We start from the raw sequence: 227,867 nt of genomic DNA, 5'->3' as shown, positions 1-227,867 counted from the left end.
GCCTGATATTCAGCCATGCGCCACCGCAGCGCCGGAACATACATGTCTTTAGTCAAGATCATCGGGAGCCTCCTCAAGCTGCGAACGCACGTGACCCTGACCAACCAAATCGTTTAGGATGGTGTAGTTGCCGCGCTCCTTCCTGATGCGCCCTGCAATGATGCTCGGATCGATGCCGATCGTCTCGGCATCGATCCGCACTGCCTCTTCCGACAGCGCGAAACGCGAGAGACACTGATCCCACAATGCTTCCGGTATCACAGCGTCGAGCGCAAATTTATCGGCCTCCGCCTCGATCGCATCGCCGTAGTTGCCGCCTTCCTCATCGAAGAAGTCAAAGCGCAGACCGTCGAAGAGATGCAGAAAGACGTGACCCAGTTCGTGCATCAACACAAACCAGAAATTATCCAGCCGGTCATAGCGCAGCGTAAGGCCTACGACCGGGGTCTCACCATCGGCGAGCATGGCCGCGCCGTCGAGATACGACCCCGGAAGGTGACGCTCGACAATGAGAACGATGCCTTTCTCGGCCAACAGATCGCGAGCACGCTTAGGCCCGTCTTTGCGATTGGTAAGACGTGCCAGCTCCGGCAGCCATCGGTCATCCAGTTCGAAGATGCCAACCTCACCGGCTCCGATTTTGCCATGCGCCCGCTCCAGAATGCGCGCCTGCCACGCGAGCAGGGCGTATTCGTTCGGCACGTTCCCGCTGCGCATCTTCTTGCGATGAAACGCCGTCGCAAATTGTGGTCCGGCCGCGTGTAGGAAATATTCCTTCACGCGCTCGATTGGGTTTGCGCCACGCGGCAGATCAAACCACTTGCGTTGGATCATCTCCTTGTAGGGAAGCTGGCCCCAGACGACATCGTCGGCATCGCCCCACGCGAACACCGATCCGCCGGCCTGCTTCGGTCCCTCAAAACTTCCTGACGCCTTCACACCGAGCGCCTTCGAAATCTCGATCAGCCGCCCAAGGCTTGCGCCCATATAGTCGGTCGCCTCGTAGCGCTGCACCTGTTGCGGCTTCATGCCAAGTTTTTCGGCGAGGTCAGTCTGGCTCATGCCGGAGGCAATTCGCGCTTGCACCAGCACGCGTGGCAATTCTTCTAGCGCATAGGTTTTCGAGAACGAGACCTGGCCGGATTTCAGCAGATCGTACTCACCAAGCTCGGCCTCGATATCGGCGATCTGGCTCTTGAGCCCATCGATCTCCGCCTGCTTGAGCCATGCCTTATCCGATGCGCGCGCCTTCGTAGCAGCAAGCGCATCTTGCAACTTGGTTAGTTGCGCGCTCGATACGCCATACTGTTTGTCACTGTAAATCATGGCTGTACCTTCCCGGAGAGAAGCGGATCGGCCGAAAGCGGAATGGAGATGATCCCTTTCTGTTTTCCTGTGAAACGATCCAGTTGGAAAAAATCGACGAATGCCTGCCCGACATCCACACACATCATCGAGGATGGAACTCGCCCTTGAATGCCGCTTTCTGCGCTGCCCGACCGTTCGCAAATTCCAGGAACACGGGATCAAGCTTGGCCGCATCGACCCCGGTAGGGTCCCAGCATGCATCGAAATCGCCGGGCCTCGGCTTGCCGGTCACATAGCTGCCGTCGAGATAGATCGCCGGACATCCAGCCAATCGCAGCTTGCCGGAGGCGAGAACGAGGCCGTCGAAAAGCTCACGCCGCCAGGCGTTCGTTGCGAAAGCAGCCGCTACATCTTTCAAACTCGCCGCGTGTGCTCCAGGGGGCAGAACGGCCCACGGAGAGCCAGACAATGGGACAAGGGCAGGAATCATGCTTACAACAATAATGTTGTAAGCGCTAAAAAGCAAGCCTGGGAGGGCTGGCCATCTGGTCGCCGCCGGATTCGGTTTGGGAAGCCTGAATGGAACGGCCGAAACTGATAGCAGGCATGCCTTCCATCTCGGCCGTTTGAGCCAGAGCGTATTGATCATCCAACAGCAACCTCATAGCACCAAGATTTGGCGTGCCACCGGCCGCTTACCTTGCGTTTAGCTCCGCCATGTAAGGCTTCAAAATCCCCGGGGGCGCACGCCAATGTTGGACAATTACGAACTTGACCGGTTTGGCGTGATCCACCAGATCGACGCCACACCGATCACATACGACAAGCAGTACATTTCCTACTACGAGGATCTGAGCGACCGGACCATCAAGCTCGGCTATCAGCGGCTTGGCTGGGTGTTGGGGATCACAGGCGAAATACCCCGGTCCGTGCTGGAGATCGGCTATGGCACCGGCACATTCGTCGAAGCCGCCAAGATTACCGGGGTTGCCGACTGCGCCGGCTTCGACATCACCAGGTTTCCGCTGCCCGAGGGGGTCCGCTTTGTCGATTGGGATGAGGCGCTTGCCGGCTCGTGGGATCTCGTCGCCATGTTCGACGTGCTCGAGCACATTCCTGACCTTGGTTTTCTTGCCCGCCTTCAGGCCCGCCATTTGGCCATCGCCGTTCCCTATTGCCGCTGGCGTGAGCTTGGCGCCGATGGCGACGCGTGGTTCCGGACGTGGCGGATGCGCTTGCCCAACGAGCACCTGCACCATTTCGACCGGCAATCCCTGGTGGCGCTGCTCGCGCATCACGGCTTCGAATGCGTGACGCTGAATGGCTTCGAGGACGGGATCAGGCTGCGGCCGGGCGAGGCGGGTCCCAACATTCTGTCCGGCTTTTTCAGAAAGCTATAGGCCGGGTTCCTCCCACCGCTGCGATGAGCGGACAAAGCCCAGGCCGCCTTTGCTGCCATGCTGCTGGCGCACCCGGCTGGGCGCGCCAGCACGCTATCGGATTTATTGCGCCGGCGCCGGCGCGGGTGCCGCTGGCGCTGCCGCGGGTGCCGCCGCCGTCGTGAACCCGCACTGCTTCTGTTCCATCTCGATCTGCTTGGTGATGCGGATGGCGTTCTGGGCGTAGGCTTCCGTCACCGAGCCGCTGTTGACGGTCTTGTCCTTCAGCGGGCTGACGGCCGCGCAGAGGTGGAAGACGTGCTCGGTGTCGGACTTCGCGGCGCCGCTTTCCGGTGCGATCCAGTAGACCACATCCTGGCCATTGGGGTGTGCCGCGTCCTTCGTCGCCTCAGCCACGGTGGTGGAGTCGGTGGCGATCGCCTGCGCCTGGGCGGCAACTTCGGGCGAACAGGCTGTGGTCGGCTGCCCCGCCTTGATCTGTTCCGCGCACGTGTTCATGTCCTGGGTGTACTGCTCGACCGATGGGGGTTGATAGCTGACCCCGATCAGCGTCGCCAGCACGGCCAGCACAGCGCCGACGCCGCCGGCAATTTTCTTGCTCTTCGGGTCCATGTTCTTGTCGTTGAGGATCAGCAGAACCAGCGGCAGGAAGGCAATCAGCGTGATGATCGCGCCGAGCTGGTTCTGGACGAAGAACCGGAATGTCTCGGATTCGCGGGCCGGATCCTTCCTGTTGGCCGCCTTCCAAAGCAAGCTGCCGGCGATAGCGAAAATCGCGATCCCGACCAGAATGCCGATCAGCAGCGGCAGGTTTCCCTGGTCGAACTTGTGCCGGTAGAGCAAAACAATGCCGGCGATCTCGCCGCCAATGGCAATAAGCCACGAGAGCGCGGCGAAAAGCCGGAGGCGCGTGGCGCCGGACTTCTGGCCCTGCGATGCTTGCCAGTCCTTGGTAACGTCTACGGTCGGCTTGTTGTCGCTCATGACCAGATCCCCCGGTGTCGACACTTTTGCAGGGCGGCGTCACATCGAAAGGCGCCCGGCGCAGCGTCATTGATCGAACGTCGCCTGCCTCAGCGCGAAAGCGCCGCAGCAGACCATACCCCCATCCTTATTGCGCATGATTGGATTCGTCCATAGCCACGGGGCATACGCCGATGCGGCTGAGGTGAGCTCGTTCGGAAGCGGGGAGTCACCCCTTGGCCTTCACCAACCGCTCCAGCGCATCCACAATCAGGTCACAAAACTTCGCATGGTCGAGCTTCATCGCCACGGAGTGACGAAAGTCGGTCCTGCTCGCTCGCCGTGCCACCGAAATGGTGCATGCCGCCCATCTCTGCGAAATTGCAGACCGTCATGCCCTTGGTCCACCGTCCCGCAAGCTCGACGCGGATATCGGCCTTCAATGTGGTGAAGACGCTCGGGTCGATCATGGCCGCCACGCAGCATGCGTCATGGATGGCGGGATACTCGATCTGCAGCAGGCCGCCATGCGTGGTCGCTATGAACTCCCAGATATCGAGAATGAACTGGGCCATCGGGCCGCCGACGGCGCGCACCCGGTCCTGCAGGTCCGGTGTGGCCAGCGCCTGGTGCGTCAGGTCGAGCCCCACCATGGTCACGTCCCAATTGGCGCGGAACACCACGTCGGCGGCCTCCGGGTCGGCATAGACGTTGAACTCCGCCGCCGGCGTGATGTTGCCGCGCGTAAAGCTTCCGCCCATCGCGACGACCCGCTTCACGTGGCTGACGATGCGCGGATCCTTGCGCACGGCGAGCGCGATGTTGGTGTAGGGGCCGACCGGCACCAGCGTGATCGTCTTCGGCTCATGCGCCATGACGGTGTCGATGATGAAGTCGACGGCATGCCGCTTGTCGAGCTCGAACGACGCCGGCGGCAGCACGGGGCCGTCGAGCCCGGTAGCGCCATGGATCTCGACGGCCAGCACCTGGTCGATGAGGAGCGGACCTGGAGAGCCCTTCGCCACCGGCACCTTGATGCCATAGGCGGTGCATACGGAAAGCGCGTTGCGCGTGGTGTTCTCGACATTGTGGTTGCCCGAAACCGTGGTGATGCCGAGGAGATCGATCTTCGGATTGCCTGCCGCAAGCAGGATGGCGATCGCGTCATCATGCCCGGGGTCGCAGTCCAAAATGATCTTTTCCATGGTGGCACCTCTTTTGTCGGCCGAGCCCGTCGGACAAGAGACTGGCATTCCTGCCCCGTCAAGGTTCTGGCCCTCGGCAGACATAGTGCCACGCCGCTCCGCCGACGCGCTGTCCTGATCGCAACCGGCTCTTGACGTACCATCCCTGCCGCATGTCCAATGACGCTATCAGGGGAGGGTCCCGGTGGAGATCGCCACGGTCGATCAGGTGTTTCACTTCGGCGGCTACACGCTCGACCTCGGCAAGGGCACGCTGCGCCATGCCGACGGACCGGCGTTCCTGCGGCCGAAGGCCTATGCGGTGCTGACGCTGCTTGCCCGGCACATGGGCCGAGTCGTGCCGAAGTCGGAGATCATGGATGAGGTGTGGCCGGGTGTTTTCGTCACCGAGGACTCACTGACGCAGTCGATCCGCGAAATCCGCAAGGTGCTGGGCGACGACCTCGTGCGCACGGTGTCGAAACGCGGCTACATGCTGGCGGCGGAGGTCGAGGCGGCGCCCGAAATCGGCTCGCAGCCGATCGTTGCGGTGCTGCGCTTTCGCAACGAAAGCGGCAACCCGGCCGACGATCCGATCGTCGACGGCTTTGCCGAGGATATCATCAACGGCCTGGCGCGCTTCGGCACGGTCACGGTGCTGGCCCGCAATTCCAGCTTCTCCTTCGCCTCCTTTGCGCGCTCGGAGTGGCCGCAGATCCGCTCGCGCATCGGCGCCGACTATCTCGTCGAAGGTTCGGTGCGCCGGCAGGGAGACCAGATACTGGCCGCGGTCAACCTTGTGGACGCGACCAATGCCAGCCAGCTCTGGGGCGATCGATACCAAGCCGCCGACAGCGGCTTTTCTGCCATCCAGCAGGATATCGTCGAGGAGATAGTTGGGCGCCTGGCAAGGCGGGTCAGCAATGCCGGCCTGCAGCAGGCATCGCGCAAACCGGTCACCAGCCTTGCCGCCTACGAACTGGTGCTGCGCGGCGTGGCATTGGTGCGCGACCCCGCCCAGACCGACATCGAGGGCGCGCGGGCGTTTTTCGAGGCGGCCGTCGCCAAGGATCCGGCCTACGGGCTGGCCCATATCTATGTCGGCCTGACTTGTGCGCTGAAGGGCGAATTCGAAGAGTCCAGCCACGCCGACCTGATCCAGGCGCGTGACCACGTCGCCAGGGGCCTGGCGTTGTCGCCCGATCAGGCGACCGGACATCGCATCCAGTCGCTGGTGCGCCTCTACATGCGCGAGCACGACGCGGCCGAGCATCATCTGCGAACCGCGCTCGAGCTCAATCCCTGCGATGCCGACTGCATCGAGCAGATGGGCCTTGTGCTGACCATGCGCGGGCGCCCGTTCGAGGCGCTGGGCTGGCTGGCGCGCGCCATCCGCATCGATCCGATGATCCCGCACTGGTATCATTTCGACCGCTCGATGGCGCTGTACATGATGGGCGACTACCGGCCGGCGGCGGAGGCGCTGGAACTTGCGACACGGCCGACGCCCTGGATCCGGACGCGGCTAGCCGCCTGCTACGCCCAGCTCGGCGAGATGGACGAAGCGCGCCGGCAGGCCACCCTCATCAACGAGGGCCACCCCGATTTTTCGCCGATCGACTATGCGACCAAGGCCATGCCGTTCGAGAGCCCGGACGACGCCGCGCATCTGGCGGAAGGCATCCGGCTGGCGCTTGGCGCCTAGGCTGCGCCCCAGAAGGGGCAATCGACAGCGGGCCAATCCGGGGCGGGTCAATCGACGACAACGACGATATAGCGCCCCTGATAGGCCCGGTAGCAGGTGCCGCCACAACGCCAGACGGCAAACCCGTTGACCTTGGTGCGGACACAGCCGGTGGGCAGCGTAGCGACCCAGGCCGTGGTGTGCCTGAGCACGCGCCATGTCGTGTTTCGCCGTGCAACGCCGGCGGCGCTACGCGGGGTCCAGGGCTGGCCGACCCGGGCCTCGGCCGTGCCGACCAGCGACAGGACCGGCACCGTGCTGCCGATGATTTCGACGGCAGCGAGGCCGATGGCGAGCAGGGCTGCGGCCGAGCGGATTTTCTTCATGGATTTCATAGGCATGTTCTCTCTCCTTAAGCTTTGATCCAGGTTCAGCGGGATGGCGCGGCAAGACGGGCAGCGCCCGTCAGGGCCGCGAGGTGGGCAACCACGAACAGAAAATGTGCCGCGGTCGTCACGTAGCCGACGATGAGCACGTCGGCGGCGATGAAGAACTGCCAGAACAAGAGGTTTGCGGTTCCGAGCAGGACATGGACGGCTGCCAAGAAGGCATGCCAGTTGCGCGAATAGGCGACCCGCCACATCGTCAGCCCGATTATGAGGGCCAGGCCGTGCGCCTCGATGAAGCCGATGCCGGCGCCCGGCGCGTCGGCGAGCAAGGTGGCCTCGGCGCCGCTGCCGAAGAACGAGCCGGCGATGTCGGTGGCCAGGCCGCCTGCCGATGCGAGGATCAGGAAGCCGGCATTGAAGCGGATGAGAAGATTTCCCAATGTAGGCGACATTTTTCAATTCCTTTCAGTTGAGTTTCAGGCGACTGCGAAGGCGGTCGCCCGCCTTGCTTTGCCGGGATGCCGGACGCCTCAGGCGGCCAGCTGTTGCGGTTCGGCGATGGCCTCGACCGGTTCGGCCGCGGCGACGGTTTCTGCCGGCGCCTTGATGCGAAACCAGGTGACGTAGAGCGTCGGCAGGAAGACCAGCGTCAGCGCTGTCGCCACCACCAGCCCGCCCATCACCGCATAGGCCATCGGCCCCCAGAACACGGTCGGCGCGATCGGGATCATGCCGAGGATGGCGGCCGCCGCCGTCAGCAGGATCGGCCGCAGCCGGTGCTCGGTGGCGCTGATCACCGCCGCCCACGGCTCCTCGCCGCCGGCGATATGCTGGTCGATCTGCGAGATCAGGATGACTGAGTTGCGGATCACCATGCCGATCAGCGACATCACGCCGAGGATGGCGACGAAGCCCATCGGCGCGCCCGAGATCAGCAGGGCGCCAGCCACGCCGATCAACGCCAGCGGCGCCGTCAGCAGCACCAGGACGAGGCGCTGGATGCTCATCAGCTGCACCATCAGCACCGTCATCATGATGAACAGCATCAGCGGAAACACCACGAAGATCGAGGCCTGCGCCTTGGCGCTGTCCTCCATGACGCCGCCAAGGGCGACATCATAGCCGGTCGGCAGGCTGGCCTCGAACCGGGCGATCGGGCCCTCGAGCTGCTTCACAACCGCAGTCGCATCCGCCCCTGGCACCACGTCGGCCTGGACGGTGACCGTCGGCAGGCGGCCGCGGCGCCAGATCAGCGGCGGCTCGGTCTGGTAAGACAGCCTCGCCACCTGCTCGAGCGGCACCCGGTGTCCGCCGGCCGTGCTGATCGTCAGCGTGCGCAGCGTGTCGATGCTGGCCCGCTCCTCCGGAATGACCCGCGCCACGACATCGACCAGCCAGGTCCGGTCGCGCATCTGCGTGATCCTGGAACCGGACAGCACCGAGTTGATGGTGTCGGACAATTGCTGCGAGGAGATGCCAAGCGCACGTGCCCGGTCCTGGTCGACCTCGACCTTGATGACCTTGGCCGGCTCGTTCCAGTCGTAGTTGATGTTGCGCACGCTGGCGTTGGCGCCGATCACCTGCGCGAAGCGCTGCGCGATGTCGCGGGTCTGCTCGGCGTCGGGTCCGCTGACGCGGAACTTCAGCGGCCAGCCGACCGGCGGTCCGAGCTCGAGCGGGGTGACGCGGCTCATGACGTCGTCGAAGCCGGTCGACAGCGCCTTTTCCAGCCGGTCGATGACCGCTTGCCTGACGGCATGGCCCTTGGTGACGACGACTGCCTGGGCAAAGAAGTCGTTGGCCAGCTGTGCGTCGAGCGGCAGGTAGAAGCGCACCGCGCCCTGGCCGACATAGAAGCTCCAATGGTCGATGTCGGGATCGGCCTTCAGCAGCGTCTCGACGCGCTCGACGGTCGCTTGCGTCGCCTGCAGCGAGGCGGTGCGTGGCAGCGTCAGGTCGACCATCACTTCCGGCCGGTCCGACTTCGGGAAGAATTCCTGCGGCACCAGGCCCATGGCGACGACCGACAGCGCAAACAGTCCAGCCGTTCCGCCCAGCACCAGCCACTTCATCCGCATCGACATGTCGAGCATGGCGCGGAAGCCGCGCGAGAAGCGCGAAGAGCCATGGCCGCCATGGCTCTTGAGGCGCTCGGGCAGGATCGCCACGCCGGTGAGCGGCGTGAACAGCACCGCGACCACCCACGAAACGACCAGCGCGATACCGACCACGGCAAACAGGGAGAAGCAATATTCGCCGGCGCCGCTCTGGGCAAAGCCGACCGGCACGAAGCCGGCGATGGTGACCAGCGTCCCCGTCAGCATCGGAAAGGCCGTCGATGTGTAGGCGTAGGTGGCGGCCGTGATCTTGTCGTGCCCTTCCTCCATCTTGGAGATCATCATCTCGACGGCGATCATGGCGTCGTCGACCAGCAGGCCGAGCGCGATGATCAGCGCGCCGAGCGAGATACGCTGCAGGGAGATGCCGAAATACTGCATCGCCACGAAGGTGATGGCGAGCACCAGCGGGATGGCGACGGCCACCACGATGCCGGGCCGCCAGCCGAGCGCGAGGAAGGAAACCGCGAGCACGATGGCGATCGCTTCGCCGAGGCTCTTGGTGAATTCACCGACGGACTCCTCGACCACATGCGACTGGTCGGCGACCAGGCGCAGGTCGACGCCGGCCGGCAATTCACGTTCCATCTCGGCGACCTTGTCCTTGACGTGCTCGCCAAGCGCCAGCGCGTCGCCGCCCGATGTCATCGCTATGGCGATGCCGATCGCCGGCTCGCCGTTGAAGCGGAACAGAGGCTGCGCCGGGTCGGAGTAGCTGCGCTTGACCTCGGCGACATCGCCCAGGCGGAAGTAGTGGCCGTTGGCATAGAAATTGATCGCCTTCAGGCTGTCTTCGGAGGTGAACTCGCCGGTGACGCGGATGGCGATGCGCTCGGGACCGGCATCGACCGTGCCGCTCGGCGTCAGCGCGTTCTGCGCCTGCAGCGCCTGCGACAGCGAGCCGACATCGAGGCCAAGGGCGGCGACCTTCTGCGTCGAGAATTCCAGATAGATCTTCTCGTCCTGCTGGCCGACCAGATCGACCTTGGCGACGTCAGGCACGCGCAGGAAATCGGCGCGCAGCCCGCTCGCCAGATCCTTCAGCTGGCGATGGCTCAAGCCGTCCGAATTCAGCGCGTAGATCAGCGAATAGGTGTCGCCGAACTCGTCATTGTAGAAGGGGCCCTGGACGCCCGAAGGCATGGTCGACTTGATGTCGTCCATCTTCTTGCGGACCTGGTACCAGAGCGGCAGCACGTCGGCGGCGCCGACCGTGTCCTTCAAATTGACGAACACCACGGATTCGCCCGGCTTGGTGTAGCTCTTGACGTAGTCGAGGTTGGGAAGCTCTTCGAGCTTCTTCTCTATGCGGTCGGTGACCTGCTCGACGGTGTCGTTGGTGTCGGCGCCGGGCCACATCGTCTTGATCACCATGGTCTTGATGGTGAAGGGCGGGTCTTCTTCCCGCCCCAGCGAGGAGTATGCCCAAAGACCGGCAATCGCCGCAACCACCATCAGGTACACGACGAAGCTGCGGTGCCGGATGGCCCAGTCGGAGAGGTTGAAAGAAGTCATGGCGCTGCTCCCTCAGCCGCAGCGCCTCCGCGCCGCCGGCTGTTCAAAAACGATTGGTTGACGAGATGCCGGCCTAGGCGGCCGACCGCATTCTCAGGTTTCTCACCCGGCTGGCGGCCTGTTGCCGCGGCTTGATTGCCAAAGCGGCGACGTAGCGTTCGAAGGCCTGCGGGTCCTGCGTGCCGGCGGCCAGTGCGACGTGGCCGTCGGGTCTGACGAGATAGGCGCCGTCGCGCTGCAGACCCGCGGCCTTGGCCCTGTCCGACCAGGCGAAGACGTGGATGGGAATGCCGGTTGGGGCCAGCATCGCCTTGAACGCGGCATTCGCCTCGCCATAGACATGCACCTGCCAGTCCAGCGAATGCAGCGCTTCGAAATTATCGCTGCTGCCGGACGCGACGTAGGGCAGGCGGTCGCCGCCCTGGATCGCGCCGGCCTTGCCGCTGCTGATCGCGCTGGCACGATATTGGATCCGGGTTTGCGAGATCATGCCGAAAAAGGCGCGCGATCCGGCAGTCGTCCCGAGCGCTACGCGCAGGATCTTCGGCATCAGGTAGCGGCGGAACAGGCCGACCAGCCGCGAGCGGCTGGTGGCGACGCGGAAGACCCTGTCGGTGCTGTCGATCAGCAGCCTGGCAAAGGCGATGCGCTCCGGCTCGTAGCTGTCCAGCAGGTGCTTGTCGGCGCGGCCTTGCAGCACCGCCGCCAGCTTCCAGGCGAGGTTGACCGCATCGCCCATGCCCGTGTTCATGCCCTGGCCGCCGGCCGGACTGTGGATGTGGCCGGCATCGCCGGCGAGGAACACGCGGCCGATGCGGAAGCGTTCAGCGACCCGGTGATGCACGCGGTAGGTCGAGAACCAGTTGACCTTGTCCACCGCAATGCCGGTGTCGCGCTCGACATCGGCGCGGATCGCCTCGAAGGTGATCGCCTCGTCCGCCTCGTGCGCCTTCGGCACCACGCCGATCAACCGTAGCGAACCGGATTGCCGGACCGGCATGACGATGGCGAAGCCATAGGCGCTGACCGTGGTATCCATGCCGTTGCGGGTCACCGCGCCGCTGCCATCGACGTCGGCGACGTAGAAGGACTGCTCGTAGGTGCCGCCGGGAAAGCCGATGGCCAGGCCATGGCGTACGGCGCTGCGGGCGCCATCGCAGCCGACGAGATAGGCGGCGCTGACGGTCTCGGTCGCGCCTTGCTTGTTCAAGGTGGCGACAACCGCGCCGGCCGTGTCCTCGAAGGCGACCAGTTCGGTGTTGCGCTCGACGCTGACGCCGGCACGCTCGAGATGCGTGATCAGAATGCGTTCGTGAACATCCTGCGGCAGCGCGAAAGCGAATGAATACGGGCTGATACCGCGACCGAAATCGCTGAGTGGCAGCCTGGCGGCGACGCCGGCCGGCGTGCGCACGGTGAGCTGCTCGACCCTGACGCCGGCGGCGAGCACGTCGTCGACGATGCCGATCTGGTGGTGAAATTCCAGCGTGCGGGCCTGGACGGCCAGCGCGCGCGAGGTTTCGCCCGGGCCTGCATCCTTGTCGAAAATGCGCACCTGGACGCCGAGGCGGGTGAGCCACAGCGCAAGCGTCAGTCCGGTTGGCCCGGCGCCGGCAATCAGCACTTCAGTCTGCGAGGCGTTCATTTGTTTGCTCCTTCGGTGAGGCGAACCTTTTCGTGTTCGCGCAGCCGGTTGACACCGGCGGTGACGACAATTTCGCCTTCGGCAAGGCCGTCGCTGACAATGACGCGGTCGGTCTCGTAGCGGGCAATGACGACAGGCTTGAGTTCCAGGGTCGAGGACGCGGCCACCACCCAGACGGCAGGCTTGCCGTCCTTGTCGAAAAGCGCGCTTCCCGGCAGGACCACGACAGGGGCGGTCATCGTGTTGACGCGGCCGGCGACGCTGCTGCCGAAGCGCATTTCGTCCGGCGCGCTGCGCAGCGCGACCTTGACCTGGAACGTGCGCGTCGCGGCGTCGGCCATCGGCGAGACCTCGCGAATGATGCCGATTGTCGCGATCGCTGGATTGCTCAGCAGGGAGACCTTGATTTCAAGGGGCTGCCTTGCATCCCCGCCATTGGAGAAGGCTGCTTCGGCGATGGCGAAGACGGCGTCGCGGGCAGCAGGGTCGGCGACCCGCACCACCATCTGCCCGGCATTGACGACCTGGCCGGCTTCAGCGCCGGTCGCCGTCACCACGCCGTCGAAATCGGCATGCAGCTCGGTATAGGCGAGCTGGTCCTTGGCCATTTCGAAGCCGATCCTTGCCGAGTCCAGCTTTGCTTCGGCCGAACGCAGGCTCTTCAGCGTCGCATCGTAGTTGGCCCGTGTCGCAAAGCCCTTGGCGAGAAGGGCTCCGATGCGGGCCTCGGCCGCACTTGCTTCGACGAGCACTGCCTGCGCGGCGGCGACGTCGGCCTCGGCGCTGCGCAGCCGGTTGCGATAGTCCTGGTCTTCGATGCGGGCGATCACCTCACCCTTGCGGACCGACTGGCCGACTTCTGCCATGCGCTGCACCAGCTTGCCGGACAGCCGGAACCCGAGGTCGCTTTCGCGCTGCGGCCGGACTTCGCCGATGGCGATGCGCTCATCGGCCTGCGGCGCAGGTTTCACTGCCATGGCCCTGACAAGCTTGGCTTCGGGCACGTCCGGTTCGACCGCCGCGGCCTCGCCCTTTGCGCCATACCAGACGACCGCTGCGGCGCAGGCAAGTGCAGCCACGGATGCGGCGACGAGACGATGCTTTCCTCGCCTGTGGTGGAAGAGTGTCATGTTGTCTCCATAACCAATGTTGCGGCCTGCGCCGGGGAAGGGCGTAGCAGCCGAAGATCCCGTTGGCTGGAGAAGAACCGGGCGCTTGATATGCGATTGCAAGGAGCGTTGTCCGTTCTCAGAGACCAGCACCCTTCCTCACCAGCACGATCTTATTGGACTCTCAGGCGCGTGAAATCCCGATCGGATTCTGAAAATTTTCCGATGCTTTTGGCGCCCGACCGCCAACGCGCCGGCCTGTCGACGCGCCTGGAAGTGGGCATCGAGGGAAATTGAAGCTGGAACATTGGCCGCTGGTGTTGACAGCATGCGACGGCACTTGATACGTTATGTTATTACATAATCATGTCGAAGCGAACCGAAGCCTGCAAGCTCGATCAAAAAATCATTGCGACGCAGTCGGGTGAAATCTAGGGTGGAAAAATGATGGTCCCCGAGTCGAAAGGCGAGGGGTGAAAAGGGAACACGGTGAGACCCGCTTCGGGTCGAGGCCGTGGCTGCCCCCGCAACTGTAAGCGGCGAGCAAAATCCGAAAAGCCACTGGCCGGCAAGGCTGGGAAGGCAGGATGGCGCAAAGACCCGCGAGCCAGGAGACCTGCCATCAGCATGAGTTGACCGGACGGGGTGTGCCGGGAGGAGACGTGGATTTCGGTCTTGTCGGCCGATTTGCCAGGGCATCCTTCCGTCGCCAGTTTTGGAAAGTGACGGAAAAGTTGGACGCCTCAAAGGCACTCCATCGCATCATTGTGTGCACGCTTTGCCGCGATCTCGTGACCGGGGTCAGGTCAGGCGAAGAGCTGTGCGCCGATTTGGCGGCCCGGCTCTCGGCGCCTGACGAGAGCGCTCCGGACTATGCGGTCGAAGCCATCGACTGCATGGCGGGCTGCGCGCGGCCGCTGACCGTCGCCTTCCAGGCGGATGGCAAAGCCTCCTATCTCTTCGGCTCCATCGACGCCGGGGTCGATGCCGCCGATCTCATCGAATTTGCGAAGCTCTACCGCTCGCTTGCTGACGGCTGGTGCAACTCCGGACAGCGTCCGGCTGGACTGGCGGGCAAGACACTGGCGCGCATCCCGGGCAATCCGTCGGGGAGCAAGCGATGACCGCGCGCCTTCTCGAAGCACGCGAACTGACTGTGACGGCGAATGGCCAGCACCTGGTCCATGCGGTCAGCCTTTCGGTGGCGGCGGGCGATCGCCTTGCCATCATCGGCCCCAATGGCGCCGGCAAGACGACGCTGCTGCGCATGCTGTCCGGCGCGCTGCAGCCAAGCACAGGCGAGGTGCGGTTTCTCGGCCGCCGCCTGGACAGGATTTCGACCGCCGAGCGCGCGCTGCACATCGCCGTCGTCGGCCAGACCGATCAGCCTGACCCGCGGCTTGCCGTGATCGACTATGTCGAGCTCGGCCGGGTCCCGCATGCCGGCCTGCGCCGCAGGCACGAGGACCGCGACATTGTCGTCGACGCGCTTCGCAGAACCGGCCTGCTGCCGCTGCTTGGCCGCACCGTCGGCTCGCTGTCCGGCGGCGAGCGCCAGCGCGCCCAGCTGGCGCGCGCCATCGCCCAGCAGCCGAGAATCCTGTTCCTCGACGAGCCGACCAACCATCTCGATCCGCGCGCCCGCAGCGAGCTTCTTGAACTGGTGGCCGGGTTCGGCATGACGGTGATTGCGGTGCTGCATGATCTGTCGCTGGTGGCGCCATTTGCCACCCGGGTCGCGGTGATGAGCCGGGCCCGCCTGCACGCGCTTGCCGCACCGAACGAGGCGCTGACCCAGCAGCTGATCCGCGAGATTTTCGGCGTCGACGTATTGCGGCTGCGCCATCCGACTGAAGACCGCGAACTCACGATCTTCGACATTCCAAACCGCACCTCGTCGCCATCCTGATCAATAACTCGTTCAACAAAGGAGCACCGCCCGTGAAACGCCTCGCCCTGTCTCTTGCCTTCTCATTGCTGGCTTCGACCGCCTTCGCCTTCCCGGTCACCGTCGACAGTTGCGGCACGCCGCTGACCTTCGATGCGGCGCCAAAGCGCGCCGTCATCCACGATTTGAACATGGCCGAGATGGCCTTTGCGCTGAAGCTGCAGCCGTCGATCGTCGGTCTGACCGGCATCACCGGCTGGTACAAGGTCGGTCCCGAATTCAAGGCCGAGCAGGGCTCCATCCCGGAACTGGCGCCAAAGTACCCGACGCTCGAAAACCTCGTCGCGGTAGAGCCCGATTTCTTCTTCGCCGGCTGGTACTACGGCATGAAGCCCGGCGGCGAGGTGACACCCGACACGCTGGCCCCGCACGGCATCAAGACGCTGGTACTGACGGAAAGCTGCGTCCATCTCGACAAGGACCGCCCCGCCGCCTCGATGGACCTGCTCTATGGCGACGTCGAAAAACTGGGCAAGATCTTCGGCAAGGAAGGCCAAGCCGAAAAGCTCGTCTCGGGCTGGAAAACGCAACTGGCCGACATCACGGCCAAGGTCGGCGAACACAAGGGAACGCGGGTGTTTCTCTACGATTCCGGCGAAGACAAGCCGTTCACCGCCGGCAAATTCGCCATCCCGAGTGCCATGATAACGGCTGCCGGCGGCGACAATATCATGGCCGACATGGACACCAGCTGGGGCAACACGGATTGGGAAACGGTGGCTTCCCGCAATCCGCAATTCCTGATCCTGCTCGATTACCAGGATGGCGGTGGCTACAAGAAGCTGCTCGATTTCCTTAAAGTCCATCCGGCGATGAAGGAGACCGATGCGGTCAAGAACGAGCGCTTCGTCGCGTTGCGCTATGCCGAGCTGACGCCAGGACCTGCCAATATCGAGGCGATCGGCAAGATCGCCAGGGCGATGCACCCGGAAGCCTTCTGAGCTTTGCAGCACAAGGCATTCGGATTTTTCATGATGGCGGGAGCGGTGGCGATGGCCGCTCTCGCCTTGCTGTCGATTGCCTATGGGTCGACGGTGATCGCGTTGAGCGATGTTGTTGCCGCACTCGGACACACCGTTGGACTCGACGGACATGCCGTGTCCGGACCGGTCGGCAAGATCGTCGTCGATCTCAGGCTGCCGCGCACCATCCTGGCCATCTGCGTCGGCGCCGGGTTGGGCGTCGTCGGCGCGCTGCTGCAGACGGTGACGCGCAACGACCTCGCCGACCCGTTCCTGTTCGGCCTGTCGTCCGGCGCCGCCGCCGGTGCCGTCTCCGTCATCACCGTCTTTGGCGACAGCTTCGGCATCTGGACGTTGCCGGTCGCGGCCTTCACCGGCGGCATTCTGGCCGCTTGCATCGTCCTTTTGCTGGTCGCGCGGGTGAGGGGACAAGGCCCCGAACGGCTGATCCTCGCCGGGCTTGCCGTCTCGTTCATGTTCACCGCACTCACCAACTATCTGGTCTTTGCCGGCGACCAGCGCGCCGCCCACTCGGTGCTGTTCTGGACGATGGGCGGGCTGGGACTGGCGCGATGGGACAATATCGGGCTGGCGACGCTGGGCGCGGGGATCATTCTCGTCTACGGGCTGTGGAACCACCGCAGGCTCGACGCCTTCCTGGCTGGCGAAAACGCCGCCGAAAGCCTTGGCGTGCCGGTGGCGCGGATGCGCAGGACGACCTTTCTCGTCGCCGCGCTGTCGACGGCGATCCTTGTCTCGGTCGCCGGCGTCATCGGCTTCGTCGGCCTGATGATCCCGCATCTGTGCCGGCCACTGGCCGGTCCGTTGCATCTGCGCCTGATCGCAAGCTGCGCCCTGTTCGGGGCCGTGCTGTTGCTGGCAAGCGATCTTCTGGCGCGCACGCTGCTGCCGCCGCAGGAACTGCCGATCGGCATCATCACCAGTTCGGTCGGCGCTTTCTTCGTCGTCACCATGCTCATTCGCAACCGTCTCTGACGGTGGCCGTGCCCGAACGAGATCGTCAGGTCGGTTGAGGTAACCGGCTAACCCGTTGCCGTGGTTAAAAAAAATCCCCCCAAAAATAGTCAGCCCGGGGCTCGTTCGTTGAATTGACCTCCGCAAGAGGCGGACATAGGTTCCGCTCCAACCTGGCTGAGAGGGCGATCGGGGTTGCCCTGTCACGGTGAATGGCCGCTCGCGACGGCCGGTCATCTTGGTACGCCGGGTCTGCACGACAATGCGGCAGTGCAGCACCTTTGCGTCTTTTACGACACGCAAGGGGGGCTGGAAATTTGGGTTGCGCCTGATCCCGGGAATTCGGAGGTCATGCGCGGGGGATGGCTTTGTGGCGTCGAATTCTGTCGGATCTGTTGCGCGTACCGCGCCGTTTCAAACGCGTGTCTGCAAGGGAACGGTCGATCTGGCCGCCAGGCTGGCTGTCGGGCTGTTCGCCTGCCTGGCGTTGTGGGTCGCATCGGCCGGCGAGGGCCATGCCCAGTCGTCAAGCCCCTCCATCAGTGTTGCCTCGAGCCCGACGCAGTTCCGCTTTGTCGGGCAAGTGATGAAGCTGACCTACACGGTCTACACCGGCAACAAGGTGTTTTCGACCGTGTCGATCGACCCGAGAGGCTTCGGCCCCGTCGTGCCGACATGTCCGTCGCCGCCGCAGGAGACCGGCGCCACCTTCACCTGCACGGGCACCTACACGGTGACACCGCTCAATATGGCCAGCGGTACGTTTTCCGGCGCACCTATCGTCAGGTGGCAGAATGGCAACAAGACCGGCGCCAACGTCTTCGTCCCGATCGCTCCACCGGAAAGCAACCCGCCAAACCTGACCTTGCCGGCCAACATCGTCGTCAATACCGATCCGGGTCTGGCCACAGCGATCGTCGACTATGCGGTGAGCGCCAATGATCCCGAGGACACCGTCGCCGACCTGCTGCTGACCGACGGCCCGGCCTCGCACAGCGCCTTTGCGCTGGGCACGACCATGGTCAGCTATTCGGCGACCGATCCGTCCGGCAATGCCACGACCGGTTCCTTCACCGTCACCGTCGAGGACCACGAGGCGCCGGTGGTGACGCTGCCCGCGCCGATCACCGACAACGCACCGGCCGGTGCCGCCGGCAAGGCCGTCGCCTTCGCGGCAACGGCGACCGACAATGTCGATGCCAACCCGACCGTCTCTTGCGCACCGGCTTCGGGCAGCACCTTTTCGATCGGCGAGACGACGGTCAGTTGCACAGCGACGGACCAGGCCGGCAACACCAGCGACGCAACGACCTTCAAAGTCACCGTCAACGACGTCACCGCGCCTGACCTGACCCTGCCAGCGGACATTTCAGTCAACACAGATCCCGGCATGGCGACGGCCACCGTAACCTACAGCGCGACCGCTACCGATGCCGGCGATCCGGCGCCGGTCGTCGGCTGCCTGCCGGCTTCCGGCAGTGCGTTTGCGGTCGGCGAAAACACCGTCTCCTGCACCGCCACCGACGCCAGCAACAACGTCGCCGGACCGCTGACATTCAAGGTGACGGTCGCCGACCACGAAGCGCCGGTGCTGACGCCGCCAGCCAACATCACCGTCAACACCGATGCCGGCGTATCGAGCGCGGTGGTGACCTTTGCCAACGGCACCGCTGTCGACAATGTGGACGGCAACCTTGCGCCTGTGGTCGCGACCGGCAGCCTTGCCTCAGGCAGCACCTTCCCGCTGGGCACGACCACAATTGTCCTCAACGCCACCGATGCCGCCGGCAACACCGGCACGGCAAGCTTCACCGTGACGGTCCAGGACAAGGAAGCGCCGGCCTTCACCGCGCCCGCCGACATCAGCGTCGCCGCCGCGACCGGGCAGTCGAGCGCTCCGGTCACCTACGCGACGCCGACGGCAACCGACAATGTGACGGTCAATCCACCGGTGTCCTGCTTGCCCGCCTCAGGTTCCAACTTCGCCTTCGGCGAGACGACCGTCTCCTGCTCGTCCACCGACGCCGCCACCAACACGACGACCAAGACCTTCAAGGTGACGGTCACCGACGGCGAAGCGCCGGCGCTGAGCCTGCCGTCGAACGTCGTCGCCGGCACCGCGCCCGGCGCGACCACCGCCACCGTCACCTATCCGGCGCCGACGGCGACCGACGTCATCGATCCCAACCCGACGGTGAGCTGCTCGCCGGCCTCCGGCTCGAGCTTCAATCTGGGGCCGACGACGGTCGACTGCACCGCCAGGGACGCTTCGGGCAACACTGCCAGCGGCTCGTTCACCGTCACCATCGAGGACAAGGAGGCTCCGGCGCTCACCTTGCCCGGCGACATCACGGCCACTGCGGCGACCGGCAGCAACGCGGCGACCGTGAGCTTCACGGCAACGGCGAGCGACAATGTCGACGGGGCTGTCGCGGTCACCTGCAACCCCGCCTCGGGCAGCAGCTTCACCTTTGGCGAGACGACCGTGGCCTGCGGTGCAACCGACGTCGCCGGCAACATTGCCAATGGCAGCTTCAAGGTGACCGTCACCGACGGCGAAGCGCCGACGCTGAGCCTGCCGGCGAACATCAGCGTCGACACCGATGCCGGCAAGGCGACGGCCAAGGTGAGCTATGCGGTTTCGGCGAGCGACGCCGTGGACGGCACGGTGACGCCGCAGCTGGTCGCCGGCCTCGCTTCCGGCAGCAATTTTCCCGTCGGCACGACGACCGTGACCTACAAGGCGACGGACGCGCAGGGCAACTCCAGCGGCGGGTCGTTCACCGTCACAGTCTCCGACCGCGAGGCGCCGGTGGTGAATGTGCCCGCCAACATCACCGTCAGTGCCGAGGCCGGCAAGAATACCGCGACGGTGGTCTACAGCGTGTCGGCGACCGACGCCGTCGATGGCGCGTTGGCGCCGACGCAGACGGCAGGACTCGCTTCCGGCGCCAGCTTTCCGGTTGGCACGACGAGTCAGACATTCCGGGCCATCGACAGCCATGGCAATATCGGACGAGCTTCATTCACCGTCACAGTCGTCGATGGCGAGGCACCTGAAGTGACGGTGCCGGCCAACATCATTGTGGATACCGATCCCGGCAAGGCGACGGCCCATGTCACTTACACCGTGTCGGCCTCTGATGTGGTCGATGGTCCGGTGACGGCGCAACTGGTCGCGGGCCTGGCTTCCGGCAGCGACTTCCCGGTGGGTGTCACGACCATCGCCTACAAGGCCACCGACAGACAGGGCAACGTCAGCGATCCGAAGTCGTTCACCGTCACCGTCAGGGACAATGAGGCGCCGGTGTTGACGGTGCCGGCCAACATCAGCATTTCCACCGATGCCGGCAAGGCAACGGCACATGTCATTTATGCCGTATCGGCGACCGATCTGGTCGACGGCGCGGTGACACCGAAACTGGTCGCCGGCCTGGCGTCGGGCAGCGATTTTCCGCTGGGCACGACGACGGTGACCTACAAGGCCACCGACAACCAGGGCAATGCCAGCGCCGAGCAGTCGTTCACCGTCACCGTCGTCGATGGCGAGCCGCCAGTTCTGACCGTGCCCGGCAACATCGGCATCACCGTTGCCTATGGCGAGACCGCGGGCACGGCGAGCTGGAGCGCACCGACGGCAACCGACAACGCACCTGGTGTCACCATCACCCAGACCACGGGGCTCGCCTCGGGCAGCAGCTTCCCGCTGGGCACGACGACCAACACATTCGAGGCCCGGGATGTGGCCGGCAACACCGTAACCGCCTCGTTCACTGTCACCGTCAGCGCCAATCCGCCAGGGAACGTTACCTTCATCGTCAATTCGCCGGTCGGCGGCAGCTTCGGCTTCTCGTCGCCCGAGCCGGCGCTCAACGTCGCGGTGAATAGCAGCGGCGGCCGTGGTTCATCCGGCGCCATCGCGCTGGCGCCCGGCACCTACAGCTTCGCCTTCTCGGTGCCGGGCGGCGCCGGCATTTCCTCGGCGCAGTGCTCCGATGCCGGGTCGTCGATCAATGCCGGCACCCGCAGCGGTACGCTGAAGGTGGTGTCCGGCGGTGCGGTCAGCTGCACCATCTCGACCAGCGATTCCGCCGAAAAGGCCGTGGCGCTGATCGGCTCGTTCCTCGAGGGCCGGGCGGAGATCATCGTCAACAACCAGCCCGACATCGACCGGCGGATCGAACGACTGACCGGCGCCTATTCCGGCAATGGTGGCGTCAGCGCCTTCGGCATGCCGATTGGCAGCCAGCTGCCGGTAGGTGTGCAAATCTCGTCCGACCAGACGACCTTCGCCTACTCGATGCAGCGGGCGCGGGCAGGGGCCGCAGAACCACAAACGGCTGCAGCAGCCGGCAGCGACTCGCAGCCGAGCGCCGGCCAGATCCCGGTCAGCGCCTATTTGCCCTCTGGGCAGAACCCGGCCAGCGGCGCCGATGCGGTGTTCCAGCATTCTTTCGGCCCGACGGCGGGCACTGACGCCGCGCCCGCCGCCGACCCGATGAGCAAGCGCTTCGACGTCTGGGCGGAAGGCACGATCGGCCGCTTCAATTCGGCCGGCGGCGACGGCAGCTTCGGCATCGCCAATACCGGCGCAGACTACCTGCTGACGCCGAACCTGCTGCTCGGTCTCGGCCTGCAGGTCGACTGGACCGACCAGGACGGCAAGGACGGCGCGAAAATCTCGGGTATCGGCTATCTCCTCGGTCCCTATGCGACGGCGCGGCTCACCGACAATCTCTATCTCGATGCCCGCGCCGGCTGGGGGCAGTCATTCAACCAGATTTCGCCGCTGGGCACCTTCGAGGACAAGTTCGACGGCAACCGCTGGCTGGCGACCATAGGCCTGATCGGCACGTTCGACATCGACCGCTGGAAGATCAAGCCCGAGGCGCGGGTGACGATGTTCGAGGAGAAGGCCGACGCCTATGTCGATGGGCTTGGCGTCGACGTGCCTTCGGTCGATGTGCGCACCGGCCAGTTCGCCTTCGGCCCGACGATCAGCACGACGGTTGCGCTGGAAAACGGCCTGCAGATGACGCCGTTCGTCGAGTTGCAGGGCATCTGGACGTTCATGCAGCACAATTCCGCGACCGCGGCGACGGAAACGCCCGGACTGGCCGAGACCGGCCTGCGCGGGCGTGCCGAGACCGGGCTAGAGCTTTCGGCGGGCAACGGCATGTCCATCAATGCGTCGGCCTTCTATGACGGCCTTGGCAGTAGCGGCTACAACTCCTGGGGTGGCAAACTCGGGCTCAGCCAAAGGTTCTGAGCCGGCGCTAACGCGAAAGTGATTGGCCTGCGGGGTCGACGAATCTACATTTCGTGAGGTCGAAATGTTGTGGATGGCGTTGCCGCGCGCCGGACCAGGAATGTGCATCCAAGCGTCCGCAGCCAACGCAAGGCAGAGGCTCGGGACACGGATTCCCGTCATCTCGTTTGCACTGATCGGGCGTGACCATGGCCGCCTTGAAGGCCTGCCATACAGATTTGTGAGTCTCTGGTGCAACGCAGCATCTTGAATAGTGAGCACGCTCATTATATATCCGGCTCATGGTTTCCGATGGCATCGACAGATTGGGCTTCTTGATCCACGACGTGCAGCGTTTGATGCGCAAGCGCTTCGAGGCGCGTGCCAGCGGCTTCGGCCTTTCGTCGGCGCAATGGCGGCTTTTGGTCCGCGTCGCCAAGGAGGCGGGTGTCGCGCAAGCGCGGCTCGCCGAACTTCTCGAAATCGAGCCGATCAGCGTCTCGCGCCTGGTCGATCGTATGGAGGAGGGAGGCTGGATCGAACGCCGTCCCGACGCCACCGACCGTCGCGTGCGCATGATCTTCCCGACCGCCAAGGCGAACGAGGCCTATGCTCACGTCAAAAGCCTGGCCGGAGAGGTTTATGAGGAATCGCTCGTCGGCGTCTCGCCGGAAGATCGCCGTGTCCTGATCAGGGCGTTGGATGTGATCGTGCAGAATCTTGCGGACGGCGAGACGTCGTCCTTGGAAAAAGTAAAGAATACAGAAGGCGCAGCTGCATGAACGCGGTAGCCAAAGTGGACGAGAACGTGACCAAGTTGGAGATGGAAGCGCCCGCGCAGCCAATGGCAGCGCCGGTGGCGCTCGCTCCGCAGCCGGCGCCAGTGGCGCCCAAGAAGAAGCGCCGCGCCGGCCGTTTCCTTTTGATGTTTGCGCTGCCCGCGGCACTGATCGCCGGCGGCAGCTATGTCTGGGTCACCGGCGGCCGCTATCAGGAGACCGAGAACGCCAATCTGGAGCAGGCCAAGGTGTCGATCGCTTCGGATACGGCTGGCCGAATCGTTCAGGTCGATATTGCCGACAACCAGACCGTCAAACGGGGCGATGTGCTGTTTGCCATCAATCCCGAGCCTTACCGGATCGCTCTGGCCCAGGCCGAAGCGGCGGTGGCTGGCGCGCGCCTCAATGTCGAGCAGCTGCGCGCCGCCTACAGCCAGGCGACGGCGCAGGAAAAGTCCGACACCAGTGAGGTCGCCTATGCGCAGTCGCAATATGACCGCGCCGCCGACCTTGCCCAGAAGGGCATCAACACCAAGTCGTCGCTGGATGAGGCCAGGAACGATCTCGACAAGGCCAAACAGCAGGAGGCAGTTGCCCAGCAGGGCATCATCAGCGCCAAGGCCGCACTTGGCGGTAACCCCGACATCGAGACCGACAGGCATCCGACCGTGATGGCTGCACTCGCCGCGCGCGACAAGGCCGCCTACGATCTGGCGCAGACCACGGTCAAGGCGCCCGCCGACGGTGTCATTAGCCAGGCCTCCTCATTCAAGGTCGGCCAGTTCGTCGGATCGGGTACGCCGCTGTTTTCGCTGGTCGAGACCGGCGACACCTGGATCGACGCCAACTTCAAGGAAACCCAGCTCACCAACATGAAGCCCGGCCAGAAGGCCGAAATCGTGGTCGACACTTATCCGGGCAAGACGTTCGAAGCGACGGTCAAGGCGATCGGCGCCGGCACCGGAGCCGAGTTCTCGCTGCTGCCTGCCCAGAATGCCACCGGCAACTGGGTCAAGGTCACCCAGCGCATTCCAGTGCGTCTGGAACTGACCGATGCCGACGCCAGGATGGCTTTGCGCACCGGCATGAGCGCCTCGGTCACGGTCGACACCGGCGTTTCCCGCGGCCTGCCGAGAATCTTTGGCCACGCCACTGCAGGCGAGGTTCGATAGTCAAGCAGGACGTGCGCCGCGCACAGGCGAGATGAGTGCAGATGACAGGATTGGTCCGATGAGAGCTGTGCGAAGGGTTGGGTATTTGGACCGGGTCGCTTTGCGGCCTGATCCAAGCCTGAGCCATTCGAAGCAGGGCCCTTCGGTCCTCAGGTTTCCGGGCGGCGGGCGCCCAATGTGTCGAGACGCTCGGTCGATGTAACCCCCACATCGATAGTCGCGTCCCACCGCGATGAGGATCCCTTGACAGGAACGGCCTCGCCGCCCGGAAACCTCGTCTACACGTTTTTGTTACCTGCTGGAAGTTCGGCATCATGACCACCCAAGAACCCTTTCGCGAAGTGCCGCACCGCGGCCTGATCACCGTTGCGATCATGCTGGCGACGGTCATGCAGGTGCTCGACACCACGATCGCCAATGTCGCGCTGCCGTCGATGGTCGGCGACCTCGGCGCGTCGGCCGATACCATCAACTGGGTGCTGACCTCCTACATCGTTGCCGCCGCCATCATGACGCCGGTGACCGGCTGGCTTGCCGACCGCTTCGGCCGCAAGGAACTGTTCCTGACGGCGGTGGTTGGCTTCGTCATCTTCTCCATGCTGTGCGGCATCGCATGGAGCCTGGAGACCATGGTGTTCTTCCGCCTGATGCAGGGTGTGTTCGGCGCCGCGATCGTGCCTTTGTCACAGACCTTCCTGCTCGACATCAACCCGAAGGAACGCCACGGCCAGGCGATGGCCATCTGGGGCGCCGGCATCATGGTCGGGCCGATCATCGGCCCGACGTTGGGCGGCTGGCTGACCGAGAGCTTCAACTGGCGCTGGGTGTTCTTCATCAACCTGCCGATCGGCATCCTCGCCTTTCTCGGCATGGCCGCCTATCTGCCGAACATCGCCAGGCGCTTGCGCGGTTTCGATTTCTTCGGCTTCGCAATGCTTTCGCTCGGCGTTGGCGCGCTGCAGTTGATGCTCGACCGCGGCGGCGACGCCGACTGGTTCTCCTCCGTTGAGATCTGGATCGAGCTTGGCCTCGCGATCACCGGCTTCTGGGTGTTCATCATCCATCTGGTGAGCTCCGAGAACCCGTTCATCGATCCCAAGATCTTCCTGGACCGTAACTTCGCCACCGGGCTGGTGTTCATTTTCATCATCGGCGTCATCCTGCTGGCCAGCCTGGCGCTGCTGCCGCCGATGCTGTCGACGATCTTCGGCTATCCGACCATCACCACCGGCATCGTCATGGCGCCGCGCGGCGCCGGCACCATGATCTCGATGCTCCTGGTCGGTCGCATCATGCACAGGGTCGATGCCAGGTTGCTCGTCGTCATCGGGCTCGGGCTGACGGCACAGTCGCTGTATACGATGTCCGGCTTCTCGCCGCAGATGGACAATTGGCTCATCCTCACCTCGGGCATCATCCAGGGCCTGGGGCTTGGATTGGTCTTCGTGCCGCTGTCGACCATCGCTTTTGCCACGCTCGACGCGCGCTTTCGCACCGATGCTACGGCGCTGTTCTCCCTGGTGCGCAACATCGGCTCGTCGATCGGCATTTCGATCGTGTCGGTCATGCTGGTGCGCAACACGCAGATCAACCATGCCGAATTGTCCGCCTTCATCAATCCGTTCAACCCCAGTCTGTGGGCGGCGTCGCCGGCGGCGGCGGGTGGCGATCCAACCGCGCTGTCGCAGATCGACGGCCTGGTCAACCAGCAGGCGTTGATGATCTCCTACATCAACGACTTCAAGCTGATGATGGTGGTGACGCTGTTCGCCTTCCCGCTGGTCTTCCTGCTTCGCAAGCCGAAGAAGGCCCCGGCGGCCGCGGGGGCGCCAGCCGCGCATATGGACTGACGTTTGCGGATTGGCGCGACGTACCGGCCGCGCCTGCATCCGGGCAAGGTCGTGGTCCCGGGAATGCAGGTATCCACGTACCGCTACCCCTGATTTCGATCAGGTTCACCTACCATTAGTATATAAGGATCACGATAGGCTCGCTTTTGGGTTGAAGGCGGGCGGTGTTGCTTTGCGCCGGCACCAAACCGGAGGAACTCTGTTTGGTCACGAAATCATCCAGGAAAGCTTCCGAAGCATCCGAGGCGGCAAATCTGACCGCGCTGGCAAAGCTGGCAATCGCCTCGTACGAAACCCTCGAGCGCGATCTTCGAGCTACGATTGCAACACTCGAAGCGCAAGCGCTGCGATTTGAAACGGCGATCGACAATATTTCGCAAGGCATCTGTTTTTTTGACGCCGATGAGCGTCTGATCCTGTGCAATCGTCGCTACGCGGAGATTTACCGCATTGCGCCCGAGCAATTGCAGCCTGGCCTGACGCTGAGCGAAATTGTCGAACGCCGCGTCGTCGCCGGCACGGCGGCGCTGGCTGCTGACGCCTATCTCGCACTGGCTCGGTCGATCAATGCGAGTAAGGCTTCGAGGGTCTGGACCGCCAAACTTGCCGATGGTCGGACAATTCAGATCTGCAATCAGCCGATGGCTGACGGCAGCTGGGTGGCCACGCATGAGGACATTACCGAACTCACCGTCAATCGCCAGATCGTCGACGAGCGCATCTCGCTTCAAGCCCTGATCGACTGGGTGCCCGATTATCTCTGGGTCAAGGACACCGAGAGCCGCTTCATCGTGGTCAACAGGGCTCTCGCAGTCGACAGTGGCCGGGACAAGACCAGCGACATGATCGGTTTGACCGATTTTGATCTCCATGCCCCGGAACTTGCGCAGAAATTTCGCCTGATCGAGCAGAGGGTTCTGCGCAGCGGACAACCCCTGATCGACGAAGAGGAGTTTTTTGTCGATGCGTCAGGCGCCGGCAAGTGGCTTTCATCGACGAAAGTGCCGTTGCGCAATGTTCAAAATGACATCTTCGGCCTGGTCGGCATCGCCCACGACATCACGGCCCGCAAGCAAGCGGATGTCCTTCGCAACGGCCAGGCGCACATTCTGGAAATGATCGCGACGAGTGCCCCGCTCGAAGATGTGCTCGACCACCTAATGCGCCTCGTCGAGTCGCAGTTGACGGGGATAATCGGCTCCGTCTTGCTGCTCGACAAGGACGGCACCCACTTGCGCCACGGCGCCGCGCCGGGCTTGGCGAAGGACTATACTGCTCTCATCGACGGGATCGCTGTCGGTCCCAAGGTGGGATCCTGCGGAACCGCCGTCTATCGGCGGGAGCCAGTCATCGTCGCAGACATCATGCGCGATCCGCTTTGGGAAGATTACCGCGAGCTGGTGGCGCCCTACGGCTATCGTTCGTGCTGGTCGACCCCGATCCTGGCGCACCAGGGCGCTGTGATAGGCGTCTTTGCGATGTATTCGATGACGGTGCGCGAACCCATCGAGGCCGAAACCCGGCTGATTGAGTTCACAACGCGCATTGCAGGGATCGCCATCGAGCGCAAATTGGCCGAAGACCAGATTCACTTCATGGCCAATCATGATGTTCTGACCGGGCTTCCCAATCGCGCCCTGCTCGAGGACCGGCTCTCCCAAGCGGTGCTGTATGCGCAGCGATACGATCGCTGGGTGACGGTGGTGTTCATCGACCTGGACAATTTCAAACTCGTCAATGACACACTCGGCCACAATGCCGGAGACGTGCTCCTGAAGACCGTCGCCAGCCGTATGGTCGAATGCGTAAAGGCAACCGATACCGTCGTGCGGCTTGGCGGCGACGAATTTGTCATCGTTCTGTTCGACCAGCCGACAAACGCTGATCTCATCGCGGAGACCCTGCAAAAGATCCGGACGGCGATTGCAGAGCCGGTTCATATCGGAAAGCATCGCCTGAGAACGACAGCCAGTATCGGCATCGCAAACTATCCCAAGGACGGGACGAGCCCGGATACCTTGCTGGCCAATGCCGATGCGGCCATGTACCGCGCGAAAGAATTCGGCCGCGACAATTTCCAGTTCTACGCTCCCGAGTTCAACACAAGAGCGCATGAAAAATTCGTGCTTCAGGAGGAATTGCGAAACGCCCTGGCTCATTCGGAGTTCACACTGCTCTATCAGCCGCAAGTCGATCTCCGCTCAGGGCACGTCTTTGCGGTCGAGGCGTTGCTGCGCTGGCAGCATCCGACGCGGGGCATGGTAGCGCCGACCGCTTTCATTCCGACCGCCGAGGAAACAAGTCTGATCGTGCCGATCGGCGACTGGGTCCTGCACGAAGCCTGTCGGCAGAACAAGGCCTGGCAGCATGCCGGCCTGCCGCCCATGACCGTCTGCGTAAACGTCTCGGCGCGGCAATTCAGGGAAAGGAACCTGGTCGACCGTGTCGTGAATGCACTGACGGAAAGCGGTCTGGAGGCCAGATATCTCGAGCTGGAGGTGACTGAAAGCCTCATCATGCAGGACATCGAGCTGGCGGTCGCAACGATGAACGCGTTGCAGAGCCTGGGCGTTCAGATATCGATCGACGATTTCGGAACAGGCTATTCCAGCCTCAGTGCACTCAAGACCTTTCCGGTGGCGCGGCTGAAGATCGACAAGTCCTTCATCAACGATCTCGCCGCCAACGAGGACGACCAGGCTGTCACCAGCGCCGTGATTTCATTGGGTCAAAATCTGCATCTGAGGGTCATTGCCGAGGGCGTCGAGACGGACGATCAGGTGGCCTTCCTGCGCAAGCACAATTGCGATGAAATGCAGGGCTATCACTTCAGCAAACCGATCTCCGCCCATGACATCGAGAAATTGCTCGGCGGCGGCCACAAGGATTGACGGGCTGGTCGGCCAGCTGTCGCGAACTTCCGCGCGGCGGCCCGCCCGCCTACTTGCCGAGCCCGCCTACTTGCCGAGCACAAGGCTCCAGTATCGCAATGTGCTGTCGCGGCCGTCCTGCACATAGGCAAGGCCAAAGCGGGTGAAGCGCGGGTCGAGCATGTTGCGGCGGTGGCCGGCCGAATGCATCCAGATGTCGAACAGTTTTTGCTGGTCGAAGCGGCCCTCGGCGATGTTTTCGGCGGCAGCACCCGCTATGCCATTGCCTCTGACGCGCGAGGCAAAGCCCTTGCCCCAGCCGGTGGTGTGGGTCATGCGGCCGGCTCCCGCCATGTAGCTGGCCTGTTGCAAGGCAGCCTGTTCAAGCTGCTTGTCTGGGACCAGTGGTCCGAGCCCTGCCGAGGTGCGGATGCCGGCAAGCGTGCCGGCGGCGGAGGAAGAGACGCCTGCGCCTTGTCCGGTCGGGAGAGAAACGGTGCTGCAGGCGGCGAGCCCGACCAGCACGGCAAGGCCGGCAGCCCTGAGTAGGGTGCGCCTGCTTGGTGCCGGGCGCATTTCGTCAGAGCGAGGTTGCGGGAATGGGCGATTTGCGGTGTCGATGAGCGTCATGCTGCCTGACTTAACGGCGATCGTGGCTTTTGCCGGGCAGGGCAGAGAAAAATCTCGTTCGCACAGGACCTAAGCGGCAGTGCAGAGGTTCGCCTGAATCTGTTTCAACGCGGCAGGTCGCTGAACCGCTTGGTCCCGTCCTTCAGCCGGGTTCGCCTTCGGCGCCCAGAGACAATCCTCAGCGCTGTGCTTCGGTCGCCATTTTCAGCGCCAGCGCGGCGAGCACCGTGCCCATCATCCAGCGCTGGATCACCAGCCACAGCGGCCGTCCCGCGAGGAAGGTGGCGATCGAGCCGGCCGTCACCGCGATGATCGCATTGACGGTGAGGCTGATCGATATCTGCGTGGCACCAAGCACCAGCAGTTGCGACAAGACATGGCCCTTGCCGGGGCTGATGAACTGCGGCAGCAGCGACAGGTAGAGCACCGCCACCTTCGGGTTGAGCAGATTGGTCATCAGGCCCATGGCAAACAGCTTGCGCGGCCTGTCCTTCGGCAGTTCGCGGACCTGGAACGGCGAGCGTCCGCCGGGCCTCACCGCTTGCCAGGAGAGGTAGAGCAGATAAAACGCGCCGGCAAAGCGCAGCGCGTCATAGGCAAAGGGCACGGCGAGCAGCAGCGCGGTGATGCCGAACGCCGCCGACAGCACATAGAAGAGGAAGCCGAGCGCCACGCCGCCGAGCGAGATCAGGCCGGCCTTCGGCCCTTGCGACAGCGAGCGCGAGATCAGGTAGATCATGTTCGGGCCGGGCGTCAGCACCATGCCGAGGCAGACCAGCGCGAAGGCGAGATGGTTGGCGGCTTCGGGCATGAACGCAATCTCCGGATGGCGGCAGTTCGCGCTCCCCCGATGGTCTCAGTCCACTGCGCCGGTCATGCGAACGCCGAACATGTGCCTTCGCCGGCCCTTGCGCGCAAGAGCATGGCGGAGCCAGCCGTTGCGCCAGACCGTGGCCGCAGCATTCCGCGGCCGCAATGATCAGCTGACGACGCGCAGGTTCGACAACTCGTTGGCGATTTCCTTGAAATTGTTCGACAGCGTGGCACCGGTCGCGTTCCAGAACAGCTTGGCCGGCTTGCTCGGGTCTGTCGGGTCCTTGCGGAAGCGCGAATCCGAGGAACATGCCTTCAGAGCGTCGATCGCCTTCTTGTCACCGGCATCGGTGGTAGACAGGTCGAGCGCGACGGTCATCACCATGATGTTGGCTGCCTTGGCGTTGTTGCAGAGCGTCGTCATCTGCTCGTTGAGCGCAGCGGTGTAGTTGCTGCTCGAATAGTTGAACTGGCCGATGGCGCTGGACGTGCCGCCGAACAGCCGGGTCACGGCTGTGCCGTAGTAGGCGAGGCCGGTGTAGCCATAGGCGGCATAGGTCGACTTGTTGCCGGCCGGGTCGCTGCTTACCGTCGAATAGGTGTTCTCGCCGTCGGTAAGCACGATCACGACCTTGTCGTTGCCGCGCTCCGTTTCCGGCCGCCCGCCAGTAAACGGTTCGCCGCTCGACACGGTGCGCCAGCCCCAGGCCATGCCTTCGGGCACGTTGGTGTTGCCATTGGGGGCCATCAGGTCGATCGCGGCCTTGATCGCCGTCAGCCCTTCCGGCGCGGTGACGTCGGTCAGCGGTGTGATCGGCGTCGTGGTGCAGCTGTAATTGGGGCCGGCGCCCGTGCCCAGCACCGGCGCATCGATCGGGCGCGGCTGGAAGTAATTTGGCCATGTTGGATTGCCGGGTCTTGCCGTCCGCGCTCGACGGATCGTCGTTCCACCAGCTGTTGGCGGCGCCGTAGGTCTTGGGCTTCGCCTCGTCGGGGTCCTGGGTGATCTTCCAGTGATTGCCCGGCTCGTCGGGCGCGAACATCGGCACGAACATCGTTGCCGGGTCGCCGAAGCCGGTGCCGGTGTTGTTGGGGCCACCGGAGGCCGGCGCGTCATTGACGTTGTAGGGGTAGGGCCGGACCTCGACGCAGCCCTGCCAGCTGGCGAACGGGCCGTAAGTGTCGTTGTAGTCGTACTCGTTGTGGCTGCGCTTGCAGGTGTTGTTGGAGCGGTATTCGTCGCAGACGACGCGCTTGCTGCCGACGATGCGCTCGTGGTTGGTGACGACTTTCATGTCGCGGTAGAGCGAGAACCGGGTCAGCATCTGGCCTTCCTCGGTCCCCCAATCGCTGCCCTTCTTGTACCAGATGCCATTGATCATCTGGGCATATTTGTTGGCGGCGTTCAGCGTCGACCAGTCGAAATTCTCGTTGTGCACCGGCGACAGCCCGTAGGCGTCGATCCAGGATGCGTTGTCGTTGTCGGCGCCGACATTGACCGAGGCCGCGAAGGGCACCAGGCTGAACTGGACGGGCTTGTCGATCTGCTTGATCATTGAGGCTTGCAAGGCCAGCGTGTCGACGAGCTGCTTGGCCGCGTCCTTGAGCAGATCGATGCGCTTCTGCCCGGAGCCGGTGCCCGGCGTGCTCATGGACCCGGAATTGTCCAGCACCATGGCGACTTCCAGCGTGTTTTTCAGCCGGACTTCCGAGCACACGGAATAGTCGATCGTAGAAGAGGATTTGCCGACCAGCATCGCCGCCGCCGGCAGGAAATAGGGATGATACACCAAGGCAGCGCAGAGCTTAAGAATACCGCCGCCGGTGGTGCTGGTCGGCAGCGTGACGGCGAGCGTCGTATAGGCGGGATCGACATTGTTGAGATTGGCTTTGAAGAAGTCGAGCGCATAGGCTTTCAGCTGGTCGTCTGTGGCACCCTCGACCAGCCGGCGCGCGGTGGCAAAATTGGCGGCGTCGAGCGCGTTCACAACCGTCTGCTTCTGGCTGGCCACTTCCGAGTAGTCGACGGCCATCGCCACACCGCCCATCAGCGGAACCATGGCCAGCACTGTCATGAGAGTATAGTTGCCACGCCGGTCGCGGCAGAATTGACGCCAGAATTCACGCATGTCTTGGAGCGGCCCCCGCCGACGGATTTCAATGAGGCCAGAGTTTCACAAAACGCTGAAGGACGGGTTTGGGAAACCAGTCGATTGCGCGGCCCGCGCTTCACCAAGCACTAACCAAAATGGCCGAAGCCGCAGCCCATTTTGCAAAACAAAACGCCCCGCCTGAGCGGCGGGGCGCTTTGCAATTGCGGTTTGCCGGTTAGCTGACGATGCGCAGGTTCGACAACTCGTTGCCGATTTCCTTGAAGTCGCCAGACAAGGTGGCTCCGGTCGAGTTCCAGAAAAGCTTCGCTGGCTTGCTCGGGTCGGTCGGATCCTTGCGGAAGCGCGAGTTTGAAGAACAGGTTTTCAAGGCAGCCATCTGAGCTGCCTGGGCAGTGTTGTTCGCGTCGAGATCCAGCGCGATGGTCATGACGATCAGGTTGCCGGCCTTGGCGTTGGCGCAAAGTGTGGCGAAATGCTCGTTCATCGCCTTGGTGTAGTTCGCATTCGAATAGTCGGTCTTGTTGAAGCCGGCGCTGGTGCCAAGAAATGGGCGGCCGTAGGTGTTGGGGCTGTTGAACGGCTTGGTCTGACCGGGATAGGCAAGATATCCCAGGGACGAATAGATGGCCTTGGCGCCGGCGAGGTCGTTGCCACCAGAGGCCCAATTCGTGCCCGAGTAAGATTGCGCGGTCACCGAGGTCGGCGTGTAGTAAGTGTTGGCGCCGTCCGTCAGCACGATTACGACCTTGTCGTTGCCTTTTTCGGTCTCGGGCCTGCCGCCTGTGAACGGCGCTGTGCTGGAAAGCGTCCTCCAGCCCCAGGCCATGCCTTCCGGCACATTGGTGGCGCCGCTGGCGACCATGACGTCGATGGCCGCCTTGACCGAAGTCGCGCCCGCTGCGACTGACACGTCGGTAAGCGGGGTGATCGCAGTCGTGCTGCAGCTTACATTCGGCCCGGCATTCATGCCGTAGGCCGGCGTGATCTTGTTGCCGGCGTTGAAATACTTCGGCATGAACTTCTGGCGTGTAGCGTTATTGGTGCTGGTCGTCACGTCGAGATGCCAGTTGTTGTTCGCCGGGCGCGCCGGGTTGTTGGTGTCGACATTGTCGGTCTCGTCGGGCGCGAACATCGGCACGAACATTGTTGCCGGCGTCGCGGTTGAAGCCGCCGTATCCTGGATGTTGTAGGGATAGGGGCGGGATTCGACGCAGCCACCCCAACTCGCGATAGGTGCATAGGTTATGTTGGACTGACAGATGCCGTTCGAGGCCGTGCATGCCGAAATGCGTCTCATCCATTTATAGAGCGAAAAGCGCGTTAGCGGCTGGTTTACCTGCGTCGCGTCCCAGCCCGTGCCTCTGGCGTAATAGGTGCTGCCGACCTTCTGGGCATATTGGGCCGAGTTGTTGGCCGAGGTGAGCGTCGACCAATCGAGGTTCTCCTGGTCGAGGGGCGAGACGCCTGTCGTGTCCATCCACGTCGCGGTGGCGTTTGTCGGACCGACATTGACGGAGGCGGCGAACGGAACGAGGCTGAACTGGACAGGTTTGTTGACCTGCTTCATCATCTGGGCTTGGGCGGCAAGCTGGTCGACGAGCTGCTTGGCGGCATCCTTCAGCAAGTCGAATCTCACCTTGCTCGAGCCGTGGCCAAGCTCGGTCATCGAGCCGGAATTGTCGAGCACAAGCGCGACTTCCAGCGTGTTCTTGAGGCGGATCTCGGAGCACGCCGAGAGTTCGGTATCTTCGGCCGTCCTTCCGATCAGCATGGCGGCCGCCGGCAGGAAATAGGGGTGATACTGCAAATCGGCGCACAGCTTCAGTGTGCCGCCGCCGGCGTTGTTGTTGGGAAGCGTGACGGTCAGCAGCGTATTCGCCGGCTTGACATGCCCAAGATTGGTCTCGAAGAAGGTCTTGGCATAAGTCTTGACGGCCGCGTCGCTCGCGCCCGAGACGATCTGTTGCGCGGTGGCGATGCCGGCGGCATCCAGCGCGTTCAACGTATCCTGCTTTTGGCGCAGCAGTTCCGAATAGTCGACAGCGAGCGCTACGGCGCCCATCAGCGGCACCATGGCGATAACGGTCATCAACGCATAATTGCCGCGCCTGTCGCTTCCGAATTTCCGGATCATTGCCTTTGGACCCCTGCCCACACCCAGTTCTGGGCAGGACGATGCCACGAATCGTTAAATTTCACGTTGCTGAAATACGTCCAAGATCGGCCTGCCTTTTCAAGGCTGGTTAACCACACAGCCATCGGCCGTGAAATTGGCCCCTGGAGTGAAGCCACACGAAGCCCAGGCGAAAGCTGGTGACAGGGTCAAGCGCTTCGGTTAATCCGGACGCGGCTGCGGCGGACCGTCGGCTGCGGCGCTTGCAACGATCGTGATTTGGGAAAACGGCATGGCTAATTCGCCCGACATCATCGGCTCGCTCGCGGATTTGTCGGGAGCCTATTCCGCCATCCTCTGCGACGTATGGGGCGTGGTCCACAACGGCGAATGGCATTTCCCGGCGGCGACCGCCGCGCTGGCAACCGCGCGTGCGGCGAAGCTGCCGGTCGTGCTGATCACCAATTCGCCGCGCCGCAGCGCCGATGTGGTGGCGCAGATGAACGCGATCGGCGTTCCGGCGGACGCCTACGACCGCGTCGTCACCTCCGGCGACGTCACCCGCGACCTGATTGCCGAGGGCCCGCGAAAGATCTTCCATATCGGCGCCGACCGGGATTTCACGCTCTATGAGGGTCTCGACGTCGATCTTGTCGAGGAGTTCGAGGCAGCCGGCGTGGTCTGCACCGGTCTGTTCGATGACGAGGTGGAGAAGCCGGAAGACTACGCCGATCTGCTGCGGCGGCTGCGTGCCAGGAACCTGCCCTTCATCTGCGCCAATCCCGATATCGTGGTGGAGCGCGGCGAGCGGATGATCTGGTGCGCGGGAGCATTGGCCCGCGACTATGCCCAGCTTGGCGGGCGCACGTTGATCGCCGGAAAACCTTACGCGCCGGTCTATGAGGCCGCGCTGAAAGAGGTCGCCAGCATCATCGGCCGCGCGGTCGATCGCTCGCAGGTGCTGGCCATCGGCGACGGCATGATGACCGACGTCAAGGGTGCCGCCGACAATGGCTTCGACGTGCTCTACGTGTCGGGCGGCATCCATGCCCGCGACTATGGCGAGGCGCTGCAGCCGGATCCGGCGAGACTCGCGGCCTTTCTGGAAAAGCACGGCTACCGGCCGGTCGCGGTCATTCCGAGACTGCGGTAGGGTCGCGGCATGACGGGAGCCTTCGAACGCATTTCCGCAACCTTGCCGCTGCCTGCCTGTCTGCGTGGCGGCGTGGTGGCGATCGGCAATTTCGACGGCCTTCACCGTGGCCATCAGGCGGTGCTCGAACGCGCGCTTGCGGAAGCCGGCCGGCGTGGCGCGCCCGCTCTGGTGCTGACCTTCGAGCCGCATCCGCGCAAGGTGTTCAGGCCAGACACGCCGCTGTTCGTGCTGACGCCGCCGCCAATGAAGGCGCGGCTGTTGTCGCATCTGGGTTTTGCCGCACTCGTCGAACAGCCGTTCACGCGCGACTTCGCTTCGCTGTCGGCTGAGGCTTTCGTCACCGATGTGCTGGAAAAGAACCTCGGCATCACGCATGCCGTCACCGGCTTCGATTTCCATTTCGGCAAGGACAGGCAAGGCGGCCCCGCTTTTCTGATGGCTGCCGGCGAGCGCCACGGTTTCGGCGTCACGCTGGTCGATGCCTTTCGCGACGAAGGCGCCGAAGTGGTGTCGTCGAGCCGCATCCGCGCGCTGCTCGGCGAGGGTGAGGTGGCCGAGGCGGCCGGCCTGCTTGGCTACCGCTTCACCGTCGAAGGCGAGGTGATCGGCGGCCAGCAGCTTGGCCGCACGCTCGGCTTTCCGACCGCCAACATGAGGCTTTCGCCCGAAGCTACTCTAAAGGAAGGAATTTATGCCGTACGCTTCCGCCGCGCCGACGGCAAGCTTCATGACGGCGTCGCCAGTTTCGGCCGCCGCCCGACCATCGACGACAATGGCGCGCCGCTGCTGGAAACCTTTGTCTTCGACTTTTCCGGCGATCTGTACGGCGAAATTTGCGCGGTATCGTTCTTCGGTTTCCTGCGTTCGGAGGTGAAGTTCGACGGGCTGGACGCCCTGGTCGCGCAGATGCGGCGCGACGAGGCCGAGGCAAGGGCGCTGCTTGCCGGTGTCAGCCCGCTGTCGAAACTGGACCGCGCGATGGCTTTTTGACGGTTTTCAGGGCTCGCGGTCGAAAGTCGCCGAAGAAATACGACGAACTGTGAAGCAGTTCATCGTAGGCGGCCGGCAAAGCGCTCAACACTCGTTGATGAAAGCCGACCTCTTTATCTGGGGCGTTATCTGGGGCGTTGTGCTCCTTTGCGCCGGAATGTTCATCCTCTGCGATGGGCTGAGCGCACATTGGGGCAAGACCGGCAATGGCCGCAGCCTGGCCATCGTCATGCTGCTTTCGCCGCTCTCCTACTCAGCCTTTGCCTTCATCAACACCAGGATGAACCTTGCCGTGACGGGCGCGCTGGTCAACACCATCGTCGTGGTCGGGGCCGTGCTTGTCGGCGTCATTGTCTTCAAGGAGGAACTGTCCTCGATGCAGTATCTGGGGATCGCGCTTGCCGTGGCGTCCGTCACCTTGCTGAATCTGGCATGAGGCTGTGAACCTACTTCTTCAGCGCCAGGCCGACGGCGATGAACGTCCAGCCCTGGAAGATCAGGTCGATGGCCAGGAAAAGCCCGAGCACCCACAGGCTGTTGACCGGCCAGCCCATGGCGATGACCAAGCCCGCCAGCGCGCTGATGACGCCGGCCGCGACCAGCCAGCCCCAGCCTTTTTCCGGCCTGTGCTGGTAACCGACCCAGGCCCTGAGCACGCCTGAAGCAACCAGCGCGACTGCCAGCAGGAAGGTCAGCACCGCCGACGCCAGCAGCGGATTATAAAAGGCGAAGAACCCGGCGACGGCATAAAGAAGCCCGCTGAGCAACCAGTAGAAGAAGCGGCTCCATGTCTTCACGCCGAAGGCATGCATGATCTCGATGACGCCGGCCATCAGCATCAGCCAGCCGACGACATAGACCGAGGCAACGGTGGCGATGAACAAATTGCCGAAGGCAATGCCGCCGAAGATCAGCAGCAGCACGCCGAGCCCGACGAACCATCCCCATTTCGCCCGCGTCTGACTGATCGCATCTTTCAACGCATCGCCGTGAAAAGTCATTGTCGCCATCTCCATCGAAGGGTCGTAGGATACTGCCGATGGAGGTTAGTCCCGCCGCCTGCGCACGTCCAGCGGGCGGGCTAACACCGGGACGGTTGCAAACAGGGATCAGATGTCTCGGGTTTAAATCAAATTTTACCAAACCGTCGTCAAAGCTGTGGTCAACGAGCAGTTGTGTTGTGCTAGTGGAGTGTCCATGAGTCCGGTCAGAAAAATGTCTGTGGTTTTGGCGGCTGCCGCGCTGAGCGTGGCAGGTTCTGCCAAGGCAGGCGAGGGCGCCTTCGGCTGGCTGTCCGGCGACTGGTATCTGACGATCGGCGCCACCGGCATGGTCGCGCCGAATTTCGAGGGCGGCAAGAAATACCTGCTCAGCGCCTCGCCGATCATTTCGCTCGGCAAGGCCGGTCCGGCAGCCCGCTTCACCTCGCGCAACGACAACATCTCGCTGGCGCTGATCGACGACGGCAGCGTACGGGCCGGCCTGACCGGAAAATTCCTGTTTTCCCGCGACAGCGAGGATGAACTGCAGGGCCTTGACCCGGTACGCTGGGGCGGCGAGGCCGGCGGCTTCTTCGAATTCTATCCCTTGGACTGGTTGCGCGCCCGTGCCGAGCTGCGCCACGGCATTCGCGCCCATAACGGTTTTGTCGCCGATATCGCCGCCGACGCCTTCTACGATGTGACGCCAAATGTCAGGATTTCGGGCGGACCGCGCGTTTCCTTCGCCTCATCCGACTATTTCGACGCCTACTACGGCGTCAACGCGCAGGAAGCCGTGGCTTCGGGCCTCAGCGAATATCATCCGGGCGGCGGGCTGAAGTCGACAGGCCTTGGCGGCGCGGTGACCTGGAAAGTGACCGAACCGATGACCGCCAGCCTGTTTGGTGAGTATTCCCGTCTGATGGGCCCGGCGGCTGATTCCAGTCTGGTCAGGGAGCGCGGCGACCGCGACCAGTTCACGGTCGGCGTCTCGACCACCTATCGCTTCGATTTTTCGATGTGAGAGGCATCCTGCTCTATTCCAGCAATCGCGTATCGATCGGATGGCTCGTCGCGCCAACGATCGCGATGCCTTCACGTTCGAGCAGAGCTGGGTTGAGCAGATAGTTCCTTGTGAACGGCACGATGATGCAAGGCACTTCCATTAACGCATGACTGGCAGCGGCGATAAAGTCCGTCCCAAGTTGCCGCGTTTTTGCCAGATTGTCTCTCCAACTGGCCGGCAAGTCGGGGGTCGTGATGGTGACGCCATCCGGCACTTCGATTTCCAGAAGCTGGTAGGTAGGCGGCAAGTCCTCCGCGTCGGCGTGAACCAAAATTTCAAGAAGCGCCGTGGCGGGATGATCCGCGCAATACACCATGGAAGTGCCCTTGATATTCCAACGGCCGGCGCTGATCATGGCGCCTCGGCCAGACAAATCAGCGAAATTGGATATGCGCCATAGACGCATTGTCAGGCGAAAATGCCGTAATCAATGCGATTAAGTTCTTCTTCCACAAGAGAAGCGCCAGTTTCTGATTGCAGCAGCTTGATGGGGGCTTCGTTGAGCACTCTGCTACGCTTGCGCAACCAACGCTGCGCTTTTTCGTGATCACCAAAAACGCGATCCGCCATGGTCGAAATACGTTCCAGTCTTAAGACTCGATCAGACTCGGAAACTGTCAGTTTCTCACTGCGTTCTTTCCTGCGCGCCAAAGTGCGCCGTGAACCCACGATCTTATAAATTTCGTCATTGCTAAAACCGCGGTGGCGGAGTTCTTCGACTTTGGTGAAACTGACCAAAAATTGTCCGGTTGCGGCATCCCGAACGATAACATCTGCCTGTACGCGCTCAGCCTTTTCCTTTGACGCCGACTTTCTGACGGTCGTCGGCTGAACCTTGAAATGCAAACCGGACATCGTTTATCTCCAATGCCATCTGCCCACCTATATATGCGCAACTGGCACATGCTGCAAGGGAAGTGGCCACGAGTTCGGGCTTTTCAATGGGGCCGGCCTCGTTTAAAAGCCCGGTCATGACGCAGTTCCCTCGCGCGCTCGCGATTGCGATACGAATTACAAGCCCGGTGTTCCAGGCAGCCTGAAGGCTGCCGGAGCCGCCGGGAATCTTGCGCGGCCTCTCGCGCTTTTTCCAAATCATGATAGTTCAACGCCCGAGCTCCTTTGCCGCCGGGCAATGCACATGGCAGACCAATGACCGACACAACCGATACAATCGACTATTCCAAGACGCTTTATCTGCCGCAGACGGATTTTCCGATGCGCGCCGGCTTGCCGGAAAAGGAACCGCTGCTGGTGAAGCGCTGGCAGGACATGGACCTCTACCGCAAGCTGCGCGAGGACGCCGCCGGCCGCGAAAAATACGTGTTGCATGACGGCCCGCCCTACGCCAACGGCAACATCCATATCGGCCATGCGCTGAACAAGATCCTCAAAGACGTCATCACCCGCTCGTTCCAGATGCGCGGCTACGATTCCAACTACGTGCCGGGCTGGGACTGCCATGGCCTGCCGATCGAATGGAAGATCGAGGAGCAATACCGCGCCAAGGGCAAGAACAAGGACGAGGTGCCGGTCAACGAGTTCCGCAATGAATGCCGCGAGTTCGCCGCGCACTGGATCTCCGTGCAAGGCGCGGAGTTCCAGCGGCTCGGCGTCGTCGGCGATTTCAAAAATCCCTATACGACGATGGCCTTCCACGCCGAGGCGCGCATCGCTGGCGAGCTGTTGAAGTTCGCCATGTCGGGCCAGCTCTATCGCGGCTCCAAGCCGGTGATGTGGAGCGTGGTCGAGCGCACGGCGTTGGCCGAGGCCGAAGTCGAGTACCAGGACTATGAGTCAGACACGATCTGGGTGAAGTTTCCGGTCGCCAGCCTCATGCGGCCCGTCACCACCGCTGAAGACGAGCAGCCGACAACGTTGACCGAGACCTCGCTTGACCTGCTCGAGGCCCATGTCGTCATCTGGACGACGACGCCCTGGACCATCCCCGGCAACCGCGCCGTCAGCTATTCGCCGCGCATCGGCTATGGCCTTTACGAGGTCACGGGGGCAGAGAACGCTTTCGGCCCGCAGCCTGGCGAAAAGCTGATCTTTGCCGACGCGCTGGCCGATGACGCCGCTGCCAAGGCCAAGGTCACCTTGAATCGTCTTCACACCGTTTCGGCCGAACAGCTTGGAAGCCTTACGCTTTCGCATCCCTTCAGGGGTTTCGGCGGCGGCTATGAATTTCCCGTGCCAATGATTGCAGGCGAGCATGTCACCGACGATGCCGGCACCGGCTTCGTTCACACCGCGCCCAGCCACGGTCGCGAGGATTTCGATGCCTGGACGGATGCCGCGAACGAGCTTCGCCAGCGCGGCATCGACACCGCCATCCCGTTCCCTGTCGACGATGCCGGCTTCTTCACCAAGGACGCGCCGGGTCTCGGCCCGGATCGCGAAGGTGGCGCTGCGCGCGTCATCGACGACAACGGCAAGAAAGGCAACGCCAACCAGGCGGTCATCGACGAGCTGATCAAGCGCAGCGCGCTGTTCGCGCGCGGCCGGTTGAAGCATTCCTATCCGCATTCCTGGCGGTCGAAGAAGCCGATCATCTTCCGCAACACGCCGCAATGGTTCGTATACATGGACAAGGAGCTCGGCGACGGCACAACACTGCGCAGCCGCGCGCTGAAGGCGATCGACGACACCCGCTTCGTGCCGGCGGCGGGCCAGAACCGCATCCGCGCCATGATCGAGGAGCGCCCCGACTGGGTGCTGTCGCGCCAGCGCGCCTGGGGCGTGCCGATTGCCGTCTTCGCCGACACCGACGGCAATGTGCTGAAGGATGAGGCAGTCAACCAGCGCATCATGGACGCCTTCGAGAAGGAGGGCGCCGACGCCTGGTTCGCGGCCGACGCCAAGGAGCGGTTCCTCGGCAATCACGATGCCTCCCGGTGGAAGCAGGTGATGGACATCCTCGACGTCTGGTTCGATTCGGGCTCGACGCATGTCTTCACGCTGGAGGACCGTCCCGACCTGAAATGGCCGGCGGACGTCTATATGGAAGGCTCCGACCAGCATCGCGGCTGGTTCCATTCCTCGCTGCTCGAAAGCTGCGGCACCAGGGGCAGGGCGCCTTACGAAACCGTCGTCACCCATGGTTTCACCATGGATGAGGAAGGTCGGAAGATGTCGAAGTCGCTCGGCAACACCGTCGTGCCGCAGGACGTCATCAAGCAGTCTGGCGCCGATATTCTGCGGCTGTGGGTGGTGACGACCGATTACTGGGAAGACCAGCGGCTCGGCAAGAACGTACTGCAGACCAACATCGACGCCTACCGCAAGCTGCGCAACACCATCCGCTGGATGCTGGGCACGCTCGCCCATGACGATGGCGAGGAGGTGCCGCTGGACAAGATGCCGGAGCTGGAGCGGTTGATGCTGCATCGGCTGGCCGAACTCGACGAGGTCGTGCGCTCGGGCTACGACGCCTTCGAATTCAAGCGCGTCACCCGTACGCTGCTCGACTTCATGGTGGTCGAGCTGTCGGCCTTCTATTTCGACATCCGCAAGGACGCGCTCTACTGTGACGCGCCGTCGAGCATAAAGCGCAAGGCTTCGGTGCAAGTGGTTCGCCATCTCTTCGATTGCCTGGTGAAGTGGCTGGCGCCGATGCTGCCCTTCACCATGGAAGAGGCATGGCTCGACCGTCATCCCGATGCGGTGTCGCTGCATCTCGACCAGTTCCCGCAAATCCCGGAAAACTGGAAGAACGAGGCGCTGGCGGAAAAATGGCGCAAGGTGCGGCAGGTTCGCCGCGTCGTCACCGGCGCGCTGGAGATCGCCCGCGCCCAGAAGGTGATCGGCTCGTCGCTGGAAGCGGTGCCGGTGGTCAGCCTCGACGATGCGGCGCTCGAAGCGGCGATATCGGATGTCGACATGGCCGAGATGGCGATCACCAGCGATCTCGTCATCGCCCACGGCCCAAGCGGTTACCAGGCGCCAGTAGGCGCCTTCACGCTTGACGACGTTAGGGGTGTTGCCGTGGTGGTCGAGAAGGCCGAGGACCGCGGCCTGGTTAAATGCGCGCGGTCGTGGCGTTACACGGCCGATGTCGGGCAGGACGCGGAATTCCCCGATGTTTCGGCTCGGGATGCCGCCGTCCTGCATGAACTGAAGGCCCTTGGCCGGCTTTGATCAGCCGGCGTATCCGGTGCACAAATGCCACGGCGGGCGGTCGATAACCGCCCGCGCGTTGCCCTTAACGAGTGGTTGATATAAACACGCGAAACTCCGGCCGACAAATTGTCGCCGGATTTCCGTCGCAAGTGCATGGACGATGGGGCCCGGACCTTTGGCCGGTGGCGATCGAGAGGCTGTCTAGAGTGGGACTTTTTGGTATGACCGAGAGATATCGCGTGCGCGTTGCGCTGCTGGCGCCGCTTGTCGCATCGGGCCTTGCTCTGTCCGGCTGCATGGGCTCGCCGACCTACGGAACCGACAAGACCGCAGGCGAGCAGCTGGCCGGCGACCTCTCCAGCGCCTTTTCATTCGCGCCCAAGCGCAAGGAACAAATAGACTACAAGCCGCGCCCCGAACTGGTGAAGCCGGCGCCGGGACAGAAGGAAGTGCTGCCGCCGCCGCAGGAAAGCATTGAGACGGCGAGCGCCGATTGGCCCGAATCGCCCGAGCAGCGTCGCGCCCGCCTGCGTGCCGATGCCACCGCCCATCAGGACGATCCGTCCTACCAGTCGCAGATCGTCGATGACGTGCAGACGGATCCGGCCTCTGTGAAGAGAGCGATGGCGGAGTCAGGCTCGAGCCACCCGCCGGCCTGGAAACCTGCGGATTCGGACAAGGGTCGCGCCGACGAGATCAAGCGTCGCCTCGCCGAAAGCAAGCAGGGTGACCCGAACAAGCGCAAATATCTGAGCGAGCCGCCCGTGCAATACCGCGTCGCGGCCGATACGGCGCCGCAGGGCGATATTGGCGAAGACGAATACAAGAAGGAACGCCGCCTCAAGAAGGAGGCAGCCGCCAAGAGCAAGTCCGGCGGCATGTTCGACTGGCTGCCGTGGTGAGAGCCTAAAGCCTAGCCAAAAAGCCCAGGGCCTCTAAAGCGCGTCAGTTGACGCGCTTTAGGTCTTTGTTTTTATGCATGTCGTTGTCCCAAAACCGCTGCGCACTTTTGGGCGACATGCATTAGGTTTCGCGTCGCTCCCTGAAAAAATCCTTCAGCAGCAAGGCTGCATCGTTTTCGGCCATGCCCGGATAGATGTCGGGCGTGTGGTGACAAGTGGGCGACGCAAAGAAGCGCACGCCGTTGACCACGGCGCCCCCCTTCTCGTCGGCAACGCCGAAATAAAGCCGGCGCAGCCTGGCGAAGGAGATGGCGCCGGCGCACATGGCGCAGGGTTCCAGCGTTACATAGAGATCGTGACCGGTCAGCCGCTCGCTGGAGAGCTTGCGGCAGGCCTCGCGGATGGCCAGCATCTCGGCGTGCGCCGTCGGGTCGGCAAGCTCGCGGGTGCGGTTGCCGGCACTGGCAACGACCGTGTCGCCGCTGGCGATGACCGCGCCGACCGGCACTTCGCCGCGCAAGGCGGCTGCTTCGGCCTCCTTTAACGCCAGCGCCATGAAATCCGGCCGCTTCACGCGGGTTTCCATCCCGATTATCTCCTCGCCACTCAGGCGTGATCCTGTTATTGAGCGCATAACCTCGAAAATCGGACTCGGTTTTCGGAAATGATCATGCGCCAAATCAAAAGTGCTACAGCGTCCTTTGCGCGCCCGAAAGGATGCGCCACGCTGTAGCAGCGCAAACGGGCAAAGGCCACATGGACGACAACGACAAGAAATTCCGGCCCAAAAAAGGTCCGGCCAGAAGCGGCCCGAAAGCCGCGGGACCGCGCAGCCGCGATGGCGCCGCGCGCAAAGGCGGCAAACCATCCTTCGGCGCCAAGAAACCTTACGCTCCACGCGGTGACCGGCCGATGGCCGCCGAGGGCGAGCGGCCGAAGCGTGACTTCAAGAGCGGCGACCGGCCGTTCAGCAAGGGGCCACGCCCCGACGGCAAACCTTTTGAAAAGCGCGAAGGACCGCGCAAGCCTTATGCACCACGCGGCGATCGTCCGATGGCTGCCGAGGGTGAGGGGCCGAAGCGCGACTTCAAGAGCGGCGACCGGCCGTTCAGCAAAGGGCCGCGCCCCGAAGGCAAGCCTTTTGAAAAGCGCGAAGGCCCGCGCAAGCCTTACGCACCGCGCGGCGACCGGCCGATGGCCGCCGACGGCGAGCGGCCGAAGCGCGACTTCAAACCGCGCGAGGCCGGCGACCGTCCATTCAGCAAAGGACCGCGCCCCGAAGGCAAGCCTTATGAGAAGCGCGAAGGTCCGCGCAAGCCCTACGCTCCGCGCACCGACCGACCGGCCGCCGCCGCCGAGGGCGGCGAAAAACGTTTCGATCGTCCCAAGCGGGACTTTGGCGATCGCGCGCAGCGCGACGCCGGCGATCGTCCCAAGCGGGACTTCAGCGATCGTCCCAAGCGCGATTTCGCCGGCGATCGGCCGCAGGGGGCATCAGGCGGTTTCAAGCCACGCCCGCGTCCCGCCGAGGCAACGGAAGAGGCTGGCGAGCGGATCGCCAAGCGGCTGGCCCGCGCCGGCCTGGCCTCGCGCCGCGATGCCGAGGAACTGATTGCCGCCGGCCGCGTCAAGGTCAACGGCCGCGCTTTGACCTCGCCGGCCTTCAATGTCATGCCCGGCGACATCATCCATCTCGACGGCATGGAAATCCCGCCGATCGAGCGCACCCGGCTGTTCCTGTTCCACAAGCCGGCCGGCGTGGTCACCACCAACCGCGATCCCGAGGGACGGAAAACCGTCTTCGACGTGCTCCCGGCCGACCTGCCGCGGCTGATGACCATCGGCCGTCTCGACATCAACACCGAAGGCCTGCTGCTGCTCACCAATGACGGCGGGCTGTCGCGCGTGCTCGAACTGCCGGCCACCGGCTGGCTCAGGCGCTACCGCGTGCGCGTCCACGGCAAGGTCGAGGAAAGCGCGCTCGCGGGTTTACGCGAAGGCATTGCCGTCGACGGCGTCTTCTACGGCGCCATCGAAGCGACGCTCGACCGTGAGCAAGGCACCAACGCCTGGCTGACGCTTGGCCTGCGTGAAGGCAAGAACCGCGAGGTCAGGAACATCCTCGGCTCGCTCGGCCTCGACGTGACGCGGCTGATCCGCATTTCCTACGGGCCGTTCCAGCTCGACGATCTGCGCGAAGGCCATGTGCTGGAGATCAAGGGCCGGGTGCTGCGCGACCAGCTTGGCGAGCGTCTGGTTGAGGAATCCGGCGCCAATTTCGATGCCGAGATCACCAAGCCGTTTTCCAACAAGCCGGTGCGGCGCGAGGCGGTGCGGGAAGAAGAACCCGAGCGGCCGAAATTCACCCGCGACGGCGAACGCCGCCCGATCGGCGAGGGCGGGCTGATCAAGAACCGCAAGCGCCGCGAAGGCAGCCGCGACGAGGCGTTGGGCAAGCTGTCGACAAGTCCCGGCAGAAGCTTTGGGCCGGAAAAGAGTTTTGGTGAGCGTGGCCCCAAACCTGAGCGTGGTGGCTTCGGCGACAAACCCCGCGGCGGCTTTGGCGACAAGCCTCGTGGTGGATTTGGCGGGAAAAAGTCCGAACGCGAGCAGCGGCCGATCGAGCCGCCGGGCCAGCGCAAGGCCAATGTGTGGATGGCGCCGGGCGCGCGGCCGATCGGCAAGGGCAGGGCGGACGCCGATGCCGCCAAGGCAGCCGAGACCAAGGCGCGCAAGGCCTCGTTCAAGCCGGCCTATGGCAAGCCGGCTGGCGCAAAGCCGTTCGGCACGCGTGGAGATGGCGCCGGCAAGCGCGGCGGTGAGCGGCCGCGCGGCGGCCCCAAGGGCAAGTAATGCGGATCGTCGGCGGTGAGTTTCGCGGGCGTCCGCTGGCGACGCCCCGCAGCAGCGCCATACGCCCGACGACCGACCGCACCCGCGAGGCAGTCTTCAACGTTTTGGCGCATCGGTTTCCCCAGAGCCTCCAGGGCGCGCGCGTGCTCGACCTGTTTGCCGGCACCGGCGCGCTCGGCCTCGAAGCGCTGTCGCGTGGTGCGTCCTACGGCGTCTTCATCGAGGAATCGGCAGAAGGACGCGGCCTGATCCGCACCAATGTCGAAACCTTCGGCCTCACCGGGCGCACCAAGATTTTCCGCCGCGACGCCGCCGCACTTGGCGAAGCGGGCACCATCGCCGCATTCGGCCTGGTCTTCGTCGATCCGCCCTACGGCAAGGGCCTCGGCGAACTTGCGTTGCGCTCGGCGCGGGCCGGCGGCTGGCTCTCGCCCGGTGCGCTCTGCGTCGTCGAGGAAGCAGCGGCAGCAGCTTTCGAGGCAGGGCAAGGTTTCTCGGTGGTCGACGAGCGCAACTATGGCGAGACGGTCATCCGCTTCATCGAAGCCGCCTGAGTTGGCCTCTTTGCGGCCTCCTTTGCCGGCAACATGACGAACAATTCACTTTGCCTAAGCCAAGAAGCCTGCCTATCGTTCCCAGCATGAAAACCGGAGCCATTGATGACATCTCAAGTTGAATGGCTGCGCGGTGCGCTGTTGACGACGTCTCTGGCTTTGACGCTGACCGGCCCGGTTCTGGCCGCCAACGCAGGAGACGCCAGCAAGGTGACGGACTTCCTGCTCGACAACGGCATGGAGGTCGTGGTCATCCCCGATCACCGGGCACCGATCGTCACCCATATGGTGTGGTACAAGATCGGCAGCGCCGACGAGCCGCCGGGCAAATCCGGCATTGCCCATTTCTTCGAACATCTGATGTTCAAGGCGACGAAGAATCATGCCGCCGGCGAGTTCGACCGCGCCATCTCTGCCATCGGCGGCTCCAACAACGCCTTCACCTCTTATGACTACACCGCCTTCCACGAGACGGTGGCGCCGTCGGCACTCGCAGACATGATGGGTTTCGAGGCAGACCGGATGCGCAATCTCATCCTCACCGACGAAGTCATCAAGACCGAGCGCGACGTCATCCTAGAGGAGCGCCGCTCGCGCATCGACAGCAATCCCGAGGCCGTGCTCGACGAGGAAGTCGACGCCACGCTGTGGCAGAACCAGCCCTACCGCATTCCGGTGATCGGCTGGATGCAGGAGATGGAGCAGCTGAACCGGACCGACGCCACCGCCTTCTACGACAAGTATTACACGCCCAACAACGCCGTGCTGGTGGTGGCCGGCGACGTCGAGCCGGACGCGGTCAAGGCGCTGGCCGAAAAGACCTTTGGCAAGATCGCGCGTGGCCCGAACCTGCCGCCGCGCATCCGTCCGGTCGAGCCGGAGCAGAACACCAAACGTACGGTGACGCTCACCGATGCGCGCGTCAGTGTGCCGAGTTTTTCGACGCAGTGGGTAGTTCCGTCCTATCGCACGGCAAAGCCCGGCGAAGCCGAGGCGCTCGACCTGCTCGCCGAAATCCTCGGCGGCGGAAACCGCAGCCGGCTCTACCAGGAGCTTGTGGTCAAGCAAGGCATTGCCGCCGGCGCCGGCGCCTTCTTCCAGGGCACCATGCTCGATGCCACCAATTTCACCATCTATGGCGCGCCGCGCGGCGACGCCAAGCTGGCCGCTGTGGAAGCGGCGGTCGACACCGAAGTCACCCGCATCGCCAAGGACGGTGTCACCGAGCAGGAACTGGAGAAGGCCAAGGACCGTTATATCAGATCGATGATCTTCGCCCGCGACAAGCAGGATTCGATGGCAAACATCTATGGCTCGACGCTGGCCACCGGTGGCAACGTAAGGGATATCGAGGAATGGCCTGACCGCATCCGCAAGGTCACTGCCGACGAGGTGAAAGCTGTCGCCGCCCGCTATCTGGTGCTCGACCGTTCGACGACCGGCTATCTCTTGCCGAAAACCCAGGCGGAGAACTGATTTGATGACATATCTCGGCCCAATGCGCCGCCCGCTCTTTCCTTCTTCCACCAGGGGAGAAGTGAAGGCCTGGCGCGCCGCCACCCCGCTGATCACCTTGCTGCTCTCGGTTCTGTTCCTGCTTTTGCCGGCGCTTGCCGCTCGCGCCATGGACATCCAGCAGGTGACGTCGCCGAAAGGCATCACCGCCTGGCTGGTGGAGGATCATACCGTGCCGATCGTCGCCATCCGCTTCGTCTTCGACGGTGGCACGACGCAGGACCCGGCTGGCAAGGAAGGGCTGGTCAACCTGATGACCGGACTGTTCGACGAGGGCGCCGGCGATCTCGACAGCGAGGCCTTCCAGACAAAGCTGGACGATGTCGGCGCCGAAATGGGCTTCGATGCGCGGCGCGACGGCACCTATGGTTCGATGCGCATGCTGGCCGAGCAGAAGGATGCGGCGTTCGATCTGTTGCGGCTGGCGGTCACCAGGCCGCGCTTCGATCAGCCGCCGATCGACCGCATTCGTTCGCAGATACTGTCCGGCATCATCGCCGGCGAGAACGACCCCGGCACCATCGCCCAGACCAAATGGGCGGAAGCGATCTACGGCACGCATCCCTATGCGCGGCCCGACGAGGGCACCAGGCAAAGCCTCGCCACCATCATGCCGGAGGATCTCATCGCTTTCCACAAGAGCAACTTCGCCCGCGACGGCCTGCATGTGGCGGTGGTCGGCGCCATCGACGCCGAGACGCTGAAGCAAAAGCTCGACATGGTCTTCGGCGACCTGCCGGAAAAGCAGACGCTGAAGCCCGTCGCCGACATCGATCCGAAGCTCGGCCAGCAGCTCGAGGTCAATTACGACCTGCCGCAGACTTCACTGCAGCTGGCCTATCCCGGCGTGAAGCGGGATGCGCCGGACTTTTTCGCCGCCGTGCTGATGAACGAGATCCTCGGCGGCGGCACCTTCACCTCGCGCCTGTTCGGCGAGGTGCGCGAAAAGCGTGGCCTGGCCTATAGCGTCAGTTCGGATCTGGTCGACCAGAAGCACGCCAACGCCCTGCTCGTCACCACGGCGACACGCTCCGACCGGGCGGGCGAGACGCTGGGCGTCGTGCGCGAGGTGATCAAGCGCATGGCGCAGGAAGGGCCGACCGAAGCCGAACTCGAGGCGACCAAGAAATACATGGTCGGCGGCTATGCCATCAACAATCTGGATTCCTCGAGCGCCATTGCGTCGACCCTGGTCGAACTGCAGCTCGACAAGCTCGGCATCGACTACATGCAGCGGCGCGGTGCCCTCATCAACGGCGTGACGCTGGATCAGGTCAAGGCGGCGGCGAAGAAATTGCTCTCCACCGAGCCGGCGATCATGGTCGTCGGACCGAAGCTGGGCGAGGCCAAAAAAGGATGAGCCCGACCTTTGGTGTTGCCTTTGGCGGCGGCGGCGCCCGTGGCTTGGCGCATATCCACGCCATCGAGGCGCTGGACGAACTGGGCATCAAGCCGGTCGCCATATCGGGCTCGTCGATTGGCGCCATTATGGGTGCCGGCATGGCGTCCGGCATGGCCGGCAAGGACATCCAGGCTTATGCCCGTTCGATCCTCAGCCGCCGCGCCGAAGTGGCGACGCGGATGTGGCGGGCGCGGCCCGGCACCTTCGCCGAGGCGGTGCAGGGCGGATTGCGGGTCAGCCAGTTCAATATCGAGCGCATCCTGAAAGCCTTCCTGCCGGAAGCCATCCCCGAAGCCTTCGCCGGCCTCAAAATACCGCTGAAGGTGACGGCAACGGACTACTTCGGCCACAAGCTCGCCGTGTTCGACGACGGCGACCTGCATTCGGCACTGGCCGCCTCTGCGGCTATTCCCGCGGTGTTCCGCCCGGTGATGCGCGACGGCAGGCTGCTGATCGACGGCGGCATCTACAACCCGGTGCCGTTCGACCTGATCAAGAAGGATGCCGACATCATCATCGCCGTCGACGTGGTCGGCGCGCCGACCGAGGCCGAGCGCAAGCACCCGACCTCGGTCGACCTGATGTTCGGCGCCACGCAATTGATGATGCAGTCGATCATCGCCAACAAGCTGAATCAGTGCCAGCCGGATATCCTGATCCGCCCGGCGGTGTCGAAATACCGCGTGCTCGATTTCATGAAGATCGATGCCTTGCTGGCCGAAACGGCTGACATCAAGGACGAGCTTAAGCGTGAAATCGAGAAGGCGGTAGAGGCGCAGGCCGGCGCCGCCAAGGCCAAACGCACCAAACGTGCGGGTGGGTGAGGGCGGTCTAATTTCCTTCAATGAAACAGTGCGCGGGCTACACGCGCCTCGCCAGGGAGCGGGGCGCTCGGCGGCGTTAAACTCCTGGTAACCCTCCTAAGTCGAAGGCCAAAAAGGTCTGACACCTTTTGATGCCCCCCATCTATGTTGGGGCTGACTTGAGGTGAGGCGAAGGAGTATAAAATCGCGATGGCCACAGTACTGAACGCCAGGGGCGTTCCGCTCCCCTACAGCGGGTCTTCCGTAAAGTGGTTTTCGGCAACAAATTCCGGACCGGCACTTTATGGAAGCATGTACAACGACTCGATGTACGGCGATGCCGGCGTCACCGTTCAAATGTTCGGCGGCAAGGGCGACGACATTTACTATTTGTATTCGTCGAAAAACAAAGCGGTCGAGCTTGCCAACCAGGGCGTCGACACCATCTCGACGCCGATGAGCTATAGGCTCCCGGAGAATTTCGAGAACCTGACGGTCACCGGCGACAAGCGTTATGCCTTCGGAAACGCGGTAGACAACATCATCACCGGCGGCTCCGGCCAACAAACGCTCGACGGCCTGCAGGGCGATGACGTTCTCAAAGGCGGATCCGGGGCGGACATTTTCGTCGTGACTTCAGGCAACGGCAGCGACCTGATCCTGGACTTTGGCGCCTCCGATAGCGTGCGCGTCGGGAGCTACGGCTTCATCTCCTTCGAGGAGGTGCAACTCAACATGGTCCAGTCGGGAGCGGACGTCCGGCTCGATCTCTCCGAGGACGAGTTCGTCGTCTTTGCCAACAAGACCATTGACCAGTTCACCGCAGGTCAGTTCAAGCTGGCTTTGGACAGGTCGGCTCTCGAGTTGTCCTTCTCGGACGACTTCAACACGCTGGACCTGTGGAATGGCTCGAGCGGGACCTGGGACTCGAATTTCTGGTGGGGGGCCGCGAACGGCAGCACACTCACGGACAACAACGAGCTGCAATGGTACGTCGACACCGACTACGCCCCGACGAGTTCCGTCAACCCGTTCAGCGTAGAGGACGGCATCCTCACGATTACCGCGGCCCGAGCTCCCGAAGCGATCCGGCCCTTCATAAACGACTACCAATACACCTCAGGTGTGCTGACGACTTACGAATCCTTCGCGCAGACCTACGGCTATTTCGAGATCCGGGCCGACATGCCCGAAAAGCAAGGTGTCTGGCCGGCCTTCTGGCTTCTCCCGGCGGACGGCTCCTGGCCACCGGAACTGGACGTTGTGGAGATGGTCGGTCAGGACCCGAACAAACTCATTATGACGGGCCACTCGAACGCAACGGGAACGCATACGACGGTGTCCTCGACACCCTACGTCGCGGATACCGCGGGGTTCCACACTTATGGGGTGCTGTGGACGCAAGACGAACTCGTCTGGTATTTCGACGACGTCGGAGTTGCGCGCGCCGCAACGCCCGCCGACATGCACGACCCGATGTACATGTTGGTCAATCTGGCGGTGGGCGGCATAGCCGGAACCCCCGCCGACGGACTTGCCACGCCAGCGGAAATGCAGATCGACTACATCCATGCCTACGCGCTGGACGATTGGCTTGTCTAAAGCATGATTCCGAAAAGCGGGGATCCAGTTTTCGGAAAAGATCATGCCAAAACAAGAAGATAGAGCCACATCCCGTTTCCATCGGGATGGAACAGGCTCCAGGCAGACCAACGCAGCCGGAAGTTGGTGAACGACAGGGTTCGCGCTTTCGCGTGACGAAAAGTCGGAACGGGAGACGTTCGCAGTCGGAACCCGCACGCGCGTCTGAAGCGCGAAGTAGGGAAGCCGGTGGAGGCCAGGCCAGCGCCATCAGGGCCAAACGCACCAGGCGTGTGGATGGGTGAACAGCCGGTGGTGTTGCCGCCGCTGCGCGAAAGGCGACCCGGAGCATATCAATCAATCAGGCTACTAAGGTTCTGCCAGCGGGGTCTTCCCCAACGGAAGAAGTGCATGTAAAAGGGTATGTTAGCAATTCGTTAAGTACTGATTGGGGTGAGCGTAAGGGGGTGTTAGGCCATGAACTTCAAGGGGCTGATGAAGCGTTCGGACAAGGCATTTAAGGAGCTCGAATCCGAGTTGGCGGACGCGTTCGATGAGTGTCTCAAACTCGACGACCAGCCGCCGCCAGAGAGCGTCCCGGATGAGAATCTCGCGGCAAACAATGACAGCTCGCAGCCTGAGGGCAGTGCGGACTCTCCCGAAACCGCACGGCGGCAGACTTCGCATACCCAAACCCGATTGGCGGCACTGAGTGCGGTTGATGGGCTCTTTCACGATGCGCAGGACTTTTTGGAGGAGATCAACGCGAAACTGTCGGAGATCGCGACCTCGCACCATCTGACGCGCGAATTCCTGAACATCCTTCACAGCGACGTTCTTCGCGCCAACGAACTGGAACTGGCAAATGTCGACCTGACCACACACCAAAGAGTGCTGTCGGAACAGCTCCACGATGCGACCAGAAAGCAGCGCGAGCGTGAAAGCGCGGTCGAAGTGCTGCAGCAGCGCGAGACAAGCCTGGTTCAGGACAGGGAAGCACTTCGCAGTGCGCTGGCAGCAGTAAGGCTGGAACTCGTGGAGGCAGCCAATGCGAGCGCAAAACGCGAAGCGGACTTCGGCGGCATCGTCAAGGCGCTTGCGGCCAAAACGGTCGAGGCCAATAGACGCTCGCGCGAGAACAAGTTGCTGCGGGAGAAGCATGTCAGCCTGTCGATCGATCTCGAAAAGGCGCGCAAGCGGGAAGCTGAGACGCGCCACAGGCTCGACGAGCTCTCAACGATCCATGCCAGCGAAGCGGCGCGACTTTCGGAACTGCTGGCTGCGCTCGGCAAGAGCGAGAAGGAGGAAATGCGTCTCCAGAAATCGTTCGAGATAGCGCAAACGAAGCTGTCGGAAATGACCGAAGCGGCTCATATCATGGAAGGTGACAGGGAAGCCGAGCTTGCACGCAGCCACGCGCAGATGAGCGGCTTGCGTTCTGAAATTCAGAACCTCCAATCGCGACTGGAACTGGCCTCGAACGAGAACAGCGAAGCCGCCGCCGAGGTTGCCAGGCTCAAGGCTCAATGGAGCGACGCCGTGGCCGAAAAGCAGGTTGCGGATGAAAAATTGTCGGCTCTCATGAAGGAGAGCGAAAGCGACAAGACGAGCCTTTCGACATTGAGCGCGAATTTTTCGCAGCTCTCGCTGCAGCAGGCGTCCGAACAGATGCAGTTCGATGTTCAGAAGCAGGAATGCGAGGACCTGCGAGCCGAAGTGGCGTCGCTCAATGCCCGGATCAAGGAACTGTTGCCCTATGAGCGCCAGCACCGGGTCACCAACGCCAAGCCGCGCGAAGGCGTCGTGGTCGAAATCAACGGCGTGGTAGCGGAGGCAGCGCGCGCCACAAGGCGGCGCGCCCGTCGAAACATGCGCGCCGCGCCGTAGGAAAGGCGTTTACGCTTCGCCTTTGTGTCTGCGATCACCGCCTGGCATTGGCTCCGACATCGAGGCCTACTTCCGGGATCCCTTACCTCCGGCATCCTACCGGCTGCGTTCGCTTGAACTAACGCTTGCTGTTCACCGGCTTGCGATTATGGTTGGCGAAGTTTCTGAGGCGGCAGGGGAAACAGCATTTGCCTCGTCGATCAGCTCGATCGCACCTGCTTGGTCTGATCGCGGCCGCGGTGATACCCGTCTGGCTCTTCGCGGCCTATCTGCTGGTCCAGTATGCTGTGCATGAGCGGTCCCGCTTCGAACAGGACGCACGCCAAACGGCCCGGCAGGTTTCGCTCGTCGTCGAGGGCGAACTGGCCAATCTCCAAACGACTCTCAACGGCCTGTCGAAATCGCCTGGTCTGGCCAATGGCGATCTGGAGGCCTTTCGCGGCGAGGCGCTCAGCCTGGTCGAAGGGACGGACCGGATCATTGTCCTGCGCGATTCAGGTCGCAATCAACTGTTGAATACAGAGATCGGGCACGGTGCAGTTCTGCCGCCGGTCGAACCGATGCCGGCGGGGGATCTGGAGAAACTCAGGGCGTCTGGCACTTTCGTCAGCGATGTCTTCGCCCGCAAGGATTCCAAAGATCAGCGCATCGCCGTTGCCATACGGGTGCCGGCGCCGACGGGCGAAGACCTGGTCCTTTCGATTTCTGTCCCAACCGCGCGCATTCGCGATGTGATGATGCCTGCTGTGCCTGAGGGGTGGACGGTTGGTGTTGGCGATCGCGACGGAAGTTACGTGGCTCGTTCCAGGTCGCATGAGGAGATGACCGGCAAGCCCGGATTGCCGGAATATCTGGAAAAAATCGTTGGCCACTCCGGCAGCTTCACATCCCGCAACTTCGAGGGCACCACGCTGCTGGCAGGCTACTACCGATCCTCTTATTCCGATTGGTTCTATACGGCCAACGTACCGCTTTCTCAGGTGCAGGCGCCGCTGTGGCGCTCGCTCGCGGCGATTTGCGGGATCGGCCTCCTCGCCCTTTTCGTGTCGGCAGCTCTTGCCTACGTCGTAGGCAAACACTTCACCGGAGCCGCTAGAGATCTGGCGGCTCGCGCTGATGCGCTGGGCCATGGCCGCCCGGTTGAACCAATGTCCACCTCCGTGGAAGAGTTCGCTACCATTGCGCAGGCGTTGGTAGACGCAGAGCGTGCCATTGCCGAGCGCCGGTATGAGTTGGAGACAGTACTGGAGACGGTGCCGGCGGCGGTCTGGTTCACCTATGACCCGAAAGCCCTTCAGGTCATACGCAATCGCTTTGCGGCGGAACTCATGGGTCTGCCGAATGACGCCCGCAAATCGTTTGGTGCGCCCGATCTCGTGATCAACACCGTAGCCGTCAAGGACGGGCAGACCGTGAGCCGGGAGGACCGACCTCTAAGTCGGGCAATGCGCGGAGAGCTGACGGACAACGAAGAATTCGCCTATACCCTTCCGTCGGGCGTGGAGCGCTTCCTGCTCTCGAGCGCGCGTCCGATCCGCAGCCCAAGCGGTAGCATAATTGGTGCCGTGCAGATCAGCCTTGACATAACCGACCGCAAACGCGGCGAAGAGCATCGCAAATTGCTGGTCAACGAATTGAACCACCGCGTCAAGAACACGCTTTCGGTGGTCCAGGCCATCGCCAGCCAGACGATCCGCAACGCAACCACTTTGCCTGAGGCAGGACGGACCCTGTCCAGCCGGCTCATCTCCCTGGCGAAGGCACACGATATCCTTACGCAGAAGAACTGGAGCGGCGCCGATCTCAATGATCTGATCACAGCGTCGATCAAGCCACATGCACCGATCGAACGATTTCAAATCAGCGGAGAGAAGGTTTGGCTTCCGCCAAACGTCGCCCTTTCATGTGCTCTGGCGCTTCATGAACTTACGACAAATGCGATCAAATATGGGGCGCTGTCGAACGCAAACGGCAGGGTTTCGATATCCTGGAAGCTTGCTGGTCAAAAACGGCAACGCCGACTTGAACTCGAATGGCGAGAGACAGGCGGCCCAACCGTCGGCTCTGTCGAGCGCAAGGGGTTTGGCACCCAGCTTCTGGAGCGCGTATTCGATTCCGATTCCGGGGGCCGCGTGGTGCTGACTTTCGAAAGGTCAGGACTGGTCTGCATTTTTCGGGTGAACTTGTCTGAGCCGAATGAGGCTGAAGCACATTTCCTGAGCAGGGAAACTTAGCTCACCGTCCAGTTCCGAACTATTTGCATAGGTATGTATAGGAAGAAGCTCCAATCATTAGCCAGACTGTATCTTGCCTTTGGCCGCTACTCGGCCACGCCAAGGTCGAATGTGGCGGTTATGTCAGAGCAGGCGGACGTTTTCTGCTTGGTGCTTCGGGTGTCCGCCAATGGCGCAGGGCAACCGTTGCGGGATTGCCGCTTCGGTTGGGTCGCGAGCACCTCTCCAAACCCACTTGCCTTACTCGCATTCTCGTCCTAGTCTCCTTTGAGAAAACCTTTTCCCAAACTCCGAAGCATCCGTCGACCCACCACATCGACACGCTACGGGCCTGTAAGAGAAAAGCTTTTCCCAGATTGAAGGACCGACGCCCGAACGATGGTTTCCGACGCGCAACCAACGCCTGTCTCTGCCAAGCAGCCGGTCACCTTGCGCGAGGTTGCGGCGATGGCCGGCGTCAGTGTCGCCACGGCCTCAAAAGCGCTGAACGGGCAGGGGCGGATGACCGCCGAGACGCGCCAGCGTATTCGCGAGACGGCGCAGCGTCTCGGCTTTCGGCCCAACAGCCTGGCGCAGAGCCTGCTTCGGCGCCGCTCGTTCACCGTCGGCCTGCTGACCAACGACACCTATGGCCGCTTTTCGCTGCCGGTCATGTCCGGCATTTCGGACGCGCTGGTCGATGCCGGCGTCTCCGTGTTCCTGTGCAATGTCGAGGACGACCCGCGGCTGGCGCAGCTGCATGTCGAGGCGATGCTGGACAAGCGCATCGACGGCATCATCGCCAGTGGCAAGCGCATCGACCGCCATCTGCCGGTCGACCTCGCCAATCTCGGCGTTCCTGTGATCTACGCCTTCAGCCAACCGGATCCCGGCGCCATCGCTTTTGTCTCGGACGATGCCGGCGGCGCGCGCCTGGCGGTCGAGCACTTTTGCCGGCTCGGGCGCCGCCGCATCGCCCATGTCACGGGACCGGCGAGCTTTGCCGTGGTGCATGCGCGGGCGCAGGCCTATCGCGACGTGCTGACCGAGAACGGCTTGCCCGTCACCGAGCCCATGCTGGGCCCGTGGTCAGAAGCCTGGGGGCACGAGGCGATCGGGACGCTGTTCGACGGGAAGGGTGAAAAACCCGACGCTGTCTTTTGTGGCAACGACCAGATCGCGCGCGGCGTCATCGATGCGCTGCGTGAGCGCGGCCTTGGCGTGCCCGACGATGTCGGCGTCATCGGTTTCGACAATTGGGAGATCGTGGCCGAGGCAACGCGCCCGCCGCTGACCTCTATCGACATGAACCTGGCCGCCCTTGGGCGAGAGGCCGGCCTGGCTCTGCTTTCGCTCGTCGGCGGCCAACCCGCCGAGCCGGGCATTCGAAAACTGCCGTGCCGGCTGGTGGTGCGTCAGTCATGCGGCCGTCCGCCGGACGGCTGAGGAACTTAGGGTCGCGCGGGAGCGCTACCACAGGGAGGAGAACAAACCATGAGGAGGAGAACCATGAGACCTATGATCGCCGGGCTCGCCTTTGCCGCGAGCATTCTGGGCACGCTGGCAACAGCCGCGGCCGCCGACACCGCCAACATCTGGGTTCGCGCCGACGGCTCGAACTTCATGCCGCGCATCGTCGATGCGTTCAACAAGGCGCATGAGAACCAGATCAAGCTGGACATCATTCCCAATGCCGAGATCATCCCGAAATATGGTGCGGCCGCCGCCGGCGGCACGGCGCCGGACGCGCTGTCGCTCGACCTGATCTACACGCCGGCCTTCTCGGCCGCCGGCCAGCTCGAAGACATCACCGACTGGGCGAAATCGCTGCCCTATTTCGCCAGCCTGTCGCCGGCGCACGTCAAGACCGGTACCTACAAGGGCCGCATCTACGGCCTGCCGTTCTCCGCCGATAGCTCGGTGCTGATCTGGAACAAGAAGCTGTTCAAGCAGGCCGGCCTCGATCCAGAAAAAGGCCCGACCAACTGGGCCGAGATCGAAGCCGACGCCGAAAAGGTCAACGCGCTCGGCGGCGACATCAAGGGCTTCTACTTCTCCGGCAATTGCGGCGGCTGCAACATCTTCACCTTCACGCCGCTGATCTGGGCCTCGGGTGGCGACATCCTCACCGAGGACGGCTCGAAGGCGACGCTGGACAGCCCGCAGCTGCGCGGCGCCGTCGACCTCTACCGCTCGATGGTCAAGAAGGACCTGGTGCCGGCAGGCGCACAGACCGACACCGGCTCCAACTTCTTTGCCGCCTTTGCCGCCGGCAACATCGGCATCACGCCGTCCGGCGCCTTCGCCATCGGCGCACTCAACACCCAGTATCCCGATGTCGACTATGGCGTCACCTTCCTGCCGGGCAAGGATGGCGGCTGGTCGTCCTTTGCCGGCGGCGACAACTTCGTTGTCACCAAGGGCACCAAGAAGCTCGCCGTGGTGAAGGAGTTCCTCGATTTCGCCTATTCGCTGGAGGGCCAGACGATCCTGGCAAAATATGGCAGCCTTCCCGTGCGCGGCGACATCGCCAAGGAGGCGTTGAAGGATCTCGATCCGCGCTATCAGATCGCCGCCGAAGCCATGGCCAAGGGCCGCACGCCCTACACGGTGGTGTTCAACGACCTGATCAATTCCGCCAACGGGCCGTGGACGCAGATGGTCAACGAGGTCTTCTTCGGCGACGATGTCGATGGCTCCATCGCCAATGCGCAGGAGACCATGCAGTCGATCATCGATCAGGCGCCGCAGAAGTAGGCAAGCGCCGGCCCAACCTCCCCCTTGAGGGGAGGTCGGACCGCAGGTCCGGGTGGGGTCATCTCGGCAGTGCTCGACGGTCTGTTCTGTCGGCGCGTTTCGCAGAGGACCCCGGCCTTCGACCGGACCCTCCCCTCGAGGGGGGAGGGGAACGCAGCGCAAATGGAAGAGCAGGCATGAGCTCCATCGCAACAGCACCGCCACGTGCCAGAAAACTGGTCGGCGCCGGCCGCCGGCAGTGGATCGGCTTGCTCTATGTCGCGCCGGCCGTCGCGCTGGTTGTGGTCTTTTTCATCGTACCGCTTTGCATGACGGCGTGGATGTCGCTGCACAATTGGCCGCTGATGGGCGAGCACAGTTTTATCGGCTTCGACAATTACCGGGCGATCCTGCGCGACAACCGCTTCTGGAATGCGTTGAGCTTCACCGGCTACTACACGGTGGTGGTGACGATCGCGATCTTCGCGGTGGCTTTTCCGCTGGCTCTGTTCATCGAAAGGCCGCGGCCGCTGACCGGCTTTTACCGGACATCCTTCTTCATGCCGGCCGTCGTCGGCTTCGCCTCGGCCAGCCTGTTGTGGTCCTGGCTGCTCAATGTCGATTCCGGCCTGTTCAGCCCGGCCGCCTACGACCTCGGCCTGACCGCAAAGAAGGTCAACCTGCTGGCGACCTTCCAGCCGGCCTTCTGGTCGATCATCGCCATGGTGGTCTGGAAGGTGGCGGGCTTCACCATGATCATCCTGATGACCGGCCTGCAATCGATCCCGACCGACCTGCAGGAGGCGGCGAAGATCGATGGGGCAGGGCCGCTGGCCCGGTTTCGCGCCATCACCTTGCCGCTGATGCGCCGCACGCTGGCGCTGGCGCTGATCCTGTCCGTTGCCGGCTCGATCCTGGCGTTCGACCAGTTCTACATCATCCTGCGCGGCGGCCCGCGCAACCAGACGCTGACGGCCGTCTACTGGATTTTCAACCAGTCCTTCGTGTCGTTCAAGCTCGGCTACGGCGCCGCCCTGTCGATGATCCTGCTGGTCATCCTGGTCGTGCTCAGCCTGGTTCAGCTGTGGCTGCTGCGCAAACCGGAGGGCGTTGACTGATGGCGCAGGCACGGAGCCGCAAGAGCCGCATCCGGCTCGGAATTGCCGAGCATTCGACCGGCATGATCGCGTCCGCGCTGTTCATCGCGCCGATCGTCTGGGCCGTGCTGTCGACCTTCAAGCCGGCGCCGGAGGCGCGCAAGCCGCCGCTGCCGCCGTGGCCGACGACGGGCTTCTCGGTCGAGAACTACGCCACGCTCAACACCTTCGGCGACGGCCTCTGGCTGCCGGCGCAAAACAGCCTCTATGTCTCGGTGATGACGGTGATCCTGTCGGTCATCGTCAGCGTGCTCGCCGGATACGGCTTCTCGCGCTTCCGCTTTCCCATGAAGGATCTGCTCTTCGTCGTCATCCTGTCGACCATCATGATCCCGTTCCAGTCGATCCTGACGCCGATCTTCCTGGTGCTGACCAAGATCGGCCTGCACAATACGCTGACTGGGCTGGTCTGCGTTTATGTCACGCTGCAGCTACCGTTCTCGATCTTCATGATGCGCAACGCCTTCGACGCGGTGCCGCGCGAGATCGAGGAGGCCGCGCGCATGGATGGCGCCAACAATGTCACCATGCTGTTGAAGGTGATGTTGCCGCTGGTCTGGCCGGGCATCGTCACCATCGCGCTGTTCGCCTTCCTCGGCGCCTGGAACGAATTCCTGGCCGCCCTGGTGCTGATGACCGACCAGTCCAAATTCACGCTGCCGATCATGATGACGGCGCTGCAGTCGGGCCGCTTTGGCGCCATCGACTGGGGCGCGGTGCAGGCGGGTGTCACCGTTATGATGGTGCCGTGCCTGGTGCTCTTCCTGTTGCTGCAGCGCTTCTACATCCGCGGCCTGATGGCAGGGGCCGTGAAATGACCACTCGAACTGATCCGGAGTTTAAGTTGATGACCGCATCCCAAGCCGCCAATCAAGCCGCCAAGGTGGGGCAAGCCGCCAAGCCCGGCAAACCGGGCCTCGCCTTCCGTCCGCTGCCGGTGCCGCAGGTCGACGTGCGCGGCTTCTGGGGCGACCGCGTGGATGCCGTTGCCTCGCGCACCGCCGACATTCTCTACGAGCGCTGCGTGCAGGCGCGCATGCTGGAGCAGATCGACCCGGACCGGCCGTCGCCAGGCGTCGTCATTCCGTTCCATTCGCCGTCGCCGGACGAGGCAGCCAGCCCCGGCTTCACCGGCTCGACGGTCACGACCCAGATGTTCTGGGATTCCGATTGGGGCAAGACGATCGAGACCGCCGCCTATTCGCTCTACCGACGCCGCAACGATGCGCTTGAGGCCAAGATCGACGCCGTCATCGACATGTACGGCAAGCTGCAGCAGCCCGACGGCTATCTGTCGAGCTGGTACCAGCGCATCCAGCCTGGTCTTCGCTGGACCAATCTGCGCGACTGCCACGAACTCTATTGTGCCGGCCATCTGATTGAGGGCGCGGTCGCCTATTACCAGGCCACCGGCAAGCGCAAGCTGCTCGACATCATGTGCCGCTATGTCGACCACATCGCCGACACCTTCGGTCCCGAGTCCGGCAAGAAGAAGGGCTATTGCGGCCATGAGGAGATCGAGCTGGCGCTGGTCAAGCTTTCGCGCGTCACCGGCCAGCAGAAGTACATGGACCTGGCAAAATACTTCATCGACCAGCGCGGCCAGCAGCCGCATTATTTCGACGAGGAAGCGCGCGCCCGCGGCGCCGATCCGAAGGCCTATCATTTCAAGACCTACGAGTACAATCAGTCGCACAGACCGGTGCGCGAGCAGGACAAGGTCGTCGGCCATGCGGTGCGGGCGATGTACCTGTTTTCCGGCATGGCCGACATCGCCACCGAATATGGCGACGACACGCTCAGGGTCGCGCTTGATCGTCTCTGGGACGATTTGACCACCAAGAACCTCTACATCACCGGCGGCATCGGGCCGTCGGCGCACAATGAGGGTTTTACCGCCGATTACGACCTGCCCAACGAAACCGCCTATGCCGAGACCTGCGCCTCGGTCGGGCTGGTGTTCTGGGCGAGCCGTATGCTCGGCATGGGTCCCAACGCGCGCTATGCCGACATGATGGAACGGGCGCTCTACAACGGCTCGATCTCCGGCCTGTCGCTCGACGGATCGCTGTTCTTCTACGAGAACCCGCTGGAAAGCCGCGGCAGGCACAACCGCTGGAAATGGCACCGCTGCCCGTGCTGCCCGCCCAATATCGGCCGCATGGTCGCTTCGATCGGCAGCTATTTCTACAGCCTGTCCGAGGATGCGCTGGCGGTCCACCTCTATGGCGACTCGACGGCGCGCTTCGAGATCAAGGGACGGCCGGCTAGCCTGATCCAGACCAGCAATTATCCCTGGGATGGCGCGGTCTCGATCCGGATCGAAGCCGAAGCGCCGGTCGAGTTCACCTTGCACCTGCGCGTACCGGCCTGGTGCGGCAAGGCGGCGCTCAAGGTCAACGGCGCGTCGGTCGATCTGGATGACGTCACCAGCGACGGCTATGCCGCGATCCGGCGCGAGTGGCGCCAGGGCGACCGGGTGGAACTCGATCTTGAAATGTCGATCGCCCGCCTGTTTGCCAATCCGGAGGTGCGCCAGGACATCGGCCGCGTCGCACTGTCTCGCGGCCCGCTGATCTATTGCGTCGAGGAGACGGACAATGCCGGCCAACTGCATCGTATCACCTTGCCGCGCACGGCAAAGATCGATGCGCGTGCCGAGCCGGATCTGCTGGGCGGCGTCGTTACGCTCTCGGCCACCGGCAGCAGGGAGGCCGCCGAAAACTGGGACAACGGGCTCTACCGCACCGATCCGCCCGCCACGGGCGAGGCGAAACTCACCGCCGTTCCCTATTTTGCCTGGGACAACCGCGAACCGGGCGAGATGCTGGTCTGGCTGCGGGAAGGATGAGAAACTTCGTTACAGGTGGACGAAAGCTGTAAGCGGCAGATGATCGGAGGCAACCCGCGAAAGTGGTGTGTCATGGGCTTCCACTGACGAGACCATCCCGTGCCGATTGGCCATGATTCGGTCGAGCGCCAGGAGCGGCAGGCTCGACGGAAAGGTGGGAACTGCCGGCGGCGAAGGACCAAAAGTCTTATGCAGCGTGTTCAGCGCAGAACGGTTTCCGAGCCGCCATTCGTTCAGGTCGCCGAGCAGCAGCGTCGGCTTTTCGTCCGGGCTGTTCATGATATCGAGCACGACACGGGCCTGTTCGGAGCGTGATCGGCGCAGCAAGCCGAGATGCGCCGCGATGATGCGCAGCGTGCGTTTCTCGTCCATATCGATTTCGACAACCAGGGCTCCGCGTGGCTCCAGGCCCGGCAGCTTTATCTGGTGGACATCGCGAACGGTGCCGCGCCTGAAAAGCAGAACGTTGCCGTGCCAACCGTGCCCCTTGCCGTTTCCGGACACCGGCACGGGCACCAGACCAGTCTCCACTTCAAGACGCCCAAGATCGAGAAGCCCGGCGCGGTCGCCGAAACGGCTATCGGCCTCCTGCAGCGCCATGACGTCCGGGCCGATTTCCCGAATGACGCGTGCAATTCGTTCGGGGTCGAACTTTCTGTCGACGCCCACGCATTTGTGAACGTTGTAAGACGCGACCAGTGTGCCGGTGGCATCCATAGGCTTACGCGGCTCGGTCCTCGTCGTCCGAGATTTTCGGCGGCGAATGGACAGGAGCATGTTCTCAGGGAGGTTGCGTCCGGTTCTCTGCATCTTGTCTGCTGCTCGTCTTCCCCAGATATAGGTCCCGCTAGAGATAAGGCGATCCCAACCACAGCACCCGGTCGAACAGGCGAACGACGAATGGCCGGGACTTCAAGGTTTCGAGTGTCACGGGTACGGCGGAATCAATTGCCGATCCGATACGCGCTTCGATCTCGGCGGCAAAGCCTGCATCCAGAACCTCCATGTCGATCTCGAAATTCAGCCTCAGCGACCGGGCATCCAGGTTGGAGGAGCCGACAAAGGCCCACACTCCGTCGACCGACAGCAGCTTCGAATGGTCGAACGCCCCCTCGTGGCGCCATACGCGGCAATAGTGCTTCAGCACCTGGTCGAATTGCGCCGTCATCGCGCGGTCGACAAGGAGGAGGTTGTTCACCGCGGGCACGACGATGTCGATCTCGACACCGCGCCTGGCCGCCGTAGTCAATGCGCTGATCAGTTCCCGATCCGGCAGGAAATAGGGCGACATGATACGGATCGATTTGCGGGCGACAGAGAAGGCCCCCATCAGCAATTTGTGGTTCGTTTCGATACTGGCATCCGGCCCCGACGCCACCGCCCGCACCAGCATCGGTTGACCCGGAGGCGGCGAGGGCTTGTCCACCTGCCAGACGTCGCCCTTGAGGGCCTCGTTGCCTGCGAAGCGCCAGTCCTCGGCGGCAATCGAAAAGAGGTCGGCCACCACCGGCCCGGTGACCTGGAAATGCGTATCCCTGGCGCTGGTGGCGCCGGCGAACTCGGCTGAGAATCCCTTTCGGATGTTCATCCCTCCGGTAAATGCGACTGTGCCATCGACGACAAGGATCTTCCTGTGCGTTCGCAGATTGGCATAGGGAAGACGCAGCCCCATGACGATGTTGCCATTGAAGAGATCGACGGTGATGTTTTCTTCTCTGAGATGCCCAAGGATGCTGGGGACGGAGTAGCGAACCCCGACGGCATCGATCAGCACGCGAACGCTGACCCCGCGTCGGACCGCTCCGGCCAGCGATTCGACGAAAAGCCGCCCGACATCGTCATTGTCAAAGATGTAGGTCTCGAGAAGGATGCTGCGTTGCGCACCGTCGATCGCCCGGCGCATCGCGGCATAGGCATCGTCGCCGGTTTTCAATATCGAAATTGCATTTCCTGATGTCAGGGCGCTCCGCGCTACCCTGTCGCCCAATGTCTTCAGTCCAGCGAACCGTTGGCCAAAGCGGCCGGAAATCAATTGTTCAGCGGCAATGTCGAGGTCGTGTTTCGCGGAAGTTGCTTCGCCGGCTGAGGGGCGCATGGCGCTGATCGTTGCACGACGGATCCGGTTTATGCCGGCAAGGGCGTAGATGATCGCGCCAACGAACGGCGACAGGAGCATCACGCCCACCCAGCCAGTGGCTGCGCGGACATCCTCCTTCGTCATGATGGCGTGGACGATGCCGAGGGTCGCCATCACCACCGGAATGATCACGAGGACCTGGGGCCAGTGATTCGCTAGGGTCTGCAACATCGGCAGGACTATCCGGCGAGCGGTCGCAGAAGGCAATGCAGCTGATATGGGCCGTCCCAGCGCTCTGGGAAACGAGCGCGGCGGTCAGGCCAATTCCGCGCGGCCATGAGAAGGCCGCCCCTGGTCGTTGGATAGTCTTTGGTACAGGCAATACTGAAAGCCGGAGTTCTCAGTCCTTGGCGCGCTCGACATAGGCGCCATCAGCCGTCATCACCACCACGCGGGTGCCGGCGCTGATGTGCGGCGGCACCGCCGTGCGCACGCCGTTCGACAGCGTCGCCGGCTTGTAGGACGACGACGCGGTCTGGCCCTTTGTCACCGGTTCGGTCTCGACGACCTCGAAGGTGGCGCGTTGCGGCAGTACCAGCGAGATGGCGACGCCATTGTGCTGCGAGACCTGCACCGCCATGCCTTCCAGCAGATAGGGCGCAAAGTCGCCGACCACGCTTTCCGGCACCGCGACCTGGTCGTAGGTTTCCGGGTTCATGAAATGGAAGCCTTCGCCATCGCGATAGAGGAAGGTGTGCTCACGCTCCTCGACATAGGCGCGCTCGACCTGCTCGGTGGTGCGGTAGCGCTCCGAAACCTTCACCCCGTCGGCGATGCGGCGCATGTCGAGCTGCGTCACTGGCGTGCCCTTGCCAGGGTGGATGTTTTCGGCAAAGAGGATCACATAAAGCTTGCCGTCCTTATCGACGACGTTGCCTTTGCGTAAGGAACTGGCGATGACCTTCACCACGGTTTTCAATCCTGCTAAAGTTTGTTGGCGGCGCAAATCGGCTGCGGGAGCCGTCGCCCTAGCGCATCTTGACTGCGACCGCCAGTCTTCTGTGCAAATCCGCCGCTCATGACCGCCGCTTCACCCTGGTGGACGCCTGATGTTCACGCCGACCGCCGGCCGCGGCTGATCCTGCGCAACGCCATCGCCGCCGCCCTGCGCGACTGGTTTGCCCGCCGCGATTTCATCGAGGTCGAGACATCGGCACTGCAGGCCTCGCCCGGCAACGAGGCGCATCTGTCGGCCTTCGCCACTGAGGCGATCGGTGCGGACGGGTCGCGCTGTCAGCTCTATCTCCACACCTCGCCGGAATTCGCCTGCAAGAAGCTGCTTGCTGCCGGCGAAAAGCGAATCTTCAGCCTGGGCGCGGTCTGGCGCAACCGCGAGCGCGGCCCCTTGCATCATCCCGAATTCACCATGCTCGAATGGTACCGGGTTGCCGAGACCTATGAGAGCTTGATGCGCGATTGCGCCGAGCTTGTAGCACTTGCGGCCGAGCGTGCAGGGGCAAAACGCTTCAGCTTTCGTGGCCGCGAGGCCAATCCGTTCGCCGAGCCGGAACGCTTGAGCGTCGCCGAGGCCTTCATGCGCCATGCCGGCATCGACTTACTGGCCACGGTGGCCATGGACGGCAGCACCGACCGCGAGGCTTTGCACGCAGCGCTGGTCGGGGCTGGCCTGCGCACGGCGCCGGACGACCACTGGGCCGACCTGTTCAGCCGGGTGATGGTGGAAAAGGTCGAGCCAATGCTTGGACAGGGGCGCGCCACCATCCTCTATGGCTATCCGATCTCGGAAGCCGCGCTTGCCCGGCCAAGCGCCGACGATCCAAGGGTCGCAGAACGCTTCGAGCTCTATTGCTGCGGCGTCGAGCTTGCCAACGCCTTTGGCGAACTGACCGATGCGGCCGAGCAGCGCCGGCGCTTTGCCGCCGAGATGGACGAGAAGGAGCGCGTCTATGGCGAACGCTATCCCCTGGACGAGGATTTCCTCGCAGCACTCGCCATCATGCCGCAGGCGAGCGGCGCAGCACTTGGCTTCGACCGGCTGGTAATGCTGGCGACAGGCGCGCTCAGGATCGACGACGTGATCTGGACGCCGGTGGCTGATTCCTAGCTCAATGCGCGAAAATCTGCTCCAGCGAGCGAAAGCCCTTGAATTCGAGCGCATTGCCTGAGGGGTCGCGGATGAACAGCGTCGCCTGCTCGCCTGGCTCGCCCTTGAAGCGCACCATCGGCCGTTCCAGCCAGTCGACGTCGGCGCGGGCCGTGAGCCGCGCGGCCAGCCGCTCCCATTCGTCCATCAACAGCACCGCGCCGAAATGCGGGATCGGCACGACAATGCCGTCGACCTTGCCGTCGACGGCGGCCTGGGTCGCCTGTGGCCGCAAATGCGCCGACATCTGGTGGCCGAAAAGATCGAAATCGACCCAGGTCGCCGACGAGCGGCCGATGGCGCAGCCGAGTACCTCGCCATAGAAAGCGCGGGTTTCATCGAGATCACGGACCGGGAAAGCAAGATGGAAAGGCGTCATGGCGAATGCTCCGAACAGGCTACGATGCTTAGAGATGCATTTTGACCGATGCACCGCGGCGGATGCATCTTGATTGCCGCTTCTCCCATTGCACAAGCCGCAGTGGAACAATAGATGGTGCACCAGCGGCAACCCCGATAGCCGGCTGAAAAACAGGATCATGCGCATGACCGATACGCTCGATGCAGCCAAATTGACCGACCGCGTCGCGGCCCTGGTCGAGGCTGCCAAACGGGCCGGCGCCGACGCCGCCGACGCGGTTGCGGTGCGCGGCCGCTCGGCCGGCGTGTCGGTCCGGCTCGGCAAGGTCGAGAGCACCGAAGCCTCCGAGGGCGAGGATGTCTCGCTGCGCGTCTTCGTCGGCAACCGGGTGGCAAGCGTCTCGGCAACGGTGGCATCGGACCCCAAGGCGCTGGCCGAGCGTGCCGTTGCCATGGCCAAAGTGTCGCCAGAGGATCCCTATCAGGGCCTCGCCGATCCGGCCCTCCTGGTCGGTACCCCGCGCGACCTCGACCTGTTCGACGCCACCGAAGTGTCGACCGACCAGTTGAAGGAAGCGGCTCTTGCTGCGGAAGCTGCAGCCCTTGCCGTCAAGGGCGTGACCAATTCGGCCGGCAGCGGCGCCAGCGCCGGTCTCGGCGGGCTGGTTCTGGCCACGTCGCAGGGTTTCGTCGGCCACTATGTCGCCTCGCGCTTTTCGCGCTCGACCAGCGTCATTGCCGGCGAGGGCACCGGCATGGAGCGCGACTATGAATTCTCCTCGCACCAGCATTTTTCCGATCTCGACGCGCCCGAGGATATCGGCCGCAAGGCCGGCGAACGCGCCGTGCGCCGCATCGGTGCGCGCAAGGCGGCGACCGGGCCGGTCGACGTGGTGTTCGACCCGCGCGTCGCGCGTGGCATCGCCGGCCATCTCGCCGGCGCCATCAACGGCGCCTCGGTGGCGCGCAAGACCAGTTTTCTGCGCGACATGATGGGCAAGCAAGTGGCTGCGGCCGCGATCACGGTCACCGACGAGCCGCTGCGGCGGCGTGGCCAGGCCTCGCGCCCCTTCGACGGCGAAGGCATCGAAGGCGAAAAGCTGTTCATGGTCGAGAAGGGCGTGCTGAACCACTGGTTCCTGTCGACCTCTGCTGCGCGCGAACTCGGCCTCGTCACCAACGGGCGCGGCTCGCGCAGCGGCTCCTCCGTTTCGCCATCGTCGACCAATCTCGCCATCGAGCCGGGTGAACGGTCGCCGGAAGACCTGATAAAGTCGCTGAAGACCGGCTTCTACGTGACCGAAGTGTTCGGCCAGGGGGTCGACATGGTGACCGGCGAATACAGCCGCGGCGCGTCCGGATTCTGGATCGAGAACGGCGAGCTTGCCTACCCTGTTGCCGAGGTGACCATCGCTTCCAATCTGAAGACCATGTTCCTCAACATGGTTCCGGCGAGCGATCTCGACCGCAATTTCAGCACTGCGGCCCCCACGCTTCTCATTGAAGGCATGACCCTTGCCGGAGCGTGACCCGGCAATATCGGCCGGGGCCTCCAAAGACTTGGCCGTGCTGCGCGATGCGGCCCGCGAGGCGGGCGTCATCGCCATGCGCTACTTCGGCAACAATCCGCAAGTGTGGATGAAGGAGGGCACCTCGCCGGTCAGCGAGGCCGACCATGCCGCCGACGCCTATCTGCGCGAGACCTTGCTTGCGGCACGGCCGGACTATGGTTGGCTGTCGGAGGAGACGGCCGACGATCCGGTTCGACTTTCAGCGCGCCGCACCTTCGTCGTCGACCCCATCGACGGTACGCGCGGCTTCCTCGAAGGCCTTCGCTCGTGGTGCGTCAGCGTCGCGGTGGTCGAGGACGGCCGCACGCTTGCCGGCGTGCTCGAATGCCCGGCCAGGGAGCAGACCTATTGGGCGTTGCCCGGTGAGGGTGCTTTCCTCAATGGTCATCGCATTGCCGTGCGCCGCCCGCCGGCGATGGTCGAAATTGGCGGGCCGAAGCCATTGATCGACCTGATGCCGGCGGCGTGGCAAAGCCGGCTGCAGCGCGTGCCCCATATTCCCTCGCTCGCCTATCGTCTGGCGATGATTGCCGGCGGCATGCTCGACGCGAGCTTCGTCAAGCCCAACGCCCATGACTGGGACATCGCCGCCGCCGATCTTATCCTGCGCGAGGCGGGGGGCGCCTTGCTCGACCGGCATGGCCGCGCGCCGCTTTATGCCGGCGAAATCATCCGTCACGGCGCGCTCGCCGCCGGCAGCGGCGAACTGCTGACCGTCCTTGCCGGCGTGATTGCCGGGTTCGAAGCGTGATCGAAGGTTCCAAAGTCGACCGCTTTGGTCTAGACCTGTCACAAACTCACGATATGTGAAGGACCGACATGACCGCGGAAGACGGAAAGAAGCAGCTTTTGCACCTGGTGTTCGGCGGCGAACTCAAGAAGCTGGGCGGAACCGATTTCCGCGATCTCGAGGCGCTCGACATCGTCGGCGTCTATCCCGACTATCAGTCCGCGCACACTGCGTGGAAAGCCAAGGCGCAAGCCAGCGTGGACAATGCCCATATGCGTTATTTCGTCGTTCACCTGCACCGGCTGCTCGACCCAGACAGCAAGGTCGCCGGTTGACTTCGATGGATCATGATGTGGCGAAAGCGCCGGCCACCGAGGCGGCGCCCGCGGGCAGGGGCCGCAGCCGCACGACCAAGGCCTTTTGGCGCAGGATACGCGAACCGCTGGCGCAGTCGCGATTCGTCAAGAATGCCATCGCCAGCCTGTTCGCCCAGTTCGTGCGCCTGGTGCGCCTGACCAGTCCCTTGGTCGCCGGATCGGCGCGGTTTTCGAGCGGCGCCTATCGAGAGTTCGAGCCCGGCATTATCGCCCTCTGGCACGGCCAGCACATCCTTACACCGGCCTACTATCCCAAGCGCAAGTCGTTGGTCGCCATGGTATCGCGCAGTGCCGATGCCGAGCTCAACGCGCTGATGCTGGAGAAATTCGGCATTGAGGCGGTGCGCGGTTCCGGCGGCCGTGAAAGCACCAAACATCTAGACAAGGGCGGGGCCAAGGCGCTGATTGCCCTGAAAAAGTCGCTCGCCACCGGCAAGAACGTCGCCATGATTGCTGATATTCCCCACGGCACGCCGCGCGACGCGGGGCTTGGCATCGTGCTTCTGGCACGCCTCTCTGGCCGGCCGCTGTTGCCTGTCGCCATCACCACCAGCCGCCGCAAGGTCCTGGAGAAGAGCTGGGACAAGACCACCATCAACCTGCCGTTCGGCCGCTCGTCCATCGTTATCGGCACGCCGATCTTCGTGCCCGCTGACGCCGACGATGCCGAAATGGAACGCAAGCGCCTCGAACTTACCGTCGCGCTCAATGCCGCGACAGCCGAGGCCTATCGCCTCGTGGACGGCCGGCGATGAGCGTGCGCTGGGCGCGCGCCTTCCTGACGGCCTACCGTTTTGCGGGTGCAGTCGCCTATCCGCTGATTGGGCCCTATGTCGCCTGGCGCACCTCCCAGGGCAAGGAAGATCGCAAGCGCAGCCGCGAGCGCTATGGCGTTGCCGGGCGCGCGCGCCCGGACGGACCGGTGATCTGGATCCATGCGGCGAGCGTCGGCGAGACCATCGCGGTCGTGCCGCTGGTCGAGAGCATTCTCGACTACGGCGTCAACATCGTCCTGACGACGGGGACGGTGACCTCGGCGCAGGTGGCCGACGAGAGGCTCGGCAACCGCATCATCCACCAATATGTGCCGCTCGACCTCAAGCCGGCGGTCAGCCGTTTTCTCGACCACTGGCGGCCGGACCTGGCGATCATCGCCGAATCGGAGATCTGGCCGATGACCATCCTGGAACTCGGCGCCCGCCGCGTGCCGCAGGTGCTGGTCAACGGCAGGCTGTCCGACCGTTCGTTCAAATCCTGGAAGAAGCGCGCCAACATCGCCGAAGCATTGTTCGAGAATCTCGCCCATGTCGTCGCCCAATCCGCCGTCGACGGCGAACGCTTCCTCTCGCTCGGCGCCCGGCCGGTCACCGTGTCCGGCAACCTCAAGGTCGACACCTTGCCGCCGCCGGTTGACGAAAGGGTGCTGTCCACCTTGAGGCGCCAGATCGGCGCCCGCCCGACCTGGGCGGCGATCTCGACCCATGATGGCGAAGAGGTTGTGGCCGCCGAGGTTCACGCGATGCTGTACAAACGCCACCACGGTCTTTTGACGATCGTCGTTCCGCGTCATCCCGACCGCGCCGAAGCGCTTGCCGCGCAGATTTCCGGCTTGGGCCTCAAGGTCGCGCGGCGCAGCAAGGGCGACAAGATCACCGCCGATACGGATATTCTGCTCGGCGATACGATCGGCGAGATGGGGCTGTATCTCAGGCTGACGGAAATCGCCTTCGTTGGCCGTTCGCTGACTTCGGAGGGCGGCCAGAATCCGCTGGAGCCGGCCATGCTCGACACTGCGGTACTCGCCGGCCGCAATGTCCAGAATTTTCGCGAAGCCTATCAGCGCCTGCTCGACAGCGGCGGCGCCAAACTGGTGCGCGATCGCGACATGCTGGCCGGCGCCGTCAATTTCCTGCTGAGCAACGAAGTGGCCCGCCACGAGATGATGGCGGCGGGGGCGGCGACCGTCGACGAGATGCGCGGCGCCCTGGCGCGCACGCTGAAGTCGCTCGAGCCTTACATCCAGCCGCTGGTCGTCAAGTCGCGCCTGAAGGGCGCCGACGGACGCTAGGGTGGCCAGCGAAGCGCCGCCCTTCTGGTGGGAAGAGCCGGACTGGCGTGTGCTGGCGCTGTCGCCGCTGTCCTCGATCTATGCCGCTGTCGCTGGTCGCCGCATGCGGCGGGCAGTGCGCGAAAAGGTCGGCGCGCCAGTGCTTTGCGTCGGCAACTTCACCGTTGGCGGCACCGGCAAGACGCCGGTTGCGATCGCGCTGGCAAGGCAGGCCAGGCGCATGCAGCTCAATCCAGGGTTCCTGTCGCGCGGCCACGGCGGCTCCTTTGCGCAGCCGCATGTCGTCGATCCGCATCACGACGCCGCCAAGCATGTCGGCGACGAGCCGCTGCTTCTGGCCGAACATGCGCCGGTGGCGGTGACGCCGAACCGCGCCGCCGGGGCGCGGCTTCTGCTCGAAAGTCATGGTTGCGATTTCCTGATCATGGACGACGGCTTCCAGAGCGCCCGCATCCACATCGATTATGCGCTGGTGGTTGTCGACGCGCGCTACGGCATCGGCAATGGCCGCGTCATTCCCGGCGGGCCGCTCAGGGCCAACATCGTCGACCAACTGGTCTTCACCAGCGGGCTTCTGAAGATGGGCGAGGGCCTTGCTGCCGACGCGGTTGTCCGCCAGGCGGCGCGCGCCGGCCGGCCGATCTTCGAGGCGCGTACCGAGCCAAAAGGTGGGAAAAGGTTTGCCGGCAGGCGGTTTCTCGCCTTTGCCGGCATCGGCCATCCCGAAAAATTCTTCGACACGGTGCGTGAAGCCGGTGGCGACGTTGCGCTGAGCCGGTCGTTTCCCGACCATCATTTCTATGCCGAGGATGAACTTGTCGAACTGGCGGCGACGGCGCGCAAAGAGGGCCTTGGCCTCATCACCACCGCCAAGGATGCGGCCCGGCTGCGCCACGGCGCATCGCCGGAGTTTCTTGGCCAGCTCGACGTGCTGGAGATCGACACCGTATTCGAGCTCGACAATGTACCCGAACGCATCATCGATGAGACGCTGGATGCCTGGCGGCAGCGCAAGCTGAGGGGCTAGCCCAAGCCAGAGGCAGATCAACGCCGGCTGCGCAGGTCCGGATGCGCCTCGATCTCGCGGCGCAGCGAGGCGGCGGCGCTGACATAGGGCTCTTGCCTGGCGACGCTCCAGTATTTGAGCTCGTCCAGCGGGATGTTCTCGCCGGTCACCGCGCAGCGCACGAACGCGCCGGGGCTGGTGACCTGGAAGTCGCCGTCGAGGTAACGGATGCGGGCTTCCTTGCCGCCGGGGCCTTCGAAGCGGTTCATCATGAGGTGGCGCCAAGGTTCATGAGGATTTCATCGCCACAAATTGCCGGCAAGGTCAAGCTTGACGCAATGCAGAGGCTCTATTGTCAGGTTGGAAAACCACTGTTGTGGGATCGGCATGGACATTTCATCTGCCCGCCTGACCGCGTTGCTGAGGCAGGCGATGACGCCGCAGGCCGTGCCGTCGGCAAGGGCCGATCCGGTCAGGACGGCGCTGGTCAAGGCGCTGGTGCAACTGCCGGTACCGAACGGCGTGACCTCGCAACCGGCAGCGCCGGGGTTGCCGGTCTTGTTGCCCGCAACTGCCGCAAAGACCCAGCAGATGTCGTCACCGCAGGTCGTCCAGGCCTATCTGGCACTGGTCGAGCCGGGTGCCGATGCGGCGAGCACTGCCGTACCTGCAGCGACGGCGGCGAAGCAACCGGCAACGGGTGGCGACGAGGCGCAACGCACTCTGGCAGTGCCTCTGGCAAAGCCAGATGATGCTGGAGTGGCGAGGCCGGCAGCCTTGCCGTGGCTGGCGCTGTTCGCGCCTGAGGTTTCGCCCCCGCGCCGCGCGTCTGTGACCGCTGAGGCGACAGAGCGAGGGCAGGCGGCTTCCAGGTCAGGCGATGCGGCGCGGCCTGAAAGGCAGATGAGCGTCGGATTGATGTCGCTTGCGGCCGGTCTGTTGGCCGCTGCGATTGTCGGCTTCGTTCTGCTGTTACTTCGCTAGCCCTCAGCCTCGATGAAGGCTTCCATCTTTTCCGGTGCAAGCCCGGCCTGGATGGCGATGCGCCGCGCCAGCTCGGCGGCGGCAGCGCGCGGCCGGCCTATCGGCCGGTCGAGCCAGTAGGACACGGGGTTGAGTGCGGTGCGCTCGTCCACAGTGACGATGCGGCCCGATTTCAGTTGATGCTCGGTCAGTGGCGGACGCGCCAGCGCGATGCCAAGCCCGTGTGCGGCGGCGTCGAGCACCAGATTATAGTCCTCGAAGCGGCGATCCTGCGGGCGCGGGCGGTAGTCCATGCCCTGCGCGGCAAGCCAGGCGCGCCAGGCCGAAGCGTCGGAATCGTTGATCAGCGGAAACTTGAGCAGCCGGGCGGGGTCGCCGCGGCCGATCTCCTTGGAGAGGTCCGGTGAGGCGATCGGGAACACTTGTTCCTCGAACAGCTGTACCGAGACACGGCCGGGAATGCGCCCACGCCCGCAGCGGACCGACAGATCGATGCCCTCGTCGGCGAGGTCTGCCTGTCGGTTATCGACATCGAGCACGATACGCAGCTTGGACGGGTTGTTTTCCAGCGCCGCCATGCGCGGCATCAGCCACAGCCCGCTGACCGACGGGATTGAGGTCAGCCGCACCACGGCGGTGCCGCGCGGTTCGACCCAGCGGTCGGAATGGCTTGATATCAGTGCGAAGGCTTCCGCCGTGCGCAGATGCAGCCGGTTGCCCTCGATCGTCAGCGCGACGCCGCGCGCACCGCGATCGAACACTTTGAGCCCGAGCCAGTCCTCGAGCTTGGCAATCTGCCGGCTGACGGCGCCATGGGTGATGTTGAGCTTCTCGGCGGCGGCCGAAAAGCTGCCTGTTCGTGCCGCGGCATCGAAGGCGCGGAGCGTTTCGAGCGGTAGCATAGTGTCTGAGCTGTGATCCATAGTCACAGCTGATCCTTGATTTGGTCGTTTGTCAACCAGCCAAGAAAGGCGTTTCCTGTCGTTCAAGGGACGAAACCGCGAGGGACAGTGAGATGAGCGCAATGACCGGCACGTTGAATCCGACACAGCGGATGGACACCACGGCGGCCATCGCCGTTGCGTTGACGGTGGTCGGCTGGGCCTCCGCATTTCCGGCGATCCGCGCCGGCCTCGTCGCCTTCGGGCCGCTGGAACTCGGTGCGCTGCGCTTTGCCTTCGCCGCGGTGCCGGCGGCGATCTTCCTCGCCGTCAAGCGCCCGACACTGCCCAGGCTCGACGAACTCTGGCGCTTCGGCGTCGGCGGCGTCATTTTTGTCGCACTCTATACCGTGATGCTGAACTACGGCGAGCTGACGGTTTCGGCCGGGGCGGCTGGCTTCATCATCAATGTCAGCCCGATCTTCACCGCCATCATGGCCATGGCGCTACTCGGCGAGCGTTTCTCCGGGATGGCCTGGCTCGGCACCGCCATTTCCTTCGCCGGCATCGGTATCATTGCCGTCGGCGAGGGGCAGGGCCTGCACGTCAATAGCGGCGCGCTGCTCGTGCTCGGTTCCGCACTCTGCTCAGCCGTCAACACCATCGTCCAGAAGCCGCTGTTTGCCCGCCACCACCCGCTGACCATCGCCGCCTCCAACATGGTGCTCGGCGCGCTCTGCCTGTTGCCCTTCCTGCCGAGCGGCCTGGCGCAAGCGGCGGTTGCCGACACGGCTGGCCTCGGCGCCGTCGTCTTCCTCGGCATCGTACCCAGCCTGATCGCCTACGCTGCCTGGTCCACCGCGCTGTCGCGTCTGCCCGCCGCCCGCGCTTCGAACTTCCTCTATCTGGTCTCGCCGGTGGCGACGCTGATTGGCTTCTTCTGGCTGGGCGAAGTGCCGACGCTGCTCGGTATCCTCGGCGGCGCATTGGCGCTCGGCGGCGTCATCGTGGTCAATTTGAAGAGGTGAATCAAGGTTTGGAAGATTTGGTTGAATAAAAAACGCCGCCCCATCAGGGCTTTGGCGCTGGTTGGCGGGCAAGCGAGCTTACGAAGTCTGAAATCTGACGGCTGCCACGCAAGTTTATCACCGGCACCAGCGGCCCCCTGGCCAAACGCTCCTGCTCGATGTGCGATCGATCGTCACGATCGAAATTCCAGATGTAGCGCAGAAATGACAAATACTCCTTGTCCAGCGTCTCGCGGCATCCTGCCGGAAGATCGGGCCGAGGCCGGTTCAATGCACTGCGCAATACGACCCGGCTCAAACAAATCAGGCGAGGAGTATCGAGCCAGACGATGAGATCAGCGCGGGGAAGCCTTAAATCGAATGTCTGCCGATAATAATTTCCCTCGCACACCCACTCGTCGCCAGAGACTGCCTCGCTAACGCGTGCGCGGAAAACCTCGAGACGAGGTTTGCTCCAGCCTAGCCCCCAGAACAGTTTGTCCAAATGCACGACCGGCAATTTCAGCCGTTCGCCCAATTCCCTTGCAAGGGTTGATTTGCCGCTTCCGGCATTTCCGAGGATTACGATCCGTTGCACAAAGCGACCTCAGAAAGCGGTGAAGGGTATAGGGACTGTCTTCACCGCCGCCCGAACAGCCTTTCGATGTCGGCGAGTTTCAGCTCGATATAGGTCGGGCGGCCGTGGTTGCAGGTGCCGGAGCCCGGCGTCGCCTCCATCTGGCGCAGCAGCGCGTTCATCTCCTCCGGCTTGAGCAGGCGGCCGGAGCGCACCGAACCATGGCAGGCCATGGTCGCGGCGATTCTGTCCAGCCGGCCTTTTAGCGTGTCGACCGTGTCGTTGTCGGCGATCTCGTCGGCAAGGTCGCGCACCAGTTGCTGGACATTGGTCTCGCCGAGCATCGACGGCGTCTCGCGCACCGCGACCGCACCGGGGCCGAAGCGTTCGATGCCGAGGCCGAAGCGGGCCAGCGTCTCGGAGTGCAGAGCCAGCCGCTCGGCATCCTCTTCCGGCAGGTCGACGATCTCGGGTAAAAGCAGCATCTGCGACGGCACCGCGCGGGAGTGGAGCGCATTCTTCAGCGCCTCGTAGACCAGCCGCTCATGCGCCGCATGCTGGTCGACGATGACGAGCGAATCCCTGGTCTGCGCGACGATGTAGTTTTCATGCACCTGAGCCCGTGCGGCGCCCAGCGCCGTGCCGAGCAGCGTCTGTGCCGCCTCATCCAGCCCGGCGCGCGCGTCGGCGCTGTGCAGCGGCCCGGCGTCGAAAGCAGCCTGATCGCTTTCACCGAAGGCTCCATTTCTGCCCCCCGTATGGTCAAAGCCGCCGCCTTCGAACTGCATGTCGAGCGGCCGCTGCGAGGAACGGGCCGGGTCGAAGCCGGAACCGGAGGCCCGGTACGCCGCCTCGTAGCTGCGGTGGCCGTTGGCCGGACCGGCATGAGCATAGGATGCGGCACCCGGCCGGAATGCCGCCATCATGCCGGCCGCACCCGTGGTGGCGGCGCGGATGCCGGCATTGGCCAGCGCCTCGCGGATGGCGCCGACGATCAACCCGCGCACCAGTCCCGGATCGCGGAAACGGACATCGGCCTTGGCCGGGTGGACATTGACGTCGACGATGGCCGGATCAAGCGTCAGGAACAGCACGGTGACCGCATGACGGTCGCGCGGCAAAACGTCGGCGAAGGCGCCGCGGATGGCGCCGGCGATCAGCTTGTCTCGCACCGGCCGTCCGTTGACATAGGCATATTGCTGCAGCGCGTTGGCACGGCTGAAGGAGGGGATCGAGACGTGACCGGCGAGATGCACATCGTCGCGCACGGCGTCGATGGCAATGGAATTGTCGGGAAAGTCGGCGCCCATCACTTGCGCAACGCGGCGCAAGCGGCCTTCCGGGCTGTCGTCGGTCGCCGGCAATTCCAGCGTCGAGCGGTCCGAGCCGGCCAGCGTGAAGCGCACGGCGGGGAAGGCGATGGCAATGCGCTTGATGACGTCGCTGGTGGCCGAGCTTTCGGCGCGCTCGCCCTTCATGAATTTGAGCCGCGCCGGCGTGGCGAAGAACAGGTCGCGCACCTCGACCGTGGTGCCGCGATTGGCCGCCGCCGGTTTGACGGCGGAAACGCGGCCGCCCTCGATGCCGATCTCGGCGGCACTGTCGCCCGATGCGGTGCGCGAGCGGATCGACAGCCGCGCCACCGAGCCGATCGACGGCAGCGCCTCGCCGCGAAAGCCGAGCGAGCGGATGTCGTGAATGTTCTCGGCAAGCTTCGAGGTGCAGTGGCGCGCGATCGCCAGCGACAACTCCTGTTCGGGAATGCCCGAGCCGTCGTCGGTGACGCGGATCAGGTTCAGCCCGCCGCCGGCGGTGACGATCTCGACTCTGCTTGCGCCAGCATCAAGCGCATTCTCGACCAGTTCCTTGACCACGCTTGCGGGACGCTCGATGACTTCGCCGGCGGCGATCTGGTTGATCATCGTTTCGGAAAGCTGACGGATGGGCATGAGGGCATCTTACACGGATTCGTGCCACCGCGTGCAAGGACTGGATATGGATTCGACGGCTCATTCCCGCCAGGCGAGCACTCCGTCAATCAGCCGGTCCATGACAGCCGGGCCTTCAGCAAGCACATATCGTCGCCAGGCAGTGTCGCGTGGACAACAGACGTTCAAATAATCCTCGCGAAGCAGGTCATGATCCGGATCGTCGCGGCCTTCCGACCGCAGCCAGCGGTCCAGGCGGTCGGCCCGGAACAGAGTATATTCGTCGACGGTTCCAAACTCGATGACGGCGCCGGCGATCCTCGACGCCGGCAATTCCTGACGGATCGCCTTGCAGAGAAGGCCTTCATATCTGGGCACGGCACCGGCATTGAAGGCGTGTCTGTCTCCTTCGCCGCGACTCCACCAGCCGGCAGCAGCCTTGTGTTCCGGAGTGCCTTCTTCGTCGAAGATCAGATATGCGATCTCGCCGAAACGTCCGATGCAGGTGTGCCAGTCGATGAACCCGATGGTCTTCGTGGCGCCGAGGTGTTCGTTGACGATTCCGCGGAAGATGCGATTAGCCCATTCCGGCCCGTTTCCAGTGTAGAAGATGCCGTCCGGGCGGTGGCCTTGGCCGGCCCACGCCTCGTTCTCGATGTGCCAGCCGTGCTCATCGAGAAAGCTCTTGTAGGCCAGATGCGCGGCGAGCTCGTCACGAGCATGGAGTCCATCGGCATGCAGGAAAGGAACCAGCTTGTCGTAGGAAGGATTCTGGCGACCGTAGGTCGAACCGGCCGGCAGAAAATTTCGGTTGAGGTCGACATTGTTTTCGGTCGCCCGAGTTTTATGGGAGAACGCCCAGGGATTAATGGCATGCACGAGCACGATCTTGAGGTCTTTCAGATCAACGTCGGCAGCTCGCGACGCCAGCCAGCGATGCAGGATGGCGGAGGCACAGTAGCCTTCGGCTCCGTGGGTCCCAGTGATGACGATCGCCGCGCGATCGGCGTCGTCGGTGCCGAGCACAGCGACATCGCAGACGAGACGCTCGCCATCCTTTCCCTTGAGGTCGTCGCGCCCATAGCTGTGGATGCGCGCTTCGGCATCGCGAGCGGCGGCAAGAAACTTGTCCCGTGCTTCGGCATAGCTGTCGGAAAAACTGTCGACCATGATTGATATGTGCCTCTCGCCCGCGTCGCGTAGCGGCCAGCCCCTGCCCAAGCGACACTACAACAATCGCCAGTACAATCCGTTGGGTGGAGTGTTTCAACTGGCGACACAAAGACTATGAAATAAAGAAATCATGCCCTCATTCCATTCTTCTGAAAAGAGCGACGCCGTCAGGTCAGCAAGCGAGTGGAACCAACTCACGCCTGCGCAGCGAGCCAGTCGCGCACCTTGCGGGCGTTTTCGCTGAGCTCCCGGTTCTTCGACCAGATGATGTGAAAACCCTTGCCGGTTGTCATCGTGTGGCCGGTGACGCGCACCAGCAGTCCTGACGCCAAAAGCCGCTCGGCGAGGTGACCCCACCCGAGCGCAATGCCTTGCCCTTCCATCACCGCCTGGATCACCAGCGCATAGTCGTTGATGCGCAAGCCGCGCCCGGCATCGGTGATATCGGCTCCGGCCGAGGCGAACCACTCGTCCCAGCTCGCGGCCTCGCGAAACGGCTCTTCGAGATGGATCAGCCGGTGTGCCGGAAGGTCCTCGACGGCCTCGGGCAGCCCGAAGCGCGCCACATAGCTCGCGCCGGCAACCGGGAATATTTCCTCGTCGGCCAGCGGCAGCGAATGATAGTCCGGCCACTCCCTCGGCTCGCCGCCGCGAATGCCGAGCGGAATGTCTTCGGCGATGATGTCGAGATCGCGGTCGGCGGTCTGGATGCGCAGGTCGATGCCGGGCAATTCGTCGCGAAACTGCTGCAGGCGCGGCATCATCCAGAACGAGGCGAAAGCCGTGGAGGCCGCGAGCGTCACATGGGCGCCGACGGCGATCTGGCGTAGATCCTCCGCCGACTTGCGGATGTGCGACAGGCCGAGCGAAACGTCGGCATGAAAGCGGTCGCCGGCTTCGGTAAGGCTGACTTGTCGATGGCGGCGCTGGAAGAGCTTGGCGCCGAGCTGCTCCTCAAGTCCACGGATCGCATAAGACACGGCGGCCTGCGTCATGCCGAGCTCCCGCCCGGCGGCGGTAAAGCTCGACAGCCGGCCGGCGGCCTCGAAAACGATCAGGCTGCCGGCGGAGGGCAGAAGATGGCGCAGGCTTCGCATAAGTTGAGCTTATACAAGAGATCAGGATTTTCCAGCGTCACAGCCATATTTTGTCCCGCTAGATTGACTGGCTCTGGGAGGATGGAGTTTCCATGAACGCACCGGCCGCCGACACGACGACCGAACCAGTCAAACGCCGCGAGCGCGGCGGCGGGCGCGTGGCGCGGCGCGAACTGCGTTCGCACGGCTCGGAAGGGCTCGGCCGGCCCTACATTATCCGCAACATCCCGACCTACGACATTCTGTCGGAGGAAAATCTGCTGCGCATCGAGGCGACGGCCGACCGCATCCTGGCCGAGATCGGCATCGAGTTCCGCGACGATCCGGTGGCCTTGGCGCACTGGAAGCGGGCAGGGGCCGATATCGACGGTGTGCTGGTCAAGTTCGAGCCGGGCATGCTGCGTGAGATCCTGAAGACCGCACCGGCCAGCTTTACCCAGCATGCGCGCAACCCAGCCAATTCAGTCGAGATCGGCGGCAAGAGCGTCGTCTTCTCGCCGGCCTATGGCTCGCCCTTCGTCATGGATATCGACAAGGGCCGCCGCTACGGCACGATCGAGGATTTCCGCAACTTCGTGAAGCTGGCGCAGTCCTCGCCCTGGCTGCACCATTCCGGCGGCACCATTTGCGAGCCGGTCGACGTGCCGGTCAACAAGCGCCACCTCGACATGGTCTACAGCCACATCAAATATTCGGACCGCGGCTTCATGGGCTCGGTGACGGCGGAGAGCCGTGCCGAGGATTCGATCGACATGGCGCGCATCGTCTTCGGCCACGATTTCGTCGACCGCAACTGCGTCATTCTCGGCAATGTCAACGTCAACTCGCCGCTGGTCTGGGACGCGACGATGACCACGGCGCTGCGCGCTTATGCCCGCGCCAACCAGGCGGCGGTGATCGTGCCGTTCATTCTCGGCGGCGCGATGGGCCCGGTGACCAATGCCGGCGCCATTGCCCAGTCGCTGGCCGAAACCATGGCCGGCTGCGCGCTGACCCAGCTCGAACGACCGGGCGCGCCGGTTATCTTCGGCAATTTTCTCTCCTCGATGTCGCTGCGCTCGGGATCGCCGACCTTCGGCACACCGGAACCGGCAATCGGCTCGATGGTCATCGGCCAATTGGCGCGGCGGCTGAACCTGCCGCTGCGCTGCTCCGGCAATTTCACCACCTCGAAGCTGCCCGACGCCCATGCGATGAATGAAGGCACCATGTCGATGCTGGCGGCGGTGCATTGCGGCGCCAACTTCATCCTGCATTCGGCCGGCTTCCTCGACGGTCTGTTGTCGATGTCCTACGAAAAATTCGTCATGGACGCGGATTTCTGCGGCGCGCTGCACACCTATCTCGACGGCGTCAAGGTCGACGATAACCAGCTGGCGCTGGAGGCTTTCAGGGAGGTCGGGCCGGGCAGCCACTTCTTCGGCTCCGCTCATACCTTGGCCAATTACGAGACGGCATTCTGGGATTCGGAAATCGCCGACAACGAGCCCTACGAGAAATGGCAGGCCGCTGGGTCCGAAGACGCCGCCATCCGCGCCAACCGGCGCTGGAAGAAGGCGCTGGCCGAATACCAGGCGCCGCCGCTCGACCTGGGCGTAGACGAGGCGCTGCAGGATTTTATGGACCGCAAAAAAGCCGGGATGCAGGATGCGTGGTATTGATCAAGTCACGCCACCAAAGCTCCGGAGATTCTGCATGAGACTGACAGCGATTGTTACCGCCCTCTCGATCGCAGCGCCTGCGGCCGCCCTGGCCGGGCCGGCATCCAATGCGGTGAAGTTCTTCTATGTACCCGAGGTCAAGTTCGAGCCCGACGCGAAATACCGCGACCGTTTCACCGAGCCGGTGACCAAGCTTTTCGACCTCAACGACCAGGCGCAGAAGAACAAGCCGGACGAGGTGCCTTGTATCGACTTCGCCCCCGGTCTCGACGCGCAGGACTATGACGAGAAGACCGTCGCCAAGACACTTAAGCTGTCCGAAGCGGTCGATGGCGACAGCGCCAGCGTGACCGTGACCTTCAACCTTTTCCCCGAAGGCGATGATTCCAAACGTGAAATGGTCTGGTCACTGAAGAAGGTCGACGGCAAATGGAAGGTCGCCGACATCGCTTCCAAATCCAGCGGCTGGACGCTCAGCGCGCTGGAATGCATGGCCGGTCAGACTCCGGAGTGATGCCGTGGCCCGTTGCCGTCTCCTGGCGCTGGCGGCCGTGTGCCTGCTGACGGCGAGCAGCGCCACCGCTCAGGGCCTGTTCGGTGCGCCGCCGGCAAACGTACCTGGCGAGGCGGCGGAACCAGCAACGCCACCGGTCGGATGGCCGCCGCCGTCGGACGCGCCGGCAGCACCCATACAACCAGGATCGCCGACAGCTGTGGTCAGGCCGTTTTACGGTCAGGTCGGGCTCGAGCTCGATCCGGCCGAGCGCAGCCATTTCATCGATCCCGCCAAGTCAGTGCTCGACAAGAGCGACGCGCTGCGCAAATCGGGACAGGGCGAATGCCTCGATCCCAACATGGCGCTCGACAATGCAGACTATGACAAGGGCGAGATCGACAAGAGCCTGAAGACTTTGGAAGCGATCAATGGCGATCAGGCCAAGGTCATCGTCGCCTTCGTCGTTGCCGGCAATGCGCACCGTCTGGAATGGAAGTTCAGGAAGGTCGATGGCGACTGGAAGATCACGGACCTTTTGTCGGTGACCGGCGAATGGGCGCTCAGCCAATATCAGTGCGAATAGGGAAGCGATGAAGATCACCAACATCCGCGTCACCCATGTCAATGTCCCGCTCGACGCGCCGTTCTGGTGGACGGCCGGTCTCTATGGCGGTGCCTCGAAGTCGATCGTCGAGGTCGAGACCGACGAAGGCGTGGTCGGACTGGGTGAGGCGCCATGGTGGCATTTTGGCGAGGTGATCAAGGCCGAGATCGCGCCGGCACTGATCGGCGCCGATCCGCTCGACCTTGCCGACTGCGAGGCGCGCTGCGTGCCGCCGTGGCAGATCACCGCCAACACCGGCGAGAATGCCGCCTCCGTGGCGTTCGGCGCCGTCGAACTGGCGCTGTGGGATATCAGAGGCAAGGTCTTCGGCATGCCGCTCTACAAGCTGCTCGGCGGCGCGGTGCGCAAGGACATTCCGTTTTCCGAATATTTCTCCTTTCGCGCCGCACAGAATGGCGCGGGCGGTGAGATGACGTCGGAGGCGATCGTCGACTATTGCCTGAAGATGCGCGAGCAGCACGGCTCGACGATCTTCGAGGGCAAGCTGATCATGGGCGATCCGCAGCTCGAAATCAGGACCGTGCGCATGCTGCGCGAGGCGCTGGGTGAAAAGGCACAGATCAGGCTCGATTCCAACATGCAATGGTCGCTGACCACGGCGCGCTGGGTGCTGCGCGAGATCGAGCCGTTCAACATCCGCAACTATGAGGATCCGGTCGCCACCTTCGAGGAGATGGCCGCACTTCGCCAGCATTCGCGCATTCCGTTCTCAACGCACACTCCAGACCTGAGACGGGCGGTCGCGCTCGGCGCCCCGGATTATTTCGTCTGCAATTTCGCGGCCCTCGGCGGACTGTCAAAAACCCTGAAGTTCATCGCCGCCTGCGAGGCTATGGGCAAGGGGTTCTGGTGCTACTCGAACGATCTCGGCATCATGACATCGGCCTACCTGCATGTCGTGGCGGCGACGCAGTGGATCACCGAAGCATCGCAGTCGCTGTTTGCCTGGCAGATTGGCGACGTCATCAAGGGCGGACCGTTCCGCCAGACCGGCAACACGGTGCGCGTGCCGGAGGGCAATGGCCTCGGCGTCGATCTCGACGCCGCCGCGATGAAACGCTGGTCCCAGCATTTCGCCGAGCACGGGCCGATGGGCCATTTCAGCGACCCCAACAACCCTGGCCGCTACCGGCGCTTGCCGTTGAATTGATGCAATATCGGTCGTTCAAACGTTCTCGCTCAGCCGCGCCCGCGATAGGGTGCGACACCGGTGTCGGGCAGCCAGGCGCCTTCCGGCGGCGCGCCGGTCTGCCAGAACACGTCGATCGGAATGCCGCCGCGCGGATACCAATAGCCGCCAATGCGCAACCACAAGGGCTTGGTCGCGGCCACAATGCGGCGGCCGATCATGACGGTGCACTCTTCATGGAAGGCGCCATGGTTGCGAAACGAGGTCATGAACAGCTTGAGCGACTTCGATTCCACCAAGAGCGTATCGGGCGCATAGTCGATGACGATATGGGCGAAATCCGGCTGGCCGGTGACCGGACAGAGCGATGTGAATTCCGGGCAGACGAAGCGCACGATGGCCGGTGGCCCGTCGCCGCGCGCAAACGGCACGGTCTCCAGGATCGCTGTTTCGGGGCTCTGTGGCGTCTCGACGTGTGCGCCGAGCTGGGTGAGGTCTTTGGTGACGGTCATGGGCGGGGGTTCCTTGGATTTTGCCGCTCATTAGCATCGGACCGAAAAGTGCGCAGCGGTTTTCGGATAAATCCGATGCTTAAGTAGGAATTGGAGCATCGGACCGAAAAGTGCGCAGCGGTTTTCGGATAAATCCGATGCTTGAATAAGAGATGGAGCAGCGCTTGCTGCTCGGCACAATTTGAAACAGCAGGAAGACGATGGCCAGCAACGATCCGCTTCTCCAGCCCTATCAGCTCAAACATTTGACGCTGAAGAACCGGGTCATGTCGACCAGCCACGAGCCGGCCTATTCCGAGGACGGCATGCCGAAAGAGCGCTACCGGCTCTACCATGCCGAAAAGGCCAAGGGTGGCATGGCGCTGACCATGACCGCCGGTTCGGCGATCGTTTCGCGCGACAGCCCGGCCGCCTTCGGCAATCTGCATGTCTATGACGACCGCATCGTGCCGTGGCTCACGGAGCTCGCCGACGCCTGCCACGAGCATGACTGCAAGGTGATGATCCAGATCACCCATCTCGGCCGCCGCACCGGCTGGAACAAGGCCGACTGGCTGCCGGTGCTTTCGGCTTCGCCGGTGCGTGAGCCGGCGCACCGCGCTTTCCCCAAGACCATCGAGGACTGGGACATCGAGCGCATCGTCGCCGACTACGCGTCGGCCGCGCAGCGCTGCCAGGCCGCCGGCCTCGACGGCATCGAATTCGAGGCCTACGGCCATCTGATGGACGGCTTCTGGTCGCCGGCCACCAACCAGCGCGACGACGATTTTGGCGGTTCGCTCGACAACCGGCTGCGCTTCACCGGCATGGTGCTCGACGCGGTACGCGCGGCGGTCGGCGACAAATTCGTCGTCGGCATCCGCATGGTCGCCGACGAGGATTTCGAAAAAGGCCTGTCGAAACAGGATGGCGTCGGCATCGCCAAGCGGCTGGCGGGCTCCGGCAAGGTCGACTTCCTCAACATCATCCGCGGCTCGATCGAGACCGATGCGGCGCTGACCAGGGTCATTCCGGTGACCGGCATGCGCTCGTCGCCGCATCTCGACTTTGCCGGCGAGGTGAGGGCGGCGACGAAATTCCCGACCTTCCATGCGGCGCGCATTTCCGACGTCGCCACCGCGCGCCATGCCATTGCCACGGGAAAGCTCGACATGGTCGGCATGACACGCGCCCACATCGCCGATCCGCATATCATCAAAAAGGTGATGGAGGGCCGCGAGCACGAGATCCGCCCTTGCGTCGGCGCCACCTATTGCCTCGACCGCATCTATGAAGGCGGCGAGGCGCTGTGCATCCACAATGCGGCGACCGGCCGCGAGGCTGATATCCCGCATATCATTCTCAGGACCGAGGGACCAAAGCGGAAGGTCATCGTCGTCGGTGCCGGGGCCGGCGGGCTGGAGACGGCACGCGTCGCGGCCGAGCGCGGCCATCAGGTGACAGTGCTCGAGGCATCGAGCCAGGCCGGCGGGCAGGTGCGGCTGGCGACGCAGAACCCGCGCCGCAAGGAATTGATCGGCATCATCGACTGGCGGCTGGCCGAGCTTGAGCGGCTCGGCGTCGAGATCCGCTACGACACCTGGGCGGAGAAAGACGATGTATTGGCGCTGGCGCCCGACGTGGTGGTGGTCGCCACCGGCGGCCTGCCGCAGAACCCGCCGCTGGCGGCGGGCGACAACCTCGTCACCTCCAGCTGGGACATCATGGCCGGCAGCGCCAAGCCGGCCGAAAACGTGCTGCTCTATGACGACAATGGTGGCCATCAGGGCATGGGTGCCGCCGAACTGATCGCCAACGGTGGCGCGAGGCTGGAGCTGGTTTCGCCGGAACGCTTCTTCGCCCCGGAAATGGGCGGCATGAACCACGTGCCCTATATGCGCGCCTTCCAGGAAAAGGGCGTCACCATCACCATCAACACAAGGCTACGTTCGGTGCGGCGCGAGGGCAATCAGCTGGTCGCCGAGCTCGCTTCCGACTTTGCCGATGGCTGGCGCGGCGAGCGGCGGGTCGACCAGGTGGTGGTCGAGCACGGCACGCTGCCGCTCGACGATCTCTATCTCTCGCTGAAGCCGCTGTCGAAGAACGCCGGCGCGGTCGACTATGAGCGGCTGGTCAATGGCGGCGACATCTTCCCGGCACGCAATCCTGAGGGCGGCTTCGTGCTGTTTCGCATTGGCGACGCAGTCGCCTCGCGCAACATCCACGCCGCCATCTATGACGGCATCAGGCTCGGTATCAGGATCTAAGCGCCAGCCGTCCCGTAGGGTCACGTGACACTCCCGCTCGCGGGACGGCGGTTCCCTTGGACTGGACTTCTCCGGTCACATTTGCAATTTTCCGTCATCCCCCGATCCAGGCGGGAAGGGGCAGGCTCAACTCTACCGAAAAGTCTGTACAAGAATCCCGAAGCCGATCGCTTCTGCAGCGAAAAGTCGACGGTAAGTCAAACGAAGTTGGGGGCCGATTTTGAGCAAAGAAGAACTGTTCGTTCCGCGCCAGACCAACACCGCGCTTTATATGCAGCTGTACGAGGCCGGATACCCGGTCGCCGATATCGTCCGCGTGCAGAAGGCTTACCGTGTGTGTTGCGCCATGTTCAACGGCCGCTACCGCAAGACCGGGCGGCCTTTCATCTGTCATGCGGTGGGCGCTGCGTCTTCGGTCGCGCATTTCGACAAGAGTATCGATCTTGTCCTCGCGGCGATGTTCCACGCCTCCTATGACAGCGGCCAGTATCCGGATGGAAAATCCAGCAGGCGCAGCGATGCCCATCGCAAGTGGCTGGAGCAAAGAATCGGTCCCAACGTCGAAAGTATTGTGGCACGCCTGGTCGACATGAAATTCGAGACGGGAGACCCCGAGCGCCTTGCATCTGTCGGTGTGCCGGCCGGTGATGAGGACCTCCTGTTTCTGGTGCTTGCCCATGAGGTCGATGACCTGGCGGACGGCGGGTTGGCGTTTGCTCCCAAATATGGCCAGTCGATACGATCGCGGATTGCTGCCTGCGCCACCCTGGCCGGGCATCTGGGCCGCGAGAGTCTCGCCGCGACCATCGAAGGCTATGGCCGCAGATACGAGAACATGGCATGGGCTGCTCCGCTCCAGGAAACGAAGCTGGAGGGCTTTCGTGTCGCGCCGAATTTGCGCGCATACCTCAAATTGCGCCGGGAGAATTTGCGCGGGGACTCGGTCGAGGTGCTTTGAGGCGCTCTACCGATGGCCTGGCGCGACAAGCGACTACCGCGTCAATCGCCGTCAGTGCTTGTGGCGCGCAGCCGGGCCTCCGCACGGAGAGCCATCAGGCACGTCGGTCCATGTCGTGGGGTAGAATCAACCTAAGCCAGGCTGCCCTGAAGCACCTTCAGCCTAGCCTTCTTCGGCGCCCGCGCCACCAGCCATTCGCGCGCCTTGTCCTGCGGCATCGGGAAGGCGATGGAATAGCCCTGCACCTGGTCGCAGCCGATCGCCATCAGCGAATCGAGCTCAGCCTCGGTTTCGGCGCCCTCTGCGACAATCGAGATGCCGAGGCCGCGCGCAAGCTCGGTGATGGCGCGCACGATCTTGGTGTTGTCGCCGTTCTCGTTGATGTTCTGGACGAAGCGACGGTCGATCTTCAGCCGGTCGATCTCGTTCGGGTTGACGTGGCTGAGCGAGGCATAGCCGGTGCCGAAATCGTCGAGCTCGAGATGGACGCCGGCGGCACGGATGTGGCGCAGCTTCGCCGCGATCCCGGTCTTCTCGTCGTCGAGAATGACGGATTCGACGATTTCCAGCGACAGTTTCTGCGGCGCGAGCCCCGCCTTCTCCAGCGTGTCGAACAGGAACTTGTCGAAATCGGGCTCGCGCAGTTCGGTGCCGGAGACGTTGACGGCAAGCCGTCCGAAGGCGATGCCGGCGCGGTCCCACTCGGCCGCTTCGTTGATCGCCTTGGCGATGACGATGCGGCCGATCTCGGGCATGAAGCCGCATTTTTCGGCGACCGGAATGAATTCGCCCGGCGCAATCATGCCGCGTTCGGCATGTTTCCAGCGCACCAGCGCTTCGATGCCGCTGATCGTGCCGTGGCTCAGCGAAACCTGCGGCTGGAAATAGACTTCGAACGCCTTGTCCGCAATGGCGACCTTGATGTCGTGCTCGAGTTGCTTGCGGTAGTCGAGTTCGCGCCGCAGCTCCTCGGAGAAGAACGAGAAGCTGCCGCCGCCCTGCTTCTTGGCGGAATAGAGCGCCAGATCGGCGTGGACGAGCAGGTCCTGCGCATTGTCGGCGTCGATCGGATAGACGGCAATGCCGGCGCTGGCTCCCGGAAGGATGGTCGTGCCCTGAAAGCCGATCGGCTCGTTGATCTGCTCCAGGATGCGCCTGGCGAGCATGTTGATGTCTTCGGTATCGCCGGCTCCATTGAGGATCATCACGAACTCGTCGCCGCCCAGACGCGCGCAGAGATCCGAAGCCCGGCAGGAGTCACGCATGCGTTGTGCGGTGACGACCAGCACATAGTCGCCGGCGGCGTGGCCGAGCGTGTCGTTGATCTGCTTGAACCGGTCGAGGTCGAGCTGGATCACCGCCAGGCGCTCGCGCCGGCGATGCGCGCCCTTGATCAGTGTTTCGAAATGATCGGTCAGGAAGGTGCGGTTGTGCAGGCCGGTCAGCCCGTCGTGCACGGCGATGAAGGCCATGGAATTGCGCGCATCGATGAGCTCATGCGTCTTGCGCAGGATGGCGTTCGACATCGGGCGGAAGATGAACAGCGCCACCAGCACGATGACGCCGATGGTGGCGTAGAAAAGCGTGCGGTGCAGATCGAGGAGCTTTTCCGACCGCTCGCTGGCAAAGGCGCTGATGCGCTGGCCAAGGGCCGCATAGCCGGACAGCGTCGCGTTGGCGACGGAGGCGTCGAGGTTGACGCGCTCTGCGCCGCCCTTGTAGCCACCATTGCTGGCCATGGTGAGCTGGGACTCGAACGACGAGACCAGGCGTCCGCCATTGGCGATAAGCCCGACCGAGAAATAGTCGAGATGAAACGGCTTGGCAAAAAGCACGCTCTCGATCGACTTTGGGTCGAAGCGTGCCGGGGACATCGGATCGGCTCCCGTCTGATCGAGCAGCAGATCGTAGTTCGTCTCGAATTCCGCGGTCGCCTGCTTGAGCGCGGTAACCAGGGCCGGCTGCTTGTCGCGTGAAGCGGCACCTGTCGCGCTGGCAAGGAAGACGATGCGCTGCGACAGCGCTTTCTGGGTGCTGACGATATTGAGCAGCGTATCGTTGTTCTGCTGTGCCGCCATCATCTGTTGCAGCAGGACGAAGGAGGCCATCACCATGGCGGCGATGATCAACAGCGCCAGCCAGTAGCCGCTCTTGATCAGCAGTATGAGCTTGCCTGAAACGGTTTGCGCCGGCTGCTGCGACATTTCTGGGTGACCCTCCCGGTCGACGGATTCCTGCCACGTTCTGGCAAGAAGACCATTGGCGTGAAAGGGTTAACAGGTCTGGAAGTCGGCGGACCTGACAAGGAAAGCTGCCAAAATGGTTATCATGTTCTTTCACTGCGAGCCTGCATTTGCGCGCATTCTACTCCAACATGCTGCCCGTACGGTCGCTTCCCGTTGTGGTTGAGCTTTGCCGCACCACCGAAGCGGTCGCTTTTGCGGTGGATTTTTCTCACCGGCGGGGCGACAGTCCGCTCAATCTCAACAGGGCCTGATCATGACCGCGGCATTCCTCTCCCATATCGACAGCGAGCTCGCAGGGTTGAAATCGGCCGGGCTTTACAAATCCGAGCGGGTGATCACCTCGACCCAGTCGGCCGAGATCGAGGTCGGCGGCGAAAAGGTGCTGAACTTCTGCGCCAACAACTACCTCGGCCTCGCCGACAGCGTCGACTTGCGCGATGCGGCCAAGCAAGCGCTCGATCGCTACGGTTACGGCATGGCGTCGGTGCGCTTCATCTGCGGCACGCAGGAGGAGCACAAGCTGCTCGAATCCACGATTTCCTCTTTCCTCGGCATGGACGACACTATCCTCTACGGCTCCTGTTTCGACGCCAATGGCGGTCTGTTCGAGACGTTGCTGGGCGAAGAGGATGCGATCATCTCCGATGCGCTCAACCACGCCTCGATCATTGACGGCGTGCGGCTGTCGAAGGCCAAACGCTTCCGCTACGCCAACAACGACATGGCCGATCTGGAAGCGCGGCTGAAGGAGGCGAAGGACTGCCGCTTCCGGCTGATCGCCACCGACGGCGTGTTTTCCATGGACGGTATCATCGCCAACCTGAAAGGCGTCTGCGATCTCGCCGAGAAATACGATGCGATGGTGATGGTCGACGACAGCCATGCGGTTGGCTTCGTCGGCAGACACGGCCGCGGCTCGGCCGAACATTGCGGCGTCGAGGGCAGGGTGGACATCATCACCGGCACACTCGGCAAGGCGCTGGGCGGCGCATCGGGCGGCTACACCTCGGGCAAGAAGCAAGTGGTCGTACTGGCTGCGCCAGCGCTCACGGCCCTATCTCTTCTCCAACACGCTGATGCCGGCGATCGCCGGCGCTTCGATCAAGGTGTTCGACCTTGTCAAAGGCGGCGATGGTTTGCGCAAGAAACTGTACGACAATGCCACGCGCTTCCGGACAGAGATGGGCAAGCTCGGCTTCACGCTGGCCGGCGCCGATCATCCGATCATCCCGGTCATGCTGGGCGATGCGACGCTGGCGCAGGAGATGGCGGCGCGCATGCTGAAGCGCGGCATCTATGTCATAGGCTTCTCCTTCCCGGTGGTGCCGAAGGGCCAGGCGCGCATCCGCACGCAGATGTCGGCCGCCCATTCCAGCGCCGACATCGACCGCGCGGTTGCGGCGTTCGGCGCGGTCGGCAAGGAATTGGGCGTGATTTCCTGAACGGCCGGCCGGTAGCGAAAAGCGATTCCGGATCAAGAGATTCAAGGGACAAAAGCATGTCGAACATGATGAAGGCGCTGGTCAAGGCCAAGGCCGAACCGGGCATCTGGATGGAAGAGGTGCCGGTGCCGGAGATCGGCCCCAACGACGTGCTGATCAAGGTCAAGAAAACGGCGATCTGCGGTACCGACGTCCACATCTACAATTGGGACCAGTGGGCGCAAAAGACGGTGCCGGTGCCGATGGTGACTGGCCATGAATTCGTCGGCACGGTCGCCGATTTCGGCGCGGCGGTGACAGAGTACAAGGTTGGTCAGCGCGTTTCGGGCGAGGGCCACATCGTTTGCGGTCATTGCCGCAACTGTCGCGCGGGCAGGGGGCATCTGTGCCGCAACACGCTCGGCGTCGGCGTCAACCGTCCCGGCGCCTTCGGCGAGTATCTGGCGATCCCGCAACACAATGTCGTGCCGATCCCCGACGATGTGCCGGACGAGATTGCGGCGATCTTCGATCCCCTGGGCAATGCGGTTCACACCGCATTGTCCTTCGACCTCGTCGGCGAGGACGTGCTGGTCACCGGCGCCGGGCCGATCGGCATCATGGGCGCACTGGTGGCGCAGTGCGTCGGCGCGCGAAAAGTCGTCATCACCGACATCAATCCGGTGCGGCTGGCGCTGGCGAAAAAGCTCGGCGTCCAGCATGTCGTCGATGCGTCGAAGGAGAAGCTGCGCGATGTCATGCCAGCGCTCGGCATGACCGAGGGTTTTGATGTCGGCCTCGAAATGTCGGGCGCCGCACCCGCCTTTCGCGACATGATCGACACCATGAACAATGGCGGCAAGATCGCCATTCTCGGCATCGCGTCGACCGGCTTCGAGATCGACTGGAACAAGGTCATCTTCAAGATGCTGCATCTCAAGGGCATCTACGGCCGCGAGATGTTCGAGACCTGGTACAAGATGATCGCGCTTGTGCAGGGCCCGCTCGACGTCAGCGGCCTGATCACCCACCGCATCGGCATCGATGATTTCCAGACGGGCTTCGACGCGATGCGGAGCGGCAGTTCGGGGAAAGTGGTAATGGACTGGTGATCGCCAGCCCTATTCGGCAGCCAGGTTTTTCTCGAGGCCAGCCAGCCCGTTGGTGATCGCGGCGCGCTCGCCGTCGCTCAGCTTCGCCAGCAATTCCCGCTCGAAGGCTTTGGCCAGCGGCACCATCTCGCGATAGGCGGCAAGCCCGGCCTTGGTGAGTGTCAGGTGCTCGACGCGGCGATCGTTCTCGTCCGGCGTGCGCGTCAGCCAGCGGCGCCGTTCGAGTTCCGCGACGGCGCGCGAGACCTTGGTCTTGTGCATGGCCGATTGCTCGCCGATCGCCGATGCCGTCATGGTGCCATGCTGTCCCAACCCGGAAAGGGTGCGCCATTCAGGCCGGGTCAGGCCATGACTATCCTTGTATATCCCCGCGAATTCACGGCTGACGGCGTCGGCTAGCCGATAGAGCCGGTAGGGCAAGAAGCTTTCGAGTTCGAGGATTTCCGGTTGCATGTTTCCGCGTCCTGGCAGCAGGCATCATAGGTTGATAGTTACATTTTCAATGGTTACAAATGAAACCAGTTTGGTCAATCTGGGAGGAAGCGATGGCCTTTTCCTACATGCCGGGGTTCGGCAACGACTTCGAAACCGAAACGCTGCCAGGCTCCCTGCCGCAGGGCCGCAATTCGCCGCAGCGCCCGGCCTACGGCCTATATGCGGAGCAGCTTTCCGGCTCGCCCTTTACCGCCCCGCGCGGCACCAATGAACGCTCCTGGCTTTACCGGATAAGGCCCAGCGTCAAGCACACCGGCCGCTTCAAACCGGCGAACTATCCGCTGTGGAAGACCGCGCCGAATGTCGGCGACCACGAACTGGCGCTCGGCCAGTATCGCTGGAACCCGATGCCGATGCCGAAGGAGCCGACCGATTTCATCGCCGGCATGCGCTCGATCACCACTGCCGGCGACGTGCTCGGGCAAACTGGCATGGCCGCCCATGTCTATGTCGCCAACCGGTCGATGGTCGACGACCATTTCTTCAACGCCGATGGCGAGTTGCTGGTCGTGCCGCAGGTCGGTGCCTTGCGTTTCGTCACCGAGATGGGCGTCATCGAATTGCGGCCGGGCGAGATCGCCGTGCTGCCGCGCGGCCTCGTCTTCAAGGTCGAACTGGTCGATGCGGAAGTGCGCGGCTATGTCTGCGAGAACTATGGCGCCAAGCTCACCATGCCCGATCGCGGCCCGATCGGCGCCAATTGCCTGGCCAATCCGCGCGACTTCAAGACGCCGTGCGCCTGGTTCGAGGAAAAGGAGACGCCTTGCCGGCTGACGGTGAAATGGTGCGGCAATTTCCATGTCACCGAGATCGGTCATTCGCCGCTGGATGTCGTGGCCTGGCACGGCAACTACGCGCCTTACAAATATGATCTTGCGACCTTTTCGCCGGTTGGCGCGCTGCTGTTCGACCACCCGGACCCGTCGATCTTCACGGTGCTGACGGCGCCGAGCGGCGAGGAAGGCACCGCCAACATCGACTTCGTCATCTTCCCGCCACGCTGGCTGGTAGCTGAAGATACGTTCCGTCCACCCTGGTACCATCGCAACATCATGAGCGAATTCATGGGCCTGATCCACGGCCAGTACGACGCCAAGGAGGAAGGCTTCGTTCCCGGCGGCATCAGCCTGCACAATCTGATGCTGGCGCATGGACCGGACGCATCTGGCTTCGAAAAGGCCTCGAAAGTCGAGCTGAAACCGGTCAAGCTCGACAACACAATGGCCTTCATGTTCGAGACCCGATACCCGCAGATGCTGACCCGCTACGGCGCCGAGCTTGAAACCCGGCAGGACAATTACATCGATTGCTGGGCTGATCTGAAGAAGCGCTTCAACGGCACGCCCGAGGGCGACTGGTCTTGAGCTGCCGGCTCGTGCTTCTCGGCTCGAAGGGCGGCCCGGCGATCCGGCCGGGCGGGCCGTGGCCGAGCTCGTCGCTGCTGCAGATCGGCGACCGCACCATCGTTGTCGATTGCGGGCTTGGCGTGACGCGGGGACTGGCCGATGCCGGCATCAGCCTGAAGGCGCTCGACCTCATCTTCATCACCCATTTGCACTCCGACCATGTGCTGGAACTCGGGCCACTCATTCACACCGCCTGGACAGCGGGGCTGTCAAACTCGGTGACCGTGTTTGGCCCGTCCGGCACCGGGCAATACTGGCGGCATTTCTGTCAGGCGATGGAATTCGACATCGACATCCGCATCGTTGACGAAGGCCGGCCCGATATCAGGGACATGGTCTCGGTCGTTGAGTTTGGTGAAGGCTGGGTGATCGAGGAACGCGGCCTCAAGGTTTCGGCGCTGCGCGTCGACCATCCGCCGATCACCGACTGCTTTGCCCTGCGCTTCGACCATGACGGCAAAAGCGTCGTCTTCTCCGCCGATACCGCGTTCTTTCCGCCTTTGGCCGAATTCGCCGGCGGTGCCGACATCCTCGTCCACGAAGCCATGCTGGAACAAGGCATCGAGCGGCTGGTCGCCAAGACCGGCAATGGCGCGCGGCTGAGAGAACATCTGCTCGCCAGCCACAGCTTTGCCGCGGAGGCCGGGCGCATTGCCACCGATGCCGGGGTGAAGAGGCTGGTGCTCAACCACCTCATTCCAGCCGACGATGCCGAGATCGGCGAGGCCGACTGGATCACCGCTGTGAGGAAAACATGGGCCGGCGACTTGACGATCGCTCGCGACGGCCTTGTTGTGGAGTTAAGCGGCGACAAGGCCGCAGCAGGAGAGGAAACCGCATGAAGCTTGCCACATTGAAGGACGGGACGCGCGATGGAAAACTCGTCGTCGTTTCGCGCGACCTGACGCGCTTCACCGATGCCTCGTTCCTGGTGCGCACGCTGCAGGCTGCACTCGACGACTGGCGCCGGATCGCGCCGCATCTCGCGGCTATGGCGGAATCGCTGGAGAACAATGCGGTGCCGTCGGCACGCTTTCATGAGCATGATGCCCATTCGCCGCTACCGCGCGCCTACCAGTGGGCCGATGGTTCGGCCTATGTGAACCATGTCGAGTTGGTGCGGAAGGCGCGCGGCGCCGAGATGCCGACAAGCTTCTGGACCGACCCGCTGATCTATCAGGGTGGTTCTGACAGCTTCATTCCGCCGCGCGACCCGATCCGCATGGCCGACGAAGCCTTCGGCATCGATATGGAGGGCGAAGTCGCCGTCATTGTCGACGACGTACCGATGGGCGCAAGCCTCGATGAGGCAAGGGATGCGATCCGGTTGGTCATGCTGGTCAATGACGTGACGCTGCGCGCGCTCACCGCGCCTGAACTGGCCAAGGGGTTCGGTTTCTTCCAGTCAAAGCCGTCCTCGGCCTTTTCGCCGGTCGCGGTGACGCCGGACGAATTGGGCGACGCCTGGGATGGCGGCAAGCTCAGCCTACCACTACTCGCCGACCTCAACGGCAAGCCGTTCGGCCGGGCCAATGCCGGCGTCGACATGACCTTCGATTTTTCGGCGCTGATCGCTCACGCGGCGAAAACACGGTCGTTGGCAGCCGGCACCATCATCGGTTCTGGCACCGTCTCCAACAAGCTCGATGGCGGGCCGGGCAGACCGGTCTCGGCGGGCGGCGCCGGCTATTCCTGCATCGCCGAATTGCGCATGATCGAGACCATCGAATCTGGCGAACCAAAAACGCCGTTCCTGCACTTTGGCGACACGGTGCGCATCGAGATGAAGAACAGAAGCGGAAATTCAATCTTCGGCGCCATCGAGCAGAAGGTCGAGAAATACGAGGGGTAAGCGAATGACAGGCGAGACGTTCTATCTTTTGTGCGGTGTCTGGGCATTGGCCATGCTGGCAGTCTTCATCCTGGCCATCCGGCTGAGCTATCGCATCGAGGCGCGTTCGCCTGGTCTGACCAACCGCAGCGGCTTTCCGCGCAACGCGATGATGTTTCACACCGTTACCAACATGAACGTCGCGCGGGACCCGGAAACGCAAGCCATGCGGCGGCGCATGAATCGGCTGCTGTTGATCGTTCTCGCTGGGTTTGTGCTTATGTGGGCAGGCTTGTATTGGGTCCGGTCAGCCGGGTGACGTCATGAACCTGCTCGATCATCTGGCCCGCATGGCCGGCAACAATCTCTGGTCGAATGACCGGCTCTATCGCGCCGTGCTTAAGCTTGAACCCGGTGAATTCGAGGCCGAACGCACCAGCTTCTTTCCATCGATCAAGGCGACGCTCAACCACATATTGGCGGTCGATCACCTCTATCTCGATTTTCTCGAAGAGGGCGGCGTCGGTGCTGCCGCCCATGACGATTTCTTGGCGTTCGATGCGCCGCAGGCGCTGTTTGCCGCCCAGATCGCCGCCGACCGCCGACTGATCGCCTTTTGCGATGGGCTCTCAGCGGACGATCTCGATCGTCGCGTCGTCACTGACCGGCGAGAGGACGGCATGATCCCCGAGCGTATCGGCGACATCCTCGCCCACGTCTTCCTGCACGACATCCATCATCGCGGCCAGGTGCACGCGATGCTGTCCGGCACCTCGGTAAAGCCGCCGCAACTCGACGAGTTCCTGCTCGATTACGATCTGAAGCTGAGGCAAGCCGAGGTCGAGAGGTTGGGGATGTAGGCCGCCCGGAGCGGCAGCCTATTCCGCCGCTTGCACCTTGATCACGCCGCGCTTGATTTGGTCCTGCTCGATCGATTCGAACAGAGCGCGGAAATTGCCTTCGCCAAAGCCTTCGTCGCCCTTCCTCTGGATGAACTCGAAGAAGATCGGGCCGATCACGGTTTTCGAAAAGATCTGCAGCAGGATCTTGGTCATGCCGCCGTCGATGACGCCTTCGCCGTCGATGAGGATGCCATGTTTCTTCATTCGCTCGATCGGCTCGTCATGGCCGTTCACCCGGGCAAAGGACATGTCATAGTAGGTCTCCGGCGGTCCCGGCATGAATTTCAGCCCATTGTCGGCCAGCCGGTCGGTGGCGGCGTAGATCTCGTCGGTGCCGACGGCGATGTGCTGGATGCCTTCGCCATTGTACTTCTTCAGATACTCGGCGATCTGGCTGGTCTCGTCCTTGGACTCGTTGAGTGGGATGCGGATCTTGCCGCAGGGCGAGGTGATGGCGCGGCTGACCAGCCCGGTGATCTTGCCGTCAATGTCGAAGAAATGGATCTGCTTGAAGCCGAACAACTCGCGGTAGAACGCCCACCATTTGTCCATCTGGCCGCGATAGACATTGTGGGTGAGGTGGTCGAGATAGTAGAAGCCGACGCCTTCCGGCCGCGGATCGCGCGCACCCAGCCATTCGAACTCCGCATCATAAGCCGAGCCCTTCTTGCCGTAGCTCTCGACGAAATAAAGCAGCGAGCCGCCGATGCCGACGATTGCCGGTACATCAAACGCCTTGTCGGCGCCTTCATAGGGTGTGGCGCCCTTGGCGACGGCATGGTCGAAGGCATGCTTGGCGTCGACAACCCGCCAAGCCATCGAGGCAGCACAGGGGCCGTGTTTGTCGACGAATTTAATCGCATGCGAACCGGGCTCGGCATTGACGACATAGTTGATGTCGCCCTGCCGCCAGACGGTGATGTTCTTGCTGCGGTGCCTGGCCACCGGCAAATAGCCCATGCGCGTGAAAAGCTCGGCCAGCTTTTCCGGCTCGGGATGCGCGAACTCGACGAATTCGAAACCGTCGGTACCGGCAGGGTTGGCTGCGCTGATTTTGGCGGGCGGTGCGTCGTGCGGGAAGGGACCCATGGCATTGCTCCAAACTGGCGGTGGCCGCATCGGACCATTCATGGGTGCATAATAGCGCGGACGGGTTGCACGGTGCTTGCATTCAAACGCTTGAAATGATCAGATCATGCGTGAAGCGTGCATGAATGGACAAAAAGCAATGAATGATACGCGCATCGATCAGTTCGACCGCAAGATAATGGCGCTCTTGCAGGGGGATGCGCGGCTGACCAACAACGATCTCTCGGAGCGGGTGAACCTGTCGGCGTCGCAATGCTCGCGCCGCCGCCAGCGGCTGGAGGAGGACGGCTATATCAAAGGCTATCGGGCGGTGCTCGACCGCGACAAGCTTGGCTTTTCGCTGGTCAACGTCATCTCGGTGACATTGGCCACCCACAACCGCGACAATGCCAGGCGCTTCGGCGAGCTGTTGGCGCGACTGCCGGAAGTGCAGGAGGCGCACGCGCTGACCGGCGAGATGGACTACATATTGAAGGTGGTGACGCCCGACCTGAAATCGCTGTCGGAATTCGTCAACGGCGTGCTTCTGCCGCACGAATCCGTGCAGCACGTGAAGACGGCGATCGTGCTGGAAACGCTGAAAGAGACCGGCGCGCTGCCGATCTAGTTTTTCGACTGCTGGATCAGCCCGTACAAATTCGTGCAGCGCGCGCCGGAGCGGCAATAGGCGAAGACCGGGCCGTCGAGTTCGTCGAGCGCCTCGGCCTGGTCTTCGACATTCTCGGCGGTGATCTGGCCGCTGATGACGGGGATGAAGCGGAAGGCGAGGCCGGCGGCTTCGACCGCGGCCTTGAGCGTGTCGGCCGAGGGCTGGCCGGGCTGCTCGTTATCCGGCCGGTTGCAGATGACGCTCTTGAAGCCGGCGGCCTTGATGGCGGCGACATCTTCGGGCTGGATCTGGCCAGAGACTGAATAGTCCTCGGTGATCTCTCGATATTCCATGGCAGTGTCCTCGCGATCTGGTTGGCGGGAGTTTTGCCACTCCCGGACGCAGCCGGCAACTGCTGCCAGGTAGAATCTGACCGGGCTATCTCAGCCCGGTCGGATCGAGGGTATCGATCAACTGCCGAGGATCGCGCCTTTGATCTGGGCGATGTTGTTGCGCATCATGTCGATATAGGTCGCGGCGGGGCCATCGGGCTGCGACAGCGCATCCGAGTACAGTGTGCCGCCCACCTTGATGCCGGTTTCGCTGGCGATCTGCTCGATCAGCCGCGGGTTGGTGATGTTCTCGACGAAGATCGCCGCAGCCTTGTCCTGCTTGACCTGATTGACCAGCTTGGCGACGTCGGCGGCCGAAGGCTCGGAATCGGTCGAAATGCCTTGCGGGGCAAGGAAGGTGAGGCCGTATGCGTGCTCGAAATAGCCGAAGGCGTCATGCGAGGTGATGACGACGCGTTTCTCCTCGGGGATCGACTGGATCGCCGCTTTTACTTCGCCTTCGACCGCATCGAGCTTCTTGGTGTAGGCGGCGGCATTGGTCTGGTAGCTGACGCAGCCCGCCGAATCGGCGGCGCAGAAAGCGTCGGCGATGTTCTTCACATATATTCTGGCGTTGGCGATCGACTGGAAGGCATGCGGATCGGTGACAGTCTTGCCGCCGCCGGTGCCGGCACCCCCGGCCGCGTCGGCGTCGGCGAATTCGGGCTTGAAGTCGATCGCCGTCACGCCCTTGGTCAAGGTGATGATCGAGGCCTTGGTGGCGCTGGCATCGACCAGGCGCTGCAGAAAACCTTCGAAATGCAGGCCGTTGACCAGCACGATATCGGCCTTGGCCATCGCCACCGCATCGGCCGGGCTCGGCTCATAGACATGGGCATCGCCATCCGGCCCGACGATCGTGGTCACATCGATGCGGTCGCCGCCGACGTTCCTCGCGAAATCGGCGATGACGGTGAAGCTGGCCACCACTTTCAAGGGTGCTGCGAAGGCCGATGAGGCGCCGAAGGCTGTTAATGTTATAACGCTCATTGCCAAAGCGGCGCGGATCGATTTCAGCATGGACGGGGTCTCCTTGTCAGGGGCGTGGGATCAGGCCGTTCTGTGACGGTGATGGACGATGCGGGCGCGCAGGATGCCGCGCGTGCCGAACAGGATCGAGGCGAAGTAGACGACGCCCGCGGACAGGATGATGGCCGGGCCGGATGGCAGCGACGCGTGATAGGACAGGAGCAGCCCGGCAATGCAGGAGGCAAAGCCGATCAGCACCGCCAGCACGCACATCGGCTCGACGCGGGTGGTCCAGAAGCGGGCGGCGGCGGCGGGCAGCATCATCAGGCCGACCGACAGCAAGGTGCCGAGCGCCTGGAAACCGCCGACGAGGTTGAGCACGACGAGGCCGAGGAAGATGAAATGCACCGGGCTGCCCAGCCGGCTGACCGAGCGCAGGAACAGCGGATCGAGGCATTCGGCAACCAGCGCTCGCCAGAAGATGGCAAGACTGACCAGCGTGACCGTGACGATTCCGCCGATCAGCGTCAGCGCTTCATTGTTGAGCGCCAGCACGGTGCCGAACAGCACATGCATCAGATCGACGCTGGAGCCGCGGATCGACACCATCAGCACGCCGATGGCCAATGAAATCAGGTAGAAGGCCGCCATCGACGCGTCCTCGCGCTGGATGGTGAAGCGCGAGACGGCGCCGGCGCCGAGCGCCACGATGATGCCGGCGATCAGGCCGCCAATGGTCATCGGCAGGATTTCCAGCCCATAGAACAGGAAGCCGGCGGCGGCACCTGGCAGGATGGCGTGGGCCATGGCATCGCCGGACAGGCTCATGCGCCGCAGCATCAGGAACACACCGACCGGGCAGGCGCCGAGCGACAGCATCAGTGAACCGAAAAGCGCCCGCTGCATGAAACCGAAATCGGCAAAGGGGGCGATGAAAAGACCGTACAGCATGTCCATCAGGCAGCCCTCGGACCGGCGCCGTGATGGGACCCATGGTCATGGGCGTGATCGTGCCCGTGAGCATGATCGTGCCCGTGAGAATGATCGTGCCCGTGCTGATGACCCTCGGGCTCGCACCAGGGCGCATTCTCTTCCCAGGCTTCGTGGAAGCGGCGGGCGCGCAACAGGTTTTCCGGCCGCAGCGTTTCCTTGGTTTCGCCCCAGGCGATTGGCTGGCGCGCCAAAAGCAGCGTCTCGGGGAAATTCTGCCGCACCAGCTCCAGATCGTGGACCACGACCATGATGGTGCGTTCCTCGCCATGCCAGCGCTTGATCAGCGTGATCAGGTCGCCGACCGTTTTGCTGTCGACGGCATTGAACGGTTCATCGAGCAGGATGAGGTCGGCATCCTGCAACAGCACGCGGGCAAACAGCGTGCGCTGCAGCTGGCCGCCCGACAGCGTATCGATCGGCCGCTTCTCGAAGCCGCCGAGACCGACGGCCATCAGCGCCTGGCTGACGGAATCGCGGTCTTCCCTGGTGTAGCGGCCGAGCAGTCCGCGCCGGGGCCACAGGCCAAGCGAAACCAGATCGACGACCCGGGCGGGAAAGGAGCGATCGAGCTCCGACTGTTGCGGCAGATACGCGGCGCGCACGCCAGGCGCGCGGATCACGCTGCCGGCCATCGGCTTCAACACCCCGACGATACCCTTCATCAGGGTCGACTTTCCCGAGCCATTGGCTCCTACCACGGCGGTCAACGAGCCCTTGCGGATGGTGCCATCGAGGTGATGAATGGCCGGGTGGCTGCCATAGCCGAGCGTCAGGTCGCGGAAGGTCAGGCAGTTTGTTGTCATTCGGCGATCCGTGGGGCTGCAGTCGTGGCTGCGGGCAGCGGCCGATTGGATATGTGATGTTATTACATTAGTCAACAAGCCAATCCGGCGGAATTGCGGCGCCGTGGTCAATTTGCCGTGTGCTCCTGCCTCGTTGGCTCAAGTGGTTTTGTCCAGGCGGCCTTGCCCCTGGCGACCCGCGACTCTAAAGAGGCGCAACCGACAAGAGAAGGAAACATCCAATGAGCATTCGTCGCATCGATGTGGGCCCGCGCATGAGCCAGATCGTCATCCACGGCAACACCGTCTATCTGGCCGGTCAGGTCGGAACGCCTGGCGCAAGCGTCGGCGAGCAGACCAAGTCGATCCTGGCCGCCATCGACGAATTGCTGGCCAAGGCCGGCACCGACAAGACCAAGATCCTGCAGGCGATCATATGGCTGGCCGATATGGGCACGTTCGCCGAGATGAACAAGGAATGGGACAAGTGGGTGCCGCAGGGCAACACGCCGGCCCGCGCCACTGGCGAGGCCAAGCTTGCCGGCCCGGAATACACGGTCGAGATCATCGTCACCGCGGCGGTTTGAGGCCTTAACCCTCCCCCTTGAGGGGAGGGTCGGCGAGTGATCGCAGCGAAGCGGAGTTTGCGAGACGGGGTGGGGTCGGCGCAACCTCACCGACCCCACCCCGCGTCACAAAGTGCCGCCTTGCGGCATTTGCTCCGCGACCCTCCCCTCGAGGGGGAGGGTAAGAACTACCCCTGCGAAGGCGTAAACCTTGCCACCAGCGTGTGGCTCTCGGCTGCGTAGGTAAAGCGAACATGGGTGACCGGGTGCTCGGCGCTCCATGTCCGCCGCTCGACCACCAAACACGGCGCACCGGTGGCGATATCGAGTGCCGCCGCAATGTGCTTGTCGGCGGCAATGGCGCGAATGCGGTGTTCGGCGGCACTCCACGGCACGCGGCCGATCAGCCATGGGCCGGGCGCGGTGCCAAGAAATTCCTCGTCGGCCGCTTCAGGCACGGCGCCAAGATTGATCAACCGCTGTTCGTGGGCGAACGGCCGCTTGCCGGCGAAATGCCGGCATTCCAGCGCCAGCACCGGCCCGGTCGAGCCCAATTCCAGCAAGGCGCGATCCTCGGCGCTGCTGCGCCTTTTCTGCCGAGCCACGCGCTCGTAGCGATAAAGCAGGCCGAGCGCCTCGACCTCGATCCGGATGTCGTGGATTTCCAGCACCGCCGCCTGCGACTGTGGCCGACGGACAAAGCTGCCTGAACGGCGCCGCCGCTCGATCAGCCCGGCCTTGGCAAGTTGCGACAGCGCCTTGTTCACTGTCATGCGCGAACAATTATATTCCGCCGACAGTTCATGCTCGAACGGGATGCGGTGGCCGGGCGCCCAGACACCGGACAGGATTTTTTCGCTGATATCGGACAGGATGCGCTGGTGCAGCGACAGAGCCTCGCCACCGTCCACATCCAGTGTCCCCACCATGCTCATGCCGAGAGCGCCGTCATCACCTTGCGAAAGCGCTTTGCAATGGCGTCGCGCCTTGCATGCCTAGCGCCGCTGACCAGCTTTTGACCATGAACCCAGACGCAATCGACCCTGGTACCGTTGGCGAAGATCCAGGCGTCGAGTACCGCATCGCCGGTCTTGCCAGCCAATGAAGGATGGTTGCTATCCAGCGACACGAAATCGGCTGAATCGCCAACGGCGATCTGCGAGGGGCCGGCGCCAAGGGCGGCACTGCCGCCTTCGAGCGCGGCATCGAACAGAGCGCGGCCGGTCGAGCCGCCGGCCACCGCCAGCACATTGCGGGCGCGGTGTGCCAGCCGCTGCGAATATTCGAGTTGGCGCAATTCGTCGGGCAGGCCGATCAGCACGTTGGAATCGGAGCCGACACCGAAGCGGCCGCCATGATGCGTGAACAAGGGCGCGGCAAACGTGCCATCGCCGAGATTGGCCTCGGTGATCGGGCAGAGGCCGGCGATGGCGCCGCTCTTGGCCATGCCAATCGTTTCCGCCTCGGTCATGTGGGTGGCGTGGATCAGGCACCAGCGCTTGTCGACCTTGGCGTTGGCGAGCAGCCATTCGACCGGCCGCGCGCCGGACCAGGCCAGGCAGTCCTCGACTTCCTTCACTTGCTCGGCGACGTGGATATGGATCGGTCCGTCCGGCGCCATCGCGGCAACTGTGGCAAGTTCATCCGGTGTGGTGGCGCGCAAACTGTGCGGGGCGACGCCGACCACGGCTCGACTCGAGCCGTGAACGCTCTCTTGGCATTTCTCAACAAGCCGGGCGAACCGAGTCACATCGTTGATGAATCGCCGCTGGCCTTCATTGGGGGCAGCACCGCCGAAGGAGGAGTGCGCATAGAACACCGGCAGCAGCGTCAGGCCGATGCCGGTTTCGGCGGCTGCCGCAGCGATGCGCTCGGCCATCTCGGCGATGTTGGCATAGGGTTGGCCGTCGCGGTCGTGGTGGAGATAGTGAAACTCGCCGACGCGCGAAAATCCGGCTTCCAGCATCTCGACATAAAGCTGTGCGGCAACCGCCTCGACTTGGTCGGGCGTCATCGACAGCGCGAAACGGTACATCACCTCGCGCCAGCTCCAGAAACTGTCTGCCGAAGGGCCGCGCAACTCGGCGAGGCCGGCCATGCCGCGCTGGAAGGCGTGGCTGTGCAGGTTCGGCATGCCCGGCAAGAGGATGGCGTGGCGCTCGTCACCGGGCTGGGCTGCGGTGTCGGGCTCGACTGTGGCGATACGGCCGTCTGTGACCACGATCCGCACATTGTTGTGCCAGCCGTCGGGCAGAAGCGCCTGTTCCACAAAGATCGCCGCCACTTTTCTCTCCGGTTCTCTGTGTCTCATGCGATGATAGCACTTGCAGTGCGTTTCAATATGTATATACATAATCGCCATCCAATCAAACGGAAAAGATGATGGCTGCAGAAAGCAAAAGCCGGGCAGGGGCGGTTCGCATCTGGCGCAATGCACGCCTGGCGACCATGGCCGAAAGCGCTGCCGGACTGGGCATCGTCGAAAAGGGTGCGATTGCCGCGCGCGATGGCCTGATCGTTTTTGCTGGCCCGGAAACCGAGATGCCGGCGGCCCTCAGCCAGGGCGCAGACTCCGTCGATTGTGAAGGCCGCTGGGTCACGCCTGGCCTCATCGACTGCCACACCCATCTGGTCCATGCCGGGAACCGCGCCAACGAATTCGAGATGCGGCTGGCCGGCGCCACCTATGAAGAAGTCGCCAAGGCCGGCGGCGGCATTGTCTCCTCGGTCAAGGCGCTGCGCGCCGCCAGCGAGGACGAACTGGTCGCGCAGTCGCTACTGCGTCTCGACGCGCTGATGGCGGAAGGCGTCACCACCGTGGAGATAAAGTCTGGCTACGGGCTCGACCTCGACAACGAGACAAAGTCGCTGCGCGCGGCCCGGCGGCTGGGAGAAGAGCGCCCGGTGACGGTCCGCACGACATGTCTCGCCGCCCACGCGCTGCCGCCCGAGGCAAAAGGCGACAAGGACGCTTTCATTGATCTGGTCGCCAAAACGATCCTTCCCGCGATTGCCGCCGAAGGCCTGGCCGACGCAGTAGATGGTTTTTGCGAGGGCATCGCCTTTTCGCCGGACCAGATAGCGCGCGTATTCGATGCGGCGCAGGCGGCGGGCCTGCCGGTAAAGCTCCATGCCGACCAGTTGTCCAATCTGCACGGCGCCGAACTCGCCGCGCGCTATGGCGCGCTGTCGGCCGACCACCTCGAATACACCGACGAGGCGGGCGCGGCGGCGATGGCCAGGGCAGGGACCGTGGCGACGATCCTGCCCGGTGCCTACTACTTCATCCGCGAGACCAAGAAGCCGCCGGTCGGTCTGTTCCGTCAGCACGGCGTCAAAATGGCGGTCGCCACCGACAACAATCCCGGCACCTCGCCGCTGACCTCGCTGCTGCTGACCATGAACATGGCCGCGACATTGTTCGGCCTGACCGTCGACGAATGCCTCGCCGGCATCACCCGTGAGGCCGCCCGCGCACTCGGATTGCTGGAAAAGACAGGCACTCTAGAGGCCGGAAAATCCGCCGACCTGGCGATCTGGGACATCGAGCGCCCAGCCGAACTCGTCTACCGCATGGGCTTCAACCCGCTGCATGCCCGCATCTGGAGGGGACAATGACCGAACTGACGCTGAAGCCCGGCAACGCAACGCTGGCCGAGTGGCGCGCCATCTATCGTGGCGCCGTGCCGAAACTGGACAATGCCTGCCGTCCCAAGATCAGGGCCAGCGCCGAGGCAGTGGCGCGGATCGTCGCCAAGGGTGAGCCGGTCTATGGCATCAACACCGGCTTCGGCAAATTAGCCAGCGTCCGCATCCCCGCAGCCGACCTCGAAACGCTTCAGCGCAACATCGTGCTTTCTCATGCCGCCGGCGTCGGTGAGCCGATGCCGGTCGCAGTCTGCCGGCTGATGATGGCGCTGAAGCTGGCCAGCTTGGCGCAGGGCGCCTCCGGCGTACGGCCACAGACCATCGAATTGCTGGAAGCGATGCTGGCCAACGACGTCATCCCGGTGGTGCCGGCGCAAGGTTCAGTCGGCGCTTCCGGCGATCTCGCGCCACTGTCGCATATGACGGCGGTGATGATCGGCGTCGGCGAATGTTTTACCCCGCATGGCCGTTTTCCGGCCAAGGTCGCCTTTGTCTCGCACGGGCTGGAGCCGGTGACGCTCGGCGCCAAGGAAGGCCTCGCGCTGCTCAACGGCACCCAGTTCTCCACCGCTTATGCGCTGGCCGCTTTGTTCGAGGCCGAAGTGCTCTACCAGTCGGCGCTGGTCGCCGGCGCGCTGTCGACCGATGCCGCCAAAGGCTCGGACGCCCCTTTCGATCCGCGCATCCATCTGCTCAGGAAACATCGCGGCCAGATCGAGACGGCAGACGCGCTGCGCAATCTGATGGCCGGCAGCGCCATTCGTGAATCGCACCGGGTCGGCGACGAGCGCGTGCAGGACCCGTACTGCCTGCGCTGCCAGCCGCAGGTCATGGGCGCCGCACTCGCCGTGCTGCGCCAGGCCGCCGATACGCTGGGCACCGAGGCCAACGGCGTCACCGACAATCCGCTGATCTTCGCCGAGGACGACACGGCCCTTTCCGGCGGCAATTTCCACGCCGAGCCGGTGGCCTTCGCCGCCGACATGATCGCGCTCGCCGTCTGCGAGATCGGCTCGCTGTCGGAGCGGCGCATCGCCATGCTGGTCGACCCGGCGCTGTCGGGCATGCCGGCCTTCCTGACGCCGAAGCCCGGCCTGAACTCCGGCTTCATGATCCCGCAGGTGACGGCGGCGGCCCTCGTCTCCGAGAACAAGCAGAAGGCCTATCCGGCCAGTGTCGATTCGATCCCGACCTCGGCCAACCAGGAAGACCACGTCTCGATGGCCGCGCACGGCGCGCGCCGCCTGATCGGCATGGTCGAGAATGCGACGGCCGTCATCGGCATCGAATTGCTGGCTGCCGCCCAAGGCTGCGATTTCCATGCACCGCTGGCGTCGAGCCCCGCACTTGAGGCTGTGCGCAAGCTGGTCCGGGCGGAAGTGCCGCATCTCGACAACGACCGCCATTTCCACCCCGACATGGAAAAGGCCATCGCCATGGTGCGCAGTGGCGCGGCGGTGAAGGCAGCGGACGCGATAGCGCTTCCATCCATTTCGGGGGCTGCATTGTGACCAGCTGGCTCACGGTGACGCGCGGCACGGCGCCTCTGCTGGTCTCGATCCCACATACCGGCATCGATCTCGCCGGCCTCGAAAACAGGCTGGTGTCGCCCTGGCTCGGCCGCCGCGACTGCGACTGGTGGATCGACAAACTTTATGACTTTGCCGGAAGCCTCGGCGCGACGGTGGTGCATACGGCGATTTCGCGCACCGTCATCGACGTCAATCGCGACCCATCCGGCGCCTCGCTCTATCCCGGCCAGGCGACGACCGGTCTCTGCCCCACGGAAACGTTCGATGGCGATCCGCTCTATGGTGAGGGCGAAGAGCCGGGCCCGTCGGAGATCGACGAACGCCGCGAGAAATATTTCGTGCCCTATCATGCGGCCTTGCAGGCCGAGATCGATAGGCTGCGCGGGCTGCACGAGACGGTCGTGATCTATGACTGCCACTCGATCCGCTCGGTGCTGCCGCGCCTGTTCGACGGCACGCTGCCGGTCTTCAATCTAGGCACCAATGACGGCAAGAGCGCCGACCCTGTCTTGCAGGCGATGGTCGGTCAGATCCTGGCCGAGACTGGCGAGACTTTTGTTGTCAACGGCCGCTTCAAGGGCGGCTGGATCACGCGCCATTTCGGCCAGCCGCAGAACGGCGTCCACGCGCTGCAGATGGAACTGTCCAACCGCGGCTACATGCGCGAACCGGAAGGCAAGGGCCAGCCCGGCAATTGGCCGGTGCCCTACGATGCGGATTTTGCAGCACCGATCCGCGCGACGCTCGACAAAATCCTGCAAACCGCGACTGCCTGGGCGCGCGGCTGAAGTTCGATCCTTTTACTGGAGTGACGCCATGAACGATCCTCGCCACAACATCCGTGAAATTCGCAGCCCGCGCGGCACCGAGCTCAACGCCCGCACATGGCAGACCGAAGCGCCGTTGCGCATGCTGATGAACAATCTCGATCCGGACGTCGCCGAAAACCCCAACGAGCTGGTCGTCTATGGCGGCATCGGCCGGGCGGCGCGCACCTGGAACGATTTCGACCAGATCGTCGCTTCGCTGAAGACGCTTGGAGACGACGAGACGCTGCTGGTGCAGTCCGGCAAGCCGGTTGGCGTGTTTCGCACGCACACCGACGCACCGCGCGTGCTCATCGCCAATTCCAACCTGGTGCCGCACTGGGCAAATTGGGAAAAATTCAACGAGCTCGATAAGAAGGGCCTGATGATGTACGGCCAGATGACGGCCGGCTCGTGGATCTACATCGGCACGCAAGGCATCGTGCAGGGCACCTACGAGACCTTCGTCGAGGCCGGCCGCCAGCACTATAGCGGCAATCTCAAGGGAAAATGGATCCTGACCGGCGGCCTCGGCGGCATGGGCGGCGCCCAGCCGCTGGCCGCCGTCATGGCCCGCGCCTGCTGCCTCGCCATCGAATGCAACCCGGATTCGATCGATTTCCGCCTGCGCACCCGCTATGTCGACGAGAAGGCCGAGACGCTCGATGAGGCGATGGCGATGATCGAGCGCTGGACCAAGGCCGGTGAGGCGAAGTCAGTCGGCCTCCTCGGCAATACGGCCGAGATCGTGCCGGAAATGTTCAGGCGTGGCATCCGGCCCGATATGGTCACCGACCAGACTTCGGCCCATGACCCCATCAACGGCTATTTGCCGAAGGGCTGGACGATGGCTGAGTGGCGCGAGAAGCGCGTCTCCGATCCAAAGGCGGTTGAAAAAGCGGCCCGCGCGTCGATGCGCGAGCATGTCGAGGCCATGGTGGCGTTCTGGAACGCCGGCGTGCCGACGCTCGACTACGGCAACAACATTCGCCAGGTGGCGAAAGACGAGGGCTTCGAGAACGCCTTTGCCTTCCCCGGCTTTGTGCCGGCCTATATCCGTCCGCTGTTTTGCCGCGGCATCGGCCCGTTCCGCTGGGCAGCACTGTCCGGCGACCCGGAAGACATCTACAAGACCGACGCCAAGGTGCGCGAACTGACGCCCGGCAACACCCATCTGCACAACTGGCTCGACATGGCGCGCGAGCGCATCGCCTTCCAGGGCCTGCCCGCGCGCATCTGCTGGGTCGGCCTCGGCGACCGGCATAGGCTGGGCCTTGCCTTCAACGAGATGGTGGCCAAAGGCGAACTCAAGGCGCCGGTGGTCATCGGCCGCGATCACCTCGATTCCGGCTCCGTCGCCTCGCCGAACCGCGAGACGGAATCGATGAAGGACGGCTCGGATGCCGTGTCCGACTGGCCGTTGCTCAACGCGCTGCTCAACACCGCCTCCGGCGCCACCTGGGTGTCGCTGCACCATGGCGGCGGCGTCGGCATGGGCTTTTCGCAGCATGCCGGCATGGTCATCGTCGCCGACGGCACGCGCGAAGCCGCCAAGCGCCTGGAGCGTGTCTTGTGGAACGACCCTGCGACCGGCGTCATGCGCCATGCCGATGCCGGCTATGACATCGCCATCGCTTGCGCCAAGGAGCACCAGCTCAACCTGCCCGGCATCCTCGGCTGAGCCGCATCGTGCGCATCCTGCGGGCAGCCGAATACCGGTCGATGCCGTGGAAGAACGGCGGCGGGGTGACGACCGAGGTCGCCGTCTCGCCCGCCGGTGCTGGGCTCGACGATTTCGACTGGCGCGTCTCGATGGCGCGCGTCGAGGGCGGTGGCCCATTCTCCGGCTTTGCCGGCGTTGACCGCACCCTGGCCGTGCTGCAGGGCGAGGGTATTGTCCTCGATATTGCCGGCCGGCCGCCGGCTGAGATGACCAGAACGTCCGCTCCGCTAGCCTTTCCAGCCGACGTGCCGACGCAGGCGACACTGATCGCCGGTCCGATCACCGATCTCAATGTCATGACCCGCCGGGGGCGAATGACCCACACCGTCGAGCGCCTGCTGGTTTCGGCCCCGACGGAGGTCCAGTCAGCGGCCGATACGACCCTCATTTTGCCACTTGATGGCGATGTCATGGTGGCCGGCGCTGCAGCTGTCCGCATTGGACCGCTCGATACGCTGTTTCTCGAGCCGGACGCCCGGCAAATGCGCCTCACGCCGGCGCGCAAGACGACAGTGTTCGTGATCCGCATCAATCGCGTTGCCACCGACGATTAACGGCTGTTGCCAAACATGATCGCGGTGTCGGCGAAATATAGCGTAAGCTGTTGCCTGCATCACGAAAAAGCCCGAATCCTTCCGTCGATCAAATGCGGACGGGAGCGTGGGGCGCTCGTCCTCGAGTGTCGAAAGGATGACGCCCGGGCGTGGTGCGAAAACAAACTTTCGGCCAGGGTTGCGATGCAACCAATTGCATTTGAATCGGTTTTAGGGACATTGCCGTGGCGGTGACGCCGCATTGCGTCCCCCCATGCGGAATTTTCAATGAATATTCAGACGAATCCTGCTCAGATCGAAAAGACGAGCGCCACCTTCCCGGTCATCACGGAAGAGCCGATACGCTCCAATTTCCTGCCGGAGGATCGTCTGCGCGCGCTGGGCGAAAGCCTGGCCAAGGGCGATGTCACGGATCTGTTCGGTCTGACCCCGTTCGACTTCCAGGCACGCATCCGCGACAGCGCCAAGAAGATTCTTGAAGTCTACCGCTCGACCAATGCCGCGCAGTCGAGGGGCGAAACCATCACGCCGGCGGCGCAGTGGCTGCTCGACAACAACTATCTGGTCGAGGAAACCATATTCCAGGTCAAGCGCGACCTGCCGCGCCGTTTCTACCGGCAATTGCCGACCTTGAAGCTGTCCGAAACCATCGTCGTGCCGCGCGCATTGGCGCTGGCCTGGACCTATGTCGCGCATTCCGACAGTTCCGTCTCGGCGACCATGTTCAAGTCGATTGTCGAGGGTTTTCAGTCCATCGAGCCGCTCAAGATCGGCGAACTCTGGGCGTTGCCGTCGCTGCTGCGCTTCGTTCTGATCGAAAACCTTCGCCGCATCGCGGTCCGCGTCAACCGCACCCGGCAGATGCGGCAGATCGCCAATGAGGTCGCCGACCGCGTGCTGGCGACCGACGACAGTGCCGACCGGCAGGCGATCCTGTCGAACTACGTGATCCATGCGCAGGACACCACCTTTGCCACCCAGTTGCTCTATCGCCTGCGCGACGGATCGCAGAATGCCGGCAGGGCGCTGGAATGGCTGGAGGGCGAACTCGAGAAGACCGGCTCAGATGCCGAGGAAATCATCATCGGCGAGCATCACACGCTCTCCAGCGGCAATGTAACCACCGGTAACATCATCCGTGGCCTGCGCCTGATCAACGATGTCGACTGGACGGTGTGGTTCGAAGACGTCAGCCGCATCGACACATTGCTGCGCGAGCGCACCGATTTCGCCGCGCTCGATTTCTTCTCGCGCGACCAATACCGGACCTCGATCGAGGAATTGGCGCGCCGCTCCGACCTGTCCGAATTTCGTGTCGCCGAAAGAGCAATCGAACTTGCCGGCCATGTCTCGGTCGTCGATGCCTCCGGAGTCGACATCGCCGATCCGGCCGTTCACACCGATGTCGGGTTCTTTCTCGTCGGTCCGCGCCGGCTGGAGCTCGAAAAATCGATCGGCTATCGGCCGACCATCAGCGAGACGGTCAAACGGGCGTTCCGCAAGACTGGCTGGCTGGGCATTGTCGTGCCGGTGTTTGCGCTGACGGCCCTGCTTCTGGTCCTCTCCGGCAACGCGCTCGCCCATCTCGGCCTGTCGGTGCCGTCGATCGTCCTGATGCTGGCGCTGTTTGCCGTGCCGGCCAGCGAAGGCGCGCTCGCCTTCTTCAACACAGTCGCTTCGCTGTTCCTCAAGCCGACGCGCCTCGTCGGCTACGACTACAAGCACGGCATGCCTTCCGAGGTGCGCACACTGGTGGTGGTGCCGTCGCTGATCGGCTCGCGCGACGACGTCGAGGAAAACATCCGCAACATCGAAGTGCATCACCTTGCCAATATGGACGACCAGATCAATTTCGCGCTGCTTTCCGATTGGCCGGACAGCAAGACCGAAATCGATGCGGTGGATGTCGAGATCCTTGAATTCGCCCGCACCGAGATCGCGCGGCTGAACGCCCGCTACCCCAGCGAAGGCGCACCGCGCTTCTATATCCTGCACCGCCGGCGGCTCTACAATGCCGCCCAGGGCGCCTGGATGGGCTGGGAACGCAAGCGCGGCAAGCTGCACGAACTGAACCTGCTGCTGCGTGGCGACAGTGACACCACCTTCCTGCCGCTGGCAGTGCCGTTGCCGGAAAAAATCGTCCACGTGATGACGCTGGACGCCGATACCCGCACCACCCGCGACGCCGTCGCCACTTTGGTCGGCAAGCTTTGCCATCCGCTCAACCGTCCGCATTTCGACGCGGCAAAGCGCCTGGTGACCGCCGGCTACACCATCCTGCAGCCGCGCATCACCGCCTCGCTGACCAGCGGCGACGACGCGTCCTTCTTCCAGCGGGTCTTTTCCGCCAATCGCGGTCTCGATCCTTACGTCTTTGCGGTGTCGGATCTCTACCAGGACGTCTTCGGTGACGGCTCGTTCACCGGCAAAGGCCTCTATCACGTCGACGCCTTCGAGGCGGCGCTGAAGGGCCGCATCGAGGAAAACACTGTCCTCAGCCACGATTTGCTCGAAGGCGCCCTGGCGCGCTCGGCCCTCGTCACAGACGTCGAACTGGTCGAGGACTATCCGACCCGTTATTCGGTCGATGCCTCGCGGCACCACCGCTGGGCGCGTGGCGACTGGCAGCTTCTCGGCTTCATCTTCGACCCGCGTTCCGGCGTGCCGGCGCTGTCGCGCTGGAAGATGGTCGACAATCTGCGCCGCTCGCTAACGCCGATCTTCTGGGTGATGGCGGCGATCGCCGGCTGGACGCTGCTGCCCTTCACGCAGGCCGCGCAATGGCAGGCGCTGCTGATCCTCAGCCTGTTCATGGCGCCGACCTTCGATATCGTCAACGGCATCCTGCCGAAGAGCGGCGATCAGACGGCGCGCGGGCATTTCTCCGCTTTGGCGCGCGACGTTGTCTTCGGCACTGCCCTGGTGGCGCTGAAGATCGTGCTGATGGCGCATAATGCCTGGATGATGGGCGACTCCATCATCCGCACGCTCTACCGTCTGTTCGTCAGCCGCAAGAACCTGCTCGAATGGCGCACGGCCTCCCAGGCGCACAAGAGCGGCGACAACGATGTCAGCTCCTATTACGGCATGATGTATGGCGCGGTGATCATCGGCGTCGTCGGCCTTGCCATACCGGTGCTGGCCGATTCCACCGGCGCCTTCGTCGCCTTCTTCTTTGCACTGTTCTGGATCGGCTCGCCGGCCATCGCTGCCTGGATCAGCCGCTCGGCCGAAACCGAGGACCGCCTGCGCATATCGGCGGCCGACATCCATGCGCTTCGCACGGTGGCGCGGCGCACATGGCACTACTTCGAAACTTTCGTGACATCAGAGCACCACAACCTGCCGCCGGACAATTTCCAGGAAAGCCCGGCGCCGGTGGTGGCGCCGCGCACCTCGCCGACAAATATCGGCGTCTATCTCCTGTCCGTGGTTTCTGCCCGCGATTTCGGCTGGATCAGCCTGTCCGATGCCATCACCCGTATCGATGCCACAATGTCGACCATCGAGAGCATGCCTCGCAACCGCGGCCACCTCTTCAACTGGTACGACACGACAACGCTGAAGCCACTCTATCCGCTCTATATTTCAGCCGTCGACAGCGGCAATCTCGCCGGCCATCTGGTGGCGGTGGCCGCTGCCTGCGCCGAATGGGCGGAAGCGCCTTCCGTCCACCTGCAGGGCGACTTCGAAGGCATTCTCGACACGGTGACGATCCTCGACGAGAGCCTCGAGGACTTGCCTGACGACCGCCGTCAGCTGAGGCCGTTGCGCCAGAGGTTGGCCGACCGCCTCGACGGCATGCGGCGCGCGGTGGTGACGATCAAGGCGCAGCCGGAGATGGCGTCGATCCGCACCATCAATCTGGCCGTTCTGGCCGGCGAGATCCGCAAGCTTGCCGCCGCCATCCACACCGAGGCCGCATCGACGCGCAGCGACATCATTGCCGACTGGGCCGCCAGACTGGAGGCCACCTGCGAGGCGCATGTCCATGACTCGCACAGCGACGACAACGCGGTCGAAGCGTTGCGCGCCAAGCTTCTGGCGCTGCGCGAGCGCACGCGCCGCTACGCCTTCGAGATGGATTTCTCCTTCCTGATGCGCCAGGAGCGCAAGCTCTTGTCGATTGGCTACCGGGTCGAGGAGCATCAACTCGACGAGAGCTGCTACGATCTCCTGGCTTCCGAGGCGCGGCTGACCAGCCTGTTCGCCATCGCCAAGGGCGATCTGCCGACCGAACATTGGTTCCGGCTCGGCCGGCCGATCGTCGAGATCGGTTTCCAGGGCGCGCTGATGTCCTGGTCCGGCTCGATGTTCGAGTATCTGATGCCGCCGCTGGTCATGAAGGAGCCGCATGGTAGCATCCTCAACCAGACCAGCAAGCTGATCATCAAGCGCCAGATCCAGTACGCCCGTTCGAAGAACGTTCCATGGGGGATTTCGGAAGCGGCCTACAACGCCCGCGACCGCGAACTGACCTACCAGTACACCAATTTCGGCGTGCCCGGGCTTGGCCTCAAGCGCGGCCTTGGCCAGAACACGGTGATCGCGCCTTACGCGACCGTGCTGGCGGCGCAGTTCACGCCGCGCGAATCCGTCCAGAACCTGGTCAGGCTGAGGGCGATCGGCGCGCTTGGCCGGCACGGCTACTACGATGCGGTCGATTTCACGCCCCAGCGCGTGCCTGAGGGCACCGACCATGTCGTCGTCTTGAACTACATGGCCCACCACTCCGGCATGACGATCGCCGCCGTCGCCAACGCCATCTTCGAAGGGCGAATGCGCGACCGCTTCCACAGCGATCCGGTGATCGAGTCGGCCGAATTGCTGCTGCAGGAGAGGGCGCCGCGCGACATCCCGACCGCCACCGTCAGGACCGAGGCCGACGAGCGGTCGAAGGACGAGACCGAGGCCGAGAGCCCGGACGCGCGCATCGTGCTCGATCCGCTCAAGGCGCTGCGTTCGACCAGCGTCATGTCCAACGGCCGCTACTCGGTCATGGTCACCGCGACCGGCTCCGGCTACAGCCGCTGGGGCGAACTTGCCGTCACCCGCTGGCAGCCGGACCCGACCGAGGACCGGCTTGGTTCCTATATCTTCCTGCGCGATGCCGGCACCGGCGACTGGTGGTCGGCGACCGCCGAGCCGAAGCGTGCGCCGGACGAGCGCGTGCAGACGCTGTTCTCCGATGACAAGGCGAGCTTCGTAAAATCGGTGGGGTCGCTGCGTTCGGAGGTCGAATGCATCGTGATCTCCGAGGGCAATGGCGAGGGACGGCGGGTCACGCTCTACAATGACGGCGCTGCCGACCGGCATATCGAAGTGACCTCGTTTGCCGAACTGGTGCTGGGCTCCGAGACGTCGGACAATGCGCATCCGGCCTTCTCCAAAATGTTTGTGGAAACCGAAATCGCATCCAACAACGGGGCGATCTTCGCCACGAGGCGCAAGCGGGAAAAGAACGAGCCTGACGTGACAATGGTGCATTTCGTCACCGATCCGTCCGGGTTGGCGCGCGATGCCGAGGCCGAAACCGACCGGCGCGCCTTCATCGGCCGCGGCCGCACCATCACCGAGGCGGCTGCCTTCGATCACGGCGCCAAGCTTGGCGGCCATGCCGGCTTCACGCTGGACCCGGTCGCAGCACTTCGCCGGCAGGTGCGCGTTCCCGCCAACAAGAAGATCTCGCTGACCTTCTGGACCGTGGTTGGCGCCAACCGCGCCGAGCTGGAGGAAGCGGTCGCGCGGCTCGATCATCCGGAGAGCTTCGCCCGCCAGGCGATGCTGGCCTGGACCCGCTCGCAGGTCCAGACCAGGCATCTTGGCCTCAGCCTGACCGACGCCGCCAATGTGCAGAAGCTGGCTCGCTACCTGATCTATCCCGATCCGTTCCTTCGCCTGCCGGCGGAATCCATCGCCTCGGGGCTCGGCAAGCAATCCAGCCTGTGGCCGACCAGCATATCGGGCGACTTTCCGATTTTCCTGGTCAGGATCGGCGACGTCGCCGACCTGGAGATCGTCGCCCAGGCGCTTCGTTTCCAGGAATATATGCGCGCCCGCGGCATGATGATCGACTTCGTCGTCGTCAACGAGCAGGCGTCGTCCTACGTGCAGGATCTGCAGCGGGCGGTCGAGACGCTGTGCGAAAACAGCCGCCTGCGCGGCAAGGAACTCGGGCCGCGCCAGCACATCTTCGCCGTGCGTCGCGACCTGATGGACGAGGCGACCTACAAGACGCTGCTCGCCGTTGCCCGCGTCGTGCTGCATACGCGCAACGGCACCATCTTCGATCAGATCGAGCGCGCCGAGGCGGCAGCAATTCAGGCGCGGGAAGCCCTGCAGCCGGCGGGGGCCCTGACCCTGCGCGAAACGTCGATGCCGGTGGCATTTCATGACCCGGCCGAAAGCAGAGCCGATGGCAGCGGGCTCAATCAGTGGAACGGTTTTGGCGGCTTCGAAGGCGACGGACGCCACTATGTCGTGCGCCTTGCCGGCCGGCGCACGACGCCGCAGCCCTGGATCAACGTCGTTTCCAACGCGTCGTTCGGGTTCCATATTTCGGCTGAAGGCGCTGCCTTCACCTGGAGCCGCAACAGCCGCGACTATCAGTTGACGACGTGGTCGAACGACCCGGTCACCAACCGGCCGGGCGAGGGCGTCTACATCTACGATCATGCCAGTGGCAGGGCGTTCTCGCCGCTGGCCGCCGTGGTCCGCGATCCCGCCATGACCTATGAAACATGGCACGGCCAGGGATTTTCGACCTTCCGCTCCAGGCGTGGGCCGCTGTCGATGGACCTGACCCATGTGGTGGATCCGCTCGATCCGGTGAAGATCACGCGGTTGCGCATCCAGAACACCGGCTCTGTGCCGGCGCGGCTGCGCGTCTACGCCTATGCCGAATGGGTGTTGGGCGGCCACCGCTCGCGCACGGCGGCGACCATCGTGCCGTCCAGGGATGCCGCCACCGGCGCGCTGCTGGCGCAAAATCCCTACGGGCTCGACTTCAGCGAACGGGTGGCCTTCCTGGCCGCCGATGGCGCGGTGCATTCGGTGACGGCCGACCGCGGCGAGTTCATCGGCAGGCAAGGCACCAGCGAGCTTCCGCACGCGGTGCTGAACGGCGCCGGTCTGTCGGGCCGGGTCGAGGCCGGCGACGATCCTTGTGCCGCCATCGCACGCGACGTCGACATCCCCGCGGGTGGCGACGTGACGCTGCTCTGGCTGCTCGGCGACGCCGCCTCTCCGGAGGAGGCGAGTGCCCTGGTGCAGACCCATCGCGGCAAGGATTTCGATCAGCGGCTGGCCGACAACGAGCGCGAATGGCGCGGCTTCCTCGACACCATCCAGGTCGAGACGCCCGACAAGGCGCTCGACGCCATGGTCAACCACTGGCTGCCCTACCAGAGCCTTGCCTGCCGCATCCGTGCCCGCTCCGCCTTCTACCAGGCGAGCGGCGCCTTCGGCTTCCGCGATCAGTTGCAGGACACGCTGGCGCTGCTTGCCCACGATCCGAAACTGGCGCGCGACCAGATCCTCAACGCGGCGCGGCGGCAATTCCCCGAGGGCGACGTCCAGCATTGGTGGTTGCCCCGCACCGATGCCGGTGTGCGCACCATGATCTCCGACGACGTGGTCTGGCTGGCGCACGCCACCGCACGCTATCTGCTGGTGACCGGCGACACCTCGATCCTGAAGGAGCAACTGCCTTTCATCGACGGGCAGGTCCTGGGTGAGGGCGAGCATGATGCCTTCTTCACCCCGGAAATCTCGAAGAACACCGCCTCGCTCTATGACCATTGCGCGCGGGCGCTCGACCTTGCCGTCAAGCGCAGCAGCCCGGCCGGGCTGCCGCTGATCCTCGGCGGCGACTGGAACGACGGCATGAACCGCGTTGGCGAGCAGGGCAAGGGCGAGAGCGTCTGGCTGGGCTGGTTCCTGTTGAAGACGCTGGGCGACTTTGCTGCCGTCGGCAAGGCGCAAGGCGATGCCAAGCGGGCGCAGGCCTGGACAAAGCACGCCGATGCGCTGAAGCGCGCGCTGGAAAGCACGGCGTGGGACGGCCAATGGTATCGGCGCGGCAGCTTCGACGATGGCACACCGCTGGGATCTCGCAACTCTGAGGAATGCAAGATCGACTCGATAGCCCAGTCGTGGAGCGTGCTCTCAGGCGAGGGCGATCCGGCGCGCTCGACGACGGCCATGCAACAGGCGATGAAAATGCTCGTCGACGACGAGCTCCAGATCGTCAAATTGTTCACCCCGCCCTTCTCCAAAACGGAGAAGGACCCCGGCTACATCAAGAGCTATCCGCCGGGTGTCCGCGAAAACGGCGGCCAGTACACCCACGCGGCGACATGGTTCGTCATCGCGCTAGCCGAAATGGGGCGCACCGACGACGCCTACCGCTGTTTTTCGATGCTCAACCCGGTCAACCATGCCGTCGATGACGCCGCGGCCGAGCACTACCGCGTCGAACCCTATGTTGTTGCGGCCGATATCTATGCCGGCGAAGGCAAGGGCGGGCGCGGTGGCTGGACCTGGTATACCGGCTCGGCCGGCTGGCTCTACCGTGCCGCGGTGGAAAGCATCCTTGGCATCGAGCGCCGTGGACAGAGCATCCAGTTCAGGCCGAAACTGCCTGGCCATTGGGATGGATATTCGGCAACGCTCAAGATGCTGGGGGCCGAGATCAAGGTTCGGGTCGTCCGCGACAAAAAAGCCAAGGCTATCTCGCTCGAAGTGAATGGCACGAAGATTAAAGCTTCGTCTTTCGAGCCCAAGGCCGGCGACAAGGCCGAGGTGGTCGTTCGGATACCGATGTAGTTTCAATGGCTTGCAGTGCTCCGGCGCGTCTCTCGGCGACGCGCGCCGCTGCACCGCCTTTACTTGCGCATCATCCTTTCCGAAAGGGCCGATCACGGCTTTCGAAGACAGGCACAACCGCTTGCTGATTAAAATTGTGGCAGCGCCTGCCGGCTGCCATGATTTTGCCGCAAGGCTGACATTTCACCTTTTATCTCAAACCGTTAGATGATCACGGCAGATTTCGAACCGTCGCCATGTTTTGTTCGCGAAATTGGAACGGACACGGTATTGGGGCATTGTTTTGCGACGCATCAACCGGTACGACTCTGAAAAATGATGCAGTGCACAATAAATAGTTTGGCGGAGTAAGCTGAAGTGTCCCTTCTGCAAATCTACTGGAGAGCGCTGGGTTATCTCGCCGCCGACAGAAAGCGCGTAGCGCTGATCTGCGGCGCGAATGTCGCCCTCGCAGCCATTGCCATCCTTGAGCCGATCATGTTCGGACGGGTGATCGATGCCATTTCGGACCGCGGCTCCGTCTTCCAGACGGTTGCTTTGTGGGCCGGCCTTGGCGCCTTCAACATCATCGCCTTCGTGCTGGTGGCGCGCGGCGCCGACCGTTTTGCCCATAAGCGGCGCAGCGAGGTTCTTTGCCAGTCGTTCGAGCGCGTGATCACCATGCCGCTCGCCTGGCACCATCAGCGCGGCACCTCCAACGCCCTGCATACGCTTTTGCGCGCGGTCGAGACCCTGTTCAGTCTGTGGCTCGAATTCATGCGGCAGCATCTGTCCACCGCCGTTGCCCTGGTCCTGCTGGTGCCAACGGCGATCAGCATGGACCTGCGCATGTCGCTGGTGCTGCTGGCGCTCGGCGCGCTCTATCTCGGCATAGGCCGGCTGGTGATGCGGCGGACCAAGGAAGGCCAGGCGGCCGTGGAGCGGCACTATCACCAGGTGTTCGCGCATGTGACCGACTCGGTCAGCAACGTCGCCGTGCTGCAGAGCTACAACCGCATCGGCCATGAGACCGACGCGTTGAAGCGCTATGTCAAGAACCTGCTCGATGCCCAGAATCCGGTGCTCGACTGGTGGGCGATCGCCAACGCGCTGCACCGCCTGTCGTCGACCATTTCGATGATGATTGTGCTGTTGATCGGTTCCTATCTGGTCATGCATGGCCAGTTGCGCATCGGCGACGTCATCGCCTTTACCGGCTTTGCCACGCTGCTGATCGCCCGCCTCGACCAGATGTCGGCCTTCGCCAACCAGATTTCCGAAGCCAGGGCCAAGCTCGAGGAGTTCTATCAGCTTGAGGACTCCGCGGCTGATGCTGCCGAGCCCGATGGCCTGCGAGATCTCACCAACGTCTCCGGCAACGTGCGGTTCGAGAATGTCGGCTTCGAATTCGCCAATTCGGGGCAGGGCGTCGATGACGTATCGTTCGAGGTCCAGGCCGGCCAGACGGTCGCCATTGTCGGCCCGACGGGCGCCGGCAAGACCACGCTCATCAACCTGCTGCAGCGCGTCTTTACGCCATCCAGCGGCCGCATCCTGATCGACGGCGTCGACACCCGCACCGTGACCCGCAAATCGCTGCGCCACTCGATCGCCACCGTGTTCCAGGATGCAGGCCTGCTCAACCGCTCGATCGAGGACAACATCCGCGTCGGCCGGGCCGAGGCGACCTATGACGAGGTGCATGCCGCCGCCAATGCCGCCGCCGCACAGGATTTCATCCTGTCGAAGAGCAACGGCTACGACACGGTCGTCGGCGAGCGTGGCGGTCAGCTTTCGGGCGGCGAGCGCCAGCGCATCGCCATCGCCCGCGCCGTGCTGAAGGATGCACCGATCCTGGTGCTCGACGAGGCGACCAGCGCGCTCGATGTCGAGACCGAGGACCGCGTCAAGGAGGCGATAGACGAATTGCGGCGCAGCCGCACCACCTTCATCATCGCCCACCGCCTGACCACCGTTCGCGACGCCGATCTGGTCGTGTTCATGGACAGGGGCAGGGTGATCGAGATGGGTGGTTTCGCCGAACTGTCGATCCGCAACGGCCGCTTTGCCAGCCTGCTGCGTGCCGGTGGCCTGCTCAACGACGAGGAGGTTCGCCGCCTCAGCCGCACCGTCCAGCAGCAGCAAGACGAGGCCGCCTGAGCGAACTGGCTTCGGGTTATACCCGGGCCGCATTCTACCTGACCTGCGACACAGGCACTCGATTGCCGCCAGGGCGCCGCCGGTCTATGTAGAGCCGCATGAGCGATACGAGTTCACGCTTCACCAGCTGGATGGATCTTGCCAACCCGACGCGCTTCGTCGGGCTGGCTGACAAGGTCGTGCCATGGCTGGCGGTCATCGCCACGCTCACTCTCGCCGCCGGGCTCTATATGAGCTTCACGGCGCCGGAAGACTTCCAGCAAGGCATCACCGTGCGCATCATGTACATCCATGTGCCTTTCGCCTGGCTCGCCATGATGTGCTACACGCTGATGGCTGTCTCGGCGCTGGGCACGCTGGTATGGCGTCACCCGCTGGCCGACGTCGCGCTCAAATCCGCGGCTCCCATCGGCGCCGTCTTCACCGCGCTGGCGCTGATCACCGGCTCGATCTGGGGCAAGCCGATGTGGGGCACCTGGTGGGTGTGGGACGCGCGGCTGACGTCGGTGTTCATCCTGTTCCTGATGTATCTCGGCATCATCGCGCTGACCCGGGCGCTCGACGATGCAGCGCGCGCCGCCTGGGCCGCCGCCATCATCACCCTGGTCGGCTTCATCAACATCCCGATCATCAAATTCTCGGTCGACTGGTGGAACACGCTGCATCAGCCGGCTTCGGTGTTCCGGCTCGGCGGGCCAACCATCGACCCCAGCCTGCTCTGGCCGTTGCTGGTGATGTCTGTCGGCTTCACCGTGCTGTTCTTCGCCCTGCATCTGATGGCAATGCGCACTGAGATCCGCCGCCGGCGGGTCATTTCCATGCGCCGCGTCGCGGCCAGACAGGCTAACTGACCCCGTCGAGTTCCGTCGCGCGCCCCCTCTGTCGCTCCGCGTATCGCTGTTCAGCCGGTGCGCCCGCGCGCTGCCACCGGCAGCGCTTCCAGCACCTGTTCGCCTGATATCAGATGCACCTGGTCGAACAGGTTGGTGACGACGCAGCAATGGTCGGGCACGATGCGCACGCGCTCGCCGATACGCAGCTTTGCATAGCCCGATAGCGTGACGTTGCCATGCTCCTCGCTGAGGCCGGTGACCCGCGCGCCCGCAACGCCGAGCAATTCGCCGAAATCGGCGAGCCCGAGCGTGTCGCTGGACAGGGCCTTGCTGCCGGCATCGAGGATGGCGCGCGTCGGCGTCGGGTGGCTGACCACCGTCGACAGCACCGTCAGCGCGCAATCGTCGAGGTTGCCGACGCCTTTGGCGACCTGGTAGCGGTCGAGATAGATGTAGGTGCCGGGGCGGTATTCGGTGACGACGGAATCCTCGCCGGAGCGCCACATATCCGGCGTGCCACCGCTGGAGATGCGTTCGCAGGCAAGACCGGACGTGGCGAGCGCCTGCTTGGCACCGGCAAGCCAGGCCTCGGCCTCGGCGGCGCGGCCGGCGGCCGGATAGGTCATCAGCCCACCGAATTTGAGCCCCTTGGCCTTGTCGATCTGCCTGGCCAGCGCCACAGCCTCGTCGGCCGACTGGACGCCGCAGCGGCCCATGCCGGTGTCGCATTCGACCAGCACCGGCAAGGGGTGGCCGGCATCGGTGAAGGTGGCGGCCAATCCTTCGAGCGTTTCCATGCTGTCTGATGTCACCGACAGCGTCACCCGGCGGTGCAGCGCCAGCAAACGTTCAAGCTTGGCTCTGCCAAGGATGTTGTAGGGCAGAAAAATATCGGCAAGGCCGGCATCGGCCATCACCTCTGCTTCGCCGATCTTCTGGCAGGTGATGCCGACGGCGCCGGCTGCGACCTGCTTCTTCGCCCAGTAAGGCAGCTTGTGGGTCTTGATGTGCGGCCTGAGGTTCAGCCCATGGCTGTCGGCATGGGCCTGCGCCCGCGCGATGTTGGCTTCGGCGCGGCCGGCATCGATGAGGATCGCCGGCGTATCGAGGTCGTCTATGCTGCGCATGGAATTTCACCCAGGGAATTTGCTGGACTTATGGCCCTGATCGGACCGGATGTCATGAGGCCAGCACGCAGTTTACGTCGACACCGGATCGGTGTTCGGTTATGCGCTGTGAGCACCGCCTGAAGAAGGGATCATGATCATGAAACGCTCCACCATCAACGACATCATCCGCGACGCCGACGCCTTCATCCGCTCGTTCGGCTACATCATGCCGCCCTTCGCCTACTGGTCACCGGAGGAGATGAAGGCGCGCAAGGCTGACTCTGCGGCCATTTTCACCTCGCGCCTCGGCTGGGACATCACCGATTACGGCCAGGAGAAGTTCGACGAGCTCGGCCTGTTCCTGTTCACCGTGCGCAACGGCGTCTACGCGGACATGAAGAAGGGCATGGGCATGCTCTATGCCGAGAAGATCATGATCTCGCGCAAGGACCAGCTGTCGCCGATGCACCGCCACAACATCAAGGCGGAGGACATCATCAACCGTGGTGGCGGCAAGCTGGTGCTCGAACTGTTCATGCACGATCGCGACGGCGGTATCGATCCGCGGGCCGAAGTGTCGGTGCCGGTCGACGGAACCATCCACAGACTGCCGGCGGGCGGGCTGCTGAAGCTCGATCCGGGCCAGAGCGTCACCCTGATGCCGGGCGTCTGGCATGCCTTCTGGGCCGAGGGCAAGGATGTGCTGATCGGCGAGGTTTCGACCGTCAATGACGATGTCACCGACAATGTCTTCCGCGAGCCGATCGGCCGCTTCTCAAACATCGACGAGGATGTCGCGCCGCTGCACCTTTTGGTGTCCGACTATGAGAAGTGGGTGGGGTAGCACATCTACCGCTGGTGCTTGTCGGCCTTGCGGGTGCCAAGCAGCAGCTTTCGTTCGAGATGCGCCCTGAGATCTCCGTAGTACGCGGTAAGGAACGCGCGGGCATCAAGGGGAGGCGACGCGCCGATCTTGCGCCCGATCGTCTCGGCCACCGCCCGCAGCGCGACATAGTCGTCGCGGCGCAGCACCTCCTCAAGCTTGTGCAGTTCGGCAATGCCGTAGGCATCGAGCTGGGCGTGGCTGAAATGAACGGCGCTGGCTACCGGATCCTGCCGCGCCGACAGATCTTCCATCAGCTTGCGCTTCGGCGCCTCGACCACCCATGTTCCCGCCAGCAGGTCGCCGATCCGCATGCGGTCCCGGTTGAAGAGCGGGAACAAGGCAAACAGCAGCGTCCATACCAGCCCAAAGATCGTCGTCAGCGTGTCGGCGATCCCCATTCCGCTGCGCCCGGCGAGCATCGACAGCGGCAGAAAGACCTCGATCTCGCGCATCAGATTGCGGGCGATGACCTGGTCGATCGACAGGCCGGCCCCGGTGCGCGATGCTACCCTGATGCCAACGATCCGCTTGCCGGGCGTCGCCGCGCGCCGGCCGGCTTCGAAGGCGATGAAATAGACGTTGCGCAGAAAAAAGATCAGGATGATCCAGACGACGAAGAGCGGCTGCGCTTGGTCGTAGCCGAGGCCGCCCAGCCCGAACAGCGCGACGATCGTTATCACGATCGCAGCCGTGCCGATGATCACCACATCGAGCAGGAAGGCGGAAGCCCGCGTCCCGGCGTCGGCCAGCTTTATCCTGAGATCGACGCCTTCGGGGGTGATCAGCGACCGTATTGTCTCGACGGCAGGGCGGCTAGCGGTTGCCATGTCGCACCGCCTGGAACAGGTAGAAATAGACGATCCACAGCGTCAGCATGCCGCCGCCAATGGCATAGCGCGCGATATCGCTGGTGATCGTCTGCCTGCCGATGCCTTCGAGCAGTCCGGCAAACAGCAGCATCACCGTGACGCCGACCATGGCGGTCGCCGCCACGCGTCCGGCATGGGCCGCCGCCGTCATGCGGGTCAATTCGCCGGGAAAGGCGATGCGTGTGCCGATGCGCATGCCGGCTGCACCCGCCAGCGCGATCGCGAACAGTTCGGTGGTGCCGTGAATTGCCAGCCATCCGCCAAGCCCGAAACCAAGGCCCTTGGCCAAGTATATCTGGAACATGGCGCCGATGATGCAGCCGTTCAGGAGCATCAGCAAAACAGTCGGCACGGCGAACGCAAAGCCGAGGGCGAAGGCCAGGATTGCGACCTGGACGTTGTGCGTGAACAGATAGGCGGCAAAGCCCGACAGAAAGCTGTCGCCGCCTTCATAGAGCACGCGTCGCAGCACTTCTGTCGGCGCGTCCGGGTTGCGGCCGCCGGCCAGGCTCGAGGGGATGATCGCGTCGAACCAGCCCTTGTCGGACGCCACCAGCCAGAAACCGGCGCCGATGCCGATCACCATCAGCGCAAGCGACACCAGCGTCTCGCGCCACAAATCGCGAATGGCAGCGGGCCAGTCATGCAGGAAGAAATCGGCGATGCGCTGCCTCAAGCTTCGGCGTGCCCCGTAGAGATAGAAATAGCCCCGCAGCGACAGGGATTCGAGATAGGCGACCAACGCATTGTCGAGCGATGTCGCTCTCGCCACCGACAGCGAGGACAAGGCCGATCGGTAGAGCAGCGGCAGCGACAGCAGCTCTTCTTCCGACAGTGTTCGCGGCGCGCGCTTCTCGACACGAGCGAGCAGCGCCTCGAATGCCTTCCAGTCGGCCTCGCGCTCCAGACGGAAGCTGGCCAGCGACTGGCGCACGACATTGCCGTTTGCCGGCGCGGTCACAACAGATCCTCGCGTTTGAGCTGCAGATAGCGTTCGACCAGCGCCGGCCCCAGCCGTTGGTGGTCGGCCTCGATCACATGCGCGCCGAGCAGCCGCAGCCGGCCGATGACGACCTGTCTTTCGCGCAGCAACCCGCCGGCGACGACGGCACGGGCGATGCTCTCGCCGGACCGGGGCGGCATGTCGGCCAAGGTCTCCAGCTCGATATCCTTCATCATCATGAACAGCACCAGATGACGCTCGGTGAGTCGCCCGACGGTGCGCAGCATCAATTCCGCGCTGATCGGATCGACGAAATCCGTGAAGATGATCACCAGCGAGCGTCGGTCCAGACGCGCCGCAAGCGTCGTCAGCGCCAGGGTGAAATTGGTCTCCTCGCTGGAATAGTCGATCTCCGCCGCCCGCTTCTGGATCATGGCAAAGCTGGCGGAGCCGCGCACCGCGCCGCTGGAGACGCGCGGCCGCGCATCGAAGCCGAACAGCGAGACCATGTCGCCCCCCTTCAGAGCGATGAACGCCGTCAGCAATGCGGCCGTCACCGCCCGGTCCACCTTCGGCATGCCGTCGACCGGCTCGCACATCAGCCGTCCGCTGTCGATGGCCAGCACGATGTTGTTGTTTTCCTCGGTGCGGAACTCGCGCGCCAGAAGCTTGCCGTGACGGGCGCTGCGCTTCCAGTCGATCATCCGCCGGCCCATGCCGGGTTGGTAATCCTTGAGCGCCTCGAACTCGCGGCCCTGGCCGGCCCGGCGCTGCGCATGGCCGTCCGGCAGCGCCTCGCGCTGCAGCAGCGTGATTGCCTCGTCGCGGGCGCTGCTGACATCGGGCAACACCGCAACCTTGCTGTCCATCGGCAGGATGACCTGGTTCCAGACCAGTCCGAACGGCCCGCGCCAGCGTACCCACAAGCGGTCGAAGCCGGCGATGCCGCGCCGCAGCGCCTGAAAGCGAAGGTCGAGCGATCCGCCACCGGCGGCCGGGGTCAAGGCTCCACCGGTGCCGCCCATCGGCGCCAGGCGCGCATCATGGCCGACGCGCGCCTCCACCGCGCGCTGCCGGCCGGAAAAACGGGCCGCGACATGGACGGTGAATTGACCGCCGACGCTGACCTGCGGCGGCGCGTGCAGGCTGGCGCTCAGCGATGCCCGCCCGCGTCCTGCCGCGGCGTCCACCGCCAGGAAGGCCAGCAGCGTGCAGATCCATAGCAATCCGAGATACCACAGCGACGGCAGTGCCAGTGCGACCAGGAAGGCCGGCACCGCGCCTGCCGCCGCCGTCCACACCGCTCGGCCGCTTGGATAGATCAACGGGGGGCTTCCGTCTGCTCGACCAGGTCGGAGACGATCTGTTCGACGAGGCGCCCGTCGATCTGCGCGGCCGGCGAAAGGATGACGCGATGGCGCAGCGCCGGCACCGCCAGCGCCTTGACGTCGTCGGGGATCACATAAGCGCGTCCGTCAAGCGCTGCCCGGGCGCGTGCCGCCCGTGCCAGCATGGCGCCCGCGCGGGGACTGGCACCAACCTCCAGATCGGGACTATCGCGCGTGGCGCGCACCAGCGTCGCGATATAGCCGACGACGTCTTCGACAAGGGTGACGGAGCCGACGGTTGCCAGCGCCGCTTCCAGTGTCTTCCGGTCCGCCTGCGCCTTGATGCCGTACTGCGCGATGTCGTGCGAGGCGGAGCCGCCACCATGATGGACGATGATGGCCCGTTCCTCGTGCGCGTCGGGGTAGCTGACCCTGTGCTTGAACAGGAAGCGGTCGAGCTGTGCCTCGGGCAGCGGATAGACACCTTGGTGCTCGATCGGATTCTGGGTGGCGACCACCATGAAGTTGCTGCCCAGCGCGTGCGTCGTGCCGTCGAAGGTCACCGCATGCTCCTGCATCGCCTCCAGAAGTGCTGCCTGTGTCTTGGGTGGCGTGCGGTTGATTTCGTCGGCAAGCAAAAGGTCGCAGAAGATCGGTCCGCGGGTCAGCGTGAACTGTCCGGTCTGGAAATTGTAGATGTTGGATCCGACGATATCGCCGGGCATCAGGTCCGGCGTGAACTGGATGCGCCCGTAGGCGACGCCCAGGGCCTGGGCGAAGCAGCGCGCGGTCATCGTCTTGGCGGTGCCCGGAGGACCTTCCAGCAGGATATGCCCGCCTGCGAACAACGCCGTCAGCATCAGGTCCACCGTGTCGTGTTGCCCGGTGATCGCCTTGGCCACTTCTTCCCTGATCCGTGTCGCCAGGGCCTTCACATCATCGACGTTCACCGAGCCTCCTTGCCGTCCAAGCGTGCAGCCGCTCGGCCGCCTCGCGCATTTGTGTCAGGTTTTTCGCGACGGCGGCCGCTTGCGACCTGGCAGTGAATCCGTCGGTTTCGTCCTTATCGCGGGAATCGAGCCAGCGGTCGAGCGCTTCCCCCTGCAGCCCGTGCGGCGCGCCCAGCAATGCGCCGGCGCGCACCCGCATCAGGGCCGCGTAGCGGTCTCCCAGTTCCCCCAGCCGCCCGGCGCGCCGCAGCAGCATCGCCGTCGTATCGACCAGCGCGCGCTTGCCGAAGGCGATGGCGCGCAAATCGGCACGCGGCGGGCCGAAACGGCCGAGACCATGCAGGAAAGCCAGCGCCGCCGCCGCCAGGATCGAAAGGGTCAGCGCCAGAAAAGGCGGCTCGACCAGAAGCTTGGCGAGGTCATATTTGCGCCCGGCGCCATGCAGCGTCAGATCGAACATGACCGGGCCCTCCTGCAGCGAGGCAATCAGGTCGAGCACAGCTGTCGCCTTGGCGGGATCCTTGAGCCCGGCATTGTTGATCAGATCGGGGTCTGTCAGGATGTAGAACGGCTTGTCCGGAATTTCGGTGACAACGGCCTTGCCATTGCCTGCAGCTACGATCGGGTGATCGTCGGCAACCCACTGCAATTCGTCGGGCGCGGCAACCATATTGCCTTCGATGTCGAGTTGCTGCACCGTGCTTTTGCCGATGCCGAGCTTCGCCTTGGCGATCCGGCCAAGCCAGTCGTTGACCACCGAATCGGGCAGCCGCTCGATCTTCATCTCCCATCCCTCGTGCTCCTGCAGCGGCAAGGTCTGCCATTTGGGCAGCACGAAGAGTGTGGGCAGGTCTTCCCGAAGTTCGAGGATATGGTCGAGCGCTTCCGGGTCGCTCTCGGGCGAAATGGTGACGATCAGCAACGCATAGTGGGCCATGTCGCTTTCGCTGCGTGCCATGGACGGCGAATTGCCGGTCAACCGTAGCCATTTCACCAGCCCTGCATAACCAGTGCCGCCGCTGGATAGCGGCGTCGCGCCGCCATTGCTGGGTTGTCGGAAGTCGGGGGCATAGGTGGACAGCAGGAAGAAACCTGCCGCCGCAAACAGGCTGGCGAAAACACCCCAGAACAACGTTCTTCGATTGAACGGTTCCTGCTCTGCTGTCTCGACCGTCGCAGCGCTCACGTCCAGGCATCCTGGAAAACGAACTGCTCATAGGCGCCGCGTGCTTCGCGCCAGCCTTCGGCGCCGACCGGCCGGCGCGCGAACAGCGCGGCCTCGACGATGCGCGCGATCTGGGTGAACGCATGGCGCGCCCGCGCCGGAATGGAGGGCGCGGCGGCGATGTCGCGCGCCGTCAGCGATGGACGCAGAAAGTCGGGCAGCCGGCCGGCAATGTCGGCGACGCTGCGACGAAGCAACAGGTGCACAGCCTCGTCATACTGGCCCCGTGCCGCCAGCGCATCGGCTTCCGACAACAGGATCTGCGCGGCGCCGGCGTCGGGACGCCATGTCTCTTCCGCCACGGCTGCGCTCTTTGCGCGCTGCCAGGGCAGCCGCCAGGCGATACCTTTCATCTCGAGGAAGATCAGCAGCAGGATGATCGCTGCCCCCGTGATCACCGCCCCCCAGAACAGGTAGATCATGTAGGGACCGAGCCACGACAGCATGTCGAGCAGCGGCTTCAGCCAATCGGGTGGCGTGGGCGGCACATAGGCCGGGAGATCGAACTGGATCGAATCATCGGCGAGCAGTTGCTTGTGCATCCTGGCCAGCCACTCGGCTCCCGCAGCGTCTGGCTGTGCAGCTGTCACCCACTCCCCCTGCAACCTGCGGTTCGACATCGACACTGGCAATACAGCAAGAAAATTGCAAGTGGACTGGACGGCAGACATCAACGTTGGCAGATTTACTATCGGGATTCTAGCGGGCATGCCGCGATGAGCACGGGGGACGCATCATGACTTCAACAACGCTGGAACGGTCTGAGAAATTCCAGATTGGCAGGGTGTTCAACAACAGCTTCGCGGTCATCAGCCGCAATATTGGTCTGTGCCTGGGGTTGGCGCTGCTGTTTTCAGGCCTACCTGCGTTTGTTCTTCAGCTTTGGAATCAGGCACACATGGAGAGCATACTCGCCGACCCGAATGCCATCGCCCTTGCCGATTCCAACACCGTGTTTCGCGATTCTTTGATCTCGTTTGCAGTCGCGATCATATATTTTGTCCTGTCGCTATTGCTGCAGTCGGCCCTTGTCAGGGCAACGATCGAAGACCTCAACGGCAAACGACCGGCCATTGGCGACTGCCTTCGGATAGCGCTCCGCTGTTTGCTGCCAACCCTGGGGATCGGCTTGCTCGTCGCCTTGGGCTCGGGCCTGGCTGCAATAGCGCTGCTGGTCCCGGGTATCATCTTGTGGCTCGGCTGGTCGGTGGCTGTGCCGGTTCTGGTGCAGGAGCGGCGCGGCGTGTTCGGCTCCATGTCGCGCAGCCGTGTCCTGACCAAGGGAAGCCGCTGGGCGCTGTTCGGTCTTTTCCTGATCCTGATCGTCCTCGCCTCGGTCATCCAGTGGGCGATGGCGGTGGCCGTTCTCCTGTTTGGCGGAATTGTCGCTGCTGTCGTGGCCGGCCTTGTGTCAGCGGTATCGTCGACAGTGCTGTCGATTGCAACGGCGGTCAGCTACGTCGAACTCCGTCAGGTCAAGGAAGGCACGAGCGTCGACGAACTGGCGGAGATCTTTTCGTAGGAAAGCTCGCGCCACGGCGCGGCATCGAGACCGGCCTGAACATCGTGCCGCTCTCGACGCAACCCTTAGTGACAGCAGCTTTGCGCCGATTGCACGCTCGTCCGACACAAGCAGGACGAGGTGATCGGCACGTCCGTCCTGGCCAGCGCCGTGGCGAGCCTGGCCTGCAGCGCGGGCAACTCGTCGACCTCGCTGCGGCGTTTCAGACACTCCACCAGACCGTGCAGCGCCCAGACGTTGTTCGGATGCTGGGCGCAGCGTTGCACCTTGCCGCTCAGGCCCAGATCGTCGCGATAGACCTGCTCGGCTTCTTGCGCGTGGCCCTGATCGAGCAGCAGCGCAGCCAGCGCATGCCGCGGCGGGTGCATCCAGGCCCACGGCTCGGTGTAGGAGAGATTGTCGTCAAGCTCGACCGCCTGTCGCAGATGGTCGTAGGCCTCGTCGTGCCGGCCCTGGTGATAGGCGAGCTCACCGTCGAGCAGGGCAGCACCGACGGCGAGCGAGGACCGGGTCGGGTTGCTGAGGAAGCGCCGTTCGGGCGGGATGCGGCTCATATGCTGATGGAAACGATCGCGCTCGCGTTCGGCCGCCGCAAACTCACGCAGTGTGGCATGCGCGACCCCCTTGGCGTAGTGCTGCATGGCCGTCGTCAGCACATAGAGTTCGGGCTCGCCCACCATCGGTTCGTCGATGATCTCTTGCCAGCGGCCGAAGCGCACCAGCACATGCGATTTCATTGCGTGATAGCCTTCCACCGTCTGGGTGAGTTTCGGCCGGTCGGGGATGCTGACGATACTGCGCGTCACCAGGCTGCGCACCTTGTCGGCCGCCCACAGCGCCGGCCGGTACTGGCCGAGTAGCATGCAGGTAAACATCATGAGATGCAGGTCGTGGCAGCAGCCGAGCAGGTAGTAGGTCGTCTCGTCGGAATAGGCGAGATAGAGGTCGTTGGCGCGCACGGCCTTTTCGCTGGCCAGCTTCGCCTTCTCGTATTCGCCGCACAGCACGTAGATGTGCCCCGGCATATGGTTCATGTGGCCGGCATCCGGGCACATGGCGCCGAGCAGATCGGCCGAGCGCATGCCGCGTTCGGGCTGGGTGGACATCTCGAGGAGATGGATGTGCAAATGCACGATCGCCGGATGCTGTGCGATGCCAGCCTCGTCGGCGAGCCGGATTGACCGCTCGCAGACCTCCAGCGCCTCGAGCACGTCCGAATTTGGTGCGGGCTTGCCGGTCTTGAGGTCCCAAAGGCGCCGTACGGTGCGCATCATCAGCGCTTCGACAAACAGCGCCATCACGTCATGATCGTCGGGAAAGCTTTCGTAGACGCGCCGCATCTCGGCGGCATAGGCGTCGTCCCATGTCTCGAACTCGGACGGCGTCACGCCATGCGGCTCCTGGAAGCGGCGGGCCAGAGCCTCGATCAGCCGTCGTTCCACCGCGCTGGCGCGACCGGCGTTCGAGAGTGCGAGCTGGACACGTTCGAAGCAGCGCCTGGCCGCCCGGTTCGCCTCGTCCTTGCCGTGTTCCTTCCAGGTCAGATTGTAGAAAGGGCCAGCGGCATAGGCGATGCCCCAATGCACGAAGGCGCAGTCAGGGTCTGTCTCCAGCGCCTTCTCGAAACACTTGATGCCTTCCTCATGATTGAAGCCGTAGCACCAGTTGAGGCCGATATCGAACCAGCGCTGGGCCTCCGCCGAGCGTGTGGAAATGGGACGCTGGTAGGTGCCGAGGTTAAAGCGATCCATTTCTTCTCACGCAAGTCTTGGCCAGCTGGCGAGCCGAACCGGATTGACAGGCCCAATCGGAGCCTCGAAGTGTGTATAACAATCAGCCGGCGAGGCGACGTTAACGACAGCACCGCAGAATCGTGCTAGAAAGCCTGTCAAATGTTCTCTATATGTTCTCATTCGTTCTGACCTAGGGCACCTAAGCGAATGATCACTTTTCTTGAAAGCAGTGTGTTTGAATCTCCCGCACAGACGCTGGTCAACACCGTTAATACGGTGGGCGTCATGGGTAAAGGAATCGCGAAGGAGTTCAAAAGCAGATACCCGCGAATGTTCCGAGAGTATCGCGACCTGTGCGAATCGCGAACATTTCAGGTCGGTAACCTCCATCTCTGGCGTTCCGACACGCGATGGGTATTGAATTTTCCGACTAAAACCACGTGGAAATTGCCTTCGAAGCGGTCTGCAAAAATTCGTCGGCACCTATAAGGATCTAGGGATCACCTCGGTTTCATTTCCACCCCTCGGATGCGGAAATGGTAACTTAAATTGGGAAGACGTTCGTCCTGTGATGGAGCACCATCTGGCTCGAGTGAGTATCCCTGTGTACATCCATGACATACAAGTTGCCTCAGATTTCGTAGCGGAGCATAAGGAGCCAGCAAGGGTTCCTGAGGACTTTGCGGCGTTCTCTGACGATCTTAGGAAGCTGGCCAAGGGCCACATCAAGCCTCATGGGTCAGATTGCGGGAGCGGATTCTCTCAATAGATGGTTTCTCGGATCCTTCCGTTTTTGGCAGACTCTGCTGCGGGCGGTGCCGCTTCCGTGTTAAGGCCTTATTCACTATGAGCGTTTGGAAAAAGCAAATAGCCTACATCGTGCTGATAGGACTGATAGGCTATACGATTGGTATCTCGGTATTAGCTATGACAACCGGGGAAATTCGTGATAGATTTAGCTTCGTTAAGTACTCAGAATCTCCACTTGGATTTATTTTTTCTCTAGCCGGAACAGTTATATTCTCCCTAGTTTTAATTTTTATTCTTTATCTATTATATAATCACGAGCGCTATATAATTTCTATTTCAAATCGCATCTGGAAGAACTATAAGAAATTGACTGGGACTCGGCCGTGGCGATAATTTCTTGGTGGCTAGCTTGGTAGACGTCATTGATTGGGATGGCGATTGCCGTCGAGTTATCACAATCGCGCGGTTCGTTCGGGCTTGGCAAGTGGGGAGTGGGCGGACATGACACCAGAAGAACAAGCAGAATCAGCTCAGCTGTCGAATCTTCCGGGACGAAACGCTGCCAACAGCGGATTGGGCGTACCGCTGACGATCTCTTCGGCCAGCAATTCTCCTGCGACAAGGCCGAGCGTCGCTCCACTATGGCTGAAGATGATGTGATAGCCCGGGATGCCGGTCAATTGGCCGATCACCGGCTCGCCATCCGCTGGAATGGGTTTTGGTCCCGTGTGATAGCTCTCCAGGACGAGCGTCGGGTTTCCATCGAGGACCTTTGAGGCTTCATCGAGTAATCCTGCAATTGTCGATGGCTTTGCCTCGTAGGCACCATCGTCGCGCACGATGACTTCATCTTCGGACCAGCCGGAGTCGAGCGCGAAGGCACCGTTTGGCGTCGGTCGGATGGCGATACGCGGCGTGTTGAGCACGGCGCGAAGCGGGTGCTGGAGCGGCTTGGTGACAACGAGCAGCGCACGTGTCGTGCCATCACCTATGCGCTTGCCCACTTTCGCCGCCATGCCCGGCACTGCCGAGCCCGTCGCAACCACAACGGCATCGGCATTGACGACCTGGCCGCTGGCGGTCTTCACGCCGCTGGCGCGGCCGTTTGCAAGAACGACATCGGCACGGCCGGCATCGGTGATGACACGGCCACCGCGCGCGAGAAATTCCGTCTGGAGCAGATCGATGAGCGATGGCAGATCGACCCACCCTTCGCCGGGATTGAAGATTGCGCCTTGGGGCGAAACGGCTCTCGCGTCGACGCCCGGCGTGATGGCGGCGATATCGTCGGGCGCGAGCAGCCGCGTCTCATAGCCGATCGCCTGTTCATGGCGGAACATCTGCGGGATCTGGTTGGAAGCATTGTCGGCATCCCAGGTGAGGCCGCCATCGAAGCGCAGCCAGGCACCGCTGTCGTGCCCGGCCGCGAGCGTCCTATAGCGGTCAAGGCCCTGCATGCGGAGCCTGTGATACGCGGCCGAACGCTTTCGCGCGGAATTGAGCCAGGCAAGCGAGCGCGACGATGCGCCATTGGCGACCGGCCCGTCATTGATGACTGTCGTCTCCACGCCGAGGCGGGCGAGATGGACGGCAGAGGAGATGCCGAAGATACCACCGCCGACGACGACGACCTTGAGGGCGGAATTATGGGTCATGAATGCAGCTTTCAGTGATCAGATGATTGGTTTTTCGGGCTCTGCCGGCTCAAGCGCGGCGGCATCGTTCATAGGACTTCGGCGAGGAATTGCTTGAGCCGCGGGCTCTGAGGTCTGTCGAATATCTCCGCCGGCGGGCCGACCTCGACGATGCGGCCCTCATCCATGAAGGCGACCTGATCTGCGACCCTGCGGGCAAACCCCATCTCATGGGTGACGACGATCATCGTCATGCCGCGCCGGCCGAGATCGGCCATGAGGTTGAGAACGCCCTTGACGAGTTCTGGATCGAGCGCGCTCGTCACCTCATCGAAGAGGATGACCTCGGGGTCCATCGCCAGCGCGCGTGCAATCGCCACGCGCTGCTGCTGGCCGCCCGAAAGACGGCTCGGCCGGTAGTCCTTTCGTGCGGCGAGTCCCACTTCGGCAAGGCGCGCTTCCGCTTGGCGCCTGGCCTGGCTTTTCGCCATGCCCTTGATCTCGGTGAGGGCGAGCATGACGTTCTCGAGCGCCGTATGGTTCGGGAACAAATTGAAATGCTGAAAGACCATGCCGACGCGCCGGCGCAGCGTCTCCGGTCTCATCGCCAGGGTGCTTTCGCCGTCGAGCAGCACGTCGCCGGCCTTCGGCTCGACCAGCCGGTTGAGGCAGCGCAGCAGCGTCGACTTGCCGGAGCCAGACGGTCCGATGACGCAGGTGACCGTCCCCGGCTCGACCTTGAGCCTGATCTGCTTGAGGACCTGCAGATCGCCATAGGCCATGTCGAGATCGCGGACGTCCAGGCTGCCGGCCTTGAAAGCCGGCGCTGCGGCGGTCCCGTCGGACGTCGCAGTGGCTTCGCCCGTCGTGTTCTCCAGTTCGCCGACCTCGACGAGGCCGCTGACGACGCCGCCAGATTTCTGTTTGCCGAGCCGCAAGCCATTGTCGATGTGGTTGACCACATGGGTCAGCGGCACCGTGATGATCAGGTAGAACATGCCGGCCAAGAGCAGCGGCGACAGATTGCCGGTGACAACCGCCTGGTCCTGTCCAATGCGGAAAATCTCGCGTTCGGAGGCAAGCAGGCCAAGAAAGTAGACGAGGCTGGAATCCTTGACGTTGCCGATGAACTGATTGACCAGGGCGGGAAGCACGCGGCGCACGCCTTGCGGGATCACGATCAGGCGCATGCCCTGGCCATAGCTCATGCTGAGCGCCCGGCACGCTTCCATCTGACCGGTTTCGATACTCTGGATGCCAGAGCGAAAGATCTCGCCAATATAGGCGCTGGCGATGAGGCTGAGGGCGAGGATGCCGAGCGGGTAGGGGGAGGGACCAAAGATGTCCCGGCCGATGCGCGCAAATCCCTGGCCGATCAGCAGGATGGTAAGAATGGCCGGCAGCCCGCGGAAGATGTCGGTGTAGATCCGCGCCGGGATCCGCAGCCAGGCGGAGCGCGAGATGCCCATCACCGCAAGGATCATGCCGAAGAAGATGCCGAGCACGGTCGAGGCAGCCGCGAGGATCAGGGTATTCTTCAAGCCGACCGTAAGCAGCGCGGGCAGGACCGATGCCATCGCGTCCCAGTCGAAAAAGCTGCGTTGAAGGTTCTCAAGCCAATTCATTTGCCAACCTTGTCCGGCGCGACGGCGGAACCGCCCGCGCGGTTCTCTTCATCTGCCAATGCATATTGCCAAAGAGGCCGCCGGCACGAATGCCGGCGGCCTAGTGCAGGTCAGTTCTGCTTGGGAAGATACTGCTCCGGCATCGGCGATCCGGGGAACCACTTCTGGTAGAGGTCCCTCCAGGTGCCGTCTTGCATCGCCTCGTGAATGCCCTTGTCGAGCGCTTCACGGAATGCGTCGTTGCCCTTGCGAATGACGAAGCCGGCCGGTGCGTCGAAGGAGGGGATGTTTATCGCGATCTTCAACGCCGGATAGCGCTCGCCATATTGCTTCGCCGCCTCGTAGTCGAGGAAGTGCGCGTCGACCGTGCCATTGTTGAGCGCGGCGATCGCGGAGTTGTTGTCCGGGAATTTCACAAGGTCGGTGTTCTTGAAGCTTTTCGCGGCATAGATTTCCTGCAACGTGCCCTGGACGACCCCGAGGCGTTTGCCGTCCAGCCCTTCGGCGCTGGTGATCTTGGCGTCAGCCGTCAGCACCGACAGATATCCGGCCAGGTAGCCGTCGGAGAAATCGACGTTCTTCTTTCGCTCGGCAGTCGTTCCGATGGCGGCGACCGCGACGTCGAAACGTTCATTGGCGACCGATGGCATGAGTGCCGAGAATTCCTGGCCGGTGAAGGTCACTTGATCGGCCTTGAATCCCATCCGGCTCACAACGTTGAGAAAGAACTCGATGTCGAAGCCGGTGAATTTCCCGTCCGTCGTCGCGAAGGCATACGGCTTGGCGTCGCCCATCGTGCCGACGCTGATGGTCTTGGCAGCGATCAGATTGTAGGGGTTGTCGCCGGCGGCCCATGCCTTGGGCAGGGACAGGGTAGCCAGCGCGACGGCGAGAATGATCGAGCTGATGCGCTGCCGCGGGCTCGAGGTGAAAAGGCCACTGATGCTCATTGTTGTTCTCCACTCTGAAGATCGGTCCGCGGGGGCTTTCACAACGGACACGCGCCAATTTTCGAAACGGCTTTCGGTACGGCGCTTACTAGCGCTCTTTTCTGTATGAGACCGGTCTCAAACTCGATTGAGACCGGTCTCTTGACATTTGTAGCCACAGGAATGACCATCCGTCAACGAATTCGGGAGCGATTTTTTCCACAATGAAACGTCCGCCCAAGGTCCCCTCCATCACCGTCAGCGACGTCGCCCGCCAGGCGAAGGTTTCGAAGGCGACGGCAGCACGCGTGCTGGGTGGGTATGGCCGGGTGAGCAAGACGGTGCGCACCGCCGTGCTCGAGGCTGCGAAGGCGCTCGACTATCGTCCGAACGAACTGGCACGCAGCATGACGACCGGACGCTCCGGCAGCATCGGCGTGGTCGTCGGCGACATCGAAAACCCGTTCTTCTCGCTGGCGGTGCGCGGCATCAGCGATGCGGCGCGCCTGTCGGGCATCAATGTCATTCTGGCCAATTCGGGCGAAGAGGTCGAAGCGGAGAAGAAGGCGATACGCGTCCTGCTGGCAAAGCAGGTTGATGGACTGATCGTCACGCCCGCCCAATCCGGAGACATCGCCCATCTCATGGAGATTTCCCGCTCCGCCTGTCCCCTGGCGTTGCTCGACCGCGCCTTGCCGGACCTCGATGTCGACACTGTCACGGTCGATGACCGGCACGCCGCCCTGCGCGCCACGCGCATCCTGACGCAGGCGGGGCACACCAGGATCGCCTATGTCACCGCTGCGGTGTTGTCGGGGGATTTTCGCGGCGACGCGTCGAGGATCAACACGTCCAGCGTGCGTGAGCGTATACTTGGCTTTCTCGATGCTTGCCGGGAAGTCGGCATAGAGGGAGCCGAGCGCAACATCCATTTCGGAACCGGACGGTCGGAAACATCGCGGGCCGCAATGCACGGGTTGTTCCAGAGCCCCGACCGGCCGACGGCGATTCTCGCATCCGATAGCGTTGTGGCGCTCGAGATATTCAAGGCGATCCGGGAATGCGGCCTGCGCATTCCGCAGGACATTTCACTGATCACCTTCCACGATGCCGACTGGACCAGCGTGACGACGCCTCCCATCACTGTCATCGACCAGCCGGTCTATGCACTCGGAAAATGTGTGGCGGAGCTGCTGATCCGCCGCCTGAAAGGCGATGACAGGCCGCCCGAAAGGATCATCCTGCCGACAACCATCATCGAGCGGATGTCGGTCGGACAGGCGCCAAACGTCATCAGGCAGGCCACTGCCTGACGCGCAATTCGTGGCCAAGGGGCCGATCGGACAGGTCAGGCGTCCAGCCAGACCTTCTCGAAATGCTGCTCGAGCGACTGGTGCTGCTCGCAGCCATGCACGCCCTTGCGGTAGGTGCGGTACACCGAGCGCCAGTAGGGCTGGATGATGATGCCGGAGTCGCGCAAATTCTGTTCGACCTTGGCCATGATCTCCTTGCGCGCCTTGGCGTCCGGCGTCGCCAGCGCCTTGTCAAGCAGTTCGTCGAACTCCTTGTTTGCATAGGCACTTTCGTTCCAGGCAGCACCCGATTTATACGCCAGCGCCAGCACCTGGACGCCCAGCGGCCGGCCGAGCCACTCGGTGCAGGAGAAGGGGTATTTGCTCCAGTCGTTCCAGAAGGTAGCGGCCGGCAGTACGGTGCGCTTGATCTTCAGCCCGGCCTCGCGCATCTGCGCGGCAATCGCATCGCCGGTGCTCTTCTGCCATTCGACGTCGACGGAGATGAGGTCGAATTCGTGGTCGGCCTTGCCGGCCTCGGTGAGCAGTTTCTTCGCTCCATCCACATCACGCTTGGCCGGGCCGATATCGGCATATTCGGGGTGCATGGGGCCGACATGGTGGTTGTCTGCAGGTTTGCCGCGACCGTCGATCCCGAGTTTCAGCACGGCTGAATTGTCGACGGAGAGTTGGGCGGCGCGGCGCACCTTGACGTCGTCATAGGGCGCATTGCCGACATTGAAGCGGGCTACAATGGTCGAGCCGGTGGCGATCTCGGAGTTTTCGAGCCCCATCTGCTCGGTCTGCGACACGGCATCGGAAGCGGTCTCGTGGTCGGTGTCGATCTCGCCGGATTCGAAGGCCGACAGCATGGCGTTGGGGTCAGAGCCGTAGTCGACCCATGTGATGCCGTCGAGATGGAACTCGCCCTTCCACCAAGGCTTGTCCTTGCGGCGTACCTCGGCGCTGGTCTCGGCGTCCCATTTCACCAGTTCGCAAGGGCCGGTGGTGATAGCCAGCGCCTTCATCGGGTCACCGTCGCCTTCGTAGCTGCGATGCATGATCAGCGCCGGATAATCGGCCATGCCGGCAATCAGCGAAATGTCGGGCTTCGGCAAATTAAGCTTGACGGTGAAGTCGTCGACCTTCTGGATGCCACCGTCGACCGGCTTCTTGGTTTCGGCATTGACCAGCGCGCCCATGCGCGCAGCGACCGAATTGCCGGCGACGGAAGCATCGCACCAACGCGTCAGATTGTGGATGACATCGTCGGCGTTGAACGTGTCGCCATTCGACCAGGTGATGCCCTTACGCACATGCAGCGTCAGCACTTTGGCATCGTCGCTGGTCTCCCAGCTTTCGAGTAGCCAGGGCTCGAAGGTGAAGTCGGTGTTCCAGCGCACCAGATACTCGTTGCAGTGGCGCGCGACATTGGACATCTCGACGCCGTCGAAGGTGCGGGGATCCTTGAAACCCTTGACGTTCATGGCGACGCGCAAGGTGCCGCCACGCTTCGGTTCCTCGGCTCTGGCCGGCGAGGGCGCAAGACCGCCGAGCGCCAGTGCGCCGGCGGCAGTAACGCCGAATGCGGCCATGGTGGCGAGATATTCGCGCCGGTTCATGCCGCCCTTTTTGAAATCATCGGCGATGGGCTTGGCCTTTGGGTGCAGTTTCCTGTCGGTCAGCATGAACTTCATCGTCGTTCCCTCCTTGCGGGCGCCCGGCCGATCACGTTTGCGGGGGAGGATGCGATCGTCGGAGCGCCCTTGGCCACATCAGATGATAGTGCGGGCCTAAGCGGCGAAATGTTCGCTTTTCCGCAGTTCTTGTGCGGTGCTCCGCAGTGGCAAACGTCAGGAACGGCGCGGAACGAAGCGGCCTCAGTACGGCCATTCGCCCCGGCCCAGCGCCGCAACCGCCGCGATGATGCGCGCGAAGGCTTCGGCGGCGGCTGGTACCGTGGTGCGGGCGCGCAGGAAACTGTGCACCAGCCGCGGCTCCTCGCACCACCTCGCTTTGCCGCCGGCGGCAACGATGCGGTCGCGATAGGCCTCGCCGTCCGAGGACAGCGGATCGCACTCGGCGGTGATGATGATCGTTGGCGGCAGGCCGGAGAAATCGCTGTCGCGCAGCGGCGAAAACGTCGGATCGTCCGGCGGCTGCGCCGGGCCTGACCTGATATCGCGATAGAACGCAATGTCGCGCAGCGCCAGCAGTGGCGCCTCGGCGTGCTCGACATAGGAGCCGGAGCTCTCGTCGCCGCCGAGGCCAGGATAGATCAGCACCTGGCCGACCGCAGCGCGAGGGTGTTGGCGCGTCCTCTGCGCAACCGCTGCTGCAAGGTTGCCGCCAGCACTCTCTCCACACAGAACGATCGGCAGGTCGCTTGTCACCGCTGCCCATTCGAACACCGCCAGGGCATCGTCGAAGGCGGCCGGATGCAGATGTTCCGGCGCCAGCCGGTAGTCGGCGGACACGACCGCAAAGCCGGTGCCGGCGCAGATTTCGGCGCAGATGTCGTCATGGCTGTCGAGCCCGCCAAGCACGAAGCCGCCGCCGTGGTAGTAGACCACGATGGCTTGCGGCGCCTTGCCGACCATCTCGTAGCGCCGGATGGGGATCGCATGGTCGCCCGCGGGAACCGTGCTGTCGTTGGTCTCGACGCCGGCCGGGGTGCCAGCGTGGAAGGCTCGGCACATCGCGTCATAGACGTCGCGCTGCTTGTCGATAGGCAGTTCGGCGATCTCAGGTGGATACCAGTCGTTGACGCGGTCGATATACGCCCACAGCGCCGGATCGAGCAGCCTGCCGTATTTGCCGCGCTTCGTCATCTGGTGGATCGTGCCCATCGCCATCCGCTCCGGGCGCGTCAAAGCCCGCTATAGAGCTCCGCCGCGTTTTCATAGGTGAAACGCAGCGGCACCGAGCCCTCGACCTGCCATGCGATGACCGTGTCGCCTGCCACTAGGCGGCAGGCGTCCAGGGTGTCGGTGACGGCGCCGCCATAAAGCCGGTTGGCAAGGTTGAGGATGGCGGTCTGGTGCATCGCTGCACTGCCGCTGCCGCAGGCATCCTTGACCAGAAGAACACGAAAGCCCAGCGCCACCGCATCCCTGACGGTGGCATCGATGCAGGCCTCGGTCCACACGCCGGCGACGACAAGCCATTCGATGCCGCGCGCCTTGATCTCATTGGCCGTCGGACCGGTGCGGAAGGCGCTGGCCTCGGCCTTTATCATGAAGGCCTCGCCCTCGGCCGGCGCGACCTCGCGGCAGATTTCCGTTAGCGGATCGCTCTTGTCGGAGAAGGCCGACTTGCCATCGGCGCCGACCGGATGAAAGGGCCGCTCCTGCTTGTCGAGATCGACGATATAGGCCCAGTGATAGAGCGGCACATGGTTGGCCCGCGCAGCCGCCTGCAGTCGCTGGACGTTGGCCAGGATACCGGCAAAACCTTCGACCAGATAGCGCGCGTCCTGCCGATGCTCCTCCTGGAGATCGATGAACACCGCGGCCACCTTGCCTCTGCTGATCGAGATCGGGCTCTTCATCAAAGCTGCCTGTCATGCAAGAAATTCGTCCTCGTAGGGAAAGCGCGACAGAAGCTCGGTGCCGGTCTCGGTGACCACGATCTCGTCCTCCAGCTTGACACCCTCGCGCCCGCCTTTCTCACCAATATAGCTTTCCACACTGACCACCATGCCGGGCACGATATGACCGTCGCGGCCGTAGGTCTCATAGTCCATGGCATGCGCAATGAACGGCGTCTCGCCATGCATGCCGACGCCGTGCATGACCGAGGTATAGCGCTGGTCGACGAAACGGTCCGGTATCTTCCACGCCTTTTCGGCGATCTCGCGAAATGCCATGCCCGGCCTGACGATCGAGATATTATGCTGAACCTGGTCGTGCGCCATGCGGTAGAGCGACTTCTGATAATCGGTCGGCTTGCCCGGCCCGCAGCGGAAGGTGCGCGAGAAGTCAGAATAATAGCCGTAGCAGCCGATCGTGTCGGTATCGAGCGCCAAAAGTTCGCCCGGCCTGATCTTGCGGCCGCTGGCCTCGTTGAACCATGGATTGGTGCGCTGTCCCGAGGTCAAGAGCCGGGTTTCGATGAACTCGCCGCCTTGCCGGATCACCTCGTGATACATGATGGCGAACAGCTCGTTTTCGGATACGCCGGGCTTGATCGCTTCGCGCACGGCATAGACGGCGGCTTCCGCACCAGCCATCGACACCTGCAGGCACTTGACCTCTTCCGGCGTCTTCACCGCGCGCACCGCCAGGATTTCGCCCTGGCAATCCCTGACCTCGCAGCCGCGCTTTTCCAGCGCCACCGCCTGCAGGTGGCCGCAGCGGTCGAGGCCGAGCTTCATCGAGCCGCCCCCATGCGTCTTCAGCAATTCGGTGATCTCGTCGGCGAAGGGACCAACGGTTTCGTCGTCGCGGCCCGAGACGGAGGACCACACCAGCCTGGAAGGCCGCGCCTCGTCGATCGTGTCGAGCACCATCGAGACATGGTAGCTCTGCGGATATTCGAACAGCACGATCGGCCCTGACGTCGGGATGAAGAAGTAGCGCGTTGAGTTGCGCAGGAAATAGCCGAACATGTTGCGCGAGCCGGTTGCGTAGCGCTGGTTGTAGGGGTCGAACAACACGACGCCGCCATAGCCGGCCTCGCGCATCCAGGCGCGCAGCTTGGCCAGCCGCCCCTTGCGCAGCGCATCCGCATCGATGAAGGACGGCTCGGTATCGGACAGCCACATGCCGCCGGCCGGGTCCGCCGTGGCCGGGTGGCGCATGCGGTCTTTGAAGTCCACATCTTCGGTGCTGTCGGGGTCGAATACGACGATGCTCATGGGTGCCTCCTGAAGCGGCGAAGATGCGCCATGCTTGGTGCGAGGGCTGTGCGGAATACCGCAAATGTTGTGCAGGATGCCGCTGACCTAATGCCTCCGCGCCACCTTCGGCGCGTGCCCATGCTCCTCGCGAAAAGCCCGGGCAAAGCTCGACATCGAGGCAAAGCCGCAGGCCAGCGCCACGTCGCGCACCATCAGCGTCGAATGCGCCAAGAGGTCGGCGGCGCGCTTCAGCCTGAGCCGCCGGTAGTAACCGTTGGGCGAGATGCTGAGCTCGGAGCGGAAATTGCGTTCGAGCTTGTCGGACGACACGCCGAGTCTTGTCGCCAGCTCCGTCATGCCCAGCCGCTCCTCCACAGCGTCCTCCATGATGGCGATGGCCGACAGCACCAGCTCGTTCTGGACGCCGGTGCGCAGCCGCAACGGCATCAGCTTGCGGTCGACGCTGGAGCGCAGCGGGCTATGGACGAACCATTCGGCGACGCCGGCCGCAAGCTCGGCGCCATAGTCCGATGCGATGATCTCCAGCATCATGTCGAGGCTGCCGACGCCGCCGGCCGAGGTGAAGCGCTTGCGGTCGATGACGTAGAGATCGCGCCGAAGCTCGATGTCCGGAAACGCCTCGGTGAAGGCCGCCTGGCTGGTCCAGTGCAAGGTGCAGGCATGGCCGTCGAGCAGTCCGGCTCGCGCCAGGAAGAAGGCGGCATCCGCCACCGCACCGATATGGGCGCCATTGCGCAGGCTCTTGCGGATCCAGCTCATGGCGTCGTCGGCGACGACATGATCGGCATCGCCGCCGGAGCAGACGACGATGCGGTCGACCTTCAGCGCATCGCCGGCGAAGAACCCGGGCTGGATGACGACGCCGTTCGAGGCCTCGATCGGTCCCTTGTCGGCGCCGACGATCACCCAGCGATAGCATTCTTTCTTCGCCAGCACGTTCGCCGCGCGCAGCGGCTCGATCACCGAACTGAACGCCATCATCGGAAAGCCGGGGAAGACCAGAACGGCAAAGGTGAGGGGGCTGTCATCTGCCGCCGGCGGCGCGCGGTCGCGTTTTCGGTTGGCAGGGATGGAGCTCACAATAGTTACTTTCCTGGCCGCTTCTTTGGTGGCAGAGAGTAGCGGGCGTTTCTAGCAGCTGACAACGGAGACCGGCCACGATGTTTGCGGCGACGGCCATCGACAAAACCGACAAGACCGCATTCTACCGCGATCTCGCCGCGCAGCTGAAGGCGCTGCTGGACGGCGAGAGCGACTCGATCGCCAACGCCGCCAACACATCAGCGCTGATCTACCAGATGGTGCCCGATCTCAACTGGGCCGGCTTCTACTTCCTGGCATCCGACGAAGAGCTGGTGCTGGGACCATTCCAGGGCAGGCCGGCCTGCGTGCGCATCGCGGTCGGCAAAGGCGTGTGTGGAACCGCGGTCGAGCTCGACATGTCGATGCTGGTCAAGGACGTGCACGATTTTCCCGGCCACATCGCCTGCGATGCCGCCTCGCGCTCGGAGCTGGTCGTGCTGCTCAGGGATGACGACGGTGTTTTCGGCGTGCTCGATCTCGACAGCCCGCTGCCCGGGCGCTTCGACGAGGAGGATCAGGCCGGCATCGAGCAGCTTGCGGCGATCTATGTCGCGGCGAGCTCCTTCGAGGATTGAACGCGCCGGCACGTCTGGCTCAATCGCTGGCCCTTGCGTTTGACAGCGCCGTTTGCGCATCGTTATTTCTAGGCAAATACGACGATCTAACCCCGCCAAGACCAGCTATCGGCGGACCCGCGGAGGAAACCATGTCCCATAATCTGCAGTTCTACATCGATGGCGCCTGGGTCGATCCGGTTGTGCCGAACACCTTCGATGTCATCGATCCCTCGAACGAGGATGCTTTCGCGCAGATTTCGCTCGGCTCCAAGGCCGATGTAGACAAGGCGGTGGCCGCCGCCAGGCGCGCCTTCAACACATTTGGGTTCACGGAAGTCGCCGAGCGGCTCGACCTGTTGAACCGCATCATCGCCGTCTACAAGAAGCGTAGCGCCGATCTGGCGCTGGCGGTGTCGCGCGAAATGGGCGCGCCGCGCCAGATGGAGCTGGACAGCCAGGTCGGCATTGGCCTTGCGCATCTGCAGAAGATGGCGGACGTGCTCAAGACCTTCGAGTTCCGCCACGTGAAAGGCAATCATCTCGTGGTCAAGGAGCCGATCGGCGTCGTCGGCCTGATCACGCCGTGGAACTGGCCGCTGAACCAGATCACCTGCAAGGTCGGCCCGGCACTTGCCGCCGGCTGCACCATGGTGCTGAAGCCGAGCGAGATCGCGCCGCTCGACGCCATCATCTTTGCCGAGATCCTCGACGAGGCCGGCGTGCCCAACGGCGTCTTCAACCTCGTCAATGGCGATGGGCCGGGCGTCGGCCAGGCGCTCTCCAGCCATCCCGATGTCGACATGATGTCGTTCACCGGCTCGACCCGAGCCGGCATCCTGGTTGCCAAGGCCGCTGCCGATACAGTCAAGCGCGTGCACCAGGAGCTTGGCGGCAAGTTGGCCAACATCCTCTTCTCGGATGTCGACCTCGCAAAAGCCGTCAGCAAGGGCGTCGCCGGCTGTTTCGGCAACAGCGGTCAGTCTTGCAACGCGCCGACCCGCATGTTCGTACCGCGCGACCGCCACGACGAGGCGGCCGCCCATGCCAAGGCGGCGGCGGAAAAATTCACCGTCGGCCCGCCGACGCGCCAGGCTCGAAGCTTGGCCCGGTTGTCAGCCAGATCCAGTTCGACAAGATCCAGGACCTGATCCAGAGCGGCATCGACGAAGGCGCCACGCTGGTGACCGGCGGGCCAGGCCGGCCCGCCGAACTCAACCGCGGCTACTATGTCAGGCCGACCGTGTTCGCCGACGTCACCCACGACATGCGCATCGCCCGCGAGGAAATCTTCGGGCCGGTGCTGGCGATCATGCCCTATGACAGCGTCGACGAGGTGATCCACACCGCCAACGACACGGTCTATGGCCTGGCCTCCTACATCCAGGCCAAGGACATCCAGAAAGCCCGCGAAGTCGCCGCCCGCATGCGCACCGGCAACGTCTACATCAACTATCCCCAGTGGGACGCCAGCCTGCCCTTCGGCGGCTACAAGCAATCCGGCAACGGCCGCGAATACGCCGAGTATGGGCTTGAGGATTTTCTTGAGATCAAGGGTATCGCGGGGTATGAGGCGGCGGAGTAGGCGGCGGCTGGCCAAGAAACGGGCGCCTCTCTGCAGGAAAGTTCTTCGGAGACATCGCAACGTGCCGTTGACGCCAAATACGGCGCCATCGGCACTGACTATGCCAACTGCGGCCGACAGGACCGCATATTTCGCCGCCATGGCAAAGGCCGCTACATGAGTGATCTTTAGAAAATCGCATGGTGGGCCGCGCGCCGCCTTCCGCGTTCGCGTAATAACGGCTCTGTGCGCTTCTGCTAATGTAACCCTCGGCGGGTAGCGCAACATGCCCGCCAGGCCGGCGTCTATTCAGGCAATCTCCCAACGAGCGGCGCCGGCCCCCACACTGGCGCCGTCAATGCCGCCATTGGGTTCTTCCCAACTCGGCAGCTTCACGCCGCCCTCGCAGCAGCCGGTGGCAGTCACTTCCGCATGAAGGCGACGAAGCTTTCCATCGTCGTGGCAAATGCTTCTACGTTGGACTGCAGCCATGCTTTCGTCACGCCGCCCACTATGGTGACCCGATAGTTGGCGTAGTATTTTCCATCATTGTATTTGGCCACATTGCCCCAGCCGCTGTTGTCGTAGTGGAATTTGTCCAGTGCATCCACGGTCAGCGGCGTCTTGGGCGTCCATCCTCCTGATTCAAAAAGGATAGACTTGCAGACCTTTTTGTCGTCGCATCCGCCCAGGCTCACGAAAAAACTCTGGCCACCTGATGCGCTGGCAACATAGGTGCCGGTGCTGTCTTCCTTGATCTGCGCGCGATAGCCGCCATCCTGCACGGCGTCCCTGACATTTTCCACGGTTACGCCAGTCAAAACGTCCGGGCTTGCCGCCGCGGGCGTATTGCTCGCAGCAAAGGTGGTGGCGCTAGGTAGAACCAACGGAAATGCGAAAGCAACGACATGAGCGAGGCGTGCCATGTTCAATCCCCAAGTTGACCCATTGAGAATCAACAGCAGGACGTGTTCCTTGTCAACGAATCCATGACGTAACGTCAGGTCCCCGAGCTTCCGCTGATGCGGTGGGTGGCGGAAGCCGACATTCCTGCCTCCTGGTCGCGCGGATCGGCAATGTCCTCGAAGAGGTCAATCGCTGGACGAATGAACGGATGACGCGGAAGGTCTGGCGGTATGGCGGGCGAAGCTCTCCCCATCCCGCATTGCACAATTTCTCCGCTTGGGGATGGTCCGCTCCTCACTCGCCGTTCTGGTGATCGACGAAAACCGCATCCGCGCCGCCATCATCGAGGCCGGCCATGAGCGGGTCACCGTCATCCATGACGTGACCGGCATTGCGCGGCGCATCGCCGAGATCGACCCGACGTCAATTGTGGGGCGGGTTGGGGCAACCGTCGGGTGTTAGGGGTGCGCTAAAGGCCGCTACCAATTGCAGCTCCTGTCGGGTCGGGTTGAGCAGCCTGCATCGGGCGGCGCGGACCGCGCAGACCGATGGCAACTCGCCGTGCGCTGCCTTGCTACCGCCCCCGGCAGTGGCAAACGGCACGTTATTCAACGAAATTATGATGCTTCCCTAAAACTCTGAATTGGACGGGGTTGGCCATCTTCGGAACGGTACGCGCAAGAGCCCCGGCCGAGGCGTGCAGAACTTCGGCGCACGAGCAGCGAGGCTCCGACAGAAGCAAATAGAGGTCCGAAATGGTCAACCCCCGCAAAACGCTTGATCGCTTGTTCAACGGCACCAAAGGCTCATTTCAGCCCGGGGTGAGCAAGAGTGACGTCATCAATCCCACGCGTCGCGCTTTTCTGGCCGCTGGCTGTTTTTGCCTGGCCTGCAGTTTCGCGCCCCCTCTGTTCGCTGATGCGCCGATGGCGAAAAGCCAAGCCCCCGGTTTCTATCGCCTGCCGCTTGGTGATTTTGAGATAACGGCGTTATCGGATGGCAGCAATATGCTCCCTGCTACGAAGTTGCTGCAGGGCGACCCGGCTCGGATCGAAGAAGCGCTGAAACGCAATTACCTCGGCGACTTCGTCGAGACCTCGCACAATTCCTTTCTCGTGAATACCGGAGCCAAGCTGGTCTTGATCGACGCTGGTGCAGGCTCACTGTTGGGGGCAACCACGGGCCATCTGCTAAGCAATCTGCGCGCCTCAGGGTATCAGCCGGAGCAGATCGATGAGCTTTACCTCACACATTTGCACACTGATCACGTTGGCGGTCTCATGGCCGAGGGCCAGAGAGCTTTCCCCAATGCAATTGTGCGTGTCGACAAGCGGGACACCGACTACTGGCTAAGCGAGGCAAACATGCGCGCTGCTCCCGCTGAAGCGAAGCGATTCTTTCAGGCCGCCATAGCATCGATCACGCCATACACGCGAGCCGGCAAGCTCGCCGTTTTCGAAGGCAACACCGATCTCGTGCCTGGTGTGCGCGCGCAAACTGCCTATGGCCACACGCCCGGACACACCATGTACGTGGTCGAGAGCAGGGGCGAGAAGATAGTGCTGTGGGGCGATGTCGTGCATGTGGCCGCAGTGCAATTCAAAGCCCCTTCCGTCACGATCCAGTACGATGAGAACGCATCGGAGGCCGAACACGTGCACGAGCTCGCATTCGCAGATGCGGCACAGAATGGCTATATCGTGGGCGGTGCGCACATATCGTTTCCTGGGTTGGGCCATGTGCGACGCGACGCCGAGAACGCCTACACCTATGTGCCCCTGGACTACAGTCAGGGATAGGCCTCCATAAGCCAGACTATGTTTGCTTGGCTGGGGCAGCATCTCCAATCGACGGGCCATCGAAGGGCGATCCGCAGACATCTCCCACCAGCGAACGAAACCATTGGTGGGCAGGGTGAGTGTGCAATCGTTCGTGCCAGATCAGCTTGTAGAGCAATTTCTCTGTCTCGAACGGCAGGTCGCGCACCACCAACTCACGCTCATCGGCGATGGCGCGCCACGGTCCGTTGAAGAAGCCAAGCGGGACGCAGGTAAGAAGGTCGCTCCGCGCCACAATCCTCAGCGCATCGGCAAAATGATTGACCACGGCGACGATCGTCCTTGTCCGTCCCGTCAGGCTGAGCCAGCCATCCACAAGCCCCAGTTCCAGGCCGGATGGGGTTACCAAAACATGCGCCGCTGCGGTGAACTGATCGAGTGTCAGGCATTCGGCCAGTTCGTGCCCGCTGCGCATGACGCAGACATAGCGATCCGTTCGCAGGCTTTGCACATGGACCTCTCTTGGCAGGGAGGCAAACATGCCTACGGCGCAGTCTAGTGTGCCGCGGTCGATCCCGTCCAGCGAGCCCTCATGGGTATGAACCGCAAAAGAAACACGGGCACGCGGGGATGCGGCCTGTAACTTCAGCGTGATTGCGCTGACACCTTCCATCGCGAGACTGTCAGTGACGGCAATTCGAAAACTGGTCGCATCCGATGCGGGATCGAAATCGTCCGGCGCGAAAGAGGCACGGATTGCCGTAAGCGAGCGATGAAGCTCGGGCCACATCGCGACCATGCGTGACGTCGGTTGGACGCCCGTCGCTGTCTTGAGGAAGAGCTGGTCTTTCGTCAGCTTGCGGGCGCGACGCAACGCATTGCTGACGGCCGGCTGGCTCATCGCCAGGCTCGCAGCCGCACGCGTTACGTTCCTTTCCAGCATGATGGCCTCAAGGACAGCGATCAGATTCAGATCGAGGCGCACGTTATTCACCCAGGAAATGACGCTTGAGTCTGATTCTAAATTGGACGCACTGAACCCGGTAAGCAATCCTGTTTCGAACGAGCAACCGAACACGTGCGAGTGAATGCGCGCACCTCGCAACCGGTGATAAAAGCTCCGTGCAAAAATAGAGGATACGCCATGAATGATCTCGCTTTCGCGGACGAGTTGCCGAAACTGACCGGCAAGATCAGCGCCGACCGAATCCGGTTGATGCGAACTCCGCGTCCGCCGAAGGAACTGATCGACGGGTTCAAGCGGATCGGCGACGCGACGAGCGTTATCTCGGATATTATGGATGAGCTCGGCATCACCGGCGCGATTGGCGCCTCGGTTCTGAAGCCGACCCTGCCTTCCACGTCGATTGTCGGTCCCGCGCTTACGGTGCGCAACATCCTGCAGCGCGAGCATGTCTACGAGACGGCGCGAAACCACGTCAACCGGATGGCGGAGTTCGAAGCCCACAATTTGGCACTGCCGGGCGACGTGGTGGTCATCGACGGCGTCGCCGGCGTTTCGAACATGGGCGGGATCTCGGCCCAGACGGGAAAAAGACAGGGGGAGGCCGGCGCAATCGTCTCCGGAGGCATCCGCGACCTCGGACATTCGCGACGGGTCGGCTACCCGCTTTGGGCCACCGAGATCACGCCCGTCACCGGCAAATGGCGGATCGAGACCGTGGAGATCAATGGCGATGTCCAGATCGCCGGCGTCCGGGTTGCTCCCGGCGATATTGTCGTCGCAGACGAAACCGGCGTCTGCTTCATTCCGATCGCCCGGGCCGCCGAGGTCCTCGCAAAGGCGCTGAAGAAGTCAGCTTTTGAATGGGCGAAGTGCGAAGCAATCGACGCCGGTACCTCCGTTGCGGACCTGCCGGGCAATGCATAAAGCGATAGGTCATCCAGTGATGAAGCTCCGCGTCGCCATCATCAATGATTACCAGGACGTCGTTCGCACGCTGGACTGCTTTTCCAAACTGGAAGTCCACGACGTTGCCATCTGGACCGATATCGTTGAGGACATCGACGTCCTAGCAAATCGTCTGTTCGATGCAGATGTCCTTGTACTGATGCGTGAGCGCACCAGGATCGATGAAAGCCTGCTCAGCCGCCTGCCCAATCTGAAGCTCATCAGCCAGAACGGTCACATCCCCCACATCGATCTGGCGGCGTGCGAGAGGCATGGCGTCGTCGTTTCGTCCGCTCTCACGTCGCGCCCATCCTATTCGACGGTGGAATTCACCTGGGGGCTGATCCTTGCAGCGATGCGCAACATTCCGTTCGAGAGCGCATCGCTTCGGCAAGGCCATTGGCAGACGACCATAGGGCTCGGCTTGAGAGGCCGTGTCCTGGGCATCTATGGTTTCGGCCGGCTGGGCTCGATGGTGGCGCGCATCGGCAAGGCCTTTGGTATGGACGTGCTGGTGTGGGGTCGCGAGGGTTCGCTGGTGCGTGCCAGGTCCGAGGGGTTTGACACCGCCGCGGACAAGGATTCGCTTTTCAGGCTGTCGGATGTCCTCAGTTTGCATCTGCGGCTGAATGGCGAGACCACCGGTGTGATTGGTCCTGATGACCTGGCCTTGATGAAGGCAACCGCACTGCTTGTGAACACCAGCCGTGCCGAGTTGATTGAGCCGGGGGCTTTGGTGGCCGCGCTGGAGCGTGGCCGCCCCGGCAAGGCGGCCGTCGACGTGTTCGAACGCGAGCCGCTCACCAATCCGGACGACGCCTTGCTCAGGCTCCCCAACGCACTTTGCACGCCGCATCTCGGCTACGTCGAACGCGACAATTACGAGTTCGCCTACGGCAACGCGTTCGACCAGATCGTCGCGTTTGCAAAGGGCCGCCCGATCAATTTGCACAACGCCGACGGCTTAAAACAGGATCACTGATATGAACCTCGAACTCGACGGCAAAGTCGTCCTGATAACAGGCGGCAGCAAGGGCATAGGGCTGGCTTGCGCGCGGGCCTTCGGCAAGGAAGGAGCGCGCGTGGTGATTGTCTCGCGCAGCCAGCAGAACCTGGACGCCGCGAAAACAGCACTCGCTGCCGAGGGCCTGTCGGTAGCGAGCTTCGCCGCCGACCTGTCGGACGAGCTTGCGGCAAAGGAAATGGTCGCCGCACTCGAGGATCAGGTGGGTCCGATCGCGTCCCTGGTCAATTCAGCTGGCGGCGCAAGGAGAGTTCCTCCGGACGAACTGACGCCAGACAAGTGGCGTATTGCGATGGACGCGAAATTCTTCACCTACATGAACGTCACGGACTACGTCCTGCCCCTGATGGTGGCACGGCGCGCCGGCACGATCGTCAATATCGTTGGCACCGGCGGCAAAATCGCATCACCCATGCATTTGCCGGGAGGGGCCGCGAACGCGGCGCTGATGCTCGCCTCGGCGGGGCTGGCGGCTGCCTGGGGGCACGCCGGGGTAAGGGTCAACGTCATCAATCCCGCCGCAACCATGACCGAGCGTCTGCAGTTGTCGCTTGAGGTAGAATCCAAAATGACGGGCAAGACGCCGGAGGAACTGCTGCGATTGAACGAGCAGCGCATTCCGCTGCGGCGCTACGCAACTCCTGAAGAAGTGGCCGACGCCGCGCTTTTTCTCGCCAGCGCAAGGTCCTCTTACGTGACAGGGGCGTCACTGACCATGGACGGAGGTCTCACTCCATTGGTCGTTTGACCCAGCCTTACAGCAAAGAAAACCACGGGAGGAAAAGATGTTCGCTTGGTACAAGCAGTTGACGGAGCGGGAGCGGAACACCTTCTGGGGTTGCTTCGCTGGCTGGGCAGTCGATGCAATGGACGCGCAGCTCTTCAGCTTCGTGCTGCCAATTCTCATTGCGGCCTGGGGGATGACGACGGCGCAGGCCGGCTATCTGGCCACGGCAACGCTGCTCTCCGCGGCGATCGGCGGATGGGCCTGCGGATATCTCGCCGACCGTTTCGGCCGTGCCCGCATCATGCAGTTCACGATCCTGTGGTTCTGCGCCTTCACCTTCCTTGCCGGTTTTGCACAGGACTTCCAGCAACTGATGGTCCTGCGCATCATGCAAGGGCTGGGCTTCGGCGGTGAGTGGGCCGCCGGCGCGGTTCTCATGGGCGAGATCATTCGCGCCGAACATCGCGGCAAGGCCGTGGGCACCGTCCAGAGCGGCTTCGGCGTTGGATGGAGTGCGGCCGCCATCCTGGCAGGCCTGGTGCTGGCGCATCTGCCCCAGGAGTATGGATGGCGCGTCCTGTTGATGATCGGTGTCCTCCCCGGCCTTCTGGTTCTCTATTTGCGCCGCAGATCGAGGAGCCGGAGATTTTCCTCAAAACGCGCGCGCATGTCGAGAAGACCGGGACTCGTCCGGGATTGGGCGCGATATTTCAGCCGGAAACCTTGCGGATAACGATCCTGTCATCATTGCTTGCATTCGGCGTGATTGGTGTCGGCGGTGCGATCGTCAACTGGCTGCCCACCTTCATGAAGACCGTGCGCGAACTGTCGCCGAGCACTTCGGGATACTACGTGTTCGTGGTGACCGGTGGCTCGTTTTTCGGATTTCTGGCGAGCGCATACCTGTCCGATCGTCTGGGACGGCGTCGCACGTTCCAACTGTTTCTGCTGTGTTCCTGGCTGATCACCATCGCCTACATGTTTTTGCCGCTCTCCGGCTGGCCGCTGGTTGTCCTGGGAGCGCCGTTCGGTTTCTTCACGATCGGAAACTATGCGGCGCTAGGGCCGTTCTTCACCGAGCTGTTCCCCTCCGCCATTCGCGCCAGCGGCCAGAGTTTTGCCTATAATTTCGGCAAGGCGGCAGGCGCGATAGCCGTGTCCACCATTGGAATACTGGCGCAATACATCACTCTGGCGGAGGCGATCGGCCTGGTTGCGCTGCTGGGCTACAGCATCGCCTTTGTCGCAACCCTCATGCTGCCCGAGACGCGTGGAATTCAACTCACTCCGGGTTATGAGCCTCTCGCGCCGCGTCCCGACAGCGGCGTTTCTTCCCCGCCTGCCGAGGCCGCCGTTGTGCGCGCGAGACGATAGCCGGCTTCGGTTTTGCTCTTGCAGCAACCTTGATTCCTATGCTCGGCACCAGCGCCCCACGAACCAGATCTCTCGGAGGATCATCAGACCATGCGCAAGAGCATTTCGGTGAAAGGACTGAGCCACAGGCATCCGGTTCCCAATGCCTGTCGGATCGGCAATATGGTGTTCTCAGGCGCGGTTCACGGGGTGAGCCCGATCACGCACGAGCTGCCGTCCGGCATGGCCGATCAGTCCGCCAATGTTTTTGCCAACATGCTTGCCATCATCGAAGCCGCCGGCGGCAGCGCGGAGGACATTATCAAGGTGGAAATCTATCTCCGCGACAGCAGCGACAGGAACGCCGTGAATGAAGAATGGTTGCGGATGTTTCCCGATCCGCAGTCGCGCCCGGCCCGGCACGTTCGGCCATTGCCGCAGGATAGCCCCTCTCTGGTGCAATGCGAATTCGTTGCGGTCATGGCGGAAGCTGTTTGACCACTTCACCCAACCAGTGTCGTCCTTGGCATGCCCGTGGGTCAGAAAGGATCTGATTTCCGAGTGACGTGCGGCCGTCAGTCACCATCCCGCATTGCACAATTTCTCCGCTTGGGGATATTGAGGCATGGTCCGCTCCTCACTCGCCGTTCTGGTGATCGACGAAAACCGCATCCGCGCCGCCATCATCGAGGCGGGGTTGCGCGAGGCCGGCCATGAGCGGGTCACCGTCATTCATGACGTCACCGGCATTGCGCGGCGCATCGCCGAGATCGAGCCCGACGTCATCGTCATCGATCTCGAAAATCCGAACCGCGACATGCTCGAAAACATGTTCCAGCTGTCGCGTGCGGTGAAGCGGCCGATCGCCATGTTCGTCGACCGCTCCGACCAGGCCTCGATCGAGGCGGCGGTCGATGCCGGCGTGTCGGCCTATGTCGTCGACGGTCTCAGGCAAGAGCGGGTCAAGCCGATCCTCGACATGGCCGTCAGCCGTTTCAATGCCTTCTCGCGCATGGCGCGCGAGCTGGAAGAGGCGCGCAGCGAACTTGAGAGCCGCAAGGTGATCGACCGCGCCAAGGGCATATTGATGAAGTCGCGCGGCCTGAGCGAAGAGGCCGCCTACACGCTGCTGCGCAAGACGGCGATGAACCAGAACCGCAAGATCAGCGACATTGCCCAGAGCCTGGTGACCGCCGCCGGGCTGCTGGGACCGTCGGAGGACGAATGAACGCGAGCCACCAGATCACCGCCGGCTTCATGCCGCTGTTCGACAGCGCCGTGCTGGTCGCAGCCGCCGAATTGGGCTTTGCCGCGCGCGAGGGCATTGATCTCACGCTGCACCGCGAGACCTCCTGGGCCAACATCCGCGACCGTATTGCCATCGGCCATTTCCATCTCGCGCATATGCTGGGGCCGATGCCGCTCGCCTGCAATCTCGGGCTGACCCCGCTGGCTTCCGAGACGATCGTGCCGTTCTCGCTCGGGCTCGGCGGCAATTGCGTCACCGTCTCCAACGCCGTCTGGGCAGGGATAGTGGCGCATGGGGCCGAGCCAGATCTCGATCCGGCGCGCGCGGGTGCTGCACTTCGCGCGCTCCTTCGCCAGCGTGCCGCTGCCGGCCGCGATCCGCTTCGCTTCGCCGTCGTCCATCCGCATTCCGGGCACAATTACGAATTGCGTTACTGGCTCGCCGCCTGCGGCATCGATCCCGAGCGCGAGATCGAGATCGTCATCATACCGCCACCCTTCATGGCCGACGCGCTGGCCGCTGGCCGCATCGACGGCTACTGCGTCGGCGAACCCTGGAACAGCGCCTCGGTGGCGGCCGGCACCGGCCACATCGTCACCGTCAAGGCGCTGCTGTGGAAGAACAGCCCGGAGAAGGTGCTCGGCGTGCGCAAGGCGTGGGCGCAGGAAAATCCCGACGCGTTGGCGGCGCTGCTGCGCGCCTTGCATCATTCGGCCCGCTGGTGCCAGGACCCAGCGAACCACGGCGAATTGGCGGCTGTGATGGCTCAGCCCGGCTTCCTCGGTCTGCCGCCGGCGATGCAGATGCCGATCCTCACCGGACAGCTCAAGCTGGGCGGTGGCGCGGAGCGCACCATCGATGATTTCTTCCTCCCCTTCGACAAGGCGGCGAACTTTCCGTGGAAGAGCCATGCGCTGTGGTTTTATACGCAGATGGTTCGCTGGGGGCATGTGGCGCATACGCCTGAAAACCTCGCCATCGCCCGCGACTGCTACCGTCCCGACCTCTACCGGTCGGCCCTGAAGCCGTTGGGCGTAGCACTGCCGGGCGCCAATTCGAAGGTCGAGGGTGCGCTCAGCGCGGCCACGGCGGTCGGCGCGACAGGCGCCGGCCTGGTGCTCGGTCCCGATGGCTTCTTCGACGGCCAGATCTTCGATCCCGATGAGGTCGACCCCTACATTGCGAGCCAGAATTCAATTCGATTGCAGGCCTGATCAATTACGCGCCATTCTTGTGCATTGCACAAAATTTATGCGCAGTGCCCACCAGGCTGATCAATCTTTGATCTGCCTGGTCTATGGCCGGACGGGGCGGTGACCGGGCCGCACCGCTGATTTCATTGAGAAATCCAACGCCTTTCGAAACTGGCACGGTTCCTGCTTTGGAATAATCAGGGTCCGTCTCGGGCCACGCAACAGGCGTCCAATGGCGGGCGCCACAGGCAAAGCTGCCGCTCAGGTCCACACGTGCTCCCGGTCATCCGGACGCGAAGGCCTGGCCGGCGGCTTTTTTGTTTTGATCGAATACGCAATCGACGGCGCTGATCCCAAGCCGCGCCCAACCGGAGACGACGATGACGAAACGCATCAAGACTGACGCCCCTCTCGAGGGCATGACCCGCCGCAATTTCCTGATGGCCAGTGCTGCCGCCGCGGCTACCCTGGCGGCGGCGCGTGCGCTGCTGCCGTCCGGCGCCCATGCGGCGCCGGCGACGCCGGAAGTGACCGGCGCCAAGCTGGGCTTCATCGCGTTGACCGATGCGGCTCCCCTGATGATCGCCAAGGAGAAGGGGCTGTTCGAAAAGTTCGGCATGCCCGATGTCGAGGTGCTCAAGCAGGCCTCCTGGGGCGCGACGCGCGACAATCTGATGCTCGGCGGCGAGGCCAACGGCATCGACGGCGCCCATATCCTGACGCCGCTGCCCTACCTCATGCACACCGGCAAGGTGACGCAGAACAACCAGCCGATGCCGATGGCGCTCGTGGCGCGGCTCAACTACGACTGCCAGGCCATTTCCGTCGCCCAGGAATATGCCGCCACCGGCGTCGGCCTCGATGCCTCCAAGCTGAAGGACGCCTTCGCCGCCAAGAAGGCCGCGGGCAAGGACGTCAAAGCCGCCATGACCTTCCCGGGCGGTACCCATGATCTCTGGCTGCGCTACTGGCTGGCCGCCGGCGGCATCGATCCCGACAAGGATGTCTCGACCATCGTCGTGCCGCCGCCGCAGATGGTCGCCAACATGAAGGTCGGCAACATGGACGTGTTCTGCGTCGGCGAGCCGTGGAACGAGCAGCTCGTCCACCAGGGCGTCGGCTTCACCGCCGCCACCACCGGCGAGTTGTGGAAGGGCCATCCTGAAAAGGCGCTCGGCCTGCGCGCCGAATTCATCGACAAGAACCCGAATGCCACCAAGGCGATCCTGATGGCCGTCATGGCCGCCCAGCAATGGTGCGAGGCCAAGGAAAACAAGGACGAGATGGCCGCCATCATCGGCAAGCGGCAGTGGATGAACGTGCCGACCGCCGACATCATCGGCCGCCTCAAGGGCGACATCAACTACGGCAATGGCCGTGTCGCCGCCGGCACCGACCTCTACATGAAGTTCTGGAACGGCGGCGTGTCCTATCCCTATAAGAGCCATGACAGCTGGTTCCTCGCCGAGAACATCCGCTGGGGCAAGTTCGCGCCGACCACCGACATCAAGGCGCTGGTCGATCAGGTCAACCGCGAGGATCTCTGGCGCGAGGCGGCCAAGGACCTCGGTGTTGCGGCCGCCGACATTCCGGCCTCGTCGTCGCGCGGCGTCGAGACCTTCTTCGACGGCAAGACCTTCGATCCGGCCAACCCGTCCGCCTATCTCGACAGCCTGAAGATCAAGGCATCGGCCTGAACGGCGCAAGCGGCGCCACCGGCGCCGCTTTTTCGCCAAATGCTGCCCAAGGAGCTTTTCGAAAAAATGTCCATCCAAGCCATCGAGGACACCACAGTGAAGGCGTTTCCCGCGCCGGCCAAGCCGGCTGAGGTCATTGCCTTCACCGCCAAGACGAGACGCCGCTTCGACCCGGTCGTCATCGCCGGAAAGCTGGCGAGCGCGCTGGTGCCGCCGGCGATCGTCATCGCCCTCATGCTCGTCGTCTGGCAGGTCGCTTGTTCGTCGCCCACCGCCAGCCTGCCGCCGCCCAGCCAGGTATGGACCGAGGCCTATGACCTGATCGCCCATCCATTCTTCGACAATGGCCCGCAGGATATCGGCCTGGCCTGGCGGGTGCTGATCTCGCTGCAGCGTGTCGCCATCGGCTTTGGCCTCGCGGCAGTCGTCGGCGTCGCGCTCGGCGCGCTGGTCGGCCAGTCGGTGTGGGCGATGCGCGGCCTCGATCCGGTGTTCCAGATCCTGCGCACGGTGCCGCCGCTGGCCTGGCTGCCGCTGTCGCTGGCGGCGTTCCGCGATTCCAGCCCGTCGGCGATCTTCGTCATCTTCATCACCTCGATCTGGCCGGTCATCATCAACACCGCCGTCGGCGTCCGCAACATCCCCGAGGACTACCGCAACGTCTCGCGCATCCTCAGGCTCAACCAGTTCGAGTTTTTCGTGAAGATCATGGTGCCGGCCGCCGCACCCTACATTTTCACCGGCCTGAGGATCGGCATCGGCCTGTCCTGGCTCGCCATCGTCGCCGCCGAAATGCTGACCGGCGGCGTTGGCATCGGCTTCTTCATCTGGGACGCCTGGAACTCGTCGCGGCTGCCCGACATCATCGTCGCGCTCGCCTATATCGGCGTCACCGGCTTCTGCCTCGACCGTCTGGTCGCGGCAGTCGGCGCCTTCGTCACCCGCGGCACAACGGCAAAGTGAGGAAAGCGCCATGACGGCCTATCTGAAACTCGACCATATCGACAAAACCTTCACCCGCGGCGGTCAGGTCAGCGAGGTGCTGAGGGATATCCGGCTGACCATCGACAAGGGCGAATTCGTCTCGATCATCGGTCATTCCGGCTGCGGCAAGTCGACCTTGCTCAACCTGATTGCCGGGCTGACCAAGGTCTCTGCCGGCGCCGTGCTGCTTGAAGACAAGGAGGTCGACAGCCCCGGACCCGAACGCGCCGTGGTGTTCCAGAACCACAGCCTGCTGCCGTGGCTGACCGTCTATGAAAACATCAATCTGGCGGTAGCGAAAGTCTTCGGCGGCACCAGGAGTCGGGCCGAGCGGCATGACTGGATCATGCGCAATCTCGACCTCGTGCAGATGGCGCATGCCAAGGACAAGCGGCCGGCCGAGATATCGGGCGGCATGAAGCAGCGCGTCGGCATCGCCCGGGCGCTGGCGATGGAGCCGAAGATCCTGCTGCTCGACGAGCCCTTCGGCGCGCTCGACGCGTTGACGCGCGCGCATCTGCAGGACGCGGTCATGGACATCCATTCGCGGCTCGGCTCGACGACGATCATGATCACCCATGATGTCGACGAGGCGGTGCTGTTGTCCGACCGCATCGTCATGATGACCAACGGTCCGGCGGCGACCATCGGCGAAGTGCTTCCCGTGCCGCTGGCCCGGCCGCGCCGGCGCGTCGAGCTGTCTTCCGACCGCACCTTCCTGCGCTGCCGCGAGGCGGTGCTGAAGTTCCTCTACGAACGCCACCGCTTCGTCGAAGCCGCGGAGTAGCGCCATGAGCGAAAAACTCGTCATCATCGGCAACGGCATGGCTCCCGGGCGGATGCTGGAGCACCTGCTGGAGCAGGCGCCGGGCCGCTACACCGTCACCATCTTCAACGCCGAGCCGCGGGTCAACTACGACCGCATCATGCTGTCGCCGGTGCTGTCGGGCGAAAAGGCCTTTGAGGAAATCATCATCCACGGCGACGGCTGGTACATCGCCAACGGCATCACCCTCTACAAGGGCCACAAGATCGTCGCCATCGACCGGGAGGCAAAGACCGTCACCTCCGATCATGGCGTCACCGAACCCTACGACAAGCTGGTCATCGCCACGGGCTCGGTGCCGTTCATCATTCCGGTGCCCGGCCATGATCTGCCGGGTGTGCTCACCTATCGCGACCTCGACGACGTCCAGGCCATGATGCTCGCCGCCCAGTCGCGGGCCAAGGCCGTGGTCATCGGCGGCGGCCTGCTCGGGTTGGAAGCGGCTGCGGGCCTGAACGCGCAAGGCATGGACGTCACCGTGCTGCATGTCATGCCGACGCTGATGGAGCGCCAGCTCGATCCGGCCGCCGGCTATCTCCTGCAGCGCGCCGTCGAACAGCGCGGCATCAAGGTCATCACCAAGGCCAACACCCAGGCGATCACGGGCAACGGCAAGGTCGGGCAGGTGGAACTCGCCGACGGAACCATCATCCCGGCGACGCTCGTCGTCATGGCGGTGGGCATCAGGCCGAATTCGGCGCTGGCCAAGCAGGCCGGCATCGCCGTTAACAGAGGCATCGTCGTCGACGCTGGCATGCGCAGCAACGACCCCGACATCTACGCGGTCGGCGAATGCGCCGAGGTCAGCGGCCAGGTCTACGGTCTCGTCGCACCCCTCTACGAGATGGCACGCGTTGCCGCCAGCCAACTTGCCGGCAACGACGCGGCAGCCTTTGTCCACATGGATACGCCGACCAAGCTCAAGGTCACCGGCATCGACCTGTTCTCGCTCGGCGACTTCGCCGAAGGCGAGGACCGCCAGGAGATCGTGCTGCGCGATGCGGCGGCCGGCGTCTACAAGCGCCTGGTGCTCAAGAACGACCGCATCATCGGCACCGTGCTCTATGGCGAGACGGCCGATGGCGCCTGGTTCAACGACCTCAAGAAGAAGCAGACCGACATTTCCGAAATGCGCGACACGCTCATCTTCGGCCAGTCCTACCAGGGAGGCGCCCCCCTGGACCCTATGGCGGCCGTTGCAGCCTTGCCGGATGATGCGGAAATCTGCGGCTGTAACGGCGTTTGCAAGGGAAAGATCACCGGCGCGATTTCAGGGAAAGGCCTGACCTCGCTTGACGACGTGCGTGCCCACACCAAGGCGTCGGCCTCCTGCGGCTCCTGCACCGGGCTGGTCGAGAAGCTGATGGTGCTGACCATCGGCGACAAATACAACCCGGCCGCGGTCCAGCCGATGTGCGGCTGCACCACGCTCGGCCATGACGAGGTCCGCCGGCTGATCATGGCCAAGAGCCTGAAGACCATTCCAGCCGTCATGCAGGAACTGGAATGGACGACCTCCTGCGGCTGCGCCAAATGCCGGCCGGCGCTCAACTACTATCTCGTCTGCGACTGGCCGAACGACTATGCCGACGACTACCAGTCGCGCTTCATCAACGAGCGCGTCCACGCCAACATCCAGAAGGACGGCACCTATTCGGTGGTGCCGCGCATGTGGGGTGGCGTCACCAATGCCGCCGAGCTGCGCGCCATCGCCGATGTCGTCGACAAGTTCGAGATCCCGATGGTCAAGGTCACCGGCGGCCAGCGCATCGACATGCTCGGCATCCGCAAGGAAGACCTGCCGGCGGTGTGGGCCGATCTCGGCCAGGCCGGCTTCGTCTCCGGCCATGCTTATGCCAAGGGCTTGCGCACCGTGAAGACCTGCGTCGGTTCGGACTGGTGCCGCTTCGGCACGCAGGATTCGACGGGTCTGGGCGTCCGCATCGAGAAGTTCATGTGGGGCTCGTGGACCCCGGCCAAGGTCAAGATGGCGGTGTCGGGTTGCCCGAGGAACTGCGCCGAGGCGACCTGCAAGGATGTCGGCGTCATCTGCGTCGACAGTGGCTACGAGATCCACTTCGCCGGGGCCGCCGGCCTCGACATCAAGGGCACTGAGGTGCTCGGCCTGGTCAAGACCGAGGACGAGGCGCTGGAGCATATCGTGGCGCTGACGCAGATGTACCGCGAGCAGGGCCGCTATCTCGAGCGCATCTACAAATGGGCCAAGCGCATCGGCATCCCGGAGATCAAGCGCCAGATCATGGACGATGCCGGCAAGCGCAAGGCGTTCTTCGACCGCTTCGTCTTCAGCCAGAAATTCGCTCAGGTCGACCCGTGGTCGGAACGCGTTTCCGGCAAGGACAAGCACGAATTCCAGCCGATGGCATCGGTGGACTTCGCGCAGGCTGCGGAGTGAGCGCGTGTTCCCGAAAAGTGGAAACCGGTTTTCGGTCAAGAACACGCGCAAAAAGGAAATCTAGATGAACTGGATCGCCATCGGCTCCCTATCGGACATTCCGCGCCGCGGCGCCCGTTGCGTCGCCACGCCGGAGGGCAAGGTCGCCGTTTTCCGCACCGCCGACGACCAGGTCTATGCCATCGACGACCATTGCCCGCACAAGGGCGGGCCGCTCAGCCAGGGCATCGTTCACGGCACGGCAGTGACCTGTCCCTTGCACAATTGGGTCATTTCGCTGGAGACGGGCAAGGCGCTCGGCGCCGACGAGGGCGCGGTGCGCACCATTCCGGTCAGGATCGAGGGCGAGCGTCTGTTCATTGCGCTGGAAGCGCTGGCCAGCCGCGCGGCCTGAAACATGGAGATTGAGGAAGCGCGCGAGGTGAGGACCACCTGCCCCTATTGCGGGGTAGGCTGCGGCGTGCTGGCGAAGGTCGCCGCGGACGGCGAAGTCAGCGTCCGCGGCGACCCCGACCATCCCGCGAATTTCGGCCGGCTCTGCTCCAAGGGTTCGGCGCTTGCCGAAACCATCGACCTCGACGGCCGGCTTCTTCACCCGGAAATTCACGGCCGCCGCGCCGGCTGGGACGAGGCGCTAGACCTCGTCGCCTCGACCTTCTCGCAAACCATCGCCGAGCACGGCCCGGATTCAGTCGCCTTCTACGTCTCCGGCCAGTTGCTGACCGAGGACTACTACGTCGCCAACAAGCTGATGAAAGGTTTTATCGGCTCGGCCAACATCGATACCAATTCGCGCCTGTGCATGGCCTCCTCCGTGGCCGGCCATCGACGCGCCTTTGGCTCCGATACCGTGCCGGGCACCTACGAGGATCTTGAGCTTGCCGACCTGATCGTGTTGGTCGGCTCCAATCTCGCCTGGTGCCACCCCGTGCTCTACCAGCGCATTGCCGCGGCCCGGGAAAAGCGGCCCGAAATGAAGATCGTGCTGGTCGATCCGCGCCGCACCATGACGGCTGACATCGCCGACATGCATCTGGCGATCGCGCCGGATGGCGACGTCGCGTTGTTCACTGGGCTGCTCACCTATCTCGGCCAGCACAACGCGCTGGACCGCGCCTACATCACCGCGCACACGAGCGGCTTCGGGCAAGCGCTTTTTGCCGCCTCTGCGCTCGACCTTGCCGGCGTCGCCGCCGCCACGGGCCTCAGCGAGGACGAGCTTGGGCGCTTCTACAGCCTGTTTGCCGCGACCGCGAAGACCGTGACCGTCTATAGCCAGGGGGTGAACCAGTCGTCGTCGGGCACCGACAAGGTCAACGCCATCATCAACTGCCATCTCGCCACCGGCCGCATCGGCAGGCCGGGGGCAGGGCCGTTTTCGGTGACCGGCCAGCCCAACGCCATGGGCGGCCGTGAGGTCGGCGGCATGGCCAACATGCTGGCCGCCCATATGGAGATTGAAAACCCCGATCATCGCGAGCGCGTGCAGCGCTTCTGGAACGCGCCGACGGTCGCCGAAAAAGCCGGCCTGAAGGCGGTCGAGATGTTTCAAGGCGTGGCCGACGGGCGCGTCAAGGCGCTGTGGATCATGGCCACCAACCCGGTCGATTCGATGCCGGATGCCGACGCCGTCGAAGCCGCGATCAAGGCTTGCCCCTTCGTCGTGGTGTCGGACGTTCTGGCCGAGACCGACACGGTCCGCCACGCCCATGTCCGGCTGCCCGCCGCCGCATGGGGCGAGAAGGACGGCACCGTCACCAATTCGGAACGCCGCATCTCACGCCAGCGCAGCTTTCTGGCCATGCCCGGTGAGGCGCGACCCGACTGGCAGATCATTGCCGAAGTCGGCAAGCGCATGGGGTTTGCCGAGGCGTTTGCGCATGCCTCGCCGGCGGAGGTTTTCGCCGAACACGCCGCTTTGTCGGGGTTCGAGAATGACGGCGCGCGGGATTTTGACATCGGCGCCTACGCCGGTGTCGACCGGGAGGGGTATGAAGATATTGCTCCATTCCAATGGCCGGCGCCGAGCCAAGACACCCCCCTCTGGCCTGCCGGCCATCTCCCCCTCAAGGGGGGAGATTGGATGTCACCGTCGTTTTCGCCAATCACCGACGTTGCCGAAAAGGCGCCGCCGAAAGAGCTGCCGATCTCCCCCCTTGAGGGGGAGATGGCCGGCAGGCCAGAGGGGGGTGTTCAAGCTGAACGTTCGCAAGAGGCGGGTGTTCAGGCTGGACGCAAACCGGAGGGTGAAAGCACCCGCTTCTTCGCCAACGGCAACTTCTACACGCCCGACCGCAAGGCGCGCTTCATCGCCATCCGTCCCACCACGGAAATCCGCACCAGCCCGGCCTATCCGCTGATCCTCAACACCGGCCGCGTCCGCGACCATTGGCACACCATGACACGGACCGGCAAAAGCCCGCGCCTGTCCCAGCACATGGCCGAGCCATTCGTCGAAATCCACCCGGTGGATGCGCAGCGCTTCGGCATCGGCGACGCCGATATCGTGCGCGTCTCCAGCCTGCGCGGCGACGTGCTGGTCCGCGCACTGGTCACGCCGCGCCAGCGCCAGGGCAGCCTGTTTGCACCGATGCACTGGACCGATCAGTTCGCCGCCAAGGGCCGGCTCGACGCGCTGACCGCACCGCTCACCGACCCGGTTTCCGGCCAGCCGGCGCTAAAACATGTCGCGGCCCGCATCGAGAAATTCGCGGCAAAAGCCTTCGGCTTTGCCGTGACGCGCCAGCGGCCGGCAGCGGTTGCCGCAAGCTACTGGGCCGTTGCCAAATGCCGGGGCGGCTGGCGGGTCGAACTGGCCTTTGCCGATGACGATATCGACTGGGCCGGTTTCGCCGGCTCGCTGTTCGGCACGCCGCCTGGCGCCGACATCCTCGCCTACCACGACCGCGACGCCGGCCAGCATCGCATCGCCGCTTTCTACGGCGATCATTTGTCAGGAGCCTTGTTCGTCGCACCCGGCCCGGTCGCCGTGTCGCGCGGCTGGGCAGCGGAACAGCTTGACGAGACCCACGCCGGCCAGCGCGAACGCTTCCGCATCGTCGCCGGCCGCGCCGGTGCCGAACGGCCCGATGCCGGCGCGGTCGTGTGTTCCTGCTTCAGTATTGGCGCCAACCAGATCGCGGTAGCAGTAGGGGCAGGCTGCACGAGCGTCGAGGCCATCGGCAGCGCGCTGAAGGCAGGCACCAATTGCGGCTCCTGCCGCGCCGAAATCCGCGCGATCATCCAGGCGGGCAGGGTGCAGGCGGCGGAGTGAGGGCGCGGAGCGCAGGCTGCCAGGCTTTCGTGAAGCGTTGACCTTTTGCAGGCTGACAGGTGTGGGGGATGAAATGGCCAGCGACCACGCCTGTTGCGATCGCTCAGTACCAAATTGTCGAACTGTTGCTCTGCGGCCAATTGGGGGTTGGCCCTGCGTCTGGCTCACCGCCTACCTCAATGATCCCGACCATTGCACGCGTAAACTCAACCATGCTGTTTGCCGTGGCGGCTGCCTCGTCGGGATTTTGCCCGATCCGTTCAGCGGCTCCGCAACACGACAAGCGGATCCGATCGTAATGCAGATCTCTCTCATCCTCTGGCAACGCTGCCAATTTCAGGGCGCGGCGATAAATCATCCGCAGCAGCTGTGCCAGTGCTGTTTCGACACTCATGCGTTTAGCTCCGCATCGGTCGCACGTCCCGGCACATAGAAGGCGCTGGAACGTCGATCGGGGTTCCCGTCCCCGAGACCGAAAGGCTGCATCACAGCTGTTAACATATCGTTGATTGCTAATATATGCCCTCCACGGCCGCTTGCTGCGGCGGCGGTCGGGGCGGGCTACGCAGTGTTGCGGCCATTGGCGCTGAAAGCTGGCACCAATTGCATGCGAGTCCGAAAACGAGCATCGTGGCGTTCGAGGCGCGGTGGGAGATGGAGGCACGTATGATGATAATGCGCGTCTATCGCTGCACTGTCGTTGCAGGCAAGGAGGCGGAATTCAGGGAATTCGCTTTCACCAAGAGTCATCCGTGGTTGCGCGCGCAGACGGGTCTGATCGCTTTCTATGCTGGGAGGCCGCTTCCTGAAAGCGGCGACCGCGGCCGTTGCATGGTCCAAATCTGGGAAAGCGTAGCTGCGATCCAAGCCGCTATCGGCACCGAATGGCGCCAGCCGCTCAAACTGCCCGAGGAGGCCCGCCTGTTCATCGAGTCGGCGAGTGTCGAACACTATGAACTTGCAGACGAGTTTAGAGTCGACGTCTGACCGAATTGGAAGCTCCCTGCCGTCGCCCTAGTTGGTCTCTTGGAGTGGCGCTTCATTTTGCCAGCCGGCCAGCTCTGGCAGGTCGTCAAGCCAACTTTTCTCTGTCACCAAGGCACCGCCGGCCTGCGGCGCAGCCTCGGTGGCGTTTTGAATGAGCCAGTCCACCCACTTCCGATAGGCAACCGGGTCCAGTTGGGGCGGCAGCACCTTGGCCTTGGCCAGCATGCGTTTACGGAAACTGACTTGCCTGCGGAGTTTGGTCGTCGTGAACTTGATTGCCTTGCCTTGGTATTCAACCGTCCAGCGCCCATCCCCGTGGCTGGTGAGCCTGTCGATGGCGAAACCGACATCGACTGGTCTATCCCGCCAGGGAAGCTCAGTGGCATTCTTCCTCAGGTCGAGTGCCCATCGCCTGTAGTTGGCCCCGGTACGCTCGGGCGGCAGCACACCAGCCTGTTCGAGCATCTTCCTGCGGAAGGTAGGCTGCTTCTTGATCTGGCCGGTCGTCAGCTCGATGCGATGCCCACGGAATTCGACGTGCCACCGGATCCTCCCATTGCCAAAATACTTCACCAGCCTGTCGATGAAGAACTCGTCATCGGTAAGCATCACGCAGCCTTGGCTGATGCTTTCGAGAATGTACTGGCTATCGGTGGGCATTATGCGGCCTCATGCAGGAACCTTAGCTTAGCCAGTGGCACGCACCAGCGGCCACAATCTTTTCGCTCCGGGAATCTCGCCTGCCTCGAATGCGGGTAACTGCGGGTAACGCCCCTAATAAAAGCCCGGTATTGTGCGTAACTGACATAAGGCGATGTAATCTTGAGGGAGAGAACGATTGGCTTCACATCCCCAGAAAGGTCAAGCTGGAAGACTTGGCCAACCTCTACAAGCGCGCCGGCATCAATCCGGATGAGTGCATCTATTGCGGCGCACGCAAGACGGACACTGACCATCTTCGCCCGATTGTAAAGGGAGGTCGGCCGTCGGGCTTCTTCCATGTGACTGGAAACTTGGTGCCTGCTTGTGGTCCCTGCAATCAATCTAAATCCGGCTTGGATTGGAGAGCATGGATCAATAGCAAGACTGCCAAAGGATCGCCGGCTAGGCGAGGCACTGTCGACATTGATGAACGGTATCGCCAACTAGAACGTTTCGAGGAAATTGCCGGCGTCAAAGATGCGGTGCCCGAAGACGCCTTGCGCGCCGCTGTTGGCAGCGAGCTATGGGACGCTTATTGGAGGCGTCGGGACGAAATTGTTACTCTTATGGAGCAGGCCCAGCGAGCCGCCTTCGGTGGCGCAGTCGTTAGGTTCGGAGGCGCAGAGCGATAGCGTCTATGGCCTTCTGTGGATGCCAATTTTGGGCCGCGACCCGTGGGCATGAGGCCGCGATTGGGGCTGAGTGGCTCAAGCTAAGGCTGGTCGGGCAAGTGAAGCATCTCGAGATCCTTTGGAATCGAAGTCAGCCATCCGTCCTTATCGAGATAACCGCGCGAGGCGAAATCCTCCAGGTTCCAGCCGCCCCACTGGTGCGGAAGGTGGCCTGTCCATGGGCGCGCAGTTTTCATGATGTCGATGAACGGCTGTTCCGAGGACCAGTCCACTATACCATTCAGCCCCATGCCAAGAGGTGGGCTGGACAGACCCCGAAGCGCTCCAACCGTATTCTCTCGACCAACGCTTTGCGCGCTGATGGGCGTCTGCTCAGCGACCGGATCATCCTGCCCTCGCGAAATTTTCGTGAAGACCACGAGGCTTAATACCGAGATAGCTATCCCGACAACGACGCACTTAGTCAATCAGATATGGGCTCCGTCCCGGCATACTGTTTCAACCCAGTCTTAGGATAGGTCGTTACGACTTGCCAGACCACCTCTTGCATAAGACGTGCGGCGTTCTGGCCAGGCGGGTCGGCCATGCTCCCGTCGGCCAGCCGGAGTTGGTGGGGGAGCCCGACCGGGCTGCGGTGGTAGAGCACGGCGTAGTGGGTCAGCGCGACGAGATAGGCGCCGATGTCGTTGAGGTGGATCATGTCCTGCTCGCCATTCTCGTTCAACGCAAAAAGGTCCTCCTTGCTTGCAAGCCCGTCAACACCCGCGCGCGCCTCGACAGTTCGGACGAACCGCGCCAGAACCTGCCCCGCTGGAATGACGTAGATGGGTTGCTCCATTCCTCTCACGGCCAGCGCACGCCGCAGGATCTCATTTTCCCAATACCTGGAAAGGTCCAGATCAAGCCGTTCGAGCCATCCCTCGGGGCTGTCGATTGCATGCCATGTTTCATACAGGTAGACGCGTGTCGCGGCGTGGCCTCCCCAGGCGCGCCGGGCCCATCGGCTGACGTAGTCCCAGCTATCGTAGTATTTGATGGCATCACGAATCTCGACCATCTCAGTCATGACGAAAGCGTCATACTCGCCGCTCTCGGCAGCTTCGTCTGCGGCCCGATAACGCGGGTGGGCGTTTTCCGTCTCGAAGCCGTTGATGGGCGCGTCCCCCCAATGCGCTTTCAACGTCGTTCCCATCCAAGCTGGCTTTCATACCGATGACCGTCGTCCGCCAGCTGCTGCAGCATCGCCGGCATATCCCGGCCAACAAGGCTGTGGCCCAGATGGAAGACGCTCATCGCGCCGGCAGGTCGAGCGAGTGGCGATGCATAAAGAGCGTCAACGGCAACCTCGTCGAGCGGCGCGGGCGCACTGCAGCGCGACAACCCGTATGCAGAAGCCAATAGGAAGAAAAGTGCAGAGCTGAGGTTTCGAATTCGCGTCAGCATTCGCCTTGATAGCCTCAACGCCGTTGGTGTTTTGCGACCGGAGCGTGCCCCTTATGCCACGGGTCGAACACACCCACGGTTCAGTATAGGCATCGTTTCAAGAACTGTATACGAATGGAGATATTCGAGAGCAGCTTCCACCACCAAATGCCCGCGAAACATTGTCCAAGAGGCTCGGAAGCGGAGCTTCACAAAGTGCCTTGGCAGCCATCACGACAGCATTCGCGCGACCTAGCTCAAAGCAGCCGCTGAAGCACTGCGGGACGCTGGCCCGCGAAAGCGATGGCAAAGACAGCGGAGTAGCACGGCGCATGACAAGCCGGGACGAAAGCCCAGCTTTTCGCGAGACAGCATGAAAACAAAGGATGAGAAACAACTGGTCAGGGTAAGGCGCTATGGCCGTAAGCGAATTTAAAGACCGGTGCCTCTAGCGTCGCGCTTTTCACACGAACATGACGGGAACAAATGAGCTAATGCGTGTTGCAGTCGTGTTGCACGGACAGTTATGGACGGTGTGGGACATGTCCGGAAAACAAGGGTTTGAGCGATATAGCGGGAAAATCCATGCAACACGATTCCGCTGGCATCGTGTCGCTTAACTAACTGTTTTTATTTGATAATTTATTGGCTGGGGAACCTGGATTCGAACCAGGACTAACGGAGTCAGAGTCCGTGGGTCTACCGTTAACCTATTCCCCAGCAGGCGAGGTTCTCACAAACCACGCAGGAGTGGCAGCCAACTGGCCGCGCGTGCCTTGTAGCCGCCGACGGAAAATAGTCAAGCCTGCCGAGCGCTTCAATCATCGGGTTTCAACACCACGCTTCGATCACCGCGCTAAGTCGCCGCGCCTCAACTCTCGCTGCGACTGTATTGCGAGTGCTCGAAGAACAGCACGACGCCGAGCGCGATCAGCAGCGGGATGATCAGGTAGAACAGCCGGAACACCAGGAGTGCCGCCAGCACGCCGACCGGGTCCATATGCGACAGGCCGGCGAGGAACACGACCTCGAACACGCCGAGCCCGCCCGGCGCATGCGAGATTTGAGCGATCGAGAACGATACCAGGAAGACGCCGAGCACGACGAAATAGCCCGGATTGCCTGCGGGCAGCGCGAAGAAGATGATCGCCGCCGCTGCCAGCAGCTCGATCGGGCCGATCAGCAATTGCCGCGCCACGATCGGCAGGGCCGGGTAGTGCAGCTGGAAGCGGCCGATTTTCAACGGCTTGAGATGCAGCCAGCTGCCGAAGATATAGGCGCCGACCAGGATCAACATGGCGACGCCCGCGGCGATCGCCAATCCATGGTGCGGGGCGCCGGAAAAGCGGTCGATGATCTCGGGCTCCAGCACCAGCACGATGCCGGAGACCAACAGCGTCGACAGCATGAAGGTGATCCAGCAGATCGCCACCAGAATGCCGACGTCCTGTCCGCTCAGGCCCCTGGTGCCGTAGGCGCGGTAGCGGATCACCGCGCCTGAAAACACCGAGCCGCCGATATTGTGCGACAGCGCATAGGTGGTGAAGGAGCAGAAGGTGACGAACAGCCACGACACTTTTTTGCCGATATGCAGCAGCGCGATGTGGTCGTAGCCGGCCAGCGAGGCATAGGCGACGACGGAGCTCAAGGCTGCCAGCACCCAGCCGCGGGTAGGGATGGCGACGATGCCGGCCCAGACATCGTCGAGCGAGATGCCGCGCAATTCGTGCAGCAACAGCCACAGCGAGAACACCACCGCCGCAATGCCGATGACCGGCCAGAGATAGCGCCTCCAGTTCATGGCCTTCCAGTTCATGGCCCCCCAGTTCATGGCGGTGTCGTCATGCGTTGCAGCTCATTGTTAGGAGTCGGGGCGGAACGCCCCACGATTCAGCCTGTCCACCGCTTCATTTCAGAAATGCCTCATTGAAGCCGGCTATTCAACTGCCAAGACCCGCTCTTCTTGTTGCCGGCAAAATTCGGCCCGTCCGCTCTTGGTGATCCGGCCCGGCGCTGCTACTCTGGCGGCAACTTAAAACACATGAAAGCGCCTGCTGCGTCCGCTCCCCGGTTCGCGCGGCGCCGGAAGGAACTGAAGTGGAAGACCACGACACCGGCGTTGGCGCGCCGGAAGTGGGCGTGTCCAGGGCTTCGCCGCCGTCAGGCCCGGCAAGCCCATCCACCGGCCGGCAGCAAGGCCGCCCGGTGCAGCCTTGGTCCGGCGACGGGCAGGCAGGAGACGCCCAGCATCAGAAGGGCAAGCCCCGGAAACGGCGCAAGCGTCGGCGCGGGCGCAAGGTTTTTGCGCGCGATGACAATCATGCCATCACGGCACCATCGACGCCGGCCGCCAGCCCAACTCCCGCCAGCCAATCTCCCGTGGCCTCGCCCGTGCCTTTGCCTTCGACTCCGCAGGCAAGACCGGAGCAGGGCGGCTACCGGCCGCCGATGCAGGAACTGCCGGTGTTTGCAGCTCTCGATCTCGGCACCAACAACTGCCGGCTGCTGGTCGCCGTGCCGACGCGCCATGGCCAGTTCCGCGTCATCGATGCCTTCTCACGCATTGTCAGGCTGGGCGAGGGGCTCACGGCCAATGGCCGGCTTGGGCAGCCGGCGATGGACCGTGCGGTCGAAGCGCTGAAAATCTGCGGCGACAAATTGCGCAACCGCAAGATCAGGAAGGCCAGGCTGATCGCCACCGAGGCCTGCCGCACCGCCGCAAACGGCGTCGAATTCCTTGACCGCGTCGAGCGCGAGGCTGGCCTGAAGCTCGAGATCATCGACCGCCAGACCGAAGCGCGGTTGGCGGTGTCGGGCTGCGGCTCGCTGGTCGAGCGCGACACGCAAGGCGTCGTGCTATTCGACATCGGCGGCGGCTCGTCCGAAATCGCGCTGATCGATCTCACCGGTCATCGCTCGCCACGGCTCGCCAACCACATCGTCTCCTGGACCTCACTGCCGGTCGGCGTCGTCTCGCTGGCCGAGCGTTTTGGCGGCCGCACGGTGACGCGCGAGATCTTCGCCGCCATGGTCGAGGATGTCGCCGTGCGCCTGCGCGCCTTCGATGGCCGCGACCGGCTGAGCCATGTGTTGTCCAGCCCGAAATTCCATCTGCTCGGCACCTCGGGCACGGTGACGACGCTGGCCGGCGTTCACCTCGACCTCGAACGCTACGACCGTCGCCGCGTCGACGGGCTGTGGATGGACCGCGACAGCGTCGACCGCATGGTCGAAAAGCTGGTCGGCTGGGATTTCCAGCAACGCGTCGCCAACCCTTGCATCGGCGCCGACCGCGCCGACCTCGTGCTGGCCGGCTGCGCCATCCTCGAGGCGATCCGCGCGGTATGGCCGTCCGAGCGGCTGCGCGTGGCCGACCGTGGCCTGCGCGAGGGCATATTGAGTGAACTGATGGCCGACGACGGTGTCTGGCGCAACAATGGCCGGGCCAGAGCATGATCCCGGGAAGTGGCGGCCGGTTCTCGGAAAAGATCATGCTCAAACAAGAAATCAAGCAATGACCAAGAAACCGGAAAAACCAGGCTCTGCCAGCATTCGCGTCTTGAAGACGCGGATCAAGAAGAAGAGTGGCCTCAAGGAATCGTCGCGCCGCTGGCTGCAGCGCCACATCAACGATCCCTATGTCCAGCGCTCCAAGGCCGACGGTTACCGCTCGCGCGCGGCCTACAAGCTGATCGAGATCGACGACAAGCATCATCTGCTCAAGCCCGGCATGAAGGTCATCGACCTCGGTGCTGCCCCGGGCGGCTGGTGCCAAGTCGCCGCGGCGCGGACCAAATCGACGGCCGAACACCCGCATGTCGTCGGCATCGACTATCTCGAAATGGATGCCGTGCCCGGCGCGCCGGTGCTGCTGATGGATTTTCTCGACCCGCAGGCGCCGCAAAAGCTCGCCGAGACGCTGGGCGGTCCACCCGATATCGTGCTCTCCGACATGGCCGCTCCCACCACCGGCCACAAGAGAACCGATCACATCCGCACCATGTATCTGTGCGAAGTGGCGGCCGATTTCGCGCTCGCCGTGCTGAAGCCCGGCGGCCATTTCCTCGCCAAGACCTTTCAGGGCGGCGCCGAGAACGAACTGCTTTCCATGCTCAAGCAGAATTTCCGCTCGGTCCATCACGTCAAGCCGCCGGCCTCGCGTGACGAATCGGTCGAGCTTTATCTGCTGGCAAAGGACTTCAAAGGGCGCACACCCACCGAGGCCTGACGGGCCGACGGGTGGTCAGCTCCCGGGCGGACTAACGGGCTCCAGGTCCTTCGGCGCTGTCAGCCGGCCGTGTCCAGACACCGCATTGCCGGCATCGGGCGCCAGCCGGACGAACGACAGCGAAGCTGCCGCCGATACCGCTGCCACGATGAAGAAGGCGATGTGGAAGTCGGCCAGCGTCAGCGGGCCGCCATGGATGCTGGTCGACACTTCCAGGATGCCACCGGCCAGCGCCACGCCAAGCGCAATTGCCAATTGCTGGAACACCGCGGTGATCGGCGTCGCCTTGCTCGTGTCGGCAGCCGAGATCTCGGCATAGGCCAGCGCGTTGATGCCGGTGAAGAACATCGAGCGGATGAAGCCGCCAGTCAGAAGCATGGCCAGGATCAGCGCATAGGGCGTCTCGGGCGTGAACAGGCCGTTGATGGCGATTGAGGCTGCCGCGACCAGCGACCCGGAAATCAGCACACGGCGGAAGCCGGCCACCCGGAAGATCAGCGCGGTGACGAATTTCATGCCGATGGCGCCGACCGCCGAGACGAAGGTGATCATGCCCGACTGGAATGGCGTCAGCCCGAAGCCGATCTGGAACATCAGCGGCAACAGGAAGGGCACCGCGCCGATGCCGATGCGAAACAGCCCACCACCCAGCACCGAGGAGCGGAACACCTGGTTGCGGAACAGCTCCAGTGCCAGCAGCGGATTTTTCGCATGGCGCGCATGCACCAGGTAAAGCGCGCCCGAGGCCAGTCCGACGGCCACGGTGATGAAGCCGGCCATCGGCGGCAAGGCAGGCAGGCTGACCACCGACAGCCCGAACACCACGCCGGAGGCGGCAAGGCCGCTCAGCACGAAACCGATGAAATCGAGCGGTGGCGTCTCGGTCGATTCGGTTTCGGGCAGAAAGCGCGTGGCAAGCCATATGCCGACCAGACCGATCGGCACATTGATCAGGAAGATCCAGTGCCAGGTGAAATAGGTGGTGATGAAGCCCCCAACCGGCGGCCCGACCAGGGGTCCGACCAAGGCCGGAACGGTCAGCCAGGACATGGCGGCGACAAGCTCGCTTTTCGGCGTGGCGCGCACCAGCACCAGTCGTCCGACCGGCGTCATCATGGCGCCGCCTATGCCTTGCAGGAAGCGCGACACCACGAAAGCCGGCAGCGAATTGGACAGGGCGCAAGCGACCGAGCCGACGATGAAAACGCCGATCGCGGCGCGAAACACATTTTTGGCGCCGAAGCGGTCGGCCATCCAGCCGCTGATCGGAATGAAGATCGCCAGCGACACCAGATAGGCGGTCAGCGCCAGCTTCAGCGCGATCGGGTTGGTCTGGATGTCGATGGCGATCGCCGGCAGCGACGTCGCGATGACGGTCGAATCCATGTTCTCCATGAAAAGAGCGACCGCCAGGATGAGCGGGATGGTGCGGTTCACGAAACGCGTCCGGACTGAATATTCGTCTCAATTGTTTTGCCGGCCTTGGGGGCAAGCCGACACGAAGGGCGGGTATCACGGCTTGGCCCGGATGTCGCATTAATTTACTGTCACTTTTATGCGACCAGCAACCACAGGTGGTGTCTTTTCGGCAAAATGTCACCTTTCCGGGAGTGTGCAATCATCGGCTTTTCATCGGCGCCGCGACGTGTTACGAGCCAGCGCCAATCCTGAAAGGGAAGAAGACGAGTCGGCGCTGTCCATTCTGGTCAAGCGCTTTTTCTGTATTCCGAGGGCTGGCCATGGCAAAAATCATCGAAACGTCCACCGGCGCACTGGCGCTGACCTTTGACGACGTGCTGTTGCAGCCGGGTCATTCCGAGGTCATGCCGGGCGAGACCGACATCCGCACCCGCATTGCCGGCGACATCGACCTCAACGTGCCGATTCTCTCCGCCGCCATGGACACCGTCACCGAGGCACGGCTTGCCATCGCCATGGCCCAGGCCGGCGGCATCGGCGTCATCCACCGCAATTTCTCGCCGGCCGAGCAGGCCGAGCAGGTGCGACAGGTGAAGAAGTTCGAATCCGGCATGGTGGTCAACCCCGTCACCATCGGCCCCGACGCGACGCTCGCCGACGCGCTGGGTCTGATGCGCACCTACTCGATCTCGGGCATTCCGGTGGTCGAGAATGGCGGCACCGGCGGCCAGAAGGTCGGCCGGCTGGTCGGCATCCTGACCAATCGCGACGTGCGTTTCGCCTCTGATCCGGCGCAGAAGGTCTACGAGTTGATGACCCGTGAGAACCTGATCACGGTCAAGGAGAATGTCGACCAGGACGAGGCCAAGCGGCTACTGCACCAGCACCGCATCGAAAAGCTGGTCGTGGTCGACAAATCAGGCAATTGCGTCGGGCTGATCACCGTCAAGGACATCGAGAAGTCGCAGCTCAACCCGCACGCCACAAAGGATGCGCAGGGGCGCTTGCGCGCCGCCGCCGCCACCAGCGTCGGCGATGACGGTTTCGAGCGCGCCGAGCGTCTCATCGATGCTGGCGTCGACCTTCTGGTCATCGACACCGCGCATGGCCATTCGCAGCGCGTGCTCGACGCTGTGGCTCGGGCCAAGAAACTCTCCAACTCGGTGCGCATCCTGGCCGGCAATGTCGCCACGGCGGAGGGCACGCAGGCACTGATCGATGCCGGCGCCGACGCCGTCAAGGTTGGCATCGGCCCCGGCTCCATCTGCACCACCCGAATCGTCGCCGGTGTCGGCATGCCGCAGCTCTCGGCGATCATGTCGGCGGTCGAGACGGCGCATAAATCGGGTGTATCGGTCATCGCCGATGGCGGCATCAAATATTCCGGCGATCTCGCCAAGGCGCTCGCCGCAGGCGCCAGCGCCGCCATGATCGGTTCGCTGCTGGCCGGAACCGACGAGAGCCCAGGCGAGGTCTATCTGCACCAGGGCCGCTCTTTCAAGGCCTATCGCGGCATGGGATCGGTCGGCGCCATGGCCCGCGGCTCGGCCGATCGCTACTTCCAGGCCGAGGTTCGCGACACGCTGAAGCTGGTTCCGGAAGGCATCGAAGGGCAGGTGCCTTACAAAGGACCTGTGTCCGGTGTGCTACACCAGCTTGCAGGCGGCCTGAAAGCCGCTATGGGTTATGTCGGTGGCCGCGACCTTGTCGATTTCCGCGAACGCGCCACTTTTGTGCGTATATCCAATGCCGGACTTCGTGAAAGCCACGCCCATGACGTCACGATTACCCGCGAAAGCCCGAATTATCCCGGTGGCCTCTGATCTCAAGAAATTGTCGTTTTAATTGAGGTGGTTACGCCGATCTGATCAATGGCGTTCCACGTGTGTCAGCGGATAATCAGCATTTTCGATGGAAAAGCACCCAAAATAACCGATTCTCGTCGGGAACGGCTTTCAAAGCAGAGTGGGCCTGCGCGGCCACCGTGAGGGTTGTTTCCGGTTTCGGAAAAAAACGCGTTTTCCCCGAAATCGGGGAAAATTCCCAGAGAGGCCGGCAGCTTTCAAAGCAGAGTGGGCTCGAGGGTGAGGCGGTAACCGTCGGGCAGCTTGGGATGGAACGGCCCTGGGCCCTCGTGCTCGAGGCCGACCTCGTAGACGTCGAGGCTCAATTCTTCCTTGAGCCACCAGGCCACGAAGCCACGATGGCAGAACACGCCGTCGCGAGGCCGCTCCCAGCACAGCAGCGCCGCCGTCCGGCCGCCCGCCAGATCCTCGATCTTCCGCACGATGGCGCGCGGATCGAGGGCGGCGAGCTGCGTGACGTAAAGGTCCGCGTATTCGTCGACGGTGGCGGTCCGAAACCATGGACCAGGCGACAGTTCACGGACCGCCGGCAGGTCGTAATCAGCCTTCGGCGCTCGGCGTGCGATACCGATCCGCGCGAACTGCGGCGGGAGCCTGGTGAAGAATGAGCTGGTGACGATCTGCATGGGCACCGCGCCTCGCGCGCATCTGAAATTTCGACCGATAAAACTCAATGACTTAACCGGCGATGTGCCCGGCCGCCGTGGCGACCGAGCACCTGCTCCCTCTGGAGAGATGGGCTCACGGGGTTTCAGAAAAACCCGGTGACGGATCGCAACGTACGTGCACGAGCCTATCTCCGAGCTGGGCCGTGTAAAGCTCCCTGACGACCTGGTCGGCTCTCTGCTTGCCGGCGTGCGCCTCGAGGAACAGCGCGCCGGCGCACATCTGGGCGATGGCGATCCGGATCGCCTCGTCCCGGCTTGTGCTATTTTCCAGATGCCCGAGTTCGGCCATGGCAGTCCAGATCGCTTCCTGGTTCGCATCCATCACGCCACCTCCAGCACTTTGACGGCTTCGCCGTCTGTGAGCACTGGAGCCCTCGGCAGCCATGCGACTACCGGTTCAGGCCCAACGTCCCGTTCACCTCGCTCCAGGAACGAAGCGACTGCTGGGTCACGTGCGACTTTCGAAAGGGGGATGTGTATCTTCATGACTTCTATTCTCCATTGCTAGATTTGATTATTTGATCCAACAAATAGAGTATAACTAGATTTTTCACCTAATGTAATTGACCCAAAATGGTTATTTTGTCGCCAAAGTGGTTACATAATACTTCTACGTAACCAGATTGGTTACTGTAGCGCGAAATAGGAACCATTTCGGTTCGAACGCGGCCATGCCGGCATCGGCGAGCGTCGGGCGATCACTGTCAACGTTGCCAGTGACGAGCAAGCCTGCGCGAGCCCACTCCCCAAAACTGGGGAGCGGGAAATCGGGGGGCCGTATTCCTTGGCCGGGCGGCCGCCCTTCGGTTTTCGCCCATCCAGGCGAAAACTACGAAGTCCACATTTTCGGCGAATCCCGAAATAGGGGGAAAGGGTGGCCGGCCGAGTCCTGCGCCATTTTGCGCAAGGGTCGACAGGTCAGCTCAATGGACGAAACGCCAGTGACCGGTGCCACGTGAAGCATTTGGACATGTCCAAAATCAAAATATTCCATCGGCGAAGCGATCGGCTTCCCGGTCCGCCTGACCCTTGAGCCTGGCGATCAGCTCGGGGTGCGACCATGTCGATTTGATCAGAACGGATAATGCTGGTTCGGGTCCTCAATCGTCACCCAGCGCAAATCGGTGAACTCGGCGATCGAGGCCTTGCCGCCGAAACGGCCATAGCCCGAGCCCTTGACGCCGCCGAACGGCATCTGTGCCTCGTCGCCGACGGTCGGGCCGTTGATGTGGCATATGCCGGATTCGATGCGGGTGGCGACCGCCAGCGCGCGCTGGATGTTGCGGCTGAAGACGGCCGAGGACAGGCCGTATTCGGTGTCGTTGGCGACACGCACGGCCTCGTCCTCACCCTTTACCCGGATCACCGGCTTGACCGGTCCGAAGGACTCTTCGGCATACACGCGCATTGCCGGTGTCACGTGATCGAGCAGCGTTGCCTCCACCACGGTTCCGCTGCGCTTGCCGCCGGCGACCAGCTTCGCGCCCTTGGCGAGCGCGTCGGCGACGAATTCCTCCATCTTTTCGGCCGCCTGGCTGCTGATCAGCGAGCCCAGCACGACATGGCCGCGCGGGTCGCCGGCCGGCAGTTTCGAGGCGCGGGCCGCGAGTTTCGTTACGAACTCGTCGGCGACCTTCTCGTCGACGATCAGTCGTTCGGTCGACATGCAGATCTGGCCCTGATGCATGAAGGCGCCGAAAGTGGCGGCGTTGACCGCCGCGTCGATGTCGGCGTCGTCCAGCACCAGCAACGGCGCCTTGCCGCCGAGTTCGAGCAGCGCCGGCTTCAGGTGCCGGCCGGCGAGTTCGGCGATGATCCTGCCGACCTTGGTCGAGCCGGTGAAGTTGACGCGCTTGACCGCTGGATGCGCGACGAGCGTTTCGACGATGCCAGCAGCGTCCTTCGGGTCGTTGGTAACGACATTGATGACACCCTTGGGCAAGCCGGCCTCGACCAGCACCTGGCCGATCAGCCGGTGCGTGCCGGGACACATTTCGGAAGCCTTGAGCACTACCGTGTTGCCACAGGCGATCGGCATCGCCACGGCGCGGGTGCCGAGAATGACCGGCGCATTCCATGGTGCGATGCCGAGGCACACGCCGGCCGGCTGACGGATCGCCATGGCGAGCGTGGCCGGCTTGTCGGACGGGATGATCTCGCCGGAGATCTGCGTCGTCATCGCCGCCGCCTCGCGCAGCATGTTGGCCGCCAGCATGACGTTGAAACCAGCCCAGGGTCCGGTAGCGCCTGTCTCTTCAATCATCAGCGTTGTGAATTCGCCAACTTTGGAAGCCATCACGTCGGCCGCCTTGGACAGCAGGGCGCGGCGCTCGCCGGGGCCCGTGTTCGACCACGCTGGAAAAGCGGCCGCTGCGGCGTCGACCGCGGCATTGGCGTCCGCGACACTGGCCGCGGCGGCGCGCGTCGCCAGTCTGCCGGTGAACGGGTCCAGGCGTTCGTAGTAAGCCTTCCCTGTCGCCGCCCTTTCGTCGCCGTCGATCAGAAGTCCGATATCCATTGTTCTTTCCCCCGCTCTGGATAGAGCCTTAGAAGCCGAGTATCTCGGCATTGATCGAGGCCTCGAGGCCACCGTCAACCGGCACATTGGCGCCGTTGACCCAGCATGCTCCGTCCGAACACAAGAACAGCACGACAGGCGCGATGTCGCCCGAAATGCCGGCGCGCCCGACCTTGGTGATGTTGATCCTCGTTCGCCACAGTGCACTAGGGCTTTGGTTCGGTAAAATGATATTTTACGGTGTTTCATTAACCCCTGGGTTATGAAATCCCCGACGAAGCCGAGATGCTGGAGAGGCTTCTGGACAGACTGAAAGAGGGTATTTCTCTCGCCTGACCTGCACTAGACTAGTAGCTTCATCGGTCGGCATTGCCTTTAGTTTTGGCCAAGAGGCGGTCAGCTCGGCGCGGCGCCAACGATACCATCGGCTTCTTCCCTAAGCTTCTGACCTGATGGCTGAGGCAAGCGTATTCAGAATGCTCGCATTGCCCTCCATAAGTTTCGACCTGCCGAAAACATGCCATGTGATGTGTATCGGCTCAGGGGCGAGTTCGCCGAGCGCGACACGCCGTAACGCCGCGTCTTGCGTGACACACCAGGCCGGCAGGATGCTTGCCCCGAAACCTGCAGCAACCAGTTCGATGATCGCGCTCGTCGACTCGATGCGAACAATCTCTCTCGGCCAGACGCCCGCGGGGCTGAAGAACCGCTCGTATTCGAAGCCGTGTGCCGGATGGTATGAGAAGGCGAGATACCTTTGTCTGCCAAAGAATTCGGCTTGCAGAGGCGTGTCGGTCTGACCGGAAAGCGGCACTACGCCCACCAGCCTGTCCTGGAACAGCGGTATCGACGGCAGGTTTTCGAGTTCCGGGCTGCGCGGCGACAGGAACAGGTCGGCGCTTCCGGCGTTGATCGCGGATTGCAGATCGTGGTTTGCCAGCCTGACAAGCTCGAGCTTGAGCGCGCCATGCTCCTTGCTCAATGCAGCCGCCGCTGCCGGTAGCCAATGGACATGATCGTAGTGGCCGACAGCGATCCGCAACACAGGCGATGTGCGATGCAGCTGAATGGCGTCAGCCTCCGCGGTCTTCAGCGTATCCTCGGCATAAAGAGCGGCTTCCAGCAGCCGCTCGGCTGCTTCCGTCAGCCTGATCCCCCTACCCACCCGGTCGAACAGGCGAATGCCGAGCCGGCGCTCGGCCTCCCGGACCTGATGGCTGGCGGCCGGCTGCGTCAGGCCAAGCGATGTGGCGGCCGCACTGAGTTGGCCGTGCCGGCGTACGGCAATCAGCAGCTGGTAGTGCCTGCGATCAAGGTAAGTCATATGAGAATTTAGAATGATTTGCCGAGGAATAATCAATTGGAATTCGCTCGGCCCCAGGCGCAATTTTCCCCGGCGCAGCGCCTCGCGTTTGAGCCCGACTTATCCAGGACGGCGTCCCGGATGTCACGTCAAATCATCTGATCAGAATTTTACCGAGGCGGGCGCAGCCCTGCCAGAGGGACTTATTGCATGTCGAGCCTGGTTCACGACGCCGCCGAGAAGTTCGCCACGCTGTCGCTTGACGCGGTGCGCAGCGTCGAGATGCTTCGGCTCGACCGCGTTCGCCAGCAGGCCGCTGCCCACAATCTCTCGGCCGTGCTGCTCTTCGATCCCGTGAACATCCGCTACGCCACCGGTGTGCGCAACATGCAGATCTATTCGGCGCGCAATCCGGCGCGCTACGTGTTCATTCCGGTGGTCGGACCGGTGGTTCTGTTCGAGTACCGCGCCTGTGAGCATCTGGCCGAGAACCGCCCGACCGTCGACGAGATCCGGCCGGCGCGGCCGATCATGCCGCTGCACTCCGGCCACAAGCATGTCGGTCACATCAGAGAATTCGTCGCCGACATCGAGGAACTGGTCGCCAGGCATGGCGTCAACGGCCGCCGTATCGGTGTCGAAGCGACGACGACTGGAGCGATGCTGGCGCTCGCCGCGGCAGGCTTCGACATCATCGACGCCCAGATCCCGGTGGAAAAGGCCCGCGGTCTCAAGGTTGCGGGCGAGGTCGACATGATCCGCGCCTCCTTGCGACTGACTGAGGCTGCCGTGCGCGAAATGGAGGCGGCGCTGGTTCCGGGCGTCACCGAGAACGAGCTCTGGTCGGTGCTGCATCGGAAACTGATCGCTGGCGGCGGCGACTATATCGAGACGCGGCTTCTGACCTCGGGCGCGCACACCAATCCCTGGTTCCAGGAGACCTCGGACAAGATCATTCGGGACGGTGACCTCGTCGCTTTCGATACCGACGCGGTCGGCTGCTACGGCTATTACAGCGACTTCTCCCGCACTTTTCTGACCGGCGACGGCAGGGCATCCGCAGCGCAACGGACGCTTTACGGACTTGCCCAGGAGCAGATCGAGAAGAACGTCAACCTGCTGCGACCGGGGCTCGCCTTCCGGGAGTTCGCGGAGAGCGCCTGGCTGATCCCCGGCGCCTACCAGAAGCACCGGTACCTCTCCGTGTTGCATGGCTGCGGGATGACCGGCGAATACCCGATCATCGCGCACGCCTCGGACTGGGACGATGTCGGTAACGACGACAACGAGGTGTTTGTCCCCGGCATGACGGTCTGCGTCGAGAGTTTCATCGGCCACGAGGACGGAGGCGAGGGTGTCAAGCTCGAGGAGCAGGTGCTGATTACGGAAACCGGTGTCGAGAGGCTGTCGGTCTACGGATACTGCGACCGGCTCTCAGCCTAAGGGGCGGGCCATAGCCCGCGGTTAAGGGAGGAAACAGATGTCGACATGCGAAGAGATGAACTGCCAGACCAGGACGAAGGTGACGGCCTTCGCTGATGAGAAGCAAGCCGGGCGACTTGACCGTCGCGAGTTCCTGGCAATCGCCAGCGCCTTCGGCCTGTCCACGGCTGCAGCCTATGCGATGATAGGCCTGTCGGCTCCGACACCGGCGCATACCGCGGAGCCGGTGAAGGGCGGCGTCCTGAAGGTCGCCACAGCGGTCAAGGGAATGAAGGATCCGCGCACATTCGACGAGGCTGAACTGGGCAATGCCGGCCGGCAGTTTCTGGAAACACTGGTGAAATACACCGCCGATTTCACCTTCGAACCGATGCTGCTGGAGCGATGGGACGTCAATGCCGACGCGACCGAGTATGTGCTGCATCTGCGCAAGAGCGTGAAATGGAACAATGGCGACGATTTCAGCGCCGATGACGTGATGTTCAACATCGCGCGCTGGTGCGAGAAGAATGCTTCCGGCAATTCGATGGCCGGGCGTATGGGGGCGCTGATCGACGACAAGACCGGCAAGCTGCGTGACGGCGTCGTCACGAAGGTCGACGACCATACGATCCGCCTGCAACTGGCTTCTTCCGACATCTCGATCATCCCCAGCCTTTCGGATTACCCCGCCTTGATCGTCCACCGTGACTACGACAAATCAGGCGCCAATCTCATCGCCAATCCCGTAGGCACCGGTCCCTTTGAGCTGGTGTCCTACGAGGTCGGGCAGCGAGCCGTCTTCAAGCGCCGCGAGCACGGATCCTGGTGGGGCGGCGACGTCTATCTCGATGGCGTCGAGTTCATAGACTACGGCTCGGACCCCACGGCGCTGGTCAGCGCTTTCGAGGCGGAAGAAGTCCACACCAACTACGAGACGACGGGCGACATGGTCGCGGTGATGGACGGGCTGGGCTTGCAGAAATCCGAGATTCTGACCGCAGGCACGATCGTGGCGCGCACCTCGGTGCAAGCCAAGCCCTATGACGACGCGCGGGTGCGCAGGGCCTTGCAGCTGGCTGTCGACAACTCGGCCGTGCTGCTTCTCGGCTATGCCGGGCTGGGCTCAGCCGCCGAGAACCATCACGTCTGTCCCATCCAGCCGGACTACGCCAAACTGCCGCCGATCGCCCGCGACCTGGCGCAGGCCAAGGCACTCATGGCCGAGGCCGGCCAGGCCGATTTCGAACACGAGCTCATCTCGCTCGACGAGGAGTGGCACAAGAACACCGGCGACGCGATCGCAGCACAACTGCGGGAAGCGGGCTTCAAGATCAAGCGCACGGTGCTGCCGGGGTCGACGTTCTGGAACGACTGGACCAAATATCCATTCTCGCTGACGGTGTGGTCCATGCGCCCGCTCGGCGTGCAGACGTTGGCCATAGCCTACCGGACGGGCGAGGCATGGAACGAGAGTTCCTTCTCCGACAAGGCGTTCGACGAGCTTGTGACGAAGGCTCTGTCGGTTGCCGATCCCACGGCGAGGCGCGAGCTGATCGGCAAGGCCGAAACGATACTCCAGGATTCGGGCGTCATCATCCAGCCGTTCTGGCGCAAGCTGTTTTGCCACGCGGCGACGGCGGTACAGGGCCGCCGGATGCACCCGACAGGCGAGACCTATTTCGACAAGGCATGGCTTCAAACCTGAGGTCTGGTGATGCACCGTGGGCAATCTCCGCGGCGCAAGGTCATGATGGACGCCCTGACCGCAAGCGACTGCAAAAGGGTTGCCCATCTTGCGGGCGAGAGGCAACTGTCGATCTCGAGCGGCCGTACCGCTCTCATCCTCGTTTCAAGTATCGCTAAGAGAGTAGGCTTTAAGAAATCGGTCGACAACGGACAGGATGCTTTTCCGATGCTCGTCGCAGTCTTGAGGAGCCGGAGCCGACGCCATGAGAACCCAAAAGCCGGTAACCATGGCGAACAGGCCGCGTGAGAGAGCTTCCGCGTCGTTACTCGAAAGCTCTTCGTCGAGCAGGGCACGAAGTTTGCCGCGGACGGTTATTTCGGCATTCGATTGGATCTCTTGCAATGCGGGGCTTTGCCGAAGCCTCGCTACGAGCACGTACCAAGCGCTGACAATTTCGGGCGTGAGCTGATCTGGGCTTAGATATCCCAACAGGATGCTCTTTACCCGCGCCGTAGGGGACGTCTGCGAATGCGATGCGCGCTCCGCGTTGGCCAGGATCTTGGCGTAGAGCGCATCATAGGTGGCATTCAGCAGACCATCCTTATCTCCGAAGTAGTGGCCCACGATTCCGGCAGTTAATCCGGCCCGCTTGGCGATGCGCTGAATGCTTGTCTTTTCCAGGCCGTCCTCATGGATCGACACGATCGTCGCCTCGATAAGTTGTTCCCTGCGTTCCGGCCACGTTTTGTGCTGACCCATGGTCTGTGCCCTACCGACTCCAAGTTCACGTTGTCGCTTCTCATAGGGGGTGTTCGCAACGGTTTCCATTGAGGAGCCTTCCCGCAAACCCTCTTATATGGATTTTTGTTGCACCGTTCAGCAAAAATGTTACCGTCGCCAAAAATGGGAGGAAGCCGAATATGAAAGCTCGCAAACTCGCCTTGAATAGACGACAGGCGTTGGCCGGCATGGCGGCTAGCATGCTGATGGCTTCGACAGGGGGTTCCGCGGCGCTGACCCCGAAAAAGGGCGGTCGGCTGCGTGTCGCTTTGGCCGGTGGGGCGACGTCCGACACTGTCGACCCGGCTGTGATGGACAGCCCGTTCACAATTCCTATCGCCTACACAGCCTTCAACCATTTGACTGAGATAGACAGCAGCGGCAACATCGTTCCTGAACTCGCTGATGAGTGGTCGTCAGGAAAGTCTCCTGCCGAATGGACGTTTCGGCTCAGGAAGGGCGTTGAGTTCCACAACGGCAAGACGATGACTGCCGACGACGTCATCGCCTCCATCAACTACCATCGCGGTGATGATTCAAAGTCGGCTGCCAAGCCGTTCCTCGATGCGGTGGAGGAATTGAAGGCGGACGGACCGGATCGGATCCAGATCCGGCTCAAGGCGCCGAACGTGGATTTCCCCTCGACGATCAGTGACTATCACTTCGTCATCTTGCCCTCGGCAGATGGCAAGGTTGACCCTCTGGCCGGGGTGGGGACTGGTCCTTACGTCCTTCAGAACCTCGATCCGGGTGTCGGTGCGGTGTTCTCGCGCAACCCGAACTACTTCAAGTCTGATCGCGCCTTTTTTGACGAAGTCGAACTGCGCTCGGTTATCGATGATGCCGCGCGGAACAACGCGCTTATTACCGGCGAAGTTGATGTCATTGATCAGGTTCCGCTGCAGATCGCGTCGCGGCTGAAGCAAGTCCCGACGGTCAAGATCGAGGAGACGGCAGGTACCGAGCACTATACCTTGCCCATGCGCACGGACACCGCTCCATTCAACGATCTCAATGTGCGAATGGCGATCAAACATGCAATCGATCGCGACGCGGTCGTCGAGAAGATCATGTTTGGATATGCGGAACCGGGCAATGACAATCCCATTTCTTCCGCCTATCGCTATTTTGACTCAAGCCTGGAATTGAGAAAGTACGACCCCGACAAGGCGAAGTGGTATCTCAAACAAGCAGGACTGTCTTCGCTGAAGGTCGACCTCAGCGTCGCCGCCGCGCCGTTTCCGGGCGGCGTAGAAACCGGCTCGTTGGTGCAGGATGCGGCTCGGGCGGTGGGCATCGACGTCAATGTGATCCGGGAGGTCGACGACGGCTACTGGTCGAACGTATGGATGCAGCGCCCGTGGTGCGCCGCAAGTTGGGTCGGCCCTGCAAGCGAAGACTGGATATTCACCAACGCCTATGCCCAAGGCGCCGCCTGGAACGACACCTTCTGGAAGAATGAGCGGTTCAACCAGTTGCTTGTCGCGGCACGGGCTGAGCAGAATGACAACTTAAGGCGCGAAATGTACGCGGAGATGCAGCGGCTTGTCCGCGACGACGGCGGCGTGGTCGTATTGAGCTACAACAGCTACGTCATGGGCCTGCGCGACAATGTCGGGCACGGCCCTCTAGCCGGCAACTGGCGCCTTGACGGATACAAGTTCGCCGAGCGTTGGTGGTTCTCTTGATTGAGTTGAATGCAGTTCGGCTCATCGAACATGCTTGGATACCACTGCGTGACGGCAGGCGATTGGCTGCCAGGATATTCATGCCGGATGTCGCCAAGCCGTGTCCTGCCGTACTGGAATATAACCCGTACCGCTGTCACGACATCACGCGCGACAGAGATAGCATCACTCACGGCTACTTCGCCGAGCGCGGCTATGTCTCCCTTCGGGTAGAAATTTCAGGAACGGGCGACTCGGATGGGGTGCTGACCGATGAGTATTGCGAGCGTGAAATCGACGATCTTGAGGAAGTCATCGATTATGTCGGCAGGCAATCCTGGTGCTCAGGAGACGTCGGTGTTTTCGGCCATTCCTGGGGAGCATATAGCGCTCTTCTGGTGGCGCAAAGGCGGCCTCCTCGGCTCAAGGCCATAATTCCGGTTATGGGATCGGATGACCGCTACAGGGAGTGCATTCACTACAAGGGTGGCTGCCTGCTGGCGTCCAATCTTGTCTGGGCATCGTTCATGCAGGTGTACTCGGCGCTGCCGCCAAATCCAAACGTAGTTGGAGAAACGTGGCTGACGGAATGGCTGAACAGACTGGCTGCCCAGCCACTCTGGGCCGGCCAATGGATGCGTCACGATCGCTACGATCCCTACTGGCGGCAAGGATCGGTCGCGCCAGACTACGGTCTTATCGATTGCCCAGTTTACATTTTTGCGGGCACCGCGGATCACTACAAAGATGCCGGGTTTCGCCTCATGGAAAACTGCACCACTTTCGTGAAGCTTACCATGGGGCCGTGGGACCATTGTTATCCACATGAGGCCGCGTTCCAGGCGATCGACTTCCCTGCGGAAGCCGTGCGCTGGTGGGACCATTGGTTGAAGGGCATAGATACCGGTGTCGAGAGCGAGCCGCGAACAGCGTTGTGGTTGAGTGGTCCAGCCGGGCATGGGTACTGGGTGACGCCGGCCGAGCCCCCGGTCCAAGAGGTCCTGGCCCTGTCGGCCAACACCCCGGAGGGCGTAGCCACCTTGGAGCCCTCGCTGGACGTAAACTGGGTCATTCTGCCTGAATCGGGATGCGAAGACCTGGGTACCGCAGACAACTACGTTCAGTTCTGGGCGAAGCCTATCGCGAAATCCATCGACCTATGTGGAACACCTGAGCTGTCTTTGCAATGCGGTTCGCACGCCTCGGCAAGTCAGTTGGTGGCCCGCCTCTATGTAATAGCGCCATACGAAAAGGCGGCCGAAATTGCTCGTGGCGCGTCGCAACCTTGTGACTCGGTCGCCCCAGGGGGCATCGAGCGTCGCATTAGCTTCCACACGGTCGTACGGCGGCTGCGAGCCGGCAGCCGCCTGTGCGTCGTAATATCCGATGGACTATGGCCGGTGATCGCTCCCGAGCCCGGCCATACGTTCGACGGTCGAAATCTCTCCGACGTCCGGCTTGCATTGCCCGTCGGCAGGCAACAGATGGTGCAATCCCAACCTTTTGCCTTGATGGCAACTCGGCGGGCATCCGAGTTGGTGGTCCTCTCGCCTTCGAAAAAAAAGGTGGTATCGCGCGCATATCCCACGACTGGAGAGCGTGTGCTGCGGATATCATCGCACGCGGGTGTATTTGGCGACTACACGCGTGCTCTGCTCCCCGACATCGCAACCGAGATCGAGCATACGGTCGCAACAGAATATCGTCTCGGTCGCCGGGGCGTGAGCACATCCACCGTCACACATGAGTTTCATCTCGCGCGGCGGGACGGCTGGGCAATTAAGTTGGGTGGATCCTTTTCGCTGGCGTCGAGCGCGAACGGTCACCGGCTGAGCGGCGATATCCGCGCATTTGCCGACGGATCAGAGATTTTCCGGAAGCGATGGCCAGAGGAAGTGATTGCGCCAAAGCGACGGAACAGCGTGCATCACAGGCTCCGCATGCACGGGTCCGCGTTGGAATGAAGAAGCTCTCCAATATGCTGAAGGGAACTCTCGGCGCGACTATTGCCAATCGCCTGCTGCTGGGGCTTTACACGCTTTTCATTGTCTCTGTTCTTATATTCTCTGCCATAGCCTTCCTGCCCGGTGACTATGCCAGAGCGGCGCTTGGCCACTCCGCCACGCCGGAAACTGTGGCTGCGCTTGAGAAAGACCTGGGACTAGACCGTCCTGCACCCGAACGATATCTACGATGGATCGCCCACGCGGCGCAGGGTGATTTCGGCGTTTCGTTTACGGCGCGTGGCGCGAAGCAGCGGGCCGTTGCGGACATCGTGTTTCCAAGGCTTCGAAACACTCTACTGCTGGCCGGCGTCACGGCGTTGTTGGCGGTCCCGCTAGCGCTCGTTCTTGGCGTGCTCACGGCGCTTGCCCGGAACACCTTGCTCGATCGGCTACTCAACGCCATCACCTTGACGACCATTTCATTTCCGGAGTTCTTCGTCGCTTACGTGCTGATGCTGCTCTTGGCGGTCAAGTTTCCACTTTTCAGTTCGATGGCAAGCATGAGTGCGGACATGCCGATCACTGAGAAATTGTCACGCATCGCTCTGCCAGTCCTCACGCTGACGCTTGTGATCCTCGCCCACATGATGCGGATGACCCGAGCCGCGATCATCAGCCTGCTTGATAGCTCTTATGTCGAGTGTGCTCGGCTCAAGGGGCTGCCCGAGTGGCGAATCGTTGTGGGTCACGTGTTGCCCAACGCCTGGGCGCCCATAGCCAACGTGATCACATTCAACCTAGCCTATCTGGTCGTAGGCGTGGTGGTGGTGGAGGTTGTGTTTGTCTATCCGGGAATAGGCCAGACCATGGTGGACGCCATTCGTCTGCGCGACGTTCCGGTAATTCAGGCCTGCACGCTGATCTTTGCTGCAACGTTCGTCATCCTGAACCTACTGGCTGACCTGATCGCGATCGCTACCAATCCGAGGCTGGCTCACCCGAAATGATGGCCCCTGCTTCAGTTCCAGCCGTAAAGAAACCTCTATGGCTGCAAAAGGCCTGGCGTCTTCTCTCGACGGCGCCCCTCAGCGCGCTGTTTGGGCTAGTCGTAGTGGCAATCTATCTATCCGCCGCTATTTTTGGACCATTGCTGGCACCGTATGGCGAAGCCGAAGTGGTCTCCAAAATTCCCTTCGCGCCTTGGAGCCATGAATTCCTCTTGGGAACCGACCAACTCGGCCGAGACACGTTTTCCCGTTTGCTATTTGGCGCGCGCAATACCTTGGGTATTTCAATCGCGACCGTCTGCCTTTCTTTCGGTGTCGGAGTCGTATTGGGCATGGCCACGGTGATCAGGGGAGGCTGGACCGATAGACTGCTCCTGAGTCTGACTGACGCGCTAATGGCAATCCCTCCGCTGATCTTCGCCCTGATACTCCTTTCCATTGCGGGCTCATCGATTCCAAGTCTGATCGTTGCTATTGCCGCGGTGGACATGACCCGCATCTTTCGTCTGACACGGTCGCTATCGGCCAATGTCCTCGCAACCGACTTCGTGGAAGCGGCGCGGCTGCGCGGTGAAGGATTGAGTTGGATTATGTTCCGCGAGGTGCTGCCCAATATTCTACCTCTTCTTGTCGCGGAGTTCGGGCTCCGCTTCTGCTTCGTCTTTCTCAGCATTTCGGCACTGGCCTTCCTAGGCCTGGGGATACAGCCGCCCACTGCTGACTGGGGATCTATGGTCCGCGAAAGCGCCGCACTGATTTCCTACGCCGACATCACGCCGCTGATACCGGCCGCTGCCATCGGCCTGCTCACAGTGGCAGTCAATTTCGTTGTGGACTGGATCCTTCACATGTCCAGCGGCCTTCGTGACGATGAAAGGCGGCGGCTCTAATGTCTGTACATCGAGTATGTGATCTTCGCTGATAGAATACCGGGTAAGCGAGCGTATTCGGGAGATATGAAATGGACCTTTCCAGCGCGAAAAATGAACCTAGGCTCCTTTCAGAAATAGCCAGCTATCATGCACATGTTTATTACGATCGGACTAGGACCCGTCCGGTTGCGGAGTGGCTGCGCACCACGATCGGCGAACGCTTTCTGGTTCGGCTTGGGAATTGGCATGACGAGAAGGTCGGGCCGCATGACCAATCGATGTTTCAGGTCTCATTCGCAAATGACGTTTTCACCACCCTCGTGCCATGGCTCATGCTGAACCATCGCGGCCTTAGCATCCTCGTTCATCCGAACACCACGAACCCGCGGCGCGACCATCTGATTGACCCGATCTGGGTAGGGAGTCCGCTCCTCCTTCATGGTGAAACGCTTCCAGAGGACCATGAGGCGGAGGAGGCGTTGGTCCCGAATACCACACCTTCCATCTCGGCCTAAACATCGCCGCCCGAGCTCGCGATAGCCGGCTCTAAGCGCCATTATCCTGCCGGAGCTACAAAAGGCGCTTTAGCAAGCGACGACGGTGGTCGCCTCTGCAGTTGGATCGTCTCTACAGCTTGGCTAGCAAGCTTGAATCGTCCCTAAATTCGACTGTTTGGCTGCCGCGGGACCATACGGAACGATACGGGAAGATTTTGATTTTGGCTCACGGAAAAGTCAATGAAATCAACGGTTCAGGTACATCCTCAGCGACTGACATAATCGTTGTCTGGCAATAGGTTACGAAGCGGTTCTCCAAAGTCGATTCAAGGAGGTGGTCCAACCACTCGCCGATCGCTTTTGTCTTCTACGAATGGCAGCTTTGCGCCGGTGAGTTCAACTGGTCATCGCAACACCTTGTGCAGCATATCGGCCGGTGTTTCGAAGTCCAGGGTTTTTCGGGGGCGCTGATTGAGCCGCAGGGCAACGGCGTTGAGTTGGGCCTGCGAGACATGGGAGAGGTTGGTTCCTCCCGGGAAGTATTGCCTGAGCAGACCGTTGGTATTTTCGTTGCTGCCGCGCTGCCAGGGGCTGCGCGGATCGCAGAAGTAAACCTGTACATCGGTTGCAACGGTGAAGCTCTGGTGCCGAGCCATCTCTTTTCCCTGGTCCCACGTTAGCGAACCTCGCAACGCTTCGGGCAGTTTGCCGATCTGTTGGGCCTCTTAGTCACAGAACATAAGTTCATATTGACTTGGTGGTCGTTTTGACTATGCTGTATGCAGTGCGTCGACCACCGCGTCATCCAGGGTAGCGGGATTGACCGTTTCTTGGCGATGAAATGGCCCGGCTGCGTGCGTATAGAAATAGGTCAGATCCACAATGCCAACCTGTGCCCGCCGACGTCAGTCGGCGAAATTCGGAAGCTCTCGCTTGATGCTTTCGATTTTAGTGATCCTTTGCTTGGTCGCAACCGGCTGCGCGACCCGAGCAGGAAACGTGCTCCAACCTCCTGCACTCGCCGCGAGCGAGGCCGCGCGGGTTAACCTACTTGTCGCCACAACACGCAAACCGTCAACGGATCCTGACCGACTTTATTCAGGAGAGCGCGGGACCGCGATCTCCTTGGACAGCGTCACCGTCACCATACCTCCGGATCGAAACCGAAAGATCAGTCAGATCCAGCGGCCTTCACACCGTCCTCTTGATCCCACTCGGGAGTTCGCCATGGTCGAGGTTGACAAAGTCGCAACGGAGAGGCGGGTCTTCGATTGGTTCCGTAAGAACCGAAATGCAAAGCGTCAGGTGCTCATTTTTGTGCACGGCTACAACAACTCTTATGCCGACGCCGTCTTTCGTTTCGCTCAGATCGTTCATGACGCGGGAACCGACGCAGCGCCTATTCTCTTCGCTTGGCCATCGCGGGCCAAGGTCTTCGACTATCTTTACGACAAGGAGAGCGCCAACTATTCGCGCCGGGCCCTGGAAGACTTGATCCTCCAGGCCTCCATGAGTCCCGACGTCGACGACGTCACCATTCTCGCTCATTCGATGGGGACGTGGCTTGCCGCGGAAGCGTTACGCGGTGTTGCTATGCGTAAAAACTCGATCCCGGCTAAGGTCAGGAATGTCGTCTTGGCGTCTCCGGATATCGACATCGACGTGTTTCGCCGTCAATTTGTCGAAATGGGGCCAAATAAGCCGCATTTCACAATCTTCACGTCGACGCGGGACAAGGCCCTTGAGTTTTCGCGATTGTTGTCGGGTGGAATTTCGCGTGTCGGCGGTACCGATCTCACGCCATATACGGCGGTTCTTGAAGAGCTCGGAGTTACCGTTATCGACACGAGCGCGATCGCATCGGGAGATCCACTCGGCCACAATGCGTATGCCGAAAGCCCGGAGATTGTTCGGCTGCTGGCGCACCGTCTAGGCGGTCGATCGGTGACGGCAGGCGAGGCTAAGTTCTCGGATCGCGTAACTGCGGCAGCAGCCAGTCTCGGCCGGCCGGCGAAGCGCAAAACTGCTAAGGGCCCAGTTGACAGCAGCGAGGCACGCAAATTGCTGAAACGCGAGCCTGTCACGTCGACCGGACAGATCGTTGATGGTCAGATCTCGTACTAAGATATCTGTGTAGACTGGCTACGACCAAACGAACGACAGGGGCTAACAATTGCGCCTGGTCGTTGCGGTCAATATGACCTAATGTGCAATTCGTAACCGGAGATAGGGCCACTGATGGCGAACATTAATCCCGCGCGTAGAGCTGAAATTGGGCGCGAAAAGCGCGCGCGAACCCGTGCAGAGCTCGTTGCCGCGGCCAACTCGTTGTTCGCCAGACAGGCCGTGGAATCGGTAACAGTCGACGATGTGGTGAGGGAGGCCGGCGTCGCCAAGGGTACGTTCTACGTTCATTTCGATGGCCTAGACGGTTTGACGGCGGCGGTCGCGGAGGAACTGGTCCAATCTTTCGACGAAATGCTGCAGTCCGACCGGCTCTCACTCGACGATCCTGCCCTTCGGATTGCGTTCGGGTGCAGCTCATTCATCGACAAGGCGCTCATTGATCCTCGATGGGCCAGCCTTGTCGCCAGGATGGCGGCGGCAGACCCCAAGGGTGGCGAGCTCCTCCGCAGCAGGATTTTCGAAGACCTGCAACAGTTCTCGAAGAGCTTGCCGGGCAGTGGGGCATCCGCTGAGCTGAACCTGGAGATCGTCGTTGGGATCATGCTCCAGCTCATGCGCGCGCTCGGCGAGCGCAGGCTGTCGTCGCTCGATCGTGACGCGGCCATAAGCGCCATCCTGCGCGCAATCGGCCTCAATGCCCGGGATGCGAAGTCGGTCCTTGCGCGCTTGTCTACATCTGCCGACGGGGCAATGCCTGATGGGCCGCGGCAACGGAAGTCTCAGCGCCCAGGTGCGGCAAGAAGCGGGGCCTGACTTTGGACTGACGCCCCTTCCGCGGCGATTTCCGTTATCTGTCGTCGAGATTGGGTGCTTTGGCGCGACTCCGGATCTGGGCGTATATCCGGTCATCAAAGTGCGGCGGGCGCCGTTCCAACGGGCGCTCGAGCAGTAGCCAAAGTAAAAAAGTAAGCGCCGCAAGTGCGGGGGGCACTCGCAGCGCGCAGCCGCTCGGCGTGACGGTGAAGAGTACATCCGAGATCGACGTTGGCGAAGGTGGACAATTCCGAGATTGCCTCGGCAGGCTTGAATACGACAGCTCAAGTTCTGTCGCCCGGTCACACCGTCCCCTTGATTGTGAGCTGGAGCTATCACCACAAGCGGCGCGAATACACACCCCAGAACAAACGCTTCTTTGCACCCGCCCCTGTCTCAACGCGAATGAGATTGGCCGCCATTCGGCTTCGCCTTTCTCTCGAAGCGCCACGTGTGCTGCCACGCAGCCATTGAATTCACGCCACTGTTCATTTAATATTGACTATTTAGTCGTTTTGACTATAAGGTACAAAATCGTATCCCGTGGCCTTTGCCAGAAGGAAGAAAAGCTAGTGACAATCGTAATTGAAGCTCCAGGGTCGCACGTGCTCCGCACCCGGTTCCACGGGCTTGCATCTCAGTTGCAGCGCGCCCTCGAACGGTGTGCATTCAAATCGGAGGTGTTGGAGTGTGACGGCGCCGACCTCGGCAAGGCAGCGAGGTCCAGGGCATGACGACAGGCGCTGCAGCTCTGTGCCTCGGGCCTGGCGGCTCGGGCGGATTTACGGTTCGGCAATTTACTAGGCGAAGGCCGGCCGCAGATGAAATCGAAGTCGCGGTGACCGCAGCTTCGGTCAACCCGATTGATGTGCGCCGCTCCGAAGGCTACGGCCGTAGGCTGCTGTCGCTGTTGGGAGCCGGCAAGTTTCCTTTGATCCTCGGCAACGACCTCGCGGGCATCGTGACCGCCGTGGGCTCAGGGGTGTCGACCTTCAAGACCGGCGACCTGGTTTACGGAGTGAAGCCCCCTTCCGCGGAAGGGGCCCACGCCAGCCACGTGTTGGTCAAAGCTGTCCACATGCTGGCCGCCCCTGGGGATCGGGACCTTCATGCGCTCGCCGCAATTCCCTACAGCTTCACGACGATGTGGCTCGCCGTACGCGGAGCGGGCCTTACCCGCGAGAACGCTGTCAGAAAAAGTGTGCTGGTCCACGGTGCGGCCGGCGCACTAGGAACGTTAGCAACGCAGATGCTCTCCTCATGGGGCGCGAGAGTTACGGCGATTGCCCGGAAGTCAAACAGCAAGGTGTGTCTTGAGGCGGGTGCCACCGAGGTGGTCGAGCGAACAGAGGAGCTGTTCGTCTCCCTGTCGCGCTCTTTCGACGCAACGCTCAACTTCGCCACCTGGGAAGATGATCTCGCGTTGACCGGCTGTCTGCGCGACGGTGCGCTCGGCCACGCAACCACCGTGCACCCAATGTTAGGGAACTTCGACCGGCTTGGCTGGCTACGCGGTATGCTAAGGACAATCTCGCAAAAGAAGGATCACCGACGCGCGCTGCCGAAGGGCGTTAGCAATTACGCATGGGTCCTCTTCAAGCCGGACAAGGCAGCACTGGATGATTTGCGCCAGTTCGTTGAACACAACCATGTCAGCCTCCCGATCGGGCTGTGCAAGCCGCTCGCCGCAGCAGGCTTGGCTTTCGACCACGTCAGGAAAAGACAGCCGGGGCGCGTGCTGCTGCTGCCCTGACACACAGTCGAGACGTTGCGACGGTGCGTTATTCATCAAAACATGCGTCCGGCCGGGACGCTTTATCCAACCCTATTCAGCGCTGACCGAGGCCGAGAGCTCGAAGCGTTGCGTCGAGCGCTTGGCTAGTCGTTTCGGGCCGGGGACCTCGCGCAATAATTCCGCGCGTCACCTCCAGCCATATTCCAATTGCGATGTCGGCTGCCAACTCAACGTCGCGCACGCTCACTCGGCCCTGAGCGATCGCTTCCTCGATGTCCGCCTTGAGGTTCGCGCGAACCCCTATGCCGAACTCAATGGGTGATTGCGAGCTCTGAATAACAAGGCGGGCCCAGACCGTGTCCGCGCTCGCTCTCTCCAGGAATTTCATGAACGCGAAAGAGAGGCGCTCAATCGGATCCCGCCGCTCGAGCCTCGCAGGCGACAGCAGCTCATCAAAGCTCTGACTGAGCCCGGCCCCCACCGCAGCGGCCAGATCTCCGATGCTCTTGAAATGGCAGTAGAAGGTCCCCTTGGCAACGCCCGCAGCCTCGACCACAGCATCCACCGTAACCGCCTCGTGCGTACGCCCCCCAAGGAGCGTCGCGCCTGCTTCCATGATCTGCGCACGCGTCCGCGCCCGCTTCTCACGCCCTATCTCCGCCCTGCGCGCCACATCAACTTTTGCCATGCGTCATGTCCTTTTTGCATTGCACCATTACGCAATTCTCATATTGACCATATAGTCGTTTTGACATATAAGTGCAAATTGAAAATTGAACGGTCGCGATGCGGACGGCGAAGGGCCGCGAGGTCACGCTCGGTTAGAAGGAAAGCATTCGATGAACTTTCAGTCCCAGAAGGATTTCCGAACGGCGGAACGGCGTCTCCCTTTCGAATGCATTGCGTTGGTGCTGCAAGGCGGCGGGGCACTTGGAGTCTACCAGGCTGGCGTCTACGAAGCCCTTGCGGAAGCCGACATTCATCCAGATTGGGTTGCCGGCGTCTCCATTGGTGCCATCAACTCCGCGATCATCGCTGGAAACGAGCCGGCCGAACGGGTTGCGAAGCTGCGGACCTTCTGGCGCGAGATCACTGCCAATCCGCTTCTCGACTGGACTGCCGCCGCAGACGCTCTTGCTCCGAAGGGCAATCTGCCGCGCGCGCTCTTCAATCAATTCAGTGCAGCCTGCGCGCTCGTCGCCGGCGCCCCAGGCTTCTTCAGCCTGCGGCAGCCCGCGCCTTGGCTGCACTCGGATGGCTCGCTCCAAGGTACAAGCTTCTACGACACCAGCCGCCTGAAGAGCACTCTGGAGCGGCTTGTGGACTTCGACCGGATCAACGCGGGCGGCATGCGTTTCAGTGTCGGCGCGGTGAACGTGCGGACAGGAAATCTCGTCTACTTCGACAATAAGACGCATACGATCCGGCCCGAGCACGTGATGGCCAGCGGCTCGCTTCCGCCTGGCTTCCCTGCGGTCGAGATCGAGGGCGAGCTCTACTGGGACGGCGGCCTCGTTTCCAACACGCCGCTGCAGTGGGTCGTCGAGCACGGGACGCGGCAAGACACGATTGCCTTCCAGGTCGACCTGTGGAGCGCGCGCGGTGAGATTCCCCGCAACCTGGCCGACGTCGCGGCGCGGCAAAAAGACATCCAGTATTCGAGCCGCACGCGCGCCCATACCGACCAGTTCAAGCAGTACCAGCGCGCCCGGCACGCTCTCGCCAGCCTGCTTTCGAAGCTGCCGGCCGACTTGCTCGCCAGCGAAGAGGCAAGAATGCTGGGCGGGATTGCAGACCACAAGGTCTACAAGCTCGTGCACCTCATCTACCGCGCAAAACAGTATGAAGACCACTCGAAGGACTACGAGTTCTCGCGCTTGTCGATGGAGGAGCATTGGCGGGCCGGTTACTTCGATGCCGTTCGCACATTGCGCCATCCTGAGGCACTGAGTCGGCCTGACAATCTGGACGGGGTCAGCACCTATGACCTTGCCATCGACGGGCGGGAATAGAGGTCAGCCACCGCAAAGACGACTGACGTCCCCTGCCGGTCGCGAAGGCGACCTGGCTTCTCCTGAACGCAAACGAACCGCTCGATCCAGCCAGCCCAAAGGAATTTCAGACATGCACCAAGACACCGTCCGGGCGAGAGCTTTCGCCATGCCCCTGACCAGCCCGGCCTATCCGGTCGGGCCATATCGCTTCCGAAACCGGGAGTATCTGATCATCACATATCGGACCGATCCGCAGAAGCTGCGCGACCTGGTGCCGGAGCCACTTCAGGTACGCGAGCCGCTCGTGAAATTCGAGTTCATTCGCATGCCGGACTCGACGGGCTTCGGCGACTACACGGAAAGCGGACAAGTCATCCCAGTCTCGTTTCGCGGACGCAAGGGCAGCTACACCCACTGCATGTTTCTCAACGACCACCCGCCGATTGCCGGCGGACGTGAGCTTTGGGGCTTTCCCAAGAAGCTCGCAAGTCCGACGCTCCGAACGGAGACGGACACCCTGGTGGGCACGCTCGACTACGGCCCGGTCCGCGTTGCGACCGGTACGATGGGCTACAAGCACCGAGCCGCCGACCTCGCGAGCGTGAAGGCCTCGCTCGCCGAACCGAACTTCCTCCTCAAAATCATCCCGCATGTCGACGGCACGCCGCGCATCTGCGAACTCGTGGAATACCGCTTGGAGGAAATCAATCTGCAGGGCGCCTGGACCGGCCCGGCAGCTCTGAACCTCTGGTCCCACGCCCTGGCCCCGGTTGCCGAGCTGCCGGTTCTGGAAATTGTCTCGGCCGTACACATCGTCGCCGACCTCACGCTGGCGCTCGGGAAGGTCGTGCATGACTATCTCGCGGAAGCCGAGCCTCACCATCAGAAAGGAAGAATCCATGAATTTGCAAAGTGAAGTCTTGTCGAACCAGCGGGTCGGTAGCGGCGGTGGCCGGCTTCTCGACAAGGTGGCGGTGATCACCGGAGCCGCGAGCGGCATCGGCAAAGAGATTGCGATTAGCTTCGCCCGCGAGGGCGCAAAGGTGGTCATCGCTGATCTTGATCAGAACGCTGCGCAAAAAGCCGCGTCCGAGATCGATCCGATGGGTAAACGCTCGCTCGGGGTTGGCATGGATGTCAGCAGCGAGGAGCAGGTGGAAAGCGGAATGGCGCAGGCGATCGAAACCTTCGGGCGCCTCGACATCCTGGTCAGCAACGCCGGCGTCCAGATCGTGGCGCCGATCGTGGAGTTCGAATTCGCGAAATGGCGGAAGCTGCTTTCCATCCACCTCGATGGGGCCTTCCTGACGACCCGTGCAGCATTGCGGCAGATGTACAGCCAGAACAGCGGCTGCATCATCTATATGGGATCCGTGCATTCCAAGGAGGCGTCGCCGCTCAAGGCTCCTTACGTCACCGCCAAGCACGGCCTCGTTGGCCTGGCGAAGGTCGTGGCGAAGGAGGGGGCCGCGCACGGCGTGCGCGCCAACGTGATATGCCCCGGGTTTGTGCTGACGCCGCTCGTCGAGAAGCAGATCCCCGAACAGGCGCGCGAGCTGGGACTCTCCGAGGCGGACGTGGTCAAGACCATGATGCTGAAGGAGACGGTCGACGGCGAGTTCACGACCGTCCAGGACGTTGCGGAAGCAGCGCTGTTCCTGGCGGCATTCCCATCGAACGCGCTGACCGGCCAGTCGATGGTGGTCAGCCACGGATGGTTCATGCAGTAGCGGGTTCGGAGACGCGCGTCTCATCGCGCGCCTCCGTCCTTATCTAGGATCGATCTCCGCTACTCGTCTTACCTTTTTGCATAGCACAATTGTATGATTCTCATATTGACTATATGGTCGATTTGACATATAAGTGCAAAATGAAATCGAACCTCGGCCGCTAAGCCGGAGTTTCTTCATCAATCATTCCCTGCAACCTCGATCCTTTCGAGCGGAGGCTTTCATGCGCCTATCGTACGGCAAATTCCTTTGTGTCTGTGTCGCCGGCCTTTGTCTTGCTGGCTGTTCCGAAGAAGAGAATACAGCATCAGCAGCACCGCGGCAGGCGCGGGCAGTGGTGGTGACGCCTCACAAGCTCGCCACGGTGGCGGAGGGCGCCGGTCGCGTCCAGTCGCGTTATGTCAGCGACGTCGGCTTCGACGTCGGCGGCCGAGTCATCTCGCGCGATGTCGACATAGGCGCCATCGTTAAGAAAGGTCAGAAGCTCGCTGAGCTCAGTGCCGTCGATTACCGCAACAAGGTGACCGCCGCGGAGGCCGACCTCACGGCGGCCAAGGCCACGCTCGTCCAGGTCGTGGCCCAGGAGGAACGCTTCCGCATTCTGCTCGGCAAGGGCTTTTCCACCCGTTCCCAGTACGACGAGGCGCTGAAGTCGCTGCAGAGCGCACAAGCCGCGGTCCAGGCGGCCGAAGCCAATCTCCGCATCGCTCAAAACCAGCTCGGCTACACGCAGCTGCTTGCACCCGACGACGGCATCGTGACGGCAACGGCGGCGGACCCCGGTCAGGTCGTCGTCGCGGGCCAGATGGTTGTCGAAGTCTCCCGAAATGACGCGCGCGAGGCGGTGTTCGCTGTCGCCGGCGCAGACATCACCGGGGCAAAGCTCGGCATGGCGGTGAACGTTTCGATCCAGGGCCGGCCCGATATCGCAGTCACCGGCACGATCCGCGAGATTTCCCCCGAGGCCGATAGCACGACCGGCACTTATCAGGTGAAGGTGGCGCTGGCTTCGCCGCCACCAGAGATGCGGCTGGGGGCAGTCGTCGTAGGCCGCGTCGAAAGCGAAGGAGGCCAGGAGGTCACCACGCTACCCCCGACCGCACTGCTGCAGTCCGGAGACGAGCCGCAGGTCTGGGTGATTGGCGGTGACGGCAAGGTTCAGCGCCGGAACGTCCAGCTGCTTCAATTCGATACGGACTCCGTCGTGGTCAGCCACGGGCTTTCGGCAGGAGAGAAGGTCGTGACCGCCGGCGTCAATTCGCTAGCAGACGGTGAGTTGGTCAACGCTGAGACGGAGGTGGAGTGATGACACGCTTTAATCTTTCAGAATGGGCCGTCCACAACCGGGCCATCGTCGTATTCCTCATGCTCGTCTGCGTCATCGGTGGCATCAGCGCCTATGAGCGACTCGGTCGGCAGGAGGATCCGGACTTCACCGTGCAAACCATGGTGGTCCAGGCGGTCTGGCCCGGGGCCACCGCGGCCGATATGCTCACGCAGGTGACCGACAGGCTGGAGAAGAAGCTCGAAGAAACTCCCAAGCTGGATTACCTCAAGAGCTACACCAAACCCGGCCAGGCAACGATTTTCGTCTACCTCAAGGAGTCGACGCCAAAGGGCGAGCTCGACGACATCTGGTACCAGGTCCGCAAGAAGGTCAGCGACGTTCAGGCGACGCTTCCCCCTGGCGTGATCGGCCCCTTCTTCAACGACGAGTTTGGCGACGTCTTCGGCGTCATCTACGGGATCACCTACGACGGCTTCGCGCCGCGAGAGGCCCGCGATTTCGCCGAGACGGCGCGGACCGAGTTCCTGCGTTCGTCCGATGTCGGCAAGGTCGAGATTTTTGGCGACCAGGACGAGAAGATCTATCTCAGCTTCTCACCCCAGAAGCTCGCCAATCTCAAGCTCAACCTCGACGAAGTGCTGACGGCGATCGCCCGCCAGAACGCCGTTGTGCCCTCCGGCGTCATCAACACGCCGCACGAGAACATGCTTGTCGACGTTACGGGCTCGCTCCTGACGCCCGAGAGTGTTGCCAACCTCAACCTCTGGATCGATGGGCGCTTCTACAAACTCACTGACATCGCCAAGGTTCAGCGCGGTTACAGCGACCCGCCCACGAAGATGTTCCGCGTCAACGGCAAGCCGGCCATCGGCATCGGCGTGAACATGCGCGAGGGCGGCAATAACCTCGACTTTGGTGAAGGCCTGCACGAGGCGGCCGAGCGACTGATGCAGCGCTTTCCCGTCGGCATCAAGCTCAACCTGGTTTCGGACCAGCCCGAGGTCGTGCGCGAAGCCATCGGTGAATTCACCAAGGCGCTGTTCGAGGCGATCGTCATCGTGCTCGCTGTCAGCTTTCTCAGCCTCGGCTTCAGGGCAGGGCTCGTGGTTGCCCTGTCGATCCCACTGGTGCTTGCCATCGTCTTTATCGCCATGGAAGCGATGGGCATCAGCTTGCAACGCATCTCGCTTGGCGCGCTCATCATCTCGCTCGGCCTACTGGTGGATGATGCGATGATCACCATCGAAATGATGATCTCGAAGATCGAGGAAGGCATGGAAAAAATCAAGGCGGCTACCTTCGCCTATACTTCTACCGCCTTCCCCATGTTATCGGGAACTCTGATCACCATCCTCGGCTTCCTGCCAATAGGATTCGCCGACAACAACACCGGACAGTATACGTTTTCGCTGTTTGCGGTCATCGCGGTTGCGCTCGTGGCCTCCTGGTTCGTGGCCGTGATCTTCGCGCCGGTAATCGGCCTTTCCTTGTTGCCTTCCCGCATGAAGGCGCATGGCACTCATGGGCCTGGCCGCTTCATGCGCGCTTTCATTGGCTTGCTCGGTTTCAGCATGCGGCACCGCTGGCTCACCATCGCCGCCTCGCTTGCTGCCTTCAGTGCCTCCCTCTACGGCATGGGTTTCGTGCAGCAGCAATTCTTCCCCGCGTCGAACCGGCCCGAGCTTGTGGTAACGATGACGCTGCCGAAAAATGCCTCGATCGCGGCGACCGAGACCGAAACGAAGCGGCTGGAAGAGTCGCTTGCCAGCGACCCGGACATCGCCGCCTTCTCTTCCTATGTGGGCGGCGGCGCCATCCGCTTCTACCTGCCGCTCGACGTCCAGCTCGACAACGCCTTCTTGGCGGAGACCGTGGTCGTCGCGAAAGACCTCGAGGCGCGAGACCGCGTCCAGGCGAGGCTCGAGTCGCTGTTTGCCGACAGCTTCCCGGACGTGAGGGCCCGCATCTCGCGCCTGGAGCTTGGCCCGCCCGTCGGCTGGCCGGTGCAATACCGCGTGAGCGCGCCGACGACCGATGAGGCAAGGGACCGCGCGGAGGAGCTCGCAAAGATTCTTCGGTCATCCGGCCTCGTGCACAACGTCAACTACGATTGGGCCGAGAAGAGCAAGGAGCTGCGCATCGTGGTCGATCAGGATCGCGTGCGTCAGGCCGGCCTAAGCTCGGAACAGCTCGCGCAGGCGCTTGACCGGGTGATCAGCGGCTCGACGGTCACCCAGCTTCGCGACTCGATCTATCTGGTCGATGTCGTGGCCCGGGCCGAGAGCAGCGAGCGCTCCACCGTTGAGGCCTTACGCAATCTTCAAATCCCCACTCCGACAGGCGCCTCGGTACCCCTGCGCGAGCTTGCCGAGTTCCAGTATGATCTCGACGACGGCTATGTCTGGCGTCGCGATCGCCTACCCACCATCACAGTCCAAGCTGAGCCGCTGCCGGGGCTGCAGCCCGCTTCTATTCACGAGCGACTCGCAGGCACGATCCAAGAGTACACGAAGTCGCTGCCGGCGGGCACTCTGCTGGAAACCGGCGGCACGGTCGAGAAGAGCGGCCAAAGCAACGCCGCGCTACTGGCCCAATTTCCGCTGATGATCACGCTGATGCTTACCGTACTCATCGTGCAGCTAGGCAGCTTCCGCCGGATGGCGATGGTGATCAGCGTGGCGCCGCTCGGCCTCATCGGGGTCGCGATTGCGCTGCTGACCACGAGCACGCCGATGGGTTTCATCGCTATCCTCGGGATCATCGCACTTGCAGGCATGATCATCCGCAACTCCGTTATCCTCGTCGATCAAATCGAGCATGAGCGGGCGCGCGGCATCGATGCGTGGCAGGCGGTGATCGACGCGACCACGCACAGGTTCCGGCCGATCATGCTGACCGCGGCTGCAGCCATCCTTGGCATGATCCCCATCATGCACGATGTGTTCTGGGGGCCGATGGCCTACGCCATTGTCGGCGGGCTCGCCGTGGCCACGGTGCTGACCCTGGTCTTCCTCCCGGCCCTCTATGTCGCCGTCAATCATATCCGGGAGAAGGACGAGCCGACGGCATCGCCCGAGCCGGATGCGATTGCTGCGCCCATTCTCGCACTTCAGCACTGAGAAGGGGATCGGCATGCCGGAAACGTCGTCCTCTCTCCTTCACCGCTACTTCGGATCGGATGCCACGATGTACGCCGGACCAGGTGAGACCGCCCGCGAGTATGTCGACAAGATGCTGCTCTCAGCGCTGCAGGAAGCGCAATCGGCGGCGCGCTCCTATGACACGAGGGCCCAGATCGTCGGCGTGGGCTACATCCTCGCCCTCAACCTAGTGCTGCGGTTCGGCGATCTCTTGCCGATCCATGCGCCAATCGGGCCGCTGTTTTATGCGGTCGTTTGGGGGATCGTGATCATTGCCGATCATGCAGTTCGGCCACGTGCTTTATCCGAGCCGGATGCGCGCGGAAAAGGAATTCAATGGCAAGGTGTCCGGGGCTTCCGCCGTCGCGCCGGTCTACTATGTCGACCCCGGCTCCTTCGCTGATGTCCGTGCCCTGGTCCATCAGGCGTTGAAGTCCGATTGGACCTCGGTGCTGGCCACCGAATTGCTGAAGACCTCGCGTGTCCGGACCATCAAGCAGACGCGCTTCCACCGCGGCCTGCTGATGACCGTTTTGTCCTTCATCGTGCTTGGTGGCGAGCAGTTTCTTCGAAGTTTCACGCTGGCCTGATGAGCACCATGACAAATTTGAACGAGACCACGAGCTATGAGGCCGGGAAGCGGAGCAGCCGACCTCACCTCCTTTTCCGCGACCGCAAGGGAGAGCTTCGACTCGGCAAGGATCAACTCCTCCAACAGGCCGGCGCCCGACCGGAAAGTTCAAAAAGGTTCGCATAACTATGGAGCCAGCAACCATCACCGCGGTCTCCGCACTGGCCGGTTCCGCCATTGGCGCTTTGTCATCCGTCGCCACGAGCTGGCTCACCCAGCATCGTCAGAATCGTATGCAACGGCTCGAGCAGGAGGCCTCGCGTCGCGAGCGGCTGTTCGGCGAGTTCATCGACCAAGCATCGAGGGCCTATGCTGACGGACTGGTCCAGGAACGCCTGGATGACCCGGCCAAGCTGGTCCCGATGTACACCGCCATTAGCAAGCTTCGCCTATTTGCGATGCCAGGCACCATCGGGGCTGCCGAGGCAGTGCTGGAACACGTCGTTACGACATACGAGACGACTTCGTCCGCCTTGGAGGCCCGGAACTCGCGCGTCGCCGCCCATGACATTCTGCGCGCGTTTGCAGAGGCCTGCCGAGCGGAGCTAACGTCCGTGCGCTAACTCCGGGAAGACTTGCTCGCTGATCAAGTTCATCAGCGCCGCGCCAGTACCAGAAGAAGCCAGATCGCCGTCCAATATTTGCGGGGATGGGAAGCCTGTTCAGGGGCAGAATGAAGTCCGCTCGGGTCAGATCAGGTCCATGCTCCCAAGGAGCCTGAATGTCCGCTTCTGATAATCCGAGCCTCGAAGCTGCCAATCCGTTTCCGGCCCACACAGGACGCTTATTGTTGGCGCCGAGCGTCGGCAATAGCTTCTGGCTGCGGTGTGCAGGAGACCGTGGCTGACACCGAGAAGGATCCGCGACGCCTTCAGGCACTGCGACAGCGCTTCTAGTTGATTTGTTGGGCGAAGATCGATGAACTAATCGGAAAATTAGCGAGCTCGAGTTACCCTGTGCTCGTAGCTAGATTCTGACACGGACCGTTTGCCTTCGTCCACGACTCTAAACCAGTGTTCTTCCAACGCTCGTGTTGAGACCTTCCTTCCCGTGATCTTTTGAAGGGCGGCCTCTGGGCTATCGCCAGTAGCGACGTGGGATCCCACAAGATGGTCGTCGCAAATCTCGTCGTTATATAAGTCGGCATTGACGGCCTCCAGCTAGGCAACTCGTCGGCGACCCTCTTGTTCCGGAACAAAGTGCCACTTTTGCGCCTATGGGGCCATGAGCACCCGCGGAACAGAGTTTTTGCAACAGTGGCTTAGCGACAACGTGCCGACCATGGCCGGAATCCCGATACAATCTCTATGGCGAAAGCGACCGAAAAGCGGGGGATCAGCGGCGCCGAAATCAGCGAAGATAACGGCAGCGTCTATGAAGACATTCTCGACGCTATCGTTTCATTACCACGACCAAGGCTTTGGCGGGCTGACGGGCGCCGAGCAAGAAGCACCTTCGCGGCGAGGAAGACCTTCGCCATGCCTCGCTGCAGGAATTTCGCGTCGAAAGCTGATCGCACAAATAAATTCGTTTTGTATCGCTAGAGGCTGCATTATAGCGTAGAGATGTGGGGTCGTCAGCTTACAACCCCTGGGCGCTGATGCTTGTGAGCGACCATCGCACTCTTGCCCCAACCTGAGGCACTAGGACGATGAACGAAGGAAAGAAGCCGCCCGGCCTTTCAGCCGAAACCGTTCGAACGCTGGCACAGGAAACAGGCGCCACCGACGATGAGATACGCGAAATCGTATCGTTAGTCGGGGTCGATCGCGCTTCGATCCTCAGGGAAGCCCGCTATCTCAAAAACCCAGATAGTCGCGCCACCAAATCCTAAATCACCATGAGCGAGCAGTATCACTATGGGCGAAAAATATTCCAATGCGCGGGGGCATTTCTTCGTGGCAATTAGGGCGCTTGCAGCTTCATCAGACAGTATTCAAGCGCGATTGATCGAAGCGAATGAAAGCATTCTACACGTTACCATCGATGAGTTTGATGGCGACCGTGAGCTGAAGTTCAAGTTTGCGAAGATACTCGATCTCTTGGCCGTTGATCAGGACGACATGGAAACTGTCGCTGTTGAGACGGCCGCGCACATGACTGATTTTGAAGCGGTCAAGGTAGCCGACCTGATTTGCGATTTTTGCTTCGAACTCGTTTAAACCCGACGCGGTTCTATGCCACCTCAGGTAGGCGCTATTTTCTAGTGATATTGCCGTGGTTCAAGTCGAAGGCTTCCGTGCGTCCCGCTTGCTTCTGAAAGTCGTCCTGAAGCTCGCCCCACTCGCCCATGTAGGCGCCGCAACTGCTGCAATGAATAGCGGTGTGCTCTTCGGCGTTTTCTGGGATATCCATCCGGATTGTCCCGCAGGCCTTGCAGTCGAGTTTGTGATCTAGCCGTTTGCTGTTCATTCGTTATGCTTATCGATCGGCCGGCGAACCGTCTACACGCCTGTTGACGCACGATCCGATCTGCTTTTCTCGCGTCGACCGGAACGAAAACAGTGCTCCCCCGTTCGGTTCTCGCATTGCCCAGGGGGTATCCATGCACGACCCTTTTTTCGCAGTTCCAATTATCGTTGAGACGGAAGCGGTGGGCATATTTCGTACTTTGAGCAGCGTGTCCGAGGCTGCGATCTTCATGATGGAGCGCTGGCCGGAATCGCACGGGCCAAGTTACCGGGCAGCACTGCAGGCTTGCACGGGCCCCCTGACTACAGCCGAGGACGTTGGGAATGCTCGGCGAGCCTTTCTGACGGCTGCCAAGGAGGCTGGCCTGAATGTGAAAGCTGTTTCGGTACAGGACGACGCTCCATTGCCCCGCTCACTCGAGCAGCCCAAGTCGTCCTACATCGGCGATGAGAAACGACGCGACCGCGGGGATAGGGAGGAGCAAGCGGATTTTCTCGTCCGCTTCCTTGCGCGGGAAACCGGCATCACCGAGGCGCAGGCTCGTGAACTGATCAATGTGATTGGCACGGATCGAGCATCATTGCTGCGAGAGGCCAGAAAATTGAAGGCGCGGCAGTGATGAGCACGCGCGGCACCGACTTTCTTCACAAGTGGATTTCCAGCAATGTCGCCAACACCGGCGGCGCCGACGTCCTCTCGGTGGCCGAACTGGCACAAAAGCTGTTCGCCGACGCCAAGGCGCTCGGGATCAACAGCACCGAGATCGAGGAAGATACTGGCAGCGTCTATGAGACGATCCTGGACGCCATCGTTCATCACGATGCCGGCGTGGTGGATTGAGGCAGTGAGTGAGCTGACAAAATGGTTACCCCCAAGCGAACATATCGTCTGCAGATCATGCTCAATGCCGAGGAACTCGCTGTCTTGGATGGCTGGCGATTTAAGAAAAGACTGCCGAACCGTGCTGCGGCGGTGCGGGCCCTGCTTCAACGCGGTCTCACGGCGAAGAGCTACAATGCAGATCCAGGCGCACGTTCCGTCGATTTCGGCGTTCTCAAACGGCCTGGCGACTAGAGCCGCTGCAGCGTCTACGAGGTCTTGGCGGACGACGGGGCGCCGGCCTTATATGAGCTTAATGGCAAAGGGCTGGACGTTCAATCTCTGCTCGAGTCCAAGTGGTGACGGCTCTGCCAAGTTATATTTACTACATAATTCAAGGAAAAATTCGGCTTAGCGCTCCACTTTCGGACGGTCGAGAATTCATCTTCTCCGATCTCGGTCCGGGTGACACTTTCGACCTGACTAGATTGTTCGTCACGCGACGCAGTAACTTGAACGCTGCTTCAGTTGTGGACAGCGACTTGATGCAAATCGAAGTAGCTTTCATGGCTAGGGTCTTCGACAAACACCCCGATCTCGCACTAAAGGTGATCCCGTATTTGTGCGAAGCAACGCATGACGCGCAAGAGCGAGTGATCCACAGTGCGGCCAGTGCCCTATCCACTCGATTGGCGAGCACGCTCTTGCGATTGACAGAGAGGCCGCACAGCATGGCTACCGTGGATAGAGCTCGGAGCATCCACATTTCGCCAGACCGACCTCGCGGCAATGGTCCCGGCTTCTCGAGCGAAGGTGAATCGTTGCCTGAGAGAATGGGAACGGCGGCATCTGACCCAATACGACCACGGCTCGCTGACGATCCTCAATCGCGCCGCGTTAGAGTCTATTGCTCTTGGCGAGATCGCCTTTGATCGTTCGATAGTGCATCTCCCACGTGCTCAGGCATCTCCATGGCATGCTCCGGGGAGACAATAACCGAAGTTGAGCACCAGCGGAATGGCACCTTTTTGGCTAGTTCGTTCCAGAACCGGACCGTCCGCTATCGGCCAATAGGAGACGTTCAGGACCTTGGTGCTGAGCGTCGGCTGCTGGCGCTACTTGCTCGTTCCCTTCACGAGACGAATGGCAACATTTCATCCCTTTGCGATAGTTCAGTTGCGAGCGCCGTACGACGCGATCTGTGCAGGGTGTCGGATGCCGGCGATTCGTGGTCCCTGGCGCCGGGGCCGGCGTCCGAAAGCCTCCAGGGAACGGTGGGGTTGTCCCCGATGGTGATGATTGACGCGCGCTGTTCTCGCGGGCGCGCCTCGTCCTTCCTTCGGGAATTTACTCGGCTCTAAGCCGCTTTCAGATTGGCTTTGGCTTCCCGCCGCTCGGCCGCCCTGAGGAGGATTTCGAGCTCCTCGTCGGTCAACACGGACAGGTCCATCTTCTGGGTGTGTTCCACCGGCCCTCCGCCGGCGCCGGTTTGCTCGACGCGGCGCACATAGCCGCGATCCTTCATCTTCATCTCGGCATACCAGCGGACCGTGCTCATCTCGCCAGCGCGGATCGCCTGGATGATCCGGGTCTCAGCGACGTCCTTCAAGACCTCTTCGACCTCGTCTGCGAATGCCTGCAGGGCAGGATGCCTTACCAGGAACGTATGCAAGGTGGAGCGATGAACGGCCAGTTTTTCGGCGGCGATCGTTCGGATACCGCCGGCCTGCTCGAGGGCTTGTTTTGCTCTCGCGATTGTGAGCTTCGGTCGCCGGCCTCTCTTCGCCATCACATTCTCCAATTTCACGACATTTCGCGACACTCACAGGCGCGCGCGAGGCGCTCTCAGCGTCCAAGTTATGATTGCGCGGATGCTGACTTTGCACTGACATAGAGGGCTAATCGGCATAAAAATCAATTGATAATAAAGGATTATGCACAGAACGCGTGAAATAATGAGTTATCTGGGTGTCGCCTTGACCGGTAGGCGCGAGCAATTTGACCGGTAGTCGGATCACTACCGGTCAAATTGACCGGTAGGTCCAAATGGCGCAGCGAAATGTGCTCGAGGTCGCGGCTGGTGACCAGACTGAAAACCGTTCCCGGCATGGAACGGTTTCACGCTGCGAAGCGCCTGTCTGTGGTGTCGCATAAAACTATGCAGCCCCAGGTCCGGCTCGACGGCGAGCAGGATTGTCGATCGCGGCCTTTATCACCGCAAACCGTTCCATCCGGGAACGGTTATGGAAGCGAGTGCAGGCCCACGCCGCGCCGGCGCCGAAGGGCTCGAAGCGGCCGGCGACCCAATGGGTCAAGCCAGGGCTGATCGGACGGGTTAAACACTTGCGCGGTGAGGAGGATTTGCGGCACGCTTCGCTGCAGGATTTTCGCGAGGTCGATGATGGCAGTGGCTAAGAAAGATCAAGAGCGGGTTGGCTATGCCTGGATGTATGGCGCCCAGGCGCGCAAGGATGGCAACGAACGCGCCGTCCCCGAATATTGGCAGGAACTTGCCGACGCCTGGCTGCAGGGCTTCGATGGCGTGCCCGTGGCCGGTGCGAGCAAGGCCAAGCCCGTCAGCGACCAGATGGAAGCGGAGGTCGATGAGGCGGCGGTGGACGACCCGCCCGCCGGAACCTAAGCAGTGTAACGGAGTTCCCCTATTAGGGCTTGGACCTCTGAGAAAGTCATTCCGACCGTCGACCAGTTTCTCGAAGCGTCCAAGCCATCATCGTCAAAGTCGTAGTACTGATGCGTCCTGCCGTTGTAGATGTTCATGATAGCCGAGCCGGCCGGGTGATCGGGGTCGTCATCCTCGAAGAAGAGCATCTCGACGATATAGTCGGGGTACTTGGGGTTGCTCCGGACGCCAATACGGACCTGGACCTCACCGCCGAACCCGGTCATCTGCCCGAGCACTCGCCGAACATACTCGACCCGGTCTGCCAAGCCGTCGGCGATAGTGCGCAGCGTGGCCTCGGCCTGCAGCGTGGGGGTTTTGGGGAGTTTCTTCGGCGCTTTCATAGAAGGCCCATCAAAGGCGCCCTTCAGCATCAGCCGCAATTGCCGCGAGCCAGAACTCATAGGCGTCGTGGCGCGCCTCGTTTAGATGCTCCTCGGGCTCATCGTTATTGCCGGAGATCATAAGCGTCAGTTGACCCGCCATCTCGCAGCATGCGCGGACCACCATTTCCACCTCAGAATAGGTGACTTTGGCTTTTTCAGCATCGGGCCAGGCTATGTGTGCGATTTGGCCGTTTCGGAACGACTGAATTCTTCTGAACGCTGCGAAGTCGACTCGGCCATAAACCGATAGGAACTTGGTCCGTGCTGTTGAACATGTCGCCAGTGCGCTGGGTAATGGATCCTGGCCGCCTGAGTAACGCCTAGCAATCTCGGCCAATGCCGTCGGCAGTTTGATGTATCGGTGTGCGGATTGCAGCGAGACTTCCGATTTCCGATCCATCACCGCGAAGAGCCGGATCAGCGTCATCATGATCATTTCTTGGCGGACTTCCTCGGCGCGATTCTTAGCGATAGCGCTTTTGCCACGCGTGACCTTCAGAGCTTCGTTCACGCCGGCATAGAGAGGTGGCTCGGTTTGTTTGGACAGGAATTCCCGATTTATAAGTGGAACACTGCCTCTGGTTAGGCCGCCTCGGGAAGCGGTAGCGGGGTGAAGTAGGCCTCATCTGGCGCTCTGCCGTCAAGGCTGGAATGCGGACGTCGCCGATTGTAGAAATCGAGATATTTTCCGATCGACGCCCGCCCTTCGCGAACGCTGTTATAGGCCTTGAGATAGACCTCCTCATATTTCACCGACCGCCAGAGACGCTCGACGAAGACGTTGTCGCGCCAGGCGCCCTTGCCATCCATGCTGATCCTGATCTCCCGGTCGAGCAGGACCTTGGTGAAGTCATGGCTGGTGAACTGGCTGCCCTGATCGGAGTTGAAGATCTCGGGCTTGCCGTATGTCGCCAGCGCCTCCTCGAGGGCTTCAATGCAAAACGCCGCATCCATGGTGATCGACAGCCGCCAGCTCAGTACCTTGCGCGTGAACCAGTCGACGACAGCAACCAGGTAGCAGAAGCCGCGGGCCATCGGGATATAGGTCAGGTCCGTCGCCCAGACCTGGTTGGGCCGCGTCACCGCCAGCTTGCCCAGCAAATACGGATAGATCTTGTGCCCGTCGCCCGGCTTCGAAGTGCGCGGCTTGCGGTAGAGCGCCTCGATACCCATGCGCTTCATCAAGGTGCGCACATGCAGGCGACCCGTCTCATAGCCTTCGCGCTTCAAAAGCTTCTGCAACATGCGGCTGCCCGCGAACGGGTAATCCAGGTGCAATTCGTCGATGCGCCGCATCAGCTTCAGGTCTGCCGCCGATGTCGGCTTGGGTAGGGAGTAGACGCTGCCGCGGCTGATCCCCAGTTCGGCCGCCTGCTTGGCAATCGGCAGTTCATGTTCCCGGTCGATCATCGTCTTGCGCTCCCCGACCAGCCGGCCTTGCCGAGCGCCGAGCCTAAAAAATCATTGGCCAGCGTCAGCTCTCCGATCTTGGCATGGAGGGCCTTTATGTCCACCGTCGGCTCCGATTTCTCCGCCGCGCCAAACACGTTCGAGGCCCCGTCCAGAAGCTGCTTTCTCCAATCCGTGATCTGGTTCGCATGCACATCATATTGCTGCGCCAGCTCGGCCAGCGTCTTTTCTCCCTTGATCGCCGCAAGCGCAACTTTCGCCTTGAAAGCCGGGCTGTGGTTCCGGCGTGGTCGTCTGCTCATTCGTGATTCTCCTGTTCCGGCACTCATGCCGATCTCAGGCAGAAATTCCACTTATCACCCTGTCCAATTTTGCCGAGCCACCTCTTAGATGCCGTATGCGCGAGCGGCCATAGATGTCCAATCGTTCAACTCGGGAGCCATCTTAGCAAGCTGCTCGATCGTAGGAGTAGCGAGATCGCCTTTCGTCATCACAAAACTCGACCTCCGCCTGCTCAAAATGTTTTAGGGGCTTTTTTATAGGGAGGCCCAGGTAGCGAAGAACGATTATCGATAACCATCGATGTCGATGTCAGCCGCCGATCAGTGCCCTGGCAATTCTCTCGTTAGGGCTTCGAAGCATTTCTATCTCCTTCCAGATAAGGCGTCGGCAGATGGATCTCAGTTCGAAAAGCATTCGCTCTTCTGAGCCTATCAAGCGACTTTTCCCAACATGAACGATCTGGGAGCGAACACGATAAATTTCAGAAAATCTTCTTAATAGGGCGTCCCGCTCATCTCGCGTTGCCCCCAATAGATATGCGCAGCGATTGCTCAGCAGCTTCGTTAGCCCGATGCCTTTCTCATCAGGGTCCTGCTCGCCAACCAAGATTTCCACAACTGTCATAGCCTGAATGAACGATAGGAGTTGGTTTGACCCAGCATAGCTATCGAAATGCCAACTTGCTGAGCGCCGAATTTGATCAGCCCGACTTCCGGATTCCCATACCCTGGTGATCTGAGCCAATGACCAGTTAAGGGCTTTTTCCGAAGGCGGATTTACGCCGTCCGACATTAAGCGGATGCGGCTAATCAAGTCGGAAACTTCGCGGGATATCTCAAAATTGGTATCGTGGTATAGAGTGCCGTCATCCAATATCCGGTGGACCACCACACGCTGGCTCGGAGCCCACCAAGAGCTGAAGGAGCCTTCAAGGATGAAGGTGGCGAGTGCCAAGCCAATTCCAAAGAAACTTCGAATCGTGTCCAGAGCATGCGACGCAGTTAGGCTGGTTCCGTGTCTGTCAACGTATCCGGACATTGAGAATTGCAGACATATGGCATCGTCGATGAAATTCCTGGGTTCCCCGTTCATCAGGGATAGCAAGCCCTGCGGTTCAAGCTCGCTTCTAAGCTTGAAAACAGATTGAAAGTTCTTGTCGACCTTTGCGAGCCTGGGGGCGTTTGGTAATCCAGATGCATTACCTTCGAAACCGGACGACTTCACGCCGTCTCCGAACGTAGCCGGCAGCGATATTGAAATAATGTAATTGTGCGGAAGGCGCGCCAAGTCGTCCACGACCTCGTTAGCCAGCCCGCTGATGGTTTCAGGCGGCAAAAGTTCTTGCAGCGGGACAGCCTTCGAATCCGGGTCATATTCATTTGGGAAGAGAGTTCGGCTGACATGGTCGAGAGCAAAATCCGAAATCTTCGGCTCGCCCAACATACTAGCGACGGATTTCTGCACCTGCCCTTGAGGTAGAATCTTGTCGATGTCGTCAAGATGATAGGTTGAACTGTAGTCGATAAACTTCCGGTTGTTTATCCTGACTGCCTTGAGCCCATCGGCTAAAGCAGGTCGCAATTTGCGCTGCACGCTCTCATGAAGCTCGATAGCCATTGTTGCCCTCCTACACGAACCCGTCTCCCGCGTGATCATTATACCGATCTGCGCGGCGCACATAGGTCTCGACGATCGCCGGTCCAGAGCCTGTGGCATCGCGATCAGATCGCGGCTAGTCTTCCCTGAAATTGAGGGGATGGCACACCTCGAAACCTATCTGTTCGAGGCGGGGCGGGGGCAGGGCGCGCGCGGAGGCTTCGCGGGTAGTGAGTGAAGGCCGGGGGTGCGAGAAACCGCTGTACGGGCGCGACGCTTGCCTTGTTCGTTGCGCTCGACCATCGAAAGCTCTTTGGCCATGTCGATGCTGATGGCGTACATCATCCGGGCCTAACCCATTGAAATACTTGTTCCCCGATTTCGGGGAAAAGCACATAATCCACATTTTCGGCAAAGCCATACTGATCGATGCGGTCCTTGATCCACGTCGAGCCTGGGGGTCACCCGCTCGCGGGCGCGGCGGTATGTCGAAGCATCTCGGTCCCGACTTCATGGTCTCATAGCGGCCACTGTGGCCGGTAACCCTGACTTAGAGGCCACCGTGGCCGGTAAGCCTGTGTTCCTGGTTCATCTCCGGCCTCGATGCGGCTTGTCCCAGCCAGCCAGGCGTCCGATTTCGGCCTGAATGGCTTTGTGCAAATCCCAGAGGTACGGCCAAGCCTCGGCATCCGAGAGGCCAGCGGCCGAGAGATCCCGACCTACTGTTTTCATAGCCTCGGCCTGCGCTTCCCCATCTTCCTCGGTCAGGAGCCGTACCGCCGTGATCCTGACGAGCCTTGCCCGCCGAGCTGGGGGAAACGCCAGCACCTTCACCTTGGGGCGCCAAGCGAACAGGGGGAGGTCGTCGACGCTCATGCTGATGCCTCTCGATTGCTCTGCTGCCCGGCGCCGACCGTGGGAGGATATGTGGTGGTCCCAGCGACGTAACCGAGCCTGACCGCTTCGGACACTCGATCTTCATTGCCGCAAGCCCTGTAGTACCCGCACCACCGATCGAAGCCGGGAGTCCCTGGGTACATTTTGAATGCTGGTCGTCCTTTCTTCCCAGAATCCCAATCAGATTTTTCCTCCCCCACTTCCTGTTCCCCCGTGGGGGTAAGGGGGGAAAGGTTTTTGGGGTAGGTAATGGGATAGGTAGGGTCAACGCCGTTGACCACCCCGCCAACGCCGTTGACCACCCCGCCAACGCCGTTGACCACCATCGACCCATCGTAGTCGACGCCGTTGACCACCATCTGCCCATCGTTCGACCCATCGTAGTCAACGCCGTTGACCACCATATCTGGGATAATCGGCTTGTAGCTATGCCGGCGCCACCCCTTGCCGCGCGGATCTTCCGTCTCGATGATCAGGAGAAATCCGCGATCCCGTGCCAGATGGAGGTGCGGCAGCGCGCCGGCCTTGGTGAGTGAACAGCGGTCGGCGAGCGCCTGTATCGAGGGGAAGCAATTGCTCCCATCGGGGTCCATGTACGTGACCAAGCCAGCGAGGGCCAATTTGGTTGTCCTCGGCAAGTCGGAGTCGAAAAAAGATCGTTGCCACAATAGCGCAAAGCGATTGTCGCCGTCCTCAACCGTCAGCACGGTCATCGCGTGGCCTCCCGGATGACGGCAGGGCCGTAGGTCCGTTTCAGGTCCTCCGCATCGGCCAAGGCCAGTTCCCGGCACTCCCACACGCCGCTGTACAACTCGTTCCCGGCGCCGTCCTCCATGATGACGAGAAACCAGCCTTCGGGACGCACTACACGTTCGACGATGATTTCTCGGGGCACTATGACGTTGGTCATTGTGCCACCTCGCCAGCCCTCGCCAGGGTGCGGCAAGCCTCCAGCGCAGTGAGCCCGAAGCGCTTGCGCAGCGCCACCACAACGGGCCGCTCGCAGGTGTTGCGATGTGCAACATACCAGTCGGCGGCCTGGTCGACCGCTTGCTGGTCGACCAGCGAACCAATATGGTGCGACCGGTCGATTTTGTCTCCTGTGCTAGGGATTTCGATTTTGACCGTGGCCGGTTTCGCGATTGCCGTCGCGAGCCGGCCTTCATCATTTCTGGTCGGTCGCATTGGCGCCTCCCGATTTTGCAGCCTCGGTTAACGCCACGCACTCTTCAGTAGAGGTGAGGCCAAACCGACTGCGCAAAAGAGGCACTGTCGGCCGATCCATTCGATGAGGCCTTGTCGCGATCCAGCGTGCCGCCTCATCGATGACGGCGCTGCTTTCGTGGTCGAGGCCGGTAGACCCGCCGGCGTGGAGGTCGGCCGCGATCATCGGCGTGCATCGCGCGAGGGGTTCGGGGTGATCAGCCGCTTCATCAGCCAGTCGCGTGCGGTCGGCACGTGAACGATGACCCGCTTGCCTAGGACGGCGTAAGGCAATCCGTCGACGTTCTTTCGCAGCCGTGCGACCTGGCGCTTCGATAGCCCGTTGGAGGCGGCGAAGTCGTCCTCATATTGCCACTCATCAATCAGCGAAGGTTTCCCTTCCATCGGAGACTCCATTCAAGGTGCGCCGACGAGCCACAAGGAGATCGCCCAAGCGCAATTGCTCGGTACGCCAGCTCGCGCCAGCGCGTTTTCTTGACCTTGCGGCTCCGTGAGGAGTGGTCCCCGCTTGGTCAAAATCTCCGTGGTAGGGATGCAATAGGATATAGAGCAGGAACAGCTAAGGTTCAATCGGCAAAGGTAAGTTTTTCAACAGCATTGGTGATTGTAACCAAAACGGTTACACCACCAGCCCACTCGGCTAGACTGTCACCAAAATGGTTACACTAGCTGACCATGTGCTGACACGCATCCTATCGAGTGCTGAGGTCGTTCATTCAGGCCCGCCGCTCTGGCATCGGCAGGATCTCGGCCCCGTCGTTCGTGCTTGAGGCCACGATCAGATCGGCAGCTCGCGTCATCGCAGCGCGTAGCGGATCGTCGGCGAGATGCGCATACCTCATGGTCGTCGAGACGTTGCTGTGGCCCAGCGCGGCCCCGATCATGGGCAGCGAAAAGCCGCCGCCGACCAGCGTGCTGGCGAAGCTGTGCCGCAGGTCGTGCACCCGTAGGCTCTTGATCTCCGCCGCTTTCAGCGCAGCGCTCCAGGCCGCGCGGATGTCATTGCGAAAGCCTTCCTTGCTCCGGCCGGGAAACACCCACTCGGAGGCCGGATCCTGCTCCTTTTGGACCGTCGACAGAACCTCCAGAACCGGGGCGGTGATGGGGAGGCGGTGATCCTTCTTCTGCTTCGTGGTGCTGGCCGGCTTGGTCCAGACCGCTCGGCGGAAGTCGATTTGCTCCCAACGCATCCGGCATGTCTCGCCGACGCGTGCACCGGTCAGCAGCAGCACCCGAATGATGGCGGCGGCCTGCCTGTCGTCGAGATCATCGACTGCCCGGGCCAACCGTTTCGTCTCGGCCGGGCTCAGGTAGCGCTCCCTGCCTGCGAGGCTGAATTTCTTGACGCCCGCGGCGGGGTTCTCGCCGACGTACCAGCGGCGATCGGGATGCTTCGCGTAGGCGAACAGCGTCGAGATAAGGGTGACGCACTGATTGGCCTGGTGGCGCCAGCCGCGGTCCGACAGCTTCTTGAAAAGCTTCTCGACATCGCTCCGTTCGACGTCCTCGATCCGCTTCTTGCCGAGCGCCGGTCGAATGTGGTTCTTCATGGCGAGGCGGTAAAACTTTCGGCTCGCTGGGCGCAGCGCGGGCAGGTGGTTCGCCTCAAAGTCGTCGCACAGGTCGCTGACCGTCTTGTTGCGCTTCTTCCCCTCGTCTGCCTGCCGACGTGACGCCTCGATGTCGCCCAATGGATCACCGCCCAGGTCGACAACCTTTCGAAGCCGCTTGGCCTCCAACCGAGCGGCGCTGACTTTCCAGTCGCCAGCCGACCCAATTGTGTAGCGTCGCTCTTTACCTGTGCCGCGAACGCGATAGTTGAATATGAAACTGCGAGCGCCGGCGGAGGTAACGCGAACACCGAATCCAGGCACATCGCCGTCCCAGAAAAGGCGCTGGCCCTTCCCGGGACTCGGTAATTTCGCTATCTCTTTGTCGGAACCGAGGGGTTCTGCCATTGTCCTTGCTCCCGTTCGAGGCCGTGTCAGCGCTGTGTCAGCACAAACAATGGTAGATTGTGGCGTGTCAAAGGTAAAGAGTGGCAACGATCGGCAGGGCTGCGGCACACATGAAAACAATGACTTATAAGGGAAAAGGCACAAATCCCTTGCTCGACAAGGCGTTGAGCCAGGCGGATGGCGCGAAAGCCCGAATTATCCCGGCGGAATTTGACCAGAATGGCGTCTGGCGGAACCTGACGGCGATGATCCTGCGGCTGTCACGCCACGCCGCAGCACTCTGTTTCGCGTCCGCGGTGGTTTTCATCGCCATGACAGCCATGGAATTCTTCTATTTCCGCAGCCTGAGCGGCGGGCTGCCATCGCTCGATATGCGCTTTGGCGGCTTCACCCCGGACGAGGGCATGGCCTGGCTTACGGCGCTCGGCCGGCGCGGCGGCGAGATCATCCTCGTCTGGCACTATCTGACCTTCGACCTTCTGTTTCCGGCGCTGCTGTCGCTGACCCTGATCAGCCTGATTCTGGCCACCGGGCGGCAGCTGAAGAATTTTCGTGCTATGCCATCGCAGCTGCAGTCGCTGGTCGCGCTGGTTCTGGTGCTGCCCTACACGGTTGCCGACTATGCGCAAAACATAGCTGTGGCGCGGTTGCTGTCTGATTTCCTGGCGGCCAATCCGGATTCGCTGTCTTTCGCATCATCGCTGATCGTCACCAAATTCGCGCTTCTGGCGATCCCGGTGATCGTCATTGCGGCGTTCACCCTGGCCGGCCAGCGGCGGCGCCAGGCGTGATTCAATCCTAACAGGGCAGGGCTACTCAATGAACCAGACCGCGATCTTCTGGCCTGTTCTGGCGCAGGTTCTGCTGGTTTTCATCGTCTATGGCGTGATGGCCCAGCGCCGCTATGGCGCGATCAGATCAGGCGAGGCCAGGGTAGGTCAATACAAGGTTCGCACGACCGAGCCGGCGTCCAGCGTCACCGTCGCCAACAACCTCATCAACCAGTTCGAACTGCCGGTGCTTTTCTACGTGCTGTGCCTTGCGCTGCATATGACCAACGGCGTCAATTACCTGACGCTGGTGTTGATGTGGATTTTTGTGATTTCCCGCTACGCGCACGCCTGGGTCCACCTCACCAGCAACAAGCTGCTGTTTCGCAGCCGCGCCTTCTACGTGGGCGCGGTGATTCTTTTTCTGGCATGGATCTGGTTCGCGCTGCATCTCCTCACTGTGGTCTGAGCTGGACCTTACCCTCCCCCTTGTGGAGAGGGTCGCTCCGCAAAGCGGAGCGGGGGTCTCCGAGAGCTAATCAGCTGCGACGAACTCAACCTTTATCCGGTCGGGGTCTTCGATATAGAGCGCGTAGTAATTCTGATCGCCATTGGCGAAGGGGTACCTGTCGTCGTACAACAGGGGAACCCCGTTCTCGACACAGAACTGTCTCAACTCGTCGACCAGGGTTCTGCCCGGGACCTTGAAGGCGAGGTGATTCAATCCGACGCCGGATCGATGATATCTATGGGATTCATGCTTCTTGCTGACTTTTACAAATGTCAGATAAGCATCCCTGTCATTGCTCAGCGTGAAGCCTTCCCCCCAGAATGCTGTCTCTCTGTATCCGAGCCTTGCGAGGATCTTTGACCAGAACTCGAACGTAACGTCCAAGTCCGAGACGTAGATTTCGACATGGTGCAGCATTTGACACCCAAGGGTGGAAGAGGCGGAGCCTTATAGATCGAACACCGCGATCTTGCGCTTGTCGAACTTGATGCCGATCTCGCCGCGCACCAGTTTCAGCGCGGCTTCGCCGAACACGGCGCGCCGCCAGCCCTGAAGGGCCGGCACGTCGGCAGCTTCGCCCTCGGCAGAGATGCGGTCGATGTCGTCGCTGGAGGCGAGCACCTTCGAGGCGACTCCTTCCTTTTCGGCGACGATCCGCAGCAGCACCTTCAGCAGTTCGGCGGCAGCACTCGAGCCTTCCGGCGGCTGAAAATTCTTCGGCAGCTTCGGCATCTCTTCCCTGGGCAAGGCAAGGGCGGCTGCGACCACGCCAAGCAGTGCCGTTGCCGTCGATGAGCGTTCCCAGCCTTTCGGCGTGGTGCGCAGCTTGGCGAGGGCGGCTGCGTCGCGCGGCGCCTGCTGGGCGATCTCGTAGATCGCGTCGTCCTTCAGCACCCGGCCGCGCGGCACGTCGCGTTCGCGCGCTTCGCGTTCGCGCCATGCCGCCACCGCCTGCACGATCGCCAACTCTTGCGGCTTGCGCAGCCGCATCTTCAGCCGCTTCCAGGCATCTTCGGGATGCGGATCGTAGGTCTCGCGCGAAGTCAGCACCTCCATTTCCTCGTTCAGCCAATGGGCGCGGTTTTCGCGCACCAGTTCGGCGCTGAGGTGCTGGTAGACCTCGATCAGATGGGTGACGTCGGCAAGCGCGTAGTCGAGCTGCTTGTCGGACAGCGGCCGGTGGCGCCAGTCGGTGAAACGCGAGGATTTGTCGAGCCGCGCGCCGGTGATCCGCTGCACCAGCTGGTCGTAGGAAACGCTGTCGCCAAAGCCGCAGACCATCGCTGCCACCTGGGTGTCGAACACCGGATGCGGCACGAGGTCGCCGAGATGAACGATGATTTCGATGTCCTGGCGCGCCGCATGGAAGACTTTGACGACGGCCTCGTTGGCCATCAGCCTGAAGAATGGCTTCAGGTCGATGTCGGGCGATAGCGGATCAATCAGCGCCGTGACGCCCGGCGCCGCCATCTGGATCAGGCACAGGATCGGCCAAAAGGTCGTTTCGCGAATGAATTCGGTGTCGACGGTGACGAAATCCGACTTTTCGAACGCGGCGAGAACGGTCTCGAGTTCATTCTGGGTGGTGATGACGTGCATCAAATCGCTTTTGGCAAGGGTACGGTCTCTTTCAATTTCAGCCGCGCGGGCTTTCGTCAAGCCGCGGCCCCTTCATCAGGGTTCCGCGGAGCTGTCGGAATCGCCGCTGCGCCTCGCCAGTCGTGCGAAAACCGTCGATGTGCGCAAAAGTGCGATGAAACGGCTGCGTTTGCCTGCCGGCACGCCGGAGCGCACCTGCATCCGGTAGAGGATGACGACGACAAAGATCGCGTAGACGGTGGCGCTGAACACGAACAGCGCGCTTGGCCCGAAATATTGCATCGCCGTCGAGGCGGCGAACGGGCCGCCAATGGCGCCGAAGGAATAAAACAGCATCAAGGCTGCGTTGATCAGCACGAACTCGCCCTTGTCGGCGCGGTCGTTGGAATGCGCCGCCGACAGCGAATAGAGCGGCATGGCGAAGCAGCCGAAAATGAAGATGATGATGAAGTTGAGGGACGGGTTGGTGCCCGCCACGAACACCAGCGCCAGTGCGGCAAACATCGCGCAGCAGGTGGTGATCAAAAGCACGGAGCGCCGGTCCCAGCGGTCGGAGAGGTAGCCGAGCGGGTATTGGATGATGGCGCCGCCGAAGATGCCGACGCTGACGAAAGTGACGACATCGGCGACCGACATGCCGATCTGTTCGGCATAGACAGGCGACAGCGTGCGGAAGGCGCTGTTGGTGACGCCGACGGCAATGCAGCCGAAGCAGCCGAGCGGCGAAATCCGCCAGACGCGCGCCAGGTCTAGCTTGACCTCTTCCGGCGGCGCCGGGTTGGAACGGTCGCCGAGCGAAACCGGCACCAGCGACAGGGTGATCATGATCGACATGATGGCGAAGATGGCGAAACCGCCGGCGCCGAAGATCGGGATCAGAAACTGCGCGCCCGTCACCGAACCGATGTCGACCATCCTGTAGATGGCCAGCACTCGTGCGCGGTCCTTATTGGCGACCCCGGAGTTGAGCCAGGCTTCCATGATGGTGAACAGCCCGGCAAAGCAGAAGCCGCCGGCAAAGCGCACCGCGCACCACATCACCGGATCGATGACCAGCACGAGCAGCAACGTTCCGGCGGAAGCGATCGCGGCGAGTGCCGCGAAGGCGCGCACATGGCCGACGGCCTTCATGATGCGGGTGACGGCCAGGCAGCCGAGCAGGAAGCCGGCGAAATAGAACGTACCCATCAGGCCGATGGTCGAGGCCGAAAACCCCTCCTGCGCGCCGCGCAGCGCGATCAGGGTGCTCTGCAGGCCATTGCCGCCAAGCAGGATGCCGGCGGCGATGAGGAGCGGGATCAGCGGGCGGATGGAGGACATGGAGGACCGCGGTTAGATGGCTGTGCTTTTCTGAACCATCGGTGCGGCCATTGCCAGCGGCTTATCCCCCAACAGGCTTGTTTGGTGCCTCGGATTGAGTTTCGGGTTGCTGGCGCCTTGATGCGACCGGTCCGCCTCAGGGAGAGCCGTTCATGCCTCGCCGGTCGGTGCTGCTATTTCCTGCCGGGCCGGGTCGAATGCCTCGCTCGACGACTTTGCAGGACTATCCGAGGCTGGCCGTCGGCCAAGCGATCCTGCGGTCAGCAGGCTGAGCACGATGAACGGGATGCCGATGGCAAAGGCCGAACGGATGCCCCAATGGTCCGAGACGAAGCCGAGCAGCGGCGGGCCGAGCAGGAAGGCGACGAAGGAGATCTGCGACAGCGCTGCGACATTGATTGCCGCCGGACGATCCGTCCGCTGGGCGGCCGCGGAGATCGCCAGCGGAAAGAGCGCGCTGCTGCCGATGCCCAAAAGGGCAAAGCCCAGCATGGACAGGAATGGGGCAGGCGACAGGAAGACGAGCAGCACGCCCGCTGCCATGCTCGCCAACAGCACACGTGCTACGCCGCTTGGCGAGTGCCGTTCGACGAAGCTGTCGGCGAAGAAACGCGTGGTTGCTTGCGGGAACGCAAACAGCGCCACCGTGAACCCGGCAATGAAAGGCCCCGAGTCGAACACGGTGCGCATGTAGATCGCCGACCAGTCGATGCTGGCGCCCTCCATCAGCATTGCCGACAGCGTTACAGCGACGAGGACGAGGATCGGCAGTGTCGGCCGCGCCAGCTTCGGCGCCTTGTCGCCATTGCCGGCGAAGCGGCTCGGCGCCGGCTGGTAGCCCCCGAGAAACAGTGCCATCGATACCGCCACCATCGGCACGACCATGGCTAGGTGCAGTTGCGGCGACACGCCAAGATGTGCCAGAGCCGCGCCGAACAGGCCGGCGCCGAAAAACCCCATGCTCCAGAACGAATGCGCCCGGTTCATGATGCGGCGCTTGAGCAGGAATTCCGTCCTGTCTGCCTCGACATTGAGCACGATCTCGATGCTGCCGATCATCAGCCCAACCGGAAACAGCATCAGGAACAGGGCGACAGGCCCCGGTGCGTGCACCGCTATGGCATAGGCTGCGGCCAGCAGCGGCACCAGCCCGAGCAGCGCACGGCGGAAGCCGACGCGCTCCACGATCGGCGCGGCCAGCGTAAGCGCGGTCAAGGTGCCGATCGGCGTGCCGATCAGGCTGAGCCCGAGCGTGCCGTCCTGGATGTCCATGGCATGCTTGATGTCGGGCAGCCGCGGGAAGATGTTGCCCATTGCAAACGAATAGATTCCAAACCCGGCATAGACCCGGTGTTGAGGGGCGAGGCTGAGGCCAAGGGTCATCGCAGTGCTTTCAGCGAAAGAGAGGCCGGCGGCTGGCTTGTCCAACTGTCGGTGCCTGTTTCTTGCATAATCATGCAAAACATGCAAGAACGTGCATGAAGAAACAGGATCATGCAATGCTCACCGATGAACGGCATCAGCTCATCCGCGACCGGCTTGCGGCGGAAGGGAGGGTATTGGCCGGCGAGCTAGCGACCCGCTTCGGTGTTTCGGAGGACACGGTCCGCCGGGACCTCAGGGAGCTGGCAAAGGCCGGACAATGCCGCCGCGTCTATGGTGGCGCGGTCGCGCCGGCGCCCTTCGCGGCGCCGATCGATCTGCGCGGTGGCCATGCGGTCGAGGAAAAGAGACGGCTGGCGAGCGCGGCGGTGGCATTGCTCTCAAGCGGGCAGAGCCTGTTCATTGATGGCGGCACCACCAATGCTGCGATCGCCAGGGCCATTCCGCGCCATCTCGAACTGACCATAGCCACCAATTCGCTCGGCGTCGCCTCGGCCGTGTCCGATCACGCTCTGGTCGAACTGATCGTCCTTGGCGGTAGGTTCGACCGTGACCTCGGAACCTGCGTCGGTGGCGATACGCTGGCTGCCGTCGCACAGCTTGGCGCTGATCTGTTTTTTCTGGGCTCCTGCGGTCTCGACGCCTCACGCGGTGTGACGGCTTTCGATTCGGCGGAGGCCGAAGTGAAGCGGGCCATGGCCAGGAACAGCGCCGGCATCGTCATTGCCGTCACCAACGACAAGCTGGCCACCGCCGCGCCCTACCGCGTCGCCGGACCCGACGCGATCCGCCATCTGGTGGTCGAAAAGACCGCCCCGGCCGCGATCCTCGCGGATTTCGAACGTCAGGGCGCTGAAATCCACTTCGCCTGAACGGGTTGCGACACGCCGGCGTGCCTGCATGGGCCAACGAGGCGCTTCGATTTTCGATTTTCGCCCGAAACTAGCTTCCCGCCCCTCGAAAAACGTCGGGAACTTGGAAGTGGCTTTATCCCTATGCGCTTAGTTAATGAGAAATGTCTGGGTGAAGTAATCTTTCCAGACAGCGCAATATATCATCACAATGGGGAACGATGAGTTGTGCCGGTTGGAGACAACCTGTTAACTTCACATCTGGTTTCCCCTGGCCTCGACCCACAAGATTGCGTATCTGCACTTTGCGGCTGGGGGCCTCGTCGTGAGGCATTTGACCATCTGGGCTATTGCGCTTGTCTTCGCTGCCATCGCGCTGATCGCGTCGCCGCTCCCTGTTTTCCAGAAGCAACGGAATGCCTTGGCGCACTGGTTGATTGCCGAGGGGTTCGCCGT

The 227,867-nt window shown here is 62.7% G+C and carries 197 protein-coding genes, 1 tRNA gene, 10 pseudogenes and 1 riboswitch (2 of these 209 only partly in view); of the genes and pseudogenes, 119 read left to right on the top strand and 89 right to left on the bottom strand.

Going from position 1 to position 227,867, the window contains the following annotated elements; genetic code table 11:
- The 3 genes from LHFGNBLO_RS26675 to LHFGNBLO_RS26665 all read right to left on the bottom strand — a co-directional run.
- Positions 1–62, bottom strand: partial view of a beta family protein gene (locus LHFGNBLO_RS26675; RefSeq protein ID WP_258602271.1) — the beginning only. Its footprint begins 1,024 nt before the window's first position; 62 of the gene's 1,086 nt are visible here — the first part of the coding sequence; its start codon is at positions 60–62; its stop codon lies beyond the left edge, outside the window.
- Entirely contained in the window at positions 49–1,326 is a 1,278-nt protein-coding gene (locus tag LHFGNBLO_RS26670) for an XRE family transcriptional regulator (protein ID WP_258602270.1), read from the bottom strand. Before LHFGNBLO_RS26670 ends, LHFGNBLO_RS26675 begins: the two co-directional genes overlap by 14 nt.
- 124 nt (positions 1,327–1,450) lie before the next feature.
- The gene (locus LHFGNBLO_RS26665; protein ID WP_258602269.1) at positions 1,451–1,957 is read right to left on the bottom strand and encodes a DUF6932 family protein; all 507 of its coding nucleotides are present in this window, start codon (positions 1,955–1,957) and stop codon (positions 1,451–1,453) included.
- Positions 1,958–2,060: 103 nt separating this feature from the next.
- Here LHFGNBLO_RS26665 and LHFGNBLO_RS26660 point away from each other — a divergent pair, with 103 nt between their 5' ends.
- Positions 2,061–2,708: a class I SAM-dependent methyltransferase gene (locus LHFGNBLO_RS26660; protein ID WP_258602268.1), complete on the top strand. Its 648-nt coding sequence runs from the start codon at positions 2,061–2,063 to the stop codon at positions 2,706–2,708.
- A 102-nt stretch (positions 2,709–2,810) separates the two neighbouring features.
- Here LHFGNBLO_RS26660 and LHFGNBLO_RS26655 read toward each other — a convergent pair whose 3' ends face one another.
- Both LHFGNBLO_RS26655 and LHFGNBLO_RS26650 read right to left on the bottom strand, forming a co-directional pair.
- Positions 2,811–3,692: a hypothetical protein gene (locus LHFGNBLO_RS26655; RefSeq protein ID WP_258602267.1), complete on the bottom strand. Its 882-nt coding sequence runs from the start codon at positions 3,690–3,692 to the stop codon at positions 2,811–2,813.
- Positions 3,693–3,946: 254 nt separating this feature from the next.
- Positions 3,947–4,876 (bottom strand): nucleoside hydrolase, encoded by a 930-nt coding sequence (locus LHFGNBLO_RS26650; protein ID WP_258602266.1) that lies wholly within the window; start codon positions 4,874–4,876, stop codon positions 3,947–3,949.
- 184 nt (positions 4,877–5,060) lie between these two features.
- Between LHFGNBLO_RS26650 and LHFGNBLO_RS26645 the strand changes: the two genes are divergently transcribed.
- Positions 5,061–6,560 carry a winged helix-turn-helix domain-containing tetratricopeptide repeat protein gene (locus LHFGNBLO_RS26645; RefSeq protein ID WP_258602265.1) on the top strand — a complete coding sequence of 500 codons (1,500 nt, stop codon included), beginning with the start codon at positions 5,061–5,063 and terminating at the stop codon, positions 6,558–6,560.
- Between the two features lie 47 nt (positions 6,561–6,607).
- Here LHFGNBLO_RS26645 and LHFGNBLO_RS26640 read toward each other — a convergent pair whose 3' ends face one another.
- The 5 genes from LHFGNBLO_RS26640 to LHFGNBLO_RS26620 form a co-directional block, all read right to left on the bottom strand.
- On the bottom strand, positions 6,608–6,940 hold the full coding sequence (locus LHFGNBLO_RS26640; RefSeq protein ID WP_258602264.1) for a hypothetical protein: 333 nt from the start codon (positions 6,938–6,940) through the stop codon (positions 6,608–6,610).
- Positions 6,941–6,969: 29 nt separating this feature from the next.
- Positions 6,970–7,380, bottom strand: a complete 411-nt coding sequence (locus LHFGNBLO_RS26635; protein WP_258602263.1) for a hypothetical protein — start codon at positions 7,378–7,380, stop codon at positions 6,970–6,972.
- A 78-nt stretch (positions 7,381–7,458) separates the two neighbouring features.
- Positions 7,459–10,560 carry an efflux RND transporter permease subunit gene (locus LHFGNBLO_RS26630; protein ID WP_258602262.1) on the bottom strand — a complete coding sequence of 1,034 codons (3,102 nt, stop codon included), beginning with the start codon at positions 10,558–10,560 and terminating at the stop codon, positions 7,459–7,461.
- Positions 10,561–10,633: 73 nt separating this feature from the next.
- The gene (locus tag LHFGNBLO_RS26625; RefSeq protein WP_258602261.1) at positions 10,634–12,205 is read right to left on the bottom strand and encodes an FAD-dependent monooxygenase; all 1,572 of its coding nucleotides are present in this window, start codon (positions 12,203–12,205) and stop codon (positions 10,634–10,636) included.
- Positions 12,202–13,335 carry an efflux RND transporter periplasmic adaptor subunit gene (locus LHFGNBLO_RS26620; protein WP_258602260.1) on the bottom strand — a complete coding sequence of 378 codons (1,134 nt, stop codon included), beginning with the start codon at positions 13,333–13,335 and terminating at the stop codon, positions 12,202–12,204. Before LHFGNBLO_RS26620 ends, LHFGNBLO_RS26625 begins: the two co-directional genes overlap by 4 nt.
- A gap of 410 nt (positions 13,336–13,745) precedes the next feature.
- Positions 13,746–13,953: riboswitch (cobalamin riboswitch) on the top strand.
- Between the two features lie 23 nt (positions 13,954–13,976).
- Between LHFGNBLO_RS26620 and LHFGNBLO_RS26615 the strand changes: the two genes are divergently transcribed.
- From LHFGNBLO_RS26615 to LHFGNBLO_RS26575, 9 genes are all read left to right on the top strand, one after another.
- Positions 13,977–14,438 carry a DUF1636 family protein gene (locus tag LHFGNBLO_RS26615; RefSeq protein ID WP_258602259.1) on the top strand — a complete coding sequence of 154 codons (462 nt, stop codon included), beginning with the start codon at positions 13,977–13,979 and terminating at the stop codon, positions 14,436–14,438.
- Positions 14,435–15,223: an ABC transporter ATP-binding protein gene (locus LHFGNBLO_RS26610; RefSeq protein ID WP_258602258.1), complete on the top strand. Its 789-nt coding sequence runs from the start codon at positions 14,435–14,437 to the stop codon at positions 15,221–15,223. Before LHFGNBLO_RS26615 ends, LHFGNBLO_RS26610 begins: the two co-directional genes overlap by 4 nt.
- Positions 15,224–15,255: 32 nt before the next feature.
- Positions 15,256–16,203, top strand: coding sequence for an ABC transporter substrate-binding protein (locus LHFGNBLO_RS26605; protein ID WP_258602257.1), 948 nt, complete (start codon positions 15,256–15,258; stop codon positions 16,201–16,203).
- A gap of 30 nt (positions 16,204–16,233) precedes the next feature.
- Positions 16,234–17,220 carry a FecCD family ABC transporter permease gene (locus LHFGNBLO_RS26600; protein WP_413774648.1) on the top strand — a complete coding sequence of 329 codons (987 nt, stop codon included), beginning with the start codon at positions 16,234–16,236 and terminating at the stop codon, positions 17,218–17,220.
- 349 nt (positions 17,221–17,569) lie between these two features.
- Complete coding sequence (locus LHFGNBLO_RS26595) at positions 17,570–22,468, top strand: HYR domain-containing protein (RefSeq protein WP_258602255.1); 4,899 nt, start codon at positions 17,570–17,572, stop codon at positions 22,466–22,468.
- Between the two features lie 281 nt (positions 22,469–22,749).
- The gene (locus tag LHFGNBLO_RS26590; RefSeq protein WP_258602254.1) at positions 22,750–23,229 is read left to right on the top strand and encodes a MarR family winged helix-turn-helix transcriptional regulator; all 480 of its coding nucleotides are present in this window, start codon (positions 22,750–22,752) and stop codon (positions 23,227–23,229) included.
- Entirely contained in the window at positions 23,226–24,398 is a 1,173-nt protein-coding gene (locus LHFGNBLO_RS26585; protein WP_258602253.1) for an HlyD family secretion protein, read from the top strand. Before LHFGNBLO_RS26590 ends, LHFGNBLO_RS26585 begins: the two co-directional genes overlap by 4 nt.
- 314 nt (positions 24,399–24,712) lie before the next feature.
- The gene (locus LHFGNBLO_RS26580) at positions 24,713–26,248 is read left to right on the top strand and encodes a DHA2 family efflux MFS transporter permease subunit (protein WP_258602252.1); all 1,536 of its coding nucleotides are present in this window, start codon (positions 24,713–24,715) and stop codon (positions 26,246–26,248) included.
- A gap of 203 nt (positions 26,249–26,451) precedes the next feature.
- Entirely contained in the window at positions 26,452–29,139 is a 2,688-nt protein-coding gene (locus tag LHFGNBLO_RS26575; RefSeq protein WP_258602251.1) for an EAL domain-containing protein, read from the top strand.
- A gap of 66 nt (positions 29,140–29,205) precedes the next feature.
- Here LHFGNBLO_RS26575 and LHFGNBLO_RS26570 read toward each other — a convergent pair whose 3' ends face one another.
- From LHFGNBLO_RS26570 to LHFGNBLO_RS26555, 4 genes and pseudogenes are all read right to left on the bottom strand, one after another.
- On the bottom strand, positions 29,206–29,748 hold the full coding sequence (locus LHFGNBLO_RS26570) for a CAP domain-containing protein (RefSeq protein WP_413774647.1): 543 nt from the start codon (positions 29,746–29,748) through the stop codon (positions 29,206–29,208).
- A 178-nt stretch (positions 29,749–29,926) separates the two neighbouring features.
- Entirely contained in the window at positions 29,927–30,559 is a 633-nt protein-coding gene (locus LHFGNBLO_RS26565) for a LysE family translocator (RefSeq protein WP_258602250.1), read from the bottom strand.
- Between the two features lie 168 nt (positions 30,560–30,727).
- Positions 30,728–32,690: pseudogene (locus tag LHFGNBLO_RS26560) on the bottom strand (pilus assembly protein TadG-related protein).
- Positions 32,691–32,889: 199 nt separating this feature from the next.
- Entirely contained in the window at positions 32,890–34,809 is a 1,920-nt protein-coding gene (locus LHFGNBLO_RS26555) for a pilus assembly protein TadG-related protein (protein WP_258602249.1), read from the bottom strand.
- Between the two features lie 271 nt (positions 34,810–35,080).
- Between LHFGNBLO_RS26555 and LHFGNBLO_RS26550 the strand changes: the two genes are divergently transcribed.
- The 3 genes from LHFGNBLO_RS26550 (at position 35,081) to LHFGNBLO_RS26540 (ending at position 37,370) form a co-directional block, all read left to right on the top strand.
- Positions 35,081–35,941, top strand: a complete 861-nt coding sequence (locus LHFGNBLO_RS26550; RefSeq protein WP_258602248.1) for a TIGR01459 family HAD-type hydrolase — start codon at positions 35,081–35,083, stop codon at positions 35,939–35,941.
- Between the two features lie 9 nt (positions 35,942–35,950).
- Positions 35,951–36,934, top strand: coding sequence for a bifunctional riboflavin kinase/FAD synthetase (locus tag LHFGNBLO_RS26545; RefSeq protein ID WP_258602247.1), 984 nt, complete (start codon positions 35,951–35,953; stop codon positions 36,932–36,934).
- A gap of 97 nt (positions 36,935–37,031) precedes the next feature.
- Positions 37,032–37,370 (top strand): hypothetical protein, encoded by a 339-nt coding sequence (locus tag LHFGNBLO_RS26540; RefSeq protein WP_258602246.1) that lies wholly within the window; start codon positions 37,032–37,034, stop codon positions 37,368–37,370.
- 10 nt (positions 37,371–37,380) lie between these two features.
- Here the strand turns inward: LHFGNBLO_RS26540 and LHFGNBLO_RS26535 are convergent, their stop codons facing one another.
- Entirely contained in the window at positions 37,381–37,935 is a 555-nt protein-coding gene (locus LHFGNBLO_RS26535; RefSeq protein WP_258602245.1) for an HdeD family acid-resistance protein, read from the bottom strand.
- 214 nt (positions 37,936–38,149) lie between these two features.
- Here LHFGNBLO_RS26535 and LHFGNBLO_RS26530 point away from each other — a divergent pair, with 214 nt between their 5' ends.
- Positions 38,150–38,938, top strand: a complete 789-nt coding sequence (locus tag LHFGNBLO_RS26530) for a MipA/OmpV family protein (RefSeq protein ID WP_413774646.1) — start codon at positions 38,150–38,152, stop codon at positions 38,936–38,938.
- Positions 38,939–38,951: 13 nt separating this feature from the next.
- Here the strand turns inward: LHFGNBLO_RS26530 and LHFGNBLO_RS26525 are convergent, their stop codons facing one another.
- Together LHFGNBLO_RS26525 and LHFGNBLO_RS26520 are read right to left on the bottom strand one after the other, a co-directional pair.
- On the bottom strand, positions 38,952–39,386 hold the full coding sequence (locus LHFGNBLO_RS26525; RefSeq protein WP_258602243.1) for an RES family NAD+ phosphorylase: 435 nt from the start codon (positions 39,384–39,386) through the stop codon (positions 38,952–38,954).
- Between the two features lie 2 nt (positions 39,387–39,388).
- The gene (locus tag LHFGNBLO_RS26520; protein WP_258602242.1) at positions 39,389–39,835 is read right to left on the bottom strand and encodes an antitoxin Xre/MbcA/ParS toxin-binding domain-containing protein; all 447 of its coding nucleotides are present in this window, start codon (positions 39,833–39,835) and stop codon (positions 39,389–39,391) included.
- A 294-nt stretch (positions 39,836–40,129) separates the two neighbouring features.
- On the opposite strand from LHFGNBLO_RS26520, the gene ileS reads away from it, so the two are divergent.
- Both ileS and LHFGNBLO_RS26510 read left to right on the top strand, forming a co-directional pair.
- A complete protein-coding gene (gene ileS / locus LHFGNBLO_RS26515) occupies positions 40,130–43,117 on the top strand; it encodes an isoleucine--tRNA ligase (RefSeq protein WP_258602241.1) in 2,988 nt (995 codons plus the stop codon).
- Between the two features lie 203 nt (positions 43,118–43,320).
- Positions 43,321–44,001 (top strand): hypothetical protein, encoded by a 681-nt coding sequence (locus LHFGNBLO_RS26510; protein WP_258602240.1) that lies wholly within the window; start codon positions 43,321–43,323, stop codon positions 43,999–44,001.
- Between the two features lie 121 nt (positions 44,002–44,122).
- Here the strand turns inward: LHFGNBLO_RS26510 and LHFGNBLO_RS26505 are convergent, their stop codons facing one another.
- Positions 44,123–44,575, bottom strand: coding sequence for a nucleoside deaminase (locus LHFGNBLO_RS26505; RefSeq protein ID WP_258609907.1), 453 nt, complete (start codon positions 44,573–44,575; stop codon positions 44,123–44,125).
- Positions 44,576–44,757: 182 nt separating this feature from the next.
- Between LHFGNBLO_RS26505 and LHFGNBLO_RS26500 the strand changes: the two genes are divergently transcribed.
- The 13 genes from LHFGNBLO_RS26500 (at position 44,758) to LHFGNBLO_RS26440 (ending at position 63,553) form a co-directional block, all read left to right on the top strand.
- Positions 44,758–46,854: a pseudouridine synthase gene (locus tag LHFGNBLO_RS26500; RefSeq protein ID WP_258602239.1), complete on the top strand. Its 2,097-nt coding sequence runs from the start codon at positions 44,758–44,760 to the stop codon at positions 46,852–46,854.
- Entirely contained in the window at positions 46,854–47,408 is a 555-nt protein-coding gene (rsmD, locus tag LHFGNBLO_RS26495; protein WP_258602238.1) for a 16S rRNA (guanine(966)-N(2))-methyltransferase RsmD, read from the top strand. Before LHFGNBLO_RS26500 ends, rsmD begins: the two co-directional genes overlap by 1 nt.
- Positions 47,409–47,513: 105 nt before the next feature.
- Positions 47,514–48,884 carry a M16 family metallopeptidase gene (locus LHFGNBLO_RS26490; protein WP_258602237.1) on the top strand — a complete coding sequence of 457 codons (1,371 nt, stop codon included), beginning with the start codon at positions 47,514–47,516 and terminating at the stop codon, positions 48,882–48,884.
- A 22-nt stretch (positions 48,885–48,906) separates the two neighbouring features.
- Positions 48,907–50,283, top strand: a complete 1,377-nt coding sequence (locus LHFGNBLO_RS26485; RefSeq protein ID WP_413774734.1) for a M16 family metallopeptidase — start codon at positions 48,907–48,909, stop codon at positions 50,281–50,283.
- Positions 50,280–51,149 (top strand): patatin-like phospholipase family protein, encoded by an 870-nt coding sequence (locus LHFGNBLO_RS26480; RefSeq protein WP_258602235.1) that lies wholly within the window; start codon positions 50,280–50,282, stop codon positions 51,147–51,149. Before LHFGNBLO_RS26485 ends, LHFGNBLO_RS26480 begins: the two co-directional genes overlap by 4 nt.
- 189 nt (positions 51,150–51,338) lie before the next feature.
- Positions 51,339–52,730 carry a family 16 glycosylhydrolase gene (locus LHFGNBLO_RS26475; RefSeq protein WP_258602234.1) on the top strand — a complete coding sequence of 464 codons (1,392 nt, stop codon included), beginning with the start codon at positions 51,339–51,341 and terminating at the stop codon, positions 52,728–52,730.
- 456 nt (positions 52,731–53,186) lie between these two features.
- A complete protein-coding gene (locus LHFGNBLO_RS26470; protein WP_258602233.1) occupies positions 53,187–54,596 on the top strand; it encodes a hypothetical protein in 1,410 nt (469 codons plus the stop codon).
- A gap of 125 nt (positions 54,597–54,721) precedes the next feature.
- Positions 54,722–56,830, top strand: a complete 2,109-nt coding sequence (locus LHFGNBLO_RS26465; RefSeq protein WP_258602232.1) for a sensor histidine kinase — start codon at positions 54,722–54,724, stop codon at positions 56,828–56,830.
- 378 nt (positions 56,831–57,208) lie between these two features.
- Entirely contained in the window at positions 57,209–58,255 is a 1,047-nt protein-coding gene (locus LHFGNBLO_RS26460) for a LacI family DNA-binding transcriptional regulator (RefSeq protein WP_258602231.1), read from the top strand.
- Positions 58,256–58,318: 63 nt separating this feature from the next.
- Positions 58,319–59,566: an ABC transporter substrate-binding protein gene (locus tag LHFGNBLO_RS26455; RefSeq protein ID WP_258602230.1), complete on the top strand. Its 1,248-nt coding sequence runs from the start codon at positions 58,319–58,321 to the stop codon at positions 59,564–59,566.
- 176 nt (positions 59,567–59,742) lie between these two features.
- Positions 59,743–60,663, top strand: coding sequence for a carbohydrate ABC transporter permease (locus LHFGNBLO_RS26450; RefSeq protein WP_258602229.1), 921 nt, complete (start codon positions 59,743–59,745; stop codon positions 60,661–60,663).
- Complete coding sequence (locus LHFGNBLO_RS26445) at positions 60,663–61,520, top strand: carbohydrate ABC transporter permease (RefSeq protein WP_258602228.1); 858 nt, start codon at positions 60,663–60,665, stop codon at positions 61,518–61,520. The genes LHFGNBLO_RS26450 and LHFGNBLO_RS26445 overlap by 1 nt, the downstream gene beginning before the upstream one ends.
- 29 nt (positions 61,521–61,549) lie before the next feature.
- On the top strand, positions 61,550–63,553 hold the full coding sequence (locus LHFGNBLO_RS26440; RefSeq protein WP_258602227.1) for a glycoside hydrolase family 127 protein: 2,004 nt from the start codon (positions 61,550–61,552) through the stop codon (positions 63,551–63,553).
- A gap of 9 nt (positions 63,554–63,562) precedes the next feature.
- Here LHFGNBLO_RS26440 and LHFGNBLO_RS26435 read toward each other — a convergent pair whose 3' ends face one another.
- From LHFGNBLO_RS26435 to efp, 3 genes are all read right to left on the bottom strand, one after another.
- Positions 63,563–64,363: an endonuclease/exonuclease/phosphatase family protein gene (locus tag LHFGNBLO_RS26435; RefSeq protein ID WP_258602226.1), complete on the bottom strand. Its 801-nt coding sequence runs from the start codon at positions 64,361–64,363 to the stop codon at positions 63,563–63,565.
- A 37-nt stretch (positions 64,364–64,400) separates the two neighbouring features.
- The gene (locus LHFGNBLO_RS26430) at positions 64,401–65,861 is read right to left on the bottom strand and encodes a phospholipase D-like domain-containing protein (RefSeq protein WP_258602225.1); all 1,461 of its coding nucleotides are present in this window, start codon (positions 65,859–65,861) and stop codon (positions 64,401–64,403) included.
- Between the two features lie 169 nt (positions 65,862–66,030).
- Entirely contained in the window at positions 66,031–66,597 is a 567-nt protein-coding gene (gene efp, locus LHFGNBLO_RS26425) for an elongation factor P (RefSeq protein WP_258609905.1), read from the bottom strand.
- A gap of 111 nt (positions 66,598–66,708) precedes the next feature.
- Here efp and epmA point away from each other — a divergent pair, with 111 nt between their 5' ends.
- Positions 66,709–67,755, top strand: a complete 1,047-nt coding sequence (gene epmA / locus LHFGNBLO_RS26420) for an EF-P lysine aminoacylase EpmA (protein ID WP_258602224.1) — start codon at positions 66,709–66,711, stop codon at positions 67,753–67,755.
- A gap of 1 nt (position 67,756) precedes the next feature.
- Here the strand turns inward: epmA and LHFGNBLO_RS26415 are convergent, their stop codons facing one another.
- Complete coding sequence (locus tag LHFGNBLO_RS26415; RefSeq protein WP_258602223.1) at positions 67,757–68,173, bottom strand: VOC family protein; 417 nt, start codon at positions 68,171–68,173, stop codon at positions 67,757–67,759.
- A gap of 166 nt (positions 68,174–68,339) precedes the next feature.
- Between LHFGNBLO_RS26415 and LHFGNBLO_RS26410 the strand changes: the two genes are divergently transcribed.
- From LHFGNBLO_RS26410 to lpxK, 6 genes are all read left to right on the top strand, one after another.
- Positions 68,340–69,683, top strand: a complete 1,344-nt coding sequence (locus LHFGNBLO_RS26410) for a TldD/PmbA family protein (protein WP_258602222.1) — start codon at positions 68,340–68,342, stop codon at positions 69,681–69,683.
- The gene (locus tag LHFGNBLO_RS26405; protein ID WP_258602221.1) at positions 69,670–70,476 is read left to right on the top strand and encodes a 3'(2'),5'-bisphosphate nucleotidase CysQ; all 807 of its coding nucleotides are present in this window, start codon (positions 69,670–69,672) and stop codon (positions 70,474–70,476) included. Before LHFGNBLO_RS26410 ends, LHFGNBLO_RS26405 begins: the two co-directional genes overlap by 14 nt.
- A 68-nt stretch (positions 70,477–70,544) precedes the next feature.
- Positions 70,545–70,790, top strand: coding sequence for a DUF4170 domain-containing protein (locus LHFGNBLO_RS26400; RefSeq protein WP_258602220.1), 246 nt, complete (start codon positions 70,545–70,547; stop codon positions 70,788–70,790).
- Between the two features lie 5 nt (positions 70,791–70,795).
- Positions 70,796–71,587, top strand: a complete 792-nt coding sequence (locus LHFGNBLO_RS26395) for a lysophospholipid acyltransferase family protein (RefSeq protein ID WP_258602219.1) — start codon at positions 70,796–70,798, stop codon at positions 71,585–71,587.
- Positions 71,584–72,900, top strand: a complete 1,317-nt coding sequence (waaA, locus tag LHFGNBLO_RS26390) for a lipid IV(A) 3-deoxy-D-manno-octulosonic acid transferase (RefSeq protein WP_258602218.1) — start codon at positions 71,584–71,586, stop codon at positions 72,898–72,900. Before LHFGNBLO_RS26395 ends, waaA begins: the two co-directional genes overlap by 4 nt.
- A 1-nt stretch (position 72,901) precedes the next feature.
- On the top strand, positions 72,902–73,927 hold the full coding sequence (gene lpxK / locus LHFGNBLO_RS26385; RefSeq protein WP_258602217.1) for a tetraacyldisaccharide 4'-kinase: 1,026 nt from the start codon (positions 72,902–72,904) through the stop codon (positions 73,925–73,927).
- A 17-nt stretch (positions 73,928–73,944) separates the two neighbouring features.
- On the opposite strand, the gene LHFGNBLO_RS26380 is transcribed toward lpxK, so the two are convergent.
- Positions 73,945–74,178 carry a DUF2093 domain-containing protein gene (locus tag LHFGNBLO_RS26380; RefSeq protein ID WP_258602216.1) on the bottom strand — a complete coding sequence of 78 codons (234 nt, stop codon included), beginning with the start codon at positions 74,176–74,178 and terminating at the stop codon, positions 73,945–73,947.
- Positions 74,179–74,293: 115 nt separating this feature from the next.
- On the opposite strand from LHFGNBLO_RS26380, the gene LHFGNBLO_RS26375 reads away from it, so the two are divergent.
- Positions 74,294–74,890, top strand: a complete 597-nt coding sequence (locus tag LHFGNBLO_RS26375) for a hypothetical protein (RefSeq protein WP_258602215.1) — start codon at positions 74,294–74,296, stop codon at positions 74,888–74,890.
- Here the strand turns inward: LHFGNBLO_RS26375 and LHFGNBLO_RS26370 are convergent.
- Positions 74,887–75,813 carry a LysR substrate-binding domain-containing protein gene (locus tag LHFGNBLO_RS26370; protein WP_258602214.1) on the bottom strand — a complete coding sequence of 309 codons (927 nt, stop codon included), beginning with the start codon at positions 75,811–75,813 and terminating at the stop codon, positions 74,887–74,889. The genes LHFGNBLO_RS26375 and LHFGNBLO_RS26370 overlap by 4 nt on opposite strands.
- A gap of 92 nt (positions 75,814–75,905) precedes the next feature.
- Between LHFGNBLO_RS26370 and LHFGNBLO_RS26365 the strand changes: the two genes are divergently transcribed.
- The gene (locus LHFGNBLO_RS26365; protein WP_258602213.1) at positions 75,906–76,799 is read left to right on the top strand and encodes a DMT family transporter; all 894 of its coding nucleotides are present in this window, start codon (positions 75,906–75,908) and stop codon (positions 76,797–76,799) included.
- A gap of 43 nt (positions 76,800–76,842) precedes the next feature.
- Here the strand turns inward: LHFGNBLO_RS26365 and LHFGNBLO_RS26360 are convergent, their stop codons facing one another.
- The 4 genes from LHFGNBLO_RS26360 to LHFGNBLO_RS26345 form a co-directional block, all read right to left on the bottom strand.
- Complete coding sequence (locus tag LHFGNBLO_RS26360) at positions 76,843–77,376, bottom strand: AAA family ATPase (protein ID WP_258602212.1); 534 nt, start codon at positions 77,374–77,376, stop codon at positions 76,843–76,845.
- A gap of 41 nt (positions 77,377–77,417) precedes the next feature.
- A complete protein-coding gene (gene mutL, locus LHFGNBLO_RS26355) occupies positions 77,418–79,304 on the bottom strand; it encodes a DNA mismatch repair endonuclease MutL (RefSeq protein WP_258602211.1) in 1,887 nt (628 codons plus the stop codon).
- A 60-nt stretch (positions 79,305–79,364) separates the two neighbouring features.
- Complete coding sequence (locus LHFGNBLO_RS26350) at positions 79,365–80,453, bottom strand: M14 family metallopeptidase (protein ID WP_258602210.1); 1,089 nt, start codon at positions 80,451–80,453, stop codon at positions 79,365–79,367.
- Positions 80,454–80,650: 197 nt separating this feature from the next.
- Positions 80,651–81,553, bottom strand: coding sequence for a LysR substrate-binding domain-containing protein (locus LHFGNBLO_RS26345; RefSeq protein WP_258602209.1), 903 nt, complete (start codon positions 81,551–81,553; stop codon positions 80,651–80,653).
- 92 nt (positions 81,554–81,645) lie between these two features.
- Here LHFGNBLO_RS26345 and LHFGNBLO_RS26340 point away from each other — a divergent pair, with 92 nt between their 5' ends.
- The 4 genes from LHFGNBLO_RS26340 to LHFGNBLO_RS26325 are packed head-to-tail and all read left to right on the top strand — an operon-like array spanning position 81,646 to position 85,485.
- Positions 81,646–83,214 carry a trimethylamine methyltransferase family protein gene (locus LHFGNBLO_RS26340; RefSeq protein WP_258602208.1) on the top strand — a complete coding sequence of 523 codons (1,569 nt, stop codon included), beginning with the start codon at positions 81,646–81,648 and terminating at the stop codon, positions 83,212–83,214.
- Between the two features lie 34 nt (positions 83,215–83,248).
- Positions 83,249–83,728 carry a YbjP/YqhG family protein gene (locus LHFGNBLO_RS26335; protein ID WP_258602207.1) on the top strand — a complete coding sequence of 160 codons (480 nt, stop codon included), beginning with the start codon at positions 83,249–83,251 and terminating at the stop codon, positions 83,726–83,728.
- 4 nt (positions 83,729–83,732) lie between these two features.
- Complete coding sequence (locus tag LHFGNBLO_RS26330; protein WP_258602206.1) at positions 83,733–84,293, top strand: hypothetical protein; 561 nt, start codon at positions 83,733–83,735, stop codon at positions 84,291–84,293.
- A 7-nt stretch (positions 84,294–84,300) separates the two neighbouring features.
- The gene (locus tag LHFGNBLO_RS26325; RefSeq protein WP_258602205.1) at positions 84,301–85,485 is read left to right on the top strand and encodes a mandelate racemase/muconate lactonizing enzyme family protein; all 1,185 of its coding nucleotides are present in this window, start codon (positions 84,301–84,303) and stop codon (positions 85,483–85,485) included.
- Between the two features lie 29 nt (positions 85,486–85,514).
- Here LHFGNBLO_RS26325 and queF read toward each other — a convergent pair whose 3' ends face one another.
- The gene (gene queF, locus LHFGNBLO_RS26320; protein WP_258602204.1) at positions 85,515–85,976 is read right to left on the bottom strand and encodes a preQ(1) synthase; all 462 of its coding nucleotides are present in this window, start codon (positions 85,974–85,976) and stop codon (positions 85,515–85,517) included.
- A 200-nt stretch (positions 85,977–86,176) separates the two neighbouring features.
- On the opposite strand from queF, the gene LHFGNBLO_RS26315 reads away from it, so the two are divergent.
- Together LHFGNBLO_RS26315 and LHFGNBLO_RS26310 are read left to right on the top strand one after the other, a co-directional pair.
- Positions 86,177–88,222, top strand: coding sequence for an NADH:flavin oxidoreductase (locus LHFGNBLO_RS26315; protein WP_258602203.1), 2,046 nt, complete (start codon positions 86,177–86,179; stop codon positions 88,220–88,222).
- Between the two features lie 220 nt (positions 88,223–88,442).
- Positions 88,443–89,180, top strand: coding sequence for a hypothetical protein (locus LHFGNBLO_RS26310; RefSeq protein WP_258602202.1), 738 nt, complete (start codon positions 88,443–88,445; stop codon positions 89,178–89,180).
- Positions 89,181–89,311: 131 nt separating this feature from the next.
- Here the strand turns inward: LHFGNBLO_RS26310 and LHFGNBLO_RS26305 are convergent, their stop codons facing one another.
- Entirely contained in the window at positions 89,312–91,384 is a 2,073-nt protein-coding gene (locus tag LHFGNBLO_RS26305; protein WP_258602201.1) for a putative bifunctional diguanylate cyclase/phosphodiesterase, read from the bottom strand.
- Positions 91,385–91,679: 295 nt separating this feature from the next.
- On the opposite strand from LHFGNBLO_RS26305, the pseudogene LHFGNBLO_RS33725 reads away from it, so the two are divergent.
- Positions 91,680–92,868: pseudogene (locus tag LHFGNBLO_RS33725) on the top strand (glycine C-acetyltransferase).
- A gap of 56 nt (positions 92,869–92,924) precedes the next feature.
- Complete coding sequence (tdh, locus tag LHFGNBLO_RS26290) at positions 92,925–93,959, top strand: L-threonine 3-dehydrogenase (RefSeq protein ID WP_192252963.1); 1,035 nt, start codon at positions 92,925–92,927, stop codon at positions 93,957–93,959.
- Between the two features lie 9 nt (positions 93,960–93,968).
- Here tdh and LHFGNBLO_RS26285 read toward each other — a convergent pair whose 3' ends face one another.
- Positions 93,969–94,412, bottom strand: coding sequence for a MarR family winged helix-turn-helix transcriptional regulator (locus LHFGNBLO_RS26285; protein ID WP_258602200.1), 444 nt, complete (start codon positions 94,410–94,412; stop codon positions 93,969–93,971).
- Between the two features lie 92 nt (positions 94,413–94,504).
- On the opposite strand from LHFGNBLO_RS26285, the gene hmgA reads away from it, so the two are divergent.
- Genes hmgA through LHFGNBLO_RS26260 form a run of 5 tightly spaced genes read left to right on the top strand, consistent with a single transcriptional unit; the run spans position 94,505 to position 98,551 of the window.
- Positions 94,505–95,818: a homogentisate 1,2-dioxygenase gene (gene hmgA, locus LHFGNBLO_RS26280; protein ID WP_258602199.1), complete on the top strand. Its 1,314-nt coding sequence runs from the start codon at positions 94,505–94,507 to the stop codon at positions 95,816–95,818.
- A complete protein-coding gene (locus LHFGNBLO_RS26275; RefSeq protein WP_258602198.1) occupies positions 95,815–96,702 on the top strand; it encodes an MBL fold metallo-hydrolase in 888 nt (295 codons plus the stop codon). Before hmgA ends, LHFGNBLO_RS26275 begins: the two co-directional genes overlap by 4 nt.
- Positions 96,699–97,712, top strand: a complete 1,014-nt coding sequence (locus LHFGNBLO_RS26270) for a fumarylacetoacetate hydrolase family protein (RefSeq protein WP_258602197.1) — start codon at positions 96,699–96,701, stop codon at positions 97,710–97,712. The genes LHFGNBLO_RS26275 and LHFGNBLO_RS26270 overlap by 4 nt, the downstream gene beginning before the upstream one ends.
- 4 nt (positions 97,713–97,716) lie before the next feature.
- Positions 97,717–98,010, top strand: coding sequence for a hypothetical protein (locus LHFGNBLO_RS26265; RefSeq protein WP_258602196.1), 294 nt, complete (start codon positions 97,717–97,719; stop codon positions 98,008–98,010).
- A 4-nt stretch (positions 98,011–98,014) separates the two neighbouring features.
- Positions 98,015–98,551, top strand: a complete 537-nt coding sequence (locus LHFGNBLO_RS26260) for a DinB family protein (RefSeq protein WP_258602195.1) — start codon at positions 98,015–98,017, stop codon at positions 98,549–98,551.
- A gap of 18 nt (positions 98,552–98,569) precedes the next feature.
- Here the strand turns inward: LHFGNBLO_RS26260 and hppD are convergent, their stop codons facing one another.
- On the bottom strand, positions 98,570–99,682 hold the full coding sequence (gene hppD / locus LHFGNBLO_RS26255) for a 4-hydroxyphenylpyruvate dioxygenase (RefSeq protein ID WP_258602194.1): 1,113 nt from the start codon (positions 99,680–99,682) through the stop codon (positions 98,570–98,572).
- A 139-nt stretch (positions 99,683–99,821) separates the two neighbouring features.
- On the opposite strand from hppD, the gene LHFGNBLO_RS26250 reads away from it, so the two are divergent.
- Positions 99,822–100,289, top strand: coding sequence for an Lrp/AsnC family transcriptional regulator (locus tag LHFGNBLO_RS26250; protein ID WP_258602193.1), 468 nt, complete (start codon positions 99,822–99,824; stop codon positions 100,287–100,289).
- Here LHFGNBLO_RS26250 and LHFGNBLO_RS26245 read toward each other — a convergent pair.
- From LHFGNBLO_RS26245 to aztA, 4 genes are all read right to left on the bottom strand, one after another.
- Entirely contained in the window at positions 100,286–100,624 is a 339-nt protein-coding gene (locus LHFGNBLO_RS26245; RefSeq protein ID WP_258602192.1) for a TIGR01244 family sulfur transferase, read from the bottom strand. The two genes, LHFGNBLO_RS26250 and LHFGNBLO_RS26245, sit on opposite strands and share 4 nt — an antisense overlap.
- Positions 100,625–100,741: 117 nt before the next feature.
- The gene (gene aztC, locus LHFGNBLO_RS26240) at positions 100,742–101,683 is read right to left on the bottom strand and encodes a zinc ABC transporter substrate-binding protein AztC (RefSeq protein WP_258602191.1); all 942 of its coding nucleotides are present in this window, start codon (positions 101,681–101,683) and stop codon (positions 100,742–100,744) included.
- 30 nt (positions 101,684–101,713) lie between these two features.
- The gene (aztB, locus tag LHFGNBLO_RS26235; RefSeq protein ID WP_258602190.1) at positions 101,714–102,589 is read right to left on the bottom strand and encodes a zinc ABC transporter permease AztB; all 876 of its coding nucleotides are present in this window, start codon (positions 102,587–102,589) and stop codon (positions 101,714–101,716) included.
- A complete protein-coding gene (gene aztA / locus LHFGNBLO_RS26230) occupies positions 102,589–103,428 on the bottom strand; it encodes a zinc ABC transporter ATP-binding protein AztA (protein ID WP_258602189.1) in 840 nt (279 codons plus the stop codon). The genes aztB and aztA overlap by 1 nt, the downstream gene beginning before the upstream one ends.
- 221 nt (positions 103,429–103,649) lie before the next feature.
- Here aztA and LHFGNBLO_RS26225 point away from each other — a divergent pair, with 221 nt between their 5' ends.
- Positions 103,650–103,994 (top strand): RidA family protein, encoded by a 345-nt coding sequence (locus LHFGNBLO_RS26225; protein WP_258602188.1) that lies wholly within the window; start codon positions 103,650–103,652, stop codon positions 103,992–103,994.
- Between the two features lie 167 nt (positions 103,995–104,161).
- Here the strand turns inward: LHFGNBLO_RS26225 and hutC are convergent, their stop codons facing one another.
- Positions 104,162–104,908 (bottom strand): histidine utilization repressor, encoded by a 747-nt coding sequence (gene hutC / locus LHFGNBLO_RS26220; protein ID WP_258602187.1) that lies wholly within the window; start codon positions 104,906–104,908, stop codon positions 104,162–104,164.
- Positions 104,905–106,257: a formimidoylglutamate deiminase gene (locus tag LHFGNBLO_RS26215; protein ID WP_258602186.1), complete on the bottom strand. Its 1,353-nt coding sequence runs from the start codon at positions 106,255–106,257 to the stop codon at positions 104,905–104,907. The genes hutC and LHFGNBLO_RS26215 overlap by 4 nt, the downstream gene beginning before the upstream one ends.
- 98 nt (positions 106,258–106,355) lie before the next feature.
- On the opposite strand from LHFGNBLO_RS26215, the gene hutI reads away from it, so the two are divergent.
- From hutI to LHFGNBLO_RS26175, 8 genes are all read left to right on the top strand, one after another.
- Positions 106,356–107,591, top strand: a complete 1,236-nt coding sequence (gene hutI / locus LHFGNBLO_RS26210; protein ID WP_258602185.1) for an imidazolonepropionase — start codon at positions 106,356–106,358, stop codon at positions 107,589–107,591.
- Complete coding sequence (gene hutH, locus LHFGNBLO_RS26205; RefSeq protein ID WP_258602184.1) at positions 107,588–109,132, top strand: histidine ammonia-lyase; 1,545 nt, start codon at positions 107,588–107,590, stop codon at positions 109,130–109,132. Before hutI ends, hutH begins: the two co-directional genes overlap by 4 nt.
- Complete coding sequence (gene hutG, locus LHFGNBLO_RS26200; protein WP_413774645.1) at positions 109,129–109,941, top strand: N-formylglutamate deformylase; 813 nt, start codon at positions 109,129–109,131, stop codon at positions 109,939–109,941. The genes hutH and hutG overlap by 4 nt, the downstream gene beginning before the upstream one ends.
- A 28-nt stretch (positions 109,942–109,969) precedes the next feature.
- Complete coding sequence (gene hutU / locus LHFGNBLO_RS26195) at positions 109,970–111,640, top strand: urocanate hydratase (RefSeq protein WP_258602183.1); 1,671 nt, start codon at positions 109,970–109,972, stop codon at positions 111,638–111,640.
- An 8-nt stretch (positions 111,641–111,648) separates the two neighbouring features.
- Positions 111,649–112,236 carry a HutD family protein gene (locus LHFGNBLO_RS26190; RefSeq protein ID WP_258602182.1) on the top strand — a complete coding sequence of 196 codons (588 nt, stop codon included), beginning with the start codon at positions 111,649–111,651 and terminating at the stop codon, positions 112,234–112,236.
- A gap of 267 nt (positions 112,237–112,503) precedes the next feature.
- Positions 112,504–121,062 (top strand): GH36-type glycosyl hydrolase domain-containing protein, encoded by an 8,559-nt coding sequence (locus tag LHFGNBLO_RS26185; protein ID WP_258602181.1) that lies wholly within the window; start codon positions 112,504–112,506, stop codon positions 121,060–121,062.
- A gap of 357 nt (positions 121,063–121,419) precedes the next feature.
- On the top strand, positions 121,420–123,201 hold the full coding sequence (locus LHFGNBLO_RS26180; protein ID WP_258602180.1) for a glucan ABC transporter ATP-binding protein/ permease: 1,782 nt from the start codon (positions 121,420–121,422) through the stop codon (positions 123,199–123,201).
- A 98-nt stretch (positions 123,202–123,299) separates the two neighbouring features.
- The gene (locus LHFGNBLO_RS26175) at positions 123,300–124,052 is read left to right on the top strand and encodes a heme ABC transporter permease (protein ID WP_258602179.1); all 753 of its coding nucleotides are present in this window, start codon (positions 123,300–123,302) and stop codon (positions 124,050–124,052) included.
- A 50-nt stretch (positions 124,053–124,102) separates the two neighbouring features.
- Here LHFGNBLO_RS26175 and LHFGNBLO_RS26170 read toward each other — a convergent pair whose 3' ends face one another.
- Complete coding sequence (locus tag LHFGNBLO_RS26170) at positions 124,103–125,161, bottom strand: D-TA family PLP-dependent enzyme (protein WP_258602178.1); 1,059 nt, start codon at positions 125,159–125,161, stop codon at positions 124,103–124,105.
- Between the two features lie 139 nt (positions 125,162–125,300).
- Here LHFGNBLO_RS26170 and LHFGNBLO_RS26165 point away from each other — a divergent pair, with 139 nt between their 5' ends.
- Positions 125,301–125,987 carry a D-lyxose/D-mannose family sugar isomerase gene (locus LHFGNBLO_RS26165; RefSeq protein WP_258602177.1) on the top strand — a complete coding sequence of 229 codons (687 nt, stop codon included), beginning with the start codon at positions 125,301–125,303 and terminating at the stop codon, positions 125,985–125,987.
- Between the two features lie 5 nt (positions 125,988–125,992).
- Here LHFGNBLO_RS26165 and LHFGNBLO_RS26160 read toward each other — a convergent pair whose 3' ends face one another.
- From LHFGNBLO_RS26160 to LHFGNBLO_RS26135, 6 genes are read right to left on the bottom strand one after another with little or no spacing between them, the layout of a single operon-like run.
- Positions 125,993–126,856 (bottom strand): RDD family protein, encoded by an 864-nt coding sequence (locus tag LHFGNBLO_RS26160; protein ID WP_258602176.1) that lies wholly within the window; start codon positions 126,854–126,856, stop codon positions 125,993–125,995.
- Positions 126,843–127,859 (bottom strand): stage II sporulation protein M, encoded by a 1,017-nt coding sequence (locus tag LHFGNBLO_RS26155; protein WP_258602175.1) that lies wholly within the window; start codon positions 127,857–127,859, stop codon positions 126,843–126,845. The genes LHFGNBLO_RS26160 and LHFGNBLO_RS26155 overlap by 14 nt, the downstream gene beginning before the upstream one ends.
- Positions 127,856–129,166, bottom strand: coding sequence for a DUF58 domain-containing protein (locus tag LHFGNBLO_RS26150; RefSeq protein WP_258602174.1), 1,311 nt, complete (start codon positions 129,164–129,166; stop codon positions 127,856–127,858). The genes LHFGNBLO_RS26155 and LHFGNBLO_RS26150 overlap by 4 nt, the downstream gene beginning before the upstream one ends.
- On the bottom strand, positions 129,163–130,119 hold the full coding sequence (locus tag LHFGNBLO_RS26145) for an AAA family ATPase (RefSeq protein ID WP_258602173.1): 957 nt from the start codon (positions 130,117–130,119) through the stop codon (positions 129,163–129,165). The genes LHFGNBLO_RS26150 and LHFGNBLO_RS26145 overlap by 4 nt, the downstream gene beginning before the upstream one ends.
- The gene (locus tag LHFGNBLO_RS26140; protein WP_258602172.1) at positions 130,106–131,305 is read right to left on the bottom strand and encodes a DUF4350 domain-containing protein; all 1,200 of its coding nucleotides are present in this window, start codon (positions 131,303–131,305) and stop codon (positions 130,106–130,108) included. The genes LHFGNBLO_RS26145 and LHFGNBLO_RS26140 overlap by 14 nt, the downstream gene beginning before the upstream one ends.
- Positions 131,302–131,934, bottom strand: a complete 633-nt coding sequence (locus LHFGNBLO_RS26135; protein ID WP_258602171.1) for a hypothetical protein — start codon at positions 131,932–131,934, stop codon at positions 131,302–131,304. The genes LHFGNBLO_RS26140 and LHFGNBLO_RS26135 overlap by 4 nt, the downstream gene beginning before the upstream one ends.
- A gap of 146 nt (positions 131,935–132,080) precedes the next feature.
- Here LHFGNBLO_RS26135 and LHFGNBLO_RS26130 point away from each other — a divergent pair, with 146 nt between their 5' ends.
- Entirely contained in the window at positions 132,081–132,866 is a 786-nt protein-coding gene (locus LHFGNBLO_RS26130; RefSeq protein WP_258602170.1) for a hypothetical protein, read from the top strand.
- Between the two features lie 65 nt (positions 132,867–132,931).
- Here LHFGNBLO_RS26130 and LHFGNBLO_RS26125 read toward each other — a convergent pair whose 3' ends face one another.
- Complete coding sequence (locus tag LHFGNBLO_RS26125; protein ID WP_258602169.1) at positions 132,932–134,617, bottom strand: tetratricopeptide repeat protein; 1,686 nt, start codon at positions 134,615–134,617, stop codon at positions 132,932–132,934.
- 189 nt (positions 134,618–134,806) lie between these two features.
- Between LHFGNBLO_RS26125 and LHFGNBLO_RS33720 the strand changes: the two are divergent.
- Positions 134,807–135,368 (top strand): annotated as a pseudogene (locus LHFGNBLO_RS33720) (macro domain-containing protein).
- Between the two features lie 511 nt (positions 135,369–135,879).
- Here LHFGNBLO_RS33720 and LHFGNBLO_RS26120 read toward each other — a convergent pair.
- The 3 genes from LHFGNBLO_RS26120 to LHFGNBLO_RS26105 form a co-directional block, all read right to left on the bottom strand.
- On the bottom strand, positions 135,880–137,004 hold the full coding sequence (locus LHFGNBLO_RS26120) for an NAD(P)/FAD-dependent oxidoreductase (protein WP_258602168.1): 1,125 nt from the start codon (positions 137,002–137,004) through the stop codon (positions 135,880–135,882).
- Between the two features lie 68 nt (positions 137,005–137,072).
- Positions 137,073–138,608, bottom strand: coding sequence for an amino acid ABC transporter permease/ATP-binding protein (locus LHFGNBLO_RS33495; protein ID WP_319944181.1), 1,536 nt, complete (start codon positions 138,606–138,608; stop codon positions 137,073–137,075).
- A gap of 110 nt (positions 138,609–138,718) precedes the next feature.
- On the bottom strand, positions 138,719–139,558 hold the full coding sequence (locus tag LHFGNBLO_RS26105) for an ABC transporter substrate-binding protein (RefSeq protein WP_258602167.1): 840 nt from the start codon (positions 139,556–139,558) through the stop codon (positions 138,719–138,721).
- A 203-nt stretch (positions 139,559–139,761) separates the two neighbouring features.
- Between LHFGNBLO_RS26105 and LHFGNBLO_RS26100 the strand changes: the two genes are divergently transcribed.
- Positions 139,762–140,850: a LacI family DNA-binding transcriptional regulator gene (locus tag LHFGNBLO_RS26100; protein ID WP_258602166.1), complete on the top strand. Its 1,089-nt coding sequence runs from the start codon at positions 139,762–139,764 to the stop codon at positions 140,848–140,850.
- 35 nt (positions 140,851–140,885) lie between these two features.
- Here the strand turns inward: LHFGNBLO_RS26100 and LHFGNBLO_RS26095 are convergent, their stop codons facing one another.
- The 5 genes from LHFGNBLO_RS26095 to LHFGNBLO_RS26075 form a co-directional block, all read right to left on the bottom strand.
- The gene (locus LHFGNBLO_RS26095; RefSeq protein WP_258602165.1) at positions 140,886–142,526 is read right to left on the bottom strand and encodes an ABC transporter substrate-binding protein; all 1,641 of its coding nucleotides are present in this window, start codon (positions 142,524–142,526) and stop codon (positions 140,886–140,888) included.
- Positions 142,527–142,709: 183 nt separating this feature from the next.
- Entirely contained in the window at positions 142,710–143,678 is a 969-nt protein-coding gene (locus tag LHFGNBLO_RS26090; protein ID WP_258602164.1) for an alpha/beta hydrolase, read from the bottom strand.
- A 20-nt stretch (positions 143,679–143,698) separates the two neighbouring features.
- Positions 143,699–144,379 carry an isochorismatase family protein gene (locus LHFGNBLO_RS26085; RefSeq protein WP_258602163.1) on the bottom strand — a complete coding sequence of 227 codons (681 nt, stop codon included), beginning with the start codon at positions 144,377–144,379 and terminating at the stop codon, positions 143,699–143,701.
- Between the two features lie 12 nt (positions 144,380–144,391).
- Positions 144,392–145,687 (bottom strand): M24 family metallopeptidase, encoded by a 1,296-nt coding sequence (locus LHFGNBLO_RS26080; RefSeq protein ID WP_258602162.1) that lies wholly within the window; start codon positions 145,685–145,687, stop codon positions 144,392–144,394.
- A gap of 87 nt (positions 145,688–145,774) precedes the next feature.
- Positions 145,775–146,671, bottom strand: coding sequence for a GlxA family transcriptional regulator (locus tag LHFGNBLO_RS26075; protein WP_258609897.1), 897 nt, complete (start codon positions 146,669–146,671; stop codon positions 145,775–145,777).
- Between the two features lie 179 nt (positions 146,672–146,850).
- Here LHFGNBLO_RS26075 and LHFGNBLO_RS26070 point away from each other — a divergent pair, with 179 nt between their 5' ends.
- Both LHFGNBLO_RS26070 and LHFGNBLO_RS26065 read left to right on the top strand, forming a co-directional pair.
- Positions 146,851–147,348: a GAF domain-containing protein gene (locus tag LHFGNBLO_RS26070; RefSeq protein WP_258602161.1), complete on the top strand. Its 498-nt coding sequence runs from the start codon at positions 146,851–146,853 to the stop codon at positions 147,346–147,348.
- A gap of 131 nt (positions 147,349–147,479) precedes the next feature.
- Positions 147,480–148,912: pseudogene (locus tag LHFGNBLO_RS26065) on the top strand (aldehyde dehydrogenase family protein).
- 401 nt (positions 148,913–149,313) lie between these two features.
- Here the strand turns inward: LHFGNBLO_RS26065 and LHFGNBLO_RS26060 are convergent.
- Positions 149,314–149,817: a YbjN domain-containing protein gene (locus LHFGNBLO_RS26060; RefSeq protein WP_258602160.1), complete on the bottom strand. Its 504-nt coding sequence runs from the start codon at positions 149,815–149,817 to the stop codon at positions 149,314–149,316.
- A 262-nt stretch (positions 149,818–150,079) separates the two neighbouring features.
- Here LHFGNBLO_RS26060 and LHFGNBLO_RS26055 point away from each other — a divergent pair.
- Together LHFGNBLO_RS26055 and LHFGNBLO_RS26050 are read left to right on the top strand one after the other, a co-directional pair.
- A pseudogene (locus LHFGNBLO_RS26055) lies at positions 150,080–150,229 on the top strand (two-component system response regulator); the annotation flags it as partial.
- Between the two features lie 323 nt (positions 150,230–150,552).
- Complete coding sequence (locus tag LHFGNBLO_RS26050; RefSeq protein ID WP_258602159.1) at positions 150,553–151,596, top strand: MBL fold metallo-hydrolase; 1,044 nt, start codon at positions 150,553–150,555, stop codon at positions 151,594–151,596.
- A 16-nt stretch (positions 151,597–151,612) separates the two neighbouring features.
- On the opposite strand, the gene LHFGNBLO_RS26045 is transcribed toward LHFGNBLO_RS26050, so the two are convergent.
- Complete coding sequence (locus LHFGNBLO_RS26045) at positions 151,613–152,626, bottom strand: LysR family transcriptional regulator (protein WP_258602158.1); 1,014 nt, start codon at positions 152,624–152,626, stop codon at positions 151,613–151,615.
- Positions 152,627–152,719: 93 nt separating this feature from the next.
- On the opposite strand from LHFGNBLO_RS26045, the gene LHFGNBLO_RS26040 reads away from it, so the two are divergent.
- The 13 genes and pseudogenes from LHFGNBLO_RS26040 (at position 152,720) to LHFGNBLO_RS25975 (ending at position 168,230) form a co-directional block, all read left to right on the top strand.
- A complete protein-coding gene (locus LHFGNBLO_RS26040) occupies positions 152,720–153,466 on the top strand; it encodes an RraA family protein (RefSeq protein WP_258602157.1) in 747 nt (248 codons plus the stop codon).
- Between the two features lie 19 nt (positions 153,467–153,485).
- On the top strand, positions 153,486–154,469 hold the full coding sequence (locus LHFGNBLO_RS26035) for a D-2-hydroxyacid dehydrogenase family protein (protein ID WP_258602156.1): 984 nt from the start codon (positions 153,486–153,488) through the stop codon (positions 154,467–154,469).
- 1 nt (position 154,470) lies between these two features.
- Complete coding sequence (locus LHFGNBLO_RS26030) at positions 154,471–155,259, top strand: SDR family NAD(P)-dependent oxidoreductase (RefSeq protein WP_258602155.1); 789 nt, start codon at positions 154,471–154,473, stop codon at positions 155,257–155,259.
- A 37-nt stretch (positions 155,260–155,296) separates the two neighbouring features.
- A pseudogene (locus LHFGNBLO_RS33715) lies at positions 155,297–156,462 on the top strand (MFS transporter); the annotation flags it as partial.
- A gap of 240 nt (positions 156,463–156,702) precedes the next feature.
- A complete protein-coding gene (locus LHFGNBLO_RS26015) occupies positions 156,703–157,089 on the top strand; it encodes a RidA family protein (RefSeq protein WP_258602153.1) in 387 nt (128 codons plus the stop codon).
- Positions 157,090–157,216: 127 nt separating this feature from the next.
- Positions 157,217–157,819, top strand: a complete 603-nt coding sequence (locus LHFGNBLO_RS26010) for an ANTAR domain-containing response regulator (RefSeq protein ID WP_258602152.1) — start codon at positions 157,217–157,219, stop codon at positions 157,817–157,819.
- Positions 157,816–159,054, top strand: a complete 1,239-nt coding sequence (locus LHFGNBLO_RS26005) for a CmpA/NrtA family ABC transporter substrate-binding protein (RefSeq protein WP_258602151.1) — start codon at positions 157,816–157,818, stop codon at positions 159,052–159,054. Before LHFGNBLO_RS26010 ends, LHFGNBLO_RS26005 begins: the two co-directional genes overlap by 4 nt.
- 359 nt (positions 159,055–159,413) lie before the next feature.
- Complete coding sequence (locus LHFGNBLO_RS26000) at positions 159,414–160,730, top strand: CmpA/NrtA family ABC transporter substrate-binding protein (protein WP_258602150.1); 1,317 nt, start codon at positions 159,414–159,416, stop codon at positions 160,728–160,730.
- Between the two features lie 66 nt (positions 160,731–160,796).
- On the top strand, positions 160,797–161,693 hold the full coding sequence (gene ntrB / locus LHFGNBLO_RS25995; protein ID WP_258602149.1) for a nitrate ABC transporter permease: 897 nt from the start codon (positions 160,797–160,799) through the stop codon (positions 161,691–161,693).
- Between the two features lie 10 nt (positions 161,694–161,703).
- Positions 161,704–162,501 (top strand): ABC transporter ATP-binding protein, encoded by a 798-nt coding sequence (locus tag LHFGNBLO_RS25990; protein ID WP_258602148.1) that lies wholly within the window; start codon positions 161,704–161,706, stop codon positions 162,499–162,501.
- Positions 162,502–162,505: 4 nt separating this feature from the next.
- Positions 162,506–164,956, top strand: a complete 2,451-nt coding sequence (gene nirB / locus LHFGNBLO_RS25985; RefSeq protein WP_258602147.1) for a nitrite reductase large subunit NirB — start codon at positions 162,506–162,508, stop codon at positions 164,954–164,956.
- 64 nt (positions 164,957–165,020) lie between these two features.
- Positions 165,021–165,350 carry a nitrite reductase small subunit NirD gene (nirD, locus tag LHFGNBLO_RS25980; protein WP_258602146.1) on the top strand — a complete coding sequence of 110 codons (330 nt, stop codon included), beginning with the start codon at positions 165,021–165,023 and terminating at the stop codon, positions 165,348–165,350.
- A 3-nt stretch (positions 165,351–165,353) separates the two neighbouring features.
- Positions 165,354–168,230 (top strand): nitrate reductase, encoded by a 2,877-nt coding sequence (locus LHFGNBLO_RS25975; RefSeq protein ID WP_258602145.1) that lies wholly within the window; start codon positions 165,354–165,356, stop codon positions 168,228–168,230.
- Positions 168,231–168,333: 103 nt separating this feature from the next.
- On the opposite strand, the gene LHFGNBLO_RS25970 is transcribed toward LHFGNBLO_RS25975, so the two are convergent.
- A complete protein-coding gene (locus LHFGNBLO_RS25970; RefSeq protein WP_258602144.1) occupies positions 168,334–168,624 on the bottom strand; it encodes a hypothetical protein in 291 nt (96 codons plus the stop codon).
- A 281-nt stretch (positions 168,625–168,905) separates the two neighbouring features.
- Between LHFGNBLO_RS25970 and LHFGNBLO_RS25965 the strand changes: the two genes are divergently transcribed.
- Positions 168,906–169,217, top strand: a complete 312-nt coding sequence (locus tag LHFGNBLO_RS25965) for a hypothetical protein (RefSeq protein WP_258602143.1) — start codon at positions 168,906–168,908, stop codon at positions 169,215–169,217.
- Positions 169,218–169,244: 27 nt separating this feature from the next.
- Here the strand turns inward: LHFGNBLO_RS25965 and LHFGNBLO_RS25960 are convergent, their stop codons facing one another.
- Complete coding sequence (locus tag LHFGNBLO_RS25960) at positions 169,245–169,877, bottom strand: hypothetical protein (protein ID WP_258602142.1); 633 nt, start codon at positions 169,875–169,877, stop codon at positions 169,245–169,247.
- A gap of 215 nt (positions 169,878–170,092) precedes the next feature.
- Between LHFGNBLO_RS25960 and LHFGNBLO_RS25955 the strand changes: the two genes are divergently transcribed.
- Complete coding sequence (locus LHFGNBLO_RS25955; RefSeq protein WP_258602141.1) at positions 170,093–170,551, top strand: HNH endonuclease; 459 nt, start codon at positions 170,093–170,095, stop codon at positions 170,549–170,551.
- A gap of 80 nt (positions 170,552–170,631) precedes the next feature.
- On the opposite strand, the gene LHFGNBLO_RS25950 is transcribed toward LHFGNBLO_RS25955, so the two are convergent.
- The 5 genes from LHFGNBLO_RS25950 to LHFGNBLO_RS25930 all read right to left on the bottom strand — a co-directional run bounded on the left by LHFGNBLO_RS25950 (position 170,632) and on the right by LHFGNBLO_RS25930 (position 173,774).
- The gene (locus tag LHFGNBLO_RS25950; protein WP_258602140.1) at positions 170,632–171,018 is read right to left on the bottom strand and encodes a hypothetical protein; all 387 of its coding nucleotides are present in this window, start codon (positions 171,016–171,018) and stop codon (positions 170,632–170,634) included.
- The gene (locus LHFGNBLO_RS25945; protein ID WP_258602139.1) at positions 171,015–171,743 is read right to left on the bottom strand and encodes a hypothetical protein; all 729 of its coding nucleotides are present in this window, start codon (positions 171,741–171,743) and stop codon (positions 171,015–171,017) included. The genes LHFGNBLO_RS25950 and LHFGNBLO_RS25945 overlap by 4 nt, the downstream gene beginning before the upstream one ends.
- Positions 171,728–171,994, bottom strand: coding sequence for a hypothetical protein (locus LHFGNBLO_RS25940; RefSeq protein ID WP_258602138.1), 267 nt, complete (start codon positions 171,992–171,994; stop codon positions 171,728–171,730). Before LHFGNBLO_RS25940 ends, LHFGNBLO_RS25945 begins: the two co-directional genes overlap by 16 nt.
- Before the next feature lie 625 nt (positions 171,995–172,619).
- A tRNA-Gln gene (locus tag LHFGNBLO_RS25935) sits at positions 172,620–172,693 on the bottom strand.
- Positions 172,694–172,844: 151 nt separating this feature from the next.
- On the bottom strand, positions 172,845–173,774 hold the full coding sequence (locus LHFGNBLO_RS25930; protein ID WP_258609893.1) for a lysylphosphatidylglycerol synthase domain-containing protein: 930 nt from the start codon (positions 173,772–173,774) through the stop codon (positions 172,845–172,847).
- Positions 173,775–174,070: 296 nt separating this feature from the next.
- Between LHFGNBLO_RS25930 and LHFGNBLO_RS25925 the strand changes: the two genes are divergently transcribed.
- Together LHFGNBLO_RS25925 and LHFGNBLO_RS25920 are read left to right on the top strand one after the other, a co-directional pair.
- Positions 174,071–175,429 carry a Ppx/GppA phosphatase family protein gene (locus LHFGNBLO_RS25925; RefSeq protein ID WP_258602137.1) on the top strand — a complete coding sequence of 453 codons (1,359 nt, stop codon included), beginning with the start codon at positions 174,071–174,073 and terminating at the stop codon, positions 175,427–175,429.
- 58 nt (positions 175,430–175,487) lie between these two features.
- Entirely contained in the window at positions 175,488–176,201 is a 714-nt protein-coding gene (locus LHFGNBLO_RS25920; RefSeq protein WP_258602136.1) for an RlmE family RNA methyltransferase, read from the top strand.
- A 15-nt stretch (positions 176,202–176,216) separates the two neighbouring features.
- On the opposite strand, the gene LHFGNBLO_RS25915 is transcribed toward LHFGNBLO_RS25920, so the two are convergent.
- Positions 176,217–177,638, bottom strand: a complete 1,422-nt coding sequence (locus LHFGNBLO_RS25915) for an MFS transporter (RefSeq protein WP_258602135.1) — start codon at positions 177,636–177,638, stop codon at positions 176,217–176,219.
- A 302-nt stretch (positions 177,639–177,940) separates the two neighbouring features.
- Here LHFGNBLO_RS25915 and guaB point away from each other — a divergent pair, with 302 nt between their 5' ends.
- Positions 177,941–179,443 (top strand): IMP dehydrogenase, encoded by a 1,503-nt coding sequence (gene guaB, locus LHFGNBLO_RS25910; RefSeq protein WP_258602134.1) that lies wholly within the window; start codon positions 177,941–177,943, stop codon positions 179,441–179,443.
- A 239-nt stretch (positions 179,444–179,682) separates the two neighbouring features.
- On the opposite strand, the gene LHFGNBLO_RS25905 is transcribed toward guaB, so the two are convergent.
- From LHFGNBLO_RS25905 to LHFGNBLO_RS25885, 5 genes and pseudogenes are all read right to left on the bottom strand, one after another.
- The gene (locus tag LHFGNBLO_RS25905; RefSeq protein WP_258602133.1) at positions 179,683–180,111 is read right to left on the bottom strand and encodes a hypothetical protein; all 429 of its coding nucleotides are present in this window, start codon (positions 180,109–180,111) and stop codon (positions 179,683–179,685) included.
- A 115-nt stretch (positions 180,112–180,226) separates the two neighbouring features.
- A complete protein-coding gene (locus LHFGNBLO_RS25900; RefSeq protein WP_258602132.1) occupies positions 180,227–180,475 on the bottom strand; it encodes a hypothetical protein in 249 nt (82 codons plus the stop codon).
- Positions 180,476–181,225: 750 nt separating this feature from the next.
- A complete protein-coding gene (locus LHFGNBLO_RS25895; RefSeq protein WP_258602131.1) occupies positions 181,226–182,671 on the bottom strand; it encodes an aldehyde dehydrogenase in 1,446 nt (481 codons plus the stop codon).
- A 28-nt stretch (positions 182,672–182,699) separates the two neighbouring features.
- A pseudogene (locus LHFGNBLO_RS25890) lies at positions 182,700–182,852 on the bottom strand (SDR family oxidoreductase); the annotation flags it as partial.
- A 255-nt stretch (positions 182,853–183,107) separates the two neighbouring features.
- A complete protein-coding gene (locus LHFGNBLO_RS25885) occupies positions 183,108–183,995 on the bottom strand; it encodes a LysR family transcriptional regulator (protein ID WP_258602130.1) in 888 nt (295 codons plus the stop codon).
- Positions 183,996–184,184: 189 nt separating this feature from the next.
- On the opposite strand from LHFGNBLO_RS25885, the gene LHFGNBLO_RS25880 reads away from it, so the two are divergent.
- Together LHFGNBLO_RS25880 and LHFGNBLO_RS25875 are read left to right on the top strand one after the other, a co-directional pair.
- A complete protein-coding gene (locus tag LHFGNBLO_RS25880; protein WP_258602129.1) occupies positions 184,185–185,417 on the top strand; it encodes a M24 family metallopeptidase in 1,233 nt (410 codons plus the stop codon).
- Positions 185,418–185,454: 37 nt separating this feature from the next.
- Entirely contained in the window at positions 185,455–187,104 is a 1,650-nt protein-coding gene (locus LHFGNBLO_RS25875) for an ABC transporter substrate-binding protein (protein WP_258602128.1), read from the top strand.
- A gap of 144 nt (positions 187,105–187,248) precedes the next feature.
- Here LHFGNBLO_RS25875 and betI read toward each other — a convergent pair whose 3' ends face one another.
- Positions 187,249–187,914 (bottom strand): transcriptional regulator BetI, encoded by a 666-nt coding sequence (gene betI / locus LHFGNBLO_RS25870; RefSeq protein WP_258602127.1) that lies wholly within the window; start codon positions 187,912–187,914, stop codon positions 187,249–187,251.
- 92 nt (positions 187,915–188,006) lie between these two features.
- Between betI and LHFGNBLO_RS25865 the strand changes: the two genes are divergently transcribed.
- The 5 genes from LHFGNBLO_RS25865 (at position 188,007) to LHFGNBLO_RS25845 (ending at position 193,873) form a co-directional block, all read left to right on the top strand.
- Positions 188,007–189,554 (top strand): ABC transporter substrate-binding protein, encoded by a 1,548-nt coding sequence (locus LHFGNBLO_RS25865; RefSeq protein ID WP_258602126.1) that lies wholly within the window; start codon positions 188,007–188,009, stop codon positions 189,552–189,554.
- Entirely contained in the window at positions 189,542–191,497 is a 1,956-nt protein-coding gene (locus LHFGNBLO_RS25860) for a CocE/NonD family hydrolase (protein WP_258602125.1), read from the top strand. The genes LHFGNBLO_RS25865 and LHFGNBLO_RS25860 overlap by 13 nt, the downstream gene beginning before the upstream one ends.
- Positions 191,494–192,486, top strand: a complete 993-nt coding sequence (locus tag LHFGNBLO_RS25855) for an ABC transporter permease (RefSeq protein ID WP_258602124.1) — start codon at positions 191,494–191,496, stop codon at positions 192,484–192,486. The genes LHFGNBLO_RS25860 and LHFGNBLO_RS25855 overlap by 4 nt, the downstream gene beginning before the upstream one ends.
- Entirely contained in the window at positions 192,483–193,376 is an 894-nt protein-coding gene (locus tag LHFGNBLO_RS25850; protein WP_258602123.1) for an ABC transporter permease, read from the top strand. Before LHFGNBLO_RS25855 ends, LHFGNBLO_RS25850 begins: the two co-directional genes overlap by 4 nt.
- A 71-nt stretch (positions 193,377–193,447) precedes the next feature.
- The gene (locus LHFGNBLO_RS25845; protein WP_258602122.1) at positions 193,448–193,873 is read left to right on the top strand and encodes a DOPA 4,5-dioxygenase family protein; all 426 of its coding nucleotides are present in this window, start codon (positions 193,448–193,450) and stop codon (positions 193,871–193,873) included.
- 386 nt (positions 193,874–194,259) lie between these two features.
- Here LHFGNBLO_RS25845 and LHFGNBLO_RS25840 read toward each other — a convergent pair.
- Positions 194,260–194,565, bottom strand: a pseudogene (locus LHFGNBLO_RS25840) (IS30 family transposase); the annotation flags it as partial.
- Between the two features lie 517 nt (positions 194,566–195,082).
- Here LHFGNBLO_RS25840 and LHFGNBLO_RS25835 point away from each other — a divergent pair.
- The 3 genes from LHFGNBLO_RS25835 to LHFGNBLO_RS25825 all read left to right on the top strand — a co-directional run bounded on the left by LHFGNBLO_RS25835 (position 195,083) and on the right by LHFGNBLO_RS25825 (position 198,548).
- Positions 195,083–195,979, top strand: coding sequence for an alpha/beta hydrolase (locus LHFGNBLO_RS25835; protein ID WP_258602121.1), 897 nt, complete (start codon positions 195,083–195,085; stop codon positions 195,977–195,979).
- Between the two features lie 114 nt (positions 195,980–196,093).
- Complete coding sequence (locus LHFGNBLO_RS25830) at positions 196,094–196,795, top strand: TetR/AcrR family transcriptional regulator (protein WP_258602120.1); 702 nt, start codon at positions 196,094–196,096, stop codon at positions 196,793–196,795.
- A gap of 730 nt (positions 196,796–197,525) precedes the next feature.
- A complete protein-coding gene (locus LHFGNBLO_RS25825; RefSeq protein ID WP_258602119.1) occupies positions 197,526–198,548 on the top strand; it encodes an alcohol dehydrogenase catalytic domain-containing protein in 1,023 nt (340 codons plus the stop codon).
- 76 nt (positions 198,549–198,624) lie between these two features.
- Here the strand turns inward: LHFGNBLO_RS25825 and LHFGNBLO_RS25820 are convergent, their stop codons facing one another.
- Positions 198,625–199,218 carry a TetR/AcrR family transcriptional regulator gene (locus tag LHFGNBLO_RS25820; RefSeq protein ID WP_258602118.1) on the bottom strand — a complete coding sequence of 198 codons (594 nt, stop codon included), beginning with the start codon at positions 199,216–199,218 and terminating at the stop codon, positions 198,625–198,627.
- A 151-nt stretch (positions 199,219–199,369) separates the two neighbouring features.
- On the opposite strand from LHFGNBLO_RS25820, the gene LHFGNBLO_RS25815 reads away from it, so the two are divergent.
- The 10 genes from LHFGNBLO_RS25815 to LHFGNBLO_RS25770 all read left to right on the top strand — a co-directional run bounded on the left by LHFGNBLO_RS25815 (position 199,370) and on the right by LHFGNBLO_RS25770 (position 209,475).
- Positions 199,370–200,542, top strand: coding sequence for a patatin-like phospholipase family protein (locus tag LHFGNBLO_RS25815; RefSeq protein ID WP_258609892.1), 1,173 nt, complete (start codon positions 199,370–199,372; stop codon positions 200,540–200,542).
- A gap of 112 nt (positions 200,543–200,654) precedes the next feature.
- Positions 200,655–201,440: an acetoacetate decarboxylase gene (locus LHFGNBLO_RS25810; protein ID WP_258609890.1), complete on the top strand. Its 786-nt coding sequence runs from the start codon at positions 200,655–200,657 to the stop codon at positions 201,438–201,440.
- Positions 201,424–202,254, top strand: coding sequence for a 3-hydroxybutyrate dehydrogenase (locus LHFGNBLO_RS25805; protein ID WP_258602117.1), 831 nt, complete (start codon positions 201,424–201,426; stop codon positions 202,252–202,254). The genes LHFGNBLO_RS25810 and LHFGNBLO_RS25805 overlap by 17 nt, the downstream gene beginning before the upstream one ends.
- A gap of 223 nt (positions 202,255–202,477) precedes the next feature.
- Positions 202,478–203,560 (top strand): efflux RND transporter periplasmic adaptor subunit, encoded by a 1,083-nt coding sequence (locus LHFGNBLO_RS25800; protein ID WP_258602116.1) that lies wholly within the window; start codon positions 202,478–202,480, stop codon positions 203,558–203,560.
- On the top strand, positions 203,560–206,661 hold the full coding sequence (locus tag LHFGNBLO_RS25795; protein WP_319944179.1) for an efflux RND transporter permease subunit: 3,102 nt from the start codon (positions 203,560–203,562) through the stop codon (positions 206,659–206,661). The genes LHFGNBLO_RS25800 and LHFGNBLO_RS25795 overlap by 1 nt, the downstream gene beginning before the upstream one ends.
- 293 nt (positions 206,662–206,954) lie before the next feature.
- Positions 206,955–207,272, top strand: coding sequence for a hypothetical protein (locus tag LHFGNBLO_RS25790; RefSeq protein ID WP_258602114.1), 318 nt, complete (start codon positions 206,955–206,957; stop codon positions 207,270–207,272).
- A gap of 169 nt (positions 207,273–207,441) precedes the next feature.
- Positions 207,442–207,876, top strand: a complete 435-nt coding sequence (locus tag LHFGNBLO_RS25785; RefSeq protein WP_258602113.1) for a hypothetical protein — start codon at positions 207,442–207,444, stop codon at positions 207,874–207,876.
- A gap of 744 nt (positions 207,877–208,620) precedes the next feature.
- Positions 208,621–208,857: a hypothetical protein gene (locus tag LHFGNBLO_RS25780; RefSeq protein WP_258602112.1), complete on the top strand. Its 237-nt coding sequence runs from the start codon at positions 208,621–208,623 to the stop codon at positions 208,855–208,857.
- Positions 208,858–208,964: 107 nt separating this feature from the next.
- A complete protein-coding gene (locus LHFGNBLO_RS25775; RefSeq protein WP_258602111.1) occupies positions 208,965–209,147 on the top strand; it encodes a hypothetical protein in 183 nt (60 codons plus the stop codon).
- 25 nt (positions 209,148–209,172) lie between these two features.
- Positions 209,173–209,475, top strand: a complete 303-nt coding sequence (locus LHFGNBLO_RS25770) for a hypothetical protein (protein ID WP_258602110.1) — start codon at positions 209,173–209,175, stop codon at positions 209,473–209,475.
- A gap of 34 nt (positions 209,476–209,509) precedes the next feature.
- Here LHFGNBLO_RS25770 and LHFGNBLO_RS25765 read toward each other — a convergent pair whose 3' ends face one another.
- Positions 209,510–209,725 carry a hypothetical protein gene (locus tag LHFGNBLO_RS25765; protein WP_258602109.1) on the bottom strand — a complete coding sequence of 72 codons (216 nt, stop codon included), beginning with the start codon at positions 209,723–209,725 and terminating at the stop codon, positions 209,510–209,512.
- Between the two features lie 133 nt (positions 209,726–209,858).
- On the opposite strand from LHFGNBLO_RS25765, the gene LHFGNBLO_RS25760 reads away from it, so the two are divergent.
- From LHFGNBLO_RS25760 to LHFGNBLO_RS33705, 5 genes and pseudogenes are all read left to right on the top strand, one after another.
- Entirely contained in the window at positions 209,859–210,344 is a 486-nt protein-coding gene (locus LHFGNBLO_RS25760) for a DUF982 domain-containing protein (protein WP_258602108.1), read from the top strand.
- Entirely contained in the window at positions 210,344–210,565 is a 222-nt protein-coding gene (locus LHFGNBLO_RS25755; RefSeq protein ID WP_258602107.1) for a hypothetical protein, read from the top strand. The genes LHFGNBLO_RS25760 and LHFGNBLO_RS25755 overlap by 1 nt, the downstream gene beginning before the upstream one ends.
- A 21-nt stretch (positions 210,566–210,586) precedes the next feature.
- Entirely contained in the window at positions 210,587–210,799 is a 213-nt protein-coding gene (locus tag LHFGNBLO_RS25750; RefSeq protein WP_258602106.1) for a hypothetical protein, read from the top strand.
- A gap of 101 nt (positions 210,800–210,900) precedes the next feature.
- Positions 210,901–211,122: pseudogene (locus tag LHFGNBLO_RS33710) on the top strand (cyclic nucleotide-binding domain-containing protein); the annotation flags it as partial.
- A gap of 166 nt (positions 211,123–211,288) precedes the next feature.
- Positions 211,289–211,540, top strand: coding sequence for a helix-turn-helix domain-containing protein (locus LHFGNBLO_RS33705; RefSeq protein WP_413774733.1), 252 nt, complete (start codon positions 211,289–211,291; stop codon positions 211,538–211,540).
- 361 nt (positions 211,541–211,901) lie between these two features.
- Here LHFGNBLO_RS33705 and LHFGNBLO_RS25745 read toward each other — a convergent pair whose 3' ends face one another.
- Positions 211,902–212,333, bottom strand: coding sequence for a hypothetical protein (locus LHFGNBLO_RS25745; RefSeq protein WP_258602105.1), 432 nt, complete (start codon positions 212,331–212,333; stop codon positions 211,902–211,904).
- 404 nt (positions 212,334–212,737) lie between these two features.
- On the opposite strand from LHFGNBLO_RS25745, the gene LHFGNBLO_RS25740 reads away from it, so the two are divergent.
- Together LHFGNBLO_RS25740 and LHFGNBLO_RS25735 are read left to right on the top strand one after the other, a co-directional pair.
- Positions 212,738–212,959 (top strand): hypothetical protein, encoded by a 222-nt coding sequence (locus LHFGNBLO_RS25740; protein WP_258602104.1) that lies wholly within the window; start codon positions 212,738–212,740, stop codon positions 212,957–212,959.
- On the top strand, positions 212,946–213,185 hold the full coding sequence (locus tag LHFGNBLO_RS25735; RefSeq protein ID WP_258609889.1) for a hypothetical protein: 240 nt from the start codon (positions 212,946–212,948) through the stop codon (positions 213,183–213,185). Before LHFGNBLO_RS25740 ends, LHFGNBLO_RS25735 begins: the two co-directional genes overlap by 14 nt.
- Here LHFGNBLO_RS25735 and LHFGNBLO_RS25730 read toward each other — a convergent pair.
- The 11 genes and pseudogenes from LHFGNBLO_RS25730 to LHFGNBLO_RS25685 form a co-directional block, all read right to left on the bottom strand.
- Positions 213,182–213,598 carry a hypothetical protein gene (locus tag LHFGNBLO_RS25730; RefSeq protein ID WP_258602103.1) on the bottom strand — a complete coding sequence of 139 codons (417 nt, stop codon included), beginning with the start codon at positions 213,596–213,598 and terminating at the stop codon, positions 213,182–213,184. The two genes, LHFGNBLO_RS25735 and LHFGNBLO_RS25730, sit on opposite strands and share 4 nt — an antisense overlap.
- Positions 213,579–214,040: a hypothetical protein gene (locus LHFGNBLO_RS25725; protein WP_258602102.1), complete on the bottom strand. Its 462-nt coding sequence runs from the start codon at positions 214,038–214,040 to the stop codon at positions 213,579–213,581. Before LHFGNBLO_RS25725 ends, LHFGNBLO_RS25730 begins: the two co-directional genes overlap by 20 nt.
- A gap of 152 nt (positions 214,041–214,192) precedes the next feature.
- Positions 214,193–215,322 (bottom strand): IS3 family transposase gene (locus LHFGNBLO_RS25720; RefSeq protein ID WP_258599977.1). Its coding sequence is split into 2 segments (ribosomal slippage): positions 214,193–215,064 and positions 215,064–215,322, totalling 1,131 coding nucleotides; the frame shifts between segments, so codons are not numbered across the junction.
- Positions 215,323–215,611: 289 nt separating this feature from the next.
- Entirely contained in the window at positions 215,612–216,919 is a 1,308-nt protein-coding gene (locus LHFGNBLO_RS25715; protein ID WP_258602101.1) for a HEPN domain-containing protein, read from the bottom strand.
- 320 nt (positions 216,920–217,239) lie between these two features.
- Positions 217,240–217,344, bottom strand: a pseudogene (locus LHFGNBLO_RS33700) (hypothetical protein); the annotation flags it as partial.
- Between the two features lie 142 nt (positions 217,345–217,486).
- Positions 217,487–217,774 carry a DUF6074 family protein gene (locus LHFGNBLO_RS25710; RefSeq protein WP_258602100.1) on the bottom strand — a complete coding sequence of 96 codons (288 nt, stop codon included), beginning with the start codon at positions 217,772–217,774 and terminating at the stop codon, positions 217,487–217,489.
- Entirely contained in the window at positions 217,771–218,508 is a 738-nt protein-coding gene (locus LHFGNBLO_RS25705; RefSeq protein WP_258602099.1) for a hypothetical protein, read from the bottom strand. The genes LHFGNBLO_RS25710 and LHFGNBLO_RS25705 overlap by 4 nt, the downstream gene beginning before the upstream one ends.
- A complete protein-coding gene (locus LHFGNBLO_RS25700; protein ID WP_258602098.1) occupies positions 218,505–218,705 on the bottom strand; it encodes a hypothetical protein in 201 nt (66 codons plus the stop codon). Before LHFGNBLO_RS25700 ends, LHFGNBLO_RS25705 begins: the two co-directional genes overlap by 4 nt.
- A complete protein-coding gene (locus LHFGNBLO_RS25695; RefSeq protein WP_258602097.1) occupies positions 218,702–218,980 on the bottom strand; it encodes a hypothetical protein in 279 nt (92 codons plus the stop codon). The genes LHFGNBLO_RS25700 and LHFGNBLO_RS25695 overlap by 4 nt, the downstream gene beginning before the upstream one ends.
- Positions 218,981–219,181: 201 nt before the next feature.
- Positions 219,182–219,403, bottom strand: a complete 222-nt coding sequence (locus LHFGNBLO_RS25690) for a hypothetical protein (RefSeq protein ID WP_258602096.1) — start codon at positions 219,401–219,403, stop codon at positions 219,182–219,184.
- 332 nt (positions 219,404–219,735) lie between these two features.
- On the bottom strand, positions 219,736–220,977 hold the full coding sequence (locus tag LHFGNBLO_RS25685) for a tyrosine-type recombinase/integrase (RefSeq protein ID WP_258602095.1): 1,242 nt from the start codon (positions 220,975–220,977) through the stop codon (positions 219,736–219,738).
- A gap of 245 nt (positions 220,978–221,222) precedes the next feature.
- Between LHFGNBLO_RS25685 and LHFGNBLO_RS25680 the strand changes: the two genes are divergently transcribed.
- A complete protein-coding gene (locus LHFGNBLO_RS25680) occupies positions 221,223–221,768 on the top strand; it encodes a hypothetical protein (RefSeq protein ID WP_258609887.1) in 546 nt (181 codons plus the stop codon).
- 28 nt (positions 221,769–221,796) lie between these two features.
- On the top strand, positions 221,797–222,216 hold the full coding sequence (locus LHFGNBLO_RS25675; protein WP_258602094.1) for an MAPEG family protein: 420 nt from the start codon (positions 221,797–221,799) through the stop codon (positions 222,214–222,216).
- Between the two features lie 66 nt (positions 222,217–222,282).
- On the opposite strand, the gene LHFGNBLO_RS25670 is transcribed toward LHFGNBLO_RS25675, so the two are convergent.
- The 4 genes from LHFGNBLO_RS25670 to LHFGNBLO_RS25655 form a co-directional block, all read right to left on the bottom strand.
- Positions 222,283–222,675, bottom strand: a complete 393-nt coding sequence (locus LHFGNBLO_RS25670) for a VOC family protein (RefSeq protein WP_258602093.1) — start codon at positions 222,673–222,675, stop codon at positions 222,283–222,285.
- Between the two features lie 30 nt (positions 222,676–222,705).
- Positions 222,706–223,857 carry a ribonuclease D gene (gene rnd / locus LHFGNBLO_RS25665; protein WP_258609886.1) on the bottom strand — a complete coding sequence of 384 codons (1,152 nt, stop codon included), beginning with the start codon at positions 223,855–223,857 and terminating at the stop codon, positions 222,706–222,708.
- 75 nt (positions 223,858–223,932) lie between these two features.
- Positions 223,933–225,177 carry an MFS transporter gene (locus tag LHFGNBLO_RS25660; protein ID WP_258602092.1) on the bottom strand — a complete coding sequence of 415 codons (1,245 nt, stop codon included), beginning with the start codon at positions 225,175–225,177 and terminating at the stop codon, positions 223,933–223,935.
- 150 nt (positions 225,178–225,327) lie between these two features.
- Positions 225,328–226,560, bottom strand: coding sequence for an MFS transporter (locus LHFGNBLO_RS25655; protein ID WP_258602091.1), 1,233 nt, complete (start codon positions 226,558–226,560; stop codon positions 225,328–225,330).
- 116 nt (positions 226,561–226,676) lie between these two features.
- On the opposite strand from LHFGNBLO_RS25655, the gene LHFGNBLO_RS25650 reads away from it, so the two are divergent.
- Together LHFGNBLO_RS25650 and LHFGNBLO_RS25645 are read left to right on the top strand one after the other, a co-directional pair.
- Positions 226,677–227,432 carry a DeoR/GlpR family DNA-binding transcription regulator gene (locus tag LHFGNBLO_RS25650; protein ID WP_258602090.1) on the top strand — a complete coding sequence of 252 codons (756 nt, stop codon included), beginning with the start codon at positions 226,677–226,679 and terminating at the stop codon, positions 227,430–227,432.
- A gap of 304 nt (positions 227,433–227,736) precedes the next feature.
- A protein-coding gene (locus LHFGNBLO_RS25645) for a hypothetical protein (protein WP_258602089.1) crosses the window boundary here: on the top strand, positions 227,737–227,867 show its beginning. It continues 967 nt past the right edge of the window; only the first 131 of its 1,098 coding nucleotides appear in the window; the start codon lies at positions 227,737–227,739; its stop codon lies beyond the right edge, outside the window.

The sequence above is a fragment of the Mesorhizobium sp. AR10 genome (genome assembly GCF_024746795.1).
Classification (GTDB): Bacteria; Pseudomonadota; Alphaproteobacteria; order Rhizobiales; family Rhizobiaceae; genus Mesorhizobium.
The sequence above is the reverse complement of the archived record's forward strand: the minus strand, read 5'-3'. Positions and strand labels throughout refer to the sequence as shown.

Excerpts from the sequence above, each read along its gene's own strand:
- LHFGNBLO_RS26670 (WP_258602270.1), bottom strand. The coding sequence starts at position 1,326 with ATGATTTACAGTGACAAACAGTATGGCGTATCGAGCGCGCAACTAACC.
- LHFGNBLO_RS26665 (WP_258602269.1), bottom strand. The coding sequence starts at position 1,957 with ATGATCAATACGCTCTGGCTCAAACGGCCGAGATGGAAGGCATGCCTG.
- LHFGNBLO_RS26660 (WP_258602268.1), top strand. The coding sequence starts at position 2,061 with ATGTTGGACAATTACGAACTTGACCGGTTTGGCGTGATCCACCAGATC.
- LHFGNBLO_RS26655 (WP_258602267.1), bottom strand. The coding sequence starts at position 3,692 with ATGAGCGACAACAAGCCGACCGTAGACGTTACCAAGGACTGGCAAGCA.
- LHFGNBLO_RS26650 (WP_258602266.1), bottom strand. The coding sequence starts at position 4,876 with ATGGAAAAGATCATTTTGGACTGCGACCCCGGGCATGATGACGCGATC.
- LHFGNBLO_RS26640 (WP_258602264.1), bottom strand. The coding sequence starts at position 6,940 with ATGCCTATGAAATCCATGAAGAAAATCCGCTCGGCCGCAGCCCTGCTC.
- LHFGNBLO_RS26635 (WP_258602263.1), bottom strand. The coding sequence starts at position 7,380 with ATGTCGCCTACATTGGGAAATCTTCTCATCCGCTTCAATGCCGGCTTC.
- LHFGNBLO_RS26630 (WP_258602262.1), bottom strand. The coding sequence starts at position 10,560 with ATGACTTCTTTCAACCTCTCCGACTGGGCCATCCGGCACCGCAGCTTC.
- LHFGNBLO_RS26625 (WP_258602261.1), bottom strand. The coding sequence starts at position 12,205 with ATGAACGCCTCGCAGACTGAAGTGCTGATTGCCGGCGCCGGGCCAACC.
- LHFGNBLO_RS26620 (WP_258602260.1), bottom strand. The coding sequence starts at position 13,335 with ATGACACTCTTCCACCACAGGCGAGGAAAGCATCGTCTCGTCGCCGCA.
- LHFGNBLO_RS26610 (WP_258602258.1), top strand. The coding sequence starts at position 14,435 with ATGACCGCGCGCCTTCTCGAAGCACGCGAACTGACTGTGACGGCGAAT.
- LHFGNBLO_RS26600 (WP_413774648.1), top strand. The coding sequence starts at position 16,234 with ATGATGGCGGGAGCGGTGGCGATGGCCGCTCTCGCCTTGCTGTCGATT.
- LHFGNBLO_RS26590 (WP_258602254.1), top strand. The coding sequence starts at position 22,750 with ATGGTTTCCGATGGCATCGACAGATTGGGCTTCTTGATCCACGACGTG.
- LHFGNBLO_RS26585 (WP_258602253.1), top strand. The coding sequence starts at position 23,226 with ATGAACGCGGTAGCCAAAGTGGACGAGAACGTGACCAAGTTGGAGATG.
- LHFGNBLO_RS26580 (WP_258602252.1), top strand. The coding sequence starts at position 24,713 with ATGACCACCCAAGAACCCTTTCGCGAAGTGCCGCACCGCGGCCTGATC.
- LHFGNBLO_RS26570 (WP_413774647.1), bottom strand. The coding sequence starts at position 29,748 with ATGACGCTCATCGACACCGCAAATCGCCCATTCCCGCAACCTCGCTCT.
- LHFGNBLO_RS26565 (WP_258602250.1), bottom strand. The coding sequence starts at position 30,559 with ATGCCCGAAGCCGCCAACCATCTCGCCTTCGCGCTGGTCTGCCTCGGC.
- LHFGNBLO_RS26555 (WP_258602249.1), bottom strand. The coding sequence starts at position 34,809 with ATGATCCGGAAATTCGGAAGCGACAGGCGCGGCAATTATGCGTTGATG.
- LHFGNBLO_RS26550 (WP_258602248.1), top strand. The coding sequence starts at position 35,081 with ATGGCTAATTCGCCCGACATCATCGGCTCGCTCGCGGATTTGTCGGGA.
- LHFGNBLO_RS26545 (WP_258602247.1), top strand. The coding sequence starts at position 35,951 with ATGACGGGAGCCTTCGAACGCATTTCCGCAACCTTGCCGCTGCCTGCC.
- LHFGNBLO_RS26540 (WP_258602246.1), top strand. The coding sequence starts at position 37,032 with ATGAAAGCCGACCTCTTTATCTGGGGCGTTATCTGGGGCGTTGTGCTC.
- LHFGNBLO_RS26535 (WP_258602245.1), bottom strand. The coding sequence starts at position 37,935 with ATGACTTTTCACGGCGATGCGTTGAAAGATGCGATCAGTCAGACGCGG.
- LHFGNBLO_RS26530 (WP_413774646.1), top strand. The coding sequence starts at position 38,150 with ATGTCTGTGGTTTTGGCGGCTGCCGCGCTGAGCGTGGCAGGTTCTGCC.
- LHFGNBLO_RS26525 (WP_258602243.1), bottom strand. The coding sequence starts at position 39,386 with ATGCGTCTATGGCGCATATCCAATTTCGCTGATTTGTCTGGCCGAGGC.
- LHFGNBLO_RS26520 (WP_258602242.1), bottom strand. The coding sequence starts at position 39,835 with ATGTCCGGTTTGCATTTCAAGGTTCAGCCGACGACCGTCAGAAAGTCG.
- ileS (WP_258602241.1), top strand. The coding sequence starts at position 40,130 with ATGACCGACACAACCGATACAATCGACTATTCCAAGACGCTTTATCTG.
- LHFGNBLO_RS26510 (WP_258602240.1), top strand. The coding sequence starts at position 43,321 with ATGACCGAGAGATATCGCGTGCGCGTTGCGCTGCTGGCGCCGCTTGTC.
- LHFGNBLO_RS26500 (WP_258602239.1), top strand. The coding sequence starts at position 44,758 with ATGGACGACAACGACAAGAAATTCCGGCCCAAAAAAGGTCCGGCCAGA.
- rsmD (WP_258602238.1), top strand. The coding sequence starts at position 46,854 with ATGCGGATCGTCGGCGGTGAGTTTCGCGGGCGTCCGCTGGCGACGCCC.
- LHFGNBLO_RS26490 (WP_258602237.1), top strand. The coding sequence starts at position 47,514 with ATGACATCTCAAGTTGAATGGCTGCGCGGTGCGCTGTTGACGACGTCT.
- LHFGNBLO_RS26485 (WP_413774734.1), top strand. The coding sequence starts at position 48,907 with ATGCGCCGCCCGCTCTTTCCTTCTTCCACCAGGGGAGAAGTGAAGGCC.
- LHFGNBLO_RS26480 (WP_258602235.1), top strand. The coding sequence starts at position 50,280 with ATGAGCCCGACCTTTGGTGTTGCCTTTGGCGGCGGCGGCGCCCGTGGC.
- LHFGNBLO_RS26475 (WP_258602234.1), top strand. The coding sequence starts at position 51,339 with ATGGCCACAGTACTGAACGCCAGGGGCGTTCCGCTCCCCTACAGCGGG.
- LHFGNBLO_RS26470 (WP_258602233.1), top strand. The coding sequence starts at position 53,187 with ATGAACTTCAAGGGGCTGATGAAGCGTTCGGACAAGGCATTTAAGGAG.
- LHFGNBLO_RS26460 (WP_258602231.1), top strand. The coding sequence starts at position 57,209 with ATGGTTTCCGACGCGCAACCAACGCCTGTCTCTGCCAAGCAGCCGGTC.
- LHFGNBLO_RS26455 (WP_258602230.1), top strand. The coding sequence starts at position 58,319 with ATGAGACCTATGATCGCCGGGCTCGCCTTTGCCGCGAGCATTCTGGGC.
- LHFGNBLO_RS26450 (WP_258602229.1), top strand. The coding sequence starts at position 59,743 with ATGAGCTCCATCGCAACAGCACCGCCACGTGCCAGAAAACTGGTCGGC.
- LHFGNBLO_RS26445 (WP_258602228.1), top strand. The coding sequence starts at position 60,663 with ATGGCGCAGGCACGGAGCCGCAAGAGCCGCATCCGGCTCGGAATTGCC.
- LHFGNBLO_RS26440 (WP_258602227.1), top strand. The coding sequence starts at position 61,550 with ATGACCGCATCCCAAGCCGCCAATCAAGCCGCCAAGGTGGGGCAAGCC.
- LHFGNBLO_RS26435 (WP_258602226.1), bottom strand. The coding sequence starts at position 64,363 with ATGCAGAGAACCGGACGCAACCTCCCTGAGAACATGCTCCTGTCCATT.
- LHFGNBLO_RS26430 (WP_258602225.1), bottom strand. The coding sequence starts at position 65,861 with ATGTTGCAGACCCTAGCGAATCACTGGCCCCAGGTCCTCGTGATCATT.
- epmA (WP_258602224.1), top strand. The coding sequence starts at position 66,709 with ATGACCGCCGCTTCACCCTGGTGGACGCCTGATGTTCACGCCGACCGC.
- LHFGNBLO_RS26415 (WP_258602223.1), bottom strand. The coding sequence starts at position 68,173 with ATGACGCCTTTCCATCTTGCTTTCCCGGTCCGTGATCTCGATGAAACC.
- LHFGNBLO_RS26410 (WP_258602222.1), top strand. The coding sequence starts at position 68,340 with ATGACCGATACGCTCGATGCAGCCAAATTGACCGACCGCGTCGCGGCC.
- LHFGNBLO_RS26400 (WP_258602220.1), top strand. The coding sequence starts at position 70,545 with ATGACCGCGGAAGACGGAAAGAAGCAGCTTTTGCACCTGGTGTTCGGC.
- LHFGNBLO_RS26395 (WP_258602219.1), top strand. The coding sequence starts at position 70,796 with ATGGATCATGATGTGGCGAAAGCGCCGGCCACCGAGGCGGCGCCCGCG.
- waaA (WP_258602218.1), top strand. The coding sequence starts at position 71,584 with ATGAGCGTGCGCTGGGCGCGCGCCTTCCTGACGGCCTACCGTTTTGCG.
- LHFGNBLO_RS26380 (WP_258602216.1), bottom strand. The coding sequence starts at position 74,178 with ATGATGAACCGCTTCGAAGGCCCCGGCGGCAAGGAAGCCCGCATCCGT.
- LHFGNBLO_RS26375 (WP_258602215.1), top strand. The coding sequence starts at position 74,294 with ATGGACATTTCATCTGCCCGCCTGACCGCGTTGCTGAGGCAGGCGATG.
- LHFGNBLO_RS26370 (WP_258602214.1), bottom strand. The coding sequence starts at position 75,813 with ATGGATCACAGCTCAGACACTATGCTACCGCTCGAAACGCTCCGCGCC.
- LHFGNBLO_RS26365 (WP_258602213.1), top strand. The coding sequence starts at position 75,906 with ATGAGCGCAATGACCGGCACGTTGAATCCGACACAGCGGATGGACACC.
- mutL (WP_258602211.1), bottom strand. The coding sequence starts at position 79,304 with ATGCCCATCCGTCAGCTTTCCGAAACGATGATCAACCAGATCGCCGCC.
- LHFGNBLO_RS26350 (WP_258602210.1), bottom strand. The coding sequence starts at position 80,453 with ATGGTCGACAGTTTTTCCGACAGCTATGCCGAAGCACGGGACAAGTTT.
- LHFGNBLO_RS26345 (WP_258602209.1), bottom strand. The coding sequence starts at position 81,553 with ATGCGAAGCCTGCGCCATCTTCTGCCCTCCGCCGGCAGCCTGATCGTT.
- LHFGNBLO_RS26340 (WP_258602208.1), top strand. The coding sequence starts at position 81,646 with ATGAACGCACCGGCCGCCGACACGACGACCGAACCAGTCAAACGCCGC.
- LHFGNBLO_RS26335 (WP_258602207.1), top strand. The coding sequence starts at position 83,249 with ATGAGACTGACAGCGATTGTTACCGCCCTCTCGATCGCAGCGCCTGCG.
- LHFGNBLO_RS26325 (WP_258602205.1), top strand. The coding sequence starts at position 84,301 with ATGAAGATCACCAACATCCGCGTCACCCATGTCAATGTCCCGCTCGAC.
- queF (WP_258602204.1), bottom strand. The coding sequence starts at position 85,976 with ATGACCGTCACCAAAGACCTCACCCAGCTCGGCGCACACGTCGAGACG.
- LHFGNBLO_RS26315 (WP_258602203.1), top strand. The coding sequence starts at position 86,177 with ATGGCCAGCAACGATCCGCTTCTCCAGCCCTATCAGCTCAAACATTTG.
- LHFGNBLO_RS26305 (WP_258602201.1), bottom strand. The coding sequence starts at position 91,384 with ATGTCGCAGCAGCCGGCGCAAACCGTTTCAGGCAAGCTCATACTGCTG.
- tdh (WP_192252963.1), top strand. The coding sequence starts at position 92,925 with ATGTCGAACATGATGAAGGCGCTGGTCAAGGCCAAGGCCGAACCGGGC.
- LHFGNBLO_RS26285 (WP_258602200.1), bottom strand. The coding sequence starts at position 94,412 with ATGCAACCGGAAATCCTCGAACTCGAAAGCTTCTTGCCCTACCGGCTC.
- hmgA (WP_258602199.1), top strand. The coding sequence starts at position 94,505 with ATGGCCTTTTCCTACATGCCGGGGTTCGGCAACGACTTCGAAACCGAA.
- LHFGNBLO_RS26270 (WP_258602197.1), top strand. The coding sequence starts at position 96,699 with ATGAAGCTTGCCACATTGAAGGACGGGACGCGCGATGGAAAACTCGTC.
- LHFGNBLO_RS26265 (WP_258602196.1), top strand. The coding sequence starts at position 97,717 with ATGACAGGCGAGACGTTCTATCTTTTGTGCGGTGTCTGGGCATTGGCC.
- LHFGNBLO_RS26260 (WP_258602195.1), top strand. The coding sequence starts at position 98,015 with ATGAACCTGCTCGATCATCTGGCCCGCATGGCCGGCAACAATCTCTGG.
- hppD (WP_258602194.1), bottom strand. The coding sequence starts at position 99,682 with ATGGGTCCCTTCCCGCACGACGCACCGCCCGCCAAAATCAGCGCAGCC.
- LHFGNBLO_RS26250 (WP_258602193.1), top strand. The coding sequence starts at position 99,822 with ATGAATGATACGCGCATCGATCAGTTCGACCGCAAGATAATGGCGCTC.
- LHFGNBLO_RS26245 (WP_258602192.1), bottom strand. The coding sequence starts at position 100,624 with ATGGAATATCGAGAGATCACCGAGGACTATTCAGTCTCTGGCCAGATC.
- aztC (WP_258602191.1), bottom strand. The coding sequence starts at position 101,683 with ATGCTGAAATCGATCCGCGCCGCTTTGGCAATGAGCGTTATAACATTA.
- aztB (WP_258602190.1), bottom strand. The coding sequence starts at position 102,589 with ATGGACATGCTGTACGGTCTTTTCATCGCCCCCTTTGCCGATTTCGGT.
- aztA (WP_258602189.1), bottom strand. The coding sequence starts at position 103,428 with ATGACAACAAACTGCCTGACCTTCCGCGACCTGACGCTCGGCTATGGC.
- LHFGNBLO_RS26225 (WP_258602188.1), top strand. The coding sequence starts at position 103,650 with ATGAGCATTCGTCGCATCGATGTGGGCCCGCGCATGAGCCAGATCGTC.
- hutC (WP_258602187.1), bottom strand. The coding sequence starts at position 104,908 with ATGAGCATGGTGGGGACACTGGATGTGGACGGTGGCGAGGCTCTGTCG.
- hutI (WP_258602185.1), top strand. The coding sequence starts at position 106,356 with ATGGCTGCAGAAAGCAAAAGCCGGGCAGGGGCGGTTCGCATCTGGCGC.
- hutH (WP_258602184.1), top strand. The coding sequence starts at position 107,588 with ATGACCGAACTGACGCTGAAGCCCGGCAACGCAACGCTGGCCGAGTGG.
- hutU (WP_258602183.1), top strand. The coding sequence starts at position 109,970 with ATGAACGATCCTCGCCACAACATCCGTGAAATTCGCAGCCCGCGCGGC.
- LHFGNBLO_RS26185 (WP_258602181.1), top strand. The coding sequence starts at position 112,504 with ATGAATATTCAGACGAATCCTGCTCAGATCGAAAAGACGAGCGCCACC.
- LHFGNBLO_RS26175 (WP_258602179.1), top strand. The coding sequence starts at position 123,300 with ATGAGCGATACGAGTTCACGCTTCACCAGCTGGATGGATCTTGCCAAC.
- LHFGNBLO_RS26170 (WP_258602178.1), bottom strand. The coding sequence starts at position 125,161 with ATGCGCAGCATAGACGACCTCGATACGCCGGCGATCCTCATCGATGCC.
- LHFGNBLO_RS26165 (WP_258602177.1), top strand. The coding sequence starts at position 125,301 with ATGAAACGCTCCACCATCAACGACATCATCCGCGACGCCGACGCCTTC.
- LHFGNBLO_RS26160 (WP_258602176.1), bottom strand. The coding sequence starts at position 126,856 with ATGGCAACCGCTAGCCGCCCTGCCGTCGAGACAATACGGTCGCTGATC.
- LHFGNBLO_RS26130 (WP_258602170.1), top strand. The coding sequence starts at position 132,081 with ATGACTTCAACAACGCTGGAACGGTCTGAGAAATTCCAGATTGGCAGG.
- LHFGNBLO_RS26125 (WP_258602169.1), bottom strand. The coding sequence starts at position 134,617 with ATGGATCGCTTTAACCTCGGCACCTACCAGCGTCCCATTTCCACACGC.
- LHFGNBLO_RS26120 (WP_258602168.1), bottom strand. The coding sequence starts at position 137,004 with ATGACCCATAATTCCGCCCTCAAGGTCGTCGTCGTCGGCGGTGGTATC.
- LHFGNBLO_RS33495 (WP_319944181.1), bottom strand. The coding sequence starts at position 138,608 with ATGAATTGGCTTGAGAACCTTCAACGCAGCTTTTTCGACTGGGACGCG.
- LHFGNBLO_RS26105 (WP_258602167.1), bottom strand. The coding sequence starts at position 139,558 with ATGAGCATCAGTGGCCTTTTCACCTCGAGCCCGCGGCAGCGCATCAGC.
- LHFGNBLO_RS26100 (WP_258602166.1), top strand. The coding sequence starts at position 139,762 with ATGAAACGTCCGCCCAAGGTCCCCTCCATCACCGTCAGCGACGTCGCC.
- LHFGNBLO_RS26095 (WP_258602165.1), bottom strand. The coding sequence starts at position 142,526 with ATGAAGTTCATGCTGACCGACAGGAAACTGCACCCAAAGGCCAAGCCC.
- LHFGNBLO_RS26090 (WP_258602164.1), bottom strand. The coding sequence starts at position 143,678 with ATGGGCACGATCCACCAGATGACGAAGCGCGGCAAATACGGCAGGCTG.
- LHFGNBLO_RS26085 (WP_258602163.1), bottom strand. The coding sequence starts at position 144,379 with ATGAAGAGCCCGATCTCGATCAGCAGAGGCAAGGTGGCCGCGGTGTTC.
- LHFGNBLO_RS26080 (WP_258602162.1), bottom strand. The coding sequence starts at position 145,687 with ATGAGCATCGTCGTATTCGACCCCGACAGCACCGAAGATGTGGACTTC.
- LHFGNBLO_RS26075 (WP_258609897.1), bottom strand. The coding sequence starts at position 146,671 with ATGATGGCGTTCAGTTCGGTGATCGAGCCGCTGCGCGCGGCGAACGTG.
- LHFGNBLO_RS26070 (WP_258602161.1), top strand. The coding sequence starts at position 146,851 with ATGTTTGCGGCGACGGCCATCGACAAAACCGACAAGACCGCATTCTAC.
- LHFGNBLO_RS26060 (WP_258602160.1), bottom strand. The coding sequence starts at position 149,817 with ATGGCACGCCTCGCTCATGTCGTTGCTTTCGCATTTCCGTTGGTTCTA.
- LHFGNBLO_RS26050 (WP_258602159.1), top strand. The coding sequence starts at position 150,553 with ATGGTCAACCCCCGCAAAACGCTTGATCGCTTGTTCAACGGCACCAAA.
- LHFGNBLO_RS26040 (WP_258602157.1), top strand. The coding sequence starts at position 152,720 with ATGAATGATCTCGCTTTCGCGGACGAGTTGCCGAAACTGACCGGCAAG.
- LHFGNBLO_RS26035 (WP_258602156.1), top strand. The coding sequence starts at position 153,486 with ATGAAGCTCCGCGTCGCCATCATCAATGATTACCAGGACGTCGTTCGC.
- LHFGNBLO_RS26030 (WP_258602155.1), top strand. The coding sequence starts at position 154,471 with ATGAACCTCGAACTCGACGGCAAAGTCGTCCTGATAACAGGCGGCAGC.
- LHFGNBLO_RS26015 (WP_258602153.1), top strand. The coding sequence starts at position 156,703 with ATGCGCAAGAGCATTTCGGTGAAAGGACTGAGCCACAGGCATCCGGTT.
- LHFGNBLO_RS26010 (WP_258602152.1), top strand. The coding sequence starts at position 157,217 with ATGGTCCGCTCCTCACTCGCCGTTCTGGTGATCGACGAAAACCGCATC.
- LHFGNBLO_RS26005 (WP_258602151.1), top strand. The coding sequence starts at position 157,816 with ATGAACGCGAGCCACCAGATCACCGCCGGCTTCATGCCGCTGTTCGAC.
- LHFGNBLO_RS26000 (WP_258602150.1), top strand. The coding sequence starts at position 159,414 with ATGACGAAACGCATCAAGACTGACGCCCCTCTCGAGGGCATGACCCGC.
- ntrB (WP_258602149.1), top strand. The coding sequence starts at position 160,797 with ATGTCCATCCAAGCCATCGAGGACACCACAGTGAAGGCGTTTCCCGCG.
- LHFGNBLO_RS25990 (WP_258602148.1), top strand. The coding sequence starts at position 161,704 with ATGACGGCCTATCTGAAACTCGACCATATCGACAAAACCTTCACCCGC.
- nirB (WP_258602147.1), top strand. The coding sequence starts at position 162,506 with ATGAGCGAAAAACTCGTCATCATCGGCAACGGCATGGCTCCCGGGCGG.
- nirD (WP_258602146.1), top strand. The coding sequence starts at position 165,021 with ATGAACTGGATCGCCATCGGCTCCCTATCGGACATTCCGCGCCGCGGC.
- LHFGNBLO_RS25975 (WP_258602145.1), top strand. The coding sequence starts at position 165,354 with ATGGAGATTGAGGAAGCGCGCGAGGTGAGGACCACCTGCCCCTATTGC.
- LHFGNBLO_RS25970 (WP_258602144.1), bottom strand. The coding sequence starts at position 168,624 with ATGAGTGTCGAAACAGCACTGGCACAGCTGCTGCGGATGATTTATCGC.
- LHFGNBLO_RS25965 (WP_258602143.1), top strand. The coding sequence starts at position 168,906 with ATGCGCGTCTATCGCTGCACTGTCGTTGCAGGCAAGGAGGCGGAATTC.
- LHFGNBLO_RS25960 (WP_258602142.1), bottom strand. The coding sequence starts at position 169,877 with ATGCCCACCGATAGCCAGTACATTCTCGAAAGCATCAGCCAAGGCTGC.
- LHFGNBLO_RS25945 (WP_258602139.1), bottom strand. The coding sequence starts at position 171,743 with ATGGGAACGACGTTGAAAGCGCATTGGGGGGACGCGCCCATCAACGGC.
- LHFGNBLO_RS25940 (WP_258602138.1), bottom strand. The coding sequence starts at position 171,994 with ATGCTGACGCGAATTCGAAACCTCAGCTCTGCACTTTTCTTCCTATTG.
- LHFGNBLO_RS25930 (WP_258609893.1), bottom strand. The coding sequence starts at position 173,774 with ATGAACTGGAGGCGCTATCTCTGGCCGGTCATCGGCATTGCGGCGGTG.
- LHFGNBLO_RS25920 (WP_258602136.1), top strand. The coding sequence starts at position 175,488 with ATGACCAAGAAACCGGAAAAACCAGGCTCTGCCAGCATTCGCGTCTTG.
- guaB (WP_258602134.1), top strand. The coding sequence starts at position 177,941 with ATGGCAAAAATCATCGAAACGTCCACCGGCGCACTGGCGCTGACCTTT.
- LHFGNBLO_RS25905 (WP_258602133.1), bottom strand. The coding sequence starts at position 180,111 with ATGCAGATCGTCACCAGCTCATTCTTCACCAGGCTCCCGCCGCAGTTC.
- LHFGNBLO_RS25900 (WP_258602132.1), bottom strand. The coding sequence starts at position 180,475 with ATGGATGCGAACCAGGAAGCGATCTGGACTGCCATGGCCGAACTCGGG.
- LHFGNBLO_RS25895 (WP_258602131.1), bottom strand. The coding sequence starts at position 182,671 with ATGGATATCGGACTTCTGATCGACGGCGACGAAAGGGCGGCGACAGGG.
- LHFGNBLO_RS25885 (WP_258602130.1), bottom strand. The coding sequence starts at position 183,995 with ATGACTTACCTTGATCGCAGGCACTACCAGCTGCTGATTGCCGTACGC.
- LHFGNBLO_RS25880 (WP_258602129.1), top strand. The coding sequence starts at position 184,185 with ATGTCGAGCCTGGTTCACGACGCCGCCGAGAAGTTCGCCACGCTGTCG.
- LHFGNBLO_RS25875 (WP_258602128.1), top strand. The coding sequence starts at position 185,455 with ATGTCGACATGCGAAGAGATGAACTGCCAGACCAGGACGAAGGTGACG.
- betI (WP_258602127.1), bottom strand. The coding sequence starts at position 187,914 with ATGGAAACCGTTGCGAACACCCCCTATGAGAAGCGACAACGTGAACTT.
- LHFGNBLO_RS25865 (WP_258602126.1), top strand. The coding sequence starts at position 188,007 with ATGAAAGCTCGCAAACTCGCCTTGAATAGACGACAGGCGTTGGCCGGC.
- LHFGNBLO_RS25855 (WP_258602124.1), top strand. The coding sequence starts at position 191,494 with ATGAAGAAGCTCTCCAATATGCTGAAGGGAACTCTCGGCGCGACTATT.
- LHFGNBLO_RS25850 (WP_258602123.1), top strand. The coding sequence starts at position 192,483 with ATGATGGCCCCTGCTTCAGTTCCAGCCGTAAAGAAACCTCTATGGCTG.
- LHFGNBLO_RS25845 (WP_258602122.1), top strand. The coding sequence starts at position 193,448 with ATGGACCTTTCCAGCGCGAAAAATGAACCTAGGCTCCTTTCAGAAATA.
- LHFGNBLO_RS25835 (WP_258602121.1), top strand. The coding sequence starts at position 195,083 with ATGGTCGAGGTTGACAAAGTCGCAACGGAGAGGCGGGTCTTCGATTGG.
- LHFGNBLO_RS25830 (WP_258602120.1), top strand. The coding sequence starts at position 196,094 with ATGGCGAACATTAATCCCGCGCGTAGAGCTGAAATTGGGCGCGAAAAG.
- LHFGNBLO_RS25825 (WP_258602119.1), top strand. The coding sequence starts at position 197,526 with ATGACGACAGGCGCTGCAGCTCTGTGCCTCGGGCCTGGCGGCTCGGGC.
- LHFGNBLO_RS25820 (WP_258602118.1), bottom strand. The coding sequence starts at position 199,218 with ATGGCAAAAGTTGATGTGGCGCGCAGGGCGGAGATAGGGCGTGAGAAG.
- LHFGNBLO_RS25815 (WP_258609892.1), top strand. The coding sequence starts at position 199,370 with ATGAACTTTCAGTCCCAGAAGGATTTCCGAACGGCGGAACGGCGTCTC.
- LHFGNBLO_RS25810 (WP_258609890.1), top strand. The coding sequence starts at position 200,655 with ATGCACCAAGACACCGTCCGGGCGAGAGCTTTCGCCATGCCCCTGACC.
- LHFGNBLO_RS25805 (WP_258602117.1), top strand. The coding sequence starts at position 201,424 with ATGAATTTGCAAAGTGAAGTCTTGTCGAACCAGCGGGTCGGTAGCGGC.
- LHFGNBLO_RS25800 (WP_258602116.1), top strand. The coding sequence starts at position 202,478 with ATGCGCCTATCGTACGGCAAATTCCTTTGTGTCTGTGTCGCCGGCCTT.
- LHFGNBLO_RS25795 (WP_319944179.1), top strand. The coding sequence starts at position 203,560 with ATGACACGCTTTAATCTTTCAGAATGGGCCGTCCACAACCGGGCCATC.
- LHFGNBLO_RS25785 (WP_258602113.1), top strand. The coding sequence starts at position 207,442 with ATGGAGCCAGCAACCATCACCGCGGTCTCCGCACTGGCCGGTTCCGCC.
- LHFGNBLO_RS25780 (WP_258602112.1), top strand. The coding sequence starts at position 208,621 with ATGGCGAAAGCGACCGAAAAGCGGGGGATCAGCGGCGCCGAAATCAGC.
- LHFGNBLO_RS25775 (WP_258602111.1), top strand. The coding sequence starts at position 208,965 with ATGAACGAAGGAAAGAAGCCGCCCGGCCTTTCAGCCGAAACCGTTCGA.
- LHFGNBLO_RS25770 (WP_258602110.1), top strand. The coding sequence starts at position 209,173 with ATGGGCGAAAAATATTCCAATGCGCGGGGGCATTTCTTCGTGGCAATT.
- LHFGNBLO_RS25765 (WP_258602109.1), bottom strand. The coding sequence starts at position 209,725 with ATGAACAGCAAACGGCTAGATCACAAACTCGACTGCAAGGCCTGCGGG.
- LHFGNBLO_RS25760 (WP_258602108.1), top strand. The coding sequence starts at position 209,859 with ATGCACGACCCTTTTTTCGCAGTTCCAATTATCGTTGAGACGGAAGCG.
- LHFGNBLO_RS25755 (WP_258602107.1), top strand. The coding sequence starts at position 210,344 with ATGAGCACGCGCGGCACCGACTTTCTTCACAAGTGGATTTCCAGCAAT.
- LHFGNBLO_RS25750 (WP_258602106.1), top strand. The coding sequence starts at position 210,587 with ATGGTTACCCCCAAGCGAACATATCGTCTGCAGATCATGCTCAATGCC.
- LHFGNBLO_RS25745 (WP_258602105.1), bottom strand. The coding sequence starts at position 212,333 with ATGGCGAAGAGAGGCCGGCGACCGAAGCTCACAATCGCGAGAGCAAAA.
- LHFGNBLO_RS25735 (WP_258609889.1), top strand. The coding sequence starts at position 212,946 with ATGGCAGTGGCTAAGAAAGATCAAGAGCGGGTTGGCTATGCCTGGATG.
- LHFGNBLO_RS25730 (WP_258602103.1), bottom strand. The coding sequence starts at position 213,598 with ATGCTGAAGGGCGCCTTTGATGGGCCTTCTATGAAAGCGCCGAAGAAA.
- LHFGNBLO_RS25725 (WP_258602102.1), bottom strand. The coding sequence starts at position 214,040 with ATGATGACGCTGATCCGGCTCTTCGCGGTGATGGATCGGAAATCGGAA.
- LHFGNBLO_RS25715 (WP_258602101.1), bottom strand. The coding sequence starts at position 216,919 with ATGGCTATCGAGCTTCATGAGAGCGTGCAGCGCAAATTGCGACCTGCT.
- LHFGNBLO_RS25710 (WP_258602100.1), bottom strand. The coding sequence starts at position 217,774 with ATGAGCGTCGACGACCTCCCCCTGTTCGCTTGGCGCCCCAAGGTGAAG.
- LHFGNBLO_RS25705 (WP_258602099.1), bottom strand. The coding sequence starts at position 218,508 with ATGACCGTGCTGACGGTTGAGGACGGCGACAATCGCTTTGCGCTATTG.
- LHFGNBLO_RS25700 (WP_258602098.1), bottom strand. The coding sequence starts at position 218,705 with ATGACCAACGTCATAGTGCCCCGAGAAATCATCGTCGAACGTGTAGTG.
- LHFGNBLO_RS25695 (WP_258602097.1), bottom strand. The coding sequence starts at position 218,980 with ATGCGACCGACCAGAAATGATGAAGGCCGGCTCGCGACGGCAATCGCG.
- LHFGNBLO_RS25690 (WP_258602096.1), bottom strand. The coding sequence starts at position 219,403 with ATGGAAGGGAAACCTTCGCTGATTGATGAGTGGCAATATGAGGACGAC.
- LHFGNBLO_RS25685 (WP_258602095.1), bottom strand. The coding sequence starts at position 220,977 with ATGGCAGAACCCCTCGGTTCCGACAAAGAGATAGCGAAATTACCGAGT.
- LHFGNBLO_RS25680 (WP_258609887.1), top strand. The coding sequence starts at position 221,223 with ATGATCCTGCGGCTGTCACGCCACGCCGCAGCACTCTGTTTCGCGTCC.
- LHFGNBLO_RS25675 (WP_258602094.1), top strand. The coding sequence starts at position 221,797 with ATGAACCAGACCGCGATCTTCTGGCCTGTTCTGGCGCAGGTTCTGCTG.
- LHFGNBLO_RS25670 (WP_258602093.1), bottom strand. The coding sequence starts at position 222,675 with ATGCTGCACCATGTCGAAATCTACGTCTCGGACTTGGACGTTACGTTC.
- rnd (WP_258609886.1), bottom strand. The coding sequence starts at position 223,857 with ATGCACGTCATCACCACCCAGAATGAACTCGAGACCGTTCTCGCCGCG.
- LHFGNBLO_RS25660 (WP_258602092.1), bottom strand. The coding sequence starts at position 225,177 with ATGTCCTCCATCCGCCCGCTGATCCCGCTCCTCATCGCCGCCGGCATC.
- LHFGNBLO_RS25655 (WP_258602091.1), bottom strand. The coding sequence starts at position 226,560 with ATGACCCTTGGCCTCAGCCTCGCCCCTCAACACCGGGTCTATGCCGGG.
- LHFGNBLO_RS25650 (WP_258602090.1), top strand. The coding sequence starts at position 226,677 with ATGCTCACCGATGAACGGCATCAGCTCATCCGCGACCGGCTTGCGGCG.